The sequence below is a fragment of the Synechococcus sp. 1G10 genome (assembly GCF_002252625.1).
Classification (GTDB): Bacteria; Cyanobacteriota; Cyanobacteriia; order PCC-6307; family Cyanobiaceae; genus Regnicoccus_A.
Genome location: NZ_NQKW01000001.1, coordinates 55,900 through 276,052 on the forward strand (window position 1 = coordinate 55,900; position 220,153 = coordinate 276,052).

The following is a 220,153-nucleotide window of genomic DNA, read 5'->3' on the forward strand; positions in this document are numbered from 1 at the left end:
ATGCGGCTTGCACCCCCGTGAAGTGCCGGTGGAGCGGGGGCGGTTCTGCGTCACGGGCGATGCCGAGGCCTTTGCCCTGGCTGCGGCCCCCTGGCTGGGCTGGCATCCCAAGGTGGAGCGGGTCTGCCTCCGGTCATCGGTGGGAGCCTTCTAGGATCAGCTCACCTGGCGGGAGACATGGCCACCGTTGCAGAGCTGCTCCAGCCGGTCGAGAACGACCTGGAAACCCTGCTGAGCGATCTGCGCAGTCTGATCGGAGCGGGGCACCCCATTCTTCAGGCCGCTGCCGAGCACCTGTTCAGCGCTGGAGGCAAGCGAATTCGCCCCGGCATCGTGCTGCTCCTCTCGCGCGCCCTCTCTGCCGATGGCGAACTCTCCAGCCGCCACAGGCGCCTGGCGGAGATCACCGAGATGATCCACACCGCTTCGCTGGTTCATGACGATGTGGTGGATGAGGCCTCCACCCGGCGCGGGGTGGACACGGTGCACAGCCGCTTCAATAACCGACTGGCGGTACTGGCGGGTGATTTCCTCTTTGCCCAGGCCAGCTGGCATCTGGCCAATCTCGACGACCTCGCGGTGGTCAAGCTGCTCTCCCGCGTGATCATGGACCTGGCCGATGGCGAGGTGCGGCAGGGCCTCTACCGCTATGACACGGGCCAGAGCTTCGAGACCTACCTCGACAAGAGCTACTGCAAGACTGCATCCCTGATAGCCAACAGTGCCAAGGCCTCCGGCGTGCTGAGCGGGCTCGGCAACGACCGCCTCGAAGACCTCTACCGCTTCGGACGTCAGCTCGGCCTCGCTTTCCAGGTGGTCGATGACATCCTCGATTTCACAGGCAGCGATCAGCAGCTGGGCAAGCCTGCCGCCAGTGACCTGGCCACCGGTTATCTCACGGCCCCGGTTCTTTATGCCCTCGAAGAACGACCGGCCCTGGCGGGGCTGATCGAGCGTGAACTCTGTGAGCCCGATGATCTTGCCCAGGCCCTGGCCCTGGTACGGGGCTGCGAGGCGATCCCACGCTCAAGGGCCCTGGCCGAAGGGTTTGCACGGGAAGCTGGTGATGCCCTGCAGTGGCTCAGCCCTTCCGACTCGCGCACGGCCCTGCTCTGCCTGCCCGAGTTTGTGATCAGCCGTCTCTACTGACGACGAAGTCTCGGCCGCCGCTCACTGGGCTGATTGGCCACAAGCAGCAAACCAGCCACGATCGCCAGGTTCTTCAGCAGCTGGATGCGCTCGGATTTGTCGCCCAGGTCGCTGTGGAAGATCAGGCTGGTGGGCACGAGGAAAATCAGCAGCAGCACGGCGCCCAGGCGCTGACGCCAGCCAAGGATCAGCAGAGCTGATCCCACGGCCAACAGGGCCATGGCCAGCACCAGCAGCACTGGGGCCAGGGGTAGCCCCTTGGCGGAAATTTTCTCGGCCACCGCCGTGAAATTCGTCAGCTTGCCCAAGAGGGCGTTAACGAACACAAGGGCGAGGAGTACACGGGCCAATCCCCCTATCCAGGGCGTGGACTGGGAGCGTTGTCCAGAACGGGAGAGGCGCAGCTGGGGCCTGGAGCTCCTCATCAACGACGATGCAACGACCCGCAGTCTGCTGGCAGCGGCTTGAATCTCGCCGTATCACGCAGCCCTGTTCTTTGAGCAATGTCTGCACAAGCAGCCAAGAAGCAACCTGCATCAGTGGCGTCTGATGGCATCGGAGCTTCCCTTCATGATGGGCGGATCCTTCGAAGGCAACCCCAGCGTGAGCGAGCGCGCGTCCCACCCCGCGGAGCCCGGCGAACCGGTTGCCACAACCGAGTCCGCAGGCTCCGAGCGTCTACCCGCCCTGGTGAGTCTGGGCAAGACACTTGCTGAGGCCCGTGAGGCCAGGGGCATCCCCCTGGCGGTGCTGGCGGAGCAGAACTACCTCTCCGCCGACAGGCTCAGCGCCCTTGAGTCGGGTGATCACACACGGCTACCGGAGCGGATCTACCTGATCGCCCAGGCCAGGCGGGTGGCCACCAGCCTCGGCCTCGACGCCGATCAAGTGACCGAGTCCCTGCTGGACATCCACCTGCCCGGGGTCAGCCGCCGTTCCGCACCCTCCCCAGCACCAAGCAGCGCGGGCCAGCCTTCGGGCTCCGTGGCCAGGGTGAGCCTGGCAGCCCCCGCCATGGCACCCCGGGATCCCAGCAGTCCCGTCCAGCTTCCGTCAACCCAGAAGCCCCTGCGACGGGGCGGGCTGACCTGGCTGCTGGCAGGCGGTGCCGGTGTGCTGGCCCTGGTGGCGGGCCTGGCCATCGGCACGAAGCAGATCCAACCCTCCTCCAGCAATCTCGCCAAGCCAGCCACCACAACAAGCGCGTCCGTCAAGCCCGCCAGCTCCGCCAAGCCAGCCGACCCCGGCAAGCCCAGCCTGGGGAGCCTTCTGCTCACCAGCCGAGAACCCAGCTGGCTTGAGGTGCGCAACGGTGAAGGCAAGGAGCTGTTCCGTGGCCTGTTCACCGGCACCGGAACCTTTTCGCTGGGGGAAGGGCTGGAGGTGCTGGCGGGCCGCCCTGATCTGATCACCGTGACCACAGCCTCAGGAGAGTCCCAGACCCTGGGAACGATCGAGCAGATCCGCTGGTATCAGTTCACCAGCAGCGGTGAACGTCAGACCTCCAAGAGCCGCTCCAGCCCCTGAAACAGCCACGGGGTGAGATGCACCGATGGGAGAATCGTCATGGCTTCCAGGAGCATCCGGATCGAACGCGTCTGTGAGCCCGAATTGATGGATGGGGCCGAGCAGGCCCAGGCCTACGCCGAGGCCGATTTCAGTGCCTCCGACCAGGCCATGGTCGAGCGCATCGCCGTCTGTTTCGGCTCCGAGCTGGGGAAGCGAATCATCGATCTGGGCTGTGGCCCCGGCAACATCACCTTCCGGCTTGCGAGCCGCTACCCCTCCAGCCAGGTGGTGGGGGTGGATGGCTCCGGCGCAATGCTGGCCATCGCCATCGCCCGCCTGGATCAGCAGCTGCAACAGCAACAGCAGGGTTCCCTCTTCTCCGGAGTCGTGAGCTTCAAGCAGGCCCTGCTCCCCTCGCTTCAGTTGGAGGGTGGCTACGACGCCGTTGTGAGCAACAGCCTTCTGCATCACCTCCACGATCCCCAGGTTCTCTGGAGCACGGTGCGGCAGCTGGCGGCCCCCGGGGCCGCGATCTACATCAAGGACCTACGGCGGCCCGCTGATCAGGCCGCACTTGATCATCTGGTGGCCACCCATGCAGCCGGGGCCCCACCAGTGCTCCAGCACGACTACCGCCACTCTCTCCGGGCCGCCTTCACAGTTCAGGAGGTGGAGGAGCAGCTGCATCAGGCCGGCCTTGAGCAGCTGCTGGTGGGAGCAGCGGAGGACCGCTATCTGGAAGTCATCGGCCGGTACCCAGCTTGAGCCGGCCGCCGCTGAGCGGAGCCGACAGCGGCTTCTCACCCTTGGAGCGTGCTCCTGGATTGACTCACGTCCCAGGTGATGCTGGGTACCAGGATGGGTGCCACCGTTGGTGGAGCTCAACGTGATCAGAAGCAGCGCCGGTGCAAGGGCTTCGCTCAGCCTGGCCATCGGCGCCATGATGGCGATCACGGTCAGTCCGCTGCTGGCACAGACCCAGGGTCTGGAGTGGAGTGCCTGGCTGCTGGAATCGTTTCCGGGGCAAAAAACCTTGGTGCCCCCAGTTCCGACCCTGCGCCTGGAGAAAGGTCGCATCAGCGGCAGCGACGGCTGCAACCGCTATTCCGCTGCCGTGCTGCTCAGGGACTCCATGTTCCGCGTGACCGACCAGGGCCCCTCCACCCAGATGGCTTGCCCCGAAGAGCAGATGCGTCAGGCTCAGTCCTTCAGGGCGGCACTTTCGGCGACGAGGGGCTACAGCCTTCGCAACAGCCAGCTGGAGCTGATGGCCTCCAATGGCAAGACGTTGGCCCGCTTCCGGCCCCAGCCCCAGGAGATCGCCGGCGCCCTCTGGATCGTCACCGGGCTCAACAACGGCAAGGAGGCAGTCGTCAGCACCCTGACCGGCACCACGCTCAGCCTGGAACTTCGCGCCAGGGGCCGCCTGGTGGGAACGGCTGGATGCAACCGCTACACCGCAACGGCCGTGCTCGGCCAGGGAAGGATCAAGGTGGGGCCGCCGGCGGCGACCCGCAGGATCTGCGTACGGCCCGCGGGAGTGATGGAGCAGGAAATCCAGTTTCTGAGCGCCCTTGAATCCGCCAGCCAATGGCAGATCGAAGCGAACCGGCTGGAGCTGCGGCGACCCGATGGGGCCCTGGCAGTCACCCTGCGCCGCGCCGACGGCAGATGAGCAGACAAGCGGCGGCGCTGGCACTGGCGCATGGGTTGGCGATGGCGGGCCTGCAGCTCGCCGGCCCCGCCCTCAGCTCCACGGCAGCCACCACTCCATCCACCACGACGGCGGCTTTGATCCAGCTGGGGGGTCCGCCCCTGGCTCCTGGCCGGAGCAGGGGCCAGGTGAGCATCCCCTTGGAGCGGGCCACTGGCGGGGACACCCCCGTGCTCAGCCTGCAGAGCCGCGGCGGCCCGGTGCGGTTGCTGCTCGACACCGGCGCCTCCACAACTCTTGTGACCCCCGAGCTGGTGCGCCGGCTGGACCTTGAGAGCCGCGTTGTGGATCCGAAGGCATTCGCGCTCGCCGGTGCCGGAGAGGCCTGCCCAGACCTGAAGCCCCGGCGGGTGAAGCTGCCCGAACTCGTGCTTGCCGCTGCTGGCGAACGGCTCCAGCTCAGCGGCATGGAGGCGCTGGTGCTGCCGGTGGCGGGACTGCCCCCGGGGGTGGACGGTGTCCTGGGGGCCCCGCAGCTGCGGCAGCAGCCGATCTGGATTGATCCCCACGGCCAGCGCTTGAGCCTCGGACCGCTGGCCCTCGCTGACGCCGATCATTTTCGCCGGGGAGACCACGCCGGGGCCTCCACCAGCCTGAATCTGCTCTGGAGGGAAGGGGTGCCGCTGCTGCCCCTCAGTACACCGGCGGGCCTGGCCCTCGCTCTGGCCGACACCGGCGCGGAAGGGCTGTTCATCACGGCGGGCCTGGCGGCCCGGCTGCGGCCGCTGGCACCGGCCAGCGCTCTGCGACTGACGGGGTTCTGCGGCGAGCAGACTGCCCGCCGCCAGGCCTTATCCGGCCTGGCGCTGCCCGGGGGCGATCCTGGCCAGCCGGTCGATGCCATCGTGACCGTCAATCCGATCTTCACGAGCCTGCAGGTGGAAGCGATCGTGGGGCAGGAGCTGTTGCGCCACAGGGCCCAGCTCTGGCGCCTGGACGGGGTGCCTGCGACCCTGCGCCTCTGGCCCTAGAACCGTGCCGATGCCACAAGGATTCCCGTTCACCGCCCTTTTCACCCGCGCCCGGCACCGGCTGGGGCGGCTGATCAGGGGTCTGTTGCAGCACTCGGGACACCTGAACGGCCAGCCCCTGAACAAGGCCAGCCTGCTGGTGATCGTGCTGGTTGATCTGGTGTTGCTCGTCAACATCTTCAACGGCATGGCTGCCATCGCCGAATGGCCCCTCAGCCCGCAGCAGGCCTTCCCCTGTCAGGCCGAGTGGAGCCTGTACCAGCAGGGCAGCAGCCAGCGGCAGGAGAAGGACCTGGCGATCCTGCGCCGGGCGATTCCGCGTCGTGTGCCAGGCCAGCCCGAGGCTTCAGCCCCCGAACAGGGCTTCCGCGCCAGTGCCCTCCAGGCCAGTCGCGATCACCTCGGCCAGGTGGACCCCCTCTGCCTGGAGTTCGCAGGCTACCAGGACCGCCTCGCAGCCCAGTCGGAGCTGCGCTTGCTGCAGCGTGGCCTCAATGCAGCCGAGACAGAGATTAGCGCCCTGGAGCAGTCCAACGCCGTGATCCGCTCTCAGTACGACACCAGCCTGCTGGAGCAGATCGCCGGCCAGCCCTCTAGCCAAGCCCTTCAGCCGGTCCCCGCTGCCCAGGCCCGGCGGCGGGTCGAAGCCAACGACACCCGCATCAGCACCCTTCGGGCCGAAGTGGTAACCCTCAATCAACGCCTGCTGGAGGCCCCTGACAGCCAGTCCTTCCTGGGTTTCCTGAACAGCACAGCCAGCTTCGAGGCGTTGGAGCTCCGCTTCAAGCGAGCCCTGTTCTGGGCCCCAAGCCTGAGTCTGCTGCTGCAGAGCCTCTTTCTGCTGCCGCTGGTGCTGCTGAGCCTGCTGATCCACCGTCTGGCCCTGCGTCGCGGCCATGGCCTGCTGGCGCTGGTCAGCTGGCACCTGCTGGTTATCTCCCTGATCCCGCTGCTGCTGAAACTGGCTGAGGGGGCCCAGGTGGGTGTGCTCTTCAGCCTGGTACTGCGGTTGGTGCAGGCCCTGGTGGGCAACCTGCGCTTCCTGGTGGCCTACCTGTACCTGCTGGTGGTGCCCGTGCTGGGCTTCACCCTGATCAAACTGCTGCAGACCCTGGTGTTCAACCCGAGGGTGCAGGCGGCCGAGCGGGCGCAGCGCAACCGCTGTCTGCGCTGCGCCCGCAGGCTCCCGTCCGGATGCCGCCATTGCCCCCATTGCGGTTACGCCCAGTTCCGCGATTGCGTGCACTGCCACAAGCCCACTCATCGCCATCTCCCCTACTGCAGCCAGTGCGGATCCGCCCAGTTGGACGTGGCCCTACCAGCGCGAGGCCACCAGTATTGACATCCCCATCCCTCCTTTCGCCAAGGCGGCTGTCATGCCTGGGGCCGCGGCCACTGCGAGCTCTCCTGCTCCTGGTGGCCCTGGCCGTGTCGCTCCTGCTGGCTCCGGTGCAGGCGAGCGAGCCGGCCCCCACCAGCAGCTATGTCCTGGCCCAGGCCGCGCCCTTCAACCGGCCCAGCCACTACCCGCTCAGCCAGCGCCCTGATCCGCAGCTGTACCGTCCCCATGCCGACTGGATCGGGCGGCTGATCCTGCCCGGCGCGGCAGAGAACAGCCAGGAGCCCGGCGACTGGGTCTGGGTCGAAATCGAGTATGCCCCGCCGGCCTCGGCCGAGCTCGTAGGACAGGTGCTGCGCCTGGGCTGGGCAGAGCGTCCGGCCTTGCGGGAGCTGGTGGAGCGGGTGAGCACCGATGTGCGCTTCGCTCCGGCGGCGGAGGAGATCGAGTCCCAGGGAAATCTGCTGCCGCGGCGCCTGGATGGGCGCCGGCGGGTGGGGCCTTTGCAGTCGCTGGCAGGAGCACGCCCCAACGACGATCTGATCGTGCAGCTGGAGGAGGTGGAGGTGGAGCCGGGAGCTGAAGGATCCACCCGGCTGACCATCGGTCGGCCACCGCTGCAGATCAGCGGCCGCTATGTGGGCCTGGTGCGGATCCTCGGCCCTGTCGCCGGGGATCCTGAGCGCTTGCGGGTGCGCCACTGGAACCCAGGCCGGAACGACTTCAGCGGCCCCCTTGATGTGGTGCGTGTGCCCCAGCAGCCGCGGGATCGTTACGGCCGCTGGATCTCCACTCCCCGGGGACTGAGCTCCAATCCCATTGGTGACAAGGGGTGGTACGTCTACGGCGCTCCCGACGCCGAGGGGCTGTTCACCGTGCAGGCCATCAAGCCAAGGGCCCTGCACCTGCTCCAACCCGATGCCGTGCTGCCCGCGGCCCGCCAGGGGATCCCCTACATCCTGCGTGGCAACTGGGCCGATACCCCCCGGCAACGGGGGCGGATCAAGCGGGTGCTGCTCGAGCACTCAGGGGCTAATGGCAACAGCCCTGTGGGGCCGGTGGGCGAGCGGTGGCGGGAGGGAGATCGAGCCCTGCTGATCCACAGCTTCGGTGGCATCGGCGGGCCGGGGGGCGAGCAGATCAGCGGCGCCACCGTGACCGGCCATTTCGCCTTCGGGGAAGCGCGTGTGGTGAGCGATGCCATCACCGGAGAGCCGCGCTTCGATCTGCGCTACCACCAGATCTATGCCAACAACCCCAATGGCATCGTCTCGGGAATCCAGGACTGGACCGCCTTCAGCGGAGATCTGCAACGGGGCTGGCTGGGCTCCAGGCCCATCTCTGATGTGCTGATCAAACTGCAGCCCTTCGACGACCTGACAGTGGATGGGCAACGGCTCTCGCTGCTGCGGGAGCTGGAGATCCAGGCGGAGGTGCTGATGGCCCGCTACCGCAGTGGCGATGGCAGCGGCGTCTCCACGGTGACCCCGTCCACATCCTGCGTGCAGGATTCGAGCCAGGCGCTTTTCATCGCCATCGATCGCCTGCGCCGCCGGGCAGCGGACGAACCGAGGCTGCGGCGTTGGCTCAAGGACCACCCGCAGGAAAAGTCCAGCCAGGCCGTCCGTCAACTGGCAAGACTCACCTCCTCCCTCGACGAGCTGCTGACCCCCTTCGGCACGGCACGGTCCGACTGGCGCCACAACGCGACAGTGGTGGCTGCTGATGCCTTCGTGCGCGGCGAGACGGGGATCGATGCTCTGATGAGCTGGCGCTCGATGCTTCCCCGCCGCGCCCACGACGACATGTCCCGGGTGTTCCTGCAGCACGGCGCCAGCCTCTGGTTCCTGCGCAGCAACCAGCTGGCGGGAGGCGACACCTCAATCGAGCCCCTGGCACCGACCCTGCTGCTGGGTCAGATCCCGATTCTCTCCACCCTGCTGCGGCGTTTCAGCGATGCCCTGTTCGCGCCCCTTGGCCCAGCCGCCCTTGGCCGTGCTCTGACGATCCTGGTGGCCTATGCGGCGCTTGCCCTGCCTCTTGGCTGGCGGTCAGGTTTTCTGAGCCCCTGGAGGCTGGAGGCGATCGGTCCGGCGCTGCGGGCCATTCCGGCTCTGCTGCTGATGCCGGCCCTTGGGGAGGAGTTGATCTTCCGCGTGGCTCTGCTGCCCCATCCGCTTGAAGGTGAATCACTTGCCAGTGCTGCAGCCTGGGGAGCTCTGAGCCTGGGTCTGTTCGTGCTGTATCACCCTGTGGCGGCGCGCTGGTGGTATCCGCCGGGGCGAGGCGTGTTCCGCGACGGGCGCTTCCTGGCGCAGTGCGCCCTGCTGGGGGGCGCCTGCGTGCTGATCTACGGGGTCACGGGCTCCCTCTGGCCGCCGGTGCTGCTGCATGGGCTGGCTGTAACGCTTTGGCTCTGGGGCCTGGGGGGCAGGGCGAGGATGCAGGAACAGCCGCAGCAATCGCCATGACTCTCGATCGCTTCAAGCAGGCCCTCGCTGCCCTGATGGAGAAGGCGCCGGCCGATCCTCTGGAGCGGGATGAGTTCTTCGAGGTCACCCCCCTGCCTGCAGAGGACGGACCGTTCGAGGTGGTGGTGGTGGATGAGGAAGCGGCGATCTTCGCAGTGCTCTACCTCGATCGGCTCTTTGCCGATGAAGAGAGCGAAGGGCAGCAGGAAGTGGCAGCTCTGGTCCCCGACTACCTCAAATCACGGTTCCAGTTAGACGAGGGGGAATGGACCTCCACAGCCCCCTTCGATCTGGGCTGGAGAAGTAGAGACTTTCTCTGGTTCCAGGAGTTCACCTTGCCCGGCCTCACCCCAGACTGCCGCTACGACTGAGCATCAACGGCGGCCGTTCACGATCACGGGGGTGCCACCGCCCGCTGTGCCGGGCAGGGCCGGGACAACGGATGTCTGCCCGTCCCACTTGTCGAGGAACAGCTTGTAGAGCACCTGGTCATCGAGGCTCGAGTTGAGGATCTCGTAGCGCTTGGCCTCCTGCTCGGCGATCTTCACTTCCGTCTGGGCACGCAGCAGCCGTTGATCGGCGATCTGCTTCTGCTCGATCGCGGCACGGTATTCCTCGGCGATCTGCAGTCCGGTGAGATCAAGTCCCTGAACCTGCACATAGTCGAACTTGATCAGTTCCTGAGCCACCTTGTCTTGCACGAGTTCCGAAATACTGTTCCACTCGGTGGCGATTGTCACCAGTTCATATTGGGAGAACACCGACTTGAGTGCCTTCAGCAATGATGGCTGAATGATGCGCGGATAGATCTGCTGGTTGTCGGTGGCGATCGTTTCGTAGATCCGTCCTGCTTCCTTCGGTTTGATCGCGTACTTCACCGTGGCGGTGGCCTCGATCACCTGCAGATCCTTGGTGAGGGTGGAGAACTGCTCCGGACGCACCTGAGTGCGCACATCGAAAAAGGATGTGGCCTGAATCAACGGCACCTTGACGTTGGGACCTGGGCTGCGCTGTCCCCCCGTGACGCGTCCCAGGGTGGTCACGACAGCCACGTTGCCGGCTGGGACGATGAAGATGGTCTGAGTGAGCAGGATCAGCAGCGCCACCGCCGCGGCCGCGATCAGCTGAAAACCGGTTCCTGGTCCATCGCCACCGGCCGGCCGCATCGAGCTCTGCATCAAGAAAGGGATCTGGGGCCTGAACCCTAGGGCCATGACCACGGCCAGCGCAGTGCAGAGAATGCCGAACGACGAGCGCTGACGTTTGCCAGTCTTCTGCTGTGATCGATCTCCTGGAGTGACCCGATGGCCGTTCTGCCCATGCAACCTCTGCAGCTGATGGATCACCCTGAAGGCGGACGTTTTCTAGAGGTGTTCCGTTCAAAGCGCCGTGTGATCACAGCAACCAGTGAGAACCGCTGCGCACTCACCCACATCTATTTCCAGTTGAGGCCAGGTGAGTGCAGCCTGTTTCACCGGGTGGGCTCCGATGAGGTATGGAATCTCTATCAGGGCCAAGGCCTCCGGCTCTACAGCTGGGATGGCACGAGTGATTCCCCCAGCTGCCTGACGCTCTCAGCTGAGGCCAACTCCTGGTGTCAGGTCATCCCGGCCGGCATGTGGCAGGCCGCTGAACCGATCAGCGAAACTGTCCTTGTGGGCTGCACGGTGGCTCCCGGCTTCGAATTCACTGATTTTCAGCTTCTGCAACCCGACTGCGCGCAGGCCCAGGCGCTCATTGGCCGAGATACCAGGCCAGCACTGCGCCCAGTTGGCCGACGATTCCCTTGCCGGTAAGCAATTCGCCGACGATGGCGGCACTGAAGCCCAGCATTGCCACCCGGCCATTGAGGAGCTCCACCCCTGCCAGGGCTGTGGTGTTCCAGGGCCGGCTGGTGGTGAGGCCTTCGCCGAATTTCTCCACCGGCTCGTAGCGGAAGTCGTTGCTGCTCATCGTTGGGGCCTCATCGGTTGCTTCCTGAAGGTGGGAGTTCACGCCAGGGTTGCGGTCTGGGGCAGCCTATGGGGTCTGGCTCAGAAAGCGCCGGCCCCGGCAGCATGGTCTGACAGTGGCAATGACAACCATGGCCCCATCCCTTACCCGACGTCAGGTTCTCGGCCTGGGGGGGCTGGCCCTTGGGGGTGCTGCCTTCAGCACCTGGCGGCAGGCGCAGGCAGCCCCATTGGCGGCGGCGGGCGCCGCTGGCCTTGGCTTGCCCCCCCGTGGCGACCGGCGGCTGGTGCTGATCAGTGATCTCAATGCCAGCTATGGCTCCACCAGCTACATCCCCGAGGTGGGCCAGGGCATCACCCTGATCCCCTCCCTGCGCCCGGATCTGGTGATGTGCGCCGGCGACATGGTGGCCGGCCAGAAGGCGAGTCTCGGCACCAGCCAGCTGCAGGCGATGTGGGCCGGCTTCGATCGCCAGGTGCTCAGGCCCCTGCGCCGGGCAGGCCTGCCCTTCGTGCCGGCGATGGGCAACCACGATGCTTCCAGCAGCCTGGTGGGCAGCCGTTATGCCTTCGAGCGGGAGCGGCAGGAGGCCAGCCGCTACTGGCGCCGCCAGCAGGGTGACCTCGGCCTGACCTTTGCCGACGCCTCAGGCTTTCCTTTCTTCTATTCAGTTCTCCAGGGCGGGCTGTTCCTGCTGGTGCTCGACGCCTCCTCCGCCCAGATACCTGCCGAGCAACTGCGCTGGGCGGAGCGGAGCCTGAAGAGCGCAGGGGCCCGTGGGGCCAGGAGGCGTCTGGTGATGGGGCACCTCCCCCTGCTGGGGGTTTCCCAGGGACGGGACACAGCCGGCAACGTGCTGGCCCAGAGCCTGGAGCTGCGCCAGCTGCTGGAGCGTGCCGATGTGGAGGCCTACATCAGCGGTCATCAGCACGCCTACTACCCCGGCCGGCTTGGGCAGCTCGACCTGATCCAGCTCGGTGCCCTGGGCAGCGGTCCCCGCAGGCTGCTGGGTCAGAGCGGGGCGCCGTTCCAGACCCTGACCGTGCTCGATTACGACTGGAGCAAGGGCCTGCGCCGGGACAGCACCGTCAACATGCGCACGCGGCAGTTGCTGGATCCGGGGCAGCTGCCGCCACGGCTGAGCGACAGCCGCGGGCGCACCCAGTTACGGCGCTCCACCGCTACAGGAGGTTGATGCGGTAAAGCACCTCTTCGAGGGCATCGGCCGCCAGCACTCCCGCCTGGCGCTGGGGATTGTCGGGGGTGCAGCAACTGGCCAGGGGCGCCAGCAGGGTGGAGGGACGGGCGTGGCAGAACTGCACCACGCTCAGCCTCTCCTGATTCGGATCGGGCGGCGCCACCACCCGGTGCAGGCCGGCAGGGATCAGGCCGTTGCTGAGTCGCTCCAGCATCAGGCCACTGTTGATGATCACCTGCCCCTCGGGCGGCAGGGCCGGCACCCAGCTGCCGGCCACCTCCACTTCCAGGCCTGCACCGCTGGCCCGGGGCAGGGCGGTGATCAGGTTGATGTCGCCGTGGGCAGCGGCCCAGAGGTGACCTGGACCGGGGGCGGCCGCCATGGGCGGGTAGCGGATGGCACGGCTGAGGGTTGGTGCCTCGCTGACCATCTCCTCGAACAAGCACTCGGCCGCGCCCAGGCCCAGGGCGATCACCCGCAGGACGCGCCGCTGCAGATCGGCGAGTGCCCCGTGGAAGCGCAACAGCACCTCAGTGATGCCGGGCACCACCGCTTCGGGCAGCAAAGGCTCTGGGTAGAGCAGCGGATAGCGGCGGCGCAGGGGGTGGGCGGCCGGGATCGGCGCCGACCAGTTGAGCATCTCCTTCCAGTCGGCCCGCTCGCTGCCGGCAGCGGTTTCCACCAGCAGGCCGGTGTAGCCCGTCTGACCGGAGGCCCCGGCTGCTGTGAAGCGACCCTTGCTGGCCCCATCGAGGGCGAAGAAGCGGGCCAGCATGCCGTAAGCGGTGTCAAGCAGATCGGCGGAGAGATCGCTGCTGGTGTACACGAAGCCGGTGGCCAGGCTGCGTCTCACCCCATCGATCACCGCCTGCCGGCTTCTGTCATCTCCGCGCTCGAAGGCCAGCAGGTCTACGTCGAGGATGGTGGGCTCCATCAGGGCAAGCTACGTGCCCTCGCCAGGCTCCTGCAGGAAGAGCTCGGCGCTGGAGCCAGCCGCCGGCGAGACCTCGCCGCGGCTGAAGGCCAGCCAGCGGAAGTCGCCGAGGGCGGTGGGATCCACCAGACGCAGCAGGGCCTCGCGCCGGGCCAGCAGCTCAGCCAACCCCTCACTCCGCCCTGGGCTGGTGGCCTGGGCCGCCGCTGTCTGCGGCTGTTGCAGCCCATGCAGGCGCTGGGCCAGCCCCAAGGCCAGCAGGGCTTCGCCCTGCCGCCGCTGGCCCAGAAAACTCCAACCGGCAGCGTCGGCTGCCTCAAGCACGCTCTCGATGCAGAGGTGGGCGGTGAGGTCCCACTGGCCAGGTTCCAGCAGGGGATCGGAGCTGGCTCGCTGGGCGCGATAGGCCATCAGAGTGCCGTTGCTGCGTTGGGGGGCGTAGTAGCGCCAGGCCTCGAGGGCGTAGTCGATCACCAGCAGGCGGCCATGGGCCAGAGCGGCGGCACAGGCCGCCAGCCAGGGGGCCAGCCCGGGATGGAGCTCGCTGCACCAGCCCGGCGGACGCCGTGGATCAAGGGGCAGCAGCCCGAGGGGCTCCAGCCGCGCCTGATCTTCCGGCTCCAGGGGTTCGCCGGGCACTATCCGTAACGTCCCCTCCTGGAGCGTCACCTGCTGCCGGCGCCAGTGGTCCCCACTGCGCTCGATCCGCTCCACCGCCAGGGCATCGAGCACCTCGTGGGCCAGCACCACACCGGTGAGCGGAGCGGCTGCCATCTCGGCAAAACTGCTCCAGCGCAAAGGCAGAGGGCAGCCCTTCAGGCGCTGGCGCTGCCGTTCCGCCATGCCCTCGTTGGGCTCCACCAGCACCAGCTCCAGCCGCTTGGCCAGCTGGGGCCAGCCGGCTGAGAGCACTTCGGCCAGCTGGGCCGCCAGGCTGCCTTCACCGGGCCCGGTCTCCACCAGGCTCAGGCGTCCGCTGGGGAGATCCTCCAGCCAACGGGCGATCTGGGGGGCCAGCAGGGCCGCGAATTCCGGGCCCAGCGACGGGGCTGTGACGAAATCTCCGCGTGGGCCGATGCTGAGGCGGCCGGCGCCGTAGGCGCCGTGCTCGGGGTCATGGAGCACCCACTCCATATAGGTGCGGAAGGGCACGCTGCCTCTGGCCTGATGCAGGCGCTTGTCCAGCCAGGCGGGCAGGGGCACGGGCGGGGTACGCCTCGGAGAGAATGGAAGGCCACTGAAGCAGCCGCATGGCCCCTGGCGCCAGATCTCTTCTCCGCTCCATCTTTGGTTGTCTGACAGCCCTGGTGCTGTTGCTGGCGCCGCTGGGGGGAGCGCCGGGCGGGATGGTTCAGGCCGCCGACAATCCATCGCTCCTGCCGGATCACCCAACTCCCGTGATCGATCTGGCCCGGGCGCTGACCGACGGCCAGCGGGCCAGCCTGGAGGAGCACCTGGAGGCCTTCGAAGAGAGCAGCGGCTGGAAACTGCGGGTTCTCACCCAATACGAGCGCACGCCCGGTCTGGCGGTGAAGGAGTTCTGGGGGCTGGATGAGCGCAGCCTGCTGCTGGTGGCTGATCCCCGCGGCGGCAACCTGCTCAATTTCAACGTGGGCGACGCGCTCTTCGCCCTGATGCCTCGCACCTTCTGGGTGGAGCTGCAGACCCGCTTCGGCAACCAGTACTACGTGCGCGACCACGGCGAGGACGGCGCAATCGTGGATGCGCTCAGCGCGGTGGAGACCTGCCTGGAGCGGGGCGGCTGCCAGGTGGTGCCGGGGCTGCCCCAGGAACAGTGGCTCCTCACCTTCTGCACCTCACTGCTGGGTGGCCTGATCGTCGGCTTTGCCGGCTACCCACGTAAACAGGGTGATCTGGTGGCCTGGAGCTGGGTGCTGTTGCTCTCACCGCTGTGGGTGATGTTGTTCGTGGTGTTTGGTCTGGGCCCTGTGGTGACCCGCACCTCCGACCTGATGCCGGTGCTGCGCAACGCACTGGGTTTCCTGGGAGGAGCCGTGGCGGCTTATCTCATTGCCCAGAAAACCATGGGACCACCCGCAGCCAGGGAAGGCTCGAGCAGTGGTGACTGACCCGGCCCTGCCTGGCCGGGGATCAGCGGCCGGCGCTGGTTTCCTGCAGAGCGCAGCTGAGGCTGTCTCCGGTGCAGGCGGGCTGAACTGGAGGAGCTGCCTGGGCAATATCAGGGCGGACGTTCTCGATGGCCCGCAGGCTGGCCAGGTTGGCCTCATAGAACGCCCTCAGCTGGCCATAGCGCTTCACGGGTTGGCCGTAAAAGCTGCTCCCGGCCAGAGTGGGGAACGAGGCCCACTCCGGCGCCAGCTTGGCAGCCAGTTCAGGGGTGAGCATGGCTTGATCGGCCAGGGCCAGAGCGCCACGGCGGTGAATCAGGAAGATGGCGGCCTGATCCTGGACCTGGGGGCCGAAGCCGGTGATGCCCAGGGCACGGGTGGCCATCGACCAGGTGATCGGCATGAACTGGTAGGCACCAGCAGCCGCGCTGGCGTAGCCCACAGTGCGATTGACCCGATCGGGGTGGCGATCCAGGGAAGTCATCAGGCTGCCGCCGAACATGATCCGGTAGCCCACGTCTTCGCCGTTCGCCCAGGTTCCCTCGGCAAAGCGAATTGTGTTGAGGAGGGCCCTCCTCTCAGGGGTGATCTCGAAGATGGCGCGCATACCAGGAAGATCCTGGGGAGTTGCGATCGCCAGCGACTGGGGCTGGCTGGACGGGGCCGCTCCGGGCAGGCGGATCTCCTGCCAGGACGTGGCCTGAGCGGGTGCGCCCATGGCGACGACCAGAGCCGGCAGGCAGAGGCGGCTGAAACGGGAGGCGAAAGCGAGCAAAAGAGTTCGGGGGAGAAAGGATGATTGATGCATCGTTAATTCCGGTTGACCCAAGAGGAATCGACCTGGAAAAATGTTGCTATGGCGAAAAACAATATGGAGCTCAGCTTGAATTCGTTCGTGACTTCTGAACGGAAAAAGCAGAACTGAGAAGAGAAGAATGATTAGTGATGATCAGGAACTCTGATGAATGCAGTCAGGGTCAGTGATCTAGGGACAACTCGGAAGAAACCGTCGAAGCGATGGAAGAATACATCTCGGCGGACTTGGGTTGCACGCCAATGTGTCGAACGAAGGGTGGGGCAGGAATAGCATTAGTGACAGTCGCACAACTGTCCACCAGCTATCAGAATTGGCCGAGAGGTTCACATCACTGTTCAGCACAGGGTTTGTTGATGCAAAATCATTCGACATGTTGATCATCAGTTCTGCTGATTGTGGTCCTGGGAGTGGTAGCGACGGACACCAGGTCGGCTGCGCTGCAATGCTCCCCGGCGATCTCAGCTGTAGGCCTGCGCCTGCTGCTTCAGCCAGGCGGCGGCCTGCTGGGCCCCGTCCAGCGCCAGGGAACCCACCGCAGCTGGATGCAGGGGCTGATCCAGCTGCCACTCACCGGAGCGCAGTTGCTCCTGGCTGAGGAACCGGTGGAGGCCATGACGGCGCAGCGCCTCCTCCAGCACCGGCGCCTCGGCAAAGCCTTCCCGGTGCACCAGGTGAATGCCCACGTCGTGGGCCAGGGCTTCACAGAAGCTGCTGTAGCCAGGCTTGGTGATCAGCCGCTCCACCAGCGGCATGAACTCCAGCAGCCGCAGACCCTGGGGCAACAGCCGCACATTGGGCGCCCCTGCGGCCGAAGGATCGGTGCATATAAAAGTGAGCTGGGGCCAGCGGCGGAAGGGTTCCTCCCCCAGCTCAAACCCCAGCCCACCGAAGCTCACCAGCACGCAGCGACTGCGCTCAGGCAGCTCCAGCCTTTGCCTGAGGGCTTCCGCCCGCTCACGGGGCGGCGCCACAGTGAGACCCACCCGGATCTCCGGCAGCCCCCAGTCCATCGACATCGAGAAGGGGCAGTGGATCAGACCCTGGCCCTTTCGGTAGAGCGCACGGCAGCGCTCAGCCCAGACCAGAAAAGACCCGCCCATCGGCTCATAGATCGCATCCCAGCCGAAATTGCCAACCCAGATCAGGGGCCAGTCTCCCGCCTGGGCCAGTAGCGCCAGTGCCGGTGGCACATCGCCCAGCAGCAGCACGGGGCAGGCCTGGGCCCTGAGCCAGCGAGCCTCTGCGGCGATCTGATCAGGCAGGCGCCGCTCCAGATCGTTGAGGGCCGCAAGGGTGGCAGCTGGATCGGCGCCGAGGGCATCGGCCTGCACCACACCCACATCCCAGCAGCAGGGGCGCTGCTCGAAGGGCACCGCTCCCAGGACTGTGCGCAGGAACGCCGAGGGCAGCGAGGTGGAGAGCACCAGCCGCCAGCCGGGCTGCGTTTGGGCCAGGGCCAGCAGGATGGCACCGCTTCGGGAGCCGTGGCCGTAGCCATGGCCGCTGATGGCGGCATAGATCAGCACGGCAGTGCCACGGGCTGCTGGTGCAGGAGCTGTTCATAGAGCAGCCTCCCCGTTTCAGGGTCGTACCAGCGATGGCTGGCATGGATCAGCTGGCCTTCCTCCAGCTCCACCCACGACAGATGGCACAGCTGCCGACCCTCGCCGTCAACGGCATGGCGCGGCACGAAGGCGGCATTGAGATAGGCGGTGCCGCGGCGATCGATCAGGAAGCTGCGGCGCTCACCCCGCCCGCGCTTGAGGGCATGGTGCATGTGCCCGAAGACCACCAGAGGCACGGGGCGCTCGGTGCGGATCTGCTCGATCGCCTGGGCCAGGTCCTGGTCGCCCCAGTCGCAGGCGGGCGATTTCCAGTCGCGGCCGCACGGATCGCTGGCCTCGCTGCCGAGGCCACTCGGACCGCAGTGCGACAGCAGCACCAGAGGCAGGCGCGGGTCGGCCGAGAGGGCCGCTGCGGCGATCCGCCCAGCCGACTCAGCCAGTTCGACAGGACCCCAGAGCGCCTGTACCGCTTTGGAGAGGTGGTGGCCGCCACCGGCGCTGCCCGGCCGTCCACCCACCACGGAAAGGCCGGGGGGATCGAGCCGGCGCAGGGCCCAGCCACAGTGCCGCTCCCCGAGCCGATCGATCTGGCGCTGCAGCTTGCGGCCGCTGTGATCCTTGCCGGTGTCGTGGTTGCCGAGGATGCAGGCCACCGGCAGGGGCAGGTCGGCGAGGCTGGCGGCGATGCGCTGCTGGCCATCGCTGAGATCGCCCACCACCAGCAGCGCATCGGGAGCGAGCTGGGTGAGCAGGGTCACGTCACGCCGGTCCCATTGCCCGTGCAGATCCCCGGCAATGGCAAGGCGCATGTGGGCCGTGACGACTACTCCTTTCCCTAGGGTGGGTTCATCCTGCCCCAGTTGAGGTCAAGGTTGGTTTTTGCCGCCCTTGAAGCCCCCACCGTTCCCCACGACCTCCCGGCCGCGATCGACCTACTTCGCCGGGAACGCAAGGCCGTGATCCTGGCTCACTACTACCAGAGTCCTGAAATCCAGGATGTGGCCGATTTCATCGGCGACTCGCTAGAGCTCTCCCGCAAGGCCGCCGCCACCGACGCCGAGGTGATCGTCTTCTGCGGCGTTCACTTCATGGCCGAAACCGCCAAGATTCTCAGCCCTGGCAAAACCGTGCTGCTGCCGGATCTCGCCGCTGGCTGCTCCCTGGCTGATGCCTGCCCTGCCGATGCCTTCGCCGCCTTCCGCGCCGAGCATCCGGAGCATCTGGTGGTGAGTTACATCAATTGCTCGGCGGCGGTGAAGGCCCAGAGCGACCTGATCTGCACCAGCAGCAACGCCGTAAGTCTGGTGCAGCAGCTGCCGGCCGAGCGGCCGATCCTGTTCGCGCCTGATCAGAACCTGGGCCGCTGGGTGGCCCGTCAGAGCGGAAGGGAACTCACCCTCTGGCCAGGAGGCTGCATTGTTCATGAAACCTTCAGCGAGCAGGCCCTGCTGCGGCTGAAGCTGGAGCATCCAGAGGCCGAGGTGATTGCCCACCCGGAGTGTCTGCCCAACCTGCTTGATCTGGCCGACTTCATCGGCTCCACCAGCAAACTGCTTGCCCGCGCCGCCAGCAGCGACGCCACCAGCTTCATCGTGCTCACCGAGCCCGGCATCCTGCACCAGATGCGACGCCAACTGCCCCACAAAACCTTTGTTGAGGTGCCAGGTCAGGACGGCTGCAGCTGCAACGCCTGCCCCTACATGCGTCTGAACACGTTGGAAAAGCTCTGGCAGTGCCTGGACACGATGAGTCCTGCGATCGAACTTGATGAGAATCTGCGGGTCAGAGCCCTGGCGCCGATCCAGCGGATGCTGGAGATGAGCCGGTAGGGGATCGCGGCGACCACTGCCCACCACGAAGCTGCCCACCACGAAGCTGACGAGCGTCATGCGCAGCAGCTTCGGGAGCACGACCTGGAGAAGCGTGTCAGCGTCGACCAACGGGGACATTCCAGGGGAAGCCGCATGACGCGCGGTACGTCAATTCTGATCAAACTTGAGGCCCCTGCTGCTCTCGCGCCAGCAACTCCAAGAGATACATGCAAGAGATGCTGAGAAGCAAACCCGGCGAGGAGGCGCTAAGGCTCCGGCCGCAGGACATTGACTTCGAGGACTGGCGTGATCAGTCGCCTCAGAATCAGCTTTGTGAGCGGCTTCCCGATGATCTGGCGCAGCATCCACCTCAATGGGCCATAGCGTCGTCGAGCATCCAGCTTGTCGAGATAATCCTTATGGAAGAAGTCGACAAGAGAGTCGACGCGAGCGCTGATCTGCTCAGCGATGAGCACGCGGCGCCTGGGGTCCACCCTGCCCATGAGCTTACGCAGTTCCTGCAGCTGATCACGCCGGCGCTCACCATCCTCCTCGATAATGCAGGGTTGAGCGAGACCAACAAGATGATCACGTACCCGTTTCCATGAGTCAGTTTCATGCTCCACATAGCCGTCCTGGATCTGTTCATGGGAGAAAGGATTCGCAGCACAGGCTGAAGCTGAAGCAGATGATTCTTGGTGGGATTGCGTAGATATCGGCCAGTCAGGCAGCCAGTCGATAAACGGCATCTTCCTATCGATGTCATGAAAATCACCGATCAGATCTGTAAACTGCCCTTCTCTCAGCTGCTGACGTGCATTTCGCCTACCGATGTTGTAGTCATACGACCGGAACTCAAATTCCAGAAATCCTGCGAACGCAGAGAACACATCCCCGATCAGCAAGGCATCGGAAGCGGTGACGGTGAGCAGCTTGCCTTCTAGGCCCTCCGTCACCCACTGTTGAAAACGGGATTGTCCGAAGACCGCACTGGCCAGGCCAATCGCCATCGCCAGCAGGTTGTCTTCTCGATTGAAGAAGGGATCGGCATCAATCGTGCGTTTACCGGGAGCAACGAACAGATAGTTGCGCTGCGAATGACCATCCTTCTCATCGATTTCCTTGGCCAGGCTGGCCGCCATGCCAATCGGCTCATTCTCGAAGACACCGCCATCGGTGTAAAGGTAGTTGCCGCCGTACAGCTGATCACCGGCGGTGGCCTTGCGACTACTATCTCTTGTGCGCATCAGACTGGCACTAGAGCCGCCAGTACGGACGATGCGACGGGCGCGAAACGCGAATGGAAACGCTCCTGAGGATAAGGCCATCAATCTAAGGATCGGCCAGGAACAGATGTTCAGCATCGGACGCCAAACCACGTGTCGCTCCTTCCAACGAGGTTCCAGCTCAGTGAGCTGCACGGTCCTTTTGACCTCCTCACCCGAACTGATTGACTGGATGTCCTCAGGAATCACGCAGCGCAGCAGACAGACGAACTGATCCTTGTAGCGGGAATAGGCGAAAGATTTCTTCTCCTTGGCAATCTCCTGGGAGAAGCCATTGAGATTGGCCATGGCCAGGCCAATCCGCAGGGAATCCGCGGCTGCCGGATGGCAATTCAGGGCATCACCGGGATCATCTGCAATATACTCTTCTCCGATGTCATCAACGACAGCAGAGCTGAGCAGGGCATACTTGTGATTGTTTCGCGGCACCTGAAGGAGGCCGTCAATATTCACGTCCTTCACCCAGGCATTGAACAGAGGATTGTTATACGGATCACGCAGGCGGTCGCCACCATAATAAAGCTGCTGGCCAAGGATCGCAGCTGTCATCGCACCAGCTGAGGCGCCAGTGATCACATCAATGATCACCCGATCCTGTTCATAGCGTTCCGGATGCTCACTCTTGAGCAACTCATTGCGGAGGGCAATGGCTTCGAGCAGCTCATACATCACCCCAGCCTCATAACTGCCCAGTGACACCGCTCCGCTGATCACAATCGCAAGTTTTCTGGCCATTGGGCAGGTCTCTTCTGACCCTTCTTAGCCACGTCGGCTTGATGAGGTCAAGCATCGCTACATGCCAACCCTCTTCAACTAGGCCTGCTGACTCATCAAGCGCTGGAGCAAGGCAGCTGGGATGACAGCTGCCTTGCATCTAGCCAGTACATCCATACAGCTACTGTCACAAAGGCATGGTGCAGTTATGGCTACATTTATGTGACAGGTACGCCAGAAAGTTTGATGGCAGGACTATCAGAGCTGCAATTGATAGCTCTCTCCCCACCAAGAGCCGAGAAACTGATAACCAGTCTTCATTCTACTGAAGGCTTGCCACCACCAGGCGCAATGAGTGTTGCGTCTAGCAGATAGCCTTGCGAGGTCTACTGAGGTAGATGGCGTTGTTCGCTGGCTTAAAGTCACAAGAATCGCGTATCGAATTAGAAGGCCTCATCGCTGATGATGCGCGCTTAGTGCACCTCTGGATGCCGTGGATTGAGCAAGACGTTACGTTCGATAGTGATGACTGCGGACGGTACGTTCAAAGCCGCACTACGTCCGCTCTTGAGCCACGTGGACCCGAGTGCTTGGAGCGATTCTGGAGCAGGCACCGAATTCCACCCCTCAGGGATGGTCGGCTCGAGTGCTTCCGTGGTCAGGCCATCAGGGAGCTCAATGGTGAGCAGCTCAAGCGCCGCGATCGCTGCAGAGCTGGGCTTCGACAAAGTCTTATCGACGGGGTAGACCGCGACAGCAATCCCGCAACCATGCCTGACGCAAGGGGGTTCACTTAGACATCCCTCCAGCTCACACCGCTGGCGCGCAACCTGAGACACGATCAGACCATTGCAGATGTGTGAAGTGGCCGCTCTCAATAGCTGTAGTTGGCCTCATGCAGCGGCTTGCCATCCGAAGGCTCCGATCCGGCGATATAGGTCCCCCGGGCTGCCTGGCCATTGGCTCGGGCCCGCGCAAGCAGCGCCTTCTGCCCTGCAGTCACGTCGTGGCCGGCCCAGTGCTTCAGGCACGACTGCTGCATGGCGCGTCCATAGGAGAAGCCCAGGTGCCAGGGAGCAGTGCCGGCGGTCTGGTGGATGGCATTGAGGAAGACGCTGGCCTCCTCCTCACTCAGACCGCCCGAGAGGAAGAGGATCGCCGGCACGGCTGCGGGCACGCAGCGCTGCATGGTGCGCAGCGTGAAGGCCGCCGCCTGCTCGGGTGTGGGCCGCTGTCGGCATTCGGCGCCAGGCAGGGTCATCGAGGGCTTGAGCAGGCTCCCCTCAAGGAACACCCCGTTGCGGCCGAGGGCGTCGTAGACGCTGCGCAGCACCCATTCCTGCACCGCGGCGGTGGTGAGGATGTCGTGGTCGCCGTCCATCAGGATTTCCGGCTCCACGATCGGCACCAGGCCCTCTTCCTGCACGGTGCGGGCGTAACGGGCCAGGCCCCAGGCGTTCTCACGCACGGCCAGCTCAGACGGGCAGCCATCGGCTGTGATGCGCAGCACCGCCCGCCACTTGGCGAAACGGGCACCGCGCGTGTAGTAGCGGGCCGCCCGCTCCTGCAACCCCTTGAGCCCGGTGCACCAGGTTTCGCCCGGCAGGCCTCCGGCAAGGGGCTCAACGCCCATGTCCACCTTGATGCCCACCACCAGTCCCTGCTGGCGGAAGTGCTCAAGGATCGATCCGGCCGGTGGGCCACCGCTGCTGGCAGTAGCCGCGTCCTGGAAGAGCGTTTCCTCGTAGAGGATCACGCCGCTGATCGACTCCCCCAGCCCAGGCGCAGTGGCCAGCAGGGTGCGGTAGGCGCGGCGCTGCTCCTCGCTGTTCGCCACCCCGATCGCCGCGAAGCGCTTGCCGATCGTGCCGGTGGATTCGTCGGCTGCCAGCAGTCCGCTGCCGGGCCGCGCCAGGGCGGTGGCGGTGGCTGCCAGCTCCTCGCGGTGGGTATCGAGTGTCATGAACCGCTGCGGGGCCTACCCCATGACTAAGTGCGCGCCCTGCCGCCGTCAACGCCACCTGCTGGGCAGCACCGACGGCTACGGCGAGGGGGAGGCCAGCAGGTCGGCCAGGAAGGAGGAGAGCCGGAAGCCGGGGTCACCGGGATAGCGGATGTCGGCAAACTTCCATTCGCCGCTCTTGCCTGGCCGCATCTGATACCCCAGCCGCACGGGTAGATCACGGGCGCGGTTGACCAGGCCCACCTGCACGTCCACCAGGGCTTCGAGCCCCCCCTGCTCCCCCGTGACGCATCCCACCACCGTGGCTCCGAAGGTGGCCACCTGGGTGCCGCTGAACACATCGAAATCCACGAAGCCGCCATCTGCAGGGCCCAGCCTGTAGGCCTTGCTCAGCTGGGCATAGAGCCCGGGCGTGAAGCGGTTGCGCTGGCTCGAGAGATCGATCGGCCCCCGTCCGTTCTGGCGCGCAACCTGCCAGCGGTAGAGGCCGGCGATCTGGGCAGTTACAGGCGCAGGACATGCAACCGGCACGGCAACCGCCGCGATGACGGGAGCCCTGGCCAGCCATGGCAGCGCCGTCAGTCCAGCCAGAAGACCAGGAAGCCATGGGGCCATCGAGCTCCGTTCCGGTCTGATTCACACCTGTCACAGTATGGCCGGCCGCTACGCACGGGAAGTGAGACTGAACTCGTGCAGCTACCCCTGCTCACCCGGATCCATCACCCGACCCAGGAAGAGCAGCGTGCCGGTGGGCTGATCGCGGATCATGAGCAGAAATGGGTGGTCCACACGGAATGGTGTGATCGGATCCTCACTCAGTCCTGTGACCGGCATCTCCATAATCGTGGCCGCAGCCGCCTCGGTTCCCTTTTCGTCCACCTCCAGCATGGCCTCCTGCAGCACGCTGGACAGGTAGAGATCGGGAACCGCACTGATGCCCGACAGATCAGCATCGGCGCCGAAAACTGCACCCAGCCCCATCCGCTCGAGCGGCTCCATCAGATGGGGACGGCTCCTCATCTTGAACCTTGGCAGAATCAACTCCACTCGTTCGTCCTTCATCCCCTCGATCGCCTTTTTCAGGCTCTGCGGGGTTAGCTGACGTTGCAGAGCCGCCAGGCCATCGCGTTTGTCAGGGAGCAGGATCAGCAGCGCATGATTCGTTGTGTCGTAACTCTCCCCCTGATAGGGAATCTCCAGAACCCTGCCGCCCGGGATCGCCCCCAGCCGGTACCAGCCGATCTTATGCATGAGCGGCACCGAGCTCGTGCCGCCTCCCTGCAGAACGAACGGTCCGGTGCGGGTGTTGTCCGGGTCGAACTCATTCTTCCACTCACCTTTGAACCAGATGGTGCTCAGCAACGCCAGGCGCATGTCCGGTGAGAATTGCTCTTCAGACACAAGCTCTTTGATCTTGCCGCGGGTGCTCTCGCTGACCCAGGCATTGATGCGCTGGGCGGCTCCCTGGGGATCGCCGGCATAGTTGAGCGGGGTGATGCTGGCTCCGAAACTCGTGGCCATCGTCTGGCGGAAGGCAGGCTGCAGCGTGAAGCGCTCCGCCGGCCAGATCGACTGCCCCACGACCAGCTGCGACCCGGTCGATTCTGCCGTGAGGCGTGCCGAGTGGCTGGTGAAAGCTTGCAGATCGCTCCCTGCGGCATCAAGGCGAATGGCCTGGCCCAATACTGCGGCCGTTTCACCGCCGGCACCACTAGCCACCATCAACAGAGCGGCGTAGAGGCTGTAGGGAGACACCAACAGATTGCCGGGCTGTTGCCAGAGTTGATCCAGCAGATCAAGGGAGAAAGTTGTCGTGCTGAGGGAGATCCGCTCCTGGGCCGGTTCGGAGAGAGTCGGCACCGGCTGGGATCGAAGTGGGGAGCTCCAGGCCACCCAGAGAAACAGACAGGTGCTCAGCAGACCTGGCCAACGTGTTCGGGGCATACGTGCGACAGGGCTGATGACCTGGCAGGGTATTACTAGTTTGCGACCGATCAATCCGCCCATGGTGATGGCACCGGGATTTCTGAACAAAAGAGCGCGGAGGTGGGCGGTTCCGATGCTGGAGCCGGATCCCGGCACGGGGGAGGTGACGAGCACCATCGCCACCTATGAACCGCCTGCCGAGCTTGGAGGGGGGATCATCGATGACAGCACAGTGAAGATCACCGATCGGGAAATATACTGGGAGAAACGGATGTACAGGCCCCAGTTTGTGGCGGAAAGCCATACCATCCATCGGCAGACTCTGATCTATCAAAGTGAATGGAAGATTCGGCGTGACGACGGGCCCGACATTGATGAGCAGACAGTGACTGGGACCTGCCAACGCATCGACAAGCTTCCGTAGGTCGCTCACCACCATGTCCCTGCCCACCGGCGGCCTGCTCCAGCTCACCCCCCAGGGGCTGTACTGCCCGGCCGCCGAGGCCTGGATCGATCCCTGGCGGCCGGTGGCGCGGGCCCTGATCACCCATGCCCACGCCGATCACGCCCGGCAGGGCTGCGGCGAGTACTGGGCGATCGGCGCGAGTGAGGCGATCCTGCGCCAGCGCCTCGGCGCGGGCATCAGCCTGATCCCCGTCGACTACGGGCAACTGCACCGCCTCGGCGGCGCCCAGGTGTCGTTCCATTCCGCCGGCCATGTGCTCGGCAGCGCCCAGATCCGTTTGGAGGCAGGCAGCGAGAGCTGGCTGGTGAGCGGCGACTACAAGCGCTGCGCCGACCCCAGCTGCGCCCCCTTCGAGCCAGTGCAGGCCGATGTGTTCATCACCGAGGCCACCTTCGGCCTGCCGATCTACCGCTGGTCGAGCGGCGCTGACGTTGCTAACGCCATTCGCGCCTGGTGGCAGGGGGCGCCGGAGCGGCCATCGCTGCTGTTCGCCTACGCCTTCGGCAAGGCACAGCGCCTGCTCGCCGAACTGGCCGCCATCGGAGTGGAGCAGGAGGTGCTGCTGCACGGCGCCGTACAGGCGTTGATGGAGCCATATCGGCAGCAGGGGGTCGCCATGGTGCCCACCCGGCCCGTGAGTGACCTGCCGCGCAGTGAAAGCCTGGCGGGGAAGTTGGTGATCGCGCCCCCCTCGGCACACCGCTCGGTGTGGATGAAGCGGTCCAAGGAGCCCCAGACCGCCTTCGTGAGCGGCTGGATGGCGGTGCGCGGTGCCCGGCGGCGGCGTGGCTACGAGCGCGGCTTCGTGCTGAGCGATCACGCCGACTGGGACGGCCTGCTGCGCACCGTGAGGGATACCGGCGCCCGCCAGGTGTATGTCACCCACGGCAACAGTGACGGCCTGGCCCGCTATCTGCGGGAAGTGGAGGGAATCGCGGCTGAACCACTTGGACGGGCTTTCGAAGCAGAATTCAGTGAGGATGGGGACGGAATCGACCCGAAGCCAGCATGAAGCGACTTGGACGAGGGCTGCTGGGCGCGCTGGTTGGGTTTGTACTGAGCACGGTGATCAGCCTCGTGCTGGTGGCGCAGTACTCACCAAGACATGACCGGGAACTGGAGGCGGCGATGACCAGTGTCTTCTTCTATGGGCCGGTGGGTGCAGGCCTGGCGTTCTTGATGGGGTTGCTGTGGTGATGAGAGCCGCCGTTTCAGTTCAGAACAATGCGATCAAGGCTGATCATGCTGCACCTGACTGACACGATTGTGGGAGTTTAAGCCCAATACCAAATTCAACCATGTGACAGGCGGCTTCAGCTCACCCTCACCCGGTGGCTTCGGCATCGTCTACAACATCGCTTGCGCTGATGCCATAAGGGCACCTCGAAAAATACCGGTTTACCCTAGAGGCACCGATTGAGACTCATGTCCTAGCCGGCGTCGGCCTTGGCCAATGGTCGAGGGAAGGCTGATTTTTCGAGGTGCCCATAAAAGATCCGATTGCTTCTGGAACGACTGATTGCATGTACGTTCATGCTTGCCAAGCCGGTGGGCACCCCGTGACATACGATCCAAGTAAACATCAAACTGAGCGGAGACTCAGCCCTTTATGGCGACTGTTCTGATCACCGGCGCCAACCGCGGCATCGGCTTCGAGTACTGCAAGCAGCTCGCCTCCCGTGGCGATTCCGTGGTGGCCGTCTGCCGCCATCCTTCTCCTGATCTGGAGGATCTGGGAGTGCGGATCGAGGCGGGAGTGGATGTCACCGATGAGGAGTCGATCACGGCCCTGGTGGAGCGGCTGCAGGATCTGCCGATTGATGTGCTGATCAACAATGCCGGGATCCTCGAGAGAACCACGCTGGAGGATCTCAATGTCGAGAGCCTCCGCCGTCAGTTCGAGGTGAACGCGATCGCTCCGTTGCGCTTCACCCGTGCATTTCTGGGCCAGCTCCAGCCGGGCTCCAAGGTGATCATGATGACCAGTCGCATGGGGTCGATTGAAGACAACAGCTCCGGCAACTCCTATGGCTATCGGATGTCGAAGGTGGCGCTCTGTATGGCCGGTAAATCCCTCTCGATCGACCTGAAGCCCCGCGAGGTTGCTGTTGGAATCCTCCATCCCGGCATGGTGAGTACCGGGATGACAGGGTTCACGTCCCAGGGGATTGCACCGGAGCAGTCAGTGCGAGGGCTGCTGGATCGGATCGATGAACTCACCCTGGAGAATTCGGGCACCTTCTGGCATGCCAACGGTGAGGTGTTGCCCTGGTAGCCCGTCCTGGAGCCGGCGAACTCAGGCCTGGCTTGCAGTCAGGGCCTGAAGCGCCATGGTCACATGTGCCTGCAAAGCACCGATCGCCATCAGTTGCCTGGGGTTGCGTCCCTTGGCCAGGGCTCCATTCCTCTGCTGCAGGGCCTGCAGCAGCCTTTGGCTCACCTGTCCATAGCTGCGCAGCAGCCCCTCGAGTTCATCACTCCGGTCCGCCTCGGCACCACCCTCGACCATCGGGGTATCGGAAGCGGCAGTTTGCAGCAGAGTTATCAGTTGCCGGTGGCTGATGGCCTGGGGAACAGAATTGTTGGCATCCATGAACAACCAAAGGTTAAAGACTTGTATGAAGAGACTATGGGGATCCCCTGCAACTGGGAATCATTCGGCGTGTAGTGATCACCCAACCTGCAGCTTGCGGTCTGGGCCCGATGCGTCACCCCGCTGGGAGCGAGGATCTGGCCCTGGAGCGAGATCACGAGATCGCCCCACCGATCGATCGCACCTGAGCGCACCGCTGTGAGTAAAACCACCTGCACCTACTGGAATGCCCTGGCCCAGGACCAGCAGCACTGCTGGCACTGGCTTGAGGGCCTCGAGGGGCAGGTGGAGGAGGTGATCCTCAGTCATGATCCGGCCACCGGCGAGTTCACCCGGCTCACCCGCTTCCACCCCGGTGCCCACACCACTGCCTTCGGGGCGACTGTGCACGCTTATCCCGAGGAGATCCTGATCGTGAGCGGTCGCCTCTGGGATGGGTCCTTCGCGATTTGGCTGGAAACAGGCCACTACGCCAGCCGCCCTCCTGGTGAGGTGCATGGCCCATTCAGCACCGACGTCGGCTGCCTGGTGCTGGATGTGTCCTTCCCCCAGCGGTTGGGCAAGACTGGAGCCTGACATCCGCTTCTAATCTGTCGACTTCTTCGGTTGCACCACCATGGTCAGAGTTGTCCCGATAGGTGCCTGCATCACCCTTGGGCTGCTGGCTGGATGCGGTAGCCCCGATCTCCCGGCCCTCAAGAAGATGGCCTGCGAGAAGGCGGTCAACACGATTGATCTGCAATCGGTTGCCCAGCTGGATGCACTGCGCAAGGCACTGGGCCTGGCACCAGAAGTGGATCCGATCGCTGAATGCCGTGCCCTTGGGGTGATTATGGAGCCCAAAGCGCCAACCGACAGCCAGGGCACTGGGGGGAACAACGGGTCGGGCGAGAAGCAGAACTGATCCAGCCGGGACCAAAAACTACTGGATCTCGCTGCTGCCTGGATCACTCCCCCCAGCGGCGCATCAGGTTGGTGTAGCTGCGGCTGATCAGATCGAACACGTCGCTCTTGCCCTCCTGACGGAACAGCGCCCTGCGGGCGGTGTCTAGCTCGAACAGCAGTTCACGCTGCTCAGCGTCGCGAACCCGGCTCTGAATCCAGCCCACGGCCACCAGACGCTCCCCCTGGGTCACGGGCGCGACGCGATGCAACAAGGTGCTGGGATACAGCAACGCATGTCCGGCCGGAAGCCGCAGCGCCTCCTCTGTCGCGGGCGATTCCAGCACCAGGGCGCCTCCCTCGTACTCGCACGGATCGCTGAGGAAGAGGGTGAAGGAGAGGTCACTGCGACCCTCCGCCATGAAGGCGTTGTCCACGTGACGGCCATAGCCTTCACCGGGTCCGGAACGGCTGAACAGCAGCCCGTGCACCCTCACAGGCAAGACTGCCGACTGCACTAGGGGGTGGCGTAACAGGGGCTCCACCACCCGTGGTGTGAGCTGGCCCTGCAGAGCTGAACCCCGATCCAGCTGGCGGTTGTTCTTGACCGTTCGTGCATGCCAACCGGCGGTCTCCACGCCAGGCCTCCAGGCATCGGCCTCAGCCAGCAGTTCCATCCGCAGATCCGCCACCTGCTGGGCCTCCAGCAGAGGTTCAAGCGCGAAACGCATGGACTGTGACGAATGGCACCACAGGCTGTGGCAAATGCACGGGCTGCCGGGAGCCACGACCTCACAATGAAACACCATATGAGTTTTGCCATGGCCCGCTCCAGCATTGCCCTGTTTCTGGCCACCGCTGGACTGGTGGCCGGCACCGTGGGCTGCGGAGGTGCCCCCGAGACCAAGGAGGGCGGGGAAGGCAATGGAGAAAAGATGGAAAAAACCGTTCCCGGCGCTGTCCAGAGCGAGAAGACCAAAGAGGGTGTTAAAGGGGATGAACGAGAAGAAGGTGGTGAGGGTGGTGAAGGTGGAGAAAACTGAGCTGGTATGAGCTGGGCGATGATCCCATCGACTGGGATTGAGGCGATTTCACCCTGAAATTGGGTGGCTGCAGGGCCAGGTCAGGAATTCTGGGTAGACCTTGGTACAACAAGGAAGAACAACAAACTGAAGCCCACGCAGACCCCAGAGTTCAGGCTGGGGCAGGTTCAACACGGCTCAGTCGCCGCTCCAGCAGCAGTAGACCCAGCACCGTGGTGACGGTCACCATCATCACCAGGGCCGAGAACTGCACCGAGTTGATCAGGCCCTGATTAAGAGCTGTGGTGGCGAAGACCAGTCCGGGAAGGCCTCGGGGGATCAGACCCGCCACCACCAGCCAGCGGTCGACGCCCTCCTCACGATCTCGGCGAGTGATGCCGAGGCCGCAGGTGAGTTTGCTGAGCACACCCATCACGATCAACACCGCCGCCAGGCTCCAGGCGAGTGGCTCCAGCAGCGTGCCGGCAGCGACCCGCATGCCGACGCTGATGAAGTAGAGGGGCAGGAACACTTCGGAGAGCACGTTCAGCACCCGCTGCACCTCCCCATGCACTGGACCCAGCCGGGCCATCAGCACCCCTCCCCAGAGGGCTCCGAGCAGGCTGGTGAGACCACTCGACTCACCCAGCCAGGCAGAGCCGATCAGCATCATCATCACGGACAGGGAACTGGTGGGCCGCTCGCTGCGGTGACGGGCCCAGTAGTCCACGGCCACCCAGCTGAGGATCGCCATCAGCACTCCCACCAGCGGGCCGATCCAGCCGCCCCCCTGCCCCCCAAGCCGCAGGCCGGAGGTGGCGGTGGCGATCAGCAGCAGACCGATGGCCGGCAGATCGTCGAGCACCGACACCCCCACCAGCACCCTGGCGGAGGGGGTCTGCAGGACCCTGCGTTGGGCAAGCAGCCGCAGCGTGACGCCGGTGCCTGTAGCGCTGAGAACGGCCAGGCAGAGCAGGGTGGTGGGGAGGGAGAGAGCGAACCAGCTCCTCAGGGGCCAGAACGCCAGCAGGGGGGTGCAGAAGCTCAGCGCCACCGTGCGCAGCACCGTGGCACGACGCGAGGAGATCAGATCACCGCGCACCTCAAGGCCCACCTGGAAGAAGAGGGTGAGCACCCCCAGCTCCGTGAGACCGCTCAGCGGCGCCATCGACTGGAACGGAAGCACGGTGTTGCCGAGGATGAAACCCATGGCGAGCTCCAGGACGATCGCCGGCACCGCCCATCGGGCCATCCATCCGGCTGAAAGACGAGCCAGCAGGACGCCCACAAGCAGGATCAGGAGCGTGCTGAGCAGGGATGGGGAAGCCACGGCCAAGGATCAACCCCCCTGCTGGTGTCGGTTCATACTGACTCCAGAGGCGGCAGCCTCTGGTATCCCCATGCCTGATCGACGACGTCTACCGCCTGCGCTGGCAAAGCAGCAGCAGGCGCTCGCTGTCACCTTCACCAGAGGCGGGGCTTTCCAGTCGGATGGCCAAGTCAGTCGATGCGTCCGGGAGGGGACTCGACACCGGACGCGCCTTCGAGTTCAGCCTCTGTCAGTCCGGTGAGGTCCTCCTCCTCGGCATCCCCTGCCGGCGAGGGTTCACCGGTGAGTTCATCACTCAGCTCCTGGAGTATTCGATCGGGTGCATCAGGCGAGTCCAGGTTGTCGTCGAGGGGTTGTGTGGGCGTCCAGTTCATGGCAGGCACCGGCAGGAAGGGGGGATCGGAGGGATCCACCTGAACCGTATCCACGCTGGCCTTCCCAGGCCGTGACCTCGTAGGGATGTGATGCAGCGCCCCTGACCTCCTGTGGCTAGGACAGGGGAGCCTCAGGGGGTTGCTGTGAGCAGTTCCAACGCCGCCGAACGGGAGGTGATCGTCCGCTCAGCTGGCGTGGAGCTGGCCGGCAGTTTGACGCTTCCTGATCCGGCAGCTGGGCTGGTGCTGTTCGCCCATGGCAGCGGCAGCAGTCGCTTCAGCCGCCGCAACCGCTACGTGGCCAGCGTGTTGGTGGAGGCACAGCTGGCCACGCTCCTGTTCGATCTGCTCACCTCCGCGGAGGAGCGGATCGATGAACTGGACCGATCGCTCCGCTTCGACATCCACCTGCTCAGACGGCGCCTGATCGGGGCGATCGACTGGGCGGGCAGCCAGCCGGAGTTGAACGGTCTGCCGATCGGACTGTTCGGCGCCAGCACCGGCGCCGCGGCGGCCATCGCGGCGGCAGCGGCGCGCCCAGATCCGGTGAAAGCCGTGGTGTCCCGTGGGGGCCGCCCCGATCTCGCTGCGGAGGCCCTGCCTCTTGTGCGCAGCCCCACGCTGTTCCTCGTCGGTGCTCAGGACATTGAGGTGCTCGAGCTCAACCGACAGGCCGCCGCGCGGTTGATTGCTCCCCATGCCCTGCAGGTGGTGCCGGGTGCCACCCATCTGTTTGAGGAGCCCGGCACCCTGGAGCAGGCCGCCCAGCTTGCCCGCGACTGGTTTTTTAAACACCTCTCAGGGGCCAGGCTGAATGATTCCTGATCCCTCACGCCCCCCTTCAAGACATGGTTGACCGACCTCCTCTCTGGAGCGACCGCCACCAGGCAGGGCTCGCTCTTGCTGAAGCCTTCGCCGATTGCCTGGGCCTCGCCGACACCACCACCCTGCTGGCGCTGCCGAGGGGGGGAGTGCCGGTGGCGGCCGCCATGGCCTCCCGCCTGGGGCTGCCACTGGCGACCTGGTCAGTGCGCAAGGTCGCCGATCCCGCCTGGCCGGAGCTGGCGATCGGTGCGGTGGCCGCCGGTGGGGTGGTGGTCTGGCGTGATGGGGAAGGCGCCATTCGCAGGGCGACGACGGCCGCAGCGCACGGCTGGCTGCGGGCGCAGGAGCAGGAACTGAGACGCCGTCAACTGCTGTTCGGGGACCCTCCGGGTGAGCAGCTTCTCGGCCGACATCTGATCGTGGTGGACGACGGAATCGCTACAGGCATGACCGTGAAGGCTGCCCTGCTCTCGCTGCGCAAGTTTCACCCGGCCTCGCTGGCCCTGGGAGTGCCAGTGGTCGATCGCGACATCATCGCCGAACTGAGCCTGCTGGTGGATCGGTTCGTGGCCCTGGCTGAAGTCGACGATCTCCAGGCTGTTGGTCTTTGGTATGAGCACTTCGAGCAACTTCGGGATGAACAGGTTCTGGCTCTGTTACGAGCGCACTCCGCTGTACGGGAACAGGTACCCCCTCCAGCCTCCATCAACACGCAGGAGCTTTAGCTTGAAGTTGAGGGGAGGCCCCCCTGAGAGCTCTCTCCTCAACAGCAATCCGGGTACGTCGCCCGGCAGCGCAGATGGAGGTGATGAGATTGGAAACAGGCCCAACGTGGCACCACACGGTTGCCACCTCACCCAGTGGAGTGAGCCATATGCTGATTATATGTTTTTGATGTGCGAATCCTGGGCTGCATAACCCAGACGGGGCTTATCGGCTGATGAGATCAAGCCTTGAGCATCTCTCGTCGAGCAACGTTGTCCCTTGACCATCCCACAGTCGCAGCTGCGGGATGGTCTTTTGGGTTCTTACTTGCGCCCAGTCGCTGGAGTGCGCCCAACCGTACTGACAGAATCCAGCTCGTCTATCGCAGAGAAAGGGGAAGATCTAAGAGCGCCAACTCTGGCCTGCGACCATTGATGGATGCGTGCTGCATTTATGGCCGCAGCCAAGAACCGGACATGAAGCTGCTCGTTCCCCGCAGGCGGTGGGCACTGGCTCACGGATCTGCGCGGCGGCTGCATTGTGGCTGATACAGCAAGCCTGAACTCTGCCCCTGAGTGGCTGGGAGGGAGAGTAGAGCGAGAGCAGAGGACTGGGGTTGGGCTTTCGCCCAATCGAGGGGTGCAGTTGCTGTACCGATTCATACTCGCTTGGATCATTGAATTGACGCTTCTTGCCAAGCCGCATGAAGGCCTGTCCGGTCTCCCGAAACCTGCCGGAATCGGTGCTTAAAACGATCAGCGTCAATCTGGCCCCCTGAATCACTGCTTCCAGCGAGACGAGGCCAATCGTTCCGCTGCAGGGTCAGGGTCAGGATCAGCCCAGATCGTGTAGGGCAAGGGCGTCGCTGGGGCGGGGGGTTCTCCAAGCATCGAGGCCTGGAAAGCGGCCGGTGAGCCCGTGGTGGTGACCACAGAAGGCGAGTAGGCCAGGTGGACGCCGGCGGGGTGCTGGTGATGGGCGTGGATTCGGCAGCGGTCATGCCGCGACCCTTGATGAAATGCATCGGTTCATCCACAAAGAACCACCAAGATCACAAGGTCCATGCTTCCTTGCTTCCCACACTGAGAGAACAGGCAACGAGAGTGATGAACACGTCGATCAACCAGCCCCTGCGACTGATCACGCTCTGGATCACCTGGCTGCTGGCAATGCTTTTCCACGTGGACCTGGGCCTCATGCCCCTGTTCCACGGCCAGTCGCCGGAGATCCACAGCCATGTGCACGAGGGGGCGCTGCCCCTGCTCTTCGGAGCAATGCTCGGCTACTTCCTGCTGCCGCTGATCGCGATCGTGCTGATCGCCTACTCAGCCACTGCAGTCGGCCCTGCTACGCGTTGGCGGCCTTGGCGGCGGATCCACTTCTGGTTCAGCGTCGTCTATTCGATCACCAACGTTCCCCATCTCCTCGCCGACATCCTGGTGCCCGATGCTCGCCTCGATCAGATTGTGCTGATGGTTGCCCTCACGGTCTTCGGGGTGTTGATCAACGTGGAGGCCTGGCGTTGGTGGCGGCAGATCCCATGACTTCCTCACCTTGAGGAGTGAGCACTGCGCAAACCTCAGACACCTGGCTGCTGCTGCCTATCTGTTACTGGTCATTCAAGCATCTCAGTTATCTCGACAGGGCGAGATCAGACTTCCTGGCGTCGACAAGAAAGTTGTGTGACTTCAGAATACTGCCAAACTTGACCTCCTTTTCCAGCAAACAAGCATGCCCACTCTCTGGCAGTAGAACGGTCCGAGAATTAGGTAGGTGTCTTTCTAATCTTCTCGCCTCTTGCACGGAAGGGAGGAGTCGATCTGAGCCCGATGCCAGGACGAGAACAGGTTGCTCAATCCGCTCAAGAGCCGGTTTCTCAATCTCGAACTGGCTGAGCAGATACAATCTCCAGGCAGCACTTGGTGGGCTGACCGATTGCATGGCAGCCAACAAAGCCTGCTGACTCACAACTGGAACACGGTGGGAGGCAATCAGAAGCGGTAACAGCCCAAAAGTAGACAGGCGGTAAAGGGAACCTGGTAAGCGCTGCGTAAATGAGGCTCCCCAACCCAGCCACGGTTGGCGACCCGCCGCAGAAGCTGGGTTCACCAGTATCAGACGATCGAAGAGAGGCGGATGGCGAACTGCCAGCCCCAAGGCCAGACAGCCACCAAACGATTCACCGCATAGAACTATATGACGTGAAGGAAAACGTTGCTTCTCCTTTCTGAGCAAACCAGCAATCTGTTCAACCAACCCATCCCAGCCTGTTAAATCGTCAGGGGGAATCGACAGGCAGCGAACATCGAAAATGGACTTCAGTCCAGCTTGCTGGGGTTCCAACAACTTACCTGTCCCATCCATTCCCGGCAGAAAGACAAACAGGGGAAGATTCGTTCTGTTGGACGTGGAAGACAGTAGTCGGAGTGGTCTGGTGGAGACTGACATCGGTTGCGTGAAGGGATTAGTTACAGCCTTGTTGCAGCATTCCGTCAATCTGGTCCCAGCATGACTGAGTTATTTCCTTAGCCAGCGGCGTACCGTGGCGGCCGCGATACTGTTGGCGTAAATTCTCATCAATCTGGATAGGATAACCAAAGTGAAGATGAACGCGACGATAGACAATTGCAGGATGCCATCCCCCACAGTTGAACAGCGGTTCTGAAGGATCGAACAAGCGGAAAAGCTTAAGCGGGGCCAGCTGATGCTTATTCTCTTCGGTTGATAGAATGGCAACCGGCAGAATCGTTAAATCAGTAACTGGTGCTCGCAGGGCCAGATGGGCAAAACCCCGATGGAAGGGGCTGAGTTGATTGGCAGATTTGACCTGAACCATCGGCTGGGCCCCCTCGGGGAACACTCCCACCACTTGCCTTGCTTGCAGGAAGCTGATTGAATTCTGGAAAAAGTGCTTTTGTCTCTGGCTGGGAGCGTCCAAAGGAAAGCCTCCCATTGCCGAAACCACATCCCGCATCACTGGAACACGACTCATGTAGTAGTGACAGGCAAATCGCACGGAGCGGTTCATGGCTGCCATCAACAGGGGAGCATCGAGTACGCTGCGATGATTGCTGACAACCAGGATTCTGTTATCAGTGGGTATTCTCTCTGAATGTTCAAGGGATACCTTCGTGCCAACCGCACCAAGCAAGCGACGGGAAAGTCGCAAGGGAGTTTCCGGGGTGTGATGTGGTGTTGGGTGGTTGAATTTCACTGACAAAAGACCAGATGTTTAAGCTTCAAGCCTGGAATAGTGTTAATGATCCTTGAGGATCATGCTCGGGTACATCAGTCAGGAACTTTCTTCATATTCAAAAGGCAAAGATTGTTCCTGAGTCTTCACCTTGCAAATCAGTTCCAGGGTTTCATGCGCATGGCCGCATATCCAGGCCTATGCTTGTCCTTGATTTTTGGTCGGTGGCAAGCTACCCATAGCATACTCTCCACACGAAAGCGTCAGCTCTGACAACGTGACTTGATCCTGAGGGGTGATAACCGAACGTTCCAGCGGAGAGGGGTATGTAGCTCCTCGAAGAAGGCCACCCCGCTGTCCCAGCCTTGCCTGTGAGCGCAGAATGTCAACATCAACGACGGGTTGCTGGTGGATGGTCCCTGTTGGGGTCGTTGCCTTCATGACTGTTGAAACAGGCCAGAAACCAGCCCAGCTGGCGTGTAATTCGTACTTGTAGTTTGTTTGCACCCAGTCATCGCTGTTAGAATGCTTCTTCTCGAATCAGACTGCCATGGAACCGGACACCTCCAAGACCACCAGTGCGGTTGATCGCGCCTCCATCCGAGGTGCCACCGTCACAACAGAGGAAGGTGGTCGCCTCAATGCCTTCGCTACAGAACCTCGTATGGAAGTCGTGAATGCCGATCGGGGCTGGGGCTTCCATGAGCGTGCCGAGAAGCTCAACGGGCGCCTTGCCATGCTCGGTTTCATCGCCCTGCTGATCACTGAATACGCCCGGGGGGGCGAGGCCTTCACCAAAAGCATTCTGGGAATCGGCTGATCCGCATAGCGGTTTTGCCTGGTGGTAAGTGCACCCTGAGGCTGGTCTGCTCGCGATCAGTTCGCCGATCGGAATTCGGACGGTGGTAACCCTGCAAGGTTCATCTCCCTAGTGGTGGCGGACTTTTCGGCCCATTTGCGGTGGTGATCGTTGGAATCCTGCGGGTGTCGATGGCCTTTCGCCGGAAGCCTGCTCGCTCAGGCGCCTGTCGCCGTGGCGCTCAGTGGCGATACAGCCTTCGTGGAGTGGACGATGGGCCTGAAGATCAAAGGGATCGAGTTCGTCTATCCCGGCACCACCCGCCTGCGCATCGGTGCCGACGGCAAGATCGTGGAGCATCGCGACTATTTCGATTTCGTTGGCCCCACCTTCGAGCCGGTACCAGTGGTGGGTGGTTTCGTGCGCTGGCTTTACCGACTGTTCGTGTCTTGAAGCTGGCGAGATGTTCAAATCGCACAATCAGCAACACAACTTCATCTCCGAGTGTGTTTGTTGTTCTCCTGATCCGATCCGCCATCGGCAGCTTGATCAAGCATCGTCAGTAGGTCGAAGCGGAGGGATTTCCCAATCGTGCTGCACACCATCCCGTTGCTCGCCGCCACCTGTCTGACGGGATTTGCCCTGCTGCAATTGCTGTTCAGCGCCGGCCCCTGGTGATCAGCAGCATTCTCCAAACAGATCTATGTCAATCAACCTGAGTCCGTAATCAATGGCTGTCTCTTCTGCGATGAGCAACCGCCAGCCAAGGAGCTACCGCCAAGTGGATCAACAGGGTCAGCCTCACCGTGATCGGTGAGCACCGAATTCGGCATCTGGCGCAACATTCGCCATCCGCAGGGCTGATCGCAACCCGATCCAACCCCCTGCCAGGTCTCTGCAAAGCTGAATCCACAGGCCACGCCTGCCCTGCGCAGGCGGTCGATGTTCTCATTGCGGATAAGATGGAGCAGAGTCATTGTTGCAGTTCACTTGAAGAAGCTTGTTGGACCACTGCGTAGGGCATTGATCTATGGCCTGATCAGCTATGCTGGGCTTGTTCTGATCAACAACTCAGAACTGAACCTCCCGAACATGTGGATCGCCTATCTGCCGATGTTTATCGGTGTCTACGTGGTGACGCAGTGGCTGGACAGGAAGATTGGGGACTGAGAGCCTCATACTCGGACGCGTCTTCATCAGACCCAATATGGCTGCTTGTATCTCCACTCGTAGTAGCCATCAGCTGGCAGTGGGCCACACCTTGACACTCCAAGTCCTGTTGTTCAGCGACGTCAGCATCGGCCAGGCGCTGCTGGAGATCGGTCCCGACAGGGCTGTTCAGCGTGGTCTGCCGAGGGGCATTGGGCGTAGCGGCGATGGGTGTGGATAGGTTTCTGGGCTGGGCGGGCTTGCTTCTGCTGGGCTACGGCGGCGTCTGCCTGCTGATGTTCCTGACCCAGCGCTCGTTCATCTACTTCCCAAGGCCCGCGGCCGATCCTTCCAGTCGGCTGGAGCTGCAGGTGGAGGGCAAGCGCGTACTGGTGGCCCATCGCCCCCATCCGGGGCCCCGGGGGCTGATCTACTTCGGCGGCAACGCCGAGGACGTTTCCCTGACCCGCGCCGAGCTGGCCGCCCTGCTGCCCGACACCGCCCTCTACCTGCTCCACTATCGCGGCTACGGGGGCAGCGAGGGCAGTCCCAACGAAGCGGCCCTGCGCGCCGACGCCCTGGCCCTCTATGCACATGTGGCCAAGCGCCACAGCGCGGTGACAGTGGTGGGCCGCAGCCTGGGCACGGGGCCGGCGGTGCATCTGGCTGCCACCCGCCCGGTGCACCGGCTGGTGCTGCTGGTGCCCTTCGACAGCCTGCTGGCAGTGGCCCGCGCCACCATGCCATGGCTGCCTGTGGATCTGCTGCTGATCGATCGCTGGGATGCGGCCGCGGAGGCGCCCCTGGTGCGCGCACCCACCACAATCGTGGCGGCGGCCTTCGATCGGGTGGTGCCTCCGCGCCACGCCGAAGCCCTGCACCGCGCCTTTCGGCCAGGTGTGGCGCGGCTGGTGGTGGTGCCCGACCTCGACCACAACACGCCAATTCTCGATTCGCTCGCCATTAGAGCTGCCCTGCAGGGCCTGTAGTGCGGCCGTCCCCACAGTTGTTAGCTGGTGTTGTTGATCAGCGATTCTGGCTCCGATCGGATGCAGCCCATCAGCACAGAAGCCGAGGATATTGAGGTGTACCGGATCACCTGGGCAGAGGTCATGGCGGCAGGCCATGGCCCTCCGGCAACGAAAGCGCCGCGCTGGTATTGAGACAGAGCATCAACGCCCACGGTTCCATCCTTCGGATACCCCTCCCGAGTTCCCATGGTCTTCGCATCCCCACGCTCGTACATGCTGCTGTCGGTGGCAGCTGCGGTGGCCACGATCGTGCTGAAAACGCTTGCATGGCGGCTCACCGGCTCGGTGGGTCTGCTCTCCGATGCCATGGAATCCGGTGTGAATCTGGTGGCGGCACTGGGGGCCTTCTGGGCACTCACGCTTGCCGCAAAACCAGCCGACCGTAGACACCATTACGGCCATTTCAAGGCCGAATATTTCTCCAGCGGGCTGGAAAGCGTTGTGATCGTTTTGGCAGCCCTGGCGATCATTTATGCAGCCGTCGGCCGACTGCAGCAGCCCCAGCCTCTTGAGCAGATTGGTATCGGTCTGGCCCTCTCCCTGGTGGCCACGGCCCTTAACGCTCTGGTGGCCTGGGTGCTGCTGCGGGCCTCCCGCCGTTTCCACTCGATCACCCTGCGGGCGGATGCCCACCACCTGCTCACCGACGTCTGGACCTCATTCGGTGTCGTCCTGGGTATTGGCCTGGTGAAGGTGACAGGTCTGACGATCCTCGACCCCCTGATCGCGATCGCGGTGGCGCTCAATATCGTCGTCACCGGCTGGAAGCTGCTCCACGAAACTGCCTCCGGATTGCTCGATCGTTCGTTGCCAGAGGACGAGCAAGGGGTGCTGGAGGCATTGCTCGCCTCACGCGAAACGGAGGACATCCGCTTCCATGCCCTGCGCACCCGTGTGGCCGGCTCACGCCGATTCGTGACCTTCCATGTTCTGGTTCCGGGCCGGTGGACGGTGCAGGCTGGCCACGATCTCTGCGAAGAGCTGGAGCGCGAGATCGCCAGGACTCTGAACCGCACGCATGTGCTCACTCATCTTGAGCCGATCGAGGATCCACAATCCTGGAATGATCAGGGGTTCCAGTGGGAAGAAGGTTGAATGGTTAGAGGCATTGCTCTTGCATTCGATTTTCTCAGTTGCTGCAGCAGGCTCGCGTTCAACTCTTGAACTGAGCCTGGGTTTGGCAATTGGAAGTTATCGAACTCAGTTGTAGGCAGGTCGTCGAGCACGTCCCCCATTTTGCTCCATGCCAGCTGGCTAGGGGATTCGATCAAGCCCAAAGACGCTGGTGCTCACTCCGACTTCAGCAACTGACCATCCATTATCAGCAGTCAGATATCTCAACCAGCCATTAGGAAGCAGGCAGCGTATAAACACAATCCGCGGAACCCGCAAAAAGCAGTGTTTTCATCGTTGCTGCACACCACCCTCATCTTTGAGTCCGCAGACATGGCTGGTCACATTTGAATAAACCAGTTGTGCACTCATTAATTTACGTTTGGGCTGTTTTATTTAGAGCATCGCTTAGTCAGTCTGTTGCTATGTAGGTGATACCTGCCTAGAATTAGGAAGTAGTCCACTGGAGGATTATCCGTTGAAGCTCTTTCCGTTCAAGTTGATCACCTCCCTTTGGGCATTGGTGATCGCCTTTGGTATCACCGTGTTTCCAGCGCCTGCTCAGGCGCTGGTTCACATTCATGCTCCATTCCCCATCGCTTTTGCTGCAATGTCTAACAAGTTCGATGCCGCCGCTAAAGATGCGGAAGGCAAACTGGAATCCGCCTACGGCGAACTGACTGGCGACACAGGCCATCAGATCAAAGGCAAGGCCAAGCAAGTCCAGGCTTCAGCCGTGAACACCGCCGAAGATCTCAAGCAGGGCGCCAAAGCGGCGGCCAAGAAGGTGAGCGAGATTTCAGGACAAGCCGCAGATAACATCAAGTGAAGCCCTCGGGTGCAGCCTCGATGCCCTGCTTGCCAAGGCAGAGAGGGCTGCGCCCGCCCTCATTACCATTCTTCGCAGATTGAATCCATGCTTGAGACGATTGCCATCCTCCTTGTGGTGCTGTGGCTCCTGGGCTTGCTTACCTCCACCACGTTGGGAGGATTAATTCATATCCTGTTGGTGACTGCCGTAATCTCAATTATCTTCCGTCTGATCAGAGGCCGAGGTATCTGATCACCTTGACCAGGAGCAGTCAGAGCTCATACGATATAAGCATCTAAGCGTCTGTAGCCCTGTAACCCGAGAGAGCGCCCGCCGTGGTTGCCGTCAGAATTCGTTGACTAATTATGCAAGAGTCTTTGGAGCAAACTATGAAAATACCTCATAATATCCCTCTTGTGCCACCATCGCCTATCCAGATCAGCGTGGGATTCAAGCTGGAGGTCAGCTGCCCCCAGCCGACCCCGATGATCGTCACTCTGGGCGTCCATGCCAGCCGGGCAGACGATCTGATTGAGCCCGACACGTTGCAGTTGGATCCGCCGGTACCGCTGCGCTCCTACGTGGATTCCTATGGAAACCAATGCCAGCGGCTGGTGGCCCCAGCTGGGCGGCTGCAGATAACTAGCAGAGGGCTCGTAGCCGATCGCGCTCTGCCCGATCCGGTATTGCCTTGGCTGGAGCAAAGGCCGGTGGAGGATCTGCCGGATGATGCTTTGATCTTCCTGCTGGGCAGCCGCTACTGCGAGACCGATCTACTCACAGAGTTTGCCTGGTCCCAGTTCCAGCAGCCCTGCACGGGGTGGGAGCGGGTGCAAGCGATTTGCGATTACGTAAACGAGCACGTCCATTTCGACTATGGCCGTACCAACCCGACCAAATCAGCGGTGCAGACCTTTGAAAACCGGGAGGGGGTTTGCCGCGATTTCGCCCATCTGGCAATCACCCTCTGCCGGTGCGTCAACATCCCAGCCCGATACTGCACGGGATATCTGAGCGACATCGAAGTGCCGCCGCCCCATTCAGCGATGGACTTCCATGCCTGGTTTGAGGCCTACCTCGGTGATGGCTGGCATGTGTTCGACCCACGCAACAACACTCCGCGGATCGGGCGGATCCTGATCGCCCGTGGCCGGGATGCGGCCGATGTGGCCCTCACAACCACGTTCGGTCCTTCGGTGCTGGAGTCGTTCGAAGTCTGGACGGCATGACCTTCGGCATGGTCACCTTGCCTTGCACTCAGCTTCGACGATGGGATGCTGCAACTTCAGCGGCTATCCAGAACTGTTGGTGATTCAGGGTCAAGATGTAGTTATCCAGGCTCAACGCTCTCTCTTTTCTTTCGAAAACGTTTAACGACTTCCGATCAATGGACTTTGTCGCCATTTCAGTTCTTGTGCGCTGGCTGCTTGGCTGGGCACTCTGCTTGAGGCTTTACCGGCTCCCTGAGGGCAAGATAAAGGGGAATCCAACCGTTTCGGTGCTGATTCCTGCTCGGGACGAGGAAGGCACTCTTCCAAATCTGCTGCCAGCCATCAATTCCCAGACTTTCACCCCCCTTGAAGTGATCGTGATTGATGATCACTCCAGCGATCGCACCGCTTCTATCGCGGCGGATCTCGGGGCCAAGGTGATGCAACCGCCTTCTCTACCGGATGGGTGGTGCGGTAAGACCTGGGCTCTGCATCATGGTGTCAAGGCCAGCAAAGGCGAGATTCTGGTCTTCCTTGATGCCGATACCGAGCCAGCTCCCGAGTTCCTGGAGAGGCTGGTGGCTGCCCAAGAGCAGCTTGGCGGTCTGGTGTCGGTTCAGCCGTTCCATCGCACCGAGCAGGCTTACGAGCAGCTTTCGGTGCTGTTCAGCCTGGTGGGGCTGATGGCGGTGCCGATGGGGCCGGGATGCGGTGTGGCCTTCGGGCCGGCTATGGCCACCAGTCGTGCTGATTACGACAAGGTCGGTGGCCATGAAGCTGTCGCAGGCAAAGTGGTAGAGGACTGGTTCATGGGCCACTTGTATGTAGAAGCCGGATTGCCGGTGAGTGCGTACATCGGTGATGGTCTGATCGAGTACCGCATGTATCCAGGTGGCTTCAATGACATGGTGATGGGCTTCGCCAAGAATTTCGCCACCGCTGCTGGGGAGGTTCGTGCAATCTGGATGCTGGCCGTGCTCTTGTGGATCTCAGGCCTGTTCTGGGCCGCTTGGTGCCTGCCGGCGTCCTTGTTGGGCTGGCCATTGATGGGGCAGCCATCCGTTCTTCCCAATCTGCTCCTCTACCTTGCCTTTGCGGTGCAGCTGATCACGCTCACATGGCGAGTCGGGAACTTCGCTTGGATTTGCCTGGTGTTCCCGATCCCTGTTCTGTGTTTTCTGGGGGTCTTTGTTCTGGCAGTCTTCAATCTGAAACGCGGTACGATCGAATGGAAGGGCAGACAGTTTCAAACATATTAGCGGCTCTGGCTTGTGCGCTTGGATGGTCGGTGTGGTCGGTGCTGGTCGGTTGGCTGGCCCATCTCTTACCCCAAGCGGCTTTAAGTAGCGACACCTGGCTCACAAGACGTCCATGGCCAGAGACCAAGCAGCTCTACCAGCAACGCCTGGGGATCCAGCACTGGAAATCCCTCTTGCCGGATGCTGGCAATGCCCTACCTGGAGGTGTGCTCAAGAACAGCCTGGTCAGCCGAGATCCTGCCACTTTGCATCGTCTTGTGGAGGAATCCAGGCGTGCAGAACTTGTGCATCTGGCCATCTGGCCCTTCTGGATCGCAACAGCTCTGTGGCTACCCCCTGCCGGTGTGTTGATAAACTTGATCTTCGCGACCCTGTTCAACCTGCCCTGCCTGTGGCTGCAGCGCTACAACCGCCTTCGGCTTCAACCCCTGCTTTTAACCATGCATGGCCGTCATTCCTCAGAATGGTGATTCCTCAGACTGCTGATTTCTCAGCAGGTAAAAATATCCGGCAAGTGGGGTCGAGTATGTACGTCCACTCAGCCTCAACTCTGAGCCGGTTTGGCTAGGGCCTCTGGATCCTCACAGCTTGCCTGCCTTTGCGAGGAATGGCCCTACGGGCCTTGGCCTCAGCAAAACCGCAGCAGTTGTCAACTACGAACAAAGCTGGCGACTGACGACGAAGCTTCGAGGAACAAACTCCTAGCGATCGATCAGCTCGGTCAGGACCTGCCAAGGAGCCACCGCCAACATCTCCGCCAGGAACTTCTCCCGCTTGGTCTGATTCTTCGCGGTCATCAGCTCATCGTTAGAGATGCCGAGCCGTTGGGTTGGTGGGGGCGGGCGAAGGGTCCCAGGCTGGCAGGGGCCACCGGAATGTTAACTATGACTGTGGACTGCAGGAAAGAGCACAAGTCGTGCTCGCTGTTGCGGGGCGCCCTGTCGGCGATATCCAGGGGGCTTTGCCCAATCGCCATCGGCGATCACCAGAGGGTCTGACAGGGAAAGGCGGAGAGCTGTGAATCGGCCGTCAGGAGCACCAGCCGTTCCACTTCGGCCTGGGCGGCGAGGATGCGATCGAAGGGATCTCGGTGAGATTGGGGGTAAGCCCCGGCCCTCAGCCCATGGGCTGCTGTGATCGGTAGGCCAACGAAGCCATCGGCCTGCATTAACCCCTGCAAATCAGCGATGGCATCACCGAGTTCAGGCAGCTTCCCGCGGTGGTGCTTGAGGCTGAGTTCCCACACAGATGCTGCGCTCACCAGGATCGAGCTGGTTGGGTCGATCAGCGTTTCCCGAACTGCCGAGGAAAGCCGATCCGGATCGAACCACCACCAGAGCAGCGCATGGCTGTCGAGCAGGTAGCCCGCGGAGTTGCTCACGTGTTGGGGGCTGCTGAGATCAGAGGGCTGTCCTCCCAGCTGGCGAGCTCATCAGCCTCCATAGGCTTCAGCAGGACAACGGGATCACCCAGGGGGCCTTGGCTGCGCAGCCGACCCGGAACACGCTGCGGGGGTGGGGATGCCAGCGGCATCAGCCGGGCCCAGGGCTTTCCGGCCTTGGCCAGAACGATCGTCTCGCCGGCATGGGCGTCATCAATCAGGCGCGACAACTGGGTTTTGGCCTGATGCACATTCACAAGACGAGGCCCTGAGTGCGGCCCAGTGAGCTGCTCTGAAGGCGGCAACGGCAGAGCTGGCTCCATGGCGAAATTCTCCAATGAAACACTTAGTTTAGGCAAGGACTAAGTCTGTCAGAACTTATTGAACAGAGTGGCCAGCAGCGCGGCTCATGAACCTGCTGCTCGGCTCCAGCCTCTGGATCGACTTCAGGCGCAGCCGCAGCCCGACCGCCTTCAAGCCGTTCATCGCCCCCTGGGTCGTGGAAACCCGTGGCCCATCGGGCCGAACTGGTGCGCTTCGAGGTGCTGCGCTTCACCAGCCCGGCCTGAGCATGCCAACGGATCTCTGGCAACGGGCCCCGAGCTGCTGGTGAACGCTGTGGCCCTGCACAGTACGGCCAGCGTGGTGAGACTCGACACCGATATAGAGGTGATCGCCACCCGCTGGACGGGGCTGCCCACCGTCAACGCCACCACCAAGCCGACAATCACCCCCTTGATCGATCGGATCAAGCGGTAGGCGCTGCCGGATGATTTCGCCCCAGCTTGCGCAACGGCATGTTCACCAGCGTCGCTGAATTGAGCAAGGCTCTGCAGGCCGAAGGCTATGTGGTGCTCACCGACGGCGCCATCAATCTGCTCCCCAGCCCCGCGACCAGCGACCGAGATCGAGCTCAGGCTACCCTGACTTAGCGGAAAGCTCGCGAAGCGGTAGTTGAGGCGCAACGGGCCCAGGCGGGAACTAAGGCGGAAGCGGAAAGACATGGACATGGACATGGGCATGGGCATGGGCATGGGCAAGCGGTGCTGCTGGAACTCTTCGGATCATTGCATTGGCCAATAGCTTCATTGGTCCGTAGCCCAATAGCCTTTTCTGTGACTGGGATGCAGCTCAGTTGGGTGCATGAGCATGTCTTCTCACTCTCTTAACACGAATCAGTAACAGTCGGACCACAGCCTCTACACCAAGCCAAGAAACGCAATGAAATAGTGGCAATTGGTCCAAGTGGGCCATAAACGGATAGTTGCTGCGACAGTCATGAGCTCTCCTCCAACAAGTCGCTCAGGCGAAACTCAACAACACCAGTTACGGTATCTGCGGCACCGCAATAGATCAGCACTGTTTCCCCCTGATTGATGATTCCAGTTGGGAAGACCACATTCGGCACAAGTCCCTGGCGTTCGTACTCCATTTCTGGCACCAGAATCTGACCTCCCGCCCTGCTGATCTTCTCGGGATGATCCAGATCCAGCAGCAGCAATCCTGCGCCATAGCCGCCTATGCCGCTATCTTCTTCTCCCTTATCGTTGCCGTGGTAAATAGCCAACCAACCCGAAAACGTGCGGATCGGTGGTGTTCCTGCGCCGATGCGTCCGCGATCCCAGGCTGCGGTGGCGCTGAGAATGGGCTGGTGCCCGCCCCAATTCAGCAGATCAGGTGATGTGGCCAGCCAGATCTCAGGACGGGAGAAGATATGGGCCGCGGTGGGTCTGTGGAGAGCGAGATACTTGTCGTCGATTTTCTCAGGGAACAGCACAACATCCTTGTTCTCCGGACAAAAGATCAGTCCGTGATACTGGAAGGAGTTGAAATCCTGGGTTGATGCCAGAGCTGTTGCCACCCCGTGAGGGGAAACGGCTACATAAGTAATATAGAAGCGATCATTGATTAGACAAATTCGAGGATCTTCCATGCCATAGGCCTCGTAGTCATGGCTGGGCCTGAGGATCTGCAGCTCGCCCGCTCCCAGACTGCGACCGTCTGGGCTGCGTACAACCCGCAGGTGGGAGGTGGAGGTGAGTCGAAGCAGGCCCGTCTTCCGGATCTTCACAACCCTTGCATCATTGAAAACAACCTCCTGCTCTGGAAGCCAGTCCGTGATCACATGACCTCTTACCACATCCCAGCGCGGCAAACCCACATAACCCGTATGGACCTGTCGCGGTGTCTCGGCAACCCGGATCAGCAGGACGACTCCCTCCGCCGTCGCCACCACTCCGGGATTGAACGCACCGACAACGCTCAAGTCGTCCTGAGAGGGAGCGAGATCCTCCGGTCGTAGCAGACATCGGCTAGATAGACGCGGAATCATGCGCTGGAATCAGCCAGCTGAGTTGGCGCACATGCCATGGCAAGAGAGTTGCGGCCGTTGTCCTCGTTGATGACTCGTGGATGGGAGCGATCTGCCAACCAGGCAATCTGATCAGTGAACATTGCCCGTAAGAGTTCACAGTAACGGCGCATTTTTTCGACATCCATCCCTGCTCTGAGATCGATCTTTTGATACACATCAAAATGCTTGTGTCGTCCTCGAGCCAACCGCTCGGAGCCGGAATAGGTATTGATCACGTCGAGCATCGCATCAGGAAAGATCTCCATCAGTGTGCGCGACTGTGCTTCATCCACCACAGCTCGGAGGCGGACCCGAGTGGGCACCCATTCATCAAGGGTCAACTCACCGCGCTCAAACAGAAGACGGAATTCCTGGCGTTCCAGGCGCGCCGACTGAGTGAACCCATGATAGAAAGTTACCAGCGCACCATTGGCATAGCGCACCACGCACTGCACCTGTTCCTCCAGCCCAGAGCCGGGGCGCAGGACGCGCTGAGAGGCCACAACCATACCCTTACCCAGCCAGCCTTCGAATAGATCAAAAAAGTGCACTCCGTGTTCAATGAAAATGCCACCACTTTTGCTGCTGTCCCAGAACCAGTGTTCCGGTGAAAGCCCCTCATCACCTGCGGCATTGTCAAACCAACCGTGCAGGAACTCCCCAAGAACCCGCGATTCGATCAGTTGACGCACTGCTTCGAACAGAGGATTGTAGCGCTGCATCAGATTGGCGATGCAAAGTTGATTGCCGGCACGGGCCATTTGGAGCAGCTCATCAGCCTGCGGCAGCGTGAGCGCCAACGGCTTTTCGCAGATCACATGCTTCCCTGCCTCCAAGGCGGCACGGGCTTGGGGGTAATGGAGGAACGGCGGCGTGGCGATGTAGACAAGATCGACCTCATCCAGTTGGAGCAGGCTCTCCACCTCCAGTGTTTCAGTCACTCCAAAACGGCGGGCCATGGCAATGGCCGCCTCGCGATGGGTGCCGGCGATGGCGACAAGCTCCACCCCCTTGACCTGGAGAAACTGCTGCAGTGCAAACAGGCCAAACCCGCCTGCTCCGACTGCGCCGATCCGGATTCTGTTCATGGCATGTGCAGGGGATGGCGAGTGTGCTCAAGAAGTCGCATCTCCTGGAGAGCCAGAAGAAAGGCAAGAGTTGATTCGGCACCCTGGTTCAGGTTGACACTGTCATCTTGAAGACCATCGAAGCAGCCGCCTGTTCGCGCGTCATAGAGCGGCAGTTGGAGGTCGTTGCCACCGAGAAACCAAGCGAAGGCTCGCCATGCCTCGCCCAACCAGAAGTCATCCCCTGTTGCGGACCAAGCCTCAACGCAGGCGGAAACTGAGGCGCAGGCCTCAAGGGGTTGCTGGTCGAAGGTGGCCCGGTGCTGCCCTCTCCTATAGAAACCGTTAGACCCGATCGGTCTGAAGTGGCCGGCCTCAGCGGTTTGCACACCCATCAGCCAGCGAAGGCTGCGAAGGCCAACATCAAGGGCTTCTTGGCGCTGCGACCAGCGACCGCTGAGAATCAGCGCGTGCGGGAGAGAAGCATTGTCATAGCTGAGTATATTCTCAAACCAGGGCCATTCATCCATGCAGTTTTCATGGAAGGCTTCCAATAACTGTTCGGTCAGGGTATCGCGCATCAGATCGACGGTTCGATCCCCACTCAGTTTTCGCAGGTACTCATGAATGGCTTTGAGCCCAAGGGCCCAGGCCCTTGGGCTCGTTGTCTTCGTGATTGACGGCAATGCCACCTGAAAGAGTTCCACTGCCCAGTGGCGCAAGTCGTCTCGGCGTGATCGCCCCACGCAGGCACCCAACGCCAGGAGCGTGCGCCCCAGGCAATCATCTGAGCCATCTTCATCGAGCCAGGTGCGCTCGAAGCTCATGAAGTTGTGAAACCGGCAGGTTTCTGGGATGAAGGCATAGTTAACAAAGGAGCCGTAACAAGTGGCCAGTGCCTGCACTTCTGGAGTGATGTCGCCAGACTCTTCGAGCAATACAAGCAATTGCAAGGCACGCACATTGTCATCCGTGCAATAGCCCTCCTTGAAGTTGGGAAGTGTGTATTTTGCGTGCTGATAGATACCTGTCGAATCCGATATCCTCCTCAGGTGCTCCAGGCTCAAGGCCGGTAGCTCGCGCGGCTCCTGCTCCAAGGGCTTTTGCAGGGAGTGTGGAACAACTCTGTTGCCGCGGTCCAGTCTGGCTCGCTCAAAGGAGGAGTAGTAGAGAGCGGCTGCCCGGCTCCAGATCATGCCACGACCTAGTAAATAGGCCTGTTTGCGCATGGCGTGACGACGAACGTCATCCATCAGCAAGCCGATGAGCGCTTTGGCGATGGAGTCACTGTCACGAAACGGCACCAGCACCCCTCGCCCTTCGGCAAGCAGTTCTTCGGCATGCCAATAAGGCGTGGAGATCACCGCCTTGCCGCAACCAAAGGCGTAGGAAAGTGTCCCGGAGGTAATCTGATCAGGATTCAGATAGGGTGTGATATAGATATCTGCGACGCCAAGGAAGTCTTTTAACTCTTCGAAACCAACGAATCGATTATAAAAGATAACCTGTTTTCTAACCCCTAATTCGTTCGCAAGTCTCTCCAGGCTCAGCCTGTAGGTCTCGCCCTGCTCGCGCAATAGGTGGGGGTGGGTGGCGCCCAAAACGATGTACACCATCTCGGGAAACTCCTTGACGACCTCGGGCAAGGCACGGATCACTGTCTCAATACCCTTGGCTGGTGAGATCAGCCCAAAGGTCAGTAGGACCTGTTTGCCCTCAACACCGAACTGATCTTTGTAATAGTTCGGATCAACAAACGGCATATCTGGTACACCATGGGGAATCACATCAAGATGATCGGTGGTAACTTCGTAGATTTCTTCCAGAATCCGCTTGCCGCGATCGCTCATCACAATGATCCGGGTCGACAGGGCGATGAGTTCCTTCATCACACGCCTCTGATCGACGGTCGGTTCCTCCAGGATCGTGTGGAGCTGGGTGACCACTGGGAGATCGACATTGCCAAGCAACGTCAGGATGTGGCTGCCAGCCGGACCACCATAGATCCCAAATTCGTGCTGCAAACAAATGACATCGGCATCGGTCAAGTTCAGGAAGTCCGCTGCACGGCGATAACTGCGAAGATCCTGTTCGGCAATTTCAAAGCGAACTTCGGGAGGATAGGCATAGCCCTCCGGTACGTCGTTGACAGCCACGACGAAGCAATCATTAATAGGCGCGTCGTCTGTAAGCGAGCGGTATACAGAATGAGCAAAGGTGGCGATACCGCACTTTCGCGGCAGATAGTCGCCAATGATGGCAATCTTGCGCGTGGATCTTGGATTCACAGCTAGCGCTCAATTCGGGTGGCCTTCAATTCATTTATTAACTCTTCGACCGATACCGTGGCAAAGCTTGTTGACTGGTCGCTCATGGCATAGGGCATTACCAGTTTACCAGCGTGGATCAGCGATCCGCAGCTATAGACGACATTTGGAACATATCCTTCACGTTCCTCTTGGGTTGGTTCAAGCAGCGGTTCTCTCAGGCGCCCGATCACTTGCCCGGGGTCCTCGAGGTCAAGCAGGATCGCACCGATCGTGTATCGCCGCATCGGTCCTACGCCATGGGTGAGTACCAGCCAACCATCCTTGGTTTCGATCGGCGAGCCACAGTTGCCGATCTGAACAAATTCCCAGGGATAAGTAGGCCTCATTAGAAGGCGCTTTTCATACCAGAAGTTCAGCTGATCAGAATACATGAGATAGATATTCTCCCCATCCTGCCTGGAGAGCATGGCGTAATGACCATGCACTTTTCGCGGGAACAAGGCCATGCCCTTGTTCGCTACCTCAGGCCCATTCAGGGTGCTGATCTTGAACTGGCGGAAGTCCTTAGTTTGCAGAAGTTGGGGAAAGACCAGTTGTCCATCATAGGCGCTGTAGGTTGCGTAGTAAGTCGTTTGTTCGCCACCATCGTTGAAGGCGACAAAACGGGCGTCTTCAATCCCTCGTCTTTCTGTGGGAGAATTGGGAAAGATGACCCGCTCCGAGCAGTCATCACCAGTGCTGAAGCTGATGTCGTAATTCGCCCGAGCCAGGGACAGCACACTGTCCATTGTTTGCTGGCTGTCTCCGTTGCCGAGGCGATCCCGACGCAGGGCCTGGTTGCTCAAAACTGTGAGCTGCTCAAAATTGAAATGTTCATCCAGCTGATCCATCAGCCGCTGGGCAAACGGTGACAGCAGGCCTAACTCAAGCAGTTTCTGCTCGAAAAGATGTTTGTCATAACTTGGATTTGGGTGGATATCTGCGGCTGCTACAAATGGACTTGGTAGATCGAGCGCGATTTCCACATTCCGGTTGATTACTCCTGTACGGAAGACGATGGAGGAGATGTGGCCCTCGCCCGTGGCACGCAGGCTCAGCAGAAAGCGCAGACTTCCTTCTTCCAGACCCGACTGATCCGGGTGTGGCACGATTGATGGATTGAAGAGTGCCGCAGCCTCAAGGGAGTATTCCAGTGTGAAATAGGCGCCGATCAGTAGCCGCTCGCAATGGCTCAGGGGCTGGTCGGTGATCAGATTCTCGTGCACATGATCAAAGCGGCTGAGCAGAAAAGCCTGCAGCTTTTCATGACGACCTTCAAACCGCTCCAGCATGATGGCGGCTTCACGTTCCGCTTCGGAGCGACTCAGGGCAGTGACTCGCGCGACGATACGTTGAACACGCTCCCTCTTGCTCCATTCAAAGGGTCTAAAAAATACACGGGAAGGGTCAGGACGAATCTGAATACATGTTCTGGTGACTTGGACGGGCATGGTATGTATCTGTCATGGGACTAGATAGAATCTCTAGAATAATAGTGATGCTTTAACTCTGACCTTCTCGACTCCTGTTCATCAGCCTACTTGATGACCCATCTACCCCTGTGGCGCTAAGGTCCTGCTCCGGGCATCGTGGTCTGATCGCAGAAACCTGTGGCGGCTTGTCCCTAAACAACCCAGGTCCCTGTGTCTGTTGCCGATAGGTCCAGGGGCTCGTAACGCTCAACTCGCAATACTCTGAATCTTGGTGCCCAACTCAGCACTACGAGTGGACAGCTTTGCTGATAGGTCGCGATGCGGATAGCTACGTTGCGAAGGCCGCATCCCACACCCGGCAGCTCACGATCAGGATCTGCTCGGGGATCATGCACCGCGGCCATGAAGGCGCTGGTGCTGGTCCCCGTCCAGCGGGCTCTAGTAATTGCAGACTGTCTTGCTCACGCTGGGGTGCTCAGGTGCCGATCGATCAGTGGGGCGATCTCTTGAGCTCGCTCCATCGCCAGATCATGGCTTCCCCCCGGAAGGATCACCAGGCGCGCGTTAGGAAGCATTGAGGCCAGATGCTGCCCCACCCCCACCGTGCTGATCGGATCGGCATCACCCCAGAGCAGCAGGGTGGGGATCGAAATCGAGGGCAGTCGTTCCACGAGGTTCTCGCTGGCGGTGGCGAACCAGTCCGGCAGCTGGGGATAGGCGAGACGGAAAGCCGCTCGCCAGTCTTCGGCTCCGTGCTCGGCCAGCGGCAGACCGCCAGAGGTGACGGCCAGCACCAGGTGGGTGATCCGCTCGGGCCGTACCAACGCCGCCTGCAGAGCCAGGACACCTCCCATGGATTGGGCGATCAGGGCGCTGGGGCGGTGCAGCTGGGCAAGAACGAGCGTGAGCAGGTCGTCGAATCCCTCTACCGCCGGATCCGGTGGCGTTTGGCCGAAACCCGGCCAGCCGAGGTGGATCCGCTCACCACCATGCACAAGCTGGTCAGCAACGGGCCGCCAGAAACCAGTGTTTCCAGAGGCGCCGGGGAGAAAGAGCAGCGGGGCGAGAGGATTCATGGCCCGAACTTCGGTCGCCCGCACTCACGGGCGGCCTCCACCTTCCCCATTCCTGCCTCCAGGCTCTTTATATCTGCCAGCGAGAGCTGGGGCCGATCGAGCTTGATCGTCAGCTTGTGGAGCTTGCCGGTGAAGCGGAACGGGGGCTGGTAGTCGGCGTCGTTGACGCCGGTGAGGGTGTCGGAGCCGATATCGAAGCTCTCGTCCCACTGCAGGATCATCGGCAGGGTCTTGGGCATGGTTTTGGTGGCGACCACCTTGCCGTCCACCTTGAGGGTGCCGGTGCCGGGGCGGCCGACACCGCTGAAATCGTTGAAGGCCAGGGTGCCGGCCCCCTTGCCGTCGTACACGAAATCGAATTCAACCTTGTGCTTGCCGGGGGGGATCGGCTCGGTTCCCTCCCACTTCAGGCGTTCCAGATCCACCATGTTCCACAGCCACACCGGCTTGCCGTTCTTCAGATAGAAGCCGTAGCCACCGAAGCGGCCGCCAGAAGTGAGAAGCATGCCCTCGGCGCCGCCGGCCGGTACCTCGACATCAGCTGTCACGGTGTAGGAGGTGTTGAGCAGCAGGGGCGAATCGCCCTGGGGCAGACCCACCATCGGACGGGTGTAGACGAACTCGTTGCGACCTGAGGTGATGTTCGGCCGCGGCGCCACGATCCGCGCCGCCACCGAGGCATCGAGCGGAAACACCTGATACTTGTTGGCCTCAGCGATGAAGGCAGCCTTCATCTCCTTCACCTTCTGGGGGTTCTGGGCGGCCAGATCGCTGGTCTGGCTGAAATCACGGTTGAGGTCGTAGAGCTCCAGCGTCTGGTTGTTGAGTGAATCCGGGTTGGCCGGGCCGAAGGCCTCCCAGGGAGCCCGGTTCACCTTGGTGCTCAGCAGCCAGCCGTCGTTGTAGAGCGCCCACTGGCCCATCATCTCGAAGTACTGGGTCTTATGGCGCGAGGGTGTCTTGGCATTCTTGCTATCAAAGGTATAGAGGAAACTGGTGCCTTCGATCAGTTTCTGGGGGATGCCGTCCACCAGCTCGGGCGCCTTCAGACCGGCCGCCTCCAGGATCGTCGGCACCACGTCAATCACGTGAACGAACTGTTCGCGCAGACCGCCCTTGTCCTTGATGCGCGCTGGCCAGCTCACCACCATGTTCTGGTTGACGCCACCCAGTTTGGAGGCGTTCTGTTTGAACCAGCTGAACGGGGTGTCGAAAGCCCATGACCAGCCGGCCGACATGTGGTTGTAGGTGAGCTCGGTGCCCCAGACGTCGAAGAACTTCATCTGCACCTCGACGGGCAGCTTGTTGAGACCGTTGAAGAAAGCCACCTCGTTGGGGGTGCCCAGCGGACCACCCTCGGCGCTGGTGCCGTTATCGCCGTTGATGTAAACGATCAGCGTGTTGTCGAGCTTGCCGAGGTCGTCGAACTGCTGGATCACCCGGCCGATCTCGTAATCGCTGTAGGCCGCAAAGGCGGCGAACACCTCCACCTGGCGGATGAACAGTTTCTGGGCCTCCGGTGTGAGCTTGTCCCAGGGGGTGATCACATCAGCGGGCCAGGGTTCGAGCCTGGCGTCCGCCGGAATCACACCCAGGCGCTTCTGGTTCGCGAAGATGCGCTCCCTCAGTTTCTCGTAGCCATCATCAAAGAGATGCATTGCGTGGATCTTGTCCACCCACTCCTTGGTGGGGTGGTGGGGCGCATGGGTGGCACCGGGGGCGTACTTGATGAACAGCGGTTTGGCCGGATTGGTCTGGTGCATCCGCGTCATGTAGTCGATAGCGTCGTCGGCCATCTCGGTGACCAGATTCCAGCTGCCGGGGGCCTTGCCTTCAAAGGGATAGATCTGGGTGGTGTTGCGGAACAGGTTCGGCTGCCACTGGTTGGCATCACCGCCCACAAAGCCGTAGAAGTAATCGAAACCCATGCCCGTGGGCCACTGATCAAAGGGCCCGCTCTGGCTGGCCTGGAAAGCCGGCACGTTGTGATCCTTGCCGAACCACGCGGTGGAGTAGCCGTTGTCCTTGAGCAGACGGCCGATCGTGGCCTTGTCGCGCTCGATGATGCTGTTGTAGCCGGGGAAGCCCGTTGACTGCTCCGAGATCACCCCGAACCCTGCCGAGTGGTGGTTGCGGCCGGTGATCAGGGCGGCGCGGGTGGGCGAGCACAGCGCCGTGGAGAACATGCGGTTGTACCGCAATCCCGCCTTGGCAACGCGATCCATCGCCGGTGTGGGGATCACGCCGCCGAAGGTGCCGGGCACCCCGAAACCGGCGTCGTCGGTGATGATCAGCAGCACATTGGGGGCGCTCTGCGGTGGCGTGATCCGCGGCGCCCACCAGGGTTTGGACTGCAACGCGCCGTCATTGATCACACCCCTGTGGCGGAGTGCCTCGAGAAAACTGAACGGCAGCACCTCACAGGCCAGGGCGCGACCCCGCATGCTTGAGGCGATCTCGGCCGACAGCATCTGGGCCGATGAGCCGCTCACCACCACATCGATTGGTTCGCTGTCGATGACCCGCCTTACGAAACCCTTCCAGCCATGGATCGGCTGGATCTCATCGAGGTAGAGACAGCCCCTTAGCGGACCACTGGGGCAGCGGTCGCTCCATCGCGTCCACCAGATCCTGCTCCAGCAGCCATTCAAGCGCCATCGCCGCTTTAGTTGTCCTTCCCAGAAGGCCAGATTAGCGCAGAAGTATGAGCAAAGGGAGGCCAGATCTGCCTGACCCTGAAGGGTCGGATGTAGGCGACTGGTTGCTACGGGTGGTTCCTTCTGATTGCCCTTAGCGTTTGAAGCAAGAGCTCGGACGCTCGCTGCATGACAGTTGCACCACCCAAGAGTCCATTCGCTCCCGCGCTGGAGCCGTTGGCCCTTCCCTGGGATCTGCGCCTGAGCCCGGAGCAGTTCGACAGCTACAGCAACTTTCGCCTCGTCGATGGTTCTGTCCTCAGCCCTGAGCAGCGCCGTGGAGAGCTGGACCGCCGCAGACGCTGCCCCGCAGCGCCTTGCCCCGGCCCAGATGCTCGATGCCGCTCCGCTGTTCCCCGATTTGCAGATCGACCTGGCTGAGGTGTGGCTCAGCCGAGCTCTACTCAGGCCAGCACCGGCAATCTGGCCGGTTCGGCCTGCTTGAAGCGCAGCCGAGGCGGCTCCGCAGCGGTCTCCACGTCCACCGCGATCGTGCTGCCCTCGGGGAAGGTGCCGGCCAGGATCGCCTTGGCGATCGGGGTTTCCAGCTGACGCTGGATCGCACGCTTCAGAGGCCGGGCGCCGTAGACTGGGTCGTAGCCCACGGCGGCCAGCCAGTCGAGCGCTTCGCCGTTGAGCTCCAGGCCCAGCTTGCGGTCGTCGAGGCGCAGACGCAGCCGCTGCACCTGCAGCTCCACGATCTGGCGCAGTTCCTCCTGCCGGAGTGAGTGGAAGATGATCGATTCATCCAGGCGGTTGAGGAACTCGGGCCGGAAGTGACCGCGCAGGGCGTCGTTCACGCGGCGCTCCATCTCGCCGTGGCGGGCTGGATCACCGGCCAGATCGAGGATCGAGGCGCTGCCGATGTTGCTGGTGAGGATCAGCACTGTGTTGGTGAAATCCACCGTGCGGCCCTGCCCGTCGGTGACGCGGCCGTCATCGAGGATCTGCAGCATCACGTTGAACACATCGGGGTGGGCCTTCTCCACCTCGTCGAACAGGATCACCGCATAGGGCCGGCGCCGCACCGCTTCGGTGAGCTGGCCGCCCTCCTCATAGCCCACATAGCCCGGAGGCGCTCCGATCAGGCGGCTGACGGCGTGCTTCTCCATGTATTCGCTCATGTCGATGCGCACCATGGCGTCGTCGCTGTCAAACAGCTGGGCGGCCAGGGCCTTGGAGAGCTCCGTTTTGCCCACACCGGTTGGGCCAAGGAACAGGAAGCTGGCGATCGGCCGGTTGGGATCACTCAGCCCGGCGCGGGAGCGCTGGATCGCATCAGCCACGGCGGTCACCGCCTGCTCCTGACCGATCACGCGAGTGTGCAGTTCATCTTCGAGGTGCAGCAGTTTCTCCATCTCGCTCTGCACCAGCCGGCTCACTGGGATGCCGGTCCACTTGGCGATCACCTCGGCGATGTCGTCTTCAGTGACCTCCTCGCGCAGCAGCGTTTTCTCGCCATCGCCGGCATTGAGCTCGGCCTCCTTGGCCGCCAGCTTCTTGTTCAGCTCCGCCAGGGTGCCGTATTCCAGCTCGGCGGCCTTGTTGAGGTCGTACTGGCGCTTGGCCTGCTCCACCTGCAGCTGCACCTGCTCGATTTCCTCCTTGATGGCGCTGAGCTCATCGATCGCCCCCTTCTCCTGCTGCCACTGGGCATTGAGGGTGCTCTGCTGCTCGCTCAGATCGGCCAACTCCTTCTCCAGGCGCTCCAGCCTGTCCTTGCTGGCGGAATCGGATTCACGCCCCAGCGAGAGTTTCTCCATCTCCAGCTGCAGGATGCGGCGGTCGAGTTCATCGATCGCCTCCGGCTTGGAGGTGATCACCATCTTCAGCCGCGCGGCTGATTCATCCATCAGGTCGATCGCCTTATCCGGCAGGAAACGATCGGCGATGTAGCGGCTGGAGAGCACCGCCGCCGCCACCAGGGCGTTGTCGGCGATGCGCACACCGTGGTGCACCTCATAGCGCTCCTTGAGGCCACGCAGGATCGAGATCGTGTCTTCCACCGTGGGCTGATCCACGAACACCTGCTGGAAGCGGCGCTCCAGGGCGGGATCCTTCTCGATGTGCTGGCGGTGCTCATCAAGGGTGGTGGCACCGATGCAGCGCAGTTCGCCGCGGGCCAGCATCGGCTTGAGCAGGTTGCTGGCATCCATCGAGCCGCCGGCCGCGCCGGCTCCCACCACGGTGTGGATCTCGTCGATGAACAGCACGATCTGTCCTTCGCTTTCGGTCACCTCCTTGAGCACGGCCTTGAGCCGCTCCTCGAATTCACCGCGATACTTAGCCCCGGCGATCAGGGCGCCCATATCAAGGGCGATCAGCTGACGGTTCTGCAGGGCCTGGGGCACATCCCCGTTCACGATCCGCTGGGCCAGGCCCTCCACGATCGCGGTCTTGCCCACACCGGGTTCACCGATCAGCACCGGGTTGTTCTTGGTGCGGCGCGAGAGGATCTGAATCGTGCGGCGGATCTCCTCATCCCGGCCGATCACCGGATCAAGCTTGCCGTCCTTGGCGGCCTGGGTGAGATCGCGGCCGTACTTCTCCAGGGATTCGTAGGTGCCTTCTGGGTTCTGGTCAGTCACGCTCTGGTTGCCACGCACGGATTGAACGGCATCTTTGAGTTTGTCAGCGTTGGTTCCCGCCTGGGAGAGCAGCTGCTTGCCGCAGCGGTCGTCGATCGCCAGGGCCAGCAGCAGATGCTCGATCGAGATGAAGCTGTCGCCATAGCTGGCCTTGAGCTGCTCGGCCTGATCGAGCACGCTGTTGAGCCCCTTGCCCAGAAACACGTTCTCGGGCGCCGCGCCGAGGCTCGGCTGGCGTGAGATGTAGGCCTCCACCGCCTGGCTCAGGGCCGCCACATCAACGCCGGCCTTCTCGAGAATGCGGCTGGCCAGTCCGGGCTGGCTGAGCAGGCTGGCGAACAGGTGCTCGCTCTCCAGTTGCTGCTGCTTGCGCTGCTGGGCCAGCTGCTGGGCGGCCACGACGGCGCCCCAGGCCTTCTCCGTGAATGCTTCGGCGGTGGGATGCATGCCTGTTCTCCTCTCTGATCAGTTCTCAGAGAACGCTATGAACAGAAAGCCGGCCAGCACAGGATGGGCAGGCCGAAACAATTGGCGAATCAACCGAACGGCGCGGGCCGGGCCTGTCCTTAACTTCACTTCTATTCCCTGCCCCTACCAGATGACGATGCCGATACCGATGACCAGGCCCCGGCCCCTTGCCGCGCTGGCGGCCCTCTCCCTGCTGGGCGCAGGCCTGGCCCCCGGCGCTGCAGCCGCCAGTTGCACCTATCTGCCGGCGGTGGGGGGAGGCACCAGCGTCAGCAAGTCGATCCAGTTGAACGGCCCCCTGGTGTTTCCCTTCGGCCGCACCAACTTCAACACCGATTTCACGGTGAACCGGGCCTACTCCAGCTACAAGGTGAACTTCAAATCCACCTCCACGGAGCGCGGTCCCTACCCCATCCAAGCCTATCTCAAGTTCAGCGACGGCAGCAACTTGCAGGTGGTGAATGAAACCCTCGATGCACCCCCTGGCCTGTTTCGTCAGTTCGGCCCTTTCTACCCTCCGGCCGGCAAACTTGTCAGCCAGGTGAATGTGAAGGTGGGTACGGGCTACAACGCCAACGCCACCGGCTTCAGCTACACGATTTCAGTGTTCGGCTGCCGCTGAAGCCCAAGTCGCCATGATGTCGCCATGTCAGGCCGCGGGCCCAGAGCAGGGATGAGCAACGAGGAGAGGGAGGCTCTGGTGCTGCGCCTGGTGCAGGAATCGCGCGACTTCGAGGGCACCAGCAAGGATCCGGAGCGCAATTGCTGGCTGGTGGTGCACCGCCATGCCCATGGGGTGCTGCCCAGCGAGTACGACATCCGCGACGTCCCCGAAGACCTCTACCTGGAGGTGCTCTTCAGGCGCCGCTCGCTCAGCTGACCCTTCGTCCAGTCACCGAGCCCAGCAGATCGGCCACGGGCTGGATCCGCGACTGCTGCAGGAAGCGGGAGGCCGCCTCCGCTGCACTGGCCTGCTCCAGATCGGCCCACTCGATCGGGTAACCCAAGGTTCTGGCGCGCTCGATAAGCCGCTCCCAGGGCCGCTCCTGATCTCCCAGCCGCAGCAGGGCCCTGAGCCTCGGTTGCCGCTCGGCGTCGGCCACCAGCCGCCGCAGTTGCTCCATCGACATCACCACCGTCGCGTCGGTCGAATCCAGCCTCGCCTTGCCCAGCGGGATTGACCAGCGGGCGAACACAAACCACAAAAAAACCACCCCGTGGCGGGGGTGGCGGATGGAAATCAGAGCCGAAGGCCCTTGATCAGGTCCAGCCCTTGGCGGCCATTTCCTCGATGTAGGAGGCCACATCGGCGATGTCGGTTTCGCTGAGCTTGCCGCCGAACGCCGGCATGGCGTTCTTGCCGTTGGTGACCTGATAGGCGATAGCCGCTTCGTGACCACTGCTGTAGTTGGCCAGATAGGCCTCGAGCGCCTCGGCCTTGAGCGTGCGCTCGGCGTTCACCACATTGCCGCCGCCCATGTGGCAGGCGGCGCAGTTGGCGGAGAAGATCTGCCCGCCATGGGCGGCGTCGGCGGCGAAGCTGGGGGCTGCACCCAGCAACAGGGCCAGGCAGACGGCGAAGAATGAAAGCAGGCGACGCATCAGGGAGGCGAGCAATGGAGCGGGCAACCAGTCAAAAATAGAGTCCCGGAGTCGGCAAAGCGCCGGCTGCGGGAGTGGATGAAACAATCTCGTCACTGAGGCCCAGGGGCCTCACTCCACGATCACCTTGCCCACCATGCCGGCACCGCGGTGGGGCTCGCACCAGTAGTTGTAGCTGCCGGCCTGCTCAAAGGTTTCATCCCAGCTTTCGCCAGGCGCAAAGGCCAGGGCGGTGTGGCTGAGTTCCTCGTGACCATCGAAGACGGCGTTGTGGGGGGCCAGGTTGTTGTTCACGAAGCGGATCGTGTCCCCCTTGTTGATCGTGACCACGCTGGGCTCGAAAGCCAGCATGCCGCCGTCGGTGCCGAGCTTCACCTCAACGGTGGCGGCCTCAGCCGGCAGGACCGAACTGAAGCTCACCAGCACCAGCAGGGCCCCGAGCAGGGCAGAAGTGGCCATGGCCTTGATGAGGCGAGCTGCGGAGGCCTGCAGAGCTTGAACCATCAGGTTTTCCTAACACTGATGACAATTTACTGCGTATTCAGATAGCGCCGCGGTGGGGCAGCCCCGCCAGCTCGAACACCGCCTCCAGGGAGGGGGCATGGCTCACCAGCTCAAAGCGCTCCGGCGGGCTCACCGGCTCATGAACGAAGTGCCGCTGGCGGATGCTGAAGCGGTCCCAGGCGTTCACCTCGATCGGCAGCACGCGGATCAGGGCTTCAATCCACCAGCCATTGAGAGCCAGTCCCAGCGGCGGCCGCCAGCTGCGGCGCCAGCGGCAGAGCCGGCTCACGGTGTCATCGACCGTGACCGACGGTTGGCCCAGCACCAGCCGGCGCAGCGGCCCCTGATTCGGCTCTGGATTGGGCTGGTGGGGGTTCAGTGCCAAATGGGCGCAGACCAGGGCGATGTCGGCAGCATGGATGAAGTGGAAGCTGGCCTCGGCCCGCAGCCACTTCGCCAGCCAAAGCCAGCGCACCGCCTCCTTCAGGCCCGCCGTGAGATAGCTGGTGGGGTGGGAATCGCCAGGACCGACCGAGCCGCCGAACACCAGCGTGGGGAAGACCGCCACGATCCGCTCGGCCAGGGGATGGCTCTCCAGTTGCTGCAGGCAGAGGGCCTTGGTCTGGATGTACTCGGTGCCGTAGGCGGCCGCTTCCGGCAGCAGCTGCAGCTGCCGGTCGAGAATGCTGGCGGTGGAGAAGTAGATGATCTGCTCCAGCCGCTCGGGATCGAGCCGGCTCAGCAGCTCCTTGACGGCCACCACGTTCACCTGCTGGGCCCGCTCCGGGTCGCCCCAGGCGGTGGCGGTGTGGATCACCCGGGTGGCCGAGGCGATCTCTGCGGCGTGGGGCGCCTGATCACGCAGATCGCCCACCAGCAGGGTGATGCGCGGATGCTGCCTGGGCACGGCCGTGAGCTTGGCGGGATCCCGGAGCCAGAGCAGCAGCTCGGCATCGGAGCTGGCCAGCAGCTGCTCAGCGATGGCCTGACCGACGCAGCCGCTCGCTCCGGTGATCAGGATGCGGGCAGGACGGCCGCTCAAACAGCTGCTCCCAACAGCTCGTTCACTGACTTGCCAGCCTCGAAGAACACCCGGGCGTTCTCTTCGGGCGTGCCCGGCAGGATCCCATGGCCGAGGTTGAGGATGTGGCGGCGGCCGCGGGCCTTGAGCACGGTATCGACGATGCGCTCGCGGATCGCCTGCGGAGTGCCGAACAGCAGACCGGGATCCACATTGCCCTGCACCCCCAGGTGCTGGGGCAGGCGGGCACAACCGTCGGCCATGTCCACGGTCCAGTCGAGGGAGATGAAATCAACGCCGGTTCTGGCCATCCGCTCCAGCACACCGGCGCTGCCGGAGATGTAGAGAATCAGGGGGGTGTCGGGGTGCTTCGCTTTCACCTGATCCACTACCCGTTTCTGATACGGAGCGGCGAACACGTCGTAGTCGATCGGGCTGAGCTGACCCGCCCAGGAATCGAACAGCTGCACCACCTGGGCGCCGCTTTCAATCTGATAGCTCACGTAGGCGGCGATCGAATCGGCCAGGTGAGTGAGCAGGCGATGCAGCAGCACCGGCTCCTGGAACGCCATCGCCTTGATCACGGCGTAGTTCTTGCTGCTCTTGCCCTCCACCGCATAGGCGGCCAGGGTCCAGGGGGCCCCCACGAAGCCCAGCACCGCCGCCTCGTTGCACACGCTCTGGCGCAGCCGGCCCAGCACCTCGCCCACGAACGGAAGCGAAGCCGCCGCATCTAGGGGCCGCAGCGCCTCAACCTGGGCCAGGCTGCGGATCGGCGGATCAATGATTGGTCCCTTGCTCTCGATGATGTCGAAATCAATCCCCATTCCCGGCAGGGGCGTGAGGATGTCGGAGAAGAGAATCACCCCATCGGGTTGAAAGGCCCGATACGGCTGCATCGAAATCTCATAGGAGAGATCAGGCTGCTCCGAACGTTCCCTGAAGCCGGGATGTCGGTCGCGCAAGTCGCGGTAGACCTTCATGTAGCGCCCGGCCTGGCGCATCATCCAGACCGGTGGACGCTCCACCTGCTCACCTCGGGCGGCGCGCAGCAGCAGGGGGAGCGAGTCGGCCATGGGTGAAGGGAATGCCAGGGGCGAACCTACCCGAGAGCCCCGCCCGTTTCGGCGGCTTCGTCACAGACGACCTGGCTCCTGACCGGGTCGAGCTTCAGCACCAGCACGCCCAGGGGCGGCAGGCAGAGGTCGAGCGACTGGTCGTAGCCATGGACCGCCCAGTCCTCGCTGAATTTGCCACCCAGGTTGCCGAGGTTGCTGCCGCCGTAGCGGCTGCTGTCGGTGTTGAAGACTTCAGCGTAGTAGCCCTCCATGGGCACCCCGATCCGGTAATGGGAGTGGCTCTGGGGCGTGAAGTTGGCCACCACCACCACGCAGCTGCCGGTGAGGCTCTCGCGGCGCATGAAGCTGATCACCGAATGGCGGCTGTCGCTGCAATCGATCCACTGGAAGCCGTAGTGATCGAAATCCTCCCTCCACAGGGCCGGCTCCTCGCGGTAGAAGCGATTGAGGTCGTCGACCAGATTGCGCAGGCCTTGGTGGGCCTCGAACTGCAGCAGGTCCCACTGCAGGTCGCCCCAGACATTCCACTCGGAGCGCTGACCGAACTCCATGCCCATGAAGATGGTCTTCTTGCCCGGGTGCGTCCACATGTAGGCGAGCAGGGCGCGCACATTGGCGAACTTCTGCCAGTCGTCGCCAGGCATCTTGTGCAGCAGATGGCTCTTGCCATGCACCACCTCATCGTGGCTGAGTGCCAGCATGAAGTTCTCGGTGTAGTGATACATGATCGAGAAGCTGACATTGTTCTGGTGGAACTGGCGGAACCAGGGATCCAGCTCGAAGTAATCGAGCATGTCGTGCATCCAGCCCATGTTCCACTTGAGGTTGAAGCCCAGACCACCCATGTCGGTGGGCTTGGTGACCATCGGCCAGGTGGTGGATTCCTCGGCGATCGAGAGGGCACCGGGGAAGTGATGGAACAGCACCGAATTGGCCTGCTGCAAGAAGCGCACCGCTTCGAGGTTTTCGCGGCCGCCCTGTTCGTTGACCAGCCATTCGCCATCGGGGCGCAGGTAGTCGCGGTAGAGCATCGAGGCCACCGCATCCACCCGGATGCCGTCGATGTGGAACTCCTCGAACCAGAACACCAGGTTGGCCACGAGGAAGTTGCGCACCTCGTTGCGGCTGTAGTTGAAGATCAGCGTGCCCCACTCCTTGTGCTCGCCGATGCGGGGATCGGCATGCTCATAGAGGTGGCAACCATCGAAGAACGCCAGGCCATGGCTGTCCTTGGGGAAGTGGCCGGGCACCCAGTCGAGGATCACCCCGATCCCTTCGGCGTGGCAGCGATCCACAAAGGCACGGAATTCATCCGGCGGGCCGAAGCGGCTGGTGGGGGCATACCAACCGGTCACCTGATAACCCCAGGAGCCATCGAAAGGATGCTCGGCGATCGGCATCAGCTCCAGATGGGTGAATCCCCGTTCCTTCACGTAGGGGATCAGCCGGTCGGCCAGCTCGGGATAGGTGAGCAGGCGCGCGCCGGGCTTGAGATCGGCGGCCGCCACCGGCGGCCTGGGGCTGCCATCGGCCTCGATGTAGGGCTGATCGGCCGGGCCATGCATCCAGCTGCCCAGGTGTAACTCATAAACCGAGATCGGCTGATCGAGGGGATCGCGGCCGTCTCGCTGCTCCAGCCAGGCCTGGTCGCCCCAGCGGTACTGACCCAGCTGGGCGACCACCGAGCCGGTCTGGGGGCGGATCTCGTGCTGGAAGCCGTAGGGATCCGCCTTCTGATAGCAGTGGCCCTCGGCCGAGCGCACCTCGTATTTGTAAATGGCTCCTGGTCTCAGCCCGGGCACGAACAGTTCCCAGATCCCCCCGATGCGCAGCTGCATCGGGTGATGGCGACCATCCCAGCTGTTGAAGCCACCCAGCAGGGCTACGCTGCGGGCATTGGGTGCCCAGAGCGCGAACTGCACGCCGGCGATACCCTCGCGCTCGCAGGGGTGGGCGCCGAGACGGTGCCAGATGTGATGGTGGTTCCCCTCGGCGAAGAGATGGCGGTCGAGCTCCCCCATCCACTCCTCACGGAAGGCCCAGGGGTCGTGCTGCTGATGCTCGATGCCACCCCGCTGCACCCGGTACTCGTAGCGGCGGCCGGGGTCCTCGCTCAGCTCGACTTCAAAGATCCAGGGGTGGTTGGGCGTGGCCATCGGCAGGGCGCGGCCGTCGAGCACCAGGTCCACCTGGCTCGCCTCCGGCATCCAGGCCCTGACCACCCAGCCATCGCCATGGGGATGGGGTCCAAGCACGGCAAACGGATGGTCGTGCCGGCAGTCCTGAAGCCTCTGGCCGTCTTGGACCATCCATTCGAGGCTGGTGGAGGGCATCGAGCATCGGCAGGCGAAACGGGAGCTTAGGCCGGCCGATCCTGGGCCCCCATGGCTCAGGGCAACGGGGCGCCGGGCTGGGCGGGATCTTCAGGAAAATCAACGCCGATGATGTGTCCCTCGGGATCAAAGATCACGAAGAGGTTGTCAGTGACCCTCTGGAACTGGGTGGTGACGAGCACCAGCTGCTGGGGTCCCCCTTCACTGGCCACCACGGTTGAGCGCAGGCGCTGAAATGTGCCGGTGAGTTTCTCGAGATTCTTCCAGCGATTGAGCAGATCCTGGGGGCTGATCTCCTCCTGAAGACTCCGGATCAGCAGGCTGCGGGCCTCCACCACCCGGCCCTGGCTGAGAGCCGTGATGAAGTTGTTGGCGATCTGCCTGATCGGCGTGTCCTGCTGATCGAGTTCCCAGCCCAGCAGCCGGCCACGGCCATCGAGCACCAGCACCAGGGGCCGGCTGCCGCTGGTTCCCCTGAGTTCAGCCTCCACCGTGCTGTCATCGACCCCCGTCGACACCTCAGTGATGCGGCTGCCGAGGATGGTCCCCTGCCGCTGCAGACGCTCCCGCACCCGCTCCACCGTGGTCAGCTTCTGCAGGTCGGGAGACAGCAGGTCAAACACGGCCTGACTGTCATTGCGCTTGAGAGCATCGAGCAACACCTGCCCTGCTGCTCTGGCCTGAGCGGGCTGCAGCGCGGAGGTGGCCAGTGCCCCGCCTCCCTGCAGTCCGCAGGCCAGGGCCATCGCCAGCAGAGGGACGCGCAGGTTCACGGAGGTGCGGGCGTTTGGGTCAGCTCAGTCTGCCGGAGAATCAAGCGGCAGCAGGCGCAGCCAGGCATCAGCCAGCTGCAGTTCCAGGGTGATCACCCGGTGGCCCGGACCCACGGGGCCAAGGGGAGCCTCGCCGCTGCCGGGGTTGACGCTCACCTGGGGCCAGGCCGCTGCCGCCAGCGACAGTCGCAGCTGCTCGCCGGGGGCCAGGCTGACCACCAGGGGCTGCAGGTTCAGGCGCCAGTGCTGATGGCGGCGGCAGTGGGGGCCAAGCGCCCGGAGCACCCCGGTGCTCAGCTGCCAGACGCTGCCCTGACGGATCACCGAGAGGGCGCCACAGAGATCGAAACCATCCTGGTCAGCGCTGAGCTCCAGCTCCAGTGCCGGCCGCCCCGCCAGCAGCAGCGGCTCCGCCAAGGGAGTGGTGGTGAAGCAGGCCACATCGGCGCGGGCATCGAGATCGGTGCGGTCCACCAGGCCGGCATCGAGGCCCAGATGGCCGCCCCGGCCAGGAACCGGCCGCCAGGGGTCATGCACCAGCCAGACGCCGCCGCCGCCCTCGCCCCCAGCGAGCAGGCGGCCCTCGCCGGCATCGACCGCGGCCAGTCCTTCGCTGCGCAGGGCCCAGCGGCGCGGCTCAGCGCCGCCAGCGGCCAGGCCCCGCCAGGGACCAGCGCCAAGATCCGCCACCGCTTCGCGCGGATGGGCCTCCAGACCGTCCCGGTCCCGCAGGTGCCGGTCAAAGAAGGCCAGCTGCAGGCGATCGATGCCCCCCGCCCAGTTCAGATGACTCCAGGCGCCGATGCGCAGCCAGGGATCGGCGCCGGCGGCCTTGGCGCGGGCGCGCAGATCGAGCACCCCGCCCAGGTGGGGGTCATGCCAGCCGCCCACCAGCAGCATCGGCTGGCGCAGCAGACCCTCCGGCGGCTGATGGCGCCTCCAGCCAGCGGGGCGTGCGGGATCCAGCCGCAACCAGGCCAGCCCCATCCCGCCTGGATCGTGCTGCTCCAGCAGCGCCAGGCCATCCCGCAGGAACGTGCCCCCCTCCAGGCTCAGGCGCAGGCGACGCCAGGCGATCTCATCCCCGGCGCGGCGCGCCGTTTCAGCCGCCAGCTGCAGCGCCCAGCCCAGGCCCAGGGCCCACCAGTGGGCGCCCCCCTCGCTGGCCCAGTGCAGCCGCTCATCCAGGCCCGCCATCGCCGGAGCCAGTGCATCGGGCAGGGGGCTGCCGGGGCTCAGCAGCAGTTGGGTGAGGCCCTGATAGGAAAAGCCGTAGGTCCCCACCCGGCCGTTGACGTAGGCGAGGCTGCGCACCCAGGCCAGGGCCACGGCGCCATCGGCCGCCTCCTGGGTAAAGCCGCTGAACACGCCGGTGGAGTCACCCCGGCCACGCACGTCCTGCACGGCCACCGCATAGCCCTGGCTGGCGTACCAGCGCGGATGGGCATAGGTCACGGTGGAAGCGATGGCCCGCCCGTAGGGCTGACGCATCAGCAGCAGCGGCCAGCGTCCGGGCCGCGTCGGTTTCCAGACCCTGGTGGCCAGCCGCACCCCGTCGGGGCAGGGCATCCACTCCTCGAGAAGCTCAGTGTCCAGCGGAGCGACTCAGCGCACGTCAGGGCAGTGAAGCCCGACCACATAGGTGGTGAGGATCTCGGCATCGGTGGAGCTCAGACCCTGGCTCTGGGCCACCATGGCCACCGCTTCCGGCGAATTGGAACTGACGCCGCGGCTGTTGAGCTGGCGCAGATCACCGCAGATCCGTTTGGCCAGCTGAGGGTTCTGCTTGACCGACTCCAGCAGTTGTGAGGCCGCCTGCAAAGGAGTGAGCTGCAGCCCGGCAGCGATCAGCCCGGCCAGAGCAGCCAGGGCGAGCTGACTGAGGACCGGCAGCCGTTTACGTGGTTTGGAGAAAAGAGAGAGAACAGGCAAGGACCGTCCACCGCAGGGGTGATCCATCCATTTGACGGTCTCCGAGAGACCGGTTGGAGCAGTCCTGGTCAGTTTGGTGGGCGACCGGTGGCCCGCCGTGCCGCGGCGATCCAGGCGCGCACCTGGGTGGCATCGGGCGACGGCAGCGCGGATCCTGTCAAAGAGCGCTGCAGCCGGCCCAGCTGGCGCAACAGTTGCTGGGGGGATGCCTCGGCCAGCCCGGCCGAACTGGCGATGCCCGCATAGAGGAGCAGAGCGGCCTGCTCAGGCGCCAGACCCAGCTCACTGATCAGACGTGCCTGGCCCCGCAGCTTGATCAGACGCTGCTCTGAAGCGCCGCAGCGGGCCAGGCGCCGCAAAGCCAGATCGCTCTGGGCGGCCAGCGCCGGCCAGTCCTTCAGACCGGCCAGGCTCAGCTGGCTCTGCTCAGCGCTGAAGTGGGCGTGAAGCACAAGCATCAACGCAGCACCTTCACCGCGCCGTCATCGAGGCTGCGGGTGGCCTCCGCCAGCACCACCGGCCGACTGACGCCGGCGCCGGCTGACTCGACCCGTCGCAGGCGCACATGCACCAGCCCATCAGCACTGCTGCGGCCGCTGCTGCGCAGGTTGAGGGCCAGCTGCTCCACCGTGGGGGCGTAGGCCTCGGCGGGAAGATCAGCCGTTGCAGCGGCGATCACCAGGTTGCTGCCGTTGTCGAACACCAGCGGCACGGTCACTGCCCCCTCCACCTGGGTGCGTGGCGTGTAGCTGATGGCGAAGGCCAGACAGGAGAGCGAAAGCAGGGCCGTGAAGCTGGTGACCCCCACCAGCCGGAAGCGGAATCCCCAGCCCATGACGAAGGCCACCACCATCCACACCGCCAGCGCGCCACTGGCGGCCCCCAGCCAGAGCCCGGCTTTGAGCGACAGCGGATCGACGGGCATGACGGCTGGAGCAATAGGGGAAGTCCCTTTATATTGCGGCGGCCTCAGGCGGTGACAGCGACGAGCCGATGGGGTCCCCGTCTTCGCCTGAAACGGGAACCCAGTCCCGGAGTCGCCGCCAACGACTACTGCTGGCTGCCGCCCTCGGGGGAAGCGCAGGGCTGGCGGGAGCCTGGTGGGGTTCCGATCACCTGGCTCGCCGGGTTTACGACAGCTGGCGGCCAAGGCTGCAGGTGCTGATCGGACGGGGGCTGGGCCACCCCGTCCAGCTCGGTCCCTATGAAGGCCTCAGGCCCTGGGGGCTGAACATCGGCCCCAGCCGTGTCCTGAGCGGGCCAACCGACAGCTCAAGCCTGCGCCTCGACGGGATCGGGGTGAACCTGGACCCCCTGGCCAGCCTGGTGGAGCGGGCACCGGTGCTGGAGCTGCGGCCCAGGGGCGCCCAGCTCAGCCTGATCCCCAACGCCCGGGGGCAGCTATGGGTGTTCGGGGGGGCTGGAGACAGGCCCCCGCCAAGACTCACTCTCAAGATCCTGCTGGAGCAGCCCGCCCGGCTGCAGCTGGGCTCCGGCGCTCTCGACCTGAAGCTGCAGGGCCGAGCCGGAGTGAGGCTCCACAACCGCAGCGTCGACTGGCGCGCCACTGCCAGGGAAAGGGCCGGCAACGGCCGCGCCCTGGCGCGCGGTTCTGCCAACTGGCGCAGTGGCGCGGTGAAGCTCGGCCTCGACCTGCGTCGCTGGGAGCTGGCCCCGCTGGTCTCTCTGATTCCCCGAGCCCGTCCTCTGCGCCAGCAGTCGCTGAAGGGAACCGCCGACGGCCGCCTTGAGCTGGATCGCCGCCGCGGCAGCACCAGCTGCCGGGGTTCGCTGCGCATCGGGGAGCTGGAGCTGCGGGATCCGCTGTTGCCGGCGCCGCTCCAGGCCAGACGCCTCGCCGTTGGCTGCCGCGGGCAGGAGATCCAGCTGGAGGGGGATCCCTGGCGGATGGCGAACTGGCGCGGCACGGTCAAGGGCTCCCTGGTGCCTGGAAGCCGCTTCGATCTGCGCTTCAGCGCCAGCGATCCCCAGCGCGGCGACCGGCTCGGTCTGGGGGTGAGCGGGCCCTGGCGCCAGCCCCTGCTGGCACTCGATGGCCACATCCCCCTCGGCAAGGGCACCCCCACCAGCCCCCAACCGCTCAAACTCAACGCCCTGATCCGCTCCGACTGGCGCAGCAGCCTCCAGTTGCGGCTCGACAGCCTGCGCCTGCGCTCCGGCCGCTCCGAGATCACAGCCAGGGGTCAGATCTGGCCCCGGCTCGACGTGCGCAGCGAGCGGCTGCAGCTCCATCCCTCCCTCTGGCAGCCGGCGGGAGCCGCGGCCCAGGCCCTGCTGGGTCGCAGCGCCTGGGTGGATGGAGGCCTGCTCCTGGCTGGAACCCTGCGGCAGCCGACCCTGAGCGCCAGCTTTCAGAGGCAGGGGAGCACCCTGCTCAACGTCCAGGCCAGTGCGGGGCCAAGCGAGAGCCGGGCTGGTCCCCTCGGCCGCCTGCAGGCGCGGCTGACGGCCCCCTCCGGCCTCCGCCTGCAGGACACCCTGCTGCTGGGTGCCGCCAGCGCCGATCTGGCCTGGTCCGATGACCAGCTGCGGCTGCTCCGCTTCGAGAGTCCGGAGCTCAGCGGCGATGGCAGCCTTCCGCTGCGCTGGCAGCGCCGGCGCGGCCTGGTGGCAGGTGATCTGGGCCTGAACCTGCAGCTCAGGCCCTACGCCCTGGCCCGGCTCGGCCCCCTGCTGGGCAGCACGCTCAAGGGAGAACTCAGCGCCCGGGGCCGCCTCAGCGGACCCCTCGCGGCCCTCCGTCCCGACTTCTGGCTGTCGGTGCGGCAGCCTGGAAGCGGCCCCCTGCAACTGCTGGAAACCTGGGAAGGGCGGCTCACCGCCCGCAGCGGCGGCGGCGGCGATCTGGCCCTGACGGCACTGGCCCCGGCCCAGCAGGGCAGCCTCAAGGCCAGGCTGAACCGCTCCTGGCTGCCCAGCCAGGTGGAGCTGCGGCGCCAGCAAGGGGTTCTGAGCTTCAGCGGCGATACGCGCCGCTACCGCTGGCAGGCGAGCCGCTTTCCCCTCGGGGGCCTGAAGCTCGCCGCTGGTGGTGCCTCCAGGCCCAGGGCCCTCGACGGACTGCTCAGCGGCAAGGGGGTTCTCGATCTGCAGCCCCTGGCGATGGAGGGCAGCGTGGCCGTGGAGCGTCCGCTGCTGCTGGGGGTGCGCGGGCAGCGGCTGACCGCCTCAGGCCGTTACGCGGCAGGACAGTTCCGCTTCAAGGGAGAACTCACACCTCTGGCCGGCGGAACGGTGGCCCTCAGCGCCGATGGCGAGCGCAAGGGCCGCCTGCGCAGCCGCCTCGAAGGGCGAGGACTGCCGCTGCAACTCTTCCAGGAGCTGGCCCAGGCACTGACGATCTGGAGGGGCGGCAGCCCCCTGGGCAGGGGCAGGGCCAGCGACCTGGGCACCCTGGTGATCGACACCCTCGGCGGCACGATCGATGGCCAGCTCCAGGCTCTGCGCGCGGCCCAGACCAGGCTGGCTGAGTTCCGGGGCCCGACGACCGCCGGATCACGGACACGGCTCGAGGACCTGCGCGGTCTGGTGGATCTCGACATCAGCCTGGCCGGGCCCGATCTGGAGCGCCTCAACCTGGATCTGGGCGCCAAGGGCCACCTCTGGCTGCGGGCCGATGACCGCGACGAGGCCCTGCGGCTCGATCCGTTCCAGGTGCGGCTGGAAGGACCGATCAGGGGAGGAAAGGGGAGCTTCAGCCTCGAGAACCTTCCGCTTGCCCTGCTGGCCCTGGCCACACCGGTGCCCAACAGCCTGCGGGGGGGCCTGAATCTGGAGGGCTCGTATCAGCTGGGATCGGCCTTGCGCAAGAGCGCCTTCCGCACCAGCCTGAGCCTGATCGACGCCAGTCTGAACGGGATTCCGGTGCGGCTCGAGGACGCCACGGTGAGCCTGGATGGAGATGCCCTGGCTCTGTCGGCCTCCCTCAGCAGCGAAGGGGCCGACAGCCGCGTCGCCCTCAGCGGCAGCGTCCCCCTCGATCCCGCTCGGGAGGGGTTGAAGCTGAGGCTCTCCAGCCGCGGCGACGGCCTGCGCTTCATCAGCACCTTGGTGGGTCGCGGGCTGGAATGGCGCAAAGGCAGCGCCGATCTGGAGCTGCTGATGCGGGGCAGCCTGCTCAAGCCGCTGGCCAATGGCTTCCTGCGCTTCCGCGACGGCGAGCTGGTGGTGGCCGGTCAGGAGATCAGCCAGCTCCAGGCCACGGTGCTCTTCGATTTCGAGGAGCTGCTGGTGCAGGAATTCAAGGCCCGCATGGGCGGCCGGGGGGAACTCGATGGCAGCGGTGGCCTCGGCCTGTTCCGCGACACACCGCAGCGCCAACCCCTCAACCTCACAGTCAAAGACGCCCGCATCAAGGCGCCCCGCCTCAACGCCCTCACCAATGGCAGCCTGGCCCTGCGCGGCAGCCTGCTGCGGCCGCTGCTCAGCGGCGAGCTGAGCCTGAGCAAAGGCACGATCAACGGCCAGCCCGGCACCCTGGCCCAGGTGGATGAGAGAGGGGTCCTCCAGCCGAAGCAGGCCCGGCGGCTGGTGGAGGAGTCGTGGAACTTCGAGAAGCCCCTGGTGCTGCTGGGGCCGGAGGTGGAGAGCGACACTGCCCTTGACCTGCGCGATTCGATCCCCCGGGTTCCCCTGCTGCGCCTGAGCAACCTGCGCCTCAAGCTCGGCCCCGATCTGGAGGTGGTGGTGCCACCGGTGGCCAGCTTCAAGACGGGCGGAACCCTGACCCTCAACGGTCCCATCAACCCCAGCCTCAGCGCCAGCGGCGTGGTGCGGCTGCTCGGTGGTCGTCTGAGCCTGTTCACCACCAACTTCACCCTCGATCCCGACGCCCCCAACGTGGCGGTGTTCACCCCGAGCCTGGGCCTGATCCCGTACGTGGACATCGCCCTGCGCACCAGGGTCTCGAACACGCTCAACGTGGGCCAGGGCCGCGAGACCTTCAACGACTTCGACCTGCGGGGCGGTTACACCCCGCTCGATCAGCTCAACCTGGTCAGGGTGGTGGTGACCGTTAGCGGCCCGGCCGACCGGATCGCCGAAACGCTCACCATCCGCAGCTCCCCTCCCCTGCCGGAGGAGCGGCTGGTGGCCCTGATCGGCGGCAATTCCCTCGCCGGACTGAGCGGCGGCAACGCCACGGCAGCCCTGGCCACGGTCTTCGGTCAGTCACTGCTCTCGCCCCTGGTGGGAACCCTCACCAACGCCTTCGGCCAGCGGGTGAGCTTCTCCCTGTTTCCCACCTTCTTCTCCCCTTCCGTGAACGAGGTGGGCAGCAACGCCTCTGGTTCCCGGCAGGAGTCGCGCCGCGCGCCGGCCCAGCTGGTGCTGGGCTCGGAGCTGGGCCTCGACATCACCGAACGCTTCAACTTCTCCGTGCTGGCGGCCCCGAACCGCACCGACATCCCCCCCCAGCTCACCCTGCGCTACCAGGCCAGTGACACCCTGGGCCTGCAGGGATCCTTCGACACCGAAGGGCGCTGGCAAGGCCAGCTGCAGTTGTTCTTCCGCTTCTGAAGGAGCCCACTTGAGCATGGAACTGATCGGCGTGGATCTGGGGGGCACCGCCATCAAGCTCGGCCGCTTCGATGCCAGCGGCGCCTGCCTGGCCGAACTGGAATGCCCCACCCCCCGGCCAGCCCTGCCCGGTGCGGTGTGCACGGCACTGGTGGAGGCCATCACGGCCGTGGATCCGGCGGGCCTGGCCGATCGGGTGGGGATCGGCCTGCCCGGACCGATGGATCGCAGCGGCCGGGTGGCACGGGTCTCGATCAACCTGCCCGGCTGGCACAACGTTCCCCTCGCCGACTGGCTGGAGCCCCAGCTGGGCAGGCGTGTCGTCCTGGCCAACGACGCCAACTGCGCCCTGCTGGGCGAGGCCTGGCTGGGCGCGGCCCGCGGCCGCAGCGACGTGCTGCTGCTCACCCTGGGAACGGGCGTGGGCGGCGCAGCCCTGCTGGAAGGCGAGCTGTTCACCGGCCGCGACGGAGCGGCCATCGAGCCCGGTCTGATCGGCGTGGATCCGGACGGTCCGCCCTGCCGCAGCGGCAACCGGGGCTCGCTCGAGCAGTTCTGCAGCATCACGGGGCTGGGGCGGCTGTGCCCGCTGGACCCCGCCGAGCTCTGCCGCCGCGCCGAAGCCGGGGATGGCGAGGCCCAGGCGGTGTGGGAGCGCTACGGCCGCTGGCTGGGGATCGGCCTGAGTTCGCTGCTCTACGTGCTCACTCCGGAGCTGGTGTTGATCGGCGGCGGCCTCAGTGCCGCAAGCGATCACTTCCTGCCGGCGGTGTGGCGGGAGGTGGAGGAGCGGGTGCTGCCGGAGAGCCGCCGGGACCTGGAGATTCGCCGCTGCGCCCTCGGCAACGGCGCCGGACGGCTGGGAGCCGTGAAGCTGGCCCTGGAAGCTCTGCCGGCCTGAGCCAGGCGCTGTGGCTGAACGGCCGCTACGACTGAAATGATGGATGGATGGCTTCCACTCCGTCCGGCGTCCCCGATCCCAGCCCCGAGCTGCTCAGCCGGGCGGGCGCCGTCCGCCGTGCCGCCATGGCCCTTGGCCAGGCTTCGGATGATCAGCGGCGCCAGGCCCTGAGCGCCATGGCCGAGGCACTGGAGCAGGCCACCGGCACGATCGTGGCCGCCAACGCTGCCGACCTGGAGGCGGCGGCGGCCGAGCAGCTGGCACCGGCCCTGGTGGCGCGCCTCAAGCTCGACGCGGCGAAGCTCTCAGACGCCATCGACGGAGTCCGCCAGCTGGTGGACCTGCCCGATCCGGTCGGCCGCCGCCAGCTCCACACCGAACTGGATCAGGGCCTTGTGCTCGAGCGGATCACGGTGCCCCTGGGGGTGGTGGGGGTCATCTTCGAGGCGCGCCCGGATGCCCTGATCCAGATCGCGGCCCTGGCGATCCGCTCCGGCAATGGTGCCCTGCTCAAGGGTGGGCGCGAGGCCAGCCGCAGCTGCGCCGCGATCTTCACGGCCCTGCAGAAAGGCCTGGCGGCAAGCGCGGTGGATCCGGCGGCCCTCGCCCTGCTCACCACCCGCCAGGAGAGCCTGGGACTGCTCAAGCTCGATGGCCTGGTGGATCTGATCATCCCCAGGGGCTCGAACGAGCTGGTGCGCTTCATCCAGGACCACACCCGCATTCCCGTGCTCGGCCATGCCGATGGGGTCTGCCACCTGCTGGTGGACCGCGCCGCGGACCTTGACCAGGCCCTGCGCCTGGCCATCGACAGCAAGACCCAGTACCCGGCCGCCTGCAACGCGATCGAAACCCTTCTGGTGCATCGCGAAGCGGCTCCCGCCTTCCTGCCGTTGGCCATCGCCGCCTTCGCCGCCATGGCGGTGGAACTGCGGGGCTGCCCCCTGGCCTGTGAGCTGGGGGTGGCGATCGCAGCCAGCGACGACGACTGGGGCCGGGAATTCTCCGATCGGATCCTGGCGGTGAAAGTGGTGGACAGTCTCGAGGAGGCTCTGGAGCACATCGCCCGCCACGGATCCCGCCACACAGACGCCATCTGCACGAACGATCCCGAGGCCGCCCGGCGTTTCCTCGCCGCCGTCGACAGCGCCGGGGTGTTCCTCAACTGCTCCACCCGCTTCGCCGATGGCTTCCGCTACGGCTTCGGCGCCGAGGTGGGCATCAGCACCCAGACCCTGCCACCGCGTGGGCCGGTGGGGCTGGAGGGGCTGGTCACCTACCGCTATCACCTGCGCGGTGAAGGCCACATCGTGGCCGACTACGCCAGCGGCAAGAGCCGATTCACGCACCGCCGCCTACCCCGATGAGCCTTCCGGCCAAGCCACTGCCCCCATCCCTATCCGGCCGTGAGGCGATCCATGTGCGCGGGCTGCGGCTCTGGGCACACGTGGGTGTGCTGGAGCAGGAAAGGGAACTGGGCCAGTGGTTCGAGCTGGCCTTCAGCCTCTTCCACGACCTGGGCCCTGCGGGCCGAAGCGATGATCTGGCCCTCAGCCTGGATTACGGCCTGGCGATCCAGGCCCTGCAGGAGCAGGCGCGGCAGGTGCGCTGTCTCACCCTCGAGCACTACGCCGAGCGGATCATGGAGCGGATCGAGCAGCTCTACGGCCTCGTGCCCCAGCACGTGATCCTGACCAAATGCGCCGCCCCGGTGAGCGGCTTCAGCGGCCTGGTGCAGGTGGAGCGCTGGCGCCATCTGCCCGCGGCAGACTGAGCTGATGACCGTCCCACCTCTGGTGCTGGTGCATGGGCTCTGGGATTCGCCCCGCCTGTTCCGGCGCCTTGAGCAGCAACTGGCGGGAGCCCGCGATCCGCTGCTAGTTCCCCACCTGAGTCACCGGCTCGGTACCACCCCCCTGCTGGACCTGGCTGAGCGGCTGGGCAAGGCCATCGAAGCGAAGTTCGGAGCCGAGGAACCGATCGATCTGCTCGGCTTCTCAATGGGCGGGGTGATCGCCCGTTGCTGGTTGCAGCTGCTCAGCGGAGAGAAGCGCACCCGTCGTTTCATCAGCGTGGCCAGCCCGCAGCAGGGCACGCTCACGGCCCAGCCCTGGCCGGCGTTCCTGCTGGGGGGGATCGCCGACATGAAACCGGGCAGTCCGCTGCTGCGCCGACTCAACGACGATCCCCACGCCCTGGCCGGGGTGGAGTGCTTGAGCCTCTATACCCCCACCGACCAGGTGGTGGTGCCGGGCTGGAAGGCGGTCCTGCCATTCGGGCCGGCCAGGACCTTGCCGGTGTGGCTGCACCAGAACGTGCTCAGCGCGCCGGCGTCGCTGGAGGTGATCCAGCGGGAATTGCTGCGCCCCTGAAAACCTCCAGCGACACTGATCAGGCCGCCACCAGACCCGAGTGGCGGATCAGGGCCTCCGCCGAGGGAGCCCGGCCGCGGAAGGCCTCAAACACCTCGGCGGGGCTGCGGCTGCCGCCGAGGCTGAGCACCGTGTCGCGGAAACGGCGGCCTGTGCTCTGAACAGCTGGCTCATTTCCCAGACCCACCTCCTCGAAGGCGCTGAAGGCATCGGCGCTGAGCACCTCGGCCCACTTGTAGGAGTAGTAGCCGGCGGAGTAGCCCCCCGCGAAGATGTGGCTGAAGGCGCACAGGAAGCAGTCCTCCGGGATGGGGGGCAGCACCGTGGTGGTGCGGGCGATCTGCCGGCGCAGATCCTCGGGGCTCAGGCCCGAACCGGGAGTCCAGGCGCTGTGCAGGCGCAGGTCGACCAGGGCGAAGTGCACCTGGCGCAGGGTGGCGCTGCCGCCCATGAACGTGCGCGCCGCCAGCAGCTTGGCGAACTCCTCCTCGGGCAGGGGCTCACCGGACTGCCAGTGCCGGGCCATGCCCAGCAGCGTGGCCCGGTCGTAGCACCAGTTCTCCATGAACTGGCTCGGCAGCTCCACCGCATCCCACTCCACGTGGTTGATGCCGGCCGCCTGGGGCCGCTCGACGGTGGTGAGCATGTGCTGAAGACCGTGTCCGAATTCGTGGAAGAGGGTCTCCACCTCCTCGAAGGTCATCAGGCTGGGAATCTCACCCACCGGCGGACTCTGGTTGCAGATCAGATAGGCCACCGGCAGCACCGGGCGCCCAGTGGCGTCCGTGTGGCGATCCAGGCAGGTGTCCATCCAGGCTCCGCCTCGCTTGCTGCCGGGGCGGCTGTAGGGATCGAGATAGAAGCTGGCGATGGCCTGGCCACTGCCGGTGTCGAAGACCCGGAAGAAGCGCACATCGGCATGCCACACCGGGGCTTCGCCGTCGGCGGCTTCGATGCGGATGCCGAACAGGCGGCCACAGAGAGCGAACAGGCCATCGAGCACCCGCGGCAGGGGGAACCAGGGGCGCAGGGCCTCCCCATGGAGATCGAAGCTCTCGCGCCGCAGCACCTCCGCCCAGAAGCTCACGTCCCAGGGTCTGAGCTCGCCGGCTTCAGGGGCGCCCTGGCGCCCGGCGCAGGCGGCCAGGGCCTGCAGCTCGCGCTCCGCAGCCGGATAGGACGCGGCCCGCAGATCCTCCAGCAGGCGCTCCACCGCGTCCACGGAGTCGGCCATCTTCGAGGCCAGACTCACCTCGGCCCAGTTGGCGTAGCCCAGCCGCACGGCCTGCTCGCCCTTGAGGGTGAGGATGCGCTCGATCAGGGGGCGGTTGTCGAGATCACCGGATGAGGCACGGCTCACCTGGGCTTTGTAGAGCCGCTCGCGCAGGTCGCGGCGGCGGCTGTATTTGAGAAAGGGCATGGCCCGGGGCATGTCCAGCCCCAGCAGCCAGGGACCGGTCTCGGCGCTGGCCTGACTGCCATCGGGCGCGTTCAGCCCCGCCTCCCGCGCCGCCTGGGCCAGCAGCTGGCGCAGGCTGTCAGGCAGGCCCTCCACCTCCTCCGGCGTGTTCAGGGCCAGGGTCCAGCCATTGGTGGCATCGAGCACGTGGTTGCCGAAGCGGGTGGCGAGCTGGGCGAGCTCCTCACTGGCGGCATTGAAGGCCGCCTGGACCTCCCCCTCCAGGGCCACGCCCCGGAGCTGCATCTCCAGCAGTTCGGCCGCGAGGATCCTCTCCTGGGTGGCATCAAGGGGCAGTCGGCCAGCCTTGTGCTGCTCCTGGAGCTGCTCCAGGGCCCGGTACAGCGTGCGGCTCTGACAGGCGCGGTTGCCGAAGGCCACCACGGCCCCTTGCTGACTCTGGTGCGCCTCCCGCAGCTCGGGGCTGTTGCAGACGCCATTGAGATGACTGACCACGCCCCAGCTCCAGCGCAGGCGCTCCCCCAGCCGATGCAGGGGATCCATGACCTCAGCCCAGCCCAGGGGTTCAGAAGAACCCAGGGCCAGCTCCAGGTGCTGCTCCAGCTCGCTCAGACCGGCATTGAGCTCCTCCAGCAGGCCAGGGATCTGCTGGCGCACCTGCTCCGGGGTGATGGCCGGAAAGTCGGGCAGACCCTCGCCGCGCAGCAGAGGGGGCGCAAGCAGGGAGGCGCTCATGGACGTGAACCGCATCAATGGAGCCATTCCAGCGGATCAGCGCCACTACGGCGGTTCAACCGAGAGCGGAAATCCGCCCGATCGCCATCACGCTGGGGTTGCTGAGCCCCTCGGCCAGGGCCGTGGTGGTGGCGCCGTAGAAATCGATCGCCAGGCGGGGCCAGAAGCCGATCGCCAGGGTGGGCACCAGCAGGCAGAGACCGATCACCAGCTCCCGGGGCTTCATGTCGCCCACCACAGCCAGCGCCGGAATTCTGGGTCCGAAGAACACCCTCCGACAGAGCGAGAGGAGATAGACGGGTGTGAGCACCAGGCCGATGGCCGCCAGCACGATCGTGACCACCCGGAAGGGCACGGTGAAACCATCGTTGGCAGTGATTCCCAGGAAGACGGTGATCTCGCTGATGAAGCCGCTCATGCCAGGCAGAGCCAGGGAAGCGAGTGAACTGGCCAGGAAGAAGGCGAAGGTGATCGGCAGCACCTTGGCCAGGCCGCCCATGTTCGGGATCGAGAGGGTCTTGGTGCGCTCGTAGAACACTCCCGTCACGAAGAACATCGAGGCGGCGATCAGGCCGTGGCTGATCATCTGCAGCATCGCCCCGCTCATGCCGAGGCTGTCAATGGCTCCGATGCCGAGCAGAACGAAGCCCATGTGACTCACCGAGCTGCAGGCGATCCGCCGCTTGACGTTGTCCTGGGCGAAGGCGTTGAGGGCCCCGTAGATGATGTTGACAATGCCCAGCACCACCAGGGCCGGCGCCAATTGGACATGGGCGTCGGGCAGCATCTGCACGTTGAAGCGCAGCAGGGCATAGCCGCCCATCTTCAGCAGCACCCCCGCCAGCAGCATCGACACCGGTGCATTGGCCTCACCATGGGCATCGGGCAGCCAGGTGTGCAGCGGGAACATCGGCAACTTCACCCCGAAGCCCACCAGGAAGCCCAGGTAGCAGAGCAGTCCGAAGCTGCCGCCATAGGAGCGCTCGCTCAGCTCCTGCAGGTTGAGAGTGAAGCCATCGCCCCCAAGAGCCAGGGCCAGACCGCTGATCAGGATCAGCAGGGAAGCGGTGGCGGTGTAGAGAATGAATTTGGTGGCGGCGTACTGGCGCTGGGTTCCGCCCCAGATCGCGATCAGCAGGTACACCGGCACCAGCTCCAGTTCCCAGGCCAGGAAGAAGAGAAGAAAGTCCTGGGAGAGGAAGACCAGGGACTGCGCGGAGGCCTGCAGCAGCAGCAGCCCGAAATAGAGCTGGGTCTTGCGATTCACGTTCCAGCTGGCTGCCACCGCCAGCAGGGTGACCAGTCCGCTGAGCACCACCAGGGGGGCCGAGAGGCCATCAGCTCCGAGCGACCACTCCAGGCCGAGCAGGGGGACCCAGGGCACCCGCTCCACCAGCTGCAGGCCGCTCAGTCCACCGTCGAAACGCTGGCTGAACACCCACATCATCAGCAGCAGGTCGGCCAGAAGCACCACCAGGGCGATGGTGCGCGGAGCGCGGGGGTCGGTGCCGTCGCCCGGGAGCAGTGGCATCAGCAGGGCACCCGCCGCCGGCAACAGGGCGATCAGGCTGAGCCAGGGAAAGGACGCAGGCAGGCTGGACGCAACCGTGAGGGGCAGTGTGGCGTCCATTCGAGACTGCGGAGGGGTCGGTTGTAGCCGGATGAACCGGCTTTCGGGCACTGAATGTATCAGTTAGGTAGTTGTACTCATGAGCACCTGCTCAGGGGCGGTCTGGGAGGTCGTGCCAGCGGCTGCCGCTCAGCTGCACCCGCAGTACTTCGGCCCGGGAGGCGACCCCCTCCCGCTCCCAGGCCGACACCATCGCCCGGCTCACGGCAGGGGCATGGTCGGCGCTGGCTAGAGCCAGCAGGCTCGGCCCGGCGCCACTGATCACGCAGCCCCAGGCTCCGGCGTCGAGCGCCGCCTGGCGCACCTGGCGTCCCCCCTGGATCAACCCCCAGCGGTAGGGCTCATGCAGCCGGTCGTGCATGCCGTCGGCGATCAGATCGCCATTGCCGGTGCGCAGACCCTGCAGCAACAGGGTGAGCGAGCCCAGGTTGACAACGGCGTCGGAAATCGGGATCAGCTTGGGCATCACCCGCCTCGCCTCGCTGGTGGAGAGCCGGATGGCCGGAATCACAACCACCGCCTTGACACTCTCCTGCCATTCGCAGCGCACCACCCGCCAACGGTTCGAGGCCGCCCGGGCGGTCATGCAGAGACCACCCAGCAGCGAAGGCACGACATTGTCAGGGTGGCCCTCGATGTCGATGGCCAGCTCCAGCAGCTTCTCCTTGCTCAGGGGTTCCCCCACCAAAGCATTGGCGCCGATCAGGCCGGCCACGATCGCCGTGGCGCTGCTGCCCAGCCCCCGGGCCGGTGGAACCGCCAGCCGCACCCTGGCCTCGAGCGCCACCGGCTGCTGGCCCGCCTCCTTCCAGACCCGCTGGGCCGAGCGGTAGACGAGGTTGTCCGGTCCACCGCGCAGGTGGGCCCCCTCGCTGCCTTCGATCAGCAGATCGAAGCGTTCACCATCCCCCTCGATGCAGCGCAGCTCGAAGCGGTTGTTCAGTTCCAGAGCCGCCCCGAGGCAATCGAAACCTGGACCCAGGTTGGCGGTGGTCGCCGGCACATCCACCTGCACACCCTGCCCGATACGGGGCCTCACCATCACAACCGTTCTGCTCGGGACAGTGTCCCATCCGCCCGAGCGGCCTCAGTCCAGCAGCATCCGCGCCCGGCAGGCGGCACTGAACAGGCCGGCCTCGGGATCGATCAACGCCCGCAGCGGGATCTGCTGCAGCACCGGGGTCAGCCGGCCCTTGGCGGCGAAGGGGCCGAGAAAGGCCTGGGAGCGCAGCTGGGGCAGCAGCTTGGCAGCGGTGCCACCCCCCAGCCAGAGCCCACCGCGGCACAGGCTCTGCAGGGCCAGATCCCCCGCCACGCAGCCGTAGGCAGCCAGCCAGAGATCGAGAGCCGCTGCGGCCGTTGGATCGCCGCTGGCTGCAGCGGTGGCCACCAGTGCCGGCAGATCGGGGCGTTCAGCCTCCCCCTGAAGCTCGGCCAGGGCCCAGGTCGCTGCCGGCTCCGCCAGGCCATGGGGAGCGCCGGACCCGGCCTCGTGCAGGAACCAGCGGAAGACATGGCCCAGGCCGGTGCCACTGACGATCCGCTCGATCGAGACCCGCTCCAGAGACAGATCGTGCTGCAGCCACTGCTTCAGCCGCCACTCCCGCTCCAGCCGCGGCGCGAACTCAGCATGGGCGGCCTCACTGGCCAGCGCGATCAGGCCCTGGGCTCCGGGCACCCCGATGGCCACGCCAAGGCCCGTGCCCGCCCCGAGGATCGCCAGGGGCCCCGGCTGGGCCACTCCCTCTCGCACCACCGCCTGCTGGTGCTCCCCCAGGTGCGGCAGCCCGTAAATCAGCACGGCGAAGTCGTTCACCAGCTCCAGGCGCCTGAGCCCGCACTCGGCCGTCAGCTCCAGCTCGTCCAGCTCCCAGGGCAGGTTGGTCAGCCGCACCAGGCCGTCCTGCACCGGCCCTGCAATCGCCAGACAGCCATGGATTGGGGCCTCGGATCCGGCTGCTCCGCCGGCAATGAACTGGCGGAGCAGGGCCGGGAAGTTGTCCCAGGCAGCTGAGACGAAGCGCTCACAGCGGAGCTGCACCAACTCTCCCGCCTCCAACCGGTAGGTGGCCAGCAGGGTCTTGGTGCCACCGATGTCGCCAGCCAGCAGGGTGGTCAAGATGCCGTCGCCGGCTCCAGGCCCAGGCCGGCCGCACGGGTCTCGCTGGCGGATCGGGCCGCGGCCACCAGGGTCGCGAGCGCCACGCTGCCGAGGTCACCGTCGCGGCGGGAGCGGAGGCTGACGCTGCCCTGCTCCGCCTCCTTGGCGCCGATCACAGCCAGCACCGGAATCTTCTGCTGCTCGCCCTGGCGAATCAACTTGCCGAGGCGTTCGCCGCTGCGATCGATGACGGCACGCACACCCGCGTAGCGGAGCTGGGCCAGCGCCGCTTCGGCATAGGGAATCACCTCATCGGTGACCGGGAGCAAACGCACCTGTTCGGGAGCAAGCCAGAAGGGGAAATCACCGGCATAGTTCTCAACCATGATCCCGAAGAACCGCTCCAGCGAGCCGAAGATGGCCCGGTGAATCATGATCGGCCTCTGGCGGCTGCCATCGGCCGCCACATATTGCAGATCGAAGCGCTCGGGCAGGTTGAAATCGAGCTGAATCGTGGAGCACTGCCACATCCTGCCGATAGCATCCTCGATCTTGATGTCGATCTTGGGGCCGTAGAACGCTCCGCCCCCCTCATCGATCTTGTAGGGCCAGCCCTTGCGTTCGAGAGCCTCGATCAGGCCGGCTGTAGCCAGCTCCCAGACGGCATCTTCACCGATCGATTTCGGCGGACGGGTGGAGAGATTCACCTCATAGGTGTGAAAGTCGAAGCTGGAGAGGATCGTTTCCGTGAGGTTGAGCACCCCGAGAATCTCATCGCCGATCTGCTCGGGCAGGCAGAAGATGTGGGCGTCGTCCTGGGTGAAGCCGCGCACGCGCATCAGCCCGTGCATCACGCCCGGGCGCTCGTAGCGGTAGACCGTGCCCAGCTCGGCCCAGCGGATCGGCAGCTCGCGGTAGGAGCGCAGGGTGCTGGCATAGGTGAGCACGTGGAACGGGCAGTTCATCGGCTTGAGCTGATACTGACGCTCATCCACTGCCATCGGCCCGAACATGCTCTCGCTGTAGAAGTCGAGGTGGCCTGAGGTTTTCCACAGGCTCAGGTCGGCCACGTGTGGGGTGTAGAGCAGGTCGTAGCCAGCCGCGAAGTGGGCCTGGCGCCAGTAATCCTCAATCAGCAGGCGCATGCGGGCGCCGCGGGGATGCCAGAACACCAGACCAGCGCCGGCCTCATCTTCGATCGAGAACAGCTGCAGGTCGGTGCCGAGGCGGCGGTGATCGCGGCGCAGTGCTTCCTGCTTGCGGTGCTTGTATTCGGCCAGCTGCTCCGGCGTCTGCCAGGCGGTGCCGTAGATGCGCTGCAGCTGTGCCCTGTTTTCATCGCCGCGCCAGTAGGCCCCGGCCACGCTCTCCAGTTCGAAGGCTTTGGGATTGAGTTCGCTGGTGTTGGCCACGTGGGGCCCGGCGCAGAGGTCCCACCACTCCTCGCCCAGGGTGTAGAGGGTGATGGGCTCCTGGATCCCCGCCAGGATCTCGAGTTTGTAGGGCTCGTTCTGCGACCTGATGCGCGCCTCCGCTTCCTCGCGGCTGACCTCAAGGCGCTGCAGCGGCAGCTTGCGGGCAATGATCTTGCCCATCTCCTTCTTGATCGCCTTGAGATCGGCCTCGGTGAAGGGCTCGGGATTGTCGAAGTCGTAGTAGAAGCCGGTCTCGGTCCAGGGGCCGATCGTGACCTGGGCGCTGTGGAAGAGCTTCTGCACCGCCATGGCCAGCACATGGCTCATGGAATGGCGAATCCGCAGCAGCTCCGGGCTCTCGCTCGTGCGCGGCAGGCGCATCCGGGTGACTTCGCCTGCCGGGAGCGTCGACGGGGATGGGGACACGGAATCGGGCCAGGCCAGGGTCGATCCTACGCATCGGTTTCAGCCCTGCCGCCCGATCGATTCCTAAGATTGACCGGTGAGTGATCTTCCCTCCACACCGGATTCGACCCCCATGCCGGCCGCCGCGGGCGAGCTGCTCGACCAGCTGCTGGGCTCGCTGCTAGTGGATTTCGACTTCTGGTTCGATCGGGGGCTGCTGTTGCTCCAGCACTGCCCCGAGAGCGTGCTGGCCGCCAGCGAGCAGCAGGCTCTCGCCCAGCGCCTGGTCGACGCCCGCAAGGAACTGATTGCCGCCAGGACCCTGCGCTCAGCCGCACCGGTGAGCATGGCCCTCGACATGCAGGCCATGGCTCCCTGGCACCGCCTGGTGCTGAACGTCTGGACCCTGTCAGCGGAACTGCGCCAGGCCGGTGTGGTGCTGCCCGAGCTGCCTTCGGCGACCCAACCTTGAAACGTCCAGCAGCCTCTGGGATTCGCCAGCAGCGGCGTCAGGTGGCACCCGGCTACCTGCTCTGGGCCTTGGGACTCTTCGGGGTCTGCGGCCTGCAGCGCTTCTATGCCCGCAAACCCCTGAGCGGCACGCTCTGGTTACTCACCTTCGGCCTCTGCTACATCGGTCAGCTGGTGGATCTGTTCCTGATCCCGGAGCTGGTGGATCAGGCCAACCAGCCGCTCCAGCTCCAGGAAGCGCTGGAGGCTCTCGAGGCCGGCGACCCCGCGGATGCCCTGCCGCCGCTGGACCGCCAGCTGCTGGCCCTGGCCAGACGTGCCGGTGCCACTGGCTTCACCTACAACGACGCCTTGCTGGAGTGCCGGCTTCCCCGTGACACCCCCCGTGAACGGGTGCGTGAAGAAATCGAGCGGCTCCTTCACGACGATCTGCTCGACGTGGGCAACGACGAACGGGGCCGGGTGGTTTACCGGGAGCCCTGATCAGACGAGGTCGCCGTCAGCCGTTCGCAGAGTCGGGCGGAGGAGCTGCTCCTTGAAGAAGCGGCGCAGCTGGCCGGCATCCTTCACCGGCTGGCCGTAGGCACTGCCGCCGTGGTGCAAGGGGAAGGACGCCCACTCACCCGCCAGGCGCGCCAACGAATCATCACAGAGCTGGCCCCTGTCGATCGCCGCCAGGGCGCCGCGCTGATCAGCCAGGTAGAGAGCTGCCTGGTCCTGGTTGGCGGGCCCGAAGCCGCGCAGACCAAGACGACGGCTGGCCGCCTCCCAGGTGGCCGGCAGCATCTGGTAGGCCCCGGCCGCGGCACTTGCGTAGCGGTTCACCACCAAGATGTCGGGATGACGCTCCAGGGAGGACACCAGCTCGCCGCCGTAGAGGGTGCGGTAGCCATCGGGGGAACCATTCGCCCAGGTGCCTTCGGCATAGCGGATGGTGGCCAGCAGGGCCCGCCGTTGGCGAGTGAGCGGATAACGAACCGCGGCAGTGGCAGCTGCAGGCCGCGGTTGCGCAGCTGTTGCCGGCTTGGAGGCAAGCGGAGGGGGCGTGGGCAGCGTCGGCGGAACGGCAGCCAGAGCAGCGGCAAAGCGGCTGGAGATCAGCGAAGGCAGGGCCAGCAGCACAGCGGTGCTGCCCAGGGCCTGGATGGTTCTGCGGGTTGCTGATGTTCCATTACCAACCATGCCGTGTCGAATTCACCAAAGTTCGCAAAATTGTGATGGTTGAAACACCTATCCGGCGCTGACTCACAGGCGGGCTGGACAAGAGGAGCGCTGCCGTGCTTCGCCATCCATCCGCCAGGTCCGAAAACTCCGAAGCAGGCACCACCACAGGAGCCCGCCATTCATTCAGCTACCACACCCGTCTGGATCGACAAGCCCCCGCTGACGGGCTGAAAGATCAGTGCCGCTGATCCAGTTCAGGCCAGTGATCAGCGTGCCGGCAGGAATCCCATCGCCGTGCGCACCCGCTCAAGGGAGGCCTCGGCCACCGCGCTGGCACGCTCCCGGCCGCTGCGCAGGACCTGATCGAGGTAGCCAGGCTCGGCGAGGATCGCGTCGTAGCGCTCCTGCAGGGGGCGAAGGGCCTCCACGGCCGCCTCCGCCAGCAGGGGTTTGAACTGGCCCCAGCCCATCGGGGCGCACTGCCGGGCGGCGGCCTCCCGGCCCACCCCGCTCAGCAGCGCATACAGCCCCAGCAGGTTGTCGGCCTCGGGGCGCTCAGGGTTGCCGAACTCCAACCCCATCACCGGATCGGTCTTGGCCCGTTTGATCTTGCGGGTGATCAACTCGGGGGGATCGAGCAGGTTGATGCGGGAACCCTCGTTGGGATCGCTCTTGCTCATCTTGCTGCGACCATCCACCAGGCTCATCACCCGTGCCCCTTCAGCCAGGATCAATGGCTCGGGCACCTTCAGCAGCGGCTGATCTTCGGGTGCGAAGCGGGCGTTGATCCGTTGCTGGGCGATATCGCGCGCCAGCTCCAGATGCTGCTTCTGGTCTTCGCCCACAGGCACTAGATCGGCGTCGTAGAGAAGGATGTCCGCCGCCATCAACACGGGGTAATCCAGCAGACCCACGGAGACGTTCTCGCCCTGCTTGCGCGCCTTCTCCTTGAACTGGATCATCCGCTCCAGCCAGTTCAGAGGCGTGACGCAGTTCAGCAGCCAGGTGAGCTCGCTGTGGGCCGCGACCTGGCTCTGCACAAAGACGCTGGAGCGCTCCGGATCGATGCCGCTGGCCAGGTAGAGCGCAGCGGTGCTACGCGTGTTCTCGGCCAGCTGAGCCGGATCGTGGGGAACGGTGATGGCATGCAGATCCACCACACAGAAAAATGTGTCGTGGTCCTGCTGAAGGCTGACCCAGTTGCGGATCGCTCCAAGCCAGTTGCCCAGGTGCAGTGCACCGGTGGGTTGGACACCGGAGAGAACCCTGGGCCTGCCGCTCACGGTTGCGTCTCAGCCGTTTCGGCGGACGGGAGGGCCGTATCCGGGTTGTCCTGACTGACGACCTCGGCCTGGCTGGTGGCCTGCTCCGGATCCGAGATCACCACCTCGAGCGCCTGTTCAGAAGGCTCGGCAGCCTCCTCGGCAACGAGCTCGTCGGGGGCCTCCATCTCAGGGGCTGGGGCCTGGGGACGGCTGGGCCTCGCGAACGGATCCGGACGGCTTGAGCGACGCTCACCACGGCCCTCGGCGGGGGCTCGCCGGGCCCGTTGCCCGTCGCGGGGGGCTGACTCGTTCCGGGGGGCACCGCCCTGGGCACGGTGCTCCGCGAGCAGGGCGTCCAGTTGACCCTGCTCCAGCAGCTGGGCCACGGTGCGGATCGAGAAACCCAGAGCCGCTACGGTGGAGCGGAGCTGGAAGGCCTCCTGCACGGCCTGGGCGGCCCGGAGCTCGTTGTCGCTCAGGCGGATGCGAAAGCCTCCGGCATCACGCTCTCGGCCGCCACCACCACCGCCGCCACTGCCGCGTCCGGTCTCGATGCGCCGGGCACGGGCGGGCTGGTCCTGCTCAGGCTGGGGGACTGCTGCTGTGTTTTCGTCGGCCATCGCCAGAGCCTTCAATCAGGGGGCAAGTGTGCCGCATCAACGGTTCATGGGGCCACCAGCCAAAGCATCCGGTGGGCTTCGGCGGTGCCGGAGCGGGCCAGAATCAGCAACGGCAACGGCCTTGGGCCTGCCATGGCGAAGGCATGCCGGTAACGGTCAAGAAAAGCGAGGTAGGCCTGCAGGGTCCAGCCGCGGTGGCCCCGCTCCTGGGCCTGCCAGTGGCGTTTCAGGGCCAGCCGGCAGGCCTCCTCACCGAACTCGCGCCAGCAATGGGCCTCAGCCGCTGCCGGGCTCAGGCCATCCCGGCAACAGCGGCGGAAGGCCTCCAGCTCGGGGGCCGCGGCCGTGCAGTCCGGCGGCAACTCCAGCGCCAGCCGCTCCACCGCCAACGCTTGAAGCCGCAGCCAGCAGCGATCCAGGAGCAGCACCGGCAGTCCCTCGTGCCAGTGCTGCTCCTGTTGCTGCAGTTCCTGGAACCGGACCAGCTCCTGCTCCAGCCGGGGGGTGAGCTTCAGACTGGCGGCCGGGGCCGTCTCCACCATGGCAAGGCAGCTCAACCTCATCAGTCTGAGGGTGATCCGGGCGGCCTGGGCAGGAGTGGGCGGCTGAGCTAGAGAGGCACTGCTTCGGCAGCCCCGCACCACCCTTGACAACCCCAGCCGACTCCACCGCTGCCACCTGCACCGCTGCTTCCGGCACCGACGCTCCTGCCGCAGTAAGCGACGCCGGGGACAAGCCGCGGAGCTGGCGGCCTGGGATGCCCTGGATGCCGGCGGCCCTGGTGCTGACCGGGGGCCTGCTTCTGGGCGACAGCCTGCACGGCAGCGTTTCCGGTGCTGTGGTGGTTGCCGCGGCGGCTGGGGGCCTGTGGTGGATCAGCCGTGGCAAGGCCAGGATCCACCCCAGGCTTCCCTCCAGCTGGAGCGGCTGGATCGAGCGCTGCGACGGACTGCTGAATCAGTTCGAGCTACTCCAGCCCACGCAGAACGATCCAGCCGCCGGCGCCGAACAGGAGAGCCGGCGGCAGCAACTGCAGCAGCTGCGCGAACGTCAGCCGCGACAGCAGCTGCAGGTGGGTCTGGCCGGGGTCAGCCTGCCGCCACAGAGCCTGCAGCCGGAGCTGATCTGTGCCCTCAAGGCCCCCCTGCCCCTCTGCCTGCACTGGGGCCATCCACTCCCGAGCCACAGCCCCGACTGGCGCTGGCCCCTGCTGTTCCAGCAGTGTGACCTGCTGCTGATTCACCTGGAGACCCCCCTGAGGGCGGCGGATCTGCGCTGGCTCGAGTCTCTGCCCAGTGGCCAGGCCGTGTTCCTGCTGGTGACGAGCCCCACCCCAGGGCCGCAGCCGGAACTCGAGCAGGAGTTGCGCGCCCAGCTGCCCGCGACACTGGCCACTCAGGTCATGCTCTGGAGCGGCGAGGAAGTCCAACTCAGCCGGGCGCTTGAGCCCTGCAGCCGCATGCTGCGCGCCAGCGGCCGGGGACTGCTGCTGCAGACCGAGCTGCGCTGCCTCGAGAGCCTCCACGGCGACTGGCAAGCCAGGCTGGAGGGCCTGCGCCGGGGGCGGCTGGATGGTCTGGTGCGACGCACCCAGTGGCTGGTGGCCGCCGGGGTGTTCGCGGCTCCCATGCCCAGCGTCGATCTGCTCGTGCTGGCGGTGGCCAATGGACTGATGCTCAAGGAGATGGCCGAGCTCTGGGATTGCCCCTGGCAACTGGCTCAGCTGCGCGAGGCCGCGACCGAGCTGGCCAAGGCTGCCCTGGCCCTGGGCGTGACCGAGTGGACCAGCCAGGCCCTGCTCTCGGCCATGCGCCTGGAGGGGACCACCTGGCTGGTGGGGGGGGCGCTGCAGGCCCTGAGCGCCGCCTACCTCACCCGGGTGGTGGCCCACGCCATGGCCGATGTGCTCGCCCTCTCCAGCGGTGTCCCCGAAATGGATCTGCAGGCCATCAGGCAACAGGCCCCCCTGCTGGTGGCCAGGGCCGTGGAAGCTGAGCGGCTCGACTGGATGGGGTTTCTCAGCCAGGGGCAGGCCTGGTGGCGCAGCCAGGCGAGCCGGGGACTGGAGGCAGCAGGCTGAAGCCCGCAATACAAAACTTCTTCATGAAGCCTTGATGAAGTCGTTCATGAAGTTCTCCTTAGACAGGAAACATTTCAAGGCTTTCAGTGGCCTGATGGAGGTCTTTATTTAGCGTCGATGGGTGCCCACCATGGCCAGCTCCAGAGTCAGCTCTCTGAGCAGGATCTGAAGCTGATCAACTGGGCGAATCCATCCCGTCCTCATTCCTCCAATGACCACGGCCGTTCGCAGCGGACGCGCTGGCAACTGGGAAAGCTTCTGTCAGTGGGTCACCTCCACCGATAACCGCATTTATGTCGGTTGGTTCGGTGTGCTGATGATCCCCTGCCTCCTCGCAGCCACCATCTGCTTCATCATCGCCTTCATCGCCGCTCCCCCCGTCGACATCGATGGCATCCGGGAGCCGGTCGCAGGATCATTCCTGTACGGCAACAACATCATCTCCGGCGCCGTTGTTCCTTCCAGCAACGCCATCGGCCTGCACTTCTACCCGATCTGGGAAGCCGCCAGCCTCGACGAGTGGCTGTACAACGGCGGTCCCTACCAGCTGGTGGTCTTCCACTTCCTGATCGGCATCTCCTGCTACATGGGCCGCCAGTGGGAACTCTCCTACCGCCTCGGCATGCGCCCCTGGATCTGCGTGGCCTATTCAGCTCCGCTCTCAGCCGCCTTCGCCGTTTTCCTGATCTACCCCTTCGGTCAGGGTTCCTTCTCCGACGGCATGCCCCTCGGCATCTCCGGCACCTTCAACTTCATGCTGGTGTTCCAGGCAGAGCACAACATCCTGATGCACCCCTTCCACATGCTGGGTGTGGCTGGTGTGTTCGGCGGCTCCCTGTTCTCCGCCATGCACGGTTCACTGGTCACCAGCTCCTTGGTGCGTGAAACCACCGAGAGCGAGAGCCAGAACTACGGCTACAAGTTCGGCCAGGAAGAAGAGACCTACAACATCGTGGCTGCTCACGGTTACTTCGGTCGTCTGATATTCCAGTACGCCTCCTTCAATAACAGCCGCAGCCTGCACTTCTTCCTGGCTGCCTGGCCCGTGGTCGGCATCTGGTTCACCTCCCTGGGCGTGAGCACGATGGCCTTCAACCTGAATGGTTTCAACTTCAACCAGTCGATCCTCGATGGTCAAGGCCGCGTGATCAACACCTGGGCTGATGTGCTCAACCGTGCCAACCTCGGGTTCGAGGTGATGCACGAACGCAACGCCCACAACTTCCCGCTGGATCTGGCCGCCAGCGAGATCGTGCCCCTCGCCCTGACCGCCCCCTCCATCGGCTGATCCCAGCTCAGCCCCTCGGCGCCACAGCCTGAATCAACTCAGCCCCCGCCAATGGCAGGGGCTTTTTTTTGCCGACGATCTGATCGCCGTGCGATTTCTGCGTTCGACATGACCGCGAGCGACATTTCTGCGATCAACGTGACTGCAATCGACCTGAATGCGATCGCCGTTGCTGCATCCGTGGCTTGTAGATTTGATCTCTGATGAGCATGGTGTTTGGCAGCTCGGATCGTCGCTGACGGAAGGGTCAAAAGCCGGCTCCGTTCCCATGGGTCTCTGGTCCTGCTGGTCGCCGCCACGGTGCTGGCGGCCCTGAGCAGTTGCCGCAGCACAGGCCCCGCGACCTCCCCCCTCAGCACCGGCGCTGACAAGGACCGTCCCCTGGTGATCACCACCTTCACCGTGCTGGCTGACATGGCCCGCAACGTGGCCGGCGATCACCTGCGGGTGGAGTCAATCACCAAGCAGGGGGCTGAGATCCACGGCTACGAGCCCACCCCCGGCGATCTGCGCCGGGTCGAAGGGGCCGCCCTTGTGCTGGAGAACGGCCTGAACCTGGAGCGCTGGAGCGATCGCTTCCTGGCTGGGATGCCGGAAATGAAACGAGCCACCCTCACCGCTGGGATCACCCCCCTGCCGATCACCGAGGATGCCTATCGGGGAAAACCCAATCCCCATGCCTGGATGTCCCCCCGCCTCGCAGAGATCTACGTGGAGAACATCCGCCAGGCCTTCAGCCAGCTCGATCCGGCCAACGCCGAGGATTACCGCCGCCGCGCCGAGGCCTACCGCGGCAAGCTGCGGGCCCTTGACCAGGAGCTGCGCAGTGAGCTGGCCACGATCCCGGCTTCAAAGCGGGTGCTGACCAGTTGCGAGGGGGCCTTCACCTACCTGGCGAAGGACTATGGCCTTGATGAGGCCTACCTCTGGCCGGTGAACTCCGAATCCCAGGTCACCCCCCAGCGGATGGCGCGGCTGATCGCCACCGTGCGCCAGCGCCAGGTGCCGGCGGTGTTCTGCGAGAGCACCGTCAGCGACAAGGTGCAGCGCCAGGTGGCCGAGCAGACGGGCGCCCGCTTCGGGGGTGTGTTCTACGTCGATTCGCTCTCCTCGCCCCAGGGGGAAGCGCCGACCCTGCTGCAGCTGCAGCGTCATAACGTCCGCACCCTGATCCAGGGCCTGAAGGGAGGGAGCTGAAGCCATGGCCACCCACACCCACCCAGATCTGGCCCCCAACGCCGAGCGCATCCGCGTCAGCCACCTCTGTGTGAGCTACCACGGGGTCGTGGCCCTGCATGAGGTGTCCCTGAAGGTGAATGCCGGCAGCATCTGTGGCCTGGTGGGTACCAACGGCGCCGGGAAATCAACGCTTTTCAAGGCGCTGATGGGCTTCGTGCGGCCCGCCCAGGGGGAGATCAGCATCAACGGCCTGCCATTGCGCCAGGCGCTGCGCCGTCAGGCAGTGGCCTACGTGCCCCAGATGGAAAGCGTGGACTGGAACTTCCCGATTCACGTGGCCAACGTGGTGATGATGGGTCGCTACGGCGGCATGAACATGCTGCGCATTCCCGGCCGCGACGACCACCGGGCCGTGCGTGAAAGCCTTGAGCGGGTGGAGCTCTGGCCCCTGCGACACCGTCAGATCGGTGAACTCTCCGGCGGTCAGCGCAAACGGGCCTTCCTGGCGCGGGCCCTGGCCCAGGGTGCTTCGGTGCTGTTGCTCGATGAACCCTTTGCCGGCGTCGACATCCGCACGGAGCGACTGATGATCGAACTGTTCCAGCAGTTCCGCGCCGAGGGCCGCAGCCTGCTGATCTCCACCCACGACCTCTCCCATATCACCGGCTTCTGTGATGAAGTGGTGCTGATCAACAAGACCGTTCTGGCCTACGGCGACACCTCCGAGGTGTTCACCGAGGAGAACCTGGCACGTACCTTCGGCGGCAGCCCGGCGCAGCTGCTCACCAGCCCCGGCCTCGAGCCGCTCCCCGAGCCGGGACGCGAGCCCTGGAGGAGCGAGCCCTGATGGATCCCCTGCTCTGGCTGCTGGAGCCCCTGCGGCAAGACTTCATGGTGCGGGCCCTGCTGGTGAGTGCACTGGTGGCTGGCGTCTGCGGGCTGCTCTCCTGCTTCATGACCCTCAAGGGCTGGGCCCTGATGGGGGATGCGGTGTCCCACGCAGTGATGCCGGGTGTGGTGATCGCCTATGCGCTCAACCTGCCTTTCGCCCTGGGCGCCTTTGTCTTCGGGGTGGGCTCGGTGGCGGCGATCGGCTACATCAAGCAGATGACCCGGATCAAGGAAGACACGGTGATCGGGCTGGTGTTCACGGGATTCTTCGCGCTCGGCCTCACCCTGGTCTCGAAGGTGCGCAGCACCATCGACCTCACCCACATCCTCTTCGGCAACGTGCTGGGGATCAGCGGCGAGGACATCCGTCAGACAGTGTTGATCAGCCTGCTGGTGCTTGTGGTTCTGCTGCTGTTCCGCCGCGACCTGATCCTGTTCTGCTTCGACCCCACCCACGCCCGCTCGATCGGCGTGAACACCGGCTTCCTCCACTACCTGCTGCTCTCGGCTCTCTCCCTGGCGGCGGTGGCCGGACTGCAGACCGTGGGAATCATCCTGGTGGTGGCGATGCTGGTGACACCGGGGGCCACCGCCTACCTGCTCACCGACCGCTTTGACCGCATGACCTGGATCGCGATCGGCTCGGCGGTGCTCTCCAGTGTGCTGGGCATCTACTGGAGTTACTGGATGGATGCCTCAACCGCTGGCTGCATCGTGCTGGTGCAGACAGGGCTGTTTCTGCTCAGTTTCCTGTTCGCACCACGCCACGGCCTGCTGGCCCAGCAGCGTCGTTGACATCTGTGGAGCAGCCAAGGCCCAGCCAGAGCTGGCCCTGGTGGCCCCTGCTGCCCCTCTACCCCTACGGCCGCCGTCGCACCCTGGTGCGCACGCTCATTCCCGGGCAGGTGTGGAGCTTCGAGCAACTGCAGGGAATTTTCTACGTGGCGGTGCCGATCCGCATGACGGTGCTGCGTCTGCGCGAGGGGCTGCTGCTCTACGCGCCGCTGCCCCCCACCGAGGAGCTGCTGGGGGAGCTGCGGACCCTGGAGCGGCTCCATGGAGCGGTGCGCACGATCGTGCTGCCCACCAGCTCGGGCCTGGAGCACAAGCTGCCGGTGCCGGCCATGGCGCGGGCCTTCCCCGAGGCCGAGGTCTGGGTGAGTCCGCAGCAGTGGAGCTTTCCACTGCAGCTGCCGCTGCCCTGGCTTGGGTTTCCCCGCTCCCGTACCCGGGTGCTGTTTGCGGATGGAGTACCCCATGGGGACCAGCTCAGCTGGCATCCCCTCGGCCCCCTCGACCTGGGGACCGGCACCTTCATGGAAGTGGCCTGTCTGCATCAGCTCAGCGGGGCCCTGCTGGTCACCGACGCCCTGGTGGCGATTCCACCGGCGCCGCCCCAGCTGTTCGAGGCCGATCCCACGCCGCTGCTCTTCCATGGCCGCGACCGAGGCGACCAGCCGTTGATCGACACCCCTGAGCAACGACGGCGAGGCTGGTGGCGGATGGTGCTGTTCGCTTCCTACCTGCGCCCCGGTTCAGTGCAGGTTCCGGGGCTGAGGGAAGTGCTCAGCCAGGCGTGGCAACCAGGTCTACGCCAGTCCAGGTACTATTTCGGCCTGTACCCCTTTCGCTGGTCACAAGGCTGGGAGGCGGAGTTCAAGGCTCTGCTGGGCTCCCGCGGCGAAGCCCGACTGCAGGTGGCACCGGTGCTGGAGCGGCTGGTGTTCCCTCGCCGCCCGGACGCCTTGCTCAGCTGGCTGGAGAGCCTCGCCGAGCTGGAGCCGTTGCGCTGGCTGGTGCCTGCCCATTACGACGCACCAGTGGCCTGCTCCAAAGCTGATCTGCTCAGCCTGGCCGCAGGCATCAGGCAACGGGTCTGGGCCAGCTCCGATGGCTCCTGGGCCTATCTGGCGAGCATCGATGAAACCCTTCTGAGTTGGGGCGTGGTGCCCAGGGAACCAGGAGGCTGATCAGATGGGATTGCTTAACCGCGGGACGGGGGGTCAGAGCTTGAGTTCACCCGGATCGGCATCCAGACCACCTTCACCGAAAAGCGTGGTTTCCAGCTCCATCCTCTGCTCCATCTGGCGCAGGAAGTAGCCGGTCATCATTGCGGAAGCCAGCAGACCAGCGAGGTTGTCGCGACTGGTCTGAATCTTCACTTCAAACTGTTCTCCGGGCAGCATCCCCAGCAATCCCTGAACGTTGTGGCGAATGATGTCCTGGATGTCACCGCTGGCGGAGCGAGCAACCCGATGAAGCACATCGGGTGACTGGTCCTGCAGGTATTGAATCAGGGAATTCCCGCTGATCGATTCGCTGTCGGTGGTCAGGAACTCCGGGTTGAACATGACCCTCCGGCGTGATCCGTTTCTGGAAATGCACCTTAACGCAAGGTTTCAGATCACTCCCGGCTGGCGATGGGTGGGAACCGTATCGGTCCGAGTTGGCGCAGGGGCCAGTAACGGAACACGGCGGTACCGATCACATGGTCGTCAGGCAGTGGTCCCCAGAGGTGTGAGTCGAGACTGGCATTGCGGTTATCCCCCATCACCAGCAGGTGGCCTGGCGGAACGGTGAGGGGCGGAAGCTCATAGTTGATGGGCTCGAGCCGCCATGGTTCACTCACCGCCGCGCCATTGCGCAGCAGTTCACCAGCGGCCACCTCGATCACATCACCAGGCACCCCGACAACCCGTTTGATCAGGGCTGCCCGGGGGTCGTAGCCGGCGGCGAGCAGGGGATCGGGCGGACGAAACACCACGATCGCTCCGCGCGGCAGGGTCTGAGCCAGCCGGGGCCTGAGTTTCTCCACCAGGATCCGGTCCTCCAGCTGGAGGGTGGGGAGCATGGAGCCGGAGGGGATCCAGCGGGGTTCCATCACCTGCCAGCGCAGCAGCAGCGCCACCCCCACCCAGAGCAACAGGGGAATCAGCTGGCGGGCCATCTCCCAGCGGCGGCTGGCGGCGGCTGGGGTCGGTGCCGAAGGGGCTGGAGCGGGATTGGGCATGATCGCTCCATCCTGAAGCGGCGGCGGACCCAGTGAGCCAGGAGCTGCCCCCCCGGCAGGGAGATCGGGCTGAGGCCAACCTCAGGGCGGCGGTGAACCTGCTGCTGGAGTTGATGGCCCTTGGCATGGAGCGGGTTGTGCTCTGCCCGGGAAGCCGCTCGGGGCCCCTGGCGGCAGCGGCAGGGCTGCTGCTGCCACGGGGGCTGAAGCTGCACACGGCCATCGATGAGCGCTCGGCGGGGTTCTTCGCCCTCGGCCTGGCCAGAGCCGAGGGCGAACCGACCGTGGTGATCACCACGTCCGGCACCGCCGTGGCCAACCTGCTGCCAGCGGTGGTGGAGGCCGACAGGGGCGCCATTCCGCTGCTGCTGCTCAGCGCCGACCGTCCGCAGCGTCTCAAGAACTGCGGCGCCAACCAGACCGTGAACCAGGAGGACTTCCTCGCCCCCTGCTGCCGCTGGTTCGCCCAGGCGGACAGCCGCGGTCTGGCGGTGACGGACCGCCCTTCCCTTCAGGCCCTGGCCCGGCAGGCCCACCGGATGACCCTGGCCGCTCCGATGGGCCCTGTGCACCTCAATCTGCCCTTCGAGGAGCCGCTTCACGCCGGGGCAGATGCCCTGCAGCGCCTGGCCCATGAGCTTGGCGCCATGGGTGAGAGCACAGCCGAGCACAGCCAACGTTCCAGCCAGCAGCCCGAAGCCAGCACCAGCCAGACGACGACCAGCACTGACCTGCTCGGGCTGGATCCCGACCGACCCGGGGTGATCGTGGCGGGCCCCTGGCGGGGCAGCCCTGGCCAGTGGCCCGCTTATGCCGCGGCGCTGGGGCGCTGGCAGCAGCGCTGTGGCTGGCCGCTGCTGGCGGATGGGCTCTCCGGCCTGCGGGGCCAGGCCGGTCTGGAGCTGATGGCGGGCTATGACCTGATCCTGGAGAACCCTGACCCCGCTCTGGTCCCCCCCCAGATGCTGAGGCTGGGTCCCCTCCCCGCCAGCCGACGGCTGCAGCGCTGGCTGGAGAGCTGCGGTGGCCATCAGGTGCTGATCAGCGAAGGTGATCCGCGCCCGCTCGATCCCCTGGGCACGGTCCAGGCCAGCCGCAGTGACGGCCTTGCGGCCTGGTGCTCGACCCTGCCGGACACCCACTGGCAGGCAGGGCAGGCAGTCCCCAGCGCCACGGCCAACCAGGACTTTCTGGCCCGCTGGCAGGTCGCTGAAATCAGCACCCAGACCTGGCTCAACGCCCAGCTGACACACCAGGCTGCCGGCAGCCGACCCGATGAACCCAGCCTGGCGAGGGCTCTGAGCCAGCTGTTGCCGCCAGGCCTGGCGGTGATGCTGGCCAGCAGCAGCCCCGTGCGCGACTGGGAGAGCTTTGCCGATCCCCGCGGCCCTGCCAGACCCATGTATGGCTTCCGTGGGGCCTCCGGCATCGATGGCACGCTCTCCATTGCGGCTGGGCTGGCGGAGAGCCTCGGTGAGCTGGTGCTGCTCTGCGGCGACCTTGCCCTGCTCCACGACGCCAACGGCTGGCTCTGGCACCACCAGCTGCGGGGGCGACTCACCGTGGTGCTGATCGAGAACGGCGGCGGCGGCATCTTCGAGCAGCTGCCGATCCGGACCACGGCGTCCCTGGATTTCGAGCGCCTCTTCGCCATGGGCCAGCCTCTGGACCACACCGCCCTGGCCGCCGCCCATGGGGTGCCCTCTCGCCGGGTCGGGTGTCTGGCAGAGCTGGGCGGCGCCCTGAGCTGGGCCCTGGAGCAGCCGGTGGCCCTGCTGGAGGTGAGGACCGATCGACAGGCCGATGCTCTGTTGCGCCAGCGGTTGCGCCAGGAGGCCCCCTTCCGCGGCTCAGAATGAACTCTTCTCAGACCCCGCCGCGATGAGCGTCGAGTCCACACCGGATGATGCCCCCTGCCCCGGCCCGGTGCTGCCGGGGGAGAACCTGGTGCGCTGGCATCCGGCCGCCCAGTACGAGGACATCCGCTTCGATCGGTGTGAGGAGGGGATCGCCCGGATTGCCATCAACCGTCCGGCCAAGCGCAATGCCTTCCGTCCACGCACGGTGGTGGAGCTCTACGACGCCTTCAGCCGGGTGCGCGACGACCCGCGGGTGGGAGCGGTGTTGTTCACCGGCGTGGGACCTGCGGCCGACGGCGGCTATGCCTTTTGCGCCGGCGGCGACCAGAGCGTGCGCGGCGATGGCGGCTACCTCGATGAAAGCGGCCTGCCGCGGCTGAACGTGCTTGATCTGCAGCGCCAGATCCGCTCGCTGCCCAAGGTGGTGATCGCCCTGGTGGCGGGCTATGCCATCGGCGGCGGCCAGGTACTGCACCTGCTCTGCGATCTCAGCCTGGCGGCGGAAAACGCCGTGTTCGGCCAGACGGGCCCCCGGGTGGGGAGCTTCGATGGCGGCTTCGGCGCCGGCTACCTGGCGAGGCTGGTCGGCCAGCGCAAGGCACGGGAGATCTGGTTCCTCTGCCGCCGCTACAACGCTGAAGAAGCCCTGGCCATGGGGCTGGTAAACGCAGTGGTGCCGCTGCAGAAGCTGGAGGCCGAGGGGGTGCGCTGGGCCCGGGAAGTGATGCAGCACAGCCCCACGGCGATTCGCTGCCTGAAGGCCTCCTTCAACGCCGAAACCGATGGCATGGCCGGAATTCAGGAGCTGGCGGGCCAGGCCACCCATCTTTTCTACAGAACGGCCGAGGGTCAGGAGGGGCGCAATGCCTTTTTGGAGAAGCGCGACCCCGACTTCAGCGATGCCCCCTGGTTGCCCTGACGCCACTGCACTTCATCGCCTGCGAAGCTCCAGGCACCACCGGCCAACTGCTTGAGATGTTGCAGCAATGGGCCACTGATCGGTCCGGAGTACAACAACATCGACTGCGGATTCCGGCCTGGAGCCATCTCAGGCCGAGCTAATCCGGCTTTCCTGCTCCTGTGAGTCATCCAGAATCATCAGGAGTTCTTCGTTGGCCGTTCATGGCACGGCTCCTGCGTTCATAGCCTTCCACTGAAAGGCTGCTCAGGAGCCACTTGGATAACGTGGGTGTCAACAGCATCTCAACGTTCACCTGGCCGTGCCTCCCCGCTTCCTGTTCCCTCTGGTGACCCTGCTGGTTGGTGGCGGCCTGCTCACGCCAGCCGGCGCCCTGGCCGAGGTGCAGCAGCCCAAGGCCAGGGCACCCGGGGCATGGCATCCCCCGATCGCGCTCCCCCACACTCCTGCCCTGCAGCCTCTGCCCGAAAGCCCAGCTCCGCAGCAACGCCAGGCGCAGACCAAGCCAGAACCAGGCCCCGCAGTGGCGATTGCTTCGCCGTTGCCTGAGCGCAGCCTGGTGCTCTACCGCGGCAAGCTGCAGGTGGTGGTGGTGGAGAACGGGCGTGAACTGCGCCGGTTCCCGGTGGCGGTGGGCATGCCTGGCTGGGAAACCCCCCTGGGCCGCTTCCAGGTGATCGAGATGGCGCCCGATCCGGCCTGGAAGCACCCGGTGAGCGGCAAGATCTACCCCCCCGGCCCTAACAATCCCCTCGGTAGCCGCTGGATCGGCTTCCACCGCGACTGCGCCGGCAAGCGCGGTTTCAATGGTCAGCAGCACCTGGAAGTGAAGGGCTGCGTCAGTGCCGGCTTCCACGGCACCCCCCAGCGGGAAAGCATCGGTCAGGCGGTGTCCCACGGCTGCGTTCGCATGTACGACGAGAACGTGCGCGACCTCTTCGAGCTGGTGCGCATGGGCACGGTTGTGACAGTGCTGCCCTGATCCCCTCGGCTGCAGCACGGCTGGCCCAGCGGGGCAGCAAACGTAGAGTTCGGCCCTCCCCTGGGTTCTTCCCATGCGCGTGTTGTTCGCCGCCGCCGAGTGCGCCCCGATGATCAAAGTGGGGGGTATGGGCGATGTGGTGGGGTCGCTGCCACCGGCAGTGGCAGCCCTTGGCCATGACGTGCGCACGATCATGCCTGGCTACAGCAAGCTCTGGAGCCGTCTGGAGATACCCAGAGAGCCCGTCTGGCGAGGACAGGCGATGGGTAACGACTTTGCCGTCTACGAAACCCGCCATCCCACCAATGGGCTGCCGCTCTATCTGGTCGGCCATCCGGTGTTCGATCCGGAGCGCATCTACGGCGGAGACGATGAGGATTGGCGCTTCACATTCTTCGCCAATGCAGCCGCCGAATTCGCCTGGAACCACTGGAAACCGGAGGTCTTTCACTGCCATGACTGGCACACCGGCATGATCCCGGTCTGGATGCACCAGGACCCGGAGATCAGCACGGTCTTCACCATCCACAACCTTGAATACCAGGGTCCCTGGCGCTGGAAGCTCGAGCGCATGACCTGGATCCCCTGGTACATGCAGGGGGATCACACCATGGCCGCCGCCCTGCTCTATGCCGATCGGGTCAACGCCGTCTCCCCCACCTATGCCCAGGAAATCCGCACACCCGAATACGGCGAACGCCTTGATGGCCTGCTGAATTTCATCAGCGGCAAGTTGCGGGGCATCCTCAACGGCATCGACACCGAAGCCTGGAACCCGGCCACCGACAACCTCCTGCCCGCCTGCTACAGCGCCACCGACATGGCACCGAGGGCAACCAACAAACGGGCGCTGCAGGAGCGCATGGGGCTGGGGGTCAGCCCCAATACCTATCTGATGGGGATGGTGAGCCGCCTGGTGGACCAGAAGGGGGTGGATCTGCTGCTGCAGGTGGCCGACCGGGTGCTGGCCTACTCCGACAGCCAGATCGTGGTGCTGGGCACAGGCGACCGCAATTACGAATCGGGCCTGTGGCAGATGGCCGCCCGCCATCCCGGCCGCTTCTCCGTCTTCCTCACCTACGACGATGCTCTGGCGCGTCTGATCTATGCAGGTGCTGATGCCTTCCTGATGCCCAGCCGCTTCGAGCCCTGCGGCATCAGCCAGATGCTGGCGATGCGCTATGGCTGCATCCCTGTCGTACGCAAGGTGGGCGGCCTGGTCGACACCGTCCAGCCCCATGTGCCAGCCGACCACAGCGGCACCGGCTTCTGCTTCGATCGCTATGAGCCGGTCGACTTCTACACCGCGATCGTTCGTTCCTGGGAGGCCTACCGCCACAGCCACAGCTGGCGGGAACTGCAGTTGCGCGCCATGGCCGTGGACCACAGCTGGACCCGCTCAGCCCTGGAGTACGACGCCATGTACCGCGATGTGCGCGGGGTGAAGCAGCCCACCCCCTCGGCCGCTGATGTGGAGCAGTTCTCCCTCGGCCAGGATGCCGATCCCAGCCTCGTCCAGGCCGGCGGCTCTGCCAAGGCGGCTGAAACCGAGGCCCAACCCCGCAGGCCGGAAGGGAGCGGTGGGCCCCGCAATCCCCTCTCCGCCCTGCTGCGCCGCGGCCAGAGCTGAGCGTGGAACGCTCCGGCTCCGAGCTGCCGGTCGTTTACGAAAGCCCCTGGCGGGCACTGGGGCGGGACCTGCGCGCCGTGGCCGCCAGCTGCGCTCTTTCCTTTAGGCGGATGTGGCGGCGCCAGTGGCAGGGGGATCTGCCCACGCCACCGTTCTGGCCCCGGCGCCAGGCAACCCTGTTCTGGCCTGCCGCGCTGCTGCTGGCTCTGCTTCTGCTGGCGCTGGCGGGGAGATTCGCGCTTGGGCAGCTGCAACCTCCGAGTGGGGAAAGGCCGGTGCAGATGGATGGATCAGGGCGATCAGCACCGGTTGCATCGCCTCCGTTTGTATCGCCTCCGTTATCGATTGATCCGGAATTGATTGATCCGGCCCTTGACCCCGCACAGGCCCCGGATGAAGCCAGAGAAGGCCGCCGGGAGTCGCCCACAGAGACAATTGGCACCTCTCCTGAGCCGGTGCCCCCGCCTCAGGCCACCCCCAGCGCAGACGAGACCCCGATCCAGTTACCGCCAGGATTCATTGATGAATCGGGGCTGGTGCTGGCGGCCCCCACAGGCGGCGGCGCCGTCGTGCTGAGGCTGAGGATCTCAGAGGCCTTCAATTCCCTCCCGGAAAGCGAGCGGCAACGGCTGGCGCAGCAGTGGTGGCAGCAGTCCCTTGGCCTGGGCTACGAGCAATTGCGGCTGCTCGATCCCAGTGACGCAGAACTGGGCAGGAATGCCGTCGTGGGCGGGGGCATGATTCTGCTCGATTGATCCGATGCGGGCGGAAGCGATGCGGCTGGCGAACCTGGTGGAGCTGTGGGGAAAGCCGATCGAAGCGGCTCCCGCTGATCCGGCGGCCAGCTTCAGCCGTATCTGCACCGACAGCCGTGAGCTGGAGCCCGGCTGCCTGTTCGTGCCGCTGGTGGGGGAGCGTTTTGATGGGCACCGCTTCCTGGAGGCGGCCCTTGAGCAGGGGTCGCTGGCCGCCCTGGCCCAGCGCGACCGCCTCAGCGCCGAGCAGGCCGAAGCCCTGGTGGCCGCCAGAGGCGGCCGGATCTGGCTGGTGGACGACACCCAGGCGGCCTACCAGGAGCTGGGGCGTCTCTGGCGCCGCCAGGGCAGCGCTCCGGTGATCGCCGTGACCGGCTCAGCCGGCAAGACCACAACCCGCGAGCTGATCCGCGCCGTGCTGGCCCCCCTCGGTCCGGTGCTCGCGAGTGTGGGCAATGAAAACAACGACATCGGCGTGCCGCTCACCCTGCTCAAGGCCGGCGGGGAGCACCGGGCCGTGGTGGTGGAGATGGGCATGCGCGGCCTGGGGGAGATCGAGCGGCTCAGCCGCTGCGCCGAGCCCGACATCACCGTGATCACCAACATCGGCACGGCCCACATCGGCCGGCTGGGCAGCCGCGAGGCGATCGCCACGGCCAAGTGCGAGATCGTCTCGGCCCTGCGCCCCGATGGGCTGGTGGTGATCCCGGCCGGTGACCCCCTGCTCGAGACCAGCCTCGCCGCCGTCTGGAGCGGCCGGGTGATCCGCGTTGCCCTCCACGACGACCCGCCCGGGCCTGAGCCGGCCCAGGTGCTGGGCAGGATCGAGTCGGGCGCCGACGGCGAACAGCTGATCTGGGGGCTGGCGGAGCCGGGGGCGGCGGAGCACAGCACCGAGTTGCCCTTGCCGGGCCGCCACAATGCCCGCAACCTGCTGCTGGCCCTTGCCGTGGCCAGCGAGCTGGGGGTGGATCCGCTGCAGTTGCGCCGCCTGGAAGTGGCCCTGCCGGGCGGGCGCAGCCGGCGAATCCGCCTGGGGGGGATCGAGGTGCTCGATGAGACCTACAACGCCTCCCCCGAAGCGATGCTGGCGGCGCTGGATCTGCTGGCGACCCAGCCTGGCCGCCGCTTCGCGGCGCTGGGCACCATGCTCGAGCTGGGGGAGCAGAGCAGCGAGCTGCACCGCCGGGTGGGAGAGCGGGCCAGGGCCCTCGGGCTCGATGGCCTGGTGATCGTGGCGAGCGGCGCTGAAGGGGAGGCCCTGCTGGCGGGGGCCGCCGGCCTGCCGCGCCTGGAGCGGCTCGATTCGCCCGCCGAGGCCGCCCGCACGTTGCTGGGCTGGCTGGAGGCCGGCGACCACCTTCTGCTCAAGGCCAGCCGTGGGGTGGCCCTGGAACGGCTGCTGCCGCTGCTGGAGCAGGGACTCAGCCCTGCGGCGGGCTCCAGTCGAGCTTGATCTGCTGACGGGCGCGGCCCAGGGCCAGGGCACCAGCCGGCACGTCGCGGGTGAGGGTGGAGCCAGCCCCCACCGTCACGCCGGCCCCCAGCGTGATCGGTGCCACCAGCACCGAGTTGGCACCCGTCTTGCTGCCGGCACCGATCACTGTGCGGTGCTTGCGCACACCGTCGTAGTTGGCAGTGATCGTGCCCGCCCCCACATTCACCTCCGCCCCCAGATCGGCGTCACCGAGGTAGCTGAGGTGGTTGGCCTTGCAACCGGCGGCCAGATGGCTGTTCTTGACCTCTACGAAATTGCCGATGCGGCAGCCACTCTCCAGCCGGGTGCCTGCACGGAGCTGGGCGAAGGGTCCCACCACGCAGCCAGCGGCCACGCTCACGTCGCGCAGGACGGAATAAAGAACCTCCACCCCGTCATAGAGCTGGCTGTCCTCGATCAGGCACCCGGGGCCGATGCGGCAGCCACTGCCGATGCTGGTGCTGCCCCGGAAATGGCACTGGGGCTCCACGAGCACGTCACGGCCGAAGCGGGTGCCCTCGCTGAGAGTGCAGCTGGCGGGGTCCACGAAGCTCACCCCCTCCGCCATCCAGTGGCAGCGAAGCCGCTCCTGAAGGGCGGCCTCACACTGGGCCAGCTGCTGACGGTCGTTGATGCCGGCGATTTCGGCGGAGTCCGCCACCTCCACATGCACGGCGGGGCTGAGCATCGCCACGGTGTCGGTGAGGTAGAGCTCTCCCTGGTCGTTGTCGGTGCTCAGCTTCGGCAGCACCGCGGCCAGGGCGCGCCAGTTGAAGCAATAGATCCCGGCATTGGTGAGATCGTTCTGAAGCTGCTCCTTGCTGCAGTCGCGATGTTCCACGATCGCTTCCACCTGGCCCCGCTCATCGGTGAACACCCGGCCGTAGCCACTGGGATCAGCCAGCCGGGCCGTGAGCAGGCTCACCGCGGCCCCGGAGCCCCGGTGCCGCTCCAGCAGCGCCTCCAGGGTGGCGGGGCGCAGCAGTGGCACATCACCATTGAGCACCAGCAGCTCGCCCTCGAACCCCGCCAGAGGACCGAGCAGCTGTTGCACTGCATGGCCCGTGCCGTTCTGCGGTTCCTGCAGCACGAACTCCAGGCCTTCCAGATCGGCCAGGGCTGCGCGCACCCGCTCGGCATGGTGGCCCACGATCAACACCTGCCGCTGGGGATCGAGGTGACGGCAACTGGCCAGCACCCGCTCCACCAGGGTGGAGCCCGCCAGGGATTGCAGCACCTTGGGCCATTCACTCTTCATCCGGGTGCCCTTTCCAGCGGCCAGCACGGCAACGGCGAGCATCTGCGGATCAAGGCGGCTGGGCACGGAATCTACCGGTCTCCTCCCTGCAGCCCCCAGCGCCGCCGCCAGGCACTGGCAGGCTCCGCCCCACTGAGGGCCTGGGCCCTCTGGCGCTGGGCCAGGATCACGGAGCTTTCTGCCTGTCCCCCGGGGTCGCGGTAGGGCTCGCCGGCCCGGCTGGCCAGGTGCTCCCGCTCCAGCAGCGAGAGCGGTCGCCACCAGGGAGAAGACATCTCCAGCACCTGGGCCGCCACCGTGCCATGGCTCCAGACCTGACCGGGACCGCCCTGGTCAGAGGCAGCAGCGTCTCCGGATCGCAGCGCCGCCAGCTGCAGGCCTGCTTCCATCAGGCTGCGGCGTGGGGCGGCGGCCGAGCAGTAGGTGAGCAGCCGCCCCCGGGGGGCCAGCAGCGCAACCAGCGCAGCAAGAAACTCCTGGCTCCAGAGTTGGGGGCAATGGCGCGGCGAGAAGGCATCGAGCATCACCAGATCGCAGCGCCCAGCGGCCCGCAGCAACACCGAATCGATCTGCTCTCGGGCATCGCCCCAGCGCATCTCGCCCCGGCCGTGGGGGCTCAGCCACTGGCTCGTGTCCCGCAGCTGCTGGAGCTGATCCAAGCCGAGCGCTGGCTGCCACTGCCGGCGGAAGGAGGGTTCAGCCAGGGCCAGGGCCAGGGGGGCCGGATCGATCTCCAGGCCGAACCAGTGCAGGCGAAGCCCCAGGGGGGCCGCCGCTTCCAGCAGGGCGGCGCTGTTGGTGCCCAGCCCCACGCAGACATCCACTACCCGGAGCTCCTCCCCGGCGCTGAAGCGCTCCAGCTGGGCCGGCTGCACATAGGTGCGCCGCGCCTCGAGCAGGGCGCCACTGCGGCAGTGAAACCCCTCGCCGAACTCGGCGCTGTGCAGGCTGAAACTGCCGTCCTCGGTGACGCGGGGGCTGAGATGGGCTGCCAGCGGAACCCCGGGGTTCACCCAGACTGACCGCCGGGGTCGGCCTGCAGGCGCGCCAGATCCTCCCAGAAGCCCGGATAGGAGACAGCCGCCGCCTCGCTGCGGTGCACCCGTGTGGTGCCGCCGGCCACCTGGGCCGCCACCCCCAGGCTCATGGCCACCCGGTGATCGGTTTCGCTGTCGACCTCGGCGCCATGGAGCGGGCGGCCACCCTCGATCACCAGGCCGTCGGCGGTCTCCTCCAGGCTTGCTCCCAGCAGCCTCAGCTGGCGGGCCATCACCGCCAGGCGGTCCGTTTCCTTGACGCGCAGTTCCTCGGCATCACGGATTCGGCTCACCCCCTCGGCGCAACAGGCCGCCACCGCCAGGATCGGAATCTCATCCACCAGCCGAGGGATGAGATCGCCAGCGATCTCGAACGCCTTCAGCGGCCCATGGCTGACACGCACGTCCCCCACCGGCTCACCGGCCACATCGCGCGGATTGAGCACCTCCAGCCTGGCCTCCATCTGCTCCAGCACGTCGAGGATGCCGGTACGGGTGGGGTTGAGGCCCACGTTCTCCACGGTGATCTCGGCCCCGGGGGTGATGGCGGCGGCCACCAGCCAGAAGGCCGCCGAGCTGATGTCTCCGGGAACTACCACCGGCAGACCGCGCAGGCTGGCCCCGGGATGAAGACAGATCATGCGGCCCATGTCGCCACCGACATCGAGATCGGCACCAAAGGCCCTGAGCATGCGCTCACTGTGATCGCGGGAGCGGGCCGGCTCGATCACGGTGGTGGAGCCGCTGGCCGTGAGAGCTGCCAGCAGCAGAGCGGATTTCACCTGGGCCGAGGCCACGGGAGTGCCGATCACGGCGCCGTGGAGCTGGCAGCCTTCGATCGCCAGCGGAGCGAGGTTGCCGCCAGCCCGGCCACGGATCATGGCTCCCATGCCGGTCAGCGGCTGGCTCACCCTGGCCATGGGCCGCCCGCGCAGGGAGGCATCGCCATTGAGCACGAAATGGCGGCCGGTGCGGCCCGCCAGCAGCCCCAGCATCAGGCGCATGGTGGTGCCGGAGTTGCCGCAGTCGAGCACGTCCTCGGGCTCCGTGAGGCCATCGAGGCCGACCCCCTGCACCAGCACAGTTTCGCCGGCATGGATCGGGCTGATCGTGACCCCCATGGCCCGCAGGCAGGCCGCTGTGCTCAGCGGATCCTCGGCGGGCAGCAGACCCTCGATGCGGGTCTCGCCTTCGGCGATGGCTCCGAAGAGCAGGGCCCGGTGGGAAATCGATTTGTCACCCGGCACCCGCACCGTGCCGCGCAGGCTGCGCCCCCGGTCAGCGCCGGCGGTGGAGCCCAGGTTCAGGGGGCTACCGGAGGCGGGGGCGACGGCCATGCGATCGAAGCTGGGATGGAACGGGAATCGGTGAGCCTAGGGCTGAGCTTCTTCTGGAAACACCGGCGACTGGGAGCCATGGAGCCGATCACCGGCATCCCCCAGACCGGGAAAGATGCGGAAGGCCTCATCCAGCTCGGGATCGATGCAGGCGGAGTACACCGTGAGATCCGGAAAGCGCTTGCCAAGGGCCCCGAGCCCGGGACTGGCCGCCAGGGCCGTGATCACCCGCAGGCGCTGCCCGCTCACTCCCAGAGCCTCCAGGCGCTCCAGCACCTGGATCAGGCTGCCGCCAGTGGCCAGCATCGGGTCGAAGACCATCACCCCCACCCGCTCGCCGATCCGCTCCGGCAGCGTGTCGAGGTAGCAGTGGGCCTCGCCGGTGCGCTCATTGCGCACCAGGCCCATGTGGGCCACCCGGGCGGATGGCAACACTGCCTGGGCACCGGCCCACAGCCCCAGCCCAGCGCGCAGCACCGGCACCGCCAGCACCGGCACCATGGGGTCCACAACCATCCCCTCCGTGACCGCCAGGGGGGTCTGCACCTGCAGGGATCGCTGGGGCAACCAGTCGCGCACGGCTTCGTAGGTGAGCCAGCGGCCCAGCTCGGTCATGGCGGTGGCGAACAGCGGCGAGGGGGTCTCCCGATCCCGCAGCACGGTCAGCCAGTGGGCGATCAGGGGATGGGGTGGAACGACCACCCGCAACGACATGGTCATGTGCCATAGCTTGAGCAGTCACGCTACGTGTGCTGTGCCGACTGCTCTTCGGGTTTCCAGGCCTCACCCGTCTCGCCGGCGCCGCGTCCTCCGGCGTTGGTGCTCGCTGCTGGCGGGCCTGATCCTGTTGGTGGGCAGCTCGCTGCTGGTGGGGGTGGGGAGTGCCGCTGCGATCACGGCGCCCGAACTGCGGGGCCAGCGGTCCCTGCAGGATCTGCAGCCCGACATGCACGGCCGTGACCTGCGCCAGCAGGAGTTCCTCAAAGCCTCGATGAGTGGCTTCGACCTCAGCGAAAGCGATCTGCGCGGGGCCGTGTTCAACTCCAGCGACCTCACCAACAGCAATCTGAGCGGGGCCAACCTCGAAGACGCTGTTGCCTTCGCCACCCGCTTCGACGGGGCTGATCTGAGCGGAGCCGTGCTGCGCAACGCCATGCTCATGCAGAGCCGTTTCACGGGCGCACAGATCGAGGGAGCGGATTTCAGCGACGCAGTCCTGGACCTCTCCCAGGCCAAGGCCCTCTGTTCCCGCGCCGATGGCGTCAACTCCATCACCGGCGTCTCCACGGTCGAAAGCCTGGGCTGCCGGTAACATTCGGATCCGGTTCCGGTGGGGATCAGCCACCGGGGGCAAGGGGGAAAGTCCGGTGAAAATCCGGCACTGTCCCGCAGCTGTGCAGCCCGTGCTCCGGTCAACAGCCGCCGCATGAGCCAGTCAGAACACCCGCCGGTTCTCCCTCTCGTGCCGGCGCGGACCGGAATCCCAGACAATGACTTCCCTCTCAGGGGATCCGGCTCGGCTGCTGCAGCCTGCACGGCAACCCCAGCACGCTCCCCGATCTCCCCAGTCCACCTCTGCCGCCAGCGGCTCCCGGCGCACCCCCGCAGGACCCATCGCCCTGGTGGCACTGGTCCCCGTGCTCTTGGTTTCGCTGCTGGCAGCCCCGGCCTCGGCCCACCATCTGATGGAGGCATTCGGGCTGAGGGAAGGGGCCATGGCCGGTTTCCTCAGTGGACTGGGCCATCCCCTGCTCGGTCCTGACCACCTGCTGTTCCTGCTCAGCCTGGGGCTGGTGGGGCTGCAGCAACCGCTGCGCTGGGTGGTTGCCCTGCTGACGATCGGCCTGGGCTCCACCGCCCTTGGCCTGGTGCTGCCGGTGCTGCCCGGCAGCGAGCTGCTGGTGGCCCTTTCGCTCGTGGCCACCGGGCTGGTGGTGCTCGGCCGCTGGCCCAGCTGGATCCTGCTGCCCGCCATCGCCCTGCACGGCAGTGTCCTGAGCCAGCCGGTGCTCGGCTGGTCGCTCTCGGCCCAGCTGGTTTACCTCCTTGGTCTGCTGCTCAGCCAGGGGGCTCTGCTGATCACGGCCGTCACCCTGGTGCGCACATGGGCGCGGGGGCTCCAAACCGCCAACCTGCGCTTGCTGGCGGGGCTGCTGATCGGCATCGGCGCCACGTTCGCCTGGACCCAGGTGGTGCCCTGACGATGGCAGTTTCCACCGCAGCCCCGCTGGCGCCGCTCGCCAATCGGAGGCTGCCGGTCACCGTCGTGACTGGATTTCTGGGCGCCGGCAAGACCACCTTGCTGCGCCATCTGCTGCTCAACAGTGGTCAGCGTCTGGCGGTCCTGGTGAATGAGTTCGGCGAAGTGGGGATTGATGGAGCCCTGCTGCGCAGCTGCGGCTTCTGCCCCGAAGACGAGCTGGAGGGTCGGCTGGTGGAGCTGGCCAATGGCTGTCTCTGCTGCACCGTCCAGGACGAGTTCCTGCCCACCATGCAGATCCTGCTGGCCAAGGCCGATCGCCTCGACGGCATCGTGGTCGAAACCAGCGGTCTGGCCCTGCCCGAACCGCTGGTCCAGGCCTTTCAGTGGCCTGAGATCCGCACCCGCACCCGCGTCAATGGCGTTGTGGCGGTGGTCGATGGCGAAGCCCTGGCCCAGGGCAGCGTGGTGGGCGATCCGGCGGCCCTGGAACGCCAGCGGGCGGCGGACCCCAGCCTCGACCATCTCAGCGACCTCGAAGACCTCTTCCGCGACCAGCTGGCGGCTGCCGATCTGGTGCTGATGAGCCGGGCCGATCGACTCGATGCCTCCCAGAGCGCGGCCGTCCAGCGACAGCTGGCACCGCTCTGCCGCCGCGGAGTGCAGGTGCTGCCCATGGTCCGTGGCGAGGTGCCTGCCGAGCTGATGCTGGGCCTGGAGAGGGTTGAGCCGGCCATGGCACCCCACAACGATCATCACGGCCATGCCGATGACGATGACCACGAGCACGAGCATGGAGATGCCCACAGCCACGACCACAGCCATGTGCCGATGCAGTCACTGTCGCTCAAGCTGCTCGGCCACTTTGACCGCCAGGCCCTGGAACGCCTGTTGATCGAGCAGATCGTCGAGCAGGGGATTCTGCGGCTCAAGGGCTGGTTGCACCAGAGCGGCAAGCCAAGGCCCCTGCAGATCCAGGCGGTCGGTCCACGGCTCGACAGCTGGTACGACCGTCAGCCCGTCGAGCCCAGCGCCGCAGAAAGCCCTGGCCTGGAGCTGGTGGTTCTGGGCCTGAGCCTCGACAAAGCCAGGCTGGAGCAGGTCCTGGGCAGTGCGGCCCTCAGCCCTCTGGCCTGAAACGGCCATCAATCCAGCGGAAAGGCCCCCTTGGCGCAGATCCCGTCCCAGCAGAGGGCATGGTCCTCCTGCCAGCGGCCGCTCACTTGCTGCCAGGGACCGCTGGAGCGACGCATCTCGACGGTTCCTCGCCCGTCGTGGCGGAACAGGACCCGCAGACCATCGAGGTCGATCTGCCAGCGCTCACCCACCGCTTGCACCGTCATCACGCAGGGGTGCCAGGGGCCTTCATCCATGCGGCATTCGACCATGTAGCCCGGTGGTTCGGCCCCCAGCGCCGGTCGCCAGACCCAGCCAAGCCCCGCAACCAGGGCGGCTGCCATGGTCAGCGCCGCGACGGCTGACAAGGACCGCCGCCCAGACAGCGCCAGGGGTGGGCCGTGCATGGCTGTGGTCTCCTCCTTCTGACCCTTTCAAGCTGGATCTGGCCCTGGCGAAGGGGGAACATGGGCTGCCAAGATTTAACAAACGCCCCGGCTGCCTGGTGCCCCGCTTTCACGCCCGTGTGCTGGTCTCCCTGAGGCCCTCGGTTCTCGATCCGGCCGGTGAGGCCACCCGCGCCGCCACCAGCCGCCTGGGGGTGGAGGGGGTCAGCCGCCTGCGTATCGGCAAGGCGGTGGAGCTGGAGATCGAAGCTCCCGATGCCGACACCGCCCGCTCGCGAGTGGAGTTGCTGAGCGACCGGTTGCTGGCCAATCCCGTGATCGAGAACTGGGAACTGGAGCTCAACGAGATCGCCGCCAACGGGGCGGACCTGCCGGCATGACGATCGGTGTGGTGGTCTTCCCCGGCTCCAACTGCGACCGGGACGTGGGCTGGGCGGCCGAGGGCTGCCTGGGACTTCCGACCCGCTTCCTCTGGCATGAGGACCGCGACCTGAACGGCCTGGATGCCGTGGTGTTGCCCGGCGGCTTCAGCTATGGCGACTACCTCCGCTGCGGCGCGATCGCCCGTTTCGCTCCAGTTCTTGAGGAAGTGGCGGAGTTTGCCGCCAGGGGTGGCCCGGTGCTGGGGATCTGCAATGGCTTCCAGATGCTCACCGAACTCGGACTGCTACCCGGTGCCCTCACCCGCAACAGCCGTCTGCACTTCATCTGTGAGCCCACAGCCCTGACGGTGCGTCCTGGCAGCTGCCGCTGGCTCTCCGGCTACGGGGAGAACGAAGAGATCAATCTGCCGATTGCCCATGGCGAAGGGCGCTATCAGTGCGAGCCCTCCACCCTGGAAGCCATGGAGAAATCCGGTCAGGTGGTCCTGCGCTACCGGAACAATCCCAACGGCTCCGTGGGCGATGTGGCTGGCTTGTGCAACCCGGGCGGAAACGTGCTCGGACTGATGCCCCACCCGGAGCGGGCCTGCGACCCCCGCACCGGCGGCCTCGATGGTCAGCGCCTGTTCGCCAGCCTGCTGGGCTGAAGGCTCTCCCATCAGGGAGCAAGAAAAAAGGGGGCCAATGGCCCCCTTCTCTGCATGCAGTGCCCGGGGGCCGATTGATCAGTTGACCGCGGCGAAGAACTCCTTGCTGCCGACGGGGTCCGGGTTCATGGTCTTCTCGCCCGGTGTCCAGTTGGCGGGGCAGACCTCATCAGGGTTGGCCTTGACGTGCTGGAAGGCCTGCAGAACCCGCAGGGTCTCATCGACGTTGCGGCCCACCGCCAGGTTGTTGATGGTGGCGTGCTGGATGACACCATCGGGATCGATGATGAACAGACCGCGCAGGGCCACGCCGGCGTCTTCGTCGAGCACGTTGTAGGCGGAAGCGATCTCTTTCTTGAGGTCGGCCACCAGGGGATAGGCGATGTCGCCGATGCCGCCCTGCTTCCGATCAGTCTGGATCCAGGCCAGGTGGGAGAACTGGCTGTCCACCGAGACGCCCAGCACCTCGGTGTTGCGGCTGGCGAAATCGCCGTAGCGGTCGCTGAAGGCGGTGATCTCCGTAGGGCAGACGAAGGTGAAATCGAGCGGGTAGAAGAACAGCACCACGTACTTGCCGCGGTACTGGGAGAGGGTGACCGTCTGGAACTCCTGATCCACCACAGCGGTGGCTGTGAATTCAGGGGCCTGCAGACCGACGAGCCGGGACATGCTTGAAATTTGGGTAACGAACGGGAGAGCAGGGAGCTCAGTCCGAACTCGGACCGACTACCACTTGCGACCGCAACAATTTATCACGGAACCCTGGCAACGGCGGCGCTTACGATGAAGGAGGTGATGACGGCTGATGCCCCGCCCCCGTTCCACAGCCTTGACCTGATGTCCTGGGACCCTGTCCTGCTCCGCAAATACAACAACACCGGTCACTTCCGCCTGCTCAACCAGCTGCGCAGCGAGCTGAAAACCAGCCCCCTCAACCGGGAGGAACCCGGCGACAGTGACGGAGGCGGCCGTTCACGCACCGGCACCCTGGTACGTGCCGTGGATGTGCGGCCCCAGGTCTATGGCCGTGCCCGCCGCTATGCGGGTCCAGCGCCGGCGCCCAACCTGCCTCCAGCAAGCGCCGGCCCTGAAGGGGGCTCGTCCTCCGCCAGCTTCCGCGAACGCCTCAACGCCGTCGAGATGCGCTGATACGAGCTGACCAGAGCGGTGCCCTGGAGCTGGTTGATGGCTCCCTGGCTCCAGGTGAACCGAGTTGATCAGACAGACCTGGTTGATCAGACGAACCAAAGTTCTGGTTTTGTCTGATGGACTTGGTCTGCCAGCGGCTGGGCGTCAATCGGACAGCACGAATGGCTCGGGGGAGACTTGAACTCCCGACCTTGGGGTTATGAATCCCACGCTCTAACCAGCTGAGCTACCGAGCCCGGTTGTAAGGACTTTAAACGATCGACCTCCCTCTCCCTTACGGGGAAGAAGAAGGTGGCAAGGATGGAGATCAGGCTCTGCCGGGGAGGAATTGAAGCGGATTTACGGCGCCACGGCCAGCAGGGTGGATCTCGAAGTGGAGGTGGGGACCTGTGCTGCGTCCGGTGCTGCCCATCTCCGCGATCTGACTGCCCTGGGACACTTGCTGGCCCACCCGTACCAGAATCCGGCTGTTGTGGCCATAGAGCGATTTGCTGCCGTCAGGGTGCTGGATCTCCACCAGGTAGCCGTAGCCGCCATCGTGCCATCCGGCGAAGGAGACCTCACCACCCTGGGCCGCGACAATTGGGGTGCCCACATTGCTGGCGACGTCAATGCCCTTGTGCATCCGTCCCCAGCGCCAGCCGTAGCCAGAGCTGAAAACGCCGCGGGCTGGCCAGATCCAACCACTGCCGAGCTGAGAAGGAGTCGTTCGCTGTTCACCCGGGCGGTTGAAACCGGGAAGGTCGGGCCAGCTCAGGCCTCCACTGCCCGTGGGCTTGAGTCCGAGCACCATGCGCGATCGGGAGACACCAGCCCTGGACACACGGATCTGGCTTCCTTCCACCAGGCGAGCCGCTTCAAGCCCAGGATTGAGCCGCAACAGGTCCTGGATGCTGAGCCTGTAACGCTGGGCAAGCTTCACCAGGTTGTCGCCGAAACGCACCACACCGGTGCTCTCAAGCGGAGGGGGCTCAGTGCGGGGAGCCGAGCGGCGCAGCTCGCTGGTGTCGAGGGAGGCAAGCTGCTTGGCCGTCGAAGCTTTGTTAGACGGAAGTACAACCCAGTCGCCCCGGCTGAAGGCGTGATCTTCATTGACATCGTTGAGCTTGGCCAGGGGGGTTTCCTGAACCCGCAACTGGCTGGCCAGCTGCTCAAGGCTGATGTCGTCGCGGGTGCGAACCCAGAGCTTGTCGCGAAACGAGCTCGGCAGGGAGGCGAGCAGTTGGGGTTCGCCAATGGGAGGCAGAGCCGCCATTGATGGATCGGACTCCAGCCGCTCGGGCATCGATTCGAAACCGGGCCGGCGCGCGTCGGCGATGCCTGGAATGGCGCCGACAGCCACGAGGGAGAGAACCGGCATGGTTCCCAGCAGCGGCAAGATCAGATGCGAAGGCTTCATGCAGAAATTCACCCGTTGGACAAGGCCCGGTGGAGAAGCCACCATCCCCGAGCCGCGCCGAGGGTAGCGGCATGAACCATCAGGCACAAGCCTCTGGGGTCAGCGAATAAATCGTCATGGACGATCCAGGAAGCGGCTGATCGCTCAGACACCAGTCTCCAACTGGCGCAAGGCCTCGAACAAAACCACGGCCACCGAAACCGAGAGATTCAAGCTGCGCACCCCACCACCGTGTCGAACCGAGCCGGCCATGGGGATCGTCAGCCGCAGTTCGGCCAGCTCCAGCAGCTCCGGCGGCAGACCGTCGCTCTCCCGCCCGAACAGCAGCCAGTCGTCGCTGCGGAAGCGGCAGTGGTGGTAGGGCTGATCTGCCTGGCTGCTCAACGCCAGCAGCCGCCCTCCACGCCGCCGCTGTTCCGCTCGCAGGGCCTCGAACCCTGGATGGAGGTGCAACGGCACCCAGGGCCAGTAGTCGAGCCCTGCACGCTTGAGCTGGCGGTCGTCGAGGCTGAACCCCAGGGGTTCGATCAGGTGCAGCTCCGCGCCGGTTGCTGCGCAGGTGCGGGCCACATTTCCGGTGTTGGGCGGTATCTGGGGCTGGAACAGCACCACCCGGGGAAGGTCGCTCAAGGGTCAGGCACCGGCTGGCTGAGGGCATGCAGATCCAGGGCGCGGCCCTGAATCACCAGCCAGCTGGCCTGGGCCAGGGGCTGCAAGCGCTGCTGCAGCCCCCCCAGCCGATCGCAGAAACGGCCGCCGATCACGGTGGGAGGCACCACCCCCCAACCGGTCTCCTCCGTCACGATCACCTGAGGAGCGCAGCAGCTCATCAGCGCCTCCAGCAGGCCCAGCTGCCGTCGCTCCCAGCCCTCGGCGCTGAGATCGAGGTGGTGAGCAAGCCAGGTGCCGAGGGAATCGATCAGCAATTGGTGATCGGCGGGGGCGCGCCCCAGAGCCGACTCCAGCTCCCCTTCCACCTCCCAGGTGGCCCAGTTCATGGGTCGCCGGCGCCGATGCAATTGCAGGCGCTGCTGCCAGGCAGGATCATCCGCAGCAACAGCTCCGGTGGCGATGTAGAGCACCGGATGGCCACTGCTGGCGACCAGATGCTCGGCCCAACGGCTCTTGCCACTGCGACTGGGCCCACTCACCAGGGTGAGACCAGCGCCGGATCGTTGCTCAACCACCCCCATTCATGTTGCGCAGGGTGGCCACCGAAGATGGCGAAACACGGTTGAGATAACGGAAGATCCAATACTTGAATATCGTTGCCAGGATCACCGGGAAGGTGGCGATGAACAAGAGAATGAAATTCTCCCGCTCCGGCAGTCCCAGGTGACTGGCCACCCCGCCAAGCAGAACAGTCCAACCTTCCGGACTATGAAAACCAACGAAGATGTCGGTGAAGAGGATGATGGCAAAGGCTTTCGCGCTGTCGCTCAATCCATAGACGAGTTCATCAAGAAACCCTCGCAGCACACGGATTTCCTCCCGGCCGAAAACACAGACCAGAACAAAGCCCACGATGGCAAACAGATCTGAGAGCACGTTCTTGATGGCACGGGTACTCTGACTGTCCGCCTCCTGTTTGAGCTCTTCGGCCCGGAGCGCAAGCGCCTGGTGCAGCTCCTCATTGGTCGGCAGCACAGAGCCCTTGAGCAGGGCGGCGAACTCGATCTCGGCCTTGTAGATACGCAGTTTCTCCACAGCTTCCTCCTCCAGCTGTGGCTTTGTGTAACTCAGAAAAGGCACATCGGGCGCAAAGCGATTCACCAGTGGGGAGATCACGAAGGAGCGGCTGGCCTGCTGCAGTAACAAAGGAACCAGCACCAGCAACAGCAGCAGACGCAGGGACACCAGCGTGGTGTTGCGTTGGCGCCGGAAGCCAGCCACCACGGTGGCCTCGGCTTCCGGATCCAGCTGCTGGCGCATCCGCTCGACGGCGCCCAGCAGGCTGCGGGGCAGTAATTCGGGCGTGCGGCTGAGGCTGGCCGAGCCTGATCGGGAGTTGTAGCGGGCTTCAACTGACTCGATCAGCTGGAGCTGCCGCTGTTGCTGGGAATCCAGTTCATGGCGTCGGGGCTTGAGCTGCTCGAGGCTCTCGCGACAGAGTTGAAGGGCCGCCCGGAACCGGCGCAACATCTGGTTGCGCACCTGGCGGGGCACGCTCAGCTCCAGATCCGTGCGGACGGGCCGATCGGCGAAGAACTCGATCTCGATGCTCTGGATCAGCAGGGCGGCCTCATAGGCGCGCTCAAGCTGCTGAACAAGATCGCTGGAGCGCGCCTTGCCGAACGTACCCATCCAGTCGCGCAGGGTCATCGGTGATCAGCGGGAGAAAACCCACCAGGTGAGCATCGGCACGATCGTGCCCACCACAAGCAGCACGATCACCCACTGGAAGCCTTTGCTGTTGGCCGTCTCCTCCCGGGTGGGGATGTTGCTCACCACGGGGGCGTCTGTCTCCTCCAGGGGTGGTCCGGGATCTTCTCCTCCCTGGAGCACCGTTCCCAGACGATCCAAGGCAGTGAGGGAGGCCTGGCGGTAGCGGCCCCCCAGCCGCAGCGGAACAGCCATGGTGCTGTCGGCGGTGTCGCGCAAAAGCGAGGCCGGCAGTTGTTCCAGCAACTCGGGGCTGGCCACCACCGCAGCGGTGTTGGTCTGGGAATCGATCAGCAGCAGCAGCAAAGCACCGGAGCTGGGCTCGGAGGCCGACCACGACTCCAGCGCCTGCTGGCCGAGGGCATCGAGTTCCAGGCCGTAGTCAAGGCGGGGAACGGTGAGCAATCGCGCCTGGACGTGATCGCTCTCCAGGTCAGCCAGGCGACGCTCCAGCTCGGCCGAGGTGGCTCGGCTGAACAGCCCGGCGGTGTCAATCAGATGCTGCGAGCCTGGTGGTGTGGGCAGGTCACGGATCCCCACGGCCCAGACAGCGGGAGCAGCAGCCAGCAGGGAAATCACCAGGGCGGTGATCACAGCCATCAAGCGGGGTATCAGACGCACGGGCAGCGGCAGACGGATCATTGCTCCACAGTTTGCCTTCAGCTGGCCAGGCTGTCGCGGCTCAGGCCTCAATCGACCAGCAAAGTCGCCTGAGAGTGGTCAGGCTGGCGGCTTGAATCCGTGTCAGCGTTCACGCTGAACCCCAGCCATTCCGTGTCGACCATGCCCGCCCCAGCCCGTTTCACCCTGGCGGCAGGGTTACTGGGGCTCGGGCTCTGCCTGCTCAATCAGCTCACCGCTGCGGAGCTGAACCCAGCCCTGGAACGCGCCGGGGTGCTCGCCAGCCTGATGGCGGTGGGGCTGATGCTGGTGGCCGTGCTCTGGACCCGGGCCGCGCCGCTCACCCCTGAGCGGGTGGAGCTGCAGGGGGAGCAGGGGCTGGAGCTGGATTCTCTTCTGCCCCAGGAGCTGTTGCTTGAGCTGGCCTGGGGAAGCCGCCTGCTGCTCACTGCCACCCCGGCCGCCAGCCTGCTGATCCACTGGAGGGGCAGGACCCTGCTGCGGCGGGGTCTGCTGGGGACCAGCCCCTTCGAGCCGGGCGAGATCTGCCGGCGGGCCACCACCACGGCCCGGGCCGTCTCCCTGGTGAACCTGAAGCTCTACCCAGGCCGCGACGAGTTCCGCTGCCTGCCGGAGGGGACTCCCGCGGTGCTGGTGCAACCCATCGGCAGCGAGGGCTGGCTGCTGGCTGGCGGCTGGTCGCCGCGTTGCTTCAGCCGCAGCGACGAGCTCTGGGTCGAGGGCTGGGCCGAGAAGCTCAGAACGTCACTGGAGCAGGCGGGCGTCTCTGCTTCGAGGGAGGAGGCACCTTCAGCTCCGAGAGCACCCGCCCCCCCGGGGTCATGAACTCCGCCTGGCCCTTGCCTCCGACTTTTCCGAACAGCTGCTCGCTGCGGGTGATCTGCTGGTTCTGATCCCGCTCCAGCTGAACGCCACCACGGGCTTCGATGGCCTGGTTGTCCCAGCGCCAGCGGCATTCTCTGGCCTGGAGTCGCTCACCGGGCTGGCGCAGGCGACAACCGCTGGGGATGATCGCCTTCTTCTCGTTCAGAACCAGCCGCAGCGAGTCGCCGGCCACCTGCAGCTGATCGACCACGCCGGTGAAGGGCAGGGCCGTGCTGAGCACCTGCTCCTTGGAGTTCCAGCTGGTGCGCTGGGCATCCAGCACCGCCTTCCTGGAGGGATCGACGAAGCGCACCGGCGCCAGGAGATCCACCACCTCCTCGCGTGTGTTCCCTTCCAGCGCCGAACCGGTGACGGTCTGGACGGTGCCCTTCTCGCCGGCGGGGCGCCGCTCCCCCTTGACCGGACCAGCCGCCACCAGGACACCGGTGTCGGCCAGCCAGTCGGCCTGGGTGGTGCGCAGATCGAGCTCGGGCTGCTGCAGGCGGGTCTTGCCGCGTAACTCCAGCTTGGCTTTGTCGAGCAGGAACCTGGCCGTGGTGGAACTCAGGCGGCTCCGACGCTCCGTGAGCAGGGGCTTCCGATCGATCTCCATCACCTGTTTACTTGGCGTCCAGCGCACCCGATCGCCTGTGATCAGCGAGCCCCTGGGACCGAGCACCAGGATGCGCACCTTGCCTTCCAGCTGAATCACCTCGCCGTCATTGATCACCAGACCGCTGGTGGCCTCCACCTTGTAGCGGGGCTTGCCGGCGGCGTAGATCACCCCGCGGGGTTCCGTGGCGCGGGCAACCCGCCGCTGCAGGTCGTAGCGGGCCTGGGGACTGGTGAGCTCCCAGGCCGGCCGACCCTTGCCATCCTGCTGGCGCAGGTTGAGAGAGCGGAACACGAAGGGTTGGGGTTCCTTGGGTTTGATGGCCTTGCGCTCGCACCCCAGCAAGGCCACCAGCGGCAGTCCGAGAATCAGGGCAGCCGCCAGCACGGCCCTCACAGCGAGCCATCCAGTTCAAGGCGTGCCATCACAGGTTCCGGCTCCGGCAGGAGAGTGCCCGCCGCCAGCGCACCCCAGCTGAGACGCTCCTGCCAGGGAACCTGCACGCCAGTGGGGTTGATCTGGCCTCCAGGCGCGGCACCACTGGGCGCCGGGGGCTGATTCAGCTGAAGCAGCATGCGGGCGGAGAGATCGGGGAGGATCGGCGCAAGGAGCAGCGCCACGTGCCTGGCTGCCTCCAGCACCGCGTAGAGGTCGTCGGCCACCTGCTGCCGCTGGCCCTCCTGCTTCATCCGGCTCCAGGGTGCCTGGTCGTTGAGGTAGCCATTGGCGCTGATGGCGAGCTGCAGGGCCGCTGCGGCGGCCTGGCGGAAATCCAGCCGCTCCATGCCATCGATCACCTGCTCGCGCGCCACCAGGGCCGCCTGGGCCAGCGGATGGCTGCTGCCCACGTCCTCACTGGGGAAAGGAACCGCCTGATCGAACCAGCGGCGGGCCATCGAGGAGGTGCGGTTGAGCAGGTTGCCGATCGTGTTGGCCAGGTCGTTGTTGACCAGGTCGCTGAAGCGCTGCTGCTGCACGTCGCCATCGTCACCGAAGGGGATGTCGCGCAGCAGATACCAGCGCACGGCATCGGGGCCGCAGCGCTCCAGCAGCTCCCCCGGATCGAGCACATTGCCCAGGGATTTGCCCATCTTCTGCCCCTCCCGGGTGAGAAAGCCATGTCCGAACACCCGCTCCGGCAGCTCCAGCCCTGCCGAGAGCAGCATCGCCGGCCAGTAGACCGCATGGAAGCGCAGGATGTCCTTGCCGATCACGTGGATACTCGCCGGCCAGCCCCGCTGACTCAGCAGAGCCAGGTCGGGCGGATCGCCAGGCTCCAGCAGAGCCGTGAGGTAGCCGAGCAGGGCGTCAAACCAGACATAAAAAGTGTGGCCCTCATGGCCAGGCACCGGGATGCCCCAGGGCAGATCCAGTCGGGACATGGAGAAGTCGCGCAGCCCCTGGGCCACGAAGTTCTCCACTTCCCGCCGGCGACTGGCTGGAGCGATGAAACCGGGTCGCTGGATCAGCTCCTCGATAGCCTGCTGGTAGCGGGAGAGCCGAAAGAAGAGATTGAGCTCGTCACGCCATTCCAGCGGCCGCTGGTGGGTACTGCACTGGGGCGCGCGGGCCTCAGGCGGATCGTCCTTGAATTCCTCGCAGGCCACGCAGTACCAGCCCCGCTGGCGCCCTTCCACCACGTCGCCGGCCGCTTCCACCCGCCGGTAAAACTGCTCCACCAGCAGGCGGTGACGGGGCTCGGTGGTGCGGATGAAGCGGTCGTGGCTGATCTGCCAGCGCTGCCACAGGTCGCGGTATTGGTCGCTCACCTGATCGCAGTGAGCCTGGGGTGTGAGCCCGGCCGCCTCGGCGGTGCGCTGGATCTTGAGGCCGTGCTCGTCACAGCCGGTGATGAACAGCACCTGCCGCCCCATCAACCGCTGGAAGCGGGCCAGGGCATCACAGGCGAGCGTGGTGTAGGCGCTGCCGAGATGGGGCTTGTCGTTGACGTAATAGAGCGGAGTGGTGAGGGTGTAAGTCATCGGCGGTGGTGAAGGGCCCGCTGCGCCGCCAGAGCGACCCTGCGCCGGGGCCGGATCCTACCGAGTGCCACTCCACAGCCCTCTCCAGTGGAGGGGCAACCCATGCATCGGCACAATCGGGGTCGTGGAGTACGCCACCACCCCGATGCGAACACGAGACGATCAGGCGGCCGTGGTGGTGTGGGGTGGCGGCAGCGGCGGAGTGGCCGCTGCCCTCCAGGCCGCCCGGGGCGGCGCTGACACACTCCTGCTGACTCCAGGACCCTGGCTGGGGGGCATGGTGAGTGCGGCGGGGGTCTGCGCTCCGGATGGGAACGAACTCAGCCCCTGGCAGAGCGGGCTCTGGGGAGCGTTGCTGCGAGCCCTGCAGCGGGAGGAGCCAGAAGGCCTCGACCAGAACTGGGTGAGCTGTTTCGGCTGGCGACCCGCCAGCGCCGAGCGGGTGCTGCGTGGCTGGGTGGACGCCGAGCCCCGGCTGCGCTGGTGGAGCAACTGCCGACTGCAGCAGCTGGAGCGCTCCGGCGCCCAGCTCACGGCCCTGGTACTGGAGCAGCGGGGTGAACTGGTGCGGCTGGCCCTGCAGCTCGCCATCGATGGCAGCGATCGCGGCGATCTGCTGCCCCTGGCGGAGGCACCCTTTCGCATGGGCTGGGAGGCCAGCGAAGACTGGAATGAACCCAGCGCCCCCAGCCAGGAGCGATTGGAGGAAGATCCCTTTTTCCAGCGCCAGCCGGTGCAATCCCCCACCTGGGTGGTGCTGGCGCAGGAGTCGGATGGGCCCTGCCCTGCAGTTGGCACCCCAGCTCCCCCGTTCGAGCGGGCCACCCAGACATTCGGCCTGGAGCGCACCCTCAGTTACGGCCGCCTGCCTGGGGGCTTGGTGATGCTCAACTGGCCGCTGCATGGCAACGACTGGCACGACGGCCTGGAGCGGGCTTTCAGCGCCGATCCCAGCGACCAGGCGGAGCTGGAGCAAGCCATGCAACAGCACAGCCTGGAGTTTCTGGGCGCCCTGCAGGAGGCCTCCGGCGGTTGGTTGCAGCCGGCCCGTGTGTTCCCCAAGGCCGCCGGGGCCGGCTCAGAGCTGGCAGGCCCCTCAGCCCTGGCCTTAATGCCCTACTGGCGGGAAGGGCGGCGAATGGTGGGCCACAGCCTGGTGCTGGAGCAGGATCTGCTGCCCCTGCTCCCGGCCGGCGCCAAGGGCAGCTCCGACGACGACGGGGCCTGGATCGGGCCGATCCCTGTCGATGGAGAGGGCCGTTGCAGCGCCATTGCGGTGGGCAATTACGCCAACGATCACCACTACCCCGGCGAAGATTGGCCCCTGGCCGCCAAGAGCTGCCGCTGGGGTGGCCGCTGGAGCGGCACTCCGTTCATGGTTCCCTACGGGGCGCTGGTGAGCGCCGATCTCGACAACCTGCTGGCGGCCGACAAGGCCATCAGCTGCAGTCACATGGCCAACGGCGCCACCCGGCTGCAGCCGCTGATTCTCAACATCGGCCAGGCCGCCGGGGCGGCGGCGGCACTCTGCGTCGCCTCCGGCACGGCGGCAGCCGCCCTCGACGTGCGGCTTCTGCAGGAGGCACTGATCAGCGACCCGGTGGCCCCGGCCGGGCCCATGCCCCTCTGGGACACCCCCTGGCACCATCCCGACTGGAAGGGGCGCCAGCGTCGCGCTCTGCAGGAACCCGGGCAGCTGCAGCCACGGGGAAACCTGGCAGGCAGCCAACCGCCCAGCCCCTTCCAGGCGCCCGGCGAACCCCATGAACAAGTCTTCGCCGGCACCCTGGTGCCTGATGGAGCCGGGGGCTACACCCTCATGGGCGATGGTCGCCCCTGGCCGCTGATCACCCTGGAGCCGGGTCTGCACCATTGGCTGCGGCGGCAGGAAGCTCCCCGGCCGGTGCGCCTGATCGGTGTGGCCAATCCCTGGGGGCCCTGGCTGCGAGTGTCGCGGCTGGAGGCGGGATCGGCGCCGCCCTAACGGGCCTCCAGCCGCAGCAGATCGGAGAGGGAATCCACCTGCTGGACCTGAACCGTGAGCGCATCCCCTGGCTGACACGACTCCGGAGCCCGCACGGCCTGATCCATCGCCAGGGCCTCCAGATGCACCAGGGCCAGGCGGTCCTGGGGCCGCAACCAGCGCAGGAAGATCGCCTGCCAGCGCTCACCCCGGTGCTGCTCGAACCAGACCTGCTGCCAGTGGCGCTGGTCCTCTCGACTGATCTGGATCCCTTCGCGAATCACCGGATCGAGCTCCTTCAGCAGCTCCTCCATCTGGGTTGCCTCAAGGGGCTCCTGACCGGCTGATCTGGCGGCCAGCTGCCGCTGGGCCACCAGATCGGCGTAGCGACGAATCGGCGAGGTGACCTGCACATAGGCCGGCAGCCCCAGGCTGAAATGGGGGCTGACCACAGCGCTGGTACTGCCGCGGCTGAGGCAGCGGCGCAGGGCCGCGTGGCGGACGGGTCCATCCGGAAGGGCCTGGAGTTCACTCTCGGGCGGCAACTCACTCACCGGTTGGCCACGGAACGGCATGGCCAGGCCCAGCTCGGAGGCATGAGAAGCCACCACCGAACCCGTGAGGATCATCGCTTCGGCCACCAGGGCCCGCGCCGGCGAGGGATCGGTGATCTCCAGTTCGGCGTCGTCACCCTTGCAGCGGATCCGTCCTTCGCTCTGCTCCATCGAGAGAGCCCCCTGGGCCTCACGCCAGCGGCGGCGGCGCTCGAGCAGCCGCTGCAGCTGGGCCAGGTCGGGTTCCTCGGGCGGAGCCAGATCGATCAGGGCATCACCATCGTTGTAGGTGAGGCGGTAGGTGGGGCGAATCCAGCTGCGCACGAGCTCATGGCGGGCCACGCTGCCGTCTTCGGCCAGCTCCATCGCACAGCTCCAGGCGGCGCAGCGCTGCCCCTGGCGCAGGCTGAAGGGACCAACCGCCAGGGGCAAGGGAAACATCGGCACCACCCCTGAAGCCAGATAGAGGCTGGAGGCCCGTCGTCTGGCCTCCAGATCGAGAGGAGAGCCGCTCGCCACCAGCCGCCCCGGATCGGCGATGTGAACCCACATTCGCCAGCCGCCGCCAGCCAGCGACTCCAGCGCAATGGCGTCATCGATCTCCTCGGTATCGGCGTCATCGATGGTGTAGCTCCGCAGGGCGGTGAGATCCCGGCGGCTCCCATCTCCGGGCTGCTCCAGCTCGGCCTGGGCCAGCAGCCTCTCGGCGTCCTCCAGCAGGGCTGAATCAAACCCCTGCTCCCAGACGCTGCTGCGCAGGGAAGGGAGGGCATGGGGCTGCCACTGGCCTAGGTCAACCAGCAGGCGGCGCACCGGACCGGGTTCGATGGCGCAGTGGGCCGCCTGCAGACCGCGGCGCAGCTCAGGATCGGGAAGCTCCACGATCTCGCCGCCGGCGAAGGCCAGCAACTGCTGCAACTGCCTGGTCTGGGCGGGATCGAGCTCAGCAGGATTCAGGGGGGTGCGCTGGCGCAGCAGGTCGTGCCAGTGCTGCAGGCGCCGCTCGTCCAGCACCTGACGGCGGCGATCGTGGCGAAGCTGGCGCAGATCGTGCAGCGAACGGGGGTGCACCCTGCCCTGACGCCAGCGGAACAGGTGCTGCTCGCCCTGCTGCAACCAGCACCAGCAGGCGGCCCGCACAGCTGGACTGTCAGCGCCTGCCACCAGCTCAGTGAATTCGTCAAGGCCGATCCCCTCCTCAGAGGGTGCCTCGACAAGCAAAAGCCAGGCCGCGCCGAGATCACGGCGGCCCGGGGATGCAGCCGCCAAGGCGGAAGGCTCCAGCTGCCAGGGCGGCTGATCCAGCCGTGTCGGCGGCTCGTGGACCCCTGGCAAGGCAGCCAGCAGATCGATCTGCCGCATCGGGATGGTCTGGGACTTACCGTCCCAGCCGGCCCTGAGGCGGGCACGGCTGCCAGTGATGGCCTCGATCAGGGCCAGTTCAGGCCCCTTCGAGCCGATCAGACCGACCAGATCACCTGGTTGCAAACGCCGTGCTCCGCAAGGGCAGGGGAAGGGCCGCTCAGCCTTCGGGATTCACGAAGGGGAGCAGCGCCACAATCCTGGCCCGCTTGACGGAATTGGTGAGATCGCGCTGCTGCTTGGCAGTGAGACCGGAAAGGCGACGAGGAAGGATCTTGCCGCGCTCGGTGATGAACTTCTTGAGCAGATCGACGTCCTTGTAGTCGATCGGATCACCGGGCTTGATCGGTGAAAGGCGCTTCTTGAAAAAGGAACTGGACATGGGTTGGCGGAAACGGACGGGGAACGGAAGGACGAGCTGCTGGCTCAGTGCCGAGGGCTATGACCCGGTGACCTCACTTGATCTCTTTGTGGACCGTGCTCTTGTTGCAGTGAGGGCAGAATTTCTTCAGCTCCAGCCGTTCAGTGGTGTTGCGGCGATTCTTCTGGGAGGTGTACCGGGACACCCCAGGAGAGCGCTTGGCGGGATTGGACCGGCATTCGGTGCACTCGAGAGTGATCACGATCCGGACGCCCTTGTTCTTGGCCATAAGAAGGACGTGCGCCGCTTGATGCGAGGCGTAATGACAATCCGACACCCTACCCCGCCGTCCCCCGGCATTCCGATCCTTAGGATCTGGGCCTCGATTGATGCAGGCGGATGCGGGTCTCGCTCCAGTGGTTGCGGGAACTTGTCTCCTGTGATGGACCGGTTCATGAGCTCGCCGAGCGCCTCTCGATCGCCGGCTTCGAGGTGGAGGCGATCGATGACCTCGCCAGTCAGGCTGAGGGCGTGGTCGTCGGTTACGTGGAGGTCAGGCAGCCCCACCCCGATGCCGACCGGCTGAGCGTCTGTCAGCTGCGGGTGGGCCCTGCAGGCTCGGACGTCCCGTTGCTCCAGGTGGTCTGCGGGGCCGCCAACGTTCGCGCCGGAATCCATGTGCCCGTGGCCCTGGTGGGAGCCCATCTGAGTGCCGTTGATCTGACCATCCAGGCCAGCGAACTTCGGGGCGTGGCCAGCACGGGAATGATCTGCTCCCTCAAGGAACTGGGTCTGGCCGACAGCTCCGATGGCATCGCCGTGCTCGATGAGCTCATGGAGGCAGTACCCCCGCTGGGAACCCCGGTGGCAGCAGCCCTCGGCCTCGACGACCAGGTGCTGGAGCTGGCGATCACAGCCAACCGCCCCGATGGGCTCTCGATGCTGGGCATCGCCCGGGAAGTGGCCGCTCTCACCGGCGGCCAGCTCAGCCTGCCCCCCGCCGCGCCGGTGATCCCCGCTGAGCCGCTGCCGGTGAATCCGGCCAGCGCGGCGGCGATCGAAACTGGCGGCCTGTTCAGCCTCACGGCCCTCACGGGGGTGCGTGTGCAGCCCTCCCCCGCCTGGCTGCAACGTCGCCTGGAGCGGGCCGGCCTGCGGCCGATCAACAACGTGGTCGACATCACCAACCTGGTGATGCTGGAAACAGGTCAGCCCCTGCATGCCTTCGATCAGGGCCGGTTGGCCGCGCTGGGGGGGCGTCCGGCCGATTCGGCGGCAGATTCGGTGGCCGATCCGGCGGACCTCGGGCTGCGCTGCGCCCATGCAGCTGAGGCCTTTGATGCCCTTGATGGCTCCAGCCACCAGCTCAGCCCCGAAGCGCTGGTGGTGACCTACGCCAACCAGCCGATCGCCCTGGCCGGGGTGATCGGCGGCGCTGGATCGGCGGTGCAATCAGACACCGAGACCCTGTGGCTGGAAGCGGCGATGTTCAGCGCCGAGGCCGTCCGCCGCAGTGCCCGCAGCGTGGGCCTGCGCACCGACGCCAGCGCCCGCTTCGAGAAAGGACTCCCCCGCGAGGTCACCCTGTTGGCCGCCGACCGGGCCGTGCAGCTTCTCCAAAGCCTGGCGGGCGCCCAGGTGCAGGGACGCTGGCTGCACCAGCGCCCCCATCAGCCGGCCGATCCCCTGCGCCTGCGCGGCGATGCCCTTCACAACCTGCTCGGTCCGGTGCTGGTCGACGGCCAGGAGGAAGATCTGGCCGACGGGCGCATTGAGCAGACCCTCACTGCCCTGGGCTGCAGCCTGCAGGCCGATGAAGAGGGCTGGCTGGTGACGGTGCCGCCGTCACGATCGATGGACCTCACCCGGGAGGTGGATCTGATCGAAGAGGTGGCCAGGCTCGTGGGCTACGACCACTTCGCCAGCCACCTGCCCGACCCGATCGAACCGGGCGGGCTCGAGGCTGGCCAGCAGGCGGAGCGTTGGCTGAGGCAGGCGCTCTGTCAGGCAGGTCTGCAGGAAACCTGTGCCTTCTCGCTGGTGCCTGCCCAGGGGTTGATGGAGCATTCGCCACGACTCGGGCTCACCAATCCACTGCTCACCGACTACGGCCATCTGCGCGACAGCCTGCTCGATGAATTGCTGCTGGCGGCCCGCCGGAACCTGCAGGCCTCGATGCCTGGTTTCTGGGCCTTCGAGATCGGCCGTGTCTTTCAGATCGAGTCGGGCAGCCTGATCGAGCGCAGCGAACTGGCAGGGTTGCTCTGCGGCGAGCGACGCTCGGAACTCTGGAGCAGCGCCGGCAAGGGGCGCAGCCCCGACTACTTCGAAGCCCGCGGTGTTCTGCAGCGGGCCCTGGATGCCCTGAAGATCCCCTGCGAGGACCGGGCCACCAGCAACCACCCCCTGCTCCACCCCGGTCGGGCCGCCGAGCTGCTGGTGGAGGGCCGCGTGGCCGGCTGGTTCGGCCAGCTCCATCCCGAGCGGGCGGAGGCCCTTGATCTGCCGGAGGCCACCCACCTGTTCCAGCTCGCCCTGACACCGCTGCTCAGCGCCGCCACCCGGCGCAACCGCTGGCAGCCGGCCTTCGCCCCCTTCGCCACCGTGCCGGCCTCCGAGCGCGACCTGGCGCTGGTGGTGCCCGATGCCGTCACCGCCGCCCAGCTGCTGAGCGCGATCCGCAAGGCGGGCAAACCCCTGCTTGAGTCAGCGGAGCTGATCGACCGCTACCAGGGCAGCCAGGTGGAGGCGGGCAACGCCAGCCAGGCCTTCCGCCTGCGCTACCGCGACGCCCGCCGCACCCTCACCGAGTCGGAGGTGGAGCAGGCCCACACGAAGATCCTGGGCGCCCTTGAAAAGCAGTTCGGAGCCGCGAGGCGCACCTAGAGCTGGTCCGTTCTCGCCACCCCAATGGCTCAGGTCGCGGGAGTTTCCCAGGTGCGTTCCAGCACGGCGAGCGCCTCCACGTGCTGGGTCTGGGGAAAGAAGTCGATGGGCTGAACCCGCAACAGACGCAGGGTTCCCGGGGCCGTGAGCCTGGCCAGGTCGCGCGCCAGGGTGGCGGGGTTGCAGCTCAGGTAAGCCACCCGCTCGGGCGGGGCAGCCAGAATCGCTTCGCAGACCCGCTCCGGCAAACCCTTGCGGGGCGGATCCAGCAGCAGCCCATGGGCTCCTTCCAGGGCTTCGGGCAGAGCCAGAGCCACATCAGCGGCCTCGAGGATCAGACCATTGAGCCCGTTGAGTCCGGCATTGAGCCGGGCCTGCTCCACGCTGGAGGGGTGTTGCTCAAGACCCAGCACCCGAGCACCGGCGGCGGCCAGGGGCAGGCTGAACGTGCCGATGCCGCAGTAGGCATCGACGAGGCGGCGACCAGGGGCCGGGAGGAGGGCCTCGATCAGCAGGGGCACCAGGCGCTCGGCCTGGGCGGTGTGCACCTGAAAGAAGGTATCGGGACCGATCCGGATCTCGAGGCCCGCGAAGCTGTCGTTCAGCCATGGACGACCGGCGATCTCGAGGGTCCGCGGCCCCATCAGGGTGTTGGTGGGCAGGGGCTGGATGTTGAGGCCAACGCCCACCAGCTCAGGCCAGCGCTCCATCCAGATCTCCGCCATGGCCGCCAGGTCGGGCAGGTCACTGTGGCTGCTGATCAGCGTGAGCAGCACCTCACCGCTGTGGTGCCCGACGCGCAGGGCCAGGTGGCGAAGGCCGCCGCCCTCGGTGAGATCCACATCCACAGGCCAGTCGCTCTGCTCCAGGTCGCGTTTGAGCGGAGCGATCAGGCCATCGATGCGGGGATCGAGCACCGGGCAGCGATTCATGTTCACGATCCGGTGGGTGCCGCTGCGGTAGAAACCCGCCCGCAGTTGCCCATCGGGACAGCGCTCCAGGGGAATCGTGGTGCGGTTGCGGTAGCCAAGGGGAGTGGCTGAGGCCAGGATGGGCTCCACCTCAAGCGTCTGTCCGCCGATGCGGCGCAGAGCCTGCTGGACCAGGTCCTGCTTCCAGGCCAGCTGGGCCTGGTCGCTGAGGTGCTGCACGCCGCAGCCGCCGCAGTCGGAGGCAAGGATGCAGGGGGGCTGGCGACGCTCGGGGGCGTCGTTGTGACGCTCCAGCGGATGGGCCACCAGATGGCGCTGGGCCTTGTGGTGCACCCGGGCACGCACTCGCTCCCCCGGCAAGGCATCGGGCACGAAAACCACCAGGTCGGGAGCCGTCTCCTCATGGGAGGCGATGCGCGCCACACCCTGGCCGTGATGGTTCAGGCCGGAAATGCACAGATCCAGGTCCGTTCCTGGGACCGGCAAAGGAAGTCCCATCGGGATCGGAGCGCTTTGGACGTTGAGCAAACCCTAGATGCAAAGGGGCGTTACATCTGAAGACGTCCTTCGGCGCGGGGCTTCCCGGATCGATAAACTCATCAAGCGCCTGGATTCCTTGATGAGCGTCGTTCGGGATCTGATCCTCCAAGCCGATGATCAGCTGCGGTATCCCAGCGGCGGAGAGCTCCGCTCGATGGCGCAGTACCTCTCAGGCGGTCCCCAGCGCATCCGCGTGGCCAGGGCCTTGACAGAAAACGAGAAAAAGATCGTCGACGAGGCCGCGCGCCTGCTTTTCACCCGCAAGCCTGAGTACGTCGCCCAGGGCGGCAATGCCTACGGCCAGAAGCAGCGGGCCCAGTGCCTGCGCGATTTCAGCTGGTATCTGCGTCTGGTCACCTACGGCGTACTGGCAGGAAGCACCGAGAAGATCCAGGAAATCGGCCTCAACGGGGCCCGTGAGATGTACAACAGCCTCGGCGTGCCCATGGCCGGCATGGTCGAGAGCATGCGAGCCCTGAAGGAAGCCTCTCTGGTCCTGCTCGGCACCGATGATGCCGCCAGCGCTTCCCCTTACTTCGACTATCTGATCCAGGGCATGCAGACCCCTCTCTGAGCCCGGGGACAGCAGCAGCATTTTTTTTGATTTTGCTACGGCCGACTGAAGGCCGGAGTGGTTGATCGCGCTGAATGAGCTCGACCAGCTGACCCATCCGTCTCATTCTGGCCCAGGCATGAGTCCTGAATCTTGGCGCGCATGAGACGCTCGGGATTCATTTCAGAGCTCACCTGCTGGCAGCCCCTGGCTCTCGAACATCGTGACCAGCCCCTGCCAACCCGCAACGCTGCCCTGGATCCCGTCAAGGTCATCTCAGGATGGACCCGAACTGGGCCACAGAGCGGGACCCACGCGAGACTACAGAGAGCGCTCAAACAGCATGAATCTTCCGCCAGAAGCGCTGGCTGGACAGCAACAGTTCAACCTGACTCCTGCAGCCAAGCTGTTCGTCTGCGGATGCGCAGGGGAGCACTCATGGCATTCATCCGTGTCGCATTTCGAGACTAATTATGGGTCCTGAACTAGACACGGAAGTCCCAACCGAGACCTAAGTCTGGTCTAGACATGCCTCTCATCTGAGAAGGCATGGAAGACATGGAAGAAGCTGAATTCGGGTCTGGCTTCGTTTCGGGTCTGGCTCCGTCTCAATTTGGCTTCGTCTCAATCTGGCCCCGTCTCGATTTCGCTCAGTCTCGATTTCGCTCAGTCTTGATTTGGCTCTGTCTCAAAAGGCGTGTTTTCAGCATTGCCCCAAGAGGTTGGGCAGGGCTCCTGCAACCAGAATCAGCGGCGTACCTGTGTCTACAGCAGGTACGCAGAAAGATTGGAGCTTGCTACCACTGGCATTTGAGCAGCTCAACAGGCCCTGGACGTCGTGTCCAAGCGCAGTTGGACAGGCACCGCTGCCGAAAGAACAGACCACCCCATCAAGCGCCCGGCGACCTGGTGCCACTCAAGAGGCGATCGAGCAACCACCCAACGGGAGGCAATCGAACAACCAGCAATCAGAAGGGTGGAATCCTCGATCTCGCTAACACTCCTGAAGGCGGCTCGCATTTCTCGTCCGAGACGCTTAGCAGGACTCATAAGCAGTCTTGGCTGGGATAGTCGCAACAGCGATAGCACCCCGTTCAGGCCGGCCTGCGGTAAAGCTCCTTGAGCAATTGATAGGCCTCATTGAGGCGGCGCATCGCGTCGGCGCTGCCTCCTGAATCCGGGTGGTGGCTCATGGCCTGCTCGCGGTAGGCCTCTCGGATCTGGTTGAGACTGAGCTGGTGACCCGGGGCCGTCGGCAGGGCCAGCACCTTCAAGGCGCCGTGCAACGTCATCGTGTGCTCAAGGCTCTGGAAGGAGGTGCCCTGGCGTCGCCGGCGGAAGCGATGCACGAAGCGACGAATCAAGGTGGGGATCCGCAACGTGAGGGTGCCGGTGCTGAAGGGATCCTCCAGCAAGCCAGCGGCCACGATCACCCGGTTGAACCTGGGCGGTCCAGGCGACCAGCCACTCACAAAGCCACTGATCCACTGCTCCATCAAGGTCCAGGTGAAGGGCCGCCCCTCCGACTGATCCGACTGAGCCCAGATATCGCGGGCCAGCCAGAGCATGGCCGCCTCCAACACCGCCTCGTTCGCGGCCGTGCCGTAGAGGCTCAGCCAGTGCTCATCCACGGCGAACAACGCCTGATCCAGTTCAGGGGCCTCAACAGACGGCAGTGGTTCTTGGGTAGTGGCAGGCCGGGGATGCAGGCTGCGTCTCAGCCGCGCCGACGACTGACGTACGAAGCCGGGCAGGTCAATGCCGGTTGAACCCGCGCCGTCTCGGGTCTGCTTGGGCTGAGCAGGACTGGGAGATCTGGCCAGCAGCTGGAGTGAGGGCTGATCTGAAATCAGAGGCTCTCCATCTCCTGCATCAAGTGTGAGCAGATCGGCCGCCTGCTCCGTGACCAGCACCAGGGCCCGGCAGCCATCCAGCTCCTCCTCAACCCCGCTCTCGTCCGCGTCTCTCTCTTCCTCCAGACCATCGGTGCTGGGGAAGAGATCGTCCAACAGACGCTCAAGCAGGGCCCCGCGGCTGCGGTGACCCAGCTGTCTGCACAGCTCATCGATCTGCTCCACCTGGGCGACGGGCAGGATCAGCTGAATTCTCTGGCGATCCGCCTTCGTGTCGTCGGGGGGCACGGCAACCTGTTCAGGTCGGGCTTAACGGCCCATCAACTGCCTGAGAAAGCGTTGCTGGGCCTCGGCGGCCTCGTCGTAGCGATCCCGCAGCGTCTGAGTCTCCTGGGGGGAGGCCGGAGTGGATGTGCCCATGGGCACCACCCCCGCCACGGTGGGCGAGCCTGGAGGCGTCTGGTTCAGCAGCCTCAGCGGCGGCAGCGGCGGCAACCAGGCAGGCACGATCGCGGGCCTCGGCAGCGGTGGGGGCGGTGTGGGGCGGGCGCTGGCGGGCTTGACAGGTCTACGGACAGGCGTGGCCGGAGCGGGGGTGATGGCCTGGGCCGGGGGGCGCGCTGCAGTGGTGGGAACCGCAGGCCTCTGACCTCCCGCTACCGCCGGCGGGGCCGCCGCTGGAGTGGTCTTGCGCTTGGCCGCTGCTGCCGCGGCGGCAGCAGCGGCCTGGGCGATCTCAACCTGGCGTTCCCGCTCGCGCAGCTGGGCGAGCTGATAGGCCGGCACGACGCTGAGCAGATGACCCGGGGTGGCGTCAGCTGGGTAGACCATGCTCACCTTGACGCGGTTGTTGACACCGGGGCGAAGGTTCAACGAACTCAGCGAGAGGCTTTCACCGGAGCGCATGCCCACATGAACTTCGCGATAGCCCTCGTCGGTTTCGATCCCGATTGATCCGCGAAACGCGGTGAACTGACGACCATTAGCGGTGGGATGGCTGAAAACCAGGTCATGGGGGCCTGAGCCCTTGAGATTCATCTCGACATCGAAGCGCACTCCATAGGTGCCCACGTTGTCGAGAGAGGAATCCACCATGCGGCTGGCCAGGGAATTCACCTGGATCTCCCCGGTGCCGAAATGGTGGCGGTTGGTGCTGGTGAAGGGCACATGCAGAGGGGCCTGGTTCAGATCGTGGTTGATGCTGGCCTGGAAGGCATCGCCGAGGGCCACCCCACCGACCCTGGAAAACACCTGGCGGTTCTGGATCTTGGGGAGCATGCCCAGGTAGATCCGGCCTGGAGCCAGAAGCCCCTGGTCGAGAACAGCGAACAGATCGGAGTCGGTACGGGGATCCTCCGCGGCCACAACCGCCATCTGAAAGGGACCATCGCTGCGGCCGCTGAGCAGGCCGTTGGCAATGCCACGGGCAGGAAGGCGGGTATGGAACAGAACCGCCCGGCTGTTGGCTGGAATCGTGATCCGTTCGGGCAGCTTGGGATCAAGCTGATTGCGCAGCATGATCACGGCTGTGGCATCGCCAGGGCCAGTGTTCCAGGGCCTGGGACCCAGAGGCTTGACCCCCATCAGGTGATTCGCCAGATAGGGCGCCTCGAAACTGTTGCGCACTGCACCACGGTCGAAGTGGAGCGTGACCGGCCTGGAGCCGGGATTCATCACGATCGTGGCCAGGGTGAGCTGCCCACGCACAAGGCCGTAGCCGAGGCGGGTGGCATCTTCGGGGTAGTACTTGTGGTGCATATGCAACCCGAATTCACCGTTGAAAGTGAAGGTGCTGTTGCTCAGGCTTTGACCGGTTTCCCGGGCCACTGCCGATCCGGGGGCCGTGTTGACAAGGATGCCCGGTCCGAAGACCTCTTCCGGCTGGTTGGAGTGCAGCACCGGCACGGCGTTGAAACGGCCCTGCAGAGGGCGTGCTGACTGTCCTGCCATCAGCTGCACGTAGGAGGCCCGCGCAGCAGGAGCCTCGAGAACCGCGCCCGCCCCGGAAAGGGTGGCTATCACAGCTAGACCAATGGGACCAGTTCTTCTCACTCTGATTCTCTGCTGGGACGATGTTTCGATTGAGCGGTTGTCCCTTCAGCAGCCGCTGGGCCAGGAGCCTTGACTGGGGGGGAGGTCTCGCCAGCACCTGCTCCGTGGCCCCATTGAGGAGGAGACGGCGCATCAGGGGTGGACCGCTCGCTAGAACCGTCCGTGCACGTGACATTTTCTCATGTTTCCTCCCCTGCCCTGCTTTGGTGGTTCAGGCTGCGACCCCGCCACCAGCCGCCGTCAGCATCAGGAGCGCAAAATGCGCATGCTCACGTACTGGCGGGACGGGGTCGAGCGGCAACTGGCGGCTGTGAATGCCGCGATCAGCACGCTGGAGAAGCAGATCGCCCGCGATGGAACCCCGGATCAGGGCTGAAGCTCAGGCTCTCCCCTTCCATCCGCTGCCTCAAGGTCTCCAGCGCCCGAGCGAGCAAGCGATGCACGGTCATCGGGCTCACTTCCATCTTGCGGGCCGTGCACCTGAGGCTCTGGCCCGCCAGCACCACCTCCTGGACAGCGGTGCGCTGGCGCAGCTCCAACTGAGCCAGCAGTCCCATGATCCGATCGCCGGCTTCCTCTCCCCTGGGACCTTCCTCCGTTTCGGGCTGGTTGGCGGCGATCCGCTCCTCCTCCCCGTTCAGACTGGTGAGCCTGCCCAGCTGGCGCAGTTGCTCAAAGCGCTGCCACTGAGCCTCACTCAAGCCCAGCAGCCGCCTCAGGCTGGAGTTAGCCAGGGGCTCCGTGCTGCGGCTGCCGTCGCCGCCTCCAGCGGCCTGGTCGTGCTGCAAGCGGCGCAGACGGTCCTCCAGCTCCCGCTGTCGCCGGGGGAGCCTGATCACAGGCGCCTGATCACGGAGGTAGTGAAGAATCGCCCCGCGGATGTGATGGCGGGCAAAGGCTTCGAACGGGGTGCCCTGGTCGCTCTTGAACAGTTCGGCTGCTCTGAGCAGGCCCAGCAGGCCCACCTGAGTGAGATCGTCGCGACCCTCGCGGCATAGGGAGCTGTAGTGGTGGGCGATCGGTCGTACCAGTTCAAGGTGCCTGGCCACTCGGTCATTGCGCTGGCGCAGCTGCCGGCTCAAGCCAGAGCGGCTGGGGAGGCTGGAGCGGGTTGGGCGGGATTGAAAAAGGGAGGCGCTGGTCATCGGAATCAAGAAAGGTGGATGTAGTTGGAGCCGGATCAAGGAGCCACGACCTCGGGTCGCTGCCCCCTTTCCAGATACGGACCAGGCAGCAGGTCACGGCAACCGTGAAACCACGGAATGGCCCGAGTGCTGGGTTCGTGCCGCGTGGATTCGATGCGCTGGAAGCCGAGCCGATCTGTTTCGACACGATCCGAACCGATCCGAACGAAGCCGATCCGTTGGAGCAGGCTTTCGATCGCAGGCCTCAGCCTTTCGCCGCCGCCGCCTGGAGCAGGGCCCAGGGGCCCTCACGTTGCAACCAGGCCAGCTCCGAACCTTTGCTCAGCAGCAGGTAACCGGCAAATCCCAGAGCATTGACGCTGAAGCCCGCCACATGCTCCCGTTCCCGCCTCACCGTCAGGAACCAGTGGTCAGTGAACATCAGGTTGTAAGGATGGCGAGGTCTGGGGTCGCCGGCGGGTTCGCCCAGACCGAGAGCCAGGGCATGGGCGTGGTAAGTGGCAGCCAGGGCTTCGGCTCCCTCGCCGGGCCTGCGGGGGCTGAGTCTGTAGGCCCAGGGCCAGGGTCCGCCCGCTCCGGCCAGCTGGGCTCTCAGCAGCCCATCCAGCGGACAGGCCGCCTGGTCGCCGTGGCGCGGCAGCAGCTGGAGGTGGCGATGGGGCTGGCTGGCCCCGGCCTCGGCACAGCTGTTGAAGAACCAGAGTCCGCCGGTGTCGGCATCGACCAGAGCAACCGCCGCCCAGTCGCCGTCATCGAGCCAGCCTGACTGAGGCTGATAGGCCTGGGTGATCAGCAGGACATGGCCCGCCTGGACAGGGTATTTGTTCAGCAGCACCAGATGGCGGCGTCCCAGCAGGCGCACCTGCAGCGGCGAATCCCAGGGGCGGAAGGGGTTGGGCTTGGGCCCCTGAGCCCGCAGGTGCTTCGGGGTGGCGGAGAGCAGGCGGCGCAGCTGAAACGGTTCCCAGCCCTGGGGGGGGATCAGCTCCGTCTCCAGTGGAACGAGGCTGCCGCTCTTGAGAGCAAGACGGCCACGCTCCAGCGCCTCAGCCCAGATGCGCTCAGTTCGCTGCACCGATCTGCAACCGAGCCAGGGACGCACCCTGGTAGTAATGACCAAGGATCTGGTTGTAGCGCTGGCCCTGACTGGCCAGTTGCTGGGCACCCTCCTGGCTCATGCTGGCCCCCAGATGTCCATGGGCCTCCAGAGTGATCTGGGAATTGGCCGCGTAGAGGCTCTCCACGATGCCCCCCTGGTAACTGAGGATGAGGCCGTTGGTGCGCTCAGTGGCCTCCCGGGTGCGGGCCGTGACCGACTCCAGCCCCCGGTAGGCCTGCCAGCGGGTCGTGTCCCCCAGGTGCCAGAAGCGGTTGGCGGGCCGGGCCAGATGGGCCAGGGCGTAGGAGCGGGCCGCCACTGCCTGGGCCTGGAGCGCCTCCATCGACCAGGAACTGGGCATTTCTGCCCCAACCACCGAGGCGATGTAGCGCTCCAGCGGCAGGTGATTGATCGGGGTGATGCCGCTCCCCTCCCTCAGCAGCCGCAGGCGGCCCTCATAGGGCAGACCATTGACCAGCAAGGCCTGCCCGCCGGAGCTCTCCAGCCAGAGATCAGCGCTGCTCTGGCTGCTCCAGTCAACAGATTCACCGGGACCGCCGCGGAGCAGCACCCGGCCGTCGCCGTCCAGCAGCTGCCAGGGGCCCCTGGCCGAGAGTGTGGGCCGACCGGCCTGGCGCAGCAGGGCCACCCGCGCCTCGAGGGGAACGGGACGACCAGCGGCCGGTTCCGCCAGGGCCAGGTCACCGCTGGGGGGCATGCCGGAAGGAGGCGGGGGGATGGCCGCGTCGGCGCGGCGCGTCTGGATCTCCTCCAGCTGCCGCGCCTCGGCCTGACGGTCGGGGTCGTCGGCAGCCGTGGCCGGCAACAGCGCCTCCATCACCTTGGAGTCGAGGCTGGAGCGGGGCTCGGTGAACGCCTGCTGGGCCAGGAAGCCAAGGCCCAGGGCCACCACGCTCAGGGGCGCGGTGACGAGAACACGGTTCAGCCCGGGCCGGGCAGACAGCAGCTCCAGTCCTCGGCTTCTCCAGCCTCGAAACCAGCTCTCAAGCGGCCATCCCACAGCAGTTGACCCGAACCCAACAGGCGGATCATGCCTGAAGACAGCCGTTCGCACACCATTCCGCCGCCCTGGGGGGACGGTTGCCAGCCCACCACCCGCTCGCGCCGCAGCTGATCACACCACCACGGGGCCACAAGGGCATGGGCGGATCCAGTGACCGGATCTTCGCTGATGCCGAGGCCCGGTGCCAGGAAACGCAACTGGTAGTCGGCTGGAAACCCCTGCACCGTGGGGGAATGGCCGCTGGCGGCCAACGCCTGCATCAGCACCAGGCCCTGGCGCACTTCGCCGCGCAACTCCTGCGCGAGGGAGTGCCCATCCAGGCCAGCCAGGTCGAATTCCGGCGGCAACAGCGCCACCCAGTAGCCCAGAGCCGAACGCCAGCCGCAAACCGGCGTCACCCCCAGCAACCGATCCAGCTCGGCGGGCAGGGGCGAGGGCTCAAGACCTGCTGAGGGGAGGACCAGCTGGGCGCGGCCCGCAGCGGATTCGCTCAGGCTCACCAGCAGCGGCCCGGAGCGGCTGTGCAGGCGGATCGAGGCACCTCGCGCCAGCAGGCCCCAATGGCCGAGAGCCAGGGCGGAGGCCAGGGTGGCGTGGCCGCAGAGCGGAACTTCACAGCGCGGCGTGAACCAGCGCAGGGCCCACTCGCCCGCGGGCTCGGTCCCAGGCTCAAGGCGGCTGAGGGGCAGCAGGAACGCCGTCTCCGACTGGCGCAGCAGGCCGGCCACCGCCTGCATCCAGGCGGCCGGCGCTGGCTGCTTCAGGGCCACGACCGCGGCACCGTTGCCCTGAAGCGGCCGTTCTGCGAAGGCCGTGATCAGGACGGCGGGCAGGGTGCCGTCGCTCATCGCTCCTCAGCCTTGAGATCACGCTCCATCAGGGCGCGCACGGCCTCATGGGGGGTGATGCGCCCCTCGATCAGGCCCACCACCTGGGCGCAGATCGGCAAGCGGGCACCGCCCCGCTCCGCCAGGGCCAGGGCGGCGACTGCCGTTGATGGGCCCTCCACCGTGGCATCGATGGCCCGGATCGCTTCCTCGGCACTGAGCCCATCCGCCAGGTGCAGACCGAAGCGATAGTTGCGGCTGAGGCGGCTGTTCGCTGTGGCCAGCAGATCTCCCAGCCCGGCAAGCCCGTAGAGGGTGTCGGGAACTCCGCCCAGCTGCTGGCTGAGGCGGCCCATCTCCGCCAGCCCCCTGGTGAGCAGGGAGGCCTTGGCGTTGGCTCCCAGGCCCAACCCATCGCAGACACCGGCCGCTACGGCCATGACGTTCTTGAGGGCACCGGAGAGCTCGGTGCCGATCGGATCGGTGTTGGTGTACAGCCGCAGTTGATCGCTGCTGAGGCCCTGCTGCAGCGACTGGGCCAGATCAGAGTGACGTGATGCCAGCACACTGGCCGCCGGCAGCCCCCTCTCCAGCTCGCCAGCCAGGTTGGGGCCACTCAGCACCAGGCTGGAGATGGTGGGAATCGAGCGCTGCCAGAGCTGGGATGCAGTGAGGTGGTGCTGCAGGTTCAGGCCCTTGGTGCAGCTGATCAGGGGCAACCCCGAGGGCCACCGGTGGGAGAGCCTCTGGGAGAGCTCCGGCACACCGGCCATGGCGATGGCGCAGAGAATCACGTCCTGGTTCGCCAGCAGGTCGGCGGGCTCACCGCCGTCGCGACGCGACCAGCTGCTGAGCTGGTGGCCACCCTGCTGGAACACCCGGCCAAGGGCGCGGCCCCAAGCGCCTTGCCCGAAAATGCCAATGCGTAGTGCCATCTCACCATGATGGAACATGCCTCTTTCGCCCCTTTCCATGTCGATGCCAGCTCAGGGAGCTGGAGCCTCTGAAGGCGCCCAGGGGCTCTTCCAGTGGCGGGGGGATGCCCTGGTGGTGGGCGGCGGCGGCATCGGCAAGGCGTTGCTCCAGGCTCTGGCGAAGCGGGCCCCCGCCCTGCGGCTGTGGGCCACCAGCCGGCGGCCGTGGCCTGCTGGGGGAGTGGTGCCGCCGGAGCGGGCCCTGGGCCTCGATCTCACCGACGACTCCAGCCTTGAGGCCTGCGCCAGGCGGCTGCGGGAGGAGGAGGTGAATCTGCGGCTGGTGATCAACACCGCCGGCCTGCTCCACGACGGTGACCTGCAACCGGAGAAGCGGCTGCAGCAGCTTCAGCGGAGCTCCCTGGAGCGCCTGTTCAGCGTGAATGCCTATGGCCCAGCGCTGCTGGCCCGATCCCTGGAACCCCTGCTGCCCCGCCAGGAGCCCGTGCACTTCGCCAGCCTCTCAGCCCGGGTGGGCAGCATCGGCGACAACCAGCTGGGCGGGTGGTATGGCTACAGGGCCGCCAAGGCGGCCCAGAACCAGCTGCTGCGTTGTCTGGCCCTGGAATGGGAGCGGCGCCTGCCCCTGGCCTGCGTGAGCCTGCTGCATCCGGGCACCACCGCCACGGCGCTCTCCGAACCCTTTCGCCGCTCAGTGCCGGCGGAGCGGCTGTTCAAGCCTGAGCGGGCCGCCAACCAGCTGCTCGATGTGATCGCCGCCCAGGGGCCCGCCCACTCCGGCCGCTTCCTGGCCTGGGACGGGACGACGATTCCCTGGTGAGATTGGGGGACTCAGGACTGGGGGGAGGGAGAGTGGGCGAATGACTGAAGCAGCTCCAGGGGGATCAGCTCCAGGCTGGAGACCTCGGTGGCCTCCAGCCGCACCGGTGGTGCCACTCCGTCGTCGTGGGCCTCGAGCCAGCGGGCGGCACAGACACACCAGTGGTCGCCGGCTTTGAGGCCGGCAAAGCCGTAGGCGGGCCTGGGGGTGCTGAGGTCGTTGCCCTGGGAGAGGGAATAGCGCAGAAAAAGATCGGTGATGACGCAACAGACCGAGTGCCTGCCGTGGTCGGAGGGATCGGTGCGGCAATGGCCATCGCGGAACCAGCCGGTCATCGGCTCACAACCACAGACCACCAGAGGCTGCCCCAGCACATTCAGCGACAACGGGCTGGGGGCACTCGACGATTGATCCACGCAAAAACCCAGGCATTTACCCCGAGTCTGACCAGCCGCGGGCACGAAATCCAGCGGAGAGGTTGACGGATTCGGGGGGGCAGGCGTTAAAGCTCATTGAGCTGTGGTGTTGGAAGGCCTCCTTCTGCCGCCCTTCCGCCTTGCCTTCAACACCTTCATGAGCTGGGATTACGCCGAAGACGCTGCCTTCATGGCCCTGTACGACGCCTTCAAGGAAAGCGGTGAAACCTCCGCCATGGAATTTCTCGCCCACGGGGAGGGAGCCTTCCACTTCCAGGAACTCACCCAGAACGCCGCTGGAGAGGGAATTGATCTGAGCGACTCCGATGCTCTGGAGGCCTTCCAGCAGGACGTGATCGACAGCCTCGAATCGCTCTGAGCCTCAGCCGTAGAAGAAATCGATCTCCTTAGGCTTGAGGCCCTCCCAGCCTGCAGCCTTGAGCCTGGCATCGAGGCTGGCCTGGTCCAGGTGCTTGGAGCCGGTCTTCACCACCCGGTTGCGCATCGACTTGCGCACGCCGCTACGGGCCCGCTGAGCCTCCAGCGCCATCACCTCGTTGTAGAGGCTGAGCATTTCGTCAGGTATAGGGCTTCCATCGAGATCAAGGCCGGCGGCAATCGCCGCATCGACACCATCAGGACCGGCAATGGCCATGGCAGAACAGGCAGACACCGACTCAGCCTGCCACCGCCCCTGCAGCCCTGGCGAGGGTGGAATCAGGCACTGAAATAGCGGGCACGGCTGTGAACCGCCACCAGGGCGGTGGTGCTCTGCTCGGGATCGAGCTGATCGCTCTCATCCATGGTCAAGCCGATACGGCCGGCATCGAGCCAGGTGAGTTGCTGGCGGGAATCGGCCACGTTGGGGCAGGCCGGATAGCCGAAGGAATAGCGGCTACCGCGGTAGCGCTGGGCCAGCACGTCGCGCAGTACAGCCGGTTCCTCGGCCGCAAAGCCCAGCTCGCGTCGAATGCGGGCGTGGGTCCACTCCGCCAGCGCCTCGGCCATCTGAACGCCCAGCCCATGGAAGTAGAGATAGTCGGTGTAGCGATCGGCGGCGAAAAGTTCCCGGGCAAAGGCGCTGGCCCGCTCGCCCATGGTCACCGCCTGCATCGGCAGCACATCACTGGGCCCGCCATCGCTGAGATCGCGGAAGAAATCGGCGATGCAGTAGCGATTGCCGCCCCGCTGACGCGGCAGCTCGAAGCGCCCGAGCACCCGATCGCTGCCGTCGGGATCGAACACCACAAGGGCATTGCCTTCACGGCCGCAGGGGTAGTAGCCGTAGGCGACACGCGGCGTGAGCAGGGCCTCCTGCCGGCAGCGCTCGATCCAGCGCTGCAAGACGGGCTCGGCTTTCTCAGCCAGCATCGCCTCATAGGCCTGACGGCTCTGCTCCTGGCTCTTGCGGAGCTGCCACTGGCCGGCGAAGAGGGCGTTGCGATCGAGATAGGCAAACACCTCATCGAGGGGGATCTCGCTCTCCTGAATCAGACAACTGCCCAGGAAGGGCGGTTGCACGGCGGGCTCCTCCGGCACCACCTCGGAGCGATGGCTGGTGACTTCGAACTGGCTGGTGGCGTCAGGATTTCCGGCTGTCTCAGGAATGGCAGCGGCTCCAACTGCTGCGGACTCAGCAGCCGTGGCCTGATCAGGCGTGTCGATCCCCTCCGCCACCGGCGCGGGCTCGGCTTCGACCTCCAGGCCGAGCCCCGCAGGCGCACCGGCGAGGAAGCCAAGGCGGTCATCCCACTGGCTGTTCCTGCGGGCCTCCGAGAGCGCATCCATGAAGCGCAGGTCGGCAAAGGCATCGCGGCCATAGATCACCTGGCCATTGTAAACGGAGCGACAGTCCTTCTGCACGAAGCGGGGGGTAAGGGCCGCCCCACCGAGGATCACCGGAACGGTGATGCCAGCCTCATTGAAGGCCTGCAGGTTGTCCTTCATGAAGGCGGTCGATTTCACCAACAGACCGCTCATGGCGATGCAGTCGGCCTGGTGAATCCGCTGGGCTTCGATGATCGCCTCCACCCCCTGCTTGATGCCTAGGTTGATCACCTCATAACCGTTGTTAGTCAGGATGATGTCAACCAGATTCTTGCCGATATCGTGCACATCGCCCTTGACTGTGGCGATCAGGAACTTGGCCTTGGCACTGCTCACTCCATCAACCTTCTCCATGTGCGGCTCCAGAAAAGCCACTGCTGCCTTCATCGTTTCAGCGCTCTGAAGCACGAAGGGAAGTTGCATCTGACCGGAGCCGAACAGCTCCCCAACCACCTTCATGCCATCGAGCAGAAAGGTGTTGATGATCTGCAGCGGCGGGTGGCTGGTCATGGCCTCCTCAAGGGCCGGCTCCAGCCCGATGCGTTCGCCATCGATGATGTGCTGACGCAGGCGCTGCTCCACGGGCAGATCGGCCAGGCTCGGACCCGATGCCCTCGCCTCTTTCGCACTGACCCCATCGAACAGTCCGGTGAGCACGGTGAGGGGGTCATAGGTACAGATCGCTCCCGCCGCCTCCGATTCGAAACGGCGGCGGTCGAGGATCAGATCACGGCAGACCTGCTGATGCTCCTCGCTGATTTTTGCGAGTGGAAGAATCTTGGCGGGGCTGACGATGGCGGCATCGAGGCCCGCCTCGCAGCAATCATGCAGAAAGACTGAATTGAGCACGATCCGAGCCGCCGGAGAGAGCCCGAAGCTCACATTGCTCACTCCCAGAACCACATGAACTCCCGGCAGATTCTCGCGAATCAGGCGGATGGCCTCGATCGTGGCGACGGCATTCCGGCGGTCCTCCTCGATGCCCGTGGAGATGGGCAGAGCGAGGGGGTCGTAGAAGATCTCATGGGCCGGGATTCCATACTCAACGGCATCGCGGTAAGCCCGCTGGGCGATGCTGAACTTGCGCTCTGCCGTGCGGGCCATTCCCTCCTCATCAATGGTGCCAACCACCACCCCAGCGCCATAGCGGCGTGCCAGCTCCAGCACCTTGAAGAAGCGCTCGTCGCCATCCTCGTAGTTGGTGGAATTGAGGATGCACTTGCCACCGGCCACCTTGAGGCCGGCCTCCATCTTCTGCCACTCGGTTGAATCCAGCATCAGGGGCAGATTCACATTGGTGACAAGACGACTGACAAGATCGTGCATGTCCTTCTCGCCGTCGCGACCGACATAGTCGACGTTGACATCGAGCACATGGGCATTTTCCTTGATCTGGCCGCGAGCCAGGGCCACCAACCCGTCCCAGTCTTCGGCGTTGAGAAGATCACGCACCTTCCTGGAGCCGCTGGCATTGAGCCGTTCACCGATGATCAGGAACGAATTGTCCTGGTGATAAGGGGTGATTCCGTAGATCGAGGCGGCGGCCGGTTCGCACTGCAGAGCAGGACGCGTCAGCCGTTGCTCCGGCAGCCGCACCGGCCGGGGACTGGGGTGCAGATGCGCCGCCAGATCGGCCAGTGCCGCGATATGGCTGGGGGTGGTGCCGCAGCAGCCACCGATCACCTGGACCCCCAGATCCTCGACGAAGTGAAGCAGCTGCATCCGCAGCTCCAGGGGGGTAAGCCGGTAATGAGCCACGCCACCCACATTCTCCGGCAGTCCGGCATTGGGAATGCAGCTGATCACAAAGGGACTGTGCTCACTCAGGTAGCGGATGTGAGCCTTCATCTGCTCTGGACCGGTGGCGCAGTTGAGGCCGAGCACATCGATCGGAAAGGGCTCCAGAATCGAGACGACTGCGGCGATGTCGGAGCCGACCAGCATCGTGCCGGTGGTCTCCATCGTGACCGAGACCATCAACGGCCGGCGCTGGCCGGCGGCCTCAAAGGCCTCCTCCAGGCCTTGGAGCGCCGCCTTGATCTGCAGCACGTCCTGACAGGTCTCGACGATGAACAGATCGACATCACCCGCCAGCAGCCCCGCAGCCTGCTCACGGAAGGAGGCTTTCATCGTGTCGAAATCGATATGGCCCAGGGTGGGCAGCTTCGTGGTGGGGCCCATGGAGCCCGCCACGAACCGGGGCTTGGCGGGGGTGCTGTAACGATCGGCCATCTCGCGGGCAAGCTCGGCAGCCCGTTGGTTGAGGACGAAGGCCTGATCCTCCAGCCCGTACTCCGCCAGCACGATCGAGGCCGCGCCGAAGGTGTCGGTTTCGATCACATCGCAGCCCGCTTCGAGAAACTGACGGTGCACGGCCTGCACGGCGTCAGGGCGGGTGAAGACCAGGTTCTCGTTGCAGCCCTCGAGGGCGGCGCCACCGAAGTCCTCGGCGCTCAGATCCATCTCCTGCAGCGAGGTGCCGGTCGCGCCATCGAACACAACCACGGGCCGGCCTGGGCCGTGCAGGTGATCCAGAAACCCGACCCTGCCGGTTCCTGTCCTTGCCGCTGCCGCCCCGCCAACCAGTGCCGTCATCGCGTGATCGTGCCAGCGATCACTCTAGAAATCAGTCGCGCAGGCGGATGCGGGTGACCCAGTGGTCATAGCTGGGGTCCTTGCCCATGGTGATCTGGGTGAGCCGCTCGCGCAGCAACTCCATCACAGGGCGCTCCGTGGGCAGATCGGTGGTCTCGACCCGCCGCACCGGAGTCACCCGTGCCGCAGTACCGCTGAGGAACACCTCGTCGGCCACGAACAGCTCGGTCTTGTCGACCGCCCGCTCGATCACAGGGATATCGAGGGCACGGGCCAGCTCCAGGATGCTGGCGCGGGTGATGCCCTCCAGGATGTCCTGATCAACGCCCGGGGTGATCAGCACGCCCTCGCGAACGATGAAGAGGTTCATGCCACTGGCCTCACTGACCTTGCCGCGGCTGTTGAGCAGCAGGGCCTCATCGAAGCCGCTCTTCACCGCCTCCGTCTTGGCCAGGGAGCTGGTGATGTAGGCGCCGCTGATCTTGCCGCGCAGGGGCAGGGAGCGGTCCTCCTGGCGGGTCCAGCTGCTGACGCGGCAGCTCACGCCATCGGGGGAGAGGTAGTCGCCCAGCTCGATGCCATAGATCAGGAAGTCGGTCTCGATGTCGTGCAGACGCGGCGCGATGCCGAGATCACTGGTGTAAACGAACGGCCGCAGGTAGATCGGGGTGGTGGGACGGTTGGCCTGCAGAAAGGCGTCGATGGCGCTGAGAATCGTGCTCTCCTCCAGCTCAGCCAGCAACAGTCGGGCGCTCTGACTCAGTCGGCGGGCGTGGCGGTCGGCGCGGAACAGCAGAATTTCGCCAGGATCCGAAGGGTTGGGCAGGGCACGCATCCCCCCGAAGGCGCCGGTGCCGTAATGCAGCGCGTGGGTGGCCACCGAGAGGGTGGCCTCGGCGAACGGAACGCATCCGCCCTGGAACCAGGCGTAGGGGAGAAATTTCTGCATGCGGAGAAGCTTGGCTAGGGGGAGGAGCGGCCGGCTCCGCACCGTGGACGGGCCACGATCTTCTCACCGTCAGGACCGAGGATGGGCCGATGCATCGGCTTGCGGCAGTTCCCGGCGCCACCGGCGACACGGATGGTCCCCTCTATGTGGAGCAGCCATCGGCTCCCCTGTTGCTGCTCAGCAGCGCCGACACCGACCTGAGCGCGCTCGCGGGCCTGTTGCGCGACGAGCCGGCCCTGCTCAGCCAGGAGGTGCGCGGCCTCAATCTCGCGGCTCTGGATCACCCCGCCGTGATTGATCACTATCTGGCCACCAGCCTGGGGGACACCCGGCTGGTGCTGGTGCGCCTGCTGGGGGGCCGGGGCCACTGGAGCTATGGCCTTGAGCGGCTGCGCCACTGGGCCAGCGGCCCAGGCCGCCAGCTGGTGGTGGTGGCCGGCACCAGCGAAGACGAGAGCGACCTGGCGAGCCTGGGCACTGTGGATCAGGCCCTGGCCCTGGCATTCGGCCGCTGCCTGCGGGAAGGGGGGCGCGCCAACCTGCGCCGGGTGCTGGTCAGCCTCGGAGCGCTTCTGCTGGGGGAGCAGCCCGAGCCGCCGCTGACCCAACCCCTGCCCGATCCGGCCCCCCACGACTGGCGGGCCGATCCCGGACCCAGGGTCGGCCTGGTGCTCTACCGCGCCCTGTTGCAGGCGGGAGACACCGCCCTGGCTGAGGCCACCCTGAGCGCCCTGCGCCGGCGCGGACTCTGCCCCAGGGCCCTGTGGGTGAGCGGCCTGCGCGATGGAGCGGTGCAACGCGGTGTGGCCGACCTGCTGGGGCGCGAAGGGGTGCAGGCGGTGCTCTGCACCACCTCCTTCGCCTCGGTGCAGTTCGAGGAGGCGGGCCTCGGCGCACCGCTCTGGGAGTCGCTGAACGTGCCGGTGCTGCAGCTGCTCTGCAGCAGCTCCAGCCGAGACCGTTGGCAGAGCAGCAGCATCGGCCTCAGCCCGCTGGATCTGAGCCTGCAGGTGGCGCTGCCGGAGCTGGATGGCCGCCTCACCACCCGGGTGGGAGCGTTCAAGGAGGCCGCCGACCGGGCCGATGAGCGGCTCACCACTGCTCTGCACCGCTACGAGCCGGATCCCGAACGCCTCGACTGGATCGCCCAGCTGGTCAAGGCCTGGGTGAGCTTGCGCGGCACTCCCCCGGCCCAGCGGCGCCTGTCGCTGGTGCTTGCCAACTACCCCACCCGCAACAGCCGCCTGGCCAATGGCGTGGGGCTCGACACCCCCGCGAGTGCGGCGGCGATGTTGCACTGGCTGGCCGCCGCCGGCTACGACCTCGGCAAAGCGGAGGAGCTGCCGCAGGATGGCCAGGAGCTGATCCGTCGTTTGCTGGCGGGCCGCAGCAACGATGCCGAGAGCAGCCACCGGCCGCCCCTCGACCACCTTCCCCTGGCCACCTACCAGCTCTGGTATGGCGGGCTGCCACAGGCGGGACGGGATCTGATCGAGCGGCGCTGGGGTTCCCCCGACAAGGACAGCGGACTGGAGCGCACCGCCGGCGGAGTCGGGTTTCCGATCCGAGGTTTGCGTTTCGGCCGCACCCATGTGCTGATCCAGCCGGAGCGGGGCTACGACCGCGACCCCAGCCTCAGCTACCACAGCCCCGATCTGCCCCCCACCCACGCCTATCTGGCCCAGTACCTCTGGTTGCGGGAGGTGGAGGGCTCCCAGCTGGTGGTGCACGTGGGCAAGCACGGCAACCTGGAATGGTTGCCGGGCAAGGGACTGGGGCTCTCCAGCCAGTGTTTTCCCGAGTGGGCCCTGGGGCCGATGCCCCACCTCTATCCCTTCATCGTCAACGATCCAGGCGAAGGCTCCCAGGCCAAGCGCCGAGCCCAGGCCGTGATCCTCGACCACCTCACCCCGCCCCTGGGGCGTGCGGGATTGCACGGGCCGCTCCAGACGCTTGAGGCCCTGCTGGATGAGTACTGGGAGGCCTGCCAACTGGGCAGCGGGCGGGTGGCACCCCTGCGCCAGCGCCTGGCCGAAACCCTCGAGACCCTGGAGCTGCCCCTGGAGGCCTGTGACCTGGAGAGCCGTATCGATCGCGCCGACGGCTACCTCTGTGAGCTCAAGGAGGCCCAGATCCGTACGGGCCTGCACACCTACGGCCACTTGCCCTCCCCGGAGCCGCTGTTGGAGCTGCTGCTCTGCCTGGCGCGGCCACCCCTCGCCGAGGGGCCTGGACTGACTCAGGCCCTGGCGAAGGATCTGGGGCTGACGTTCGATCCCTGGGCAGATCCCGAAGACGAGCCCCTGGATCCGGCCGACCGGCAGCTGCTGCTGACAGCCCTGGCCGCTGGTGGAGCCACGCCCACAGCGGCAACGCCCGGCGGGACAACGACAGAGTTGGCCCAGGCCTGCCGCCGGATCGGGGATGGCGTGGCCCTGCTGGAGGCGTGGGCCCTTCAACGGCTGCGACCCCTGCTGGCGCCGCCAGTTGAGTCGTTGCTGGAGCCCCTCTCGATTCCCATGGTGGAAGCACAGCCCTGCGGCGCCAGCACCCGCTCGGTACTGGAGCGAGTGCGAGGCGACCTGATCCCACGGCTGCTGCGTTGCGGTGAGGCGGAGCGAGAAGCCTTTCTCGCAGGGGTGGCGGGGGAGCGCATTGCCGCCGGTCCCTCCGGGGCCCCCACCCGCGGCCGTCCCGATCTCCTCCCCACCGGCCGCAACTTCTACAGCGTCGATCTGCGCGGACTGCCTAGCGAAGCGGCCTGGGATCTCGGACGGCGCAGCGCCGAGTTGCTGCTGGAGCTGCACCTGCAGGAGGAAGGTGACGATCTGCGCCACCTGGCCCTCTCGGTCTGGGGGACAGCAACGATGCGCAACGGCGGTGAAGACATCGCCCAGGCTCTGGCCTTGATGGGGGTGCGGCCGGTCTGGGACGGGCCTACCCGGCGGATGGTGGACCTGGAGGTGATCCCGCTGTCCCTGCTGGGGCGCCCGCGGGTGGATGTCACCCTGCGCATCTCCGGCCTGTTCCGGGATGCCTTCCCCCAGCTGGTGGGCTGGGTCAACCGGGCCACGGCCCTGGTGGCGGGCCTGCAGGAGGCGGAACCGGATAATCCCCTGGCGGCGGCCCTGATCCGCGAAGGTCACTGCGCCAGGGTCTATGGCTCAGCGCCGGGGGCCTATGGCGCTGGACTGCAGGGCCTGATCGACAGCGGCCAGTGGGAGGAGCGCAGCGATCTGGGCGAGGCCTACCTCAATTGGAGCAGCTGGCGTTATGAGGGCAGCGGTGAGGCGATCGCCGATCGCGGCGGGCTGGAGCAACGGCTGCGCCAGGTGCAGGTGGTGCTGCACAACCAGGACAACCGAGAGCATGACCTGCTCGATTCCGACGACTACTACCAGTTCCAGGGAGGGCTGAGCGCCGCCACGGAGCTTGTGCGCGGTTCAGCGCCCGCCCTCTGGTTCGGAGATCATTCCCGCAGCCAGCGGCCCCGCCTGCATCGGCTGGAGCGGGAACTCGACAAGGTGCTGCGCTCACGGGTGCTCAACCCCCGCTGGATCGAGGGGATGCGCGCCCATGGCTACAAGGGTGGCTTCGAGCTGGCAGCCAGCCTCGATTACCTCTTCGCCTACGACGCCAGCACCGGCCGGGTGCCGGACTGGAGCTACGGCGCCATCTGTGACACCTGGCTGGGAGATGAAAGCCTGCTCGACTTCCTGCGCCAGGCCAATCCCTGGGCCCTGCGCGATATGGCCGAGCGGCTGCTGGAAGCCCACAACCGCCGACTGTGGGAGTCGGCCAGCCCTGAGCAACTGGAGCGTCTCAGGCAGTTGGTGCTCAGCAGTGAAAGCCTGGTGGAGGGCTGATCAGGTGATGATGTCCCTGGCCATGTCCTTGAAGGAATCAATGGTGCCTGGCTTGGCCTGTTGCAGGCTGCTGCCCGGCTGCCCATCGGCCGCACTCCCTGCAGCCTTACGGGCTGCTGGTGCTGCACCGCCAGCGGCGTTGACACCACCCACGGCAGCTCCCCTGAGGCGCTTGCTCAGCTCCGCCGAACTCAACTTCTCAGCAAAGGTTTTTTTGACCGGTTTGGGCACGCCACCGGTGAGGTTGGTGTTGGTTGCCTTCGTCTCGGTTCCGGGCAGGCCCGTGGTGGCCATCTCGAGCCGAGCCGCCATCGAATCCACCTCCTGGATCATTTCCTTGCCGCCAGGGTTGTCGGCGTTACCGGGGAAGGTGTGGCGGATCTTGTTCGCGCGCCGCATGAAGTTCACATCACCGAGGCTGCTCGAGGCGTCTGGATCGAGATAGAAGCTTTCTTCCTGCTTGGCCTTCACCGGTTTGGCCTTGGGGGCCTTGGAAGAGAATGCTCCTTCGGAGCGGTTACCGAGCAGACGATCAAACAGACCCATGGTCAGGAAACGGAAACCTGGTAATGAGCCTAACGGCCGCCAAGCCCCAGACCGTGAGTATCAGTACCGCAACTCGTGAGCAATCCCAGCCGGCTCAGCTGGGCCGCGATCGCCTCGCATACCAGCGGTGAGGGGCGCCAGGACTCCCCCTGCTCATAGTCGTAGTAGGCCTCAGCGCCATCGAAGCCGAGCTCCGCCGCCGCCGCGATCAGCAGCTGGTAGGGGAGGCGGTATCGGGCGGGATGGGCCAGCAGGGCCAGTCCGCCAGCGGCATGGATCGCCCGGCCCACGGCCTCGGCCCGGAGCCCCGGACCCACCACAGCACTGCCCTCGAGATAAGGGGCAAGGGCGGCATGGCCAGGCTCGAAGCCAAGCCCGAGCACGTGCACCAGACAACCCTCCAGCAGGCAGCTGATCTCCACGCCGCTCCAGAGGGTGGGAACCGTCCAACCTCTCTCCCGGTGCTGGGCCAGCCGCCGTTGCAGGGGCTCGAAGGCAGCCGCGCTGTGGTGATCGGTCACGGCCAGGTGCTCGAGACCCAGGTCCACCGCCTGGTCAGCCAGCCATTCCGGCTGGAGGCTGCCGTCGCTGCAGGTGGTGTGGCAGTGGAAATTCAGCCGCCTGGGGCAACAGGACGCCTGCACCCCCTGAAGGACAGGCACCAGCGGATGCTCAGGCGCCACCGGCGAGGGCCTCCTGTTCGACGCGAAGGCGGCGCCAGCGGGCATAGAACTGAATTGAGCCGGCCATCGCCACCACCAGGGCCACGAGGAACCAGGTGGCCGCGCCGGTGGGGAACTGCCCCTTGAACACCACCAGCATCACCACCAGCACCAGCATCAGGGTGGGGAGCTCGTTGAGAGCCCGCAGTTGCCGCCCGCTCCAGCGGCAGCTTCCCTGGCGCAGCTGACCCATCAGGCGGTAACAGAACCAGTGATAGGCCAGCAGAGCCAGTACCACGGCCAGCTTGGCGTGCATCCAGCCCTGCTTCAGCCAGATGGGCTGGGCGACCAGCAAGCCCACCGCCATGGACACAGCCACCACCATGCCCGGGGTGGTGATGATGTTGGCCAGCCGCCGCTCCATCAGGGTGTACTGCTGCTGGAAGGCGCTGCGCAGGGGCTCGTCCAGGGCCTCGGCCTCCACGTGATAGATGAACAGCCTCACGAGGTAGAACAGCCCGGCGAACCACACCACCACCCCCACGATGTGAAGGGTCTTGAACCAGAGATAGGCCTCCGCTGGCAGGGCCGGCAGCGTCATCGGGGCAAGGAACAGGAGTTTCACAAGTTAGGGGAGTTGTTCCCCCGGCTCAGTGGCCTTGTGGTGGGCGCGGATGCCGGGTCTCGCCGTGGCCGTGGAGCCGATCAACCCACTGCCGCTCAACCCATCGCCCCTCATCCCACCGCCAGCGCTTCGCCAGCTGACTCTCCTTCCGCCATCTCGCCTGGATCGTCGGGATGGAAATAGCTCCACACCTGCCGGGCCAGGGCTGGACCCACGCCAGGAGCAGCGGCGATCTGCTCTGGGCTGGCCAGCTGAATGGCGTCGATCGAGCGGAAGTGGGCCAGCAGATCCCTGACCCGCTTGGGACCGAGGCCGGGGATTTCAGAGAGACGGGAACGTTTCATCCGCTCCCCCCGCTGCTGGCGGTGGAAACTGACCGCAAAGCGGTGGGCCTCATCGCGCAGCCGACGCAGCAGGCGCAGACCGAGCTGATCGGGCTCACTCTCGAGCGGCTCACTGGCCCCCGGCAGAAACACCTCCTCCCTCTGCTTGGCCAGCGAGCACACCACCAGCTCCTCGTGCAGATCCAGCTCGCGCAGGGCCTCCATCACCGCTGAGAGCTGGCCCTTGCCGCCATCGATCATCACCAGATCGGGCCAGTCCCCCAGACCGCTGGTGTGCAGGGCGCTGTCGCCGCTGCGCCGCAGCTCGGCCAGGTCGCCCCCCTCGGCCTTCGCCTGTGACCAGCGGCGGAACCGCCTCCGCATGATCTCCGCCATCGCCATGAAGTCGTCGGAGTGGCCAGCGCTGATGCTGCTGCTCTGGATCCGGTACTTGCGGTAATGCTGCTTGGCGGGCAGCCCATCGACGAACACCACCTGGGAGGCCACCGCGTCACTTCCCTGGATGTGACTGATGTCGTACCCCTCGATGCGGCGGGGCGGCTGGGGGAGGTCGAGCAGCTGGGCAAGGTCCTCGGTGGCCAGCTGATGCTGCTCGGCGCTGCGCTGGGCACGGCTGAGCTCGAATGCGGCGTTGCGCTCCACCAGCTCGATCAATTCGGCTTTCTGCTGCCGCTGAGGGTGTGCCACCCGGACCTTGCGACCACGGCGCTCGCTCAGCCAGTCCTGCACCAACTGCTGGCGGGGCAGGGGGTGCTGCACCAGCACCTCGGGTGGGATCTCCACTGACTCCACCTGACTGTAGTGCTCCTCCAGCACCCGCTGCAGGATCTCCCCCGGAGCGGCGATGCTGGCGTCAGCGGTGTAACCGAGTCGCCCCACCAGCTTGCCGGCACGCATCTGGAACAGCTGCACCGCCGCCAGCCGCTGATCCGAGGCCAGGGCCAGCACATCTCTCGACACCGAGGCGTCGGGCAGGGTCATCTTCTGCTCGGCCGTGAGCTGCTCGAGCCCCTGCAGCTGGTCACGCACCCGTGCCGCGGCCTCATAATCCTCGCGCTCGGCATAGCGCTGCATCTGGGCACGCAGCAGGTCCAGCAGCTCGTCGCTGCGGCCCTGGAACACCATCGCCACCTTGCGCAGGGTCTGCTGATAAGCCTCCGGGCTGATCTTTTCCTGGCACACCCCCGGACAGCGGCCGATGTCGAAATTGAGGCAGGTGCGGTCGCGGTAGAGGGGCTGGGGCCTCTGACGCAGGGGAAACACTCGCTTCACCAGGAAGAAGGTGCGGCGCAGCAGACCCACATCGACGTAGGGACCGTAAAAGCGATCGAGCGGGCTGCGCAGGCGCCGTCGCCGGGTGATGAAGATGCGTGGGTAGGGCTCACTCCAAGTGATGCAGAGATAGGGATATTTCTTGTCGTCCTTGAGCAGCACGTTGAAGTGCGGCTGGTGGGCCTTGATCAGGTTGGATTCGAGCGCCAGCGCCTCCGCTTCGCTGTCGGTCACGATGAATTCGATCTCGCAGACCTGCCGCACCATCAGGCTGATGCGCGGGCTCAGATCATGGGAGTCGCGGAAGTAGCTGCGCACACGGCTGCGCAGACTCTTCGACTTGCCGATGTAGAGGATGCGGTCCTCGGCGTCGCGCAGCAGGTAACAGCCCGGCTCAGCGGGCAGCTCCTTCAGGCGCAGGCTGAGGCGATCGGAATCACTCAGGAGGGGCTGGGCGATGCGGCCCATGGCAGCTGGATCCTGGGCCCGGTTCAGCCTCCGTACTGCCAGCCGGTTGGTCCCAATTCCAGGGCCGCTCCATCACGGTGCAACACGGCGGTCTTCACTTCGGCCACGAACACGGTGTGGTCGCCATGGGCCACCTCACCCACCAACTCGCATTCGACGGCGCCGAGAGCCGCCTCGAGGATCGGCAGACCCAGGGGTCCCAGGCTGTAGGGAGCAGCATCGAAGCGGCCGCCGATGCCGTTCTGGGGCTTGAAGAACACGGCGGCCAGATCCTTCTGATCGGCCGCGAGCACGTTCAGAGAGAAGCGCCGGGTGCGCTGGATGATGCCGTTACTGGTCGAATCGGCCCGCACGGCCACCACCACCAAGGGTGGTTCGAAGGAGCCCTGGGTGACCCAGCTGGCGGTGAAGCCGTTGATGGTGTCGCCCTCGGCTACCCCGCAGATGAACAGGCCGTGGGGAATCTTGCGCAACAGCGTCTTCTTGGCGGCGGCATCGAGGCCGCCACTGGCTGCGCTGGGGGGAGCATCGGTGGCCATCGAGGTGTCGCGATCGATACCTCGACTTTAAGCAGCGTGATCAGCAGCGGCGGCGCCATCCATAGGATCCGCGCCATCGCTTCCCTGCGGGGGGCTCCATGACCAAGTGCCCATGAAGGCCCTCTATCCCGGCAGTTTCGATCCGCTCACCCTGGGCCATCTGGACCTGATCGAGCGGGCCGAGCGGCTGTTCGGAAGCCTCGTGGTGGCCGTGCTGCAGAACCCGAGCAAGCAGGCCAGCTTCCCCCTGGAACAACGGCTCAACCAGATCCGCCAGGCCACATCCCACCTGGAGCGGGTGGAGGTGAGCAGCTTCGACGGCCTCACCGTCGACTTTGCCCGGAGCTGCGACGCAGCGGTGATCCTGCGCGGGCTGCGGGCGATGAGCGACTTCGAATTCGAGCTTCAGATCGCCCACACCAACCGCAGCCTGGCTGCGGAGGTGGAAACCCTTTTCCTGGTCACCGCTGCTCACCACAGCTTTCTCAGCAGCAGCGTGGTCAAGGAGGTGGCCCGCTTCGGTGGGAATGTGCGCCACATGGTGCCGCCGGGAGTGGCGGATGACCTCGCCAGGCTCTTTAATCGGTAATCTTCTGCCCCGTTGAGATGGCCGACACACGGATCAGCGTGCTGGATCAGATCGACCAGCTCGAAGAAATCGTGCTGGAGGGAAGCCGCATCCCCTTCAGTGGTGGCCGCCTCGTCAATGAGCAGGACGCCATCGAGCTTATGGACGCGGTGCGGGAGGCCATGCCCGCCCAGCTCGACCAGGCCGAGGAGCTGCTGCGTCAGCGGGAAAGCTTCATCGCCCAGGCCCGCCAGCAGGCCGAGGAGATCATCAACCGGGCCCGTCAGGAGCGGGAGCAGCTGATCAATTCCGCTGCCGTGCGCCAGGAGGCCGAGCGCCAGGTCGCCGAACTGCGAGAGCAGGCCCGCCAGCAGTGCGAGCAACTGCTGCTCTCGGCCCGTCAGCAGGTGGCCCAGACCGAGCAGGAGCACCAGACCCGCCTGGCCCAGACCGAACAGCAGTTCAGCAGCCGCCGCCAGCAGCTGGAGCAGGAGTCCATGCAGCGGCGCCAGCAGCTCGACCAGGACTTCGTGGAGATGAAGCGCCAGCTGAGTGAGCAGCACGAGCGCTCCCGCCAGCAGAGCCTGCAGGAACTGGAGAAGATCCGTCAGGAAGGTCTGCGCATCCAGCGCGAAAGCCAGAGTGAGGCTGAGCGGCTGCACAACGATGCCCTGCAGTTCCGCCAGCAGACGCAGCAACAGTGCGAAGCGCTGATCAGCCGCACCCGCCAGGAGGCCACAACGGTGCAGGACGGAGCCAACCGCTACGCCGAGCAGGTCCTCACCGAACTCGAGGGACGGCTGGGCGAGCTGAGCAAGGTGGTGCTCGCCGGCCGCCGCGAACTGGTTCGCATCCAGAGCACCGAGGTATCGGCCTCAGCCGAGAGGCCCAGCACGGCCCAGGCTCCCACCGGTGAGGAGGCTGCCGTGCCGATCAGCCGCGCCAGGCGCGCGGCCTCACGCCTCAGGCAGGTGGCTGGCAGAGGCTGACGTTCTGCACCTGGCGAAGCACGATACCGATCATGGTGTTCGGTGCTTCAGCCCCGTTCGAGATCAGGCTCACGTAACGGGGACCATCACTGGTGCTGAGCACCCCACTGATCGCGCGCACACCGGTGAGGGTGCCGGTCTTGCCGCGGAACCGCCCCTCCAGGCTCGTGCCCTTGTACAGGTTGCGGAGGGTGCCGCGCTGGCCGGCCACCGCCATCGAGGCCAGGTAATAGCCGGCATAGGGGTGCTGACCCATATTGAGCAGCAGGGCGGTGAGGAAGCGGCTGGTGAGACGGTTGGCCCGGTCGAGGCCGCTGCCATCGGCCACCCGGACCCCCTGCAGGGGCAGCCCCTGTTCAGCCAGCCACTGCATCTCGGCCTGACGACTGACGGCAAGATCCCAGCTGCCACTGGCCTGCCGCATCAACACTTCGGCGGTGAAATTGTGGCTTTCGGTATTGGCCAGGCTGAGCAGGTTATGCATCGGAGCCGAAGGCTCTTCGTGAATCAGCACGGCATCCCGGGAGAGGGGTGCATCGGAGGAAACCACACTCAGCTCGACGGCTTTGCCCCCCTGGCGCACCAGTTCCCGGTTGAGCAGCGTGCGCAGCCTTGAGGTGGGGTTGGCCACCGCCATGTCGATGGCGTTGCTCGTGAGCGCCAGCCGGGTGATCGGCGCGCCATAGGCCTCGGCCCGATCTCCGGGATGCCAGCCCTGGGGCCACCAGGCCTGAGGAGGCAACTCGGCGAGCTGAAGCCTCACCAGGCTGGGAGGAGCACCGTCGGCGCCGCCAGATCCAAGGGCCAACTTGGCGAAACGCTGCAGCTGGGGCAGGGCCAGGTCTGGATCCCCTTCACCGGTGAGCCGAAGGGTGCCGTCGGAGAGTCGCCACAGACGGGTGGTGAGGCGATAGTCGGGACCGAGGCGATCGAGAGCGAACGCTGTGCTCAACAGCTTCTGGTTGGAGGCGGGCACCCGCGGCTGCAGCCCGTTCACATCCGCCAGCAGACGACCACTGCCATCCGCCACGGACACGCTCCAGCGATCCGCTTCCGGTCCCAGGCTGGCCTGAACGCGCTGTTGCAGGGCGGGGCAGCTCACCTGGCTCTGGAGCCGCGGCAGACCTGCCGCCGCAGGTGAACCGGGCAGGCGGGCCAGAGGATCGGCGGCCAGCACCGGCAGACCAGGCACCAGGCTGAGTCCCAGGGCAAGGCCTGCGGCCAACGGCCGCTGGAACCGGAATGCTTGGGGTTGCGACATCATCACCATCTCAGGATTTGCCAAGGAGAAGACCGCTCACGGAGCCGTTGAGGCGATAGTTACGCCCCTCCAGTTCCACCGGGGCGCCGATCTTGAGGTTCTGGTTACCGAAGACCACCCCGCCATCGGTCTTGCGGCCCTGGCCCTCAAGAACGAAGCGAGCATCGAGCGAACCCACCAGGGCCTGGTTTGGATCCTCTGCGGTGACGACACGACCGTCGGGTTGGAGGGCCACCAATTTGCGCTGCAGCCTTTGCAGGTCTTTGAGCTTCACGGTGCCGTGAGGCTGGTTGCGGATCACGATGCTCACCTTCCCCTCCTCCCGAGCAGCGGCGATCAGACCCTCAGGATCCGCCGAAGGAACGCCGCGCACGTCGACGATCACGGTGACCGGCTGCATCGCCCCAGTGGCAGTGGCTAGAGCCCCACTCAGTTTCGGGCTCCAGATCACACCACCGATGGCCAGCAGCACGGCGGCTCCAGCGCCGATGTCGACCAACCCCCAGCGGGAGGAGCCGCTCGGTGCCGCGGAGGTGGACTCGGGGGGCATGGGCAACGGGCAGACGCGCAACTTTACGGAGAGTTCCCCACTCCGGCCAGGGGGGAGCTTGGAACTCACCGACGGCAGGGTCCCCCCCGGTTTCAGTTGCTCAGGCTGCCGATGAAGCGGTCAAGGGCCCGCAGACCCGCCACCATGTCGAGGCCCTGATCGGGACTGAGAGCCTCCAGCTGCTGCTCCGTATCGGGCTTCTGATCGAAGCTGGCGGCCGGGCGGTAGCCATCCGGATCCAGGCGATAGAGCTGCCAGGGGCCTGGGAAAGCGAAACGAAGGGCACCACTCTCGAGCGGCAGCAGGGCATAGGCCGCTCGCCAGGTGGACAGGAATCCCCGCCGCCGCTCCCGGGCCACACTGCCGATGCCCACGGCGGCATCCTCAAGGCGTCCATTCAGCAGCACCACAGCGCCGCGGTGGGCCTGGCAGAGCCGCTCCACCTCCTCGTACTCGGCCTGGGCGGGCCCCGCCAGCACCAGCAGATCTCCGGCGGAGGGATCACTGTCCTGCTCCTGACGCCGCAGCTGATCACCGAGGGAACCCAGCTGGGGGGCAAGATCCGGTGCATCGCGACGGGCCAGTGCAGCGGCCCCGGCATCAGGGAAGAGCAGGCGCACCGGACGCTCTGCGGGATTCAGGGACGCCAGCAGCCGCAGGGCCAGGGGCAGCAGCTTGAGCCCCTCAAAGCGCAGCTCCATGGTCCAGCGACCGCTGGGGCTGTCCACCAGGGCCTCCATCAGGGCCTCCAGGGCCTCACCTTCGGCTCTGCGCAGATCGGCAGGAAGCACGCGAAACCCTCAGCAGAGCCCAGTGACCCTACCCAAACTGTCCCGCCGCCACGGCCTGGCGGGCCCGCTCGAAGCGGGCTGGCACCGACTCGAGCTGCTCCTCGCACAGCCAGGGGCCCAGGCTCAGGCGCAGGCCGCTGGCGGCCAGCTCGGGCCCATAGCCCATGGCCTGCAGCACAGGGCTGCCGTCCGCTCGCCCTCCCTGGCAGGCACTGCCGCTGCTGACGGCCAGGCCCTCGCGCCAGAGCGCCTGCACCAGGCGACGACCCGACAGGGGGCGTCCAGCCCTGTCCCGCACCACCACACTGAGGTGGTGCGGCAGACGCTCCATTGGGCAGCCAGTCAGCTCGACTCCGCCCAGGGCCAACAGGGTCTGCAGCAGGCGGTCACGCCACGGCTCAAGCGGATCATGGCCAGCGTGCAGCTCCAGCCTCTGCTGCGCGAGCTGGAGAGCCTGGGCGAATCCCGCCGCCAGGACCACCGGCTCGGTGCCGGAGCGCAGCCCACCCTCCTGGCCGCCGCCCTCGATCATCGGCCGCAGCTCCAGGCCAGGGCGGGCCAGCAGGGCGCCGATTCCCCGAGGCCCCTGCAGCTTGTGGGCGGTGACGCTGAGCAGATCCAGCGGCATCGAAGCGAAATCGATGGGTCGATGGCCCACCACCTGCACGGCGTCGCTGTGCAGGATCACACCGGCCTGGCGGCAGCGCTCACCGATCGCCTGCAGGGGCTGCAGGGTGCCCACCTCGCTCTGGCCCCAGATCACCGAAACCAGGCGGGTGGGCGGCTCCAGCAGGTCCTCAAGCCGATCCAGCCGCACCCTGCCCAGGTGATCCACCGGAAGCCGCTCCAACGTCCAGCCCGAGCCGATCAAGCGCTCAGCGGCGGCGGCCACCGCCGGATGCTCCACGGCCGAGATCAGCAGACGACCGGGCGTCATGGCCGCGGCGGCTCCCAGCAGGGCCAGGTGGGCTGCCTCGGTGCCTCCGGAGCAGAAAGTGAGCTGCTCCACCTCAGCACCGAGCTGGGCGGCGAGCGCCCGGCGGCTGCGCTCAAGGCTGTCCGCCGCCGCCAGCCCATAGCCATGGAGGCTGGAAGGATTGGCCCAGGCGGTTCGAGTGGCAGCGGCCATCGCCTCCAGCACCGCCTCAGCCGGAGGGGCACCGGCCGAGGCATCGAGGTAGAGCTGCAGCGCTCCGCCGCCGGCGGGCCCGGCCGACGTCACTCGGCCGCGCGATCGGAGCCGGCGCGATCGCGGCTGAAGCGGGCCTGGGTTCGGGTTTCGAGCGACTGAGCCGCCAGGGAAACCAGATCATCGAGGGAGCGGCTCTCGAGCAGCTCCTCCACCCGGCGGCGGGCCTCAGCGCTGGGGCAGTTGTCCGGCCGCTGGCAGCCTTCCACGCAGGCAGTGACGCAGCTGATGTCTTCCAGCTCCGCCGGCCGCGACGACTGCGGCGGCTGTGACGGCTGCAACGGCTGTGACGACTCCGGCGTGATGGCCGGCTCAACGACACTCGCCGGTGGCGGCGCCAGCACCCCGTCGAACACCGGTTCGGCAGGCCCAGTCATGAACAGATGATTCGAACCGGACTCCCAGTCGATCCAGAGCGAGCCGCCGGGAAGATCCAGCCGGGCCGAGCGGGCGCTCAGGCCCAGGCGGTGGCAGGCCACCAGGGTGGCGCAGGCTCCGGTGCCACAGGCCAGGGTGGGACCGGCGCCGCGCTCCCAGACGCGCATCACCAGGTGATCGGGGCTGAGCGCCTGCACGAAATGCACGTTGGTGCGGGCAGGAAAAGCGGGATGCACCTCAAGCAGGGGTCCGAACCGTTCCAGATCCACCGCCTCCACCTCCTCCACCGGGATCACCAGATGGGGATTGCCCATGCCGGCCGCCGCCGCCCCGAAGCTGATCCCCTCCACCTCCAGCTCCCCCTGGGGCAGCCCCGCCGCACCGATCGCCAGGGTGGTGGGCACCTGCTCGGGCACCAGGAACGGCTCACCCATGTCGACACGCACCGTGCCATCGGCGAGCAATTCCGGCACCATCCGGCCGGCCATGGTCTCCACCTGCCAGGTCCTCCCCGGTTGATCGCCGTCGCTGTCGGCCAGGAAACGGGCCAGGCAGCGGATGCCGTTACCGCACATCTCCGCTTCGCTGCCGTCGGCATTGAAGATTCGCATGCGCAGCTCCCCATCTCCCTCGGGCGGCAGAGCAAGGATCACCCCATCGCCGCCAACCCCGAAGCGGCGGTCGCAGATCCAGCGCACCCGCTCCGGGTAGAGACCGAACAGTTCCTGGGGATCGGCGGCCTCGCGCCCATCGATCAGCAGAAAATCATTGCCCAGCCCCTGGTACTTGCTGAATGCCAGCACGGCCCCATTCCCTATTCACATAGCCTGAATCCTATGGAGACTCACAACCTGGATCCGAGCCTGCCCGGAGTGCGCCTTCTCCAGAACTGGGTCCGCCGGCGCACGCCCCTGCGGGTTCGATTCCCCGGCGGCGAGCAGCTTGAAGGCTGCCTGGACTGGCAGGACCCCGAGTTTCTGGCCCTGCGTCCTGCCGACGCCCAGCAGCCCGTACTGATCCGGCGCTCAGCTCTGGAGACCATCCAAGCGCTGGAGTGAGGGTGCATGAAGCACCCCTGGGGGGTGTGGCACGATCACAGCCACGCACTCAACGGCTGATGCGAACCGGCCGACCCCGGAACATGGCCGAGTCCGATACCCGATCCAGCACAGGCGCCAGCCCGGAAAGCAGCCGCTATCACCCCGACGCGATCGAAGCCGAGTGGCAGCGGCGCTGGCAGGAGCAGGGACTCCACCAGACACCCGAACCAGACGACGGCGGGGAGAACAACGGCAGCGGCGCAACGTTCTACGCCCTCTCGATGTTCCCCTATCCCTCGGGGAACCTGCACATGGGCCATGTGCGCAACTACGTGATCACCGATGTGATCGCCCGGGTGCAGCGGCTGCGGGGCCGCAGGGTGCTCCATCCGATGGGCTGGGACGCCTTCGGTCTGCCGGCGGAGAATGCCGCGATCGAGCGGGGTGTGGATCCGGGCGACTGGACCGACGCCAACATCGCCCAGATGCGCGCCCAGCTGCAGCGCCTCGGCCTCTCGATCGACTGGGACCGGGAGGTGGCCACCTGCCACGCCGACTATTACCGCTGGACCCAGTGGCTGTTCCTCCAGTTCCACGAGGCGGGCCTGGCCTATCGCAAGGAAGCGACGGTCAACTGGGATCCGATCGATCAGACGGTGCTGGCCAATGAGCAGGTGGATGGCGAGGGACGCTCCTGGCGATCCGGGGCCAAGGTGGAGAAGCGACAGCTGCGACAGTGGTTCCTGCGCATCACCGACTACGCCGAAGCCCTGCTCGACGACCTCGATCAGCTCGATGGCTGGCCGGAGCGGGTGCGCACGATGCAATCCAACTGGATCGGTCGCTCAACGGGGGCCCAGCTGCGCTTCCCGATCGTTGCGCCGGCGGCGGCAGACAGCGCAGCCGACATGGAGGAGTCGATCACGGTCTTCACCACCCGCCCCGACACCGTCTACGGGGTGAGCTACCTGGTGCTGGCCCCTGAGAACCCCTTGGTGGCCAGCCTCACCGCCCCTGACCAGCGCCTGGCGGTTGAGGCCTTCTGTGATCTGGTGAGCAGCCAGAGCGAGCAGGAACGCACCGCCGAAGACCAACCCAAACGAGGGGTGCCCCTGGGAGCAAACGCACGCAACCCTTTCAACGGCGAGACGATCCCCATCTGGATCGCCGATTACGTCCTGGCCGACTACGGCACCGGCGCCGTGATGGGGGTGCCGGCCCACGACCAGCGCGATTTCGTCTTCGCCCGCCAGTACGAGCTTCCGGTGAAGCGGGTGATCGTGCCCGAGGGTGCCCAGGAGGAGGCCTACGACGGCGGCGCCTGGACGGCGGGCGGATGCCTGGTTCATTCCGGGCCCTTCGATGGCCTTGAGGCCGCCGAAGCCCGCGCCGGGATCGTGGCCCTGGCTGAGGCGGAAGGCTGGGGTGAGGGCAAGGTGAGCTACCGCCTGCGCGACTGGCTGATCTCCCGCCAGCGCTACTGGGGTTGCCCCATTCCCATGATCCACTGCGAGAGCTGCGGTGTGGTGCCGGTGCCGGCGGAGCAGTTGCCGGTGGAGCTGCCCAGGGATCTGGCCTTCAGCGGCAAGGGCGGTTCACCGCTGAGCCAGCTGGAGAGCTGGGTGAACGTGCCTTGCCCCTGCTGCGGCCAGGCCGCCCGGCGGGAGACCGACACGATGGATACCTTCATCTGCTCGTCGTGGTACTACCTGCGCTACAGCGATCCCCACAACACCCGCCTGCCCTTCGAGCGCAGTGCGGCGGACCACTGGTTACCCGTGGACCAGTACGTGGGCGGCATCGAGCACGCCATCCTGCACCTGCTCTATTCGCGCTTCTTCACCAAGGTGCTGCGCGACCGGGGCCTGCTCGGCTTCGATGAACCGTTCAAACGCCTGCTGACCCAGGGGATGGTGCAGGCCATCACCTACAAGAATCCTCAGACCGGGCGATACGTGGCCCCGGCCGATGTGGCCGATCCCACCGATCCCCGCGATCCGATCGATGGCGAGCGGCTCGACACCTTCTACGAGAAGATGTCCAAGTCGAAGTACAACGGCGTCGATCCTGCCGAGGTGATCGACCGTTACGGGGCCGACACCGCCCGCATGTTCATCCTCTTCAAGGCGCCGCCGGAGAAGGACCTGGAGTGGGACGACGCCGATGTGGAAGGGCAGTTCCGCTTCCTGCAGCGCCTGTGGCGGCTGGTGGACGGGGCGGTCGCCCGCGGACTCCGCCTGCCCACTCCTCCGGGCGGACCCGCAGAGGCCAGCACACGGGCGGAGCAGGAGCTGCGCCGGGCGGTTCACGGCGCCATCGCCGCCATCGACGACGACCTCGCCCCGGGCCATTACCAGTTCAACACCGCCGTATCGGAGCTGATGAAGCTCAGCAACGCCATGGCGGCCCAGCTGGAGCTGGCGAGTGAGCCCGTGGCCATCGAGGCCCTGAACGCCCTGGTGATCCTGCTGGCCCCCTTCGCTCCCCACCTTGCCGAGGAGCTCTGGCAGCGGCTGGGTGGAGCAGACAGCGTGCATCGCCAGCGCTGGCCCGTGGCCGATCCCGCCGCCCTGATCCAGGACACGGTGCCTCTGGTGATCCAGGTGAAGGGCAAGGTGCGGGGCCAGCTGGAGGTGCCGGCCGATGCCGATGCCGCCACCCTGGAGCAACTGGCTCTCGAGAGCGACATTGCCCTCAAGTGGCTTGAGGGCCAGGCCCCCCGCCGCGTGATCGTGGTGCCCGGCAAGCTCGTGAACCTGGTGCCCTAACCCTGGGGCAGCAAGGCCGCCGCGTGGTGGCGAAGGTGGTCGTCGATGAAGCTGGCGATGAAGAAATAGCTGTGGTCGTAGCCGCTCTGGCGCCTCAGCTGCAGTGGGTGGCCGGCGGCTCGCGCGGCCTCTTCCAGGTCATCCGGTCGCAGCTGACTCTCCAGGAAGGGGTCGTCGAGTCCCTGGTCGACCAGCAGCGGCAGCCGCTCCGGCGCTGAAGCCATCAGGTCGCAGGCATCCCAGGCGCTCCAGCGGGAGCGATCAGGCCCGAGATAGCGGCTGAAGGCCTTCTCACCCCAGGGGCAGCGGCTGGGGTGGCTGATCGGCGCAAAGGCCGAGACAGAGCGGTAGAAGCCGGGATTGCGCAGGGCACAGACGAGGGCGCCGTGCCCTCCCATCGAATGGCCACTGACGCCGCGTCGGCCGTTGAGGGGCAGCTCCCTCTCCAGCAGAGCCGGCAACTCCTCCACCACGTAGTCGTGCATGCGGTAGTGGCGCGCCCATGGGACCTCACTGGCATTGAGGTAGAAACCGGCCCCGTGGCCGAAATCCCAGGCACCATCAGGATCGCCCGGCACCTCGGGGCCGCGGGGGCTGGTGTCGGGGGCAATCAGGGCAAGGCCGAGGCTGGCGGCGAGGCGATGGGCCCCGGCCTTCTGCATGACGTTCTCATCGGTGCAGGTGAGGCCGGAGAGCCAGTACAGCGCTGGCACCGTTTCTCCGCTGAGAGCCTGGGGCGGCAGATACACCGCCAGGGTCATCGCACAGTCGAGCACTGCCGACTCGTGCCGGTAGCGCCGGTGGATCCCGGCAAAGCTGCGGTTCTCACTCAGGAGTGTGAGCACGGGGTGGGTCCTCAGGGGTTGAAGTGGATCACCGAGCGGATGCTCTCGCCCGCGTGCATCAGATCGAAGGCCCTGTTGATCGCCTCCAGGGGCATGGTGTGGGTGATGAAGGTGTCCAGCGGGATCTCACCGCTCTGGAAGCGCTCCACGTAACCAGGCAGTTCCGTGCGGCCGCGCACGCCACCAAAGGCCGAGCCACGCCATACCCGGCCCGTCACCAGCTGAAAGGGCCGGGTGGCGATCTCCTGGCCGGCTCCGGCCACGCCGATGATCGTGGATTCACCCCAGCCCTTGTGGCAGCACTCCAGGGCCGCCCGCATCACCTGAACATTGCCGATGCACTCGAAGGAATAGTCGACACCGCCATCGGTGAGATCGATCACCACCTCCTGGATCGGGGCGTCAAAGGCGCTGGGGTCGAGGCAATCGCTGGCACCGAGCTGGCGGGCAATGGCGAACTTCTCCGGGTTGGTGTCGATGCCGATGATGCGGCTGGCGCCGGCCATCACCGCTCCGATGATCACCGCCAGACCGATGCCGCCCAGTCCGAAGACGGCCACCGTGCTGCCGGGTTGCACCTTGGCGGTGTTGAGCACCGCGCCGATGCCGGTGGTGACGCCGCAGCCCAGCAGGCACACCTTCTCGAGCGGTGCCTCCTTGCTGATCCTGGCCACGGCGATCTCGGGCACCACGGTGTACTCCGAGAAAGTGGAGGTGCCCATGTAGTGGTGGATCAGGCGGCCGGCGCTGGAGAAGCGGCTGCTGCCATCAGGCATCAGGCCCCGGCCCTGGGTGGCGCGGATCGCCTGACAGAGGTTGGTCTTGCCGGAGAGACAGAAGCTGCAGGCCCTGCATTCCGGCGTGTAGAGGGGAATGACGTGATCACCCACCGCCACGGAGGTCACACCGGCCCCCAGCTCCTCGACGACGGCTCCGCCCTCATGGCCCAGCACGGCAGGAAAGAGACCCTCGGGGTCCTGCCCGGAGAGGGTGAAGGCATCGGTGTGGCACACCCCGCTGGCCACCACCCGCAGGAGCACTTCACCGGCTGCCGGCGGCGCCACCTCGATCTCGGTGATCTCCAGGGGCTCGCCGGCCGCCCAGGCCACTGCAGCGCGTGAACGGATCATGGGGCCGCAAAGCAGCGGAACCTAGCAATGGTGATCGGTCCAGCTGAAAGGGCTCACATCGTCCGGAACACAAGGCCGGCCGGATTGCCCCAGTCACCCTCGGCGCTGTAGCCGCGGGCGTTGCCGCACAGGTGGCGCAGGATCCAGAAGGCAGCCTCGGGGCTGGGGAGCTGCAGCTCTTCCTGGATCGCCTCCAGTGAGCGGGGGTGCCCATCCGCGAGCAACGCCTCCAGCCGACCCTGAAGCTCCAGAATCGTGGCGGCGGCCTTCTTGCCGGCCTCCACCCCGGGCTGGTCGTAGGCATTGACGTTCACCAGCTCGGCGTAGAGGCCCACGGCCCGCTCGAACAGGGCCACCAGCGCCCCCAGGCTGCGGGCATCGAAGCGGCGCAGGCTGATCGAAAGGCTCTGGCGCCCTCCTTCGCTGAGAGCGGAGCGAGTGCCCTGTAGGAAGCCATCGAGGAAGTCGCCCGGGTACTCCCCGCCAATGGGGGCCACATCAGCCGGATCGTCGAGGGCTTCAATGAAGGTGACGAAGAAGTTGTCGACCCCGTCGCGAAGCTGCTGAACGTAGGCGTGCTGATCGGTGGAGCCCTTGTTGCCGTAGACGGCGATCCCCTGGTGCACCTGGCACCCATCCCGATCCAGCCGCTTGCCCAGCGACTCCATCACCAGCTGCTGCAGGTAGCGGCTGAACACCTCCAGCCGGTCTCGGTAGGGGAGCACCACCATGTCGCGTCCTCCAGCTCCGCCACCGGCCACGTGCCAGGCGGCGGCCATCAGCGCGGCGGGGTTCTCGAGCAGGTTTGCCACGCGGGTGGCCGCATCCATACGTGCCGCCCCATCGAGGAAGCCATGGAGATCGGCGCCGATCAGGGCCGCCGGCAGCAGGCCCACGGCACTGGTGATGCTGGTACGCCCACCCACCCAATCGAACATGTCGAAGCGGGCTAGCCAGCCCTCAGCCTCGGCCCGCTGATCCAGCTGGGAGCCCACCATGGTGACGGCGACGGCCTGCTGGGCCCAGGTTCCGCCGAGAACCTCGAGCCGGGTACGGGCCAGCTCCATGCCCAGGCGCGGTTCAGGCGTGCCCCCCGACTTGCTGACCACCACCACCAGGGTGGTGAGCAGCCGCTCCCCCAGGGCGGAGAGGGTGCGGCTCATTCCCTGGGGATCGACGTTGTCGAAGAAGTGGAACGGCAGCCCAACTCCCTCCTCTTTGAGGGCGCGCAGGATCAACAGTGGCCCCAGACCCGATCCGCCGATGCCGATCCAGAGCACATCGGTGAAGGGCGTGCCCGACGGAGCCTGCACGGCGCCGCCGATCAGCTGCTGTCCGAAGGCATCGATCCGCTCCACCTCCGCCTTGATATGGGCCGCCGCCTCCGGATCGGGCGCCAGCTCCGGGGCACGCAGCCAGTAATGACCCACCTGACGCCCCTCATCGGGGTTGGCGATCGCGCCGGCCTCGAGAGCCTGCATGGCCATGAAGGCACGAGTGAAGGCCGGCTCCAGGCTGTCGAGATGGGCCTGGTTGAGTGCCATCCGGCTGGCATCGACCCAGAGGCCCAGGTCGTCGTGATGCCAGAGCAGGGCGCAGAAGCGCTGCCACTGCACCTGGGGCTCATGGATGCTGAAATCCGGAAGCGTCGTCATGCGGGCGGGTTTCACGAATCGGCTGCCGAGGCTGAACTTATCCGTGGAAGGGCCCTCTAGGAGGCACAGCGGTGCCATGCCACACCGAAGTCGGCCAGATCAGCGTTTTTGGTATGGACGGAAACACAAACGACCCCAGAAGCTGGGTTGCCCAAATCAAGCCGCGTTAATCTTCAAGAAATATTTGTTTTGGCGGATTTCCTTGACCTCACGCCCTGCGATGGCTTCGTTCTCCCCAAAGGGCGGACCAAAACGCTGGGCTGTTTCCCTGGCCGCCTCTCTTTCGCTGCTGGGCCTTGCCTCGGGCTCCCCCCAGCCGATCCTCTCCAGCGCCTCACTGCTCACCGAGCCCGGCTTGACCGCCAGCCTCAGCACCGACAGCAGTGACCCGGACGCCTTCACCAGTGAAGGCCAGCGTCCTGATCCCATTGATTTCACTCCCGAGGAACTGAAGGAGCTGCAGCGCCGCTTCGGGGTGCACGGACCCCAGGCCCCCCTGGCCCAGCTGTTCACCCGTGGCCTCGATCAACTCACGCCCCTGAGGGCCCTCACCGTCGAGCGGCTTGCGGAGCTGCGGCCCACGATCCTGCAGGAGAGCCGCCGCTACCAGATCAACCCGATGCTGGTGGCGGCCGTGCTCTTCGATGAAATTCAGCACGCCAAACCAGGCGAGGACTTGCCCCTGGCCGCCCAGTCGGGCTTGTTCAGCACCCACGGACCCGCCCAGCTCGGCATCGGCGAACTGATCCATCAGGGTCTGCTACCCGCCGATCCCACGGCCGATCAGATCCAGGCGGCGCGGCTGGAGTTGCTTGATCCGAAGCGCAACGTCACCCTGCTGGTGGGCAAGTTCGCCCGCCTGAGCCGCGAACTGGGCCTGCCTACCGACCGCCAGATGCAGGCCAGCCGCAGCCCCCGCGATGCCAAGGCACTGGCCACCCTTGCCTACCTGCACAACGGCAAACTCGACTATCCCGCCCGGATCCTGAGCTATATGCAGGACCCCGAGCTGCATGGCCTGATCTACTCGGAGCAGAAGCCCCAGCTCTCGCCCCTGATCTGAAGCGAACTTTTCAGCAGAGCTGACCGAGGGCCCCCAGCCGGCTCTGAAGAGCAACCCAGTTGAAACTGCGTGGATCTGCCCGCTCTCCACCCAGATCCACATGACGGTGGGTGGTGATGTGAGCGGCAGGAATGGGAAAGCGGCGCATCCAGTCGCTGAGCACCAGGGCCAGGGCGTCGTACTGCTTGCTGCTGTAGCCGCTGTGGCCCGGATCGTTGTCTTCCCCATCCAGGGGGGTTTCCAGTGCGATGTGAAGGGCAAAGTTGTTGATCGACCCCCCCACCTTGGAATTGGTGACCACCCAGCGGCCGTTGAAGGCGGAATTACCAGCCCCGAAGGCCCGTTGGCTGGGATCGAGTACATCGATCACCTGGCCATCGAGGCCAATCAGGGTGTGATAACTCACCTGATCCTCATCCCTGGGATGGGGGGTCTGGAAAGTGCGCAGGGCTGAGCCGATGCCGTACACGGTTTCATGCAGAACCACCATCTGGGGAGTGGGATCGATCGGATGGCCGAAGGCATCGCGCTCAAAGCGCACCCCGTAGTTGCTGGGGTCGATCTGCAGACGTCTTCGGCGCACAGGCAACTCCGCGAGCTCCCCCTCCAGCCGCAACCGCAGCCGTGGCTGCAGGTCGACACACTGGCGGCCCAGGGGACTGACCCAGGCCGGCCGCGGCGGCGGCATGGGCGCCGGCCGGCCGGCCGGCGGCTCACGCGAGGGGGTGGGCTGGGTGACCTGCTCGAGCAGTTGCAGCAGCGACGGGCGGCTGGCAGCCTCCGAGCTGGCGGTGAGATCACGGGCCAGCCAGCCCAGGCCACCGAGGGCCAGGATCGCCCCTCCGCTCAGCAGACCCACGGCCAGGGGGTTGGCCCGCAGGCGCTGCAGAAGGGAGCTCAACATGGCACCACACCCAGCCACTCGCGACGGCGCTCCAACGCCTCGGGGGCGGCGGCGGGATCCACCAGCAGCCGCCAACGCTCGATCGCCGGCGCCCCAGCGGTGATCACTAGGGTGCGCAGACGTCCCCTCCGGCTGATGGTGATCGCCTGACGCCCTCCGGCCTGCAGGAGCGGAGCCAGGTCCTCGGGCTTGCGCAGACGCAGACCCTCCAGGGCAATCAGCTCATCGCCCACCACGAGGCCTGCCTCCTGGGAGGGGCCACCGCGCACCACACGAACCACCTCAAGAGTTCCTCCCTGAAGCGACGCCGTCAGCCCGACGTGGGGGGAAGAGGCCAGCTGAGGCTCCAGCATCAGTCCCACATCCTGGAGGTAGGCGGGCAGATCGGGATCCTCACAGCCATCAAGCCAGGCCGGCAAGCATTTGGCCAGACCAGGCGAGCGGGCGCAGAAGGCCTCCAGCAGGTCCTGCTCCCGGTATCCCCGCCCCCATTGACCCAGGCGGGCCCAGAGATCACGCAGCACTTGGGCCAGACACGACCCCGAGCGGCGCAACTCCAGATCGAGTGCCAAAGAAACAATGGCTCCCTTGAGGTAATAGCTGATCTGATTGTCGTCGCTGTTGGCCTCACGCCGGTAGAGCTTCACCCAGGCCTCCTCAGCACTCTGGCGCAGACTCTGTCCAGCAATACGGCCAGGGGTGAGCAGGTAGCGGCTGAGATCCCTGCCTAAGTCATGCAGCACGTCTTCTTCGCTCGATAGACCAGCCAGGTGGGGCAGGAGCTGGTCGCAATAGCTGGTGACGCCTTCGGCGAACCACAGACCAGGCACAATCACGGGCTTGTTGTACTCGATCGGGCAAAGGGCCGCGGGCCTCAGCCGGCGCACATTCCACTGGTGGAGATACTCATGAGCCACCAGTTGCAGCAGCTGGCGGTAACCCTCAGGCTTGAGCAGGGCCTGGCGGCCGAATTGCAGAACCGTGGAGCTGTCGTGCTCCAGGCCGCCATAGCCCTGATCGAGCAGATGCAGCACGAACAGGTACGCGGGAGCTGCAGGAGCGGGCTCGCCCATCAGCCGGCAGCAGGCCTCACACACAGCCGCCACGTCCTGCAGCAGCGAGGGGTGGGCCTTGATCAGACTGTCTGGAGCAGCGTCGGCAGGCGCGGTGGCATCCCAGCAGACCCAGCGATGGGGCACCCCGGCCACAGTGAACGTGTGATCGCGGTGGGGGCCCGCTTCCACCGGAGTGTCCACCAGCTGATCGAAGTCGACCGCCAGCCAGGATCCATCGGCCTGAAGCGGCAAGGGAACAAAGGCCTGCCAGCCAGACGGCAACCGCAAGCTGAGCCGGTGGGGGGACCAGCGTTCCCCCTCCACCTGCAGTGCCAGGGCCGCAAGGGCCAGAAAGCCGTGGTCGCCATCAAGGTGACAGGTGCGCACGCTCAGGTCAGCGGCCAGCACCTTGTAGTGGATCTCGATCGGCTCCAGAGACGGCAGCTCCAGCCGCCAGCCGGAGGGCTCAGTGCGGCTCAGCTGCAGGCTCTGGGTTCCCTGGCGGATCTCCAGGGCTTCGAGGTGGCGGACGTAGTCGCGGATCAGGTAGGAACCCGGGGTCCAGGCGGGCAGGCGCAGGCGCAGCACCGGAGTGGCCGGTGTGCAGCGGAGGCTGACGTGGACCAGGTGGCTGTGGGGTTGGCCCAGATCCAGGGAGAGGTCAACCACCCGTGCCTCAGGACACCAGTTCAATCGTGGCCATCGGCAGCTCGAGTGCAGCGTCCTGCAAGGCAAGCCGGGCGGCATAGCCACGGGTTAGCCGGCCCAGAAACGTCTGCAGAGGACGGGAGCGGCTCAGCCGCTGCAGATCCCCGAGCAGGGCCAGGCTGCCGTCGGCCTGGCGGCTCCAGCCGATCCACTGATCACCGGCGAAGCGAACCTTGAGATCCACCGGTGTGCGCTCTCCGGCAAAGCCTTCAAGAACTCCGGCTCGGATCGGATCACAGCCGAGTTCGACCAGAGACGCTGCCAGCAGATCCAGATCGCGGATCACCGTTGGCAGGATGGAGAGATGGGACAAGACACCAATGCCCGCTTCGACAGACCCTAGCGATCCGCCCGGTTGTGTCCAGTGGCCGTTGGCACAGCCCTGGCCCCCCCAAGCCGTGGAGCTGCGGCTTGGGGTGATGGCCTCCGGGGAAGGTTCGAACTTCGAAGCGCTGGTGGCGGCCTGCCGCCAGGGTCCGCTTCGGGGCCGGGTGCTCCAGCTGGTGGTGAACAATCCGGGCTGCGGCGCCCAGGCCCGCGCCGATCGGCTGGGCATCCCTTGCGCCCTAGTGGATCACCGCCGGCACCGAAGCCGCGAAGCGCTGGATGGCGCCCTGATCGAGACCTTCAGCGCCACCGGCGTCGATCTGGTGGTGATGGCCGGCTGGATGCGGATCGTCACCCCGCGCCTGATCAACGCCTTCCCCTCGCGCCTGATCAACATCCATCCATCGCTGCTGCCCAGCTTCCGGGGCCTCGATGCCGTTGGCCAGGCCCTCGCTGCAGGGGTCACCCTCAGCGGCTGCACCGCCCATCTGGTCACCGAGGACCTCGACGGAGGTCCGATTCTTGCCCAGGCCAGTGTTCCCGTGCTCCCTGGCGACGACCGCGACAGCCTGGCCGCGCGTATTCACCAGCAGGAGCACCGCCTGCTGCCCCTGGCGGTGGCCATCGCCGCCGAGAGGCTCAGGGATAGAACGGCAGCAGCGGCAGACCCATGGCTGACGGCAGTCCGGCCATCAGATTCAGACACTGCAACCCCTGACCCGCCTGGCCCTTGACCAGGTTGTCGACGGCGCTCATCAGGATCAGCTGGCCGGTGCGACGGTCGGCCTGGACCGAAAGCAGAGCCCGGTTGGTCTGACGAGTCCATTTGGTTGAGGGGTAGGTGCCCACCGGCAACACCTCCACACAGGGACTGTGGCGGTAAGCGGCCTGAAGCACGGTGGTGCAGTCTTCGGCGGTCAGGCCCGGATCCCGCAGCCGGCCGTAGACCGTGGCCAGAAGACCCCGCACCATCGGCATCAGGTGAGGGGTGAACTGCAGCTGGATCGGCTGCCCCGCCACCTGGCTGGCGGTCTGCTCGATCTCGCTCGTATGACGGTGGCCCACCACGCCATAGGGAGCCACGGCCTCGGCCGCCTCCGCCAGCAGCAGGTTCTCCTTGGCGGCGCGACCACCGCCGGAGGTGCCCGTCTTGGCATCGATGATGATGCCGCTGCGATCGATCAGACCCTGCTTGAGAAAGGGCAGCAGCGGCAGCAGGCTGGCGGTGGGGAAGCAGCCTGGGGCCGCCACCAGCCGCGCGGCGGCTACACGAGCCTCCTCCCACTCCACCAGGCCATAGACCGCCTCGGCGCAGAGCGCTTGATCGTGACGCTCGAACTGTTCGGCCTCGCTGGAGTACACCTCCTTCCACTGGGCCAGGGAGCGGTAGCGGTAATCGGCGGAGAGATCCACCACCTTCACCCCCAGCTCCAGCAGGGCGGGCACCAGCTGGGAGGCCAGCCCACTGGGAAGGCTGAGCACCGCGAAGTCCGCCTCGGCGGCGATGGCTTCGGGGTCGGGGGCCCGCACCACCGGATTGCCCTTCAGGGGCAGAAAGGGAACCAGTTCACTCCAGGCGCGGCCAGCACTGCGCTCGCCTCCCAGATAGCTGACCACGAACTCGGGGTGGTCGTGAAGCAGGCGCAGGGTCTGAAGGCCGCCGTAGCCACTGGCGCCGATCACCGCGACGCGCCGGGCTGCTGTGGGGCTGACCATGCCGGAGGATCTGGGGCGATGATCGTACCGGTCGCCCGCTCACGTTGAGCCAGCAACTGATAGAGAATGCTCGATACTTGGTTGAGCTGTTCTGACTGTTCGCTCCGAGCGTTCCGCTCCCCTCGCCGGCGCCTCTGAGGCTCCACCACTTCAGGATCAGGGCCACGACCCGGTCCACTTCGACTCGATCGCCGATGCCCTCGCCGGCATCCGCAACGGCGAGATGATCGTCGTCGTCGATGATGAAAATCGCGAAAATGAAGGTGATCTGATCTGCGCGGCCCAGTTCGCCACGCCCGAGCAGATCAACTTCATGGCAACAGAGGCCCGTGGTCTGATCTGCCTGGCGATGGAAGGGGAGCGGCTCGACGCGCTCGAGCTGCCCCTGATGGTCGACCGCAACACCGACAGCAACCAGACCGCCTTCACCGTCAGTGTTGATGCCGGGCCCGAAAACGGGGTGAGCACGGGCATCAGTGCCGACGACCGAGCCCGCACCATCCAGGTGGCGATCCATCCCGCCAGCCGCCCGGCAGATCTGCGCCGGCCGGGCCACATCTTCCCCTTGCGGGCTCGCCAGGGCGGCGTGCTCAAGCGGGCCGGTCATACCGAGGCGGCCGTCGATCTCTCCCGTCTCTCCGGGCTCTACCCAGCAGGGGTGATCTGCGAGATCCAGAACCCCGATGGCTCGATGGCCCGCCTGCCCCAGCTGGCGCGCTACGCACGGCGCCACGACCTGCGCCTGATCAGCATCGCCGACCTGATCAGCTACCGACTCGAAACGGAACGATTCGTCCGCCGCCAGGCCGAGGCCCAGATGCCGAGCGCCTTCGGTCATTTCCGGGCGATCGGGTACCGAAATGAGCTCGACGACAGCGAGCATGTGGCGATCGTCAAGGGGCGCCCCGAGCTGGCCAGCGGACCGGTGCTGGTGCGCGTGCACTCGGAATGCCTCACCGGCGACGCTTTCGGCTCCCTGCGCTGCGATTGCCGGCCCCAGCTGGAAGCGGCCCTGCGCATGATCGAAGCCGCCGGCGAGGGGGTGGTGGTGTACCTGCGCCAGGAGGGCCGGGGCATCGGCCTGATCAACAAGCTCAAGGCCTACAGCCTTCAGGATGGCGGTCTCGATACCGTCGAGGCCAATGAGCGCCTCGGCTTTCCCGCCGACCTGCGCAACTACGGAGTCGGAGCTCAGATCCTCAGTGATCTGGGGGTTCATCACCTGCGCCTGATCACCAACAACCCCCGCAAGATCGCCGGCCTCGGCGGCTACGGGCTGCAGGTGGAAGACCGGGTGCCGCTGGTGATGGAACCGGGCCAGCACAACGCCGCCTACCTGCTCACCAAAAAGACCAAACTCGGCCATCTGATGCACGGCGGACCGGGGCGGGAGCACACCGGGGCGGGAGGTCCCACGGCGGTGCTCTCCTGGAGCGGCACGACGGTGGCGCCGGAGCAGGCGGAAGCCGAGCACTGGCCCCAGCTGCGGCAGTGGGCCAGCGAGCGGGGCCTGGAGTTGCGGCGGGAGGAACACCCACGCCTGCTGGCCCTGCTGGGGCAGCCGCAGCTTGCGCTGCTCCTTGCCCAGCAGGCGGGAGGGGACCAGCCCCTGGCCGAAGCTGACCTGCTCTCAGCCCTGACCTTGATGGCCGGCTGGGCCGCCACCCGGGCGGTGAGTCTGCTGCTGACCCCCGATGCCCAGCGCAGCGCCCACCCCAGCGCCACCCTGGAGCCCGATAGCCGACCGTTGCAGGAGCTCACTCAGGTGAGCCCCCATCTGACTGCGACTCCCGGGGCTTTCGTGCGCTGGGTCTGAGCGCCGAGCCGGGGCTGCCGTCCTCAGGGCAGGATCGTCACTTTCGTGATGCGGGTGCCCTTGCGGATCGCCAGCACCACGTCCACATTGCTGGCCTGACCGAACACTGTGTGGACACCATCCAGGTGGGGCTGGGCGTCATGGCAGAGGAAGAACTGGCTGCCACCGGTGTTCTTGCCGGCATGGGCCATCGAGAAGGTGCCCGCCAGGTGCTTACGGCTGTTGATCTCACAGGGAATCATGTAGCCGGGGCCGCCGGTGCCGGGCATGCCGCTGGCGCCGGCGCGGGTGTTGGGGCAACCTCCCTGGGCCATGAAGCCATCGATGACACGGTGGAACGCCAGGCCGTCATAGAAGCCCGATTCGGCCAGCTTGACGAAGTTCGCGACGGTGCCGGGGGCTTCGGTGTCGAACAACTCGAGTTCCAGCGTGCCTGCCTCGGTCTCCATCAAAGCTTTGGTCATGGGGCTCAGAGCAAAGGCGGAGTGTATCGACTCTCGGGTAGAACAGTCCCCAGTCCTGCACCGGGCTTTCCCCTCCGTCGGTCCCCCCATGAGTCCCACCGCCGCTGCCACGAGCCAGGGCCTCGACCTGAGCCACGCACGCCTGGGAGTCCTCGGTGGCAGCGGGCTTTATGCCATCGAGGGGCTTGAGGACGTCCGTGAACTCACGGTGGAGACGCCCTTCGGACCACCCTCGGACAGCCTGCGGATGGGGAGGATCGGTGGGCTGGAGGTGGTGTTCCTCGCCCGCCACGGGCGCCACCACAACCACCTTCCGACGGAGGTGCCCTACCGGGCCAACATCTGGGCCCTGCGTTCGCTGGGGGTGCGCTGGATCCTCTCCTGCTCCGCCGTGGGATCCCTGCAGGATCCGTTGCGGCCCCTCGACATGGTGGTGCCGGATCAGTTCATCGACCGCACCCACTCCAGACCCGTGAGCTTTTTCGGCGGCGGGGCGGTGGCCCATGTGGGCATCGCCGATCCGTTCTGCCCGAGCCTCAGCCGTCTGCTAGCCGATGTGGCTGAAAGCCTGATGCCTGCAGGCCGCCAGCTGCACCGCCGCGGCACCTATCTCTGCATGGAGGGTCCTGCCTTCTCCACCCGGGCTGAATCGAATCTCTACCGAAGCTGGGGCTGCTCGGTGATCGGCATGACCAACCACAGCGAAGCCCGCCTGGCCCGTGAAGCCGAGATGGCCTACTCCACCCTGGCCATGGTCACGGACTACGACTGCTGGCACGAGGATCACGCCTCGGTGACGGTGGATCTCGTGATCGAGAACCTGCACGCCAACGCGGCCCTGGCTCAGCAGATCGTGGCGGTGGCAGCGGAGCGGATCGATGCCCAACGGCCACTCAGCAGCTCCCACAGCGCCTTGCGGGATGCCCTGATGACACCGAAAGAGCAGGTGCCGGCTGACACCCGCCGCAAGCTCGACCTGCTTACCACCCCTTACTGGGGGGCCTTCGAACCGGCCGCGGCAGCTCAGGCCAGCTGAGCGCCGAGCTGCTCCAGGGCCTGCCTCACCTGACCGTCGTGGGCGCCAAGGGCTTCATCGGCTTGCTCGGCGCTCAGCCCGGCGGCGGCCATCACCAGCGCCCGTTTGACCGAACCGCCGGCGGCTGCAAGCAGCGCCGGACCCTGCTCCCGCTCCACCCCGGCCAGGTCCTTGAGGATGCGCAGGGCGCGGTCTTCCAGCTTGCTGTTGGTGACGGCCACATCCACCATGCGGTTGCCGTACACCTTGCCCAGCCGCACCATCACCCCGGTGGAGATGATGTTGAGGGCCATCTTGGTGGCCGTTCCGGCCTTGAGACGGGTGGAGCCGGTGAGCAGCTCCGCCCCGGTGACCAGCCGGATGTCGATGTCGCAGGGCATCGGCGCCTGCTCGCTCGGCACACAGGCCATGGCGATCGCCAGAGCGCCGATGGCGCGGGCATGCTCAAGGCCGCCGAGCACATAGGGGGTGGTGCCGCCGGCGGCGATGCCCACCAGGGCGTCGCCGGTGGAGAAACCGCGCTCGATCAGATCCTGGCGGCCGGCTTCTCGCAGGTCTTCGAGCCCTTCGGAACTGCGCAACAGGGCCGGTGCGCCACCGGCAAGCACGCCCTGAACCAGCTCCGGTGGGGTGCAGAAGGTGGGTGGACACTCGGCAGCATCGAGCACGCCAAGGCGTCCGGAGGTGCCGGCACCGAGGTAGAAGAGCCGGCCGCCGGAGCGCAGGCGAGCGCTGATGGCCTCCACCGCCTCGGCCAGGGCCGGTGCCGCCGCCTCCATGGCCAGCAGCGCCTTCTCATCTTCCCGGCAGAAGAGATCCACCAGTTCGCTGGAGCTGAGCTGGTCGAGGCTGGCGCTGGCGGGGTTGGCCTGCTCGGTGAGCAGATGGCCGCGGTCGGCGCAGGTCACAGCAAGCCCTCCAGGCGGCGGCGGAAGGCTTCGAGCTCGGCACGCTCGGGGCTGCTCCCGTCGCCGCTGTCCTGGGGAGCGACAGAGCGGGAGGGCTCGTCCTTCCAGTGGGTCAGATCCATATTCCGCTCCGGCGGGGCGATCAGCAGGCGCTCCTCGGGGGAGCTGGGCAGGAAACCTGAGGGCACGAAGCGGGCTTCATAGCCCGCCTGGCCGCAGAACAGCTCCATCTCCTCCCGCTCGATCGCCTCCACGCTGGGGACGGGGAAATCCTGGGCCTCAAGCAGGCCCGCATAGCGCTCGGCATCGTCCCGTTCCTCAAACAGCAGCACCACGGTGCGGCCATTCAGCTCCAGGGAGTGAATGCCTTCGTTGTCGGTGCCTGCTTCGAACAGCAGCACATGGACGGGCATGAAGCGAACCAATCCCAGCCGCTCAGTGTCCCATTGATTGTGGCCTGCAGGGGAGGGCCGCTCAACCATCGCTGGACAATTCCTCCAGCCGTCTGTAGAGCGCCGCTTCAGCGTCGCTGAGCTGCTCAGGCAGGACGATGCGCAGCTCCACCAGCTGATCGCCCCGCCGCTCCTCCAGGCTGAGACCAAGCCCCCTCAGGCGCAGCAGCCGACCACTTGAGGAGCAGGGGGGCACCGTGAGCTGCACCCGACCCTCCAGGGTGGGCACCACCACCTTGCAGCCCAGGGCCGCTTCAGCTGGCGAAAGCTCAAGGTCGTAGAGCACCCGCAGGCCGTCGATGCGCAGGCCATCGGGGCGCCGCACCCGCAGCTGCAGGAAATGATCAGCACCGCCGGGGGCGACCCCGGCCAGACGCAGGCGCCAGCCATCACCTGCCAGGGGAGGTGTGAAGAGCTCCACCGCCAGGCCACCGGGAAGCTCCAGCTCCAGCCGGGTGCCGGCGAGGGCCTGCTCCGGGCTGAGATCCACCAGCGTCTCCAGGTCGCTGGCGGCCTGCACCGGCGGCGGCGGCGGCGGGGCGTGGGTCACCTCGACCCGTGGGTCCTCCCGCGGCTGGAGCGGTTCAGCTCGTTCCTGCTCCAGGTCGGGCTCAGGCTGCCTGCGCTGATCCGGGCGTGACTGGCGACCAAACAACGCTTCGAGATAGTCGTTGAAATCGGGGAAGCCCGTGGCGAAGGGATCGGCAGCCTCGTCCCGCAGTGAGCCCGGATCCCGCCCCGATTCCCAGGCCTGGCGACGGCGTGGATCCGAGAGGACGGCATAGGCCTCGTTGACCCGCTTGAAGCGCTCCTCGGCCACGGGATCGTTGCCGTTGAGATCCGGGTGCCAACGACGTGCCTGCGCGCGGAAGCCGCGCTTGAGAGCCGCGGCGTCGGACCCCGGGCTCAGCCCGAGGACCGCCCAGTGGTCATCGCCGACCGTGGCGGTGGTGCTCCGGCTCACTGTCCTCAGTCCTCAGCCCAGGGATCGTCGGCCCTGGGACGCCTGCGCCCCTCCGCGGGCCAGTCGGCGCTACGGCGGGAGGGTGCCGGACCGGCGGCCGGTTCATAGCGATCAGCCTGCGGGGCCTCCGGACGGGCGGGCTCGAGCCTGGAGCGCTCCAGGCGAGGGTTCTGATACGAGGAATAGCCATCGTCCTGGTTGCCGCCATAGCGGGACGGTGGTGCCCAGGGATCCCCTCCCCAGCGCTCGGATGGTCCAGGCCGGGAGCGGTCCCAGTCGTCCCAGTCGTCCTCGTCGGAGAACAGGTCGTCCTTGATCGAGCCCAGGGTGTTCTTGAGGCCCTGCAGGGGGCCTGATTCGGTCTTGCGCTCGCTGATCAGGCGGCGGTTGAGACCGTAGAGAGCCTCCTGCAACTGGCTGACAGCCAGGTCGAGTTCAGCTGGATCGGCGTCATCGAGCAGCACCTGCACCTCGCGCAGGGCCATCTCCACGGAACGCTGCTGCCTCTCCGCGCCGTAGGGACCGAGTTCGATGGCGGCATCCCGCAGGCGACGCTCCGCCTGGGCCACCAGGGTCTGGGCCCTGTTGAGCCGATCCACCGCCACCCGCTTGCGCCGGTCCTCAGCGGACTTGCGCTGGGCCTCCTCCAACAGCGCCTGGATCTCCTGTTCACTGAGGTTGGAGCCCCCCTGAATGCTGACGCTCTGCTGTCGTCCGGTGGTGCGGTCGGTGGCTGACACCTGCAGCAGGCCGTTGGCATCGATGTCGAGTGACACCTGCACCTGGGGCACACCCCGGGGAGCCGGTGGGATGCCAGAGAGGCGGAAGCGCCCGAGCGATTTGTTGTCCGTGGCCATCTGGCGCTCCCCCTGGAGCACATGGATCTCCACGGCCGACTGGTTGGCCTCGGAGGTGCTGAACACATCCGAGCGGCGCACGGGAATGGCGGTGTTGCGGGGGATCAACACCTTCATCACCCCACCGATCGTCTCCAGGCCAAGGGAGAGGGGGGTGACGTCGTTGAGCATCAGATCGCGCAGATCGCCCGTGAGGATGCCGGCCTGGACCGCCGCACCGATGGCCACCACCTCATCGGGATTGACCGACTGGCAGGGTTCGCGCGGAATCAGGGTGCGCACCATCTCCTGAACCATCGGCATGCGGGTGCTGCCGCCCACCAGCACCACATCGTCGATGTCATCGGCCGTGAGACCGGAATCACGCAGGGCCCGCTGCACGGGACGCAGCAGACGATCGAGCAGGTCGGGGCAGAGGGACTCGAAGGTGCGCCGCTCCAGGCTGGTCTCGATATGCAGGGGACCATCGGGGCCGGTGGCGATGAACGGCAGCGAGATCGGGGTGGTGGTGACGCCGGAGAGCTCCTGCTTGGCCTTTTCTGCTGCCTCGCTGAGCCGCTGCAGGGCCTGGCGATCCCGGCGCAGATCAATCTGATGGCGGGCCTCGAAGGCCTCCGCCAGCCAGTCGACGATGCGCAGATCCCAGTCGTTGCCGCCCAGCTGGGTGTCGCCGCTGGTGGCCTTCACATCGAAAACACCATTGGCGATGCGCAGCACCGACACATCGAAGGTGCCGCCGCCCAGATCGAATACCAGCACCCGCTTGACGGCACTGCGGTCGAAGCCATAGGCCAGAGCGGCGGCTGTGGGCTCGTTCAAGATCCGCTCGACCGTGAGTCCAGCCAGGCGGCCGGCATCTCGGGTGGCCTGGCGCTGGGCATCATTGAAATAGGCCGGCACGGTGATCACCGCCGCTTCCACCGCTTCGCCCAGGTAGGTGGCGGCGTCGTCAACCAGTTTGCGCAGGATGCTGGTCAGCAACTCCTCGGGCGCATATTCACGCTCGGTGATGGGGCAGACGATGCGCACATTGCCCTGGTCGTTGGCCCGCACCGTGTAGGGCACCGCCAGGCTGCCGTCGTCGAGTTCATCCCAGCTGCGGCCGACGAAGCGCTTGAGGTTGGCAAAGGTGTTGCGGGGGTTGAGCACCAGCTGGCGGCGGGCGAGCTGACCGACCAGCAGCTCCTGATCACGGCTGAAGCCCACCACCGAGGGTGTGGTGCGGCCCCCTTCGGCATTGGCGATCACCTGGGGCCGGCCGCCCTCTAGCACCGCCACCACCGAATTGGTGGTGCCCAGGTCAATGCCCACGATCCGGCCCATGCATCCCCAAAGCGAAGCCCCAAACTACCGGCTTCCTGGCCAGAAGCCTGAGCGTTGGCGGCGCCCTCAGACGCTGACGACGGGCGGGTGTTAAAGCGTTCTTAGTGGTCGCGGGCCTGGATTGCAACCTAAGTTCAGCCAATGGTTGGCCATTGCGGGCAACTCGACTTCTCTTACGTAGCTCCATGGTGATCCGATCTGAATCGGGCCAGGATCAGTTCACACTGCGCAACCGCCCCAGGTCCGAGCGCACCATCGACATCGGATTCAAGCTGCTCACGATCGTGCTGGCATCCCTGGTGGCAGTGGTGCTGCTCTGCATCTTCCTGACGGTGTTCAACGGAGCCCAGGAAGCGATGGCCAGCTTCGGCCTGTCCTTCCTTGTCACCTCAGGCTGGGATCCGGTCAACAGCCAATACGGAGCTTTCACCGCGATCTACGGCACACTCGTCTCTTCTCTGTTGGCCTTGCTCATCGCTGTGCCGATTTCACTGGGCACGGCGATCTTCATCACCGAAAACCTGATTCCGCGCAACCTGCGAGAGGTGATCGGGATGATGGTGGAACTGCTTGCGGCGATCCCTTCCGTAGTCCTGGGTCTGTGGGCCATCTTCGTGATGGAGCCCTTGCTCAGACCGTTCCTGCAATTCCTGTACCAGAGTCTCGGCTGGTTTCCGCTGTTCTCAAGTCCCCCCCAGGGACCGGGCATGGCGCCGGCCGTGTTGATCCTCGTGGTGATGATCCTGCCGATCATGACCGCCATTTCCCGGGATGCTCTCAACCAGGTCCCCATGGAACTGCGCCAGGGGGCCTACGGCGTGGGCAGCACCCGCTGGATCGCCATTTTCAATGTGATCCTGCCCGCCGCCATCTCCTCGATCATCGGTGGAGTGATGCTGGCTCTGGGTCGTGCCATGGGTGAAACCATGGCCGTGACCATGATCATCGGCAATTCGACCAACTTCAGCTGGTCGCTGCTAGCACCGGGGAACACCATCTCCGCCATGCTCGCCAACCAGTTCGGTGAGGCCGATGGGATCCAGGTGTCGGCCCTGCTCTATGCAGCTCTGATCCTGATGGTCCTCACCTTTGCCGTGAACATCCTCGCCCAGTGGATCGTCGGCAAGTTCAGCCTGAAGTACAACTGAGCAGCTCACCATGACCTTTGCCACACAGGCTCTACCGTCGCGCTCGCTCCATTTCAATCCGCGGCTGAAGCGCAACCGCACCGACAAGCTCTTCACCTCGATCGCCGCACTGTTCAGCCTGATCGCGGTTATGCCCCTTCTACTGGTGTTGGTCTATGTGCTGATCCAGGGGGGCAAGCTGATCAGCGTCAGCCTGTTCACCCAACTCCCACCGGCGCCTGGTCTTGAGGGGGGCGGAATCGCCAACGCCATCATCGGCACGTTCGTGGTCACACTGGTGGCCTCCCTGATCGCCATTCCCGTGGGCGTGGGCGGAGGAATTTTCCTGGCGGAGTACTCCAGCAGCGGCTGGTTCGCCCAGTTCATCCGCGTCGGTAACGACATCCTGGCCGGAGTGCCCTCGATCATCTGCGGCGTGTTCGTCTACAGCGCGATCGTGGCCACACGGCTGTTTTTCGGTCAGTCCTATTCCGCCATGGCCGGTGGCATCGCCCTGGCGATACTGATGCTGCCCACAGTGATCAAGACCACAGATGAAGCCCTGAAGCTGGTGCCGCGGGAACTCAGCTGGGGAGCCATTGGAGTCGGTGCATCGAAGTTCGTGACGATCACCCGGATCACTCTGCCCAGTGCGTTCACTCCGATCGCCACAGGAGTGGTGCTGGCCATCGCAAGAGCCGCCGGTGAAACAGCACCCCTGATCTTCACCGCTCTGTTCTCTCCCTTCTGGCCGGAGGGTCTGTTCAACCCGATCGCGTCGATGTCGGTGTTGATCTTCAACTTCGCGATCATGCCCTACGAAGCCCAGAACTCTCTGGCCTGGGCCGCCTCGTTCGTGCTTGTGATCCTGATTCTTGGCGCCAATCTTCTGGCCCGCTGGATTCGCCGGTTCGCCTCCAGCTAGCCACCCTCCGCCCGGATCTGCCCACCACCCCCACCCAGCCATGACCAGCGCCCTGAAGCAAGCCAGCACCAGCTCCACCCTGCCCAGTTGCCTCAGCCTGGAGAACGTCACCATCAGTTACGGCAGCTTCGAAGCCGTGCGGGATGTCTACATGGACATTCCCCGCAACAAGGTGACCGCCTTCATCGGCCCTTCCGGCTGCGGCAAATCAACCGTACTTCGGGCCCTCAACCGCATGAACGATCTGATCGAGGGCTGCAGCCTGCGTGGTCGGGTGGTGTTCGATGGTCAGGACATGTATGCCCGCGAGGTGGATCCGGTGGAGGTGCGGCGCCGCATCGGAATGGTGTTCCAGAAGCCCAACCCCTTCCCGAAGAGCATCTACGAAAATATCGCTTTCGGTGCACGGATCAACGGCTACAAAGGCGATATGGATGAGCTGGTGGAGCGCTCCCTGCGGAAGGCCGCCATCTGGGATGAAACCAAGGACAAACTCAAGGAGAGTGGCAATGCGCTCTCAGGTGGACAGCAGCAGCGGCTCTGCATCGCCCGTGCCATCGCCGTGGAGCCGGGAGTGATTCTGATGGATGAACCCTGCTCGGCTCTCGATCCGATCTCCACCCTCAAGATCGAAGAGATGATGCATGAGCTCAAGAAAAGCTTCACCATCGTGATCGTGACCCACAACATGCAGCAGGCGGTGCGGGTTTCGGATTACACCGCCTTCTTCAATGCCGAAGCGGTGGAAGGCGGCAGCGGCAAGGTTGGTTACCTGGTGGAGTTCAATGACACCGAGCGCATCTTCAACTCCCCGGTGCAGCAGGCCACCCAGGACTACGTCACCGGTCGCTTCGGCTGAAGTCAACCAATCCCCGATGGTCCAGCCATACCGGGCTCAGTCCCAGTCGCTCGGGCTCCATAGCGAATTCGCCCATAAAAAAAGCCGGCTGCGAGAGCCGGCTTTATCGTTGGAAGCGGAGAGGGAGGGATTCGAACCCTCGATAGAGTTGCCCCTATACAGCATTTCCAGTGCTGCGCCTTCGACCACTCGGCCACCTCTCCAGGGGCTGTCATGGGGCAGATGGCAATGTAGCAGTCAGCCCCATGGCTCAAGGCCCATCCGATGACACGAACCTTTCCGATCACTGTGCACTGGAGGCAGGAACAACAGGTGATCCGATTGGAGGTCCCTGAAGGGGAGTACATCCTGCGCAGTTTCGAAGCCCAGGGGCAACCTCTGCCCTTCAGCTGCCGCAACGGCTGCTGCACCACCTGTGCCGTGCGGGTGATCGCAGGTGAGATCGATCAGCAGGAAGCCCTGGGGCTGTCCCAGGATCTGCGCCGGCAGGGCTACGGCCTGCTCTGCGTGGCCCGGGCCACCGGCCCCCTGGAGGTGGAAACCCAGGACGAGGACGAGGTTTACGAGCTTCAGTTCGGCCGCTACTTCGGCCGGGGACGGGTGACGCCAGGCCTGCCCCTTGAGGAGGAAGGATGACCTCCGCCCCACCGACCTCTCCCCAGCCCGTGCAAAGCCTTTCTGGGCAGGCCCTGCTCGATTCAGCCCTCGAGCGCTCCGAGCTCGAGCAGCTGGCTGCGGTGGCCCGGGAGGCTGCCTCAGCCGGTGCCCGGGTGCTGGCCCACCATTTCGGCCAGCTGGAATCGATCCGCGAAAAGGGTCGTGCCGGCGATCTGGTCACCGAGGCCGATGTGGCGGCAGAGCAGGCGGTGCTGGCCGTGCTCGAAGCCCGCACACCGCAGCTGGGGGTGCTGGCGGAGGAAAGCGGACGCCGCAGCACCGGATCGGATCTGGAGTGGTGCGTGGATCCCCTCGATGGCACCACCAACTACGCCCACGGCTATCCCTTCTTCGCCACCTCGATCGGACTCACCTGGAGGGGCGCTCCGTTACTGGGGGCCATCAGCGTGCCGGTCCTCGAGGAGCTCTACTGGGCCGCCCCCGGGCTGGGTGCCTGGTGCAACGACCGTCCGCTGCAGGTGAGCGGCTGCAGCGACCTCGCCGCCTCTCTCCTGGTGACAGGCTTCGCCTACGACCGCCAGAGCCAGCCGGACACCAATTACACCGAGTTCTGCTGGTTCACCCATCGCACCCGCGGGGTACGCCGCGGCGGGGCGGCGGCGTTGGATCTGGCCTTTGTGGCCGCCGGCCGGCTCGATGGCTACTGGGAGCGTGGCCTCTCCCCCTGGGACCTGGCCGCGGGAGTGGTGCTCGTGGAGCAGGCCGGCGGTGTGGTCAGCCGCTACGACGGCGGTCCCGCCTCCCTGGGCGAGGGCCGGCTGATCGCCTGCACACCTGGCCTGCAGGCGGCGCTGATCGAGGGCCTCGGCCACTGCCACCCCCTGCCCGGCCACCTGTTCGGGGCTCCGGAACTCAATCCCTAGCCCCCGCCGCTCCATAGGATCCAGCCTCTCCCGTTCCCTGCCCCTCCGCCCCCATGGCCCTGCAACCCGCCGCCGGCGCCAGGGATCTCCACCCCCGCCAGGTGGACCGCAACCGCCAGCTCTGCCAGCAGCTGGCGGCGGTGTATCGGCTCTGGGGCTACCAGGAGGTGGCTCCACCGATGGTGGAGCGGATCGACACCCTCGAAGCCGGTGGCGGCATTTCCGAGCGGGAGGTGGCACGCCTCACCGCCGAGGAACCGCTGGGGCTGAGGCCCGAGCTGACGGCCTCGATCGCCCGGGCCGCCTGCACCCGCCTGGCCGATCGCCCCCGTCCGCTGAGGCTGTGGGCCGAAGGCAGCACCTTTCGCACCTTCACCGGCGACGGCGGCGGGCAGCGCCTGAGTGAGCAGCTCCAGAGCGGGGTCGAGTTGCTGGGGGTGCGCTCCGCGGCAGCGGACGCCGAGCTGATGGCCCTGCTGCTGGCCTGCAGCGAGACCCTTGGCCTTCAGGCCAGCCATCAGCCCCGGCTGCTGGTGGGCCACCACGGCGTGCTCTCCGCCCTGCTCGAAGACCTGCCCGACGACCATCGCTCCAGCGCGCGCCAGGCCCTCTCCAACTTCGATCCCCTGGCGATCGCCCGCCTGCCCCTGCCCCAGGCCCAGATCAATCGGCTCCAGCAGCTGATGCGCCTGCGCGGTGAACCGACGGTGGTGCTCGGCCAGCTGCGCCGCCATCTGGGCGAGAGCCCGCTGATCGATGAGCTGGCGGGCTCCCTGGAGATCGTGGCGCCCACGGCCTCACGGCTGGGCATCGGCCTGCAGCTGGATCCCAGCTTCCAGCCCCATTTCGATCTCTATGACGGCATTGTGCTCAAACTGGTCTGCATGGGGGCAGAGGCGCCGGTGGAGATCGCCAGCGGCGGTCGCTACGACGCCCTGGTGGGCCGCTTCGGGGCCGAGGCCAGCGAAGCGGCCGGGGTGGGTTTCGGCTTCTCGATCGAGGACATCCGCGACCTGCTGTACAGGCCAGGCGCCCGCGACCAGGCCAGCCGGCCGGTGCTGGTGGCCTACAGCCGGCGTTCAAGCCTGGCCGCCGCCCTGGAGGCCCTCGCCTGCAGGCACCGGCAGGGCCAGAACGCCGAACTGCTCCCCGATGCCTGCCCAGGCCGGGACGAGGCCGAGGCGGCTGCCCAGCGCCGTGGTTGCTCAGCTCTGGAATGGCTCGACTGAAGCCACCATCAGCCATGCCGTCGCCGGGGGGTTGATTTCTAAGATCGTGGCTCGCAGCACTCCTCAGCCATGGCCCACAGCATCGTCACCGACATCTGTGAAGGCGTGGCCGATTGCGTCGATGCCTGTCCGGTGGCCTGCATTCACCCCGGCCAGGGAGCCAACAAGAAGGGAACCTCCTTTTATTGGATCGATTTCGACACCTGCATCGACTGCGGCATCTGCCTGCAGGTCTGTCCCGTGGCTGGGGCAATCATTCCGGAAGAACGGCCCGCAGAGCAGCGGCGCGGCTGAGCCAAACAGGACCGCCAGGCATTGGCACAGAACATGCTCCAAAGCCAAGGAGCTTCCAGGCCACGATCAGAAGCTTCTTGACAATCACGTAGATACCAGCACCGACCATCAACTCACCAGGGATCATCGTTGTACCTCTGTACATATGTTTCAACTACCAGCGGACAAGCAACCTGCGTGGATCGTGAGGACCAATCAGTTCCACACCTGCGATCCGGCACGCAGCCATACTTGAGTTTTGCTGCGAAGCATGATTGATTGAAGATCTACTTCATCTTGCGACCAATCCGAACGAATACCCAGGCGCTGGTCACAGCAGCGCCGATGCATGGAAGAAGGACGATGAGCTCGCCAATACCAACTTGATTTGAGGACAGCGTGACGACCACAATGAAGCTGGCAGCAGCAATAAGGCATAGGCAAAGGGCACTTGCTCTCTGCAGGCTTGGAACGAAACCTGTCGCGACCAGGCAAATCCAAAGCGTAGGAGCTACGTAGATACCCCAAGCCAACCAATCAAGACTATTCCAGGCGATCTCAATAAGGGCACCGAGGCCTCTTGCCCGTGCAAGCTCACCGACGTAAAGAAAGAATGTCGCCAGCAGAACGTAAGGCACCACAACTATGGCCCCAACGGTATGCAGAAGTTTATTCATTCAGAGCCACCTGATAAGTGCGATCTTCTAGCCCATCACTCAGGGCTGAAGCAGTCGCCATAAGAACGTATTGAAATGAGAGGACAGCTTACTGGAAGCGGCTGAGTCCAATAAGCGCTTCCCACTCCACAACTCGCGCTTGATCAGACAGCATTCCGTCTTTGGCTCTGGGACTGGATGCAACAATCATTCTGGCAGCTTCAAGATCTTCCGCCTGTATGATCCAAAGCCCGGTGCCATCATGAGGATAAAAGGGTCCGCAGCAGAGGAGTGTTCCATTCTCCTCTTGCTCTTTGAACCAGGACAGCTGCTTCTGGTCATGCTCAGGATGAGCCTTCTTGTATTCATAGTAGCTTGACTGTGTAGCCACAACAACGGCAAACAGCTTCATTGGTTTCTCTCTGGCAGTGTCCATTGGGCTATGGGAGCTTGACTTGGGAACGCCAGGCCGCCGAGACATTCAAGGCCGCTTGCCGCACGCTGCTGGAGCAGCAATGCCAGGAACTCGGGATCGCAGATCCTGGCCGGCTGGCCAGGCAGCTCCATCTCCTGCTCGAAGGAGCCCTGGTCATCACCTGCTTCGAACGCGATCCCCGCGCCGCCACCGCTGCCGCATCCGGTTGACAACCAGCCACGGCATCCGCAACGCCATCGAAACCTGCTGGCGCCAGAGGTTCCGCCAGGGCTCCGCTGAATTCCGGGGCTGAGTCGGTGCCGCAGGGTGAGCGACCGGGGGATCTCGGGGAGCAACGGGAATATACTCACATGGCTTCAGGGCCTGATCCGACCGTTGGGCATATTGCGATGGCCCGCTTCATGCAGCTGCTGCTGAATCGTCTGTTCAGACTTGGCATAGGAACCTTCTCCGAAGTGGCTGGCGCGGATGCGGCCCAGATGGTCGATGAAGTAATCGCCGGCCAGTAGGTGTTGTTGAAAGCTTTCCAGATCGCGAAGTCGTTGTCGATCACCACCGGGAAGGTCACCCCCAGCTTGTGGCTGGCCTAGTGCACATTGGCGTGGTCCATGTACTTCTTAGCCCAGGCCCGTAAGTGGGGAAAGGTGCGCACGCAGTTGATGCACGAATAGGTCCAATTATCGACAATCACCGCCTTGCCCCAGAGCTGATGGTCACGGCACCCCCAAGGGCCAGCCGCTGCCAGGAGGTGGCCTGCAGAGACCGTAACAGGGGTTTGGAGCGTCAGACCTCAAAATGAGGGCAATTAGCCACGGGACAGGGGATGACCCTGCTGCGCTACTTCGCCAACCTGCGCCCAGGGAAACAGGTGCTCTGGTGCTACCTGATCTGGTATCTGGTCAGTGCCATCGCGCTGTTCGAGCCCGACCCTCTGCTGTGGCTCAACTCACTGGGTCTCAGCGTGATCATCGGTGTGGGCCTGATGCTCAGCGTCTCCCGCGCTGTTCCCGCGCCAAGCGATCACTGGACGACGCTGCGGCTGTTCCTGATGCCGTTCTGCGTATCGAGCTTTGCTGCGCTGACCAAGGGAAAGGGCTACGTGCTGCTGATCCCCGGGCGGGGAGAGGTGCTCACGCTTTCACTTGTCGCCTGCGGCGGATTTCTGCTGGCCTGCCGTCTGCTCAGGGGTCAGCGGAGTCTGCGGAATGATTCCCAGACTCCAGCAACGGATCACACCGGCACTGACCCCCTCTGATGGACCGCTGGCCAGAGGGCGGGGCCCATGGGCCTGGTGAACAGCAGCCCATGCCCAGAGAATGCGCACCTGGCACCCTTGCTCGTGACGATCACGTCAGGCCGGTCCGAAGTGGGGCGATTCGTTCAGCCTGCTTCTGGTGAGTGCGGCAGGGCTCATCCAGGCCCACGACATGGCCAGACGAACTCTCTCCTCCCCAGGTGCAGGCGGCCTAACTGGGGGGCTGAGCAAGCCGGCCGGCCCGCTCCTGGATCAGCAGAGCGACCAGGCCGGTCCAGCCCGTCTGGTGGCTCGCCCCCAGACCGTTGCCGCTGTCGCCATGGAAATACTCGTGGAACAAATGCAAGGCCTGTCCGCCGGCATCGGTGAGGAAAGCGGCGGAGCCGCCGTAGGCCGGCACAGCACCGGCAGCGTCGGGCAGAAAAAGGGAGATCAACCGGTCGGTGATCAGGTCGGCAGCCTGCTGAAGGCTCATCCAGCGGCCGGAACCGGTGGGGCATTCCACCTGGAAGCCGTCACCGGCGTAGCGATGGAATTGGTGCAGGGCCTCGATCAGCAGGAGGTTGACCGGAAACCACACCGGGCCACGCCAGTTGGAATTGCCCCCGAACAGGCCGGAACGCGACTCCGCCGGCTCGTATCCGACCTGGTGCACGCGGCCTTCGAACGAAAAGACGTAGGGATGCTCGGCGTGGTGGCGGGAGAGGGAGCGGATGCCGTGGTCGCCGAGGAATTCGGCGGGATCGAAGAGGCGATCCAGGATGCGGCGGAAGCGATCCTGCGCCACGAAGCGGTGGGGGCTGAGGTAGGTGAGGGCGAGGAGGCGGCGGGCCTTCTGCCCCTGGGTCTCCATGCAGGCCACGTTGACCTTGAGATCAGGGCGGTGACGGATGAACCACTCCAGCCGCTCCTTGAAATTCGGGAGTCGATCAATGACATCGGGCTCCAGGATCGCTGTGGCAAAGAGGGGAATCAGCCCCACCATCGAGCGAATCTTCAGTGGCAGGCTGCTGCCATCCGGCAGTTGCAGCACGTCATAAAAGAAGCCGTCCCCATCGTCCCAGAGCCGGTGGCCACCAGTGCCGATGTGATTCATCGCCGCGGCGATGTAGAGAAAATGCTCGAAGAACTTCGTCGCCATGTCTTCGTAGACGGGATTCTCGAGCGCCAGCTCGAGAGAAATGGTGAGCATGTTGAGACAGAACATGCCCATCCAGCTGGTGCCATCGGCCTGCTCGATGAAGCCGCCGGTGGGTAGCGGCGCGCTGCGATCGAACACACCGATGTTGTCGAGCCCGAGGAAGCCGCCCTGGAAGATGTTGTTGCCCTCAGCATCCTTACGGTTCACCCACCAGGTGAAATTGAGCAGGAGCTTCTGGAACACCCGCTCGAGAAAAGGTCGATCGCCTGTGCCGGTGGCCTTTTTCTCCCTGCTGTAGACCTGCCACGTGGCCCAGGCGTGGACAGGCGGGTTGACATCGTCGAAGGCCCATTCGTAGGCGGGCAGCTGACCGTTGGGATGCATGTACCACTCGCGCGTCAGCAGATCGAGCTGGTACTTGGCGAAGCCGGGATCCACCAGGGCGATGGGCACGCAGTGGAAAGCCAGATCCCAGGCGGCGAACCAGGGGTACTCCCATTTGTCGGGCATGGACAGAACGTCATCCGCGTGGAAGTGCTGCCACTGGCGGTTGCGGCCGAGCCGGTGCCCCGGTGGTGGCGGCGTGGCCGGATCCCCCTCGAGCCAGTCGCGGATCACGTAGAGGTAGGTCTGCTTGCTCCAGAGCAGCCCGGCAAAGGCCTGGCGCTGCAGGTCGCGCAGGGGGGGCGGCAAAGAGGGTGGGAGCAGATCGGCGTAGAAAGCATCAGCCTCCTGCAGGCGTGCCAGGAAGACCCCATCGAATTCGTCGCCGAGAGGATCGCCAGGGAGCGGGCGATTCACCAGCCGCAACTTCAGCACCCGGGTTTCCCCCGCTGCCAGGGGCAAGACGTAATGCAGGGACGCTTTGGTCCCGATTCCTGTCGGATTCACCGCCCCACGGTCGCCCTCCACCACACACTTGTTGATGCCGTCCTTCACAAAGGGGCTGGGGTTCTCAGCGCCGAACAGTCGTCTGGCGTTGGTCTCGTTGTCGGTGACCAGCAGCTCGGGCTGTGCACCCATGGACCCATCGGGGGCAGCGTCGAACGCTTCGGCATGGAGCCAGAACTCCCCCATGGAGGGGTGACTCGCGAGCAGGCTGAGCCAGGGTGCGGCATCAGGAGCGGAGGCGGCGGCAAATGGCGCGTCAGGCTTAATTGAGGGCCGGGGTTCGTCGCCTCCCCAACTCCAGGTGTTGCGAAACCAGAGGGTGGGCAGCAGATGAAGGGTGTGGGGATCGGGGCCGCGGTTGGTGACGCTGAGGCGCATGAGGATGTCGTCCGGGGACTGCTTGGCGTATTCCACCTGCACGTCGCAGAAGCGATCGCCGGCGAAGATACCTGTGTCCAACAGCTCATATTCGGGGGCGTCGCGGCCCCGGCGGCCGTTCTCCGCGATCAGCTCCTCATAGGGAAAGCAGCCATTGGGGTAGCGGTACAACCCCTTCATATAGCTGTGGCTGGGGGTACTGTCGCGATAGAAATAGACTTCCTTTACGTCTTCTCCATGGTTGCCTTGGGGGCCGGTCAGACCGAAGAGTCTCTCCTTGAGGAAGGGGTCCAGGCCATTCCAGAGGGCGAAAGAGAAACAGAGCCGCTGGTGGTTATCGCATAGGCCCAGCAGGCCGTCCTCCCCCCAGCGGTAGGCCCGCGAGCGGGCCTGATCGAACGGGAAATGGTTCCAGGCCTCGCCATCGGCGCTGTAGTCCTCCCGCACCGTTCCCCACTGGCGATCGCTGAGGTAAGGGCCCCAGCGGCGCCAGCGGGCTTCATGGAGATCGTCGGCAGCCAGCCGCTGCCGTTCAGCCGACATGGTCTGGCACCGCCGGGCCCCGCAGACCCGAGCGCTTCAGATCGGCGGGGTTCATCAGGATCGTGTCGCGATGGGGCTTACCCCGTAAATCTTCGCCTCTTTGTACACGACTTCGCCGTGTTGGGAGTAGCTGCGAGCCGTGAACGGCACGCTGAACAGCGGGCCCTGCTCGCTGAATTCCCGCTTCGTTTCATCGATCGTGGCAATCGAGCCGTAACCCGGCGCGGTGCGGGCGATCACCGGCCAAGGATTCCCCATCCGATCGGGACGTTCACGGGTATTCCCTGCATCACCCACGAACCTGTCATGCGTTCGCGCCACCTCTCTCCGCTGTTGGCCCTCGGCCTGCTGCTGCTGGCACCGGCCCAGGCCACCGCAGAGCCAGCGGCGACCCGGTCGGCGACGCCGCCGGCAACCCTGCAGACCGCCGTGCTGGCGGGGGGCTGCTTCTGGGGAGTGGAGGGCGTGTTCGAGCACGTCAAGGGCGTGCGCGAGGTGGTCTCCGGCTACGCCGGAGGCAGCCGCTCGGAGGCCAGCTACGACACGGTCAGCAGCGGCCGCAGCGGCCATGCCGAGGCGGTCCGGATCCGCTTCGATCCCCGGCGGGTTTCCTACGGTCAGTTGCTGACGATCTATTTCAAGGTCGCCCACGACCCGACCCAGCTCAACCGCCAGGGTCCCGACCAGGGCCCCCAGTACCGCTCGGCGATCTTCACCGCCAACCCGGAGCAACGACGCACGGCCAAGGAAACGATCAGCCAGCTGAGTCGCGCTCGCCGCTTCCCGCAGCCGATCGTCACCCAGGTGGTGCCGCTGCAGGAGTTTTACCCCGCCGAGGACTACCACCAGAACTTCATGGCACGGAACCCGCTCCACCCTTACATCGTGTTCCACGACCAACCGAAACTGGCGCGGCTGCGGGCCCTGTACCCAACGATGGCGCTCTGAGATGGGCCACACCTCCGCCCGCCAGCCCCACCACCCGCTCTGGACCCGGGCCTCCCACGGTCTCAACCTGCTGGTGCTGATCGTGATGGCCGCCAGCGGCCTGCAGATCTACAACGCCAACCCCGTCTTCGGGGGCCGCGGAGGCGCCACGGTGCCGGAGCTGTTGACCCTCGGCGGCTGGCTGGCGGGGGGCCGCGACTGGCACTTCGGCTTCATGGGCCTCTATGCCCTCAACCTGGGCCTCTGGCTGGCCCTGCTGATCCAGCGGCGCCGCCGGCGCCTGGGGGAACTCGGTGATCTCACCGCCTTGAAGACCAGCGCCAGTGCCCCCCGGCGAAGGCTCTCGGCCCACCGCCTCGTCTACACCCTGATGCTGATCGTGCTGGCCTTCAGCCTGATCAGTGGTCTGGCGATGTACAAACCGGCCCAGTTCTGGTGGCTCACGAGCCTGTTCGCCTTCGCTGAACCGCTCGGGGTGAACAGCTGGCAGGCGCTGCGGGTGAGCCATCTGGCCACGATTCCAGCCATGGTCCTGCTGGTGGTGGCGCACATCGTTCTGAGCTGGCGTGTCGGTGGCCTGCGGCTGCTGCGGGCCATGGCCCTTTGAACCGGCGCCAGTTGCTGGGCCTGGGGCTTGGGGGCAGCTCGTCTCTCCTGCTGGGGGGCTGCGCCCTGAATGGCGTCAGCGCAGCGGTGGGCGACGCCAGCCAGCCACTCAACGAACGCCTCGAAGCCCTGCTCCAGGGCCAGGGGAAGGTGCCCGAATTCAGGCCCGATCAGGTGGAGCCCGCCGCGCTGCTGGTGAACAGCTTCAACGGTGTGCCTCGCCTCGATCCAGAGCGCTACCGCCTCCAGGTGAAGGGGCTGGTGGGCCGTCCCCTGAGCCTCGATCTTGGGACCCTCGCCGCCCTGCCCCAGCACACCTGCGTCATGCGCCATGTCTGCGTGGAGGGCTGGGCGGCGGTGGTGGCCTGGTCGGGGGTGCGGCTGGCGGATGTGCTGCGGCTGGCGCAGCTTTCGCCCCTGGGCGGCTACCTACTGATTGACTCCGCCGACAGCTACTTCGAGAGCTGGGATCTGGCCTCGGCCCTGCACCCCCAGACCCTCCTCGCCACCCACATGAACGGGGCGCCCTTGCCGGCAGCGAACGGCGCACCGGTGCGCCTGACCGCGCCGATCAAGCTGGGCTACAAGCAGAGCAAATGGGTCACCGGCCTGCGGGTGACGGCGCAGCTGGGGGAGCGGCGCGGCACCTGGGAAGACCAGGGCTACGAGTGGTTCGCCGGGCTCTGAAGCCGGGCCCCGCCCCGTTCGCCCCATTCACCCCACCAGGCCCAGCAGCTTGCCGCTGGCCAACACCAGCACCAGCGCCAGCAGACGACGGATCAAGAGGGGGCTGAAGCGCCGGCTGCCGCCGTAGGCCCCCAGGGCCCCAGCAAGGGCCACCGCCAGGGCCATCGGCCCCACCAGGGCAGGCGCAGGCAGCGCGGCGGGCCCTTTGGCGATCAACAACCCCATCAGTCCCGCCAGGGAATTGACCAGGATGAACGGTGCCGAGAGGGCCGCCGCCTGGCGGGGCGCCAGCCAGCCCCGCAGGATCACCAATGGCGTGAGGAAGATGCCGCCGCCCGTGCCGGTGAGGCCGGCCAGCAGGCCGAGCAGGCCGCCGGTGAGAGCGAGACCCAGCGGCCCCGGCACCGCCCCAGCGGACGGTTCCGGCGGCGCCGGCCGCAGCAGCCGCCAGGCGGAAAGAAGCAACACCAGGCCGATCAGCCTCTGGAGCAGGGGGCCCGGCAGGGCCACCATCCCCCCCACCAGGGCAGCCGGCACCGAAGCCAGCGCCAGGGGCAGGAACACGGCGCGGCGGAAGTGACCCGCGCCGATGAACTGCCAGCTGGCCAGGCCCGCCACCAGCACGTTGAGCACCAGCGCCAGGGGGCGGATCTCAGGGGCCGTGAATCCCGCCAGCGCCAGCACGGCGATGTAGCCGGAGGCGCCGGCATGGCCGACGCCGGCATAGAGAAAGGCCACGGCGGCCAGGGCCGCAAGCCACCAGGCGGACAGCTCCATGGCGGATCAGGCCGGCCGGTGCGGCGACTCCCGCAGCCGTGGCAGGAGCTGCACCAGGTTGCAGGGGGCGGTGGAGGCCTCCAGCTGGGCACCGATCAGCCGATCCCAGGCCGTTGTGACGGCATCGAGGGAACCGGGCAACACGAAGATCACCGTGCCGTTGGCCACACCGGCGAGGCAGCGGCTCTGCAGGCTGCTGGTGCCGATGGTCTCGAACGAAAGCACCCGGAACAGTTCACCGAACCCCTCGATCGTCTTGTCGAGCAGGGGCGCCACCGCCTCGGGGGTGCCGTCGCGGCCGGTCAGGCCGGTGCCGCCGGAGCTGATCACCACCTGCACGGCGGGATCGGCGATCCAACGGCTCAGCTCGGCGCGCACCCGGTAGCGATCATCGGGAACACGGCGGCGCTCCAACAGCTGATGGCCCGCCGCGCCCAGGCGCTGCTCCAGGGCATCACCGGAGGGATCCGCCAGCTCAGGATCGGCGCAACGACGATCGGAGATGGTGAGCAGGGCGATCGCAAGGCCCACGGAGACGGCACCGAATGGAAGCCTCGACCCTAGGCACGGGCGTCGGGCGGCTCCATGGGCGTCAGGTCGGAGGTGTCAGGCTCATCGAATCCGGCCCTCCCGCGAGGCCAGCCCCGTGGCGAGACCCACCCTGTGTTCCTCCCACGGGGGTTGAGGTGTCTCAGCCTTGGGGAGGGGATTTCCTGGGCTGTACATGGTCAACCCTCTGTCCCTCAGAGGCCCTTGGGCTGAATCAACCCGCCGGGACCATTGATAGAGCCGGCCTCCCGCAGCAGGCTCTGGATGATCCGCTCCGATCTGTCGTAGGAGCCTTCACCGAAATGGGTGGCACGGAGGCGCCCCTGGGCGTCGATGAAGTAGAAGGCGGGCCAGAAACTGTTGTGGAACGCCTTCCAGATCGCATCGTCGTTGTCGATCACCACCGGATAGCTCACCCCAAGCCGCTTGGAGGCCTCCCTCACGTTGGCGAGATCACGCTCGAAGGCGAATTCAGGCGTGTGAACCCCGATCACGACAAGGCCGTGATCCTTGTACTTCTGCGCCCAGGCCCGTACATGCGGGAGCGTCCGTATGCAGTTGATGCAGGAGTTCGTCCAGATGTCGATCAGCACCACCTTCCCCCAGAGCTGGTCGCGGCTCAGCGGTGGGGAATGGAGCCAGGTCGACCCCTTGGGGAAGGGAGGCAAGGTGCCCAGCACCGCCAGCAACCTGCCGGTGCTGGGCGGTTTCGGAACACCACCTACGGGCTGAACCAGCGACAGCAGAGCCCGCTCGAGCGGACCCGTGTCGGCGAACGCAAAGCGGGCCAGCGAGGCCTGCTCCAGCCCGAGGGCGATCACGCCCACGGCCACCAGCACCAGGGTCATGGGTAGGGATGGGTGCGATCGAGGGCGTCGAGGTCCACCTGGCGGCGCCCGGAGGCATCGAGGCTGACCAGATCAGCGAAGACCTCGCCGATGCGGATGTCGGTGAGGCGGTAAGCGTTGACCTGCAGCAGCGGGGCTCCGGTCACCGCATCGGTGCCCTCCACCTGCACCATGACGAGCCCGTTGGCAAGCTGCAGCCCATCAAGGCCGAGCCGCCGCAACGGGCTCTCCGGCGAAAGTCGGTGGCTGATCACCGCCGTGACGTGCAGCTGGGGGGTGTGGCCGTTCAGCACCGGCAGGGCCTCGACCCGCCGCTGGACCACCCCGGGTTCGATCTCCTCATCCCAGAAGAGGAACATCCCGTAGGACACCTTCAGCCAGTGGCTGGGATCGCGGGTGACGAAGCGGCAGCTGAGGTGCCCGCCGGACCAAGAGCTCAGGCAGAGGGCCCGGCTGAAGCGCAGCGGTGCGTCCACCCGAGTGAAGCGCAGAAAGAACAGGCCAGTCACCATCGCGTTGGTGAGCAGCCCCACCAGCCGCTCGAGGGCCGCAACGGCGAGGCCATAGCCCGATGTCAACTCGGCGGCGCGAAAGCTGGCGCTGAACAGGTTCTGCAGAGCGAAGACCAGGCTGGCTGGCAGGCCCATTGCCCCCATGCCCTTGAGGTGGCCGGCATCCAGCTGAAAAGCCAGGGTGAACATCACCAGTTCGGCCAGATACAGCCCGGTCATGGCCACAAAGAACAGAGGCCAGGGCATCCGCATCACCATCGACACCGGCTGACGCCAGAGCCGGTGCCAGGGGCTGTGCTGAACACCAAGGGACTGCCAATGGCGGCGGGTCATCGAATGGGCCGACGAACGGAAGGGCATGAATTCGGCGGTCGGGATGAACCCTTAAGGAGCGGGCGAAGGCGCGAGGGTTGGACAGCGCTGGGCCTGGAAATCACAGGCATAGACCGCCGGCTTCTGCCAGCTGAGCGGGATCTCGAGCAGATCCCGGGGCCCACTGATTCCCTGGGCCAGGAAGATCACGGCCGCCAGGGCATTGGCGCTGACGTGCAACCGCCTCCAGCGCAGATGCTTATGGATCTCCGGGCGGCAGGCCACCGAGAACAGCATCAGGCCCGTGAGGCCAACCCCGCCCCAGAAGTGCGACTGCCAGAAGACAGGATCGAGGGGGTTGTCGCTGAGGCGGAACACCTCCGGCTGCAGCCCCAGGCCGATCACCCCCGCCCAGCAGAGCAAGGCAAAGCTGGCCCGATAGGGGGGTTGCTTCACCCGCCAGAGGGCCGCCAGAGCGACCCCGGATCCGATCAGCACCATCACCATCAGCGCCAGCCGCGAGCTTCCCCCCTCAAAGGATGAGATGGGGTGCTTGGTGGCGATCACCACCGCCTCGGCCAGCAGCACGATCGCCACCACCGAACCCGCCAGCCACTTGCCGAGATCCGCATGATCACGGCCCACCGTGGGCGGGTGCTTGGCCTGGGTGAGGCGGCGGTCCCGTGTCTGCTGCGCCAGCCGCAGCACCATGCCCAGGAGGGGATAGACAAGCACCACCGCCAGGGCCGGGTGAAGCAGCCAAAGCCAGTCGACGGATTGCATGGCTCAGGGCTTCAGGGGGGCCCAGGCCATCGTGGCGTTGAATTTCTTGCACCAGATCAGCACCGAACCCTGCTTGCTCAGGTCGATCGAGGCGGGAATCACATAGCTCTGGGCACCCGAGGCGGATTTCAACGAGGCGAGGATCGTGTAAGAGCCGGCCTTGAGTGGGTAGCCAGGGGCCTTCGTGCTCGCCAGAGGTATGGCCGACGGGCTGAAGATCACCTTCAGGTCGGGAGCCATGTCGTTGGTCTTGAAGTCACTGCTGAGCACCAGCATCTGCTTACCGCCTTCCTTCTTGACCATGAAGCTGCCGCTGACGGGCGCCTCGGCCTTGCGGAAGCTGTGCTTAACCATGGCGCCAGCTGGAGCCATCATTTTGTCCTCTTTCATCATGCTCTGCGCATGAACGGGAACAGCGGAACCGCCGAGCTGGGCCAGGGCCAGGATGCCGATCAGGGTTGTCTTGAGAGCCGTCATCACAAATGCAGACAGAGTGGGGAAGCCAAGGCCATGAACCGAAGCGGCATGGTCCTCAGACTCTCCCTGTACCGATGAGCGCACCGATCGGATTGGTGCTGAGGGATCCAGGTTGGCGGCGAGGTCTTCCCCTCGGGCTGTACGTGCTGCTCAAGGGGCTTGACGCCACGGCGCTCAAGGCCCTGCAGACCTATGGCGCCGCCCACCCGGTGAACGGTGAAAACCCGATCAGCTTCTGCAACGTGTTTTTCGTGGCCCAGCTGGTGATCGGACTGGCCTCCCTGATCCCAGGCCGGGCCTCGATCCAGCCAGGGATAGCACTGCTGAACCGGGCGGATCGAAAACTGCTGTTCATCGATGCTGGCCTAGGGCTGTTTATCGGCCCGATCGCCTATTACTTCGCCCTCGAATCACTGTCGGTGATCAGCCAGACCCTCCTGTTCGCCCTGGTTCTGCCCATTTCAGCCCTGCTGGCCCGTCAGTTCCTGGCTGAAACCCTGCCGAGGGGCTTTTGGCTCAGTCTCAGCCTGATCGCCGTTGGGCTGTTGGTGCCAGGAGGAGCGATGGCGGCGGTGGGCGGGCACGGCGATCAGCTGAGCGGTTATGCCTGGGCCCTGACCGGGGTGCTGGCCTTCGGCTCCACAGCCGTGACTGGCCGAACCATCGCCACCCGGCATTGGCCGACCGTGGTCACGGTGGGGATCCCCTCAACGATCTCGGCGCTGCTGTTCGGAATCATCGCTCTGGTGCTCTTCGGCCCCGGACATTTCCACCTGCTCAACCTGCGCTGGGTCGTCGGCGTGATCCTGATCTACGGCCTGACCCTTTCCCTGGGAAGCACTGTGGCCCTGGGACTGGCCTACCGCCAGAACAATGTGGCGACCGTGTCGATCTGGGGCTCACTGACGATCGTGGTGGCGATCGCCAGCGCCTCCCTGATTCTTGAGGAGCCGCTTGGCATGGCCACCGTGGCGGGGGTGGCGTTCCTGCTGGCGGGAATCATGGTCAGCCACAGCTCCAACAGATCCGATCCGGTCCTTCGCCGGTACATCTCCTGACGATGCCGCAGCGACTGCCTGCATGGGAGTCCAACCATCCATGGCTGATTCGCCGATCCGGGCAGCGTTGGATCAGGCGCTGATGGCACACCAGCCTCCCCATCACAATCTGGCCGGCCTCTATGACGCCTGTTCAGGTCCGGTGTATCGCCTGGCCATGATGCTGTGCGGCTCCAGCCAGGAGGCGGAAGATCTCTGCCACGACGTCTTTCTGCGTTATTGGCAGCAGGACCGCTATGAGCCCTCCCGTGGACCGGTGCTGGCCTATCTGTTGCTGTTGACCCGCTCGATGGCGATCAACCGGATCAACCAGCGCAAAAACCGCTGGCAGCTGGTGCAACGCTGGTCGGAGCAGTTGTTTCCCAGGGCCGTGGCCAGTCCCCAGGCCAGCGCTGAGGCCGACGATCTGGCCGAAAGGGTTCGAGCGGCTCTCGCTGCGATTCCGACCAATCAACGCGAGGTGCTGGAGATGGCTTACTACGAAGGCCTGAGCCAGTCGGCCATCGCCGAGCGGTTGCAACAGCCCCTCGGCACCGTCAAGACCCGCTCCCGACAGGGCCTGATCCGCCTGCGGGAGCTGCTGATCGATTTCCGGAGCACCCCATGAACCCCCACGACAGCAACCCGGAGAGCTCAAGCGACGCCCTGCTGGCTGGCCATGCCCTCGGTGACCTGGATGCAGCCGAACGGGAGCAGCTCTCGTCATTGCTGCTTCGCAGGCCTGAGCTGCGCGATCGCCTCGGCGAATTCCAGACCACCCTGGAACTGCTCCCCCTGGCCTTGCCGGCGGCGACGCCACCGTTGCGCCTCCGCCACCGGCTGCTGGAGCAGCGGGAACGGCAACCCAGCCCCCCGGCCAGGCCCTTCGCCTGGGGGATCACAGCCCTGCTGGGCGTTGCCGTGATCGGCCTTGGCCTCGTGCAGCAGCAGACCAACCGGCAACTGGCCCAGCTTCAGAACCAACTCAGCAGCCAGGCTCAGGGTGAGATCCGCTCAGCCTGGCCAAGCAGCGCCACCGCGCCGAGGCGCCTGCCGCTGCAAACCACCACCGCCGGCCTCCCGACGAACGGGGAGGTGATGGTGACGGGCAACCCGACCCACAACGTGCTGATGTTGAACAATCTCCCGCCAGCCCCACCCCGACACTTCTATCGGCTTTGGGCCAGGGTCGATGGCGAGCTGGTTGGCTGCGTCGCCTTCGTGCCCACGGAGCAGGGCCATGTGGCGATGTTGATCCCACCGATGCCCACCAGCCTGGCCACCAGCGTGAGCGTGAGCCTGGAAACCGATCCGATCGGCCGTTCGCCCACCGGGCCGATGCTGCTGAGCAGCAGCCTCTGAAGCAAGCCTGGCTCAGGCCAGCACGCCCCGTGGTTCGGTCAACCCTCCTCCGGAGCCCTTGATCAGCTCCACAGCCTTTCACTAGGGTCGATAGGACAAGATTCATCCTTCATTTGCCATGACGGTGCTGGAACAAGGCCAGATTCAGATCCACACCGAAAACATTTTCCCAATCATCAAAAAGGCCGTCTATTCCGGCCATGAGGTGTTTCTGCGGGAGCTGGTCAGCAACGGTGTCGATGCGATCAGCAAGCGCCGCATGGCCGCTATGGCTGGCGACTGCAACGAGGGTGAGGAAGGCAAAATTCAGATCCGCATCGACAGGGAAGCGAAGACGCTCACCATCAGCGACAACGGCATCGGCATGACGGCCGATGAGGTGAAGCGCTACATCAACCAGGTGGCCTTCTCCAGTGCCGAGGAGTTTCTGGAGAAATACAAGCGCGAAGACGACGCAATCATCGGCCATTTCGGTCTTGGCTTCTATTCCAGCTTCATGGTGGCGGCCAAGGTGGAGCTGGTGAGCCTCAGTGCCCGCGCCGGGGCCGAAGCCGTGCTCTGGAGCTGTGACGGCTCCCCCAACTTCAGTCTGGAATCTGGTGAACGCGCCGAACCCGGCACCGATGTGATCCTGCACCTCCAGGAGGAGGAGCTGGAGTACATAGAGCCGGCCCGCATCCGCTCGCTGATCACCACCTACTGCGACTTCCTGCCGGTGGCCGTGCAGCTGGAGGGCGAAACGGTGAACAAGCGGGAGGCGCCCTGGCGCAAAAACCCGCGGGAGTTGAGCGACGACGATTACATCGCCCTTTACCGCTACCTCTACCCGTTCCAGGGCGATCCTCTGCTCTGGGTGCACCTCAACACCGACTACCCCTACACCCTGCAGGGAATCCTCTATTTCCCCAGGATCACCGGCCGGGCCGACTGGGAGAAAGGCGAGATCCGCCTCTACTGCAACCAGGTGTTCGTGAGCGACTCGATCAAGGAGGTGGTGCCCCGCTACCTGCTACCCCTGCGCGGCGTGATCGATTCCCCCGACATCCCCCTCAACGTGAGCCGCAGCGCGCTGCAGACGGATCGGCGTGTGCGTTCCATCGGCGGCTTCGTGGCCAAGAAGGTGGGGGACCGGCTCAAGGAGCTGCACCGCGATGAGCCCGCCCGCTATGCCGAGATCTGGGAAGGAATCGCCCCATTCATCAAGATCGGCGCCATGGAGGACGAGAAATTCGCCGATCAGGTGGCCGAGCTGATCCTGTTCGGCACCACCGCCGCCGCCGCGGATACCGACCCCATCGCCGCTGGCGACAAGGCCTACACCACTCTCACGGGTTACCGCAGCCGCCTCGGTGAGAAGGATCAGAAGCGCATCCTCTACTGCACCGATGAAGCGTCCCAGGCCGGTCCCCTGGCCCTCTGGCAGGGAGAGGGGTCGGAAGTGCTGCTGGCCGACACCCTGATCGACGCCCAGTTCATCCCCTGGCTGGAGGCCCGCCACGAGGAGCTCAGCTTCCGCAGGGTCGATGCCGAGCTTGATGACAGCCTGCGCGAGCAGGAGAGCGAGCTGGTGGATGCCGAGGGCAAGGACAGCTCCGAGCAGCTGCGGGAACTGTTCAAGACCGCCCTAGGCGATGAACGCATCACCATCCAGGTGCAGGCCCTGAAAGGGGAGAACGCCCCTGCGGCCCTGATCCTGTTGCCCGAGCAGATGCGTCGCCTCAACGACATGGGTGCCCTGATGGAGCAACGACTGCCGGGGCTGCCCGACCATCACGTGCTGCTGGTGAACCGCCGCCATCCGCTGGTGGAGGGGCTGCTCAAGCTCGCGGCCGGCTCGGTGATCACCGCCGCAGGTGGGGCGTCACCCAGTCAGCAGCTGGCCAGCGATCTCAGCCGCCATCTCCACGACATGGCCCGCCTCGCCGTGGGAGGACTGGAGCCCAACCAGCTGGCCGGCTTCCAGCAGCGCAGCGCTGAACTGATGGGCCGCCTGATGGAGCGGGGCCTCGTCTGATGCAGTCCGTTGTAGGGCCACCCCCTTTGTTAAGGTGGACTCTTGGCAACATCCAGTTTTGCTGGAGCTTGCCTGTTCACTGCGTTTCGGTTGCCTTCATGTCACGGGTTTGTCAGCTCACCGGCAAGCGCGCCAACAACGGCATGGCTGTCAGCCATTCCCACGTGCGCACCAAGAAACTCCAACAGGTGAACCTGCAGGAACGCCGGCTCTGGTGGGCGGAGGGCAACCGCTGGGTGAAGCTGAGGGTCGCCACCAGCACCTTGCGCACGATCCAGAAAAAAGGTCTTGGCGCCTATGCCCGCGAACTGGGCATCAACCTGGCCAAGATCTGATCGTCCTCTGAAGTCTGCACCCCGTGAACCGTCGCCAACTCCTGGAAGGAGCGCTCGTTCACGCCGGTGAGGCCCTTTTAGTTCCTGGCTTGGTGGCTCCCTTGCTCGGCTTGCCTCTCAAAGCAAACGCCTTGGGTGGGACCCTGCCGCCCCTTGATCAGCCAGCGCCCGATTTTTGTCTGCCTGGATTCGGCCCTGATCTCGACCCATCCGGCAGCCTTTCTCTCGGCGACCTCAAGGGCAGATGGCTGGCGCTTTACTTCTATCCCAAGGATTTCACAGGCGGCTGCACCCTTGAAGCGCGCGGTTTTCAGCGCGATCTGGAGCAGTTCCATCGGCTTGATGCCCAGGTGGTTGGTGTCAGCGCTGATGACGTTGCTGACCATGCCTCCTTCTGTGACAGCGAAGGGTTGGTGTTTCCCTTGCTCTCCGACCCCGGCGGGGCAGTCAGCCAGCGCTATGGATCCTGGATCGCCCCCTTCTCCCAGCGGCATACCTTTCTGATCGACCCGAACGGGGTGCTCAGGGCCCGCTGGGTGGCGGTCCGCCCCCAGGGCCACAGCCGGGAGGTGCTCGATGAACTCTCCCGTCTCCAGGCTTGATCGGCTTTTAGGCGGAGCATGGCAGGGCAGCCAATGTTTCCAATTGCCAACAGCGTTGTTGACGTAATAGACGTTCAACGTTGAGGGTGATCCTGTCTTTCTCTGAGTTCCGTGCCGGATATTGCTGCTCTGATCGCTACCACGGTCGTTCCGTTCCTGTTCAAGTTGGTGGGGGCGGTAGCCCTCTGGATCGTTGGTGGCTGGTTGATCCAGTTCGCCATGAAGCTGACCCGGGGGGCACTGCGTAGCAGCAACCTCGATGCCACGGTGATCTCCTACCTGCTGAACATCCTCGGCGCCGTGCTGCGGGTGATCCTCGTGGTGGCCATCCTCGGCTTCTTCGGGATTGAAACAGCCAGCTTCGCCGCTCTGCTGGCCGGCGCCGGCGTGGCGATCGGGGCGGCCTGGAGCGGCATGCTCGGCAACTTCGCCGCCGGGGTGTTCCTGCAGGTGTTCCGTCCGTTCAGCGTCGGCGATTTCATCACGGCTGCCGGCGTCACCGGCACTGTCGAAGAGATCGGCATGTTCGTGACCTCCATGCTGGCTCCTGACAACGTGCGCAACATCGTGCCCAACGGCAAACTGTTCGGAGACACCATCCAGAACTACTCCGTGCATGACTTCCGCCGGGTGGAACTGGTGGCCCAGCTCGACAACAGCGCCGATGTGGCCAAGGCGATCAGCCTGCTCAAAGCAGGACTGGCCACGGTACCCAATCAATTCAAGGGCATGCCTGGCGATGTGGAAGTGCTGGAGTTCAGCGAGCGCGGTCCGAAGCTTGCCGTGCGGCCCTACACCCACACCTCCAACTACTGGCAGGTCTATTTCGACACCAACCGCATGATTGTCGACGTGCTCGGGGCCAACGGCTTCCCAGTGCCGCGCATTCCAGTGGCGATGGCCTCAGCTGCTGCCGGCTCTTTGAACTGAAACTGAACACAGTTCAGCGCCCCAGCCAGCGCCTCAGCAACTCGCCGTGGACGGCTGTGTCCCGGCGCAGTCCCACCACCTTCTGCGGCTGGGGGGGCTGATCCAGTTGCTGTAGCCAGTCCCGCTCAAGGTTGACAGAATCCTGGGGTTGGTCCAGATCGAGACAGGGACACGCCAGGGCGTCAGCCGCGGCGCGCACCTTGGGGTCGTAGCTGAGGGCGGCCAGGGGTGCACCGGCCAGTGCCGCCACGATCAGCCCGTGCAGCCGCATCGAGAGCACCAGTGCGGAGCCGCAGAAGATCTCCATCGCCTCCTCGGGCGTGGCCACGAGCTCTTCCCGGCTGCGGCGGTAGAGCCGCTGGGGGACAAGCCCCTGGTCCTGCAATGCAGCGAGCAGGCCCCGGTCCTGATCCCGGTGAAATGGCAGCCAGATCACCTCCCGATCCGCAGCGGCCGCCACAGCGTCGAGGGCCGCCAGCAGGGGCGTCCAGCGCGAGCCCTCCAACAGCTGGGTGGGCCGCCAGCAGAGCACCAGAGGGCCACCTTGACCATGCCAGGGCCTTGTCGCCAACGACCAGACAGGATCACTGCCAAGCTGACCTGGCCTTCCCCAGGCAGCGGCCAGGCCCGCTGATCCTGGATCCCTCCAACTGCTGGCCTGCACCAGGGTCAGCAATCTCCTGACCAGCAGGCGACTGCGGCGCCGGCGCAGAGGCCCCAGACCCTGGCCCCAGAGCAGCACAGGCTTTCCCTGAAGCCGTGCCGAGATGATCAGGGCGGCGTAGTAGAGGAGGCTGCGGAAGCTGGTGGCGTCCTGAAGCAGACTGCCGCCCCCCAACACAAGAGCGTCACACCGATCGAGAGCACGACGCACAGTCGCGAAATCCCTTCGCGCACAGGTGCGCACCCCCAGGCGCTGCTCCACCTCCCCCTGATCGAAGGCGGTCACGAGCGGATCACAGCCCTCGGGCAACTGGGCCAGCAGGGCGGTGAGCAGGGCATCGTCGCCCAGGTTGTGCTCGCCGTAGTAGCCGCAGAGCAGCGGTTGAACCCTCTTGCGCTCTGGTGCCACCAGACTCCCGATCCAACCTGCGCAGAGGTTACGAGAACGTGGACGGCGTACCCAGGCCCAGGGGGAGCCGAGACCAATCCCCCAGGCAGTAGCCAAAACCCTTTACTTGCTGTTACAGTCAACGCTTCACACTCGATGACCACCTCCGATTCCCGCTTCGGTTTCGTCTCCTTCGCCGAAACCTGGAATGGCCGCCTTGCCATGCTCGGCTTCGTGATTGGCCTTGCCACCGAGCTTCTCACCGGTCAGGGCATCCTCGGCCAGATCGGCCTCGGCTGAACTCCATTCACTGCCATCACTTGAACCCGCCCGTTCTCACGGGCGGTTTTTTTATTGAGCTGGACCTAGCCTGCGCCGGTGGCCTGAACACCAGGTAGCTGAGGCCCACGAGGGTCCGCTGCCGCAAGCTGCTCAAAGCCTCCACCGTCTCGTGGCCAGCCCTCAGTGCCAGCAGCGCTGAGAAGCCAGCCACGAGGCTGAGCCTGAGGGGCAACGGGGCGCACGTCGTGGCCGACTCTCCGCTCGGGCCCTGGGTTCCGTACATTGCGGTTCCATCTGGGTGCCGGGCGCCATGCATGCCCTTTCACTGCCCACCTGGTGGATCCATGTGGCCTCGGTGCTGGAGTGGGTCCTGGCGATGGCGGCCGTGATCCGCTGGGGTGAGCGGCGCGGCGAAACGGAATGGCGCTGGCTGGCCCTGGCCATGCTGCCGGCGCTGGTGAGCGCCATGGCCGCCTGCACCTGGCACCTGTTCGACAACCCCCGGGAGCTCCAGGGTCTCGTGGTCTTCCAGGCCGGCACCACCTTGCTGGGCAACGTGGCCCTGGCAGCGGCAGCCTGGACGCTGCTACCCGAAAGGAGCCGGTCATGAATGTCCTTGAGGTTCTGGCGTCAGTTGATCCCGGCCCCCTGTTCGTGCTGTCGCTGCTGCCCTATCTGGCCTTCCTGCGCTGGGCCGGAGCCAGCGGGCGTTTCCCGCCCCTGGCCCTGCGCGGCTTCCAGTTCACCCTGGTGTTCGTGGCCGTCACGATCGGCGCTGCTGTGGTGGCGGAGCAGCGCTACGGCCAGCAACTCGCTGATGTGGACCCCCTCCATGGAGGGGCAGAGGTCTTCCTGACGGTGGCCAACCTGCTGGTGCTCTGGGGCTTCAGCCGTGGCGGCAAGGAGCCATCAGCTCCGGAGACTGAAAGCGATGCCGTGAGTCTGAACAACGGGCCTGAGCAGTGAACAAGTCTTAAGCGCCGGTGAACAGTCAGCGGTTCCCCCGCAAGATGGGGCGTCAGTTTCAGATCGTCCATGATCACTCCTCTTCTCGCCATGGCGCCCGCCTCGCTGACCTGGTCGCCGAAGGTGGCGTTGGTGATGATTGTCTGCAACGTGATCGCCATCGGCATCGGCAAGGCCACCATCAAGTACCCCTCCGAGGGTGCCCAGCTGCCCAACTCCCAGTTCTTCGGCGGCCTGAGCCACGCCTCCCTGCTGGCCACCACCAGCCTGGGTCACATCTTCGGCATCGGCGCCATCCAGGGCCTGGCCTCCCGCGGCGTGCTCTGAAGTCCAGTCTCGGGCCTGATTTTCGCAGGCCCGAACCGACGATCAAAGCAATCACAAAAAAAGGGCGGGCTTCACACCCGCCCTTTTTGTTGAGCGTGAATCCAGCAGCGGCCTGAGCCTATGCGGCGATTCAGACCACCGCCGGCTGGCGCTGGATCCCAAGCAGGGGGAAGCGCTGCAGGATGCGGTCGGCCATCTGGGGCGGGGTGAGCCCGAGGGCTTTCTTGCTCTGATCCGGGCTGGCATGGTCCACCAGCTGATCGGGGATGCCGATGCGGAACACGGGCACCATCAACTCGTGGTCGTTGAAAGATTCGACCACCGCCGCTCCAAACCCTCCGGGAAGAGCACCTTCTTCCATCGTCACCACCCGGCCGATGCGGCGGGCCAGGGGCAGGATCAGGCTTTCATCGAGGGGGCGCAGGAAGCGGGCATTCACCACCGCGGCCCTGATGCCCTGCTCCTGCAGCAGACCGGCCGTGGCCATGGCGGGCGCCACCATGGCGCCGTAGGCCACGATCAACAGATCATCGCCATCGGCCAGCTGCTCACCGTGGCCGATCTCCAGAGGCTCCCAGCCCTCTTCCATCAAGGGCACCCCTTCGCCTTCGCCGCGCGGGAAGCGGATGGCACAGGGGCCGTCGTGGCCAATCGAGGTGACCAGCATCCGCTGCAGCTCCGCCTCGTCCTTGGGGGCCATCACCGTGAAATTGGGCACAGCCCGCAGATAACTGATGTCGTACTGGCCCTGGTGGGTGGGACCATCAGCGCCCACGATTCCGGCCCGATCGAGCACGAAGGTCACCGGCAGCTTCTGGATGCCCACGTCGTGGATGAGCTGGTCGTAAGCGCGCTGGAGAAAGGTGCTGTAGATCGCCACGACCGGCTTGAGCCCAGCGGTGGCCATGCCCGCCGCCATGGTGACGGCATGCTGCTCAGCGATGCCCACATCGAAATACTGCTTGGGCAGGGCCTTCTCGAGCAGATCGAGGCCGGTGCCGGTCGCCATGGCCGCCGTGATCCCAACCACGGTGGGGTCCTGTTCACAGATGCGGACCAGGGTCTGGCCGAAGACCTTGCTGTAGCTGGGGGGTTTCGGCTTGCTGGAGGGGAAGGCCTTGCCGGTCTTGAGGTCGAAGGCCGACTGGGCGTGGTACGCCACCTGGTCGGCCTCAGCGTAGGGATAGCCCTTGCCTTTGGTCGTGGCCACATGGACCAGCACCGGACCTTCGCAGCGGTGGGCGGCCGTGAAGGTGCGCACCATCTCGGCGATGTCGTGGCCGTCGATCGGACCCATGTAGGTGAAGCCAAGCTCCTCGAACACGGCGCCCACCTTGGGCACCGCCAGCCGGCGCATGCTCTCCTTGAGCCGCTCGAGCTCTGGCGGAAGCTCCCCGTGCATGAACGGCAGATGCTTGAAGGCCTCCTCGGCGCTGCCGGAGAGGAATTGCAGCGGCGGGCTCAGCCGCATGCGGTTGAGGTAGGTGGAGAGGGCGCCCACCGGGGCTGATATCGACATGTCGTTGTCGTTCAGCACCACCAGCAGCGGGGTCTTGGGAAGGTGCCCGGCGTGATTGATCGCTTCGAGCGCCATGCCTCCGGTGAGGGCGCCATCACCGATCACGGCCACGCACTTGTAATCCTCGCCGCGGCGGTCGCGAGCCAGGGCCATGCCCAGGGCCGCTGAAATGCTGGTGGAGGCGTGACCGGCCCCGAAGTGATCGAAGCCGCACTCGCTTCGCTTGAGATAGCCAGCCACGCCTCCCTGCTGACGCAGGGTGTGGAACTGGTGATAGCGCCCCGTGACCAGCTTGTGGGGGTAAGCCTGGTGGCCCACGTCCCAGACCACCCGGTCCTGGTCGAGGTCGAGAGTCTGGTAGAGGGCAAGGGTGAGTTCGACCACACCCAGCCCTGGCCCGAGATGACCGCCGCTGGTGGACACCACTTCCAGATGCTTCTCACGAATCTGACGAGCTATGGCTTCTAGCTCGCCGATGCTGAGGCCATGCAGCTGGTTGGGATGGCTCAGCTCGCTGAGATGCATACCCTGATCAGTTCTGAGAATTCAATCTACGGCCTGCCTCAGGAGGAATGGGGGCAACGGTCACCATTCCTGAGGCCGACCGTTCTGCTGACCGGCAGACTGGAGTCATGGACGACATACTGCAGCGCATTCTGCGGGCACGGGTCTACGACGTGGCGATCGAGTCGCCACTCGATCCAGCCCCCAACCTGTCGCGGCGACTCGGCAACACCGTGCTGCTCAAGCGCGAAGACCTCCAGCCAGTGTTCTCCTTCAAGCTGCGCGGGGCCTACAACCGCATGGCCCAGCTCACGCCGCTTGAACTGAAGCGTGGTGTGATCGCGGCCAGCGCCGGCAACCACGCCCAGGGTGTGGCCCTGGCGGCCGAGAAGCTGGGCTCTCACGCCGTGATCGTGATGCCGCTCACCACACCAGCGATGAAAGTGCGTGCCGTGGCTGACCGCGGTGCCGAGGTGGTCCTGCACGGAGACACCTACGACGAGGCTTGCCTGAGGGCAAGGAGTCTGGAGCAGGAGCGGGGCCTCACCTTCATCCATCCCTTCGACGATCCGGAGGTGATCGCCGGCCAGGGCACCGTTGGCCTGGAGATCCTGCGTCAGTGCTCAGCTCCACCCGATGTCATCTATGTGGCGGTGGGCGGCGGAGGGCTGATCGCCGGCATCGCCGCCTTCATCAAGAACGTCTGGCCGCAGGTGGAGGTGATCGGTGTCGAGCCGGTGGATGCCGATGCCATGACCCGCTCCCTGGCGGCTGGCCGGCGGGTCAGCCTGGAGCAGGTGGGTCTGTTCGCCGATGGGGTGGCCGTTCGACAGGTGGGAGTGCACACCTTCGCCCTGGCTCAGCGCTACGTGGATGCCATGGTCACGGTGGACACCGATGAGATCTGCGCCGCGATCAAGGACGTCTTCGAGGACACCCGCTCGATTCTCGAGCCGGCGGGCGCGCTGGCGGTGGCCGGCATGAAGGCCGATGTGCAGCGGCGAGGACTGAAGCAGCGCACTTTGGTTGCCGTGGCCTGCGGCGCCAATATGAATTTCGATCGCCTGCGCTTCGTGGCCGAGAGGGCCGAGCTCGGAGAGGAGCGCGAAGCGATGCTGGCGGTTGAGATTCCCGAGCGCCCTGGCAGCCTGCGCGAACTCTGCGAGCTGCTGGGCTCCCGCAGCCTGACCGAATTCAGCTACCGGATGGCAGACCACCGCCTGGCCCACATTTTTCTGGGGGTGCAGATCGACGGGCACCGGGACACCGAGGCGTTGATCGGCCAGCTCAGCGCCGGCGGCTTCCCCTGCCTTGACCTCAGCAGCAACGAGCTGGCCAAGCTGCACCTGCGCCACATGGTGGGTGGGCGCCTGCCTGAAGCGGCCTGCCACGGCGGCGGGACACCGCCGCGGGAACTGCTCTACCGCTTCGAATTTCCCGAGCGGCCGGGGGCGCTGATGGCCTTCGTCAATGCCCTCCACCCCAACTGGTCGATCAGCATCTTCCACTACCGAAACCAGGGGGCCGACGTGGGCCGCATCGTGGTGGGGGTGCAGGTGGAGGAGCAGGATTCCGGCGCCTGGGAGCTCTTCCTCTCAGGCCTCGGCTACCGCCACTGGGACGAGACCCAGAATCCCGCTTACAGGTTGTTCCTCGGCCCCGCCAGCCAGCCGGTGCCGGCCCTGGCCTGAGCCGCCCCGGCTCAGTTGCGGTACGGTGCGGCCAACGATGGGCCGGCTCAGAGCATGTCCAGCGCGTCTCTGTCTCTGCCGGCCAGGCTTGAGGCCATTCTGTATCTCAAGGGCCGCCCCCTCAACCTGGGCGAGCTCGCCGAGATCGCCTCGATCGGCCTGAGTGAGCCCATCGATCGCGACGCCGTCGAGCTGGCTCTGATCACCCTGATGGCGGACTACGCCCACCGGGACACGGCCCTGGAAATCCGTCAGGACGGTCAGCGTTTCAGCCTGCAGCTGCGCGACAGTCACGCCGATCTTGTTCAGACGCTGCTGCCGGTGGACCTCTCCACCGCCACCCTGCGCACCCTGGCGACTGTGGCCCTCAAGCGGCGCATTTTGCAGTCGGATCTGGTGGAGCTGCGTGGATCGGGCGCCTACGACCACATCAAGGAACTGCTGGCCCAGGACTTCATCGAGCGACGGCGCCAGAGCGATGGCCGCTCCTACTGGATCAGCCTCAGCGACAAGTTCCACCGCACCTTCGCCGTCACCCAGGTGACCGAGGCTGCCCCAACCCCTGAGGAAAGGGCGAAGGGCAACGAGGCTGCATAGAGTCGGTGTCTATTCACTTCAGGCCTTGCCCATGATGATCCTGAGCCAGATCCTGGCTGTGCTGGCGCAGACCCTCAGCATCTACAGCCTGGTGCTGTTGGTGCGGGTGCTGCTGAGCTGGTTCCCCAACCTCGACTGGAGCAACCCGGTGCTGAGCACCGTGAGCTCGATCACCGATCCCTACCTGAACGCCTTCCGCAGTCTGATCCCCCCCCTGGGCGGTCTTGACCTCTCGGCCATCGTCGCCTTCATCACTCTGAGCCTGGTCCAGGGGCTGCTGGGCAACCTCAGTGGATCCCTGATGGGAGGTTTCGGATACTGAAGCGCTGAGAGCTGGACCCGCTAGGAAGCATCGGGCAGGGCCTGCTCGAGGGGCAGCAGTTCATCATCCACACCGGCCCTGACCCGCACCGGGGCGTTGAACCCCCTGGCCTTGGCGTGGCTGACCTGCAGGGGCCCAGGGGTGCCGGCCGGCACCGCCAGGCGCAAGGCAAAGCTCGATTCTCCGGGGGGAATGTCACCGATCGAGCCCACCCGGGTCCGGTTCTGCAGCACCGGTTCACCGCTGCTGTCACTGATCACCGCGAACAGATCGGTGTCGATCACCGACTGGGAGCGGGGATTGTTCACGGTTCCGCGCAGGGCGTAGCAGCTGGCCCCGCTCGGACGTTTGAGCTCCGGCTGGGAGCCAGGGTCAGCCGCCGGGCATGGCTCCAGGCTGATCTCAGTCACAGAAAGATCAATGGCCCAGGCCGGCGCAGCAGGGGCCAGCAGCAGCAACAGCGCCAGCAGCAGGGCCAGCGCCTTGGGCAGGTGCGATCGACGAGGGCCTGAACGGGTCATGGGGCACCTGGGACTCAAGGGATTCAGCGGGCGGCTCTAGCTGGTGAGCAGGGGGCCTCGGCCGCCGTAGCAGCCCTCAGCGGTGATCGCCACTGCCCCCAAGCGTCTGACGCTTCGCCCGTCCAGCCAGTTTGGCCAGATTGGCCTGGGCAACGTCGTCGAGCTCCAGCCCCAGTTCGCTGGCCAGCTGGGCGACGTACCAGAGCACATCGCCGAGTTCCAGGGCCAGATCCTCCACCAGCTGGGGCTCGAACACCCCGCCGCGGTCCCGCAGCACCTTCTTGACCTTGTCGGCCACTTCACCGGCTTCACCGCAGAGTCCGAGGGTGGGGTAAATGGGATTGGCACCGACGTCGGGGTAGCGGGCGGTGCTGCGGGCCTGGAGCTGGTAGTCGTTCAGATCCATAGGTTCCGCACCATCGGCGGCAGGAGAGGGGCGGGACCGGATGGTAGTTTCCGCCTGAACCTTCGGCTCTTCCGATGGCGCAGCCCGATCTGTCGCGTCGCACCAAGATCGTGGCAACGATCGGTCCAGCCACGGAGTCCCCCCAGCGACTGCGGGACCTGATCCAGGCGGGGGCCACCACGTTCCGACTCAATTTTTCCCACGGGGACCACTCCGAACATGCCGCCCGGATCGCCACGATCCGTCAGGTGGCCCATGAGCTGGGCATCCATGTGGGCATCCTCCAGGATCTCCAGGGTCCGAAGATCCGCCTCGGACGCTTCGAGGGTGGTCCGATCACCCTGGCCAACGGCGACCCCTTCGCCCTCACCTCCCGGCCGGTGAGCTGCAACCAGTCGATCGCCACGATCACCTACGACCGCCTGGCCGATGAGGTGACCGCCGGCAGCCGCATCCTTCTCGACGATGGCCGCGTCGAGATGGTGGTCAAGTCGGTGGACATCCCCGAGCAGACCCTGCACTGCACCGTGGTGGTGGGCGGGGTGCTCTCCAACAACAAGGGGGTGAACTTCCCTGACGTGCAGCTCTCGATCCGCGCGCTGACCACCAAGGACCGGGAAGACCTCAGCTTTGGCCTCCAGCAGGAGGTCGACTGGGTCGCCCTGAGCTTCGTGCGCAACCCCTCCGACATGCAGGAGATCCGCGAGCTGATCAGCTCTCAGGGGTACAGCACGCCGGTGATCGCCAAGATCGAGAAGTTCGAGGCGATCGATCAGATCGACGCGATCCTGCCCCTCTGCGATGGAGTGATGGTGGCCAGGGGCGACCTGGGCGTGGAGATGCCGGCTGAAGAGGTGCCGCTGCTGCAGAAGGAACTGATCCGCAAGGCCAACACCCTGGGCATCCCGATCATCACGGCCACCCAGATGCTCGACAGCATGGCCAGCTGCCCCCGCCCCACCCGGGCCGAGGTGAGCGATGTGGCCAACGCCATCCTCGATGGCACCGACGCGGTGATGCTCTCCAACGAAACCGCGGTGGGTGATTACCCGGTGGAGGCGGTGGAAACGATGGCGCGCATCGCCCGCCGGATCGAGCGCGATTACCCCCGCCGGGTCGTGGACAGCCATATGGCTTCCACCATCCCCAACGCCATCAGTCAGGCGGTGAGCACGATCGCCCGTCAGTTGCAGGCCGCCGCCATCCTTCCCCTCACCAAGAGCGGGGCCACCGCCCGCAATGTCAGCAAGTTCCGTCCTTCCACCACGATCCTGGCGATCACCAGTGAGGTGAGGGTGGCCCGCCAGCTGCAGCTGGTCTGGGGGGTGAATCCCCTGCTGATCGGTGATCAGCAGTCGACCACCAGCACCTTCACCCTGGCCATGGGCGTGGCCCAGGAACGGGGGCTGCTCAAGGAGGGCGATCTGGTGGTTCAGACCGCCGGCACTCTCTCGGGCGTGAGCGGCTCCACCGATCTGGTCAAGGTGGGCATCGTCTCAGCCGTGCTGGGCCGGGGCCTGGGCATCGGCAATGGCTCGGTCAGCGGACGGGTGCGCGTGGCCAACACCGCCGAGGAGGCGGCACGGCTGGAGACCGGAGAGATCCTGGTGGTGCGCGAAACCAGTGCCGCCTACCTCGATGCGATCCGCAAGGCCAAGGGCGTGATCGCCGAAGAGGCCGGCTGCGACAGCCATGCTGCCGTGATCGCCCAGAGGCTGGGGGTGCCTGTGATCGTGGGTGTGGCCAACGCCACCACCGACCTGCGCCTGGGCGAATTCGTGACCCTGGAAGTGCGTGAAGGGGTGGTGCACCGCGGCGCTCGCAACCACACCCAGGCAGATCGCAGCGAAACCATCGTCTGAAGGATGCCGCCAGCGGTTGCGGCTGCTGGCCATGATGCGGCTCTGAATGCTGCTCGCGGCCATGGCCTCGAAACTGCCGCTGGCGGAAACCGTCGGCATGGCTCTCACCACGCTCAAAGCCAACCGGCTGCGCAGCCTGCTGACGATGCTGGGGATCGTGATCGGCAATGCCTCGGTGATCACCCTGGTGGGGGTGGGCAAGGGGGCCCAGAACCTGGCTGAAGGCCAGCTGAACACCCTGGGGGCCAACGTTCTCTTTGTGGTGCCGGGCAACAACGACACCCGCCGCCAGGGGATCGAAAATCCGCGCACCCTGGTGCTGGAGGACGCCGAAGCCATCCTCGAGCAAGTGCCGAGTGTGCGTCGGGTCGCCCCACAGATCACGATCAACGCGGTGGTTCAGTCGGGGGGGAACAGCTCCAACGCCTCGGTTTCGGGCATCACGCCCGAGTTCCTGCCGGTCCGGCGCTTCGAGATCGCCCAGGGGCGGTTCTTCAGCCAGGACGACATCAAGGGAGCGCGCAACGTGGTCGTGATCGGCCCGGATCTCAAGGAGAAGCTGCTGCCCTCAGGCTCTGCCATCGGCCAGACCCTGCGTATCCGCGATCAATCCTTCCAGGTGATCGGCGTGACGGCTCCCAAGGGCGCCGCCTTCGGCACCAACCAGGACGAAGCTGCCTACATCCCGCTCTCGACGATGGTCAGCAAGCTGAGCGGCCGTGACCCCACTTACGGAGTGGTGCTGACCTTCATCAGCGCTGAAGCCCGCGACGAAGCCAGCACCAGTGCCGCCAAGTTTCAGATCACCAACCTGCTGCGCCAGCGCCACCGCATCCTCAGAGAAGACGATTTCGCCGTGCGCTCCCAGCAGGACGCGCTTTCGATCGTGGGCACGATCACTGGAGGACTCACCTTGATGCTGGGGGCCATCGGCGGGATTTCCCTGCTCGTGGGCGGCATCGGCATCATGAACATCATGCTGGTCTCGGTGAGCGAGCGCACCCAGGAGATCGGCCTTCGTAAAGCGGTGGGCGCCCGCAGCGGCGATGTGCTGCTGCAGTTCCTGGTGGAATCACTGGTGCTCGCCAGCCTCGGTGGCCTGATCGGCAGCGCCGTTGGCCTCGGCACGGTGGCGGCAGTGAGCCGCTTCACCCCGCTGCCCGCCGCCATCGACAGCGGCAGTGTGCTCTTCACCGTGGGGCTGTCTGGATCGATCGGCCTGTTCTTCGGGGTGGTGCCGGCCCGTCGAGCCGCCCGGCTGGATCCGATCGTGGCCCTGCGCAGTCTCTGATGCAAAGGGGCGCAGCTTCAGAGTGGCGCGCCCTCTTATCAAGAAAACCTTAAGAAAGCTGAACGGTGCTGACCGTGACCAAAGGCCTGCATGGATGGTGGCTTGATGGTTAAACCCCCATGAAACCCCTCCCTTGGCCCTGCTCTCCTGCGGCTATCGCAACTCCAGCGACCGTATGGTGATATTGCGGTCTTGCGGACCGGGCGAGTTCTACCTGGAGCGGGTGGTTTTCCCGTTTGAGCTTCTCAGTTTCCAGGCCCCCAAGGGTGCTGAGCTGGAAATCTGGACCCATGGCCTGGGCGGGCCTGAACTGCTGGAAACCCTCCCAAGCGCTGAGCTTCTGATCGAGCCTGAGCTCGAGTGCAGCGAGGGCAGTGACGATCCAGCCTGGCTGAGCATCCGCTGAAGCTCTGTCAACAGAGAGCACGGCACGGGGCAACCATGACAAGCTGAAATCAATGGCGCGGCGGGCGGGAACCCTCGTCCGAGGTTTGCGCGCTTTACACTTGTTAAAAATTCCCCTCAGCCATGAATCAGCGCTGGCGTCTGTTCGCTCTCTGGCTGCTCCCGATCGGAGTGGCTCTGTTTCTTGGCTGGCAGGTGCTGGGGAACGGCGGCGCCAGCCGGTTCACCCCTGAGGGCCGCACCGACACAGTGGCTCCGCGCAATGCGGCAGTCGCACGGATGAGCTACGGCCGCTTCCTCGACTACATCGAGGCGGGCCGGGTCACAGCGGTCGACATCTTCGATGGTGGTCGCAGTGCCGTGATCGAAGCGGTGGATCCTGACCTCGACAATCGCGTTCAGCGCCTGCGGGTCGATCTGCCCGGTCTGGCTCCCGAGCTGATCAACAACCTCAAGGCCCAGGGCATCAGCTTCGACATTCACCCCCCTCGCACCACACCTCCGGCCCTGGGAATCCTGGGCAATCTGCTTTTCCCCCTGCTGCTGATCGGCTCACTGATCTTTCTGGCGCGCCGTTCCTCGTCCATGCCCGGCGGTCCTGGCCAGGCGATGCAGTTCGGCAAGACCAAGGCCCGTTTCGCCATGGAGGCAGAAACCGGTGTCATGTTCGATGACGTGGCCGGAGTGGAAGAGGCCAAGGAGGATCTCGAGGAAGTGGTCACCTTCCTGAAGCAGCCTGAGCGGTTCACGTCCGTCGGCGCCAAGATCCCCAAAGGTGTGCTGTTGGTGGGCCCTCCGGGTACCGGCAAGACCCTGCTGGCCAAGGCCATCGCTGGCGAGGCCGGTGTCCCCTTCTTCTCCCTCTCCGGTTCGGAGTTCGTGGAGATGTTCGTGGGCGTCGGTGCGAGCCGAGTACGCGACCTGTTCAAGCGGGCAAAGGAAAACAGCCCATGCCTGATCTTCATCGATGAAATTGATGCGGTTGGCCGTCAGCGTGGAGCCGGCATCGGAGGCGGCAACGACGAGCGGGAGCAGACCCTCAACCAGCTGCTCACTGAAATGGACGGCTTCGAGGGCAACAGCGGCATCATCATCATCGCGGCCACCAACCGCCCCGATGTGCTCGATTCAGCCCTGATGCGTCCGGGTCGCTTCGACCGGCAGGTGAGCGTCGATGCTCCTGACATCAAGGGCCGCCTTTCGATTCTGAAGGTTCACTCGCGCAACAAGAAGCTGGCAGAGGATGTGTCCCTCGAAGCTGTTGCTCGCCGCACCCCTGGATTCACAGGCGCCGACCTCGCCAACCTGCTCAACGAAGCGGCCATCCTCACCGCCCGGCGGCGCAAGGAGGCCACAACGCTGGCTGAGATTGATGACGCCGTCGATCGGGTGATCGCCGGCATGGAGGGCAAACCCCTGACCGATGGCCGCAGCAAGAGACTGATTGCGTATCACGAGGTAGGCCACGCTCTGGTCGGCACCCTGGTGAAGGACCACGATCCTGTCCAGAAAGTCACCCTCGTACCCCGCGGCCAGGCCCAGGGACTCACCTGGTTCGCCCCCGATGAGGAGCAGATGCTGGTGAGCAGATCCCAGCTCAAGGCCCGCATCATGGGAGCCCTTGGCGGACGGGTTGCGGAGGACGTGGTGTTCGGGCATGCAGAGGTCACCACAGGAGCTGGTGGTGACATCCAGCAGGTGGCGAGCATGGCCCGCCAGATGGTGACCCGTTTCGGGATGAGCGACCTTGGCCCGGTCTCACTGGAGGCTGGGAATCAGGAGGTGTTCCTCGGACGCGACCTGATGACCCGCAGCGACGTTTCAGATTCCATCTCCCGCCGCATTGATGAACAGATCCGCAGCATCGTCGACCTCTGCTATCGCGATACCCAGGCGTTGGTGGCCAGTCACCGCGATTGCATGGATCGCCTGGTGGAGATGCTGATCGAGAAGGAAACCCTCGATGGCGATGAGTTCCGTGCCGTGGTGGCCGAGTTCACAACCATCCCTGAGAAGGACCGTTTCTCCCCCCTGCTGCCCGCCGCCTGATCCAGGCAAACCTGAATGAGGCTGTGAGAAGGATATGGCTGGGGCAGGTTCTTAACCGAAGCTTGTCCCCCAGACTCGGACCAGTGCTTAACATGAGCCATCACGCGTTCAGATCTTGAGCAGCACCCATTCTCCAATGGAGTCGTATAGCGGCTACCACGGCGATGACTGGAGTCCGCAGCGGCTGGCATTCCACCAGAACCTTGAGCGCTTCGCTGATCGCGTAGGCCTGATTGTTGGACTA

The 220,153-nt window shown here is 65.6% G+C and carries 223 protein-coding genes, 2 tRNA genes, 1 pseudogene and 1 riboswitch (2 of these 227 running past the window's edge); of the genes and pseudogenes, 110 read left to right on the forward strand and 116 right to left on the reverse strand.

Translation table 11 applies throughout. The features are described from left to right. Window positions 1-154 carry the final stretch of a glutamate racemase gene (murI, locus tag CJZ82_RS00275; RefSeq protein ID WP_094553807.1) on the forward strand. It extends 677 nt beyond the left edge of the window, so the window shows 154 of its 831 coding nt (coding positions 678-831); its start codon lies beyond the left edge, outside the window; its stop codon occupies window positions 152-154. Between the two features lie 23 nt (window positions 155-177). Continuing rightward, complete coding sequence (gene sds / locus CJZ82_RS00280; RefSeq protein ID WP_094553808.1) at window positions 178-1,149, forward strand: solanesyl diphosphate synthase; 972 nt, start codon at window positions 178-180, stop codon at window positions 1,147-1,149. On the opposite strand, the gene CJZ82_RS00285 is transcribed toward sds, so the two are convergent. Further along, window positions 1,143-1,499, reverse strand: coding sequence for a DoxX family protein (locus CJZ82_RS00285; RefSeq protein ID WP_233129932.1), 357 nt, complete (start codon window positions 1,497-1,499; stop codon window positions 1,143-1,145). The two genes, sds and CJZ82_RS00285, sit on opposite strands and share 7 nt — an antisense overlap. Window positions 1,500-1,698: 199 nt before the next feature. On the opposite strand from CJZ82_RS00285, the gene CJZ82_RS00290 reads away from it, so the two are divergent. The 7 genes from CJZ82_RS00290 to CJZ82_RS00320 all read left to right on the forward strand — a co-directional run bounded on the left by CJZ82_RS00290 (window position 1,699) and on the right by CJZ82_RS00320 (window position 9,524). Next, window positions 1,699-2,676 (forward strand): helix-turn-helix domain-containing protein, encoded by a 978-nt coding sequence (locus CJZ82_RS00290; protein WP_094553810.1) that lies wholly within the window; start codon window positions 1,699-1,701, stop codon window positions 2,674-2,676. 39 nt (window positions 2,677-2,715) lie between these two features. Then, the gene (locus tag CJZ82_RS00295) at window positions 2,716-3,423 is read left to right on the forward strand and encodes a trans-aconitate 2-methyltransferase (RefSeq protein ID WP_233129933.1); all 708 of its coding nucleotides are present in this window, start codon (window positions 2,716-2,718) and stop codon (window positions 3,421-3,423) included. Window positions 3,424-3,532: 109 nt separating this feature from the next. Continuing rightward, window positions 3,533-4,333 (forward strand): META domain-containing protein, encoded by an 801-nt coding sequence (locus CJZ82_RS00300; protein ID WP_233129970.1) that lies wholly within the window; start codon window positions 3,533-3,535, stop codon window positions 4,331-4,333. Further along, window positions 4,330-5,343, forward strand: a complete 1,014-nt coding sequence (locus CJZ82_RS00305) for an aspartyl protease family protein (protein WP_158218461.1) — start codon at window positions 4,330-4,332, stop codon at window positions 5,341-5,343. Before CJZ82_RS00300 ends, CJZ82_RS00305 begins: the two co-directional genes overlap by 4 nt. 10 nt (window positions 5,344-5,353) lie before the next feature. Continuing rightward, entirely contained in the window at window positions 5,354-6,685 is a 1,332-nt protein-coding gene (locus tag CJZ82_RS00310) for a zinc ribbon domain-containing protein (protein WP_094553813.1), read from the forward strand. A 74-nt stretch (window positions 6,686-6,759) separates the two neighbouring features. Continuing rightward, entirely contained in the window at window positions 6,760-9,153 is a 2,394-nt protein-coding gene (locus CJZ82_RS00315; RefSeq protein ID WP_233129934.1) for a type II CAAX prenyl endopeptidase Rce1 family protein, read from the forward strand. Continuing rightward, window positions 9,150-9,524, forward strand: a complete 375-nt coding sequence (locus CJZ82_RS00320; protein WP_094553814.1) for a hypothetical protein — start codon at window positions 9,150-9,152, stop codon at window positions 9,522-9,524. Before CJZ82_RS00315 ends, CJZ82_RS00320 begins: the two co-directional genes overlap by 4 nt. Before the next feature lie 3 nt (window positions 9,525-9,527). Here the strand turns inward: CJZ82_RS00320 and CJZ82_RS00325 are convergent, their stop codons facing one another. Next, complete coding sequence (locus tag CJZ82_RS00325; RefSeq protein WP_094553815.1) at window positions 9,528-10,331, reverse strand: prohibitin family protein; 804 nt, start codon at window positions 10,329-10,331, stop codon at window positions 9,528-9,530. Window positions 10,332-10,472: 141 nt separating this feature from the next. Between CJZ82_RS00325 and CJZ82_RS00330 the strand changes: the two genes are divergently transcribed. After that, window positions 10,473-10,949 (forward strand): cupin domain-containing protein, encoded by a 477-nt coding sequence (locus CJZ82_RS00330; RefSeq protein WP_094554096.1) that lies wholly within the window; start codon window positions 10,473-10,475, stop codon window positions 10,947-10,949. On the opposite strand, the gene CJZ82_RS00335 is transcribed toward CJZ82_RS00330, so the two are convergent. Continuing rightward, window positions 10,888-11,106 carry a chlorophyll a/b-binding protein gene (locus tag CJZ82_RS00335; protein ID WP_094554097.1) on the reverse strand — a complete coding sequence of 73 codons (219 nt, stop codon included), beginning with the start codon at window positions 11,104-11,106 and terminating at the stop codon, window positions 10,888-10,890. The genes CJZ82_RS00330 and CJZ82_RS00335 overlap by 62 nt on opposite strands. A gap of 130 nt (window positions 11,107-11,236) precedes the next feature. Between CJZ82_RS00335 and CJZ82_RS00340 the strand changes: the two genes are divergently transcribed. Beyond that, complete coding sequence (locus CJZ82_RS00340) at window positions 11,237-12,301, forward strand: metallophosphoesterase (protein ID WP_094554098.1); 1,065 nt, start codon at window positions 11,237-11,239, stop codon at window positions 12,299-12,301. Here CJZ82_RS00340 and CJZ82_RS00345 read toward each other — a convergent pair. After that, window positions 12,288-13,238: an isopenicillin N synthase family oxygenase gene (locus CJZ82_RS00345; RefSeq protein ID WP_094553816.1), complete on the reverse strand. Its 951-nt coding sequence runs from the start codon at window positions 13,236-13,238 to the stop codon at window positions 12,288-12,290. The two genes, CJZ82_RS00340 and CJZ82_RS00345, sit on opposite strands and share 14 nt — an antisense overlap. 9 nt (window positions 13,239-13,247) lie before the next feature. Then, window positions 13,248-14,441 (reverse strand): class I SAM-dependent methyltransferase, encoded by a 1,194-nt coding sequence (locus CJZ82_RS00350; protein WP_094553817.1) that lies wholly within the window; start codon window positions 14,439-14,441, stop codon window positions 13,248-13,250. A gap of 47 nt (window positions 14,442-14,488) precedes the next feature. Between CJZ82_RS00350 and CJZ82_RS00355 the strand changes: the two genes are divergently transcribed. Then, the gene (locus CJZ82_RS00355; protein WP_094553818.1) at window positions 14,489-15,328 is read left to right on the forward strand and encodes a TPM domain-containing protein; all 840 of its coding nucleotides are present in this window, start codon (window positions 14,489-14,491) and stop codon (window positions 15,326-15,328) included. Window positions 15,329-15,350: 22 nt separating this feature from the next. On the opposite strand, the gene CJZ82_RS00360 is transcribed toward CJZ82_RS00355, so the two are convergent. The 3 genes from CJZ82_RS00360 to CJZ82_RS00370 form a co-directional block, all read right to left on the reverse strand. Then, entirely contained in the window at window positions 15,351-16,046 is a 696-nt protein-coding gene (locus tag CJZ82_RS00360) for an endolysin (protein ID WP_369819995.1), read from the reverse strand. Between the two features lie 557 nt (window positions 16,047-16,603). Then, a complete protein-coding gene (locus tag CJZ82_RS00365) occupies window positions 16,604-17,671 on the reverse strand; it encodes a hypothetical protein (protein ID WP_094553820.1) in 1,068 nt (355 codons plus the stop codon). After that, complete coding sequence (locus tag CJZ82_RS00370; protein ID WP_094553821.1) at window positions 17,665-18,519, reverse strand: TIGR04168 family protein; 855 nt, start codon at window positions 18,517-18,519, stop codon at window positions 17,665-17,667. Before CJZ82_RS00370 ends, CJZ82_RS00365 begins: the two co-directional genes overlap by 7 nt. A gap of 63 nt (window positions 18,520-18,582) precedes the next feature. Between CJZ82_RS00370 and nadA the strand changes: the two genes are divergently transcribed. Further along, entirely contained in the window at window positions 18,583-19,539 is a 957-nt protein-coding gene (gene nadA / locus CJZ82_RS00375) for a quinolinate synthase NadA (RefSeq protein ID WP_198949582.1), read from the forward strand. 248 nt (window positions 19,540-19,787) lie between these two features. On the opposite strand, the gene CJZ82_RS00380 is transcribed toward nadA, so the two are convergent. The 5 genes from CJZ82_RS00380 to CJZ82_RS00395 form a co-directional block, all read right to left on the reverse strand. Further along, on the reverse strand, window positions 19,788-21,542 hold the full coding sequence (locus CJZ82_RS00380; RefSeq protein ID WP_094553823.1) for a patatin-like phospholipase family protein: 1,755 nt from the start codon (window positions 21,540-21,542) through the stop codon (window positions 19,788-19,790). Window positions 21,543-21,994: 452 nt separating this feature from the next. Continuing rightward, window positions 21,995-22,360, reverse strand: coding sequence for an RES family NAD+ phosphorylase (locus tag CJZ82_RS19505; protein ID WP_369819996.1), 366 nt, complete (start codon window positions 22,358-22,360; stop codon window positions 21,995-21,997). A gap of 35 nt (window positions 22,361-22,395) precedes the next feature. Beyond that, window positions 22,396-23,484, reverse strand: coding sequence for a class I fructose-bisphosphate aldolase (locus CJZ82_RS00385; RefSeq protein WP_094553824.1), 1,089 nt, complete (start codon window positions 23,482-23,484; stop codon window positions 22,396-22,398). A gap of 78 nt (window positions 23,485-23,562) precedes the next feature. After that, window positions 23,563-24,099: a hypothetical protein gene (locus CJZ82_RS00390; protein ID WP_233129935.1), complete on the reverse strand. Its 537-nt coding sequence runs from the start codon at window positions 24,097-24,099 to the stop codon at window positions 23,563-23,565. An 81-nt stretch (window positions 24,100-24,180) separates the two neighbouring features. Then, on the reverse strand, window positions 24,181-25,428 hold the full coding sequence (locus tag CJZ82_RS00395) for a serpin family protein (RefSeq protein ID WP_158218462.1): 1,248 nt from the start codon (window positions 25,426-25,428) through the stop codon (window positions 24,181-24,183). A gap of 115 nt (window positions 25,429-25,543) precedes the next feature. Between CJZ82_RS00395 and CJZ82_RS00400 the strand changes: the two genes are divergently transcribed. The 4 genes from CJZ82_RS00400 to CJZ82_RS00415 all read left to right on the forward strand — a co-directional run bounded on the left by CJZ82_RS00400 (window position 25,544) and on the right by CJZ82_RS00415 (window position 28,151). After that, window positions 25,544-25,834, forward strand: a complete 291-nt coding sequence (locus tag CJZ82_RS00400; protein WP_094553826.1) for a hypothetical protein — start codon at window positions 25,544-25,546, stop codon at window positions 25,832-25,834. Between the two features lie 13 nt (window positions 25,835-25,847). Continuing rightward, window positions 25,848-26,888: a ligase-associated DNA damage response exonuclease gene (locus tag CJZ82_RS00405; protein ID WP_198949583.1), complete on the forward strand. Its 1,041-nt coding sequence runs from the start codon at window positions 25,848-25,850 to the stop codon at window positions 26,886-26,888. Then, window positions 26,885-27,073: a hypothetical protein gene (locus CJZ82_RS00410; RefSeq protein ID WP_094553827.1), complete on the forward strand. Its 189-nt coding sequence runs from the start codon at window positions 26,885-26,887 to the stop codon at window positions 27,071-27,073. The genes CJZ82_RS00405 and CJZ82_RS00410 overlap by 4 nt, the downstream gene beginning before the upstream one ends. 412 nt (window positions 27,074-27,485) lie before the next feature. After that, window positions 27,486-28,151 carry an SDR family oxidoreductase gene (locus CJZ82_RS00415; protein WP_094553828.1) on the forward strand — a complete coding sequence of 222 codons (666 nt, stop codon included), beginning with the start codon at window positions 27,486-27,488 and terminating at the stop codon, window positions 28,149-28,151. 21 nt (window positions 28,152-28,172) lie between these two features. Here CJZ82_RS00415 and CJZ82_RS00420 read toward each other — a convergent pair whose 3' ends face one another. Beyond that, entirely contained in the window at window positions 28,173-28,385 is a 213-nt protein-coding gene (locus CJZ82_RS00420) for a hypothetical protein (protein ID WP_143593488.1), read from the reverse strand. A 282-nt stretch (window positions 28,386-28,667) separates the two neighbouring features. Between CJZ82_RS00420 and CJZ82_RS00425 the strand changes: the two genes are divergently transcribed. After that, window positions 28,668-29,045 (forward strand): cupin domain-containing protein, encoded by a 378-nt coding sequence (locus tag CJZ82_RS00425; protein ID WP_094553830.1) that lies wholly within the window; start codon window positions 28,668-28,670, stop codon window positions 29,043-29,045. A 40-nt stretch (window positions 29,046-29,085) separates the two neighbouring features. Then, window positions 29,086-29,373, forward strand: a complete 288-nt coding sequence (locus tag CJZ82_RS00430; RefSeq protein WP_143593489.1) for a hypothetical protein — start codon at window positions 29,086-29,088, stop codon at window positions 29,371-29,373. A 43-nt stretch (window positions 29,374-29,416) separates the two neighbouring features. On the opposite strand, the gene CJZ82_RS00435 is transcribed toward CJZ82_RS00430, so the two are convergent. Then, window positions 29,417-30,082: a Fe2+-dependent dioxygenase gene (locus CJZ82_RS00435; RefSeq protein WP_094553832.1), complete on the reverse strand. Its 666-nt coding sequence runs from the start codon at window positions 30,080-30,082 to the stop codon at window positions 29,417-29,419. 90 nt (window positions 30,083-30,172) lie between these two features. On the opposite strand from CJZ82_RS00435, the gene CJZ82_RS00440 reads away from it, so the two are divergent. Next, on the forward strand, window positions 30,173-30,394 hold the full coding sequence (locus CJZ82_RS00440; protein WP_094554101.1) for a hypothetical protein: 222 nt from the start codon (window positions 30,173-30,175) through the stop codon (window positions 30,392-30,394). A gap of 151 nt (window positions 30,395-30,545) precedes the next feature. Here the strand turns inward: CJZ82_RS00440 and CJZ82_RS00445 are convergent, their stop codons facing one another. Both CJZ82_RS00445 and CJZ82_RS00450 read right to left on the reverse strand, forming a co-directional pair. Further along, window positions 30,546-31,703 (reverse strand): cation:proton antiporter, encoded by a 1,158-nt coding sequence (locus CJZ82_RS00445; RefSeq protein ID WP_143593490.1) that lies wholly within the window; start codon window positions 31,701-31,703, stop codon window positions 30,546-30,548. A gap of 170 nt (window positions 31,704-31,873) precedes the next feature. After that, window positions 31,874-32,131 (reverse strand): hypothetical protein, encoded by a 258-nt coding sequence (locus CJZ82_RS00450; RefSeq protein WP_094553834.1) that lies wholly within the window; start codon window positions 32,129-32,131, stop codon window positions 31,874-31,876. A gap of 90 nt (window positions 32,132-32,221) precedes the next feature. Here CJZ82_RS00450 and CJZ82_RS00455 point away from each other — a divergent pair, with 90 nt between their 5' ends. The 3 genes from CJZ82_RS00455 (at window position 32,222) to CJZ82_RS00465 (ending at window position 35,151) form a co-directional block, all read left to right on the forward strand. Beyond that, window positions 32,222-32,902 (forward strand): dienelactone hydrolase family protein, encoded by a 681-nt coding sequence (locus tag CJZ82_RS00455; protein ID WP_198949584.1) that lies wholly within the window; start codon window positions 32,222-32,224, stop codon window positions 32,900-32,902. A gap of 23 nt (window positions 32,903-32,925) precedes the next feature. Next, the gene (locus CJZ82_RS00460) at window positions 32,926-33,627 is read left to right on the forward strand and encodes a phosphoribosyltransferase (RefSeq protein ID WP_094553835.1); all 702 of its coding nucleotides are present in this window, start codon (window positions 32,926-32,928) and stop codon (window positions 33,625-33,627) included. Between the two features lie 1,086 nt (window positions 33,628-34,713). Then, window positions 34,714-35,151, forward strand: a complete 438-nt coding sequence (locus tag CJZ82_RS00465) for a hypothetical protein (protein ID WP_094554103.1) — start codon at window positions 34,714-34,716, stop codon at window positions 35,149-35,151. Between the two features lie 88 nt (window positions 35,152-35,239). Here the strand turns inward: CJZ82_RS00465 and CJZ82_RS00470 are convergent, their stop codons facing one another. Both CJZ82_RS00470 and CJZ82_RS00475 read right to left on the reverse strand, forming a co-directional pair. Beyond that, entirely contained in the window at window positions 35,240-36,055 is an 816-nt protein-coding gene (locus tag CJZ82_RS00470) for an alpha/beta fold hydrolase (RefSeq protein WP_094553836.1), read from the reverse strand. 16 nt (window positions 36,056-36,071) lie between these two features. Further along, window positions 36,072-36,776 carry a 1-acyl-sn-glycerol-3-phosphate acyltransferase gene (locus CJZ82_RS00475; protein ID WP_233129936.1) on the reverse strand — a complete coding sequence of 235 codons (705 nt, stop codon included), beginning with the start codon at window positions 36,774-36,776 and terminating at the stop codon, window positions 36,072-36,074. A gap of 574 nt (window positions 36,777-37,350) precedes the next feature. On the opposite strand from CJZ82_RS00475, the gene CJZ82_RS00480 reads away from it, so the two are divergent. The 10 genes and pseudogenes from CJZ82_RS00480 (at window position 37,351) to CJZ82_RS00520 (ending at window position 44,643) form a co-directional block, all read left to right on the forward strand. Further along, window positions 37,351-37,620, forward strand: a complete 270-nt coding sequence (locus CJZ82_RS00480) for a high light inducible protein (protein ID WP_094553838.1) — start codon at window positions 37,351-37,353, stop codon at window positions 37,618-37,620. Between the two features lie 204 nt (window positions 37,621-37,824). Continuing rightward, window positions 37,825-38,052: pseudogene (locus CJZ82_RS00485) on the forward strand (transcriptional regulator); the annotation flags it as partial. A gap of 537 nt (window positions 38,053-38,589) precedes the next feature. After that, window positions 38,590-38,769, forward strand: a complete 180-nt coding sequence (locus tag CJZ82_RS00490; protein WP_094553839.1) for a hypothetical protein — start codon at window positions 38,590-38,592, stop codon at window positions 38,767-38,769. A gap of 206 nt (window positions 38,770-38,975) precedes the next feature. After that, a complete protein-coding gene (locus CJZ82_RS00495) occupies window positions 38,976-39,737 on the forward strand; it encodes an alpha/beta hydrolase (protein ID WP_094553840.1) in 762 nt (253 codons plus the stop codon). Window positions 39,738-39,965: 228 nt separating this feature from the next. Further along, entirely contained in the window at window positions 39,966-40,874 is a 909-nt protein-coding gene (locus CJZ82_RS00500; RefSeq protein WP_094553841.1) for a cation diffusion facilitator family transporter, read from the forward strand. A gap of 496 nt (window positions 40,875-41,370) precedes the next feature. Next, window positions 41,371-41,721, forward strand: coding sequence for a CsbD family protein (locus CJZ82_RS18780; RefSeq protein WP_233129937.1), 351 nt, complete (start codon window positions 41,371-41,373; stop codon window positions 41,719-41,721). 87 nt (window positions 41,722-41,808) lie between these two features. Beyond that, window positions 41,809-41,955 (forward strand): lmo0937 family membrane protein, encoded by a 147-nt coding sequence (locus CJZ82_RS17585; protein WP_143593491.1) that lies wholly within the window; start codon window positions 41,809-41,811, stop codon window positions 41,953-41,955. Between the two features lie 233 nt (window positions 41,956-42,188). After that, entirely contained in the window at window positions 42,189-42,932 is a 744-nt protein-coding gene (locus CJZ82_RS00510; RefSeq protein ID WP_233129938.1) for a transglutaminase family protein, read from the forward strand. A 158-nt stretch (window positions 42,933-43,090) separates the two neighbouring features. Further along, window positions 43,091-44,173, forward strand: coding sequence for a glycosyltransferase family 2 protein (locus CJZ82_RS00515; protein WP_094553842.1), 1,083 nt, complete (start codon window positions 43,091-43,093; stop codon window positions 44,171-44,173). Between the two features lie 29 nt (window positions 44,174-44,202). Beyond that, window positions 44,203-44,643: a hypothetical protein gene (locus tag CJZ82_RS00520; protein WP_233129939.1), complete on the forward strand. Its 441-nt coding sequence runs from the start codon at window positions 44,203-44,205 to the stop codon at window positions 44,641-44,643. A gap of 512 nt (window positions 44,644-45,155) precedes the next feature. Here CJZ82_RS00520 and CJZ82_RS00530 read toward each other — a convergent pair. Both CJZ82_RS00530 and CJZ82_RS00535 read right to left on the reverse strand, forming a co-directional pair. Beyond that, window positions 45,156-45,554: a type II toxin-antitoxin system VapC family toxin gene (locus tag CJZ82_RS00530; RefSeq protein ID WP_198949586.1), complete on the reverse strand. Its 399-nt coding sequence runs from the start codon at window positions 45,552-45,554 to the stop codon at window positions 45,156-45,158. Then, the gene (locus CJZ82_RS00535) at window positions 45,551-45,784 is read right to left on the reverse strand and encodes a prevent-host-death protein (protein WP_233129940.1); all 234 of its coding nucleotides are present in this window, start codon (window positions 45,782-45,784) and stop codon (window positions 45,551-45,553) included. The genes CJZ82_RS00530 and CJZ82_RS00535 overlap by 4 nt, the downstream gene beginning before the upstream one ends. Window positions 45,785-45,963: 179 nt before the next feature. On the opposite strand from CJZ82_RS00535, the gene CJZ82_RS00540 reads away from it, so the two are divergent. Then, a complete protein-coding gene (locus tag CJZ82_RS00540; protein ID WP_198949587.1) occupies window positions 45,964-46,167 on the forward strand; it encodes a hypothetical protein in 204 nt (67 codons plus the stop codon). A gap of 5 nt (window positions 46,168-46,172) precedes the next feature. Beyond that, window positions 46,173-46,313 (forward strand): hypothetical protein, encoded by a 141-nt coding sequence (locus CJZ82_RS18565; protein ID WP_198949588.1) that lies wholly within the window; start codon window positions 46,173-46,175, stop codon window positions 46,311-46,313. A gap of 517 nt (window positions 46,314-46,830) precedes the next feature. Here CJZ82_RS18565 and CJZ82_RS00545 read toward each other — a convergent pair. The 6 genes from CJZ82_RS00545 to CJZ82_RS00570 form a co-directional block, all read right to left on the reverse strand. Beyond that, complete coding sequence (locus CJZ82_RS00545) at window positions 46,831-47,820, reverse strand: hypothetical protein (RefSeq protein WP_198949589.1); 990 nt, start codon at window positions 47,818-47,820, stop codon at window positions 46,831-46,833. A gap of 62 nt (window positions 47,821-47,882) precedes the next feature. Continuing rightward, complete coding sequence (locus tag CJZ82_RS00550) at window positions 47,883-48,995, reverse strand: Gfo/Idh/MocA family protein (RefSeq protein ID WP_094553847.1); 1,113 nt, start codon at window positions 48,993-48,995, stop codon at window positions 47,883-47,885. Next, complete coding sequence (locus CJZ82_RS00555; RefSeq protein WP_094553848.1) at window positions 48,992-51,262, reverse strand: glycosyltransferase family 4 protein; 2,271 nt, start codon at window positions 51,260-51,262, stop codon at window positions 48,992-48,994. Before CJZ82_RS00555 ends, CJZ82_RS00550 begins: the two co-directional genes overlap by 4 nt. A 2-nt stretch (window positions 51,263-51,264) precedes the next feature. Continuing rightward, on the reverse strand, window positions 51,265-52,734 hold the full coding sequence (locus tag CJZ82_RS00560) for a glycoside hydrolase family 130 protein (RefSeq protein ID WP_094553849.1): 1,470 nt from the start codon (window positions 52,732-52,734) through the stop codon (window positions 51,265-51,267). Between the two features lie 443 nt (window positions 52,735-53,177). Further along, a complete protein-coding gene (locus tag CJZ82_RS00565; protein WP_094553850.1) occupies window positions 53,178-53,792 on the reverse strand; it encodes an alpha/beta fold hydrolase in 615 nt (204 codons plus the stop codon). After that, on the reverse strand, window positions 53,789-56,443 hold the full coding sequence (locus CJZ82_RS00570; protein ID WP_198949591.1) for a sulfatase-like hydrolase/transferase: 2,655 nt from the start codon (window positions 56,441-56,443) through the stop codon (window positions 53,789-53,791). The genes CJZ82_RS00565 and CJZ82_RS00570 overlap by 4 nt, the downstream gene beginning before the upstream one ends. A 292-nt stretch (window positions 56,444-56,735) precedes the next feature. Between CJZ82_RS00570 and CJZ82_RS18195 the strand changes: the two genes are divergently transcribed. Next, a complete protein-coding gene (locus CJZ82_RS18195; protein WP_094553851.1) occupies window positions 56,736-56,933 on the forward strand; it encodes a hypothetical protein in 198 nt (65 codons plus the stop codon). Here CJZ82_RS18195 and clpB read toward each other — a convergent pair. Next, window positions 56,893-59,523, reverse strand: a complete 2,631-nt coding sequence (clpB, locus tag CJZ82_RS00580; protein ID WP_094553852.1) for an ATP-dependent chaperone ClpB — start codon at window positions 59,521-59,523, stop codon at window positions 56,893-56,895. The two genes, CJZ82_RS18195 and clpB, sit on opposite strands and share 41 nt — an antisense overlap. Before the next feature lie 151 nt (window positions 59,524-59,674). Between clpB and CJZ82_RS00585 the strand changes: the two genes are divergently transcribed. Both CJZ82_RS00585 and CJZ82_RS00590 read left to right on the forward strand, forming a co-directional pair. Beyond that, on the forward strand, window positions 59,675-60,166 hold the full coding sequence (locus CJZ82_RS00585) for a hypothetical protein (RefSeq protein WP_233129941.1): 492 nt from the start codon (window positions 59,675-59,677) through the stop codon (window positions 60,164-60,166). Window positions 60,167-60,217: 51 nt separating this feature from the next. After that, window positions 60,218-60,424, forward strand: a complete 207-nt coding sequence (locus CJZ82_RS00590; RefSeq protein ID WP_094553854.1) for a hypothetical protein — start codon at window positions 60,218-60,220, stop codon at window positions 60,422-60,424. On the opposite strand, the gene CJZ82_RS18570 is transcribed toward CJZ82_RS00590, so the two are convergent. From CJZ82_RS18570 to CJZ82_RS00645, 11 genes are all read right to left on the reverse strand, one after another. Further along, window positions 60,417-60,758 carry a hypothetical protein gene (locus CJZ82_RS18570; RefSeq protein ID WP_198949592.1) on the reverse strand — a complete coding sequence of 114 codons (342 nt, stop codon included), beginning with the start codon at window positions 60,756-60,758 and terminating at the stop codon, window positions 60,417-60,419. The genes CJZ82_RS00590 and CJZ82_RS18570 overlap by 8 nt on opposite strands. Window positions 60,759-60,804: 46 nt before the next feature. Further along, window positions 60,805-61,146, reverse strand: coding sequence for a c-type cytochrome (locus CJZ82_RS00600; protein WP_094553856.1), 342 nt, complete (start codon window positions 61,144-61,146; stop codon window positions 60,805-60,807). Window positions 61,147-61,257: 111 nt separating this feature from the next. Further along, window positions 61,258-61,605, reverse strand: a complete 348-nt coding sequence (petE, locus tag CJZ82_RS00605) for a plastocyanin (RefSeq protein WP_094554108.1) — start codon at window positions 61,603-61,605, stop codon at window positions 61,258-61,260. A gap of 82 nt (window positions 61,606-61,687) precedes the next feature. Then, window positions 61,688-62,692 (reverse strand): NAD(P)-dependent oxidoreductase, encoded by a 1,005-nt coding sequence (locus CJZ82_RS00610; RefSeq protein ID WP_094553857.1) that lies wholly within the window; start codon window positions 62,690-62,692, stop codon window positions 61,688-61,690. Further along, on the reverse strand, window positions 62,689-63,747 hold the full coding sequence (gene hemE, locus CJZ82_RS00615; protein ID WP_094553858.1) for a uroporphyrinogen decarboxylase: 1,059 nt from the start codon (window positions 63,745-63,747) through the stop codon (window positions 62,689-62,691). Before hemE ends, CJZ82_RS00610 begins: the two co-directional genes overlap by 4 nt. A 26-nt stretch (window positions 63,748-63,773) precedes the next feature. After that, entirely contained in the window at window positions 63,774-66,083 is a 2,310-nt protein-coding gene (gene glgB, locus CJZ82_RS00620; protein WP_094553859.1) for a 1,4-alpha-glucan branching protein GlgB, read from the reverse strand. Window positions 66,084-66,139: 56 nt separating this feature from the next. Beyond that, the gene (locus CJZ82_RS00625) at window positions 66,140-66,856 is read right to left on the reverse strand and encodes a DUF3887 domain-containing protein (RefSeq protein WP_094553860.1); all 717 of its coding nucleotides are present in this window, start codon (window positions 66,854-66,856) and stop codon (window positions 66,140-66,142) included. 24 nt (window positions 66,857-66,880) lie between these two features. After that, on the reverse strand, window positions 66,881-68,425 hold the full coding sequence (locus CJZ82_RS00630) for a CocE/NonD family hydrolase (protein ID WP_094553861.1): 1,545 nt from the start codon (window positions 68,423-68,425) through the stop codon (window positions 66,881-66,883). A 36-nt stretch (window positions 68,426-68,461) separates the two neighbouring features. Continuing rightward, complete coding sequence (locus tag CJZ82_RS00635; protein ID WP_233129942.1) at window positions 68,462-68,788, reverse strand: DUF732 domain-containing protein; 327 nt, start codon at window positions 68,786-68,788, stop codon at window positions 68,462-68,464. Window positions 68,789-68,856: 68 nt separating this feature from the next. Then, window positions 68,857-69,246 carry a DUF4332 domain-containing protein gene (locus CJZ82_RS00640; RefSeq protein ID WP_094553862.1) on the reverse strand — a complete coding sequence of 130 codons (390 nt, stop codon included), beginning with the start codon at window positions 69,244-69,246 and terminating at the stop codon, window positions 68,857-68,859. Continuing rightward, entirely contained in the window at window positions 69,246-69,713 is a 468-nt protein-coding gene (locus CJZ82_RS00645; protein WP_094553863.1) for a Ycf51 family protein, read from the reverse strand. The genes CJZ82_RS00640 and CJZ82_RS00645 overlap by 1 nt, the downstream gene beginning before the upstream one ends. Window positions 69,714-69,781: 68 nt before the next feature. On the opposite strand from CJZ82_RS00645, the gene CJZ82_RS00650 reads away from it, so the two are divergent. Genes CJZ82_RS00650 through CJZ82_RS00670 form a run of 5 tightly spaced genes read left to right on the forward strand, consistent with a single transcriptional unit; the run spans window position 69,782 to window position 77,599 of the window. Further along, window positions 69,782-74,326 carry a translocation/assembly module TamB domain-containing protein gene (locus tag CJZ82_RS00650; protein ID WP_094553864.1) on the forward strand — a complete coding sequence of 1,515 codons (4,545 nt, stop codon included), beginning with the start codon at window positions 69,782-69,784 and terminating at the stop codon, window positions 74,324-74,326. A 16-nt stretch (window positions 74,327-74,342) separates the two neighbouring features. Continuing rightward, a complete protein-coding gene (locus CJZ82_RS00655; RefSeq protein WP_094553865.1) occupies window positions 74,343-75,227 on the forward strand; it encodes an ROK family protein in 885 nt (294 codons plus the stop codon). Between the two features lie 47 nt (window positions 75,228-75,274). Further along, window positions 75,275-76,594: a glutamate-5-semialdehyde dehydrogenase gene (locus CJZ82_RS00660; protein ID WP_094553866.1), complete on the forward strand. Its 1,320-nt coding sequence runs from the start codon at window positions 75,275-75,277 to the stop codon at window positions 76,592-76,594. Next, window positions 76,591-77,001: a dihydroneopterin aldolase gene (locus CJZ82_RS00665; protein WP_094553867.1), complete on the forward strand. Its 411-nt coding sequence runs from the start codon at window positions 76,591-76,593 to the stop codon at window positions 76,999-77,001. The genes CJZ82_RS00660 and CJZ82_RS00665 overlap by 4 nt, the downstream gene beginning before the upstream one ends. Window positions 77,002-77,005: 4 nt before the next feature. Next, window positions 77,006-77,599, forward strand: coding sequence for an alpha/beta fold hydrolase (locus CJZ82_RS00670; protein ID WP_094553868.1), 594 nt, complete (start codon window positions 77,006-77,008; stop codon window positions 77,597-77,599). A 19-nt stretch (window positions 77,600-77,618) separates the two neighbouring features. On the opposite strand, the gene CJZ82_RS00675 is transcribed toward CJZ82_RS00670, so the two are convergent. The 5 genes from CJZ82_RS00675 to thrS all read right to left on the reverse strand — a co-directional run bounded on the left by CJZ82_RS00675 (window position 77,619) and on the right by thrS (window position 85,281). Next, entirely contained in the window at window positions 77,619-79,754 is a 2,136-nt protein-coding gene (locus CJZ82_RS00675) for a M3 family metallopeptidase (protein WP_094553869.1), read from the reverse strand. Between the two features lie 55 nt (window positions 79,755-79,809). Further along, window positions 79,810-81,384 (reverse strand): NAD(P)H-quinone oxidoreductase subunit 4, encoded by a 1,575-nt coding sequence (locus tag CJZ82_RS00680; protein ID WP_094553870.1) that lies wholly within the window; start codon window positions 81,382-81,384, stop codon window positions 79,810-79,812. A 91-nt stretch (window positions 81,385-81,475) separates the two neighbouring features. Beyond that, window positions 81,476-82,426, reverse strand: a complete 951-nt coding sequence (thrB, locus tag CJZ82_RS00685) for a homoserine kinase (protein WP_094553871.1) — start codon at window positions 82,424-82,426, stop codon at window positions 81,476-81,478. Window positions 82,427-82,471: 45 nt separating this feature from the next. After that, window positions 82,472-83,503 (reverse strand): glucokinase, encoded by a 1,032-nt coding sequence (locus tag CJZ82_RS00690; RefSeq protein WP_094553872.1) that lies wholly within the window; start codon window positions 83,501-83,503, stop codon window positions 82,472-82,474. Next, complete coding sequence (thrS, locus tag CJZ82_RS00695) at window positions 83,500-85,281, reverse strand: threonine--tRNA ligase (protein ID WP_233129972.1); 1,782 nt, start codon at window positions 85,279-85,281, stop codon at window positions 83,500-83,502. The genes CJZ82_RS00690 and thrS overlap by 4 nt, the downstream gene beginning before the upstream one ends. A gap of 121 nt (window positions 85,282-85,402) precedes the next feature. On the opposite strand from thrS, the gene CJZ82_RS00700 reads away from it, so the two are divergent. Both CJZ82_RS00700 and CJZ82_RS00705 read left to right on the forward strand, forming a co-directional pair. Continuing rightward, window positions 85,403-85,777 (forward strand): DUF2605 family protein, encoded by a 375-nt coding sequence (locus CJZ82_RS00700; protein ID WP_233129943.1) that lies wholly within the window; start codon window positions 85,403-85,405, stop codon window positions 85,775-85,777. Further along, window positions 85,774-86,259 (forward strand): TM2 domain-containing protein, encoded by a 486-nt coding sequence (locus CJZ82_RS00705; protein WP_094553875.1) that lies wholly within the window; start codon window positions 85,774-85,776, stop codon window positions 86,257-86,259. The genes CJZ82_RS00700 and CJZ82_RS00705 overlap by 4 nt, the downstream gene beginning before the upstream one ends. On the opposite strand, the gene CJZ82_RS00710 is transcribed toward CJZ82_RS00705, so the two are convergent. From CJZ82_RS00710 to CJZ82_RS00725, 4 genes are all read right to left on the reverse strand, one after another. Continuing rightward, window positions 86,260-86,958 carry a glycoside hydrolase family 104 protein gene (locus tag CJZ82_RS00710; protein WP_094553876.1) on the reverse strand — a complete coding sequence of 233 codons (699 nt, stop codon included), beginning with the start codon at window positions 86,956-86,958 and terminating at the stop codon, window positions 86,260-86,262. A 248-nt stretch (window positions 86,959-87,206) separates the two neighbouring features. Beyond that, window positions 87,207-88,223, reverse strand: a complete 1,017-nt coding sequence (gene trpS, locus CJZ82_RS00715) for a tryptophan--tRNA ligase (protein ID WP_094553877.1) — start codon at window positions 88,221-88,223, stop codon at window positions 87,207-87,209. Further along, the gene (locus CJZ82_RS00720; RefSeq protein ID WP_198949594.1) at window positions 88,220-88,825 is read right to left on the reverse strand and encodes a hypothetical protein; all 606 of its coding nucleotides are present in this window, start codon (window positions 88,823-88,825) and stop codon (window positions 88,220-88,222) included. Before CJZ82_RS00720 ends, trpS begins: the two co-directional genes overlap by 4 nt. A 44-nt stretch (window positions 88,826-88,869) precedes the next feature. After that, window positions 88,870-89,367 (reverse strand): hypothetical protein, encoded by a 498-nt coding sequence (locus tag CJZ82_RS00725; RefSeq protein WP_094553878.1) that lies wholly within the window; start codon window positions 89,365-89,367, stop codon window positions 88,870-88,872. 104 nt (window positions 89,368-89,471) lie between these two features. Here CJZ82_RS00725 and CJZ82_RS00730 point away from each other — a divergent pair, with 104 nt between their 5' ends. The 6 genes from CJZ82_RS00730 to CJZ82_RS00755 all read left to right on the forward strand — a co-directional run bounded on the left by CJZ82_RS00730 (window position 89,472) and on the right by CJZ82_RS00755 (window position 96,233). Next, entirely contained in the window at window positions 89,472-90,905 is a 1,434-nt protein-coding gene (locus CJZ82_RS00730) for a YcjF family protein (protein ID WP_233129944.1), read from the forward strand. A 211-nt stretch (window positions 90,906-91,116) separates the two neighbouring features. Then, complete coding sequence (psbA, locus tag CJZ82_RS00735) at window positions 91,117-92,193, forward strand: photosystem II q(b) protein (protein ID WP_094553880.1); 1,077 nt, start codon at window positions 91,117-91,119, stop codon at window positions 92,191-92,193. A gap of 300 nt (window positions 92,194-92,493) precedes the next feature. Continuing rightward, complete coding sequence (locus tag CJZ82_RS00740; protein ID WP_369819997.1) at window positions 92,494-93,390, forward strand: metal ABC transporter substrate-binding protein; 897 nt, start codon at window positions 92,494-92,496, stop codon at window positions 93,388-93,390. A 4-nt stretch (window positions 93,391-93,394) separates the two neighbouring features. Then, window positions 93,395-94,219, forward strand: coding sequence for a metal ABC transporter ATP-binding protein (locus CJZ82_RS00745; protein ID WP_094553881.1), 825 nt, complete (start codon window positions 93,395-93,397; stop codon window positions 94,217-94,219). Next, window positions 94,219-95,058, forward strand: coding sequence for a metal ABC transporter permease (locus CJZ82_RS00750; RefSeq protein WP_198949595.1), 840 nt, complete (start codon window positions 94,219-94,221; stop codon window positions 95,056-95,058). The genes CJZ82_RS00745 and CJZ82_RS00750 overlap by 1 nt, the downstream gene beginning before the upstream one ends. Next, on the forward strand, window positions 95,055-96,233 hold the full coding sequence (locus CJZ82_RS00755; protein WP_094553882.1) for a DUF4336 domain-containing protein: 1,179 nt from the start codon (window positions 95,055-95,057) through the stop codon (window positions 96,231-96,233). Before CJZ82_RS00750 ends, CJZ82_RS00755 begins: the two co-directional genes overlap by 4 nt. A gap of 33 nt (window positions 96,234-96,266) precedes the next feature. Here CJZ82_RS00755 and CJZ82_RS00760 read toward each other — a convergent pair whose 3' ends face one another. Both CJZ82_RS00760 and lepB read right to left on the reverse strand, forming a co-directional pair. Further along, the gene (locus CJZ82_RS00760) at window positions 96,267-96,614 is read right to left on the reverse strand and encodes a DUF760 domain-containing protein (protein ID WP_094553883.1); all 348 of its coding nucleotides are present in this window, start codon (window positions 96,612-96,614) and stop codon (window positions 96,267-96,269) included. A gap of 53 nt (window positions 96,615-96,667) precedes the next feature. Further along, the gene (lepB, locus tag CJZ82_RS00765) at window positions 96,668-97,273 is read right to left on the reverse strand and encodes a signal peptidase I (protein WP_369819998.1); all 606 of its coding nucleotides are present in this window, start codon (window positions 97,271-97,273) and stop codon (window positions 96,668-96,670) included. Window positions 97,274-97,305: 32 nt separating this feature from the next. Here lepB and menD point away from each other — a divergent pair, with 32 nt between their 5' ends. From menD to murF, 6 genes are all read left to right on the forward strand, one after another. Continuing rightward, window positions 97,306-99,132 carry a 2-succinyl-5-enolpyruvyl-6-hydroxy-3-cyclohexene-1-carboxylic-acid synthase gene (menD, locus tag CJZ82_RS00770; RefSeq protein ID WP_369819999.1) on the forward strand — a complete coding sequence of 609 codons (1,827 nt, stop codon included), beginning with the start codon at window positions 97,306-97,308 and terminating at the stop codon, window positions 99,130-99,132. A gap of 22 nt (window positions 99,133-99,154) precedes the next feature. Further along, window positions 99,155-100,051: a 1,4-dihydroxy-2-naphthoyl-CoA synthase gene (menB, locus tag CJZ82_RS00775; RefSeq protein WP_094553884.1), complete on the forward strand. Its 897-nt coding sequence runs from the start codon at window positions 99,155-99,157 to the stop codon at window positions 100,049-100,051. Window positions 100,052-100,352: 301 nt separating this feature from the next. After that, window positions 100,353-101,033, forward strand: coding sequence for a L,D-transpeptidase family protein (locus CJZ82_RS00780; protein ID WP_233129945.1), 681 nt, complete (start codon window positions 100,353-100,355; stop codon window positions 101,031-101,033). A 73-nt stretch (window positions 101,034-101,106) separates the two neighbouring features. Then, entirely contained in the window at window positions 101,107-102,663 is a 1,557-nt protein-coding gene (gene glgA / locus CJZ82_RS00785) for a glycogen synthase GlgA (RefSeq protein ID WP_094553885.1), read from the forward strand. A gap of 2 nt (window positions 102,664-102,665) precedes the next feature. Continuing rightward, window positions 102,666-103,418, forward strand: coding sequence for a hypothetical protein (locus tag CJZ82_RS00790; RefSeq protein WP_094553886.1), 753 nt, complete (start codon window positions 102,666-102,668; stop codon window positions 103,416-103,418). A 4-nt stretch (window positions 103,419-103,422) separates the two neighbouring features. After that, on the forward strand, window positions 103,423-104,874 hold the full coding sequence (gene murF / locus CJZ82_RS00795) for a UDP-N-acetylmuramoyl-tripeptide--D-alanyl-D-alanine ligase (RefSeq protein ID WP_233129946.1): 1,452 nt from the start codon (window positions 103,423-103,425) through the stop codon (window positions 104,872-104,874). On the opposite strand, the gene glmU is transcribed toward murF, so the two are convergent. From glmU to upp, 4 genes are all read right to left on the reverse strand, one after another. Beyond that, window positions 104,843-106,195 carry a bifunctional UDP-N-acetylglucosamine diphosphorylase/glucosamine-1-phosphate N-acetyltransferase GlmU gene (gene glmU, locus CJZ82_RS00800; protein WP_094553887.1) on the reverse strand — a complete coding sequence of 451 codons (1,353 nt, stop codon included), beginning with the start codon at window positions 106,193-106,195 and terminating at the stop codon, window positions 104,843-104,845. The genes murF and glmU overlap by 32 nt on opposite strands. A 29-nt stretch (window positions 106,196-106,224) precedes the next feature. Next, window positions 106,225-107,166 (reverse strand): MnmC family methyltransferase, encoded by a 942-nt coding sequence (locus tag CJZ82_RS00805; protein ID WP_094553888.1) that lies wholly within the window; start codon window positions 107,164-107,166, stop codon window positions 106,225-106,227. Beyond that, the gene (gene aroA, locus CJZ82_RS00810; protein WP_094554116.1) at window positions 107,163-108,497 is read right to left on the reverse strand and encodes a 3-phosphoshikimate 1-carboxyvinyltransferase; all 1,335 of its coding nucleotides are present in this window, start codon (window positions 108,495-108,497) and stop codon (window positions 107,163-107,165) included. Before aroA ends, CJZ82_RS00805 begins: the two co-directional genes overlap by 4 nt. Window positions 108,498-108,563: 66 nt before the next feature. Further along, window positions 108,564-109,247, reverse strand: coding sequence for a uracil phosphoribosyltransferase (gene upp, locus CJZ82_RS00815; protein ID WP_094553889.1), 684 nt, complete (start codon window positions 109,245-109,247; stop codon window positions 108,564-108,566). A gap of 130 nt (window positions 109,248-109,377) precedes the next feature. On the opposite strand from upp, the gene CJZ82_RS00820 reads away from it, so the two are divergent. The 3 genes from CJZ82_RS00820 (at window position 109,378) to cobW (ending at window position 111,864) form a co-directional block, all read left to right on the forward strand. Then, window positions 109,378-109,839 (forward strand): pentapeptide repeat-containing protein, encoded by a 462-nt coding sequence (locus CJZ82_RS00820; protein ID WP_233129947.1) that lies wholly within the window; start codon window positions 109,378-109,380, stop codon window positions 109,837-109,839. Then, a riboswitch (cobalamin riboswitch) is annotated at window positions 109,833-109,994 on the forward strand. Its footprint overlaps the gene before it by 7 nt. Before the next feature lie 23 nt (window positions 109,995-110,017). Continuing rightward, window positions 110,018-110,728: a HupE/UreJ family protein gene (locus CJZ82_RS00825; protein WP_094553890.1), complete on the forward strand. Its 711-nt coding sequence runs from the start codon at window positions 110,018-110,020 to the stop codon at window positions 110,726-110,728. Between the two features lie 2 nt (window positions 110,729-110,730). After that, window positions 110,731-111,864 carry a cobalamin biosynthesis protein CobW gene (cobW, locus tag CJZ82_RS00830; protein WP_094553891.1) on the forward strand — a complete coding sequence of 378 codons (1,134 nt, stop codon included), beginning with the start codon at window positions 110,731-110,733 and terminating at the stop codon, window positions 111,862-111,864. An 8-nt stretch (window positions 111,865-111,872) separates the two neighbouring features. On the opposite strand, the gene CJZ82_RS00835 is transcribed toward cobW, so the two are convergent. Then, window positions 111,873-112,187, reverse strand: coding sequence for a hypothetical protein (locus CJZ82_RS00835; RefSeq protein ID WP_233129948.1), 315 nt, complete (start codon window positions 112,185-112,187; stop codon window positions 111,873-111,875). Between the two features lie 161 nt (window positions 112,188-112,348). Between CJZ82_RS00835 and purS the strand changes: the two genes are divergently transcribed. Together purS and purQ are read left to right on the forward strand one after the other, a co-directional pair. Continuing rightward, on the forward strand, window positions 112,349-112,630 hold the full coding sequence (gene purS, locus CJZ82_RS00840; RefSeq protein WP_094554119.1) for a phosphoribosylformylglycinamidine synthase subunit PurS: 282 nt from the start codon (window positions 112,349-112,351) through the stop codon (window positions 112,628-112,630). After that, window positions 112,627-113,280, forward strand: coding sequence for a phosphoribosylformylglycinamidine synthase subunit PurQ (gene purQ / locus CJZ82_RS00845; protein ID WP_094553892.1), 654 nt, complete (start codon window positions 112,627-112,629; stop codon window positions 113,278-113,280). Before purS ends, purQ begins: the two co-directional genes overlap by 4 nt. A gap of 78 nt (window positions 113,281-113,358) precedes the next feature. Here purQ and CJZ82_RS00850 read toward each other — a convergent pair whose 3' ends face one another. Further along, a complete protein-coding gene (locus tag CJZ82_RS00850) occupies window positions 113,359-113,949 on the reverse strand; it encodes a peroxiredoxin (protein WP_094553893.1) in 591 nt (196 codons plus the stop codon). A gap of 168 nt (window positions 113,950-114,117) precedes the next feature. Between CJZ82_RS00850 and CJZ82_RS00855 the strand changes: the two genes are divergently transcribed. Then, entirely contained in the window at window positions 114,118-114,429 is a 312-nt protein-coding gene (locus CJZ82_RS00855; RefSeq protein WP_198949620.1) for a hypothetical protein, read from the forward strand. A 162-nt stretch (window positions 114,430-114,591) separates the two neighbouring features. Here CJZ82_RS00855 and CJZ82_RS00860 read toward each other — a convergent pair. The 6 genes from CJZ82_RS00860 to psb32 form a co-directional block, all read right to left on the reverse strand. Further along, a tRNA-Met gene (locus CJZ82_RS00860) sits at window positions 114,592-114,665 on the reverse strand. Between the two features lie 71 nt (window positions 114,666-114,736). After that, window positions 114,737-115,789, reverse strand: coding sequence for a peptidoglycan DD-metalloendopeptidase family protein (locus tag CJZ82_RS00865; protein ID WP_233129949.1), 1,053 nt, complete (start codon window positions 115,787-115,789; stop codon window positions 114,737-114,739). Window positions 115,790-115,972: 183 nt separating this feature from the next. Beyond that, window positions 115,973-116,458: a tRNA (cytidine(34)-2'-O)-methyltransferase gene (locus CJZ82_RS00870; protein WP_094553895.1), complete on the reverse strand. Its 486-nt coding sequence runs from the start codon at window positions 116,456-116,458 to the stop codon at window positions 115,973-115,975. Next, on the reverse strand, window positions 116,455-117,021 hold the full coding sequence (locus CJZ82_RS00875) for a bifunctional adenosylcobinamide kinase/adenosylcobinamide-phosphate guanylyltransferase (RefSeq protein ID WP_094553896.1): 567 nt from the start codon (window positions 117,019-117,021) through the stop codon (window positions 116,455-116,457). Before CJZ82_RS00875 ends, CJZ82_RS00870 begins: the two co-directional genes overlap by 4 nt. Beyond that, a complete protein-coding gene (gene pxcA / locus CJZ82_RS00880; RefSeq protein WP_094553897.1) occupies window positions 117,008-118,150 on the reverse strand; it encodes a proton extrusion protein PcxA in 1,143 nt (380 codons plus the stop codon). The genes CJZ82_RS00875 and pxcA overlap by 14 nt, the downstream gene beginning before the upstream one ends. A 6-nt stretch (window positions 118,151-118,156) precedes the next feature. Next, window positions 118,157-118,852: a photosystem II repair protein Psb32 gene (gene psb32, locus CJZ82_RS00885; protein ID WP_233129950.1), complete on the reverse strand. Its 696-nt coding sequence runs from the start codon at window positions 118,850-118,852 to the stop codon at window positions 118,157-118,159. 141 nt (window positions 118,853-118,993) lie between these two features. Here psb32 and CJZ82_RS00890 point away from each other — a divergent pair, with 141 nt between their 5' ends. Next, window positions 118,994-119,677 (forward strand): cofactor assembly of complex C subunit B, encoded by a 684-nt coding sequence (locus CJZ82_RS00890; RefSeq protein WP_094553898.1) that lies wholly within the window; start codon window positions 118,994-118,996, stop codon window positions 119,675-119,677. Here the strand turns inward: CJZ82_RS00890 and lptC are convergent. Then, window positions 119,589-120,725 (reverse strand): LPS export ABC transporter periplasmic protein LptC, encoded by a 1,137-nt coding sequence (gene lptC, locus CJZ82_RS00895; protein ID WP_094553899.1) that lies wholly within the window; start codon window positions 120,723-120,725, stop codon window positions 119,589-119,591. The genes CJZ82_RS00890 and lptC overlap by 89 nt on opposite strands. Next, on the reverse strand, window positions 120,722-122,311 hold the full coding sequence (metG, locus tag CJZ82_RS00900) for a methionine--tRNA ligase (protein ID WP_094553900.1): 1,590 nt from the start codon (window positions 122,309-122,311) through the stop codon (window positions 120,722-120,724). Before metG ends, lptC begins: the two co-directional genes overlap by 4 nt. A gap of 145 nt (window positions 122,312-122,456) precedes the next feature. Here metG and CJZ82_RS00905 point away from each other — a divergent pair, with 145 nt between their 5' ends. Beyond that, the gene (locus tag CJZ82_RS00905; RefSeq protein ID WP_198949596.1) at window positions 122,457-124,295 is read left to right on the forward strand and encodes an FAD-dependent oxidoreductase; all 1,839 of its coding nucleotides are present in this window, start codon (window positions 122,457-122,459) and stop codon (window positions 124,293-124,295) included. On the opposite strand, the gene CJZ82_RS00910 is transcribed toward CJZ82_RS00905, so the two are convergent. The 3 genes from CJZ82_RS00910 to rpmG form a co-directional block, all read right to left on the reverse strand. After that, complete coding sequence (locus tag CJZ82_RS00910) at window positions 124,292-126,316, reverse strand: ribonuclease catalytic domain-containing protein (RefSeq protein WP_094553901.1); 2,025 nt, start codon at window positions 126,314-126,316, stop codon at window positions 124,292-124,294. The two genes, CJZ82_RS00905 and CJZ82_RS00910, sit on opposite strands and share 4 nt — an antisense overlap. A gap of 34 nt (window positions 126,317-126,350) precedes the next feature. Then, on the reverse strand, window positions 126,351-126,572 hold the full coding sequence (gene rpsR / locus CJZ82_RS00915; RefSeq protein WP_094553902.1) for a 30S ribosomal protein S18: 222 nt from the start codon (window positions 126,570-126,572) through the stop codon (window positions 126,351-126,353). Between the two features lie 73 nt (window positions 126,573-126,645). Next, entirely contained in the window at window positions 126,646-126,840 is a 195-nt protein-coding gene (gene rpmG, locus CJZ82_RS00920; RefSeq protein WP_006171446.1) for a 50S ribosomal protein L33, read from the reverse strand. A gap of 110 nt (window positions 126,841-126,950) precedes the next feature. Here rpmG and pheT point away from each other — a divergent pair, with 110 nt between their 5' ends. Continuing rightward, window positions 126,951-129,437 (forward strand): phenylalanine--tRNA ligase subunit beta, encoded by a 2,487-nt coding sequence (gene pheT / locus CJZ82_RS00925; RefSeq protein WP_094553903.1) that lies wholly within the window; start codon window positions 126,951-126,953, stop codon window positions 129,435-129,437. Window positions 129,438-129,466: 29 nt separating this feature from the next. Here pheT and rlmD read toward each other — a convergent pair whose 3' ends face one another. Further along, window positions 129,467-130,867 (reverse strand): 23S rRNA (uracil(1939)-C(5))-methyltransferase RlmD, encoded by a 1,401-nt coding sequence (gene rlmD / locus CJZ82_RS00930; protein ID WP_198949597.1) that lies wholly within the window; start codon window positions 130,865-130,867, stop codon window positions 129,467-129,469. Between the two features lie 121 nt (window positions 130,868-130,988). Here rlmD and apcD point away from each other — a divergent pair, with 121 nt between their 5' ends. Continuing rightward, complete coding sequence (gene apcD / locus CJZ82_RS00935) at window positions 130,989-131,483, forward strand: allophycocyanin subunit alpha-B (RefSeq protein ID WP_094553904.1); 495 nt, start codon at window positions 130,989-130,991, stop codon at window positions 131,481-131,483. A gap of 1,073 nt (window positions 131,484-132,556) precedes the next feature. Here apcD and CJZ82_RS00940 read toward each other — a convergent pair. Together CJZ82_RS00940 and CJZ82_RS00945 are read right to left on the reverse strand one after the other, a co-directional pair. Next, window positions 132,557-133,603, reverse strand: coding sequence for a J domain-containing protein (locus tag CJZ82_RS00940; protein ID WP_094553905.1), 1,047 nt, complete (start codon window positions 133,601-133,603; stop codon window positions 132,557-132,559). 21 nt (window positions 133,604-133,624) lie between these two features. Further along, the gene (locus CJZ82_RS00945; protein WP_233129951.1) at window positions 133,625-135,265 is read right to left on the reverse strand and encodes a DUF3370 family protein; all 1,641 of its coding nucleotides are present in this window, start codon (window positions 135,263-135,265) and stop codon (window positions 133,625-133,627) included. 283 nt (window positions 135,266-135,548) lie between these two features. Here CJZ82_RS00945 and CJZ82_RS00950 point away from each other — a divergent pair, with 283 nt between their 5' ends. Continuing rightward, window positions 135,549-135,743 carry a sigma factor SigF gene (locus CJZ82_RS00950; RefSeq protein WP_094553907.1) on the forward strand — a complete coding sequence of 65 codons (195 nt, stop codon included), beginning with the start codon at window positions 135,549-135,551 and terminating at the stop codon, window positions 135,741-135,743. On the opposite strand, the gene CJZ82_RS00955 is transcribed toward CJZ82_RS00950, so the two are convergent. From CJZ82_RS00955 to CJZ82_RS00975, 5 genes are all read right to left on the reverse strand, one after another. Then, window positions 135,691-136,512, reverse strand: coding sequence for a sigma-70 family RNA polymerase sigma factor (locus tag CJZ82_RS00955; RefSeq protein WP_094553908.1), 822 nt, complete (start codon window positions 136,510-136,512; stop codon window positions 135,691-135,693). The two genes, CJZ82_RS00950 and CJZ82_RS00955, sit on opposite strands and share 53 nt — an antisense overlap. Window positions 136,513-136,756: 244 nt before the next feature. Further along, a complete protein-coding gene (locus tag CJZ82_RS00960) occupies window positions 136,757-137,587 on the reverse strand; it encodes an ATP adenylyltransferase (RefSeq protein WP_094553909.1) in 831 nt (276 codons plus the stop codon). Continuing rightward, window positions 137,574-138,521: a SpoIID/LytB domain-containing protein gene (locus CJZ82_RS00965; RefSeq protein ID WP_369820000.1), complete on the reverse strand. Its 948-nt coding sequence runs from the start codon at window positions 138,519-138,521 to the stop codon at window positions 137,574-137,576. The genes CJZ82_RS00960 and CJZ82_RS00965 overlap by 14 nt, the downstream gene beginning before the upstream one ends. A gap of 32 nt (window positions 138,522-138,553) precedes the next feature. Next, window positions 138,554-139,483: a PhzF family phenazine biosynthesis protein gene (locus CJZ82_RS00970; protein ID WP_094553911.1), complete on the reverse strand. Its 930-nt coding sequence runs from the start codon at window positions 139,481-139,483 to the stop codon at window positions 138,554-138,556. Then, entirely contained in the window at window positions 139,480-140,397 is a 918-nt protein-coding gene (locus CJZ82_RS00975; protein ID WP_094554124.1) for an NAD(P)H-dependent glycerol-3-phosphate dehydrogenase, read from the reverse strand. The genes CJZ82_RS00970 and CJZ82_RS00975 overlap by 4 nt, the downstream gene beginning before the upstream one ends. A 43-nt stretch (window positions 140,398-140,440) precedes the next feature. Here CJZ82_RS00975 and CJZ82_RS00980 point away from each other — a divergent pair, with 43 nt between their 5' ends. Then, window positions 140,441-141,217 (forward strand): SDR family NAD(P)-dependent oxidoreductase, encoded by a 777-nt coding sequence (locus CJZ82_RS00980; protein ID WP_094554125.1) that lies wholly within the window; start codon window positions 140,441-140,443, stop codon window positions 141,215-141,217. Between the two features lie 11 nt (window positions 141,218-141,228). Here the strand turns inward: CJZ82_RS00980 and CJZ82_RS00985 are convergent, their stop codons facing one another. Beyond that, window positions 141,229-141,591 carry a DUF2237 family protein gene (locus tag CJZ82_RS00985; RefSeq protein WP_198949608.1) on the reverse strand — a complete coding sequence of 121 codons (363 nt, stop codon included), beginning with the start codon at window positions 141,589-141,591 and terminating at the stop codon, window positions 141,229-141,231. A gap of 199 nt (window positions 141,592-141,790) precedes the next feature. Here CJZ82_RS00985 and CJZ82_RS00990 point away from each other — a divergent pair, with 199 nt between their 5' ends. Further along, complete coding sequence (locus CJZ82_RS00990; protein ID WP_094554126.1) at window positions 141,791-142,012, forward strand: hypothetical protein; 222 nt, start codon at window positions 141,791-141,793, stop codon at window positions 142,010-142,012. A gap of 3 nt (window positions 142,013-142,015) precedes the next feature. Here CJZ82_RS00990 and CJZ82_RS00995 read toward each other — a convergent pair whose 3' ends face one another. The 3 genes from CJZ82_RS00995 to CJZ82_RS01005 form a co-directional block, all read right to left on the reverse strand. Next, on the reverse strand, window positions 142,016-142,288 hold the full coding sequence (locus tag CJZ82_RS00995; protein ID WP_094553913.1) for a DUF4090 family protein: 273 nt from the start codon (window positions 142,286-142,288) through the stop codon (window positions 142,016-142,018). A 62-nt stretch (window positions 142,289-142,350) separates the two neighbouring features. After that, entirely contained in the window at window positions 142,351-146,055 is a 3,705-nt protein-coding gene (gene metH / locus CJZ82_RS01000; RefSeq protein WP_094553914.1) for a methionine synthase, read from the reverse strand. Window positions 146,056-146,086: 31 nt separating this feature from the next. After that, complete coding sequence (locus CJZ82_RS01005) at window positions 146,087-147,004, reverse strand: branched-chain amino acid transaminase (RefSeq protein ID WP_094553915.1); 918 nt, start codon at window positions 147,002-147,004, stop codon at window positions 146,087-146,089. A gap of 89 nt (window positions 147,005-147,093) precedes the next feature. On the opposite strand from CJZ82_RS01005, the gene cobN reads away from it, so the two are divergent. Further along, the gene (gene cobN / locus CJZ82_RS01010; protein WP_094553916.1) at window positions 147,094-150,870 is read left to right on the forward strand and encodes a cobaltochelatase subunit CobN; all 3,777 of its coding nucleotides are present in this window, start codon (window positions 147,094-147,096) and stop codon (window positions 150,868-150,870) included. Here the strand turns inward: cobN and CJZ82_RS01015 are convergent, their stop codons facing one another. The 5 genes from CJZ82_RS01015 to CJZ82_RS01035 all read right to left on the reverse strand — a co-directional run bounded on the left by CJZ82_RS01015 (window position 150,871) and on the right by CJZ82_RS01035 (window position 155,326). Next, window positions 150,871-151,416, reverse strand: coding sequence for a hypothetical protein (locus tag CJZ82_RS01015; protein ID WP_094553917.1), 546 nt, complete (start codon window positions 151,414-151,416; stop codon window positions 150,871-150,873). Between the two features lie 29 nt (window positions 151,417-151,445). Then, window positions 151,446-152,144 (reverse strand): PHP domain-containing protein, encoded by a 699-nt coding sequence (locus CJZ82_RS01020; protein ID WP_198949598.1) that lies wholly within the window; start codon window positions 152,142-152,144, stop codon window positions 151,446-151,448. Beyond that, window positions 152,089-152,679, reverse strand: coding sequence for a protoporphyrinogen oxidase HemJ (gene hemJ, locus CJZ82_RS01025; protein WP_094554127.1), 591 nt, complete (start codon window positions 152,677-152,679; stop codon window positions 152,089-152,091). The genes CJZ82_RS01020 and hemJ overlap by 56 nt, the downstream gene beginning before the upstream one ends. Before the next feature lie 134 nt (window positions 152,680-152,813). Beyond that, window positions 152,814-154,787 carry an excinuclease ABC subunit UvrC gene (uvrC, locus tag CJZ82_RS01030; protein ID WP_094553919.1) on the reverse strand — a complete coding sequence of 658 codons (1,974 nt, stop codon included), beginning with the start codon at window positions 154,785-154,787 and terminating at the stop codon, window positions 152,814-152,816. Window positions 154,788-154,810: 23 nt separating this feature from the next. Next, entirely contained in the window at window positions 154,811-155,326 is a 516-nt protein-coding gene (locus CJZ82_RS01035) for a flavin reductase family protein (protein ID WP_094553920.1), read from the reverse strand. A gap of 112 nt (window positions 155,327-155,438) precedes the next feature. On the opposite strand from CJZ82_RS01035, the gene coaD reads away from it, so the two are divergent. Beyond that, window positions 155,439-155,915 (forward strand): pantetheine-phosphate adenylyltransferase, encoded by a 477-nt coding sequence (gene coaD / locus CJZ82_RS01040; RefSeq protein ID WP_094553921.1) that lies wholly within the window; start codon window positions 155,439-155,441, stop codon window positions 155,913-155,915. 17 nt (window positions 155,916-155,932) lie between these two features. Continuing rightward, complete coding sequence (locus tag CJZ82_RS01045; RefSeq protein WP_094553922.1) at window positions 155,933-156,883, forward strand: hypothetical protein; 951 nt, start codon at window positions 155,933-155,935, stop codon at window positions 156,881-156,883. Here the strand turns inward: CJZ82_RS01045 and dacB are convergent. From dacB to dapF, 5 genes are all read right to left on the reverse strand, one after another. Further along, window positions 156,858-158,153 (reverse strand): D-alanyl-D-alanine carboxypeptidase/D-alanyl-D-alanine-endopeptidase, encoded by a 1,296-nt coding sequence (dacB, locus tag CJZ82_RS01050; RefSeq protein ID WP_094553923.1) that lies wholly within the window; start codon window positions 158,151-158,153, stop codon window positions 156,858-156,860. The two genes, CJZ82_RS01045 and dacB, sit on opposite strands and share 26 nt — an antisense overlap. A 1-nt stretch (window position 158,154) precedes the next feature. Beyond that, the gene (locus CJZ82_RS01055; protein ID WP_094553924.1) at window positions 158,155-158,694 is read right to left on the reverse strand and encodes a DUF4330 domain-containing protein; all 540 of its coding nucleotides are present in this window, start codon (window positions 158,692-158,694) and stop codon (window positions 158,155-158,157) included. Between the two features lie 92 nt (window positions 158,695-158,786). Further along, window positions 158,787-159,485: a DUF1995 family protein gene (locus CJZ82_RS01060; protein ID WP_094553925.1), complete on the reverse strand. Its 699-nt coding sequence runs from the start codon at window positions 159,483-159,485 to the stop codon at window positions 158,787-158,789. A 28-nt stretch (window positions 159,486-159,513) separates the two neighbouring features. Beyond that, window positions 159,514-160,707, reverse strand: a complete 1,194-nt coding sequence (locus CJZ82_RS01065; protein ID WP_094553926.1) for a cysteine desulfurase family protein — start codon at window positions 160,705-160,707, stop codon at window positions 159,514-159,516. Further along, window positions 160,704-161,855, reverse strand: coding sequence for a diaminopimelate epimerase (gene dapF, locus CJZ82_RS01070; protein WP_094553927.1), 1,152 nt, complete (start codon window positions 161,853-161,855; stop codon window positions 160,704-160,706). Before dapF ends, CJZ82_RS01065 begins: the two co-directional genes overlap by 4 nt. A gap of 33 nt (window positions 161,856-161,888) precedes the next feature. Between dapF and CJZ82_RS01075 the strand changes: the two genes are divergently transcribed. Further along, window positions 161,889-162,110 (forward strand): hypothetical protein, encoded by a 222-nt coding sequence (locus tag CJZ82_RS01075; RefSeq protein ID WP_094553928.1) that lies wholly within the window; start codon window positions 161,889-161,891, stop codon window positions 162,108-162,110. An 83-nt stretch (window positions 162,111-162,193) separates the two neighbouring features. After that, the gene (gene leuS / locus CJZ82_RS01080; RefSeq protein ID WP_094553929.1) at window positions 162,194-164,860 is read left to right on the forward strand and encodes a leucine--tRNA ligase; all 2,667 of its coding nucleotides are present in this window, start codon (window positions 162,194-162,196) and stop codon (window positions 164,858-164,860) included. Here leuS and fghA read toward each other — a convergent pair. Genes fghA through CJZ82_RS01095 form a run of 3 tightly spaced genes read right to left on the reverse strand, consistent with a single transcriptional unit; the run spans window position 164,857 to window position 168,490 of the window. Next, window positions 164,857-165,705, reverse strand: a complete 849-nt coding sequence (gene fghA / locus CJZ82_RS01085; protein ID WP_094553930.1) for an S-formylglutathione hydrolase — start codon at window positions 165,703-165,705, stop codon at window positions 164,857-164,859. The two genes, leuS and fghA, sit on opposite strands and share 4 nt — an antisense overlap. 11 nt (window positions 165,706-165,716) lie before the next feature. After that, entirely contained in the window at window positions 165,717-166,835 is a 1,119-nt protein-coding gene (locus tag CJZ82_RS01090) for an S-(hydroxymethyl)glutathione dehydrogenase/class III alcohol dehydrogenase (RefSeq protein ID WP_094553931.1), read from the reverse strand. Window positions 166,836-166,888: 53 nt separating this feature from the next. Next, window positions 166,889-168,490 carry a glucose-6-phosphate isomerase gene (locus tag CJZ82_RS01095; RefSeq protein WP_094553932.1) on the reverse strand — a complete coding sequence of 534 codons (1,602 nt, stop codon included), beginning with the start codon at window positions 168,488-168,490 and terminating at the stop codon, window positions 166,889-166,891. Window positions 168,491-168,710: 220 nt separating this feature from the next. On the opposite strand from CJZ82_RS01095, the gene CJZ82_RS01100 reads away from it, so the two are divergent. Then, window positions 168,711-169,553 (forward strand): helicase DnaB, encoded by an 843-nt coding sequence (locus CJZ82_RS01100; RefSeq protein WP_094553933.1) that lies wholly within the window; start codon window positions 168,711-168,713, stop codon window positions 169,551-169,553. A gap of 10 nt (window positions 169,554-169,563) precedes the next feature. Here CJZ82_RS01100 and CJZ82_RS01105 read toward each other — a convergent pair whose 3' ends face one another. The 3 genes from CJZ82_RS01105 to CJZ82_RS01115 are packed head-to-tail and all read right to left on the reverse strand — an operon-like array spanning window position 169,564 to window position 172,533. Beyond that, window positions 169,564-170,457 (reverse strand): N-acetylmuramoyl-L-alanine amidase, encoded by an 894-nt coding sequence (locus tag CJZ82_RS01105; protein ID WP_094553934.1) that lies wholly within the window; start codon window positions 170,455-170,457, stop codon window positions 169,564-169,566. Beyond that, window positions 170,451-172,181, reverse strand: coding sequence for a M61 family metallopeptidase (locus CJZ82_RS01110; protein WP_094553935.1), 1,731 nt, complete (start codon window positions 172,179-172,181; stop codon window positions 170,451-170,453). The genes CJZ82_RS01105 and CJZ82_RS01110 overlap by 7 nt, the downstream gene beginning before the upstream one ends. Window positions 172,182-172,188: 7 nt before the next feature. Further along, complete coding sequence (locus CJZ82_RS01115) at window positions 172,189-172,533, reverse strand: DUF1257 domain-containing protein (RefSeq protein ID WP_233129952.1); 345 nt, start codon at window positions 172,531-172,533, stop codon at window positions 172,189-172,191. Window positions 172,534-172,540: 7 nt separating this feature from the next. Here CJZ82_RS01115 and purN point away from each other — a divergent pair, with 7 nt between their 5' ends. After that, a complete protein-coding gene (gene purN, locus CJZ82_RS01120; RefSeq protein ID WP_369820001.1) occupies window positions 172,541-173,281 on the forward strand; it encodes a phosphoribosylglycinamide formyltransferase in 741 nt (246 codons plus the stop codon). On the opposite strand, the gene argC is transcribed toward purN, so the two are convergent. After that, window positions 173,187-174,263 (reverse strand): N-acetyl-gamma-glutamyl-phosphate reductase, encoded by a 1,077-nt coding sequence (argC, locus tag CJZ82_RS01125; RefSeq protein WP_094553936.1) that lies wholly within the window; start codon window positions 174,261-174,263, stop codon window positions 173,187-173,189. The genes purN and argC overlap by 95 nt on opposite strands. A gap of 223 nt (window positions 174,264-174,486) precedes the next feature. On the opposite strand from argC, the gene ribBA reads away from it, so the two are divergent. Beyond that, a complete protein-coding gene (gene ribBA / locus CJZ82_RS01130; protein WP_369820002.1) occupies window positions 174,487-176,079 on the forward strand; it encodes a bifunctional 3,4-dihydroxy-2-butanone-4-phosphate synthase/GTP cyclohydrolase II in 1,593 nt (530 codons plus the stop codon). A gap of 23 nt (window positions 176,080-176,102) precedes the next feature. Here ribBA and CJZ82_RS01135 read toward each other — a convergent pair whose 3' ends face one another. Further along, window positions 176,103-176,543 (reverse strand): peptidylprolyl isomerase, encoded by a 441-nt coding sequence (locus CJZ82_RS01135; protein ID WP_094553938.1) that lies wholly within the window; start codon window positions 176,541-176,543, stop codon window positions 176,103-176,105. An 88-nt stretch (window positions 176,544-176,631) separates the two neighbouring features. On the opposite strand from CJZ82_RS01135, the gene mtnP reads away from it, so the two are divergent. Further along, a complete protein-coding gene (gene mtnP / locus CJZ82_RS01140; RefSeq protein ID WP_094553939.1) occupies window positions 176,632-177,579 on the forward strand; it encodes an S-methyl-5'-thioadenosine phosphorylase in 948 nt (315 codons plus the stop codon). Here mtnP and murQ read toward each other — a convergent pair. The 4 genes from murQ to dnaK all read right to left on the reverse strand — a co-directional run bounded on the left by murQ (window position 177,567) and on the right by dnaK (window position 182,083). Further along, window positions 177,567-178,487, reverse strand: coding sequence for an N-acetylmuramic acid 6-phosphate etherase (gene murQ, locus CJZ82_RS01145; RefSeq protein ID WP_094553940.1), 921 nt, complete (start codon window positions 178,485-178,487; stop codon window positions 177,567-177,569). The genes mtnP and murQ overlap by 13 nt on opposite strands. Beyond that, complete coding sequence (locus CJZ82_RS01150) at window positions 178,484-178,900, reverse strand: DUF3110 domain-containing protein (protein WP_094554130.1); 417 nt, start codon at window positions 178,898-178,900, stop codon at window positions 178,484-178,486. The genes murQ and CJZ82_RS01150 overlap by 4 nt, the downstream gene beginning before the upstream one ends. 61 nt (window positions 178,901-178,961) lie before the next feature. Beyond that, the gene (locus CJZ82_RS01155; RefSeq protein WP_094553941.1) at window positions 178,962-179,903 is read right to left on the reverse strand and encodes a DnaJ domain-containing protein; all 942 of its coding nucleotides are present in this window, start codon (window positions 179,901-179,903) and stop codon (window positions 178,962-178,964) included. 5 nt (window positions 179,904-179,908) lie between these two features. Beyond that, a complete protein-coding gene (gene dnaK / locus CJZ82_RS01160) occupies window positions 179,909-182,083 on the reverse strand; it encodes a molecular chaperone DnaK (RefSeq protein ID WP_094553942.1) in 2,175 nt (724 codons plus the stop codon). A 185-nt stretch (window positions 182,084-182,268) separates the two neighbouring features. Here dnaK and pstC point away from each other — a divergent pair, with 185 nt between their 5' ends. From pstC to pstB, 3 genes are read left to right on the forward strand one after another with little or no spacing between them, the layout of a single operon-like run. Further along, window positions 182,269-183,231, forward strand: a complete 963-nt coding sequence (gene pstC, locus CJZ82_RS01165) for a phosphate ABC transporter permease subunit PstC (RefSeq protein WP_094553943.1) — start codon at window positions 182,269-182,271, stop codon at window positions 183,229-183,231. A 10-nt stretch (window positions 183,232-183,241) separates the two neighbouring features. Beyond that, window positions 183,242-184,135, forward strand: a complete 894-nt coding sequence (gene pstA / locus CJZ82_RS01170) for a phosphate ABC transporter permease PstA (protein WP_094553944.1) — start codon at window positions 183,242-183,244, stop codon at window positions 184,133-184,135. 40 nt (window positions 184,136-184,175) lie between these two features. Continuing rightward, window positions 184,176-184,994: a phosphate ABC transporter ATP-binding protein PstB gene (pstB, locus tag CJZ82_RS01175; protein WP_094553945.1), complete on the forward strand. Its 819-nt coding sequence runs from the start codon at window positions 184,176-184,178 to the stop codon at window positions 184,992-184,994. Between the two features lie 116 nt (window positions 184,995-185,110). Here pstB and CJZ82_RS01180 read toward each other — a convergent pair. After that, window positions 185,111-185,197 (reverse strand) — tRNA-Ser (locus CJZ82_RS01180). Between the two features lie 61 nt (window positions 185,198-185,258). Between CJZ82_RS01180 and CJZ82_RS01185 the strand changes: the two genes are divergently transcribed. The 4 genes from CJZ82_RS01185 to CJZ82_RS01200 all read left to right on the forward strand — a co-directional run bounded on the left by CJZ82_RS01185 (window position 185,259) and on the right by CJZ82_RS01200 (window position 188,058). After that, window positions 185,259-185,630: a 2Fe-2S iron-sulfur cluster-binding protein gene (locus tag CJZ82_RS01185; RefSeq protein WP_094553946.1), complete on the forward strand. Its 372-nt coding sequence runs from the start codon at window positions 185,259-185,261 to the stop codon at window positions 185,628-185,630. A 29-nt stretch (window positions 185,631-185,659) separates the two neighbouring features. Continuing rightward, window positions 185,660-186,535, forward strand: coding sequence for an inositol monophosphatase family protein (locus CJZ82_RS01190; RefSeq protein WP_198949599.1), 876 nt, complete (start codon window positions 185,660-185,662; stop codon window positions 186,533-186,535). A gap of 53 nt (window positions 186,536-186,588) precedes the next feature. Then, entirely contained in the window at window positions 186,589-187,764 is a 1,176-nt protein-coding gene (locus tag CJZ82_RS01195; protein ID WP_094553948.1) for an ATP phosphoribosyltransferase regulatory subunit, read from the forward strand. A 69-nt stretch (window positions 187,765-187,833) separates the two neighbouring features. Next, window positions 187,834-188,058 carry a ferredoxin family protein gene (locus CJZ82_RS01200; protein WP_094553949.1) on the forward strand — a complete coding sequence of 75 codons (225 nt, stop codon included), beginning with the start codon at window positions 187,834-187,836 and terminating at the stop codon, window positions 188,056-188,058. A 266-nt stretch (window positions 188,059-188,324) separates the two neighbouring features. Here CJZ82_RS01200 and CJZ82_RS01205 read toward each other — a convergent pair whose 3' ends face one another. Continuing rightward, complete coding sequence (locus CJZ82_RS01205; RefSeq protein WP_094553950.1) at window positions 188,325-188,714, reverse strand: hypothetical protein; 390 nt, start codon at window positions 188,712-188,714, stop codon at window positions 188,325-188,327. 88 nt (window positions 188,715-188,802) lie between these two features. Then, window positions 188,803-189,105, reverse strand: coding sequence for a YciI family protein (locus CJZ82_RS01210; protein ID WP_094554131.1), 303 nt, complete (start codon window positions 189,103-189,105; stop codon window positions 188,803-188,805). A 38-nt stretch (window positions 189,106-189,143) separates the two neighbouring features. Here CJZ82_RS01210 and CJZ82_RS01215 point away from each other — a divergent pair, with 38 nt between their 5' ends. Continuing rightward, a complete protein-coding gene (locus CJZ82_RS01215) occupies window positions 189,144-189,338 on the forward strand; it encodes a hypothetical protein (protein ID WP_143593494.1) in 195 nt (64 codons plus the stop codon). 614 nt (window positions 189,339-189,952) lie between these two features. Next, window positions 189,953-190,384: a hypothetical protein gene (locus tag CJZ82_RS01220; RefSeq protein WP_094553952.1), complete on the forward strand. Its 432-nt coding sequence runs from the start codon at window positions 189,953-189,955 to the stop codon at window positions 190,382-190,384. A gap of 211 nt (window positions 190,385-190,595) precedes the next feature. Here CJZ82_RS01220 and CJZ82_RS01225 read toward each other — a convergent pair whose 3' ends face one another. Further along, window positions 190,596-193,337, reverse strand: coding sequence for a glucosidase (locus tag CJZ82_RS01225; RefSeq protein ID WP_094553953.1), 2,742 nt, complete (start codon window positions 193,335-193,337; stop codon window positions 190,596-190,598). A 54-nt stretch (window positions 193,338-193,391) separates the two neighbouring features. Beyond that, window positions 193,392-193,577 (reverse strand): hypothetical protein, encoded by a 186-nt coding sequence (locus tag CJZ82_RS01230; protein WP_143593496.1) that lies wholly within the window; start codon window positions 193,575-193,577, stop codon window positions 193,392-193,394. Window positions 193,578-193,643: 66 nt separating this feature from the next. Between CJZ82_RS01230 and msrA the strand changes: the two genes are divergently transcribed. Genes msrA through CJZ82_RS01245 form a run of 3 tightly spaced genes read left to right on the forward strand, consistent with a single transcriptional unit; the run spans window position 193,644 to window position 195,578 of the window. Beyond that, window positions 193,644-194,285: a peptide-methionine (S)-S-oxide reductase MsrA gene (gene msrA / locus CJZ82_RS01235; protein ID WP_094553955.1), complete on the forward strand. Its 642-nt coding sequence runs from the start codon at window positions 193,644-193,646 to the stop codon at window positions 194,283-194,285. Between the two features lies 1 nt (window position 194,286). Then, window positions 194,287-194,892 (forward strand): cytochrome b/b6 domain-containing protein, encoded by a 606-nt coding sequence (locus tag CJZ82_RS01240; RefSeq protein WP_094553956.1) that lies wholly within the window; start codon window positions 194,287-194,289, stop codon window positions 194,890-194,892. Further along, entirely contained in the window at window positions 194,889-195,578 is a 690-nt protein-coding gene (locus CJZ82_RS01245) for a molybdopterin-dependent oxidoreductase (protein ID WP_094553957.1), read from the forward strand. The genes CJZ82_RS01240 and CJZ82_RS01245 overlap by 4 nt, the downstream gene beginning before the upstream one ends. A 27-nt stretch (window positions 195,579-195,605) precedes the next feature. Here the strand turns inward: CJZ82_RS01245 and CJZ82_RS01250 are convergent, their stop codons facing one another. From CJZ82_RS01250 to CJZ82_RS01275, 6 genes are all read right to left on the reverse strand, one after another. Then, complete coding sequence (locus CJZ82_RS01250) at window positions 195,606-196,355, reverse strand: sulfite exporter TauE/SafE family protein (RefSeq protein ID WP_094553958.1); 750 nt, start codon at window positions 196,353-196,355, stop codon at window positions 195,606-195,608. Window positions 196,356-196,361: 6 nt separating this feature from the next. Then, the gene (gene moaB / locus CJZ82_RS01255) at window positions 196,362-196,886 is read right to left on the reverse strand and encodes a molybdenum cofactor biosynthesis protein B (RefSeq protein ID WP_094553959.1); all 525 of its coding nucleotides are present in this window, start codon (window positions 196,884-196,886) and stop codon (window positions 196,362-196,364) included. 212 nt (window positions 196,887-197,098) lie between these two features. Further along, window positions 197,099-197,752, reverse strand: coding sequence for a thioredoxin family protein (locus tag CJZ82_RS01260; RefSeq protein ID WP_094553960.1), 654 nt, complete (start codon window positions 197,750-197,752; stop codon window positions 197,099-197,101). Further along, the gene (locus tag CJZ82_RS01265) at window positions 197,749-198,597 is read right to left on the reverse strand and encodes a hypothetical protein (protein ID WP_094553961.1); all 849 of its coding nucleotides are present in this window, start codon (window positions 198,595-198,597) and stop codon (window positions 197,749-197,751) included. The genes CJZ82_RS01260 and CJZ82_RS01265 overlap by 4 nt, the downstream gene beginning before the upstream one ends. A 51-nt stretch (window positions 198,598-198,648) precedes the next feature. Beyond that, the gene (locus tag CJZ82_RS01270) at window positions 198,649-199,359 is read right to left on the reverse strand and encodes a DUF4079 domain-containing protein (protein WP_094553962.1); all 711 of its coding nucleotides are present in this window, start codon (window positions 199,357-199,359) and stop codon (window positions 198,649-198,651) included. Between the two features lie 3 nt (window positions 199,360-199,362). Next, window positions 199,363-199,836, reverse strand: coding sequence for a DM13 domain-containing protein (locus tag CJZ82_RS01275; RefSeq protein ID WP_233129953.1), 474 nt, complete (start codon window positions 199,834-199,836; stop codon window positions 199,363-199,365). Between the two features lie 74 nt (window positions 199,837-199,910). Between CJZ82_RS01275 and CJZ82_RS01280 the strand changes: the two genes are divergently transcribed. From CJZ82_RS01280 to CJZ82_RS01310, 7 genes are all read left to right on the forward strand, one after another. Then, window positions 199,911-200,894 (forward strand): DMT family transporter, encoded by a 984-nt coding sequence (locus tag CJZ82_RS01280; protein ID WP_158218463.1) that lies wholly within the window; start codon window positions 199,911-199,913, stop codon window positions 200,892-200,894. 82 nt (window positions 200,895-200,976) lie between these two features. Continuing rightward, window positions 200,977-201,501, forward strand: a complete 525-nt coding sequence (locus CJZ82_RS01285) for a sigma-70 family RNA polymerase sigma factor (protein ID WP_233129954.1) — start codon at window positions 200,977-200,979, stop codon at window positions 201,499-201,501. Further along, window positions 201,498-202,235 carry an anti-sigma factor gene (locus CJZ82_RS01290; protein WP_094553965.1) on the forward strand — a complete coding sequence of 246 codons (738 nt, stop codon included), beginning with the start codon at window positions 201,498-201,500 and terminating at the stop codon, window positions 202,233-202,235. Before CJZ82_RS01285 ends, CJZ82_RS01290 begins: the two co-directional genes overlap by 4 nt. 118 nt (window positions 202,236-202,353) lie before the next feature. Then, on the forward strand, window positions 202,354-204,249 hold the full coding sequence (htpG, locus tag CJZ82_RS01295; RefSeq protein ID WP_094553966.1) for a molecular chaperone HtpG: 1,896 nt from the start codon (window positions 202,354-202,356) through the stop codon (window positions 204,247-204,249). A gap of 98 nt (window positions 204,250-204,347) precedes the next feature. After that, window positions 204,348-204,584, forward strand: coding sequence for a 50S ribosomal protein L28 (gene rpmB, locus CJZ82_RS01300; RefSeq protein WP_094553967.1), 237 nt, complete (start codon window positions 204,348-204,350; stop codon window positions 204,582-204,584). Between the two features lie 23 nt (window positions 204,585-204,607). Further along, a complete protein-coding gene (locus CJZ82_RS01305; RefSeq protein WP_094553968.1) occupies window positions 204,608-205,186 on the forward strand; it encodes a peroxiredoxin in 579 nt (192 codons plus the stop codon). A gap of 111 nt (window positions 205,187-205,297) precedes the next feature. Continuing rightward, entirely contained in the window at window positions 205,298-206,116 is an 819-nt protein-coding gene (locus CJZ82_RS01310) for a mechanosensitive ion channel family protein (protein ID WP_233129955.1), read from the forward strand. Window positions 206,117-206,129: 13 nt separating this feature from the next. On the opposite strand, the gene csaB is transcribed toward CJZ82_RS01310, so the two are convergent. After that, on the reverse strand, window positions 206,130-207,188 hold the full coding sequence (gene csaB, locus CJZ82_RS01315) for a polysaccharide pyruvyl transferase CsaB (protein ID WP_094553969.1): 1,059 nt from the start codon (window positions 207,186-207,188) through the stop codon (window positions 206,130-206,132). A gap of 135 nt (window positions 207,189-207,323) precedes the next feature. Here csaB and CJZ82_RS01320 point away from each other — a divergent pair, with 135 nt between their 5' ends. The 4 genes from CJZ82_RS01320 (at window position 207,324) to psaK (ending at window position 208,742) form a co-directional block, all read left to right on the forward strand. Beyond that, window positions 207,324-207,467: a chlorophyll a/b-binding protein gene (locus CJZ82_RS01320; protein WP_094553970.1), complete on the forward strand. Its 144-nt coding sequence runs from the start codon at window positions 207,324-207,326 to the stop codon at window positions 207,465-207,467. A gap of 292 nt (window positions 207,468-207,759) precedes the next feature. Next, window positions 207,760-208,059, forward strand: a complete 300-nt coding sequence (locus CJZ82_RS01330; protein ID WP_094553972.1) for a DUF2499 domain-containing protein — start codon at window positions 207,760-207,762, stop codon at window positions 208,057-208,059. Beyond that, the gene (locus CJZ82_RS01335; protein ID WP_094553973.1) at window positions 208,056-208,415 is read left to right on the forward strand and encodes a DUF3593 domain-containing protein; all 360 of its coding nucleotides are present in this window, start codon (window positions 208,056-208,058) and stop codon (window positions 208,413-208,415) included. The genes CJZ82_RS01330 and CJZ82_RS01335 overlap by 4 nt, the downstream gene beginning before the upstream one ends. A gap of 69 nt (window positions 208,416-208,484) precedes the next feature. Beyond that, on the forward strand, window positions 208,485-208,742 hold the full coding sequence (gene psaK / locus CJZ82_RS01340; RefSeq protein WP_094553974.1) for a photosystem I reaction center subunit PsaK: 258 nt from the start codon (window positions 208,485-208,487) through the stop codon (window positions 208,740-208,742). Window positions 208,743-208,872: 130 nt separating this feature from the next. On the opposite strand, the gene dxs is transcribed toward psaK, so the two are convergent. Continuing rightward, entirely contained in the window at window positions 208,873-210,786 is a 1,914-nt protein-coding gene (gene dxs, locus CJZ82_RS01345; protein WP_094553975.1) for a 1-deoxy-D-xylulose-5-phosphate synthase, read from the reverse strand. Window positions 210,787-210,893: 107 nt separating this feature from the next. Between dxs and ilvA the strand changes: the two genes are divergently transcribed. From ilvA to CJZ82_RS01360, 3 genes are read left to right on the forward strand one after another with little or no spacing between them, the layout of a single operon-like run. After that, window positions 210,894-212,456: a threonine ammonia-lyase, biosynthetic gene (gene ilvA, locus CJZ82_RS01350; RefSeq protein ID WP_094553976.1), complete on the forward strand. Its 1,563-nt coding sequence runs from the start codon at window positions 210,894-210,896 to the stop codon at window positions 212,454-212,456. Between the two features lie 54 nt (window positions 212,457-212,510). Beyond that, complete coding sequence (gene scpB / locus CJZ82_RS01355; RefSeq protein WP_094554134.1) at window positions 212,511-213,053, forward strand: SMC-Scp complex subunit ScpB; 543 nt, start codon at window positions 212,511-212,513, stop codon at window positions 213,051-213,053. Between the two features lie 31 nt (window positions 213,054-213,084). Then, window positions 213,085-213,375: a YggT family protein gene (locus CJZ82_RS01360; RefSeq protein WP_094553977.1), complete on the forward strand. Its 291-nt coding sequence runs from the start codon at window positions 213,085-213,087 to the stop codon at window positions 213,373-213,375. A gap of 20 nt (window positions 213,376-213,395) precedes the next feature. Here the strand turns inward: CJZ82_RS01360 and CJZ82_RS01365 are convergent, their stop codons facing one another. Both CJZ82_RS01365 and CJZ82_RS01370 read right to left on the reverse strand, forming a co-directional pair. Beyond that, window positions 213,396-213,896, reverse strand: a complete 501-nt coding sequence (locus CJZ82_RS01365; RefSeq protein WP_094553978.1) for a hypothetical protein — start codon at window positions 213,894-213,896, stop codon at window positions 213,396-213,398. Window positions 213,897-213,972: 76 nt separating this feature from the next. After that, on the reverse strand, window positions 213,973-214,302 hold the full coding sequence (locus CJZ82_RS01370; protein WP_094553979.1) for a nucleoside triphosphate pyrophosphohydrolase family protein: 330 nt from the start codon (window positions 214,300-214,302) through the stop codon (window positions 213,973-213,975). 74 nt (window positions 214,303-214,376) lie between these two features. Between CJZ82_RS01370 and pyk the strand changes: the two genes are divergently transcribed. The 5 genes from pyk to CJZ82_RS01395 all read left to right on the forward strand — a co-directional run. Then, a complete protein-coding gene (gene pyk / locus CJZ82_RS01375; RefSeq protein WP_094553980.1) occupies window positions 214,377-216,164 on the forward strand; it encodes a pyruvate kinase in 1,788 nt (595 codons plus the stop codon). A 61-nt stretch (window positions 216,165-216,225) separates the two neighbouring features. Further along, complete coding sequence (locus CJZ82_RS01380) at window positions 216,226-217,455, forward strand: ABC transporter permease (RefSeq protein WP_094554135.1); 1,230 nt, start codon at window positions 216,226-216,228, stop codon at window positions 217,453-217,455. Between the two features lie 133 nt (window positions 217,456-217,588). Continuing rightward, window positions 217,589-217,861 carry a DUF1830 domain-containing protein gene (locus tag CJZ82_RS01385; protein ID WP_198949600.1) on the forward strand — a complete coding sequence of 91 codons (273 nt, stop codon included), beginning with the start codon at window positions 217,589-217,591 and terminating at the stop codon, window positions 217,859-217,861. Between the two features lie 122 nt (window positions 217,862-217,983). Beyond that, the gene (ftsH, locus tag CJZ82_RS01390; protein ID WP_094553981.1) at window positions 217,984-219,909 is read left to right on the forward strand and encodes an ATP-dependent zinc metalloprotease FtsH; all 1,926 of its coding nucleotides are present in this window, start codon (window positions 217,984-217,986) and stop codon (window positions 219,907-219,909) included. Window positions 219,910-220,024: 115 nt separating this feature from the next. After that, on the forward strand, window positions 220,025-220,153 hold the 5' portion of the coding sequence (locus tag CJZ82_RS01395; RefSeq protein WP_369820003.1) for a hypothetical protein. 108 nt of this gene lie beyond the right edge of the window; 129 of the gene's 237 nt are visible here — the first part of the coding sequence; the start codon lies at window positions 220,025-220,027; the stop codon falls past the right edge of the window.

What these genes read in the sequence shown, in the direction of transcription:
- sds (WP_094553808.1), top strand. Translation starts at nt 178, where the DNA reads ATGGCCACCGTTGCAGAGCTGCTCCAGCCGGTCGAGAACGACCTGGAA.
- CJZ82_RS00330 (WP_094554096.1), top strand. Translation starts at nt 10,473, where the DNA reads ATGCAACCTCTGCAGCTGATGGATCACCCTGAAGGCGGACGTTTTCTA.
- CJZ82_RS00665 (WP_094553867.1), top strand. Translation starts at nt 76,591, where the DNA reads ATGAGCCTTCCGGCCAAGCCACTGCCCCCATCCCTATCCGGCCGTGAG.
- murF (WP_233129946.1), top strand. Translation starts at nt 103,423, where the DNA reads ATGCGGGCGGAAGCGATGCGGCTGGCGAACCTGGTGGAGCTGTGGGGA.
- CJZ82_RS00670 (WP_094553868.1), top strand. Translation starts at nt 77,006, where the DNA reads ATGACCGTCCCACCTCTGGTGCTGGTGCATGGGCTCTGGGATTCGCCC.
- petE (WP_094554108.1), bottom strand. Translation starts at nt 61,605, where the DNA reads ATGGCCACTTCTGCCCTGCTCGGGGCCCTGCTGGTGCTGGTGAGCTTC.
- CJZ82_RS01260 (WP_094553960.1), bottom strand. Translation starts at nt 197,752, where the DNA reads ATGACCCTGGTGCTGGTGGCCGTGGGCGTGATCGCCCTCGGGCTGGAG.
- CJZ82_RS00990 (WP_094554126.1), top strand. Translation starts at nt 141,791, where the DNA reads ATGAGCTGGGATTACGCCGAAGACGCTGCCTTCATGGCCCTGTACGAC.
- CJZ82_RS01380 (WP_094554135.1), top strand. Translation starts at nt 216,226, where the DNA reads ATGGCCTCGAAACTGCCGCTGGCGGAAACCGTCGGCATGGCTCTCACC.
- CJZ82_RS00650 (WP_094553864.1), top strand. Translation starts at nt 69,782, where the DNA reads ATGGGGTCCCCGTCTTCGCCTGAAACGGGAACCCAGTCCCGGAGTCGC.
- CJZ82_RS00420 (WP_143593488.1), bottom strand. Translation starts at nt 28,385, where the DNA reads ATGGTCGAGGGTGGTGCCGAGGCGGACCGGAGTGATGAACTCGAGGGG.
- CJZ82_RS01075 (WP_094553928.1), top strand. Translation starts at nt 161,889, where the DNA reads ATGGAGACTCACAACCTGGATCCGAGCCTGCCCGGAGTGCGCCTTCTC.
- ftsH (WP_094553981.1), top strand. Translation starts at nt 217,984, where the DNA reads ATGAATCAGCGCTGGCGTCTGTTCGCTCTCTGGCTGCTCCCGATCGGA.
- CJZ82_RS01055 (WP_094553924.1), bottom strand. Translation starts at nt 158,694, where the DNA reads ATGCCCCCCGAGTCCACCTCCGCGGCACCGAGCGGCTCCTCCCGCTGG.
- CJZ82_RS00640 (WP_094553862.1), bottom strand. Translation starts at nt 69,246, where the DNA reads ATGCTTGTGCTTCACGCCCACTTCAGCGCTGAGCAGAGCCAGCTGAGC.
- lepB (WP_369819998.1), bottom strand. Translation starts at nt 97,273, where the DNA reads ATGCCCAATCCCGCTCCAGCCCCTTCGGCACCGACCCCAGCCGCCGCC.
- CJZ82_RS00470 (WP_094553836.1), bottom strand. Translation starts at nt 36,055, where the DNA reads ATGTCAGTCTCCACCAGACCACTCCGACTACTGTCTTCCACGTCCAAC.
- CJZ82_RS01045 (WP_094553922.1), top strand. Translation starts at nt 155,933, where the DNA reads ATGGCCGACACACGGATCAGCGTGCTGGATCAGATCGACCAGCTCGAA.
- CJZ82_RS00430 (WP_143593489.1), top strand. Translation starts at nt 29,086, where the DNA reads ATGGTCAGAGTTGTCCCGATAGGTGCCTGCATCACCCTTGGGCTGCTG.
- leuS (WP_094553929.1), top strand. Translation starts at nt 162,194, where the DNA reads ATGGCCGAGTCCGATACCCGATCCAGCACAGGCGCCAGCCCGGAAAGC.
- pyk (WP_094553980.1), top strand. Translation starts at nt 214,377, where the DNA reads ATGGCGCAGCCCGATCTGTCGCGTCGCACCAAGATCGTGGCAACGATC.
- CJZ82_RS01240 (WP_094553956.1), top strand. Translation starts at nt 194,287, where the DNA reads ATGGGCCACACCTCCGCCCGCCAGCCCCACCACCCGCTCTGGACCCGG.
- CJZ82_RS18195 (WP_094553851.1), top strand. Translation starts at nt 56,736, where the DNA reads ATGGTTCTGTCCTCAGCCCTGAGCAGCGCCGTGGAGAGCTGGACCGCC.
- CJZ82_RS01020 (WP_198949598.1), bottom strand. Translation starts at nt 152,144, where the DNA reads ATGCCCGCTGGCGCCGCCTTCGCGTCGAACAGGAGGCCCTCGCCGGTG.
- CJZ82_RS00295 (WP_233129933.1), top strand. Translation starts at nt 2,716, where the DNA reads ATGGCTTCCAGGAGCATCCGGATCGAACGCGTCTGTGAGCCCGAATTG.
- CJZ82_RS00890 (WP_094553898.1), top strand. Translation starts at nt 118,994, where the DNA reads ATGCCCGCCCCAGCCCGTTTCACCCTGGCGGCAGGGTTACTGGGGCTC.
- CJZ82_RS00325 (WP_094553815.1), bottom strand. Translation starts at nt 10,331, where the DNA reads ATGCAGAGCTCGATGCGGCCGGCCGGTGGCGATGGACCAGGAACCGGT.
- hemE (WP_094553858.1), bottom strand. Translation starts at nt 63,747, where the DNA reads ATGGCCGACTCGCTCCCCCTGCTGCTGCGCGCCGCCCGAGGTGAGCAG.
- rpmG (WP_006171446.1), bottom strand. Translation starts at nt 126,840, where the DNA reads ATGGCCAAGAACAAGGGCGTCCGGATCGTGATCACTCTCGAGTGCACC.
- CJZ82_RS00590 (WP_094553854.1), top strand. Translation starts at nt 60,218, where the DNA reads ATGAGCAACGAGGAGAGGGAGGCTCTGGTGCTGCGCCTGGTGCAGGAA.
- CJZ82_RS00725 (WP_094553878.1), bottom strand. Translation starts at nt 89,367, where the DNA reads ATGGTGGAGACGGCCCCGGCCGCCAGTCTGAAGCTCACCCCCCGGCTG.
- CJZ82_RS00510 (WP_233129938.1), top strand. Translation starts at nt 42,189, where the DNA reads ATGATCGTCACTCTGGGCGTCCATGCCAGCCGGGCAGACGATCTGATT.
- mtnP (WP_094553939.1), top strand. Translation starts at nt 176,632, where the DNA reads ATGAGTCCCACCGCCGCTGCCACGAGCCAGGGCCTCGACCTGAGCCAC.
- pstA (WP_094553944.1), top strand. Translation starts at nt 183,242, where the DNA reads ATGACCTTTGCCACACAGGCTCTACCGTCGCGCTCGCTCCATTTCAAT.
- CJZ82_RS00495 (WP_094553840.1), top strand. Translation starts at nt 38,976, where the DNA reads ATGGGTGTGGATAGGTTTCTGGGCTGGGCGGGCTTGCTTCTGCTGGGC.
- CJZ82_RS01005 (WP_094553915.1), bottom strand. Translation starts at nt 147,004, where the DNA reads ATGCAGAAATTTCTCCCCTACGCCTGGTTCCAGGGCGGATGCGTTCCG.
- metG (WP_094553900.1), bottom strand. Translation starts at nt 122,311, where the DNA reads ATGACTTACACCCTCACCACTCCGCTCTATTACGTCAACGACAAGCCC.
- pstB (WP_094553945.1), top strand. Translation starts at nt 184,176, where the DNA reads ATGACCAGCGCCCTGAAGCAAGCCAGCACCAGCTCCACCCTGCCCAGT.
- ilvA (WP_094553976.1), top strand. Translation starts at nt 210,894, where the DNA reads ATGGACGACATACTGCAGCGCATTCTGCGGGCACGGGTCTACGACGTG.
- CJZ82_RS01090 (WP_094553931.1), bottom strand. Translation starts at nt 166,835, where the DNA reads ATGATCCGTTCACGCGCTGCAGTGGCCTGGGCGGCCGGCGAGCCCCTG.
- CJZ82_RS01195 (WP_094553948.1), top strand. Translation starts at nt 186,589, where the DNA reads ATGGCCCTGCAACCCGCCGCCGGCGCCAGGGATCTCCACCCCCGCCAG.
- CJZ82_RS01320 (WP_094553970.1), top strand. Translation starts at nt 207,324, where the DNA reads ATGACCACCTCCGATTCCCGCTTCGGTTTCGTCTCCTTCGCCGAAACC.
- glgB (WP_094553859.1), bottom strand. Translation starts at nt 66,083, where the DNA reads ATGCCCTCCACCAGCCTCGAATGGATGGTCCAAGACGGCCAGAGGCTT.
- upp (WP_094553889.1), bottom strand. Translation starts at nt 109,247, where the DNA reads ATGACCATGTCGTTGCGGGTGGTCGTTCCACCCCATCCCCTGATCGCC.
- CJZ82_RS00380 (WP_094553823.1), bottom strand. Translation starts at nt 21,542, where the DNA reads ATGGCCAGAAAACTTGCGATTGTGATCAGCGGAGCGGTGTCACTGGGC.
- rlmD (WP_198949597.1), bottom strand. Translation starts at nt 130,867, where the DNA reads ATGGGACTTCCTTTGCCGGTCCCAGGAACGGACCTGGATCTGTGCATT.
- pstC (WP_094553943.1), top strand. Translation starts at nt 182,269, where the DNA reads ATGGTGATCCGATCTGAATCGGGCCAGGATCAGTTCACACTGCGCAAC.
- metH (WP_094553914.1), bottom strand. Translation starts at nt 146,055, where the DNA reads ATGACGGCACTGGTTGGCGGGGCGGCAGCGGCAAGGACAGGAACCGGC.
- CJZ82_RS00655 (WP_094553865.1), top strand. Translation starts at nt 74,343, where the DNA reads ATGGAACTGATCGGCGTGGATCTGGGGGGCACCGCCATCAAGCTCGGC.
- psaK (WP_094553974.1), top strand. Translation starts at nt 208,485, where the DNA reads ATGATCACTCCTCTTCTCGCCATGGCGCCCGCCTCGCTGACCTGGTCG.
- CJZ82_RS01270 (WP_094553962.1), bottom strand. Translation starts at nt 199,359, where the DNA reads ATGCAATCCGTCGACTGGCTTTGGCTGCTTCACCCGGCCCTGGCGGTG.
- CJZ82_RS00320 (WP_094553814.1), top strand. Translation starts at nt 9,150, where the DNA reads ATGACTCTCGATCGCTTCAAGCAGGCCCTCGCTGCCCTGATGGAGAAG.
- CJZ82_RS01265 (WP_094553961.1), bottom strand. Translation starts at nt 198,597, where the DNA reads ATGACCCGCCGCCATTGGCAGTCCCTTGGTGTTCAGCACAGCCCCTGG.
- uvrC (WP_094553919.1), bottom strand. Translation starts at nt 154,787, where the DNA reads ATGGGCCGCATCGCCCAGCCCCTCCTGAGTGATTCCGATCGCCTCAGC.
- CJZ82_RS01335 (WP_094553973.1), top strand. Translation starts at nt 208,056, where the DNA reads ATGAATGTCCTTGAGGTTCTGGCGTCAGTTGATCCCGGCCCCCTGTTC.
- CJZ82_RS00945 (WP_233129951.1), bottom strand. Translation starts at nt 135,265, where the DNA reads ATGGCAGGACAGTCAGCACGCCCTCTGCAGGGCCGTTTCAACGCCGTG.
- CJZ82_RS00995 (WP_094553913.1), bottom strand. Translation starts at nt 142,288, where the DNA reads ATGGCCATTGCCGGTCCTGATGGTGTCGATGCGGCGATTGCCGCCGGC.
- pxcA (WP_094553897.1), bottom strand. Translation starts at nt 118,150, where the DNA reads ATGACCCTGCGCGACTGGATGGGTACGTTCGGCAAGGCGCGCTCCAGC.
- cobN (WP_094553916.1), top strand. Translation starts at nt 147,094, where the DNA reads ATGCATCGGCTTGCGGCAGTTCCCGGCGCCACCGGCGACACGGATGGT.
- clpB (WP_094553852.1), bottom strand. Translation starts at nt 59,523, where the DNA reads ATGCATCCCACCGCCGAAGCATTCACGGAGAAGGCCTGGGGCGCCGTC.
- CJZ82_RS00825 (WP_094553890.1), top strand. Translation starts at nt 110,018, where the DNA reads ATGACTTCCCTCTCAGGGGATCCGGCTCGGCTGCTGCAGCCTGCACGG.
- CJZ82_RS01200 (WP_094553949.1), top strand. Translation starts at nt 187,834, where the DNA reads ATGGCCCACAGCATCGTCACCGACATCTGTGAAGGCGTGGCCGATTGC.
- thrS (WP_233129972.1), bottom strand. Translation starts at nt 85,281, where the DNA reads ATGCGCCTGCCGCGCACGAGCGAGAGCCCGGAGCTGCTGCGGATTCGC.
- glmU (WP_094553887.1), bottom strand. Translation starts at nt 106,195, where the DNA reads ATGCTCGCCGTTGCCGTGCTGGCCGCTGGAAAGGGCACCCGGATGAAG.
- argC (WP_094553936.1), bottom strand. Translation starts at nt 174,263, where the DNA reads ATGGTCAGCCCCACAGCAGCCCGGCGCGTCGCGGTGATCGGCGCCAGT.
- CJZ82_RS01360 (WP_094553977.1), top strand. Translation starts at nt 213,085, where the DNA reads ATGATGATCCTGAGCCAGATCCTGGCTGTGCTGGCGCAGACCCTCAGC.
- ribBA (WP_369820002.1), top strand. Translation starts at nt 174,487, where the DNA reads ATGATCGTCGTCGTCGATGATGAAAATCGCGAAAATGAAGGTGATCTG.
- CJZ82_RS00515 (WP_094553842.1), top strand. Translation starts at nt 43,091, where the DNA reads ATGGACTTTGTCGCCATTTCAGTTCTTGTGCGCTGGCTGCTTGGCTGG.
- CJZ82_RS00750 (WP_198949595.1), top strand. Translation starts at nt 94,219, where the DNA reads ATGGATCCCCTGCTCTGGCTGCTGGAGCCCCTGCGGCAAGACTTCATG.
- CJZ82_RS01135 (WP_094553938.1), bottom strand. Translation starts at nt 176,543, where the DNA reads ATGACCAAAGCTTTGATGGAGACCGAGGCAGGCACGCTGGAACTCGAG.
- CJZ82_RS00970 (WP_094553911.1), bottom strand. Translation starts at nt 139,483, where the DNA reads ATGAGCGACGGCACCCTGCCCGCCGTCCTGATCACGGCCTTCGCAGAA.
- CJZ82_RS01105 (WP_094553934.1), bottom strand. Translation starts at nt 170,457, where the DNA reads ATGTTGAGCTCCCTTCTGCAGCGCCTGCGGGCCAACCCCCTGGCCGTG.
- CJZ82_RS01330 (WP_094553972.1), top strand. Translation starts at nt 207,760, where the DNA reads ATGCATGCCCTTTCACTGCCCACCTGGTGGATCCATGTGGCCTCGGTG.
- CJZ82_RS01100 (WP_094553933.1), top strand. Translation starts at nt 168,711, where the DNA reads ATGGCTTCGTTCTCCCCAAAGGGCGGACCAAAACGCTGGGCTGTTTCC.
- CJZ82_RS00630 (WP_094553861.1), bottom strand. Translation starts at nt 68,425, where the DNA reads ATGCCCTGCCCCGACGGGGTGCGGCTGGCCACCAGGGTCTGGAAACCG.
- purN (WP_369820001.1), top strand. Translation starts at nt 172,541, where the DNA reads ATGCCCGCTTCGACAGACCCTAGCGATCCGCCCGGTTGTGTCCAGTGG.
- thrB (WP_094553871.1), bottom strand. Translation starts at nt 82,426, where the DNA reads ATGGTGAGGCCCCGTATCGGGCAGGGTGTGCAGGTGGATGTGCCGGCG.
- CJZ82_RS00600 (WP_094553856.1), bottom strand. Translation starts at nt 61,146, where the DNA reads ATGCGTCGCCTGCTTTCATTCTTCGCCGTCTGCCTGGCCCTGTTGCTG.
- dxs (WP_094553975.1), bottom strand. Translation starts at nt 210,786, where the DNA reads ATGCATCTCAGCGAGCTGAGCCATCCCAACCAGCTGCATGGCCTCAGC.
- CJZ82_RS00395 (WP_158218462.1), bottom strand. Translation starts at nt 25,428, where the DNA reads ATGCCCCGAACACGTTGGCCAGGTCTGCTGAGCACCTGTCTGTTTCTC.
- scpB (WP_094554134.1), top strand. Translation starts at nt 212,511, where the DNA reads ATGTCCAGCGCGTCTCTGTCTCTGCCGGCCAGGCTTGAGGCCATTCTG.
- cobW (WP_094553891.1), top strand. Translation starts at nt 110,731, where the DNA reads ATGGCAGTTTCCACCGCAGCCCCGCTGGCGCCGCTCGCCAATCGGAGG.
- CJZ82_RS00305 (WP_158218461.1), top strand. Translation starts at nt 4,330, where the DNA reads ATGAGCAGACAAGCGGCGGCGCTGGCACTGGCGCATGGGTTGGCGATG.
- CJZ82_RS00405 (WP_198949583.1), top strand. Translation starts at nt 25,848, where the DNA reads ATGTCCCTGCCCACCGGCGGCCTGCTCCAGCTCACCCCCCAGGGGCTG.
- CJZ82_RS01285 (WP_233129954.1), top strand. Translation starts at nt 200,977, where the DNA reads ATGGCACACCAGCCTCCCCATCACAATCTGGCCGGCCTCTATGACGCC.
- CJZ82_RS00465 (WP_094554103.1), top strand. Translation starts at nt 34,714, where the DNA reads ATGAACACGTCGATCAACCAGCCCCTGCGACTGATCACGCTCTGGATC.
- CJZ82_RS01225 (WP_094553953.1), bottom strand. Translation starts at nt 193,337, where the DNA reads ATGTCGGCTGAACGGCAGCGGCTGGCTGCCGACGATCTCCATGAAGCC.
- hemJ (WP_094554127.1), bottom strand. Translation starts at nt 152,679, where the DNA reads ATGACGCTGCCGGCCCTGCCAGCGGAGGCCTATCTCTGGTTCAAGACC.
- CJZ82_RS00460 (WP_094553835.1), top strand. Translation starts at nt 32,926, where the DNA reads ATGGTTGACCGACCTCCTCTCTGGAGCGACCGCCACCAGGCAGGGCTC.
- CJZ82_RS00290 (WP_094553810.1), top strand. Translation starts at nt 1,699, where the DNA reads ATGGCATCGGAGCTTCCCTTCATGATGGGCGGATCCTTCGAAGGCAAC.
- CJZ82_RS00855 (WP_198949620.1), top strand. Translation starts at nt 114,118, where the DNA reads ATGTCCTGGGACCCTGTCCTGCTCCGCAAATACAACAACACCGGTCAC.
- CJZ82_RS01150 (WP_094554130.1), bottom strand. Translation starts at nt 178,900, where the DNA reads ATGCCCGTCCATGTGCTGCTGTTCGAAGCAGGCACCGACAACGAAGGC.
- CJZ82_RS00400 (WP_094553826.1), top strand. Translation starts at nt 25,544, where the DNA reads ATGCTGGAGCCGGATCCCGGCACGGGGGAGGTGACGAGCACCATCGCC.
- CJZ82_RS00955 (WP_094553908.1), bottom strand. Translation starts at nt 136,512, where the DNA reads ATGACCAGCGCCTCCCTTTTTCAATCCCGCCCAACCCGCTCCAGCCTC.
- CJZ82_RS01095 (WP_094553932.1), bottom strand. Translation starts at nt 168,490, where the DNA reads ATGACGACGCTTCCGGATTTCAGCATCCATGAGCCCCAGGTGCAGTGG.
- CJZ82_RS00905 (WP_198949596.1), top strand. Translation starts at nt 122,457, where the DNA reads ATGCGAACACGAGACGATCAGGCGGCCGTGGTGGTGTGGGGTGGCGGC.
- CJZ82_RS01370 (WP_094553979.1), bottom strand. Translation starts at nt 214,302, where the DNA reads ATGGATCTGAACGACTACCAGCTCCAGGCCCGCAGCACCGCCCGCTAC.
- CJZ82_RS00370 (WP_094553821.1), bottom strand. Translation starts at nt 18,519, where the DNA reads ATGCGCCTTGCCATTGCCGGGGATCTGCACGGGCAATGGGACCGGCGT.
- CJZ82_RS00565 (WP_094553850.1), bottom strand. Translation starts at nt 53,792, where the DNA reads ATGAATCCTCTCGCCCCGCTGCTCTTTCTCCCCGGCGCCTCTGGAAAC.
- CJZ82_RS17585 (WP_143593491.1), top strand. Translation starts at nt 41,809, where the DNA reads ATGCTTGAGACGATTGCCATCCTCCTTGTGGTGCTGTGGCTCCTGGGC.
- CJZ82_RS01035 (WP_094553920.1), bottom strand. Translation starts at nt 155,326, where the DNA reads ATGGCCACCGATGCTCCCCCCAGCGCAGCCAGTGGCGGCCTCGATGCC.
- CJZ82_RS00980 (WP_094554125.1), top strand. Translation starts at nt 140,441, where the DNA reads ATGCCAGCTCAGGGAGCTGGAGCCTCTGAAGGCGCCCAGGGGCTCTTC.
- CJZ82_RS00355 (WP_094553818.1), top strand. Translation starts at nt 14,489, where the DNA reads ATGGCCCCTGGCGCCAGATCTCTTCTCCGCTCCATCTTTGGTTGTCTG.
- htpG (WP_094553966.1), top strand. Translation starts at nt 202,354, where the DNA reads ATGACGGTGCTGGAACAAGGCCAGATTCAGATCCACACCGAAAACATT.
- glgA (WP_094553885.1), top strand. Translation starts at nt 101,107, where the DNA reads ATGCGCGTGTTGTTCGCCGCCGCCGAGTGCGCCCCGATGATCAAAGTG.
- CJZ82_RS00560 (WP_094553849.1), bottom strand. Translation starts at nt 52,734, where the DNA reads ATGCCCGTCCAAGTCACCAGAACATGTATTCAGATTCGTCCTGACCCT.
- CJZ82_RS00710 (WP_094553876.1), bottom strand. Translation starts at nt 86,958, where the DNA reads ATGGTTGGTAATGGAACATCAGCAACCCGCAGAACCATCCAGGCCCTG.
- CJZ82_RS01290 (WP_094553965.1), top strand. Translation starts at nt 201,498, where the DNA reads ATGAACCCCCACGACAGCAACCCGGAGAGCTCAAGCGACGCCCTGCTG.
- dacB (WP_094553923.1), bottom strand. Translation starts at nt 158,153, where the DNA reads ATGGTGATGATGTCGCAACCCCAAGCATTCCGGTTCCAGCGGCCGTTG.
- rpsR (WP_094553902.1), bottom strand. Translation starts at nt 126,572, where the DNA reads ATGTCCAGTTCCTTTTTCAAGAAGCGCCTTTCACCGATCAAGCCCGGT.
- CJZ82_RS01210 (WP_094554131.1), bottom strand. Translation starts at nt 189,105, where the DNA reads ATGAAGCTGTTTGCCGTTGTTGTGGCTACACAGTCAAGCTACTATGAA.
- CJZ82_RS00415 (WP_094553828.1), top strand. Translation starts at nt 27,486, where the DNA reads ATGGCGACTGTTCTGATCACCGGCGCCAACCGCGGCATCGGCTTCGAG.
- CJZ82_RS00550 (WP_094553847.1), bottom strand. Translation starts at nt 48,995, where the DNA reads ATGAACAGAATCCGGATCGGCGCAGTCGGAGCAGGCGGGTTTGGCCTG.
- CJZ82_RS01365 (WP_094553978.1), bottom strand. Translation starts at nt 213,896, where the DNA reads ATGACCCGTTCAGGCCCTCGTCGATCGCACCTGCCCAAGGCGCTGGCC.
- msrA (WP_094553955.1), top strand. Translation starts at nt 193,644, where the DNA reads ATGCGTTCGCGCCACCTCTCTCCGCTGTTGGCCCTCGGCCTGCTGCTG.
- psb32 (WP_233129950.1), bottom strand. Translation starts at nt 118,852, where the DNA reads ATGATCCGTCTGCCGCTGCCCGTGCGTCTGATACCCCGCTTGATGGCT.
- CJZ82_RS01275 (WP_233129953.1), bottom strand. Translation starts at nt 199,836, where the DNA reads ATGACGGCTCTCAAGACAACCCTGATCGGCATCCTGGCCCTGGCCCAG.
- CJZ82_RS01015 (WP_094553917.1), bottom strand. Translation starts at nt 151,416, where the DNA reads ATGGGTCTGTTTGATCGTCTGCTCGGTAACCGCTCCGAAGGAGCATTC.
- CJZ82_RS00585 (WP_233129941.1), top strand. Translation starts at nt 59,675, where the DNA reads ATGACGATGCCGATACCGATGACCAGGCCCCGGCCCCTTGCCGCGCTG.
- rpmB (WP_094553967.1), top strand. Translation starts at nt 204,348, where the DNA reads ATGTCACGGGTTTGTCAGCTCACCGGCAAGCGCGCCAACAACGGCATG.
- coaD (WP_094553921.1), top strand. Translation starts at nt 155,439, where the DNA reads ATGAAGGCCCTCTATCCCGGCAGTTTCGATCCGCTCACCCTGGGCCAT.
- CJZ82_RS00390 (WP_233129935.1), bottom strand. Translation starts at nt 24,099, where the DNA reads ATGGCCCCATGGCTTCCTGGTCTTCTGGCTGGACTGACGGCGCTGCCA.
- CJZ82_RS00875 (WP_094553896.1), bottom strand. Translation starts at nt 117,021, where the DNA reads ATGGGGGTGGTTGAGCAACGATCCGGCGCTGGTCTCACCCTGGTGAGT.
- CJZ82_RS00865 (WP_233129949.1), bottom strand. Translation starts at nt 115,789, where the DNA reads ATGCCGGTTCTCTCCCTCGTGGCTGTCGGCGCCATTCCAGGCATCGCC.
- CJZ82_RS00720 (WP_198949594.1), bottom strand. Translation starts at nt 88,825, where the DNA reads ATGGCCGACGAAAACACAGCAGCAGTCCCCCAGCCTGAGCAGGACCAG.
- apcD (WP_094553904.1), top strand. Translation starts at nt 130,989, where the DNA reads ATGAGCGTCGTTCGGGATCTGATCCTCCAAGCCGATGATCAGCTGCGG.
- CJZ82_RS00835 (WP_233129948.1), bottom strand. Translation starts at nt 112,187, where the DNA reads ATGGCAGCCGCCCTGGTTGCGGGGCTTGGCTGGGTCTGGCGACCGGCG.
- CJZ82_RS00345 (WP_094553816.1), bottom strand. Translation starts at nt 13,238, where the DNA reads ATGGAGCCCACCATCCTCGACGTAGACCTGCTGGCCTTCGAGCGCGGA.
- CJZ82_RS01280 (WP_158218463.1), top strand. Translation starts at nt 199,911, where the DNA reads ATGAGCGCACCGATCGGATTGGTGCTGAGGGATCCAGGTTGGCGGCGA.
- purQ (WP_094553892.1), top strand. Translation starts at nt 112,627, where the DNA reads ATGACGATCGGTGTGGTGGTCTTCCCCGGCTCCAACTGCGACCGGGAC.
- CJZ82_RS00975 (WP_094554124.1), bottom strand. Translation starts at nt 140,397, where the DNA reads ATGGCACTACGCATTGGCATTTTCGGGCAAGGCGCTTGGGGCCGCGCC.
- CJZ82_RS01205 (WP_094553950.1), bottom strand. Translation starts at nt 188,714, where the DNA reads ATGAATAAACTTCTGCATACCGTTGGGGCCATAGTTGTGGTGCCTTAC.
- CJZ82_RS00360 (WP_369819995.1), bottom strand. Translation starts at nt 16,046, where the DNA reads ATGGGCGCACCCGCTCAGGCCACGTCCTGGCAGGAGATCCGCCTGCCC.
- CJZ82_RS00745 (WP_094553881.1), top strand. Translation starts at nt 93,395, where the DNA reads ATGGCCACCCACACCCACCCAGATCTGGCCCCCAACGCCGAGCGCATC.
- CJZ82_RS00410 (WP_094553827.1), top strand. Translation starts at nt 26,885, where the DNA reads ATGAAGCGACTTGGACGAGGGCTGCTGGGCGCGCTGGTTGGGTTTGTA.
- menB (WP_094553884.1), top strand. Translation starts at nt 99,155, where the DNA reads ATGAGCGTCGAGTCCACACCGGATGATGCCCCCTGCCCCGGCCCGGTG.
- CJZ82_RS00335 (WP_094554097.1), bottom strand. Translation starts at nt 11,106, where the DNA reads ATGAGCAGCAACGACTTCCGCTACGAGCCGGTGGAGAAATTCGGCGAA.
- CJZ82_RS00645 (WP_094553863.1), bottom strand. Translation starts at nt 69,713, where the DNA reads ATGCCCGTCGATCCGCTGTCGCTCAAAGCCGGGCTCTGGCTGGGGGCC.
- CJZ82_RS00675 (WP_094553869.1), bottom strand. Translation starts at nt 79,754, where the DNA reads ATGAGCGCCTCCCTGCTTGCGCCCCCTCTGCTGCGCGGCGAGGGTCTG.
- CJZ82_RS00480 (WP_094553838.1), top strand. Translation starts at nt 37,351, where the DNA reads ATGGAACCGGACACCTCCAAGACCACCAGTGCGGTTGATCGCGCCTCC.
- CJZ82_RS01220 (WP_094553952.1), top strand. Translation starts at nt 189,953, where the DNA reads ATGACCCTGCTGCGCTACTTCGCCAACCTGCGCCCAGGGAAACAGGTG.
- CJZ82_RS00850 (WP_094553893.1), bottom strand. Translation starts at nt 113,949, where the DNA reads ATGTCCCGGCTCGTCGGTCTGCAGGCCCCTGAATTCACAGCCACCGCT.
- CJZ82_RS00385 (WP_094553824.1), bottom strand. Translation starts at nt 23,484, where the DNA reads ATGACACTCGATACCCACCGCGAGGAGCTGGCAGCCACCGCCACCGCC.
- dnaK (WP_094553942.1), bottom strand. Translation starts at nt 182,083, where the DNA reads ATGGGCCGGATCGTGGGCATTGACCTGGGCACCACCAATTCGGTGGTG.
- CJZ82_RS01250 (WP_094553958.1), bottom strand. Translation starts at nt 196,355, where the DNA reads ATGGAGCTGTCCGCCTGGTGGCTTGCGGCCCTGGCCGCCGTGGCCTTT.
- psbA (WP_094553880.1), top strand. Translation starts at nt 91,117, where the DNA reads ATGACCACGGCCGTTCGCAGCGGACGCGCTGGCAACTGGGAAAGCTTC.
- CJZ82_RS00435 (WP_094553832.1), bottom strand. Translation starts at nt 30,082, where the DNA reads ATGCGTTTCGCGCTTGAACCTCTGCTGGAGGCCCAGCAGGTGGCGGAT.
- CJZ82_RS00950 (WP_094553907.1), top strand. Translation starts at nt 135,549, where the DNA reads ATGTTTCCTCCCCTGCCCTGCTTTGGTGGTTCAGGCTGCGACCCCGCC.
- CJZ82_RS00340 (WP_094554098.1), top strand. Translation starts at nt 11,237, where the DNA reads ATGGCCCCATCCCTTACCCGACGTCAGGTTCTCGGCCTGGGGGGGCTG.
- CJZ82_RS00310 (WP_094553813.1), top strand. Translation starts at nt 5,354, where the DNA reads ATGCCACAAGGATTCCCGTTCACCGCCCTTTTCACCCGCGCCCGGCAC.
- pheT (WP_094553903.1), top strand. Translation starts at nt 126,951, where the DNA reads ATGCGGGTCTCGCTCCAGTGGTTGCGGGAACTTGTCTCCTGTGATGGA.
- CJZ82_RS00660 (WP_094553866.1), top strand. Translation starts at nt 75,275, where the DNA reads ATGGCTTCCACTCCGTCCGGCGTCCCCGATCCCAGCCCCGAGCTGCTC.
- CJZ82_RS00500 (WP_094553841.1), top strand. Translation starts at nt 39,966, where the DNA reads ATGGTCTTCGCATCCCCACGCTCGTACATGCTGCTGTCGGTGGCAGCT.
- CJZ82_RS01185 (WP_094553946.1), top strand. Translation starts at nt 185,259, where the DNA reads ATGACACGAACCTTTCCGATCACTGTGCACTGGAGGCAGGAACAACAG.
- CJZ82_RS00440 (WP_094554101.1), top strand. Translation starts at nt 30,173, where the DNA reads ATGGCCCGCTCCAGCATTGCCCTGTTTCTGGCCACCGCTGGACTGGTG.
- CJZ82_RS00760 (WP_094553883.1), bottom strand. Translation starts at nt 96,614, where the DNA reads ATGTTCAACCCGGAGTTCCTGACCACCGACAGCGAATCGATCAGCGGG.
- CJZ82_RS00540 (WP_198949587.1), top strand. Translation starts at nt 45,964, where the DNA reads ATGAACCTGCTGCTCGGCTCCAGCCTCTGGATCGACTTCAGGCGCAGC.
- CJZ82_RS00680 (WP_094553870.1), bottom strand. Translation starts at nt 81,384, where the DNA reads ATGGACGCCACACTGCCCCTCACGGTTGCGTCCAGCCTGCCTGCGTCC.